This is a genomic window from Nocardia sp. IFM 10818, from assembly GCF_054655275.1.
The window spans coordinates 963,886-1,194,571 of record NZ_BAAHJH010000001.1; the positions used below are offsets into that span (position 1 = coordinate 963,886).

Annotated in this window: 138 protein-coding genes, 1 tRNA gene and 2 pseudogenes (2 of these 141 running past the window's edge); 95 read left to right on the forward strand and 46 right to left on the reverse strand. The window is 68.3% G+C overall.

The window, feature by feature from the left end; genetic code table 11:
* A protein-coding gene (locus ACYQ5L_RS04520; protein ID WP_459955716.1) for an FAD-binding oxidoreductase crosses the window boundary here: on the forward strand, nt 1-433 show its end. The gene continues 878 nt to the left of window position 1, outside the view; the window shows 433 of its 1,311 coding nt (coding positions 879-1,311); its start codon lies beyond the left edge, outside the window; it ends in the stop codon at nt 431-433.
* A 568-nt stretch (nt 434-1,001) separates the two neighbouring features.
* Here the strand turns inward: ACYQ5L_RS04520 and ACYQ5L_RS04525 are convergent.
* From ACYQ5L_RS04525 to ACYQ5L_RS04535, 3 genes are all read right to left on the reverse strand, one after another.
* Nucleotides 1,002-1,074 (reverse strand) — tRNA-Arg (locus ACYQ5L_RS04525).
* A gap of 101 nt (nt 1,075-1,175) precedes the next feature.
* Nucleotides 1,176-2,009, reverse strand: coding sequence for an SAM-dependent methyltransferase (locus tag ACYQ5L_RS04530; RefSeq protein WP_459955717.1), 834 nt, complete (start codon nt 2,007-2,009; stop codon nt 1,176-1,178).
* A 133-nt stretch (nt 2,010-2,142) separates the two neighbouring features.
* Nucleotides 2,143-3,609 (reverse strand): flavin-containing monooxygenase, encoded by a 1,467-nt coding sequence (locus ACYQ5L_RS04535; RefSeq protein WP_459955719.1) that lies wholly within the window; start codon nt 3,607-3,609, stop codon nt 2,143-2,145.
* A gap of 518 nt (nt 3,610-4,127) precedes the next feature.
* Between ACYQ5L_RS04535 and ACYQ5L_RS04540 the strand changes: the two genes are divergently transcribed.
* Entirely contained in the window at nt 4,128-5,765 is a 1,638-nt protein-coding gene (locus tag ACYQ5L_RS04540; protein WP_459955721.1) for a long-chain fatty acid--CoA ligase, read from the forward strand.
* A gap of 180 nt (nt 5,766-5,945) precedes the next feature.
* Nucleotides 5,946-7,598: an acyl-CoA synthetase gene (locus tag ACYQ5L_RS04545; protein ID WP_459955722.1), complete on the forward strand. Its 1,653-nt coding sequence runs from the start codon at nt 5,946-5,948 to the stop codon at nt 7,596-7,598.
* A 5-nt stretch (nt 7,599-7,603) separates the two neighbouring features.
* Here the strand turns inward: ACYQ5L_RS04545 and ACYQ5L_RS04550 are convergent, their stop codons facing one another.
* The 3 genes from ACYQ5L_RS04550 to ACYQ5L_RS04560 all read right to left on the reverse strand — a co-directional run bounded on the left by ACYQ5L_RS04550 (nt 7,604) and on the right by ACYQ5L_RS04560 (nt 9,655).
* On the reverse strand, nt 7,604-8,026 hold the full coding sequence (locus ACYQ5L_RS04550; protein ID WP_459955723.1) for an EF-hand domain-containing protein: 423 nt from the start codon (nt 8,024-8,026) through the stop codon (nt 7,604-7,606).
* Between the two features lie 135 nt (nt 8,027-8,161).
* A complete protein-coding gene (locus tag ACYQ5L_RS04555; protein WP_459955724.1) occupies nt 8,162-8,554 on the reverse strand; it encodes an SCO5389 family protein in 393 nt (130 codons plus the stop codon).
* A 57-nt stretch (nt 8,555-8,611) separates the two neighbouring features.
* Complete coding sequence (locus tag ACYQ5L_RS04560; protein ID WP_459955725.1) at nt 8,612-9,655, reverse strand: nitronate monooxygenase; 1,044 nt, start codon at nt 9,653-9,655, stop codon at nt 8,612-8,614.
* Nucleotides 9,656-9,948: 293 nt separating this feature from the next.
* Between ACYQ5L_RS04560 and ACYQ5L_RS04565 the strand changes: the two genes are divergently transcribed.
* The 7 genes and pseudogenes from ACYQ5L_RS04565 to ACYQ5L_RS04595 all read left to right on the forward strand — a co-directional run bounded on the left by ACYQ5L_RS04565 (nt 9,949) and on the right by ACYQ5L_RS04595 (nt 58,841).
* On the forward strand, nt 9,949-10,701 hold the full coding sequence (locus ACYQ5L_RS04565) for a M23 family metallopeptidase (RefSeq protein ID WP_459955727.1): 753 nt from the start codon (nt 9,949-9,951) through the stop codon (nt 10,699-10,701).
* A 59-nt stretch (nt 10,702-10,760) separates the two neighbouring features.
* Nucleotides 10,761-11,741: a helix-turn-helix transcriptional regulator gene (locus ACYQ5L_RS04570; protein ID WP_459955729.1), complete on the forward strand. Its 981-nt coding sequence runs from the start codon at nt 10,761-10,763 to the stop codon at nt 11,739-11,741.
* A gap of 242 nt (nt 11,742-11,983) precedes the next feature.
* Nucleotides 11,984-32,515 carry a non-ribosomal peptide synthetase gene (locus ACYQ5L_RS04575; protein WP_459955732.1) on the forward strand — a complete coding sequence of 6,844 codons (20,532 nt, stop codon included), beginning with the start codon at nt 11,984-11,986 and terminating at the stop codon, nt 32,513-32,515.
* A 258-nt stretch (nt 32,516-32,773) separates the two neighbouring features.
* Nucleotides 32,774-40,153 (forward strand): amino acid adenylation domain-containing protein, encoded by a 7,380-nt coding sequence (locus tag ACYQ5L_RS04580; RefSeq protein WP_459955734.1) that lies wholly within the window; start codon nt 32,774-32,776, stop codon nt 40,151-40,153.
* A gap of 198 nt (nt 40,154-40,351) precedes the next feature.
* A pseudogene (locus ACYQ5L_RS04585) lies at nt 40,352-57,190 on the forward strand (amino acid adenylation domain-containing protein); the annotation flags it as partial.
* A 215-nt stretch (nt 57,191-57,405) separates the two neighbouring features.
* Nucleotides 57,406-58,401, forward strand: a complete 996-nt coding sequence (locus ACYQ5L_RS04590; RefSeq protein ID WP_459963322.1) for an alpha/beta hydrolase — start codon at nt 57,406-57,408, stop codon at nt 58,399-58,401.
* A gap of 281 nt (nt 58,402-58,682) precedes the next feature.
* Complete coding sequence (locus ACYQ5L_RS04595; RefSeq protein ID WP_459955736.1) at nt 58,683-58,841, forward strand: hypothetical protein; 159 nt, start codon at nt 58,683-58,685, stop codon at nt 58,839-58,841.
* Nucleotides 58,842-58,856: 15 nt separating this feature from the next.
* Here the strand turns inward: ACYQ5L_RS04595 and ACYQ5L_RS04600 are convergent, their stop codons facing one another.
* Both ACYQ5L_RS04600 and ACYQ5L_RS04605 read right to left on the reverse strand, forming a co-directional pair.
* The gene (locus ACYQ5L_RS04600) at nt 58,857-60,452 is read right to left on the reverse strand and encodes a nucleic acid/nucleotide deaminase domain-containing protein (protein ID WP_459955738.1); all 1,596 of its coding nucleotides are present in this window, start codon (nt 60,450-60,452) and stop codon (nt 58,857-58,859) included.
* Between the two features lie 152 nt (nt 60,453-60,604).
* Nucleotides 60,605-61,846 carry a TetR/AcrR family transcriptional regulator gene (locus ACYQ5L_RS04605; protein WP_459955739.1) on the reverse strand — a complete coding sequence of 414 codons (1,242 nt, stop codon included), beginning with the start codon at nt 61,844-61,846 and terminating at the stop codon, nt 60,605-60,607.
* A 125-nt stretch (nt 61,847-61,971) separates the two neighbouring features.
* Between ACYQ5L_RS04605 and ACYQ5L_RS04610 the strand changes: the two genes are divergently transcribed.
* Nucleotides 61,972-62,766: an enoyl-CoA hydratase-related protein gene (locus ACYQ5L_RS04610; RefSeq protein ID WP_459955740.1), complete on the forward strand. Its 795-nt coding sequence runs from the start codon at nt 61,972-61,974 to the stop codon at nt 62,764-62,766.
* Between the two features lie 34 nt (nt 62,767-62,800).
* Here ACYQ5L_RS04610 and ACYQ5L_RS04615 read toward each other — a convergent pair whose 3' ends face one another.
* Nucleotides 62,801-64,015: an Nramp family divalent metal transporter gene (locus ACYQ5L_RS04615; protein ID WP_459963323.1), complete on the reverse strand. Its 1,215-nt coding sequence runs from the start codon at nt 64,013-64,015 to the stop codon at nt 62,801-62,803.
* Nucleotides 64,016-64,190: 175 nt separating this feature from the next.
* On the reverse strand, nt 64,191-65,714 hold the full coding sequence (locus ACYQ5L_RS04620; RefSeq protein WP_459955741.1) for an aldehyde dehydrogenase family protein: 1,524 nt from the start codon (nt 65,712-65,714) through the stop codon (nt 64,191-64,193).
* Nucleotides 65,715-66,020: 306 nt separating this feature from the next.
* Between ACYQ5L_RS04620 and ACYQ5L_RS04625 the strand changes: the two genes are divergently transcribed.
* The 4 genes from ACYQ5L_RS04625 (at nt 66,021) to ACYQ5L_RS04640 (ending at nt 69,881) form a co-directional block, all read left to right on the forward strand.
* Nucleotides 66,021-67,052, forward strand: coding sequence for an ATP-binding cassette domain-containing protein (locus ACYQ5L_RS04625; protein WP_459955743.1), 1,032 nt, complete (start codon nt 66,021-66,023; stop codon nt 67,050-67,052).
* Entirely contained in the window at nt 67,049-67,861 is an 813-nt protein-coding gene (locus ACYQ5L_RS04630) for an ABC transporter permease (protein WP_459955745.1), read from the forward strand. Before ACYQ5L_RS04625 ends, ACYQ5L_RS04630 begins: the two co-directional genes overlap by 4 nt.
* Nucleotides 67,858-68,715 (forward strand): ABC transporter permease, encoded by an 858-nt coding sequence (locus ACYQ5L_RS04635; protein ID WP_459955747.1) that lies wholly within the window; start codon nt 67,858-67,860, stop codon nt 68,713-68,715. Before ACYQ5L_RS04630 ends, ACYQ5L_RS04635 begins: the two co-directional genes overlap by 4 nt.
* 140 nt (nt 68,716-68,855) lie before the next feature.
* On the forward strand, nt 68,856-69,881 hold the full coding sequence (locus ACYQ5L_RS04640; protein ID WP_459955749.1) for an SDR family oxidoreductase: 1,026 nt from the start codon (nt 68,856-68,858) through the stop codon (nt 69,879-69,881).
* A gap of 3 nt (nt 69,882-69,884) precedes the next feature.
* Here ACYQ5L_RS04640 and ACYQ5L_RS04645 read toward each other — a convergent pair whose 3' ends face one another.
* Nucleotides 69,885-71,108 (reverse strand): lycopene cyclase family protein, encoded by a 1,224-nt coding sequence (locus tag ACYQ5L_RS04645; RefSeq protein WP_459955750.1) that lies wholly within the window; start codon nt 71,106-71,108, stop codon nt 69,885-69,887.
* A 119-nt stretch (nt 71,109-71,227) separates the two neighbouring features.
* Here ACYQ5L_RS04645 and ACYQ5L_RS04650 point away from each other — a divergent pair, with 119 nt between their 5' ends.
* Genes ACYQ5L_RS04650 through ACYQ5L_RS04670 form a run of 5 tightly spaced genes read left to right on the forward strand, consistent with a single transcriptional unit; the run spans nt 71,228 to nt 74,669 of the window.
* Nucleotides 71,228-71,569, forward strand: a complete 342-nt coding sequence (locus tag ACYQ5L_RS04650) for a hypothetical protein (RefSeq protein ID WP_459955752.1) — start codon at nt 71,228-71,230, stop codon at nt 71,567-71,569.
* A gap of 4 nt (nt 71,570-71,573) precedes the next feature.
* Nucleotides 71,574-71,915: a hypothetical protein gene (locus ACYQ5L_RS04655; RefSeq protein WP_459955754.1), complete on the forward strand. Its 342-nt coding sequence runs from the start codon at nt 71,574-71,576 to the stop codon at nt 71,913-71,915.
* On the forward strand, nt 71,912-73,762 hold the full coding sequence (locus ACYQ5L_RS04660; protein WP_459955756.1) for an alpha/beta hydrolase: 1,851 nt from the start codon (nt 71,912-71,914) through the stop codon (nt 73,760-73,762). The genes ACYQ5L_RS04655 and ACYQ5L_RS04660 overlap by 4 nt, the downstream gene beginning before the upstream one ends.
* Nucleotides 73,759-74,304: a hypothetical protein gene (locus tag ACYQ5L_RS04665; RefSeq protein ID WP_459955757.1), complete on the forward strand. Its 546-nt coding sequence runs from the start codon at nt 73,759-73,761 to the stop codon at nt 74,302-74,304. Before ACYQ5L_RS04660 ends, ACYQ5L_RS04665 begins: the two co-directional genes overlap by 4 nt.
* On the forward strand, nt 74,301-74,669 hold the full coding sequence (locus tag ACYQ5L_RS04670; RefSeq protein ID WP_459955759.1) for a hypothetical protein: 369 nt from the start codon (nt 74,301-74,303) through the stop codon (nt 74,667-74,669). Before ACYQ5L_RS04665 ends, ACYQ5L_RS04670 begins: the two co-directional genes overlap by 4 nt.
* Before the next feature lie 68 nt (nt 74,670-74,737).
* Here ACYQ5L_RS04670 and ACYQ5L_RS04675 read toward each other — a convergent pair whose 3' ends face one another.
* The 3 genes from ACYQ5L_RS04675 to ACYQ5L_RS04685 are packed head-to-tail and all read right to left on the reverse strand — an operon-like array spanning nt 74,738 to nt 75,774.
* Nucleotides 74,738-75,214 (reverse strand): hotdog fold domain-containing protein, encoded by a 477-nt coding sequence (locus ACYQ5L_RS04675; RefSeq protein ID WP_459955762.1) that lies wholly within the window; start codon nt 75,212-75,214, stop codon nt 74,738-74,740.
* Nucleotides 75,215-75,256: 42 nt separating this feature from the next.
* Nucleotides 75,257-75,565, reverse strand: coding sequence for a type II toxin-antitoxin system PemK/MazF family toxin (locus ACYQ5L_RS04680; protein ID WP_459955764.1), 309 nt, complete (start codon nt 75,563-75,565; stop codon nt 75,257-75,259).
* Nucleotides 75,562-75,774: a hypothetical protein gene (locus ACYQ5L_RS04685; protein WP_379192957.1), complete on the reverse strand. Its 213-nt coding sequence runs from the start codon at nt 75,772-75,774 to the stop codon at nt 75,562-75,564. The genes ACYQ5L_RS04680 and ACYQ5L_RS04685 overlap by 4 nt, the downstream gene beginning before the upstream one ends.
* Before the next feature lie 515 nt (nt 75,775-76,289).
* Here ACYQ5L_RS04685 and rpsJ point away from each other — a divergent pair.
* From rpsJ to rpsQ, 11 genes are read left to right on the forward strand one after another with little or no spacing between them, the layout of a single operon-like run.
* Entirely contained in the window at nt 76,290-76,595 is a 306-nt protein-coding gene (gene rpsJ, locus ACYQ5L_RS04690) for a 30S ribosomal protein S10 (RefSeq protein ID WP_003938093.1), read from the forward strand.
* Nucleotides 76,596-76,609: 14 nt separating this feature from the next.
* The gene (gene rplC, locus ACYQ5L_RS04695; RefSeq protein WP_459955767.1) at nt 76,610-77,275 is read left to right on the forward strand and encodes a 50S ribosomal protein L3; all 666 of its coding nucleotides are present in this window, start codon (nt 76,610-76,612) and stop codon (nt 77,273-77,275) included.
* The gene (gene rplD, locus ACYQ5L_RS04700; RefSeq protein ID WP_459955768.1) at nt 77,272-77,952 is read left to right on the forward strand and encodes a 50S ribosomal protein L4; all 681 of its coding nucleotides are present in this window, start codon (nt 77,272-77,274) and stop codon (nt 77,950-77,952) included. Before rplC ends, rplD begins: the two co-directional genes overlap by 4 nt.
* The gene (gene rplW, locus ACYQ5L_RS04705) at nt 77,949-78,254 is read left to right on the forward strand and encodes a 50S ribosomal protein L23 (RefSeq protein WP_379192959.1); all 306 of its coding nucleotides are present in this window, start codon (nt 77,949-77,951) and stop codon (nt 78,252-78,254) included. Before rplD ends, rplW begins: the two co-directional genes overlap by 4 nt.
* Nucleotides 78,255-78,287: 33 nt before the next feature.
* Nucleotides 78,288-79,118 (forward strand): 50S ribosomal protein L2, encoded by an 831-nt coding sequence (rplB, locus tag ACYQ5L_RS04710; protein WP_379192960.1) that lies wholly within the window; start codon nt 78,288-78,290, stop codon nt 79,116-79,118.
* 14 nt (nt 79,119-79,132) lie between these two features.
* On the forward strand, nt 79,133-79,414 hold the full coding sequence (rpsS, locus tag ACYQ5L_RS04715; RefSeq protein WP_019931198.1) for a 30S ribosomal protein S19: 282 nt from the start codon (nt 79,133-79,135) through the stop codon (nt 79,412-79,414).
* On the forward strand, nt 79,411-79,803 hold the full coding sequence (gene rplV, locus ACYQ5L_RS04720; RefSeq protein ID WP_379192961.1) for a 50S ribosomal protein L22: 393 nt from the start codon (nt 79,411-79,413) through the stop codon (nt 79,801-79,803). The genes rpsS and rplV overlap by 4 nt, the downstream gene beginning before the upstream one ends.
* Nucleotides 79,804-80,604 (forward strand): 30S ribosomal protein S3, encoded by an 801-nt coding sequence (gene rpsC / locus ACYQ5L_RS04725; RefSeq protein WP_459955771.1) that lies wholly within the window; start codon nt 79,804-79,806, stop codon nt 80,602-80,604.
* Between the two features lie 3 nt (nt 80,605-80,607).
* Nucleotides 80,608-81,024, forward strand: coding sequence for a 50S ribosomal protein L16 (gene rplP, locus ACYQ5L_RS04730; RefSeq protein ID WP_067543726.1), 417 nt, complete (start codon nt 80,608-80,610; stop codon nt 81,022-81,024).
* Complete coding sequence (gene rpmC / locus ACYQ5L_RS04735) at nt 81,024-81,263, forward strand: 50S ribosomal protein L29 (protein ID WP_379192963.1); 240 nt, start codon at nt 81,024-81,026, stop codon at nt 81,261-81,263. The genes rplP and rpmC overlap by 1 nt, the downstream gene beginning before the upstream one ends.
* On the forward strand, nt 81,260-81,556 hold the full coding sequence (gene rpsQ, locus ACYQ5L_RS04740) for a 30S ribosomal protein S17 (RefSeq protein WP_379192964.1): 297 nt from the start codon (nt 81,260-81,262) through the stop codon (nt 81,554-81,556). Before rpmC ends, rpsQ begins: the two co-directional genes overlap by 4 nt.
* 165 nt (nt 81,557-81,721) lie before the next feature.
* Here the strand turns inward: rpsQ and ACYQ5L_RS04745 are convergent, their stop codons facing one another.
* Nucleotides 81,722-82,147, reverse strand: coding sequence for a pyridoxamine 5'-phosphate oxidase family protein (locus ACYQ5L_RS04745; RefSeq protein ID WP_459955772.1), 426 nt, complete (start codon nt 82,145-82,147; stop codon nt 81,722-81,724).
* Nucleotides 82,148-82,165: 18 nt separating this feature from the next.
* On the reverse strand, nt 82,166-82,576 hold the full coding sequence (locus ACYQ5L_RS04750) for a DUF5997 family protein (RefSeq protein ID WP_459955774.1): 411 nt from the start codon (nt 82,574-82,576) through the stop codon (nt 82,166-82,168).
* Nucleotides 82,577-82,637: 61 nt separating this feature from the next.
* Between ACYQ5L_RS04750 and ACYQ5L_RS04755 the strand changes: the two genes are divergently transcribed.
* From ACYQ5L_RS04755 to ACYQ5L_RS04775, 5 genes are all read left to right on the forward strand, one after another.
* The gene (locus tag ACYQ5L_RS04755) at nt 82,638-83,582 is read left to right on the forward strand and encodes a LysR family transcriptional regulator (protein WP_459955775.1); all 945 of its coding nucleotides are present in this window, start codon (nt 82,638-82,640) and stop codon (nt 83,580-83,582) included.
* 235 nt (nt 83,583-83,817) lie between these two features.
* Nucleotides 83,818-84,342, forward strand: coding sequence for an EXLDI protein (locus tag ACYQ5L_RS04760; protein WP_459955777.1), 525 nt, complete (start codon nt 83,818-83,820; stop codon nt 84,340-84,342).
* A 36-nt stretch (nt 84,343-84,378) separates the two neighbouring features.
* The gene (locus ACYQ5L_RS04765) at nt 84,379-86,553 is read left to right on the forward strand and encodes an MMPL family transporter (protein ID WP_459955779.1); all 2,175 of its coding nucleotides are present in this window, start codon (nt 84,379-84,381) and stop codon (nt 86,551-86,553) included.
* Nucleotides 86,554-86,738: 185 nt separating this feature from the next.
* Entirely contained in the window at nt 86,739-87,734 is a 996-nt protein-coding gene (locus tag ACYQ5L_RS04770; RefSeq protein ID WP_459955780.1) for a sulfotransferase domain-containing protein, read from the forward strand.
* A 105-nt stretch (nt 87,735-87,839) separates the two neighbouring features.
* Nucleotides 87,840-88,250 carry a hypothetical protein gene (locus tag ACYQ5L_RS04775; RefSeq protein WP_459955781.1) on the forward strand — a complete coding sequence of 137 codons (411 nt, stop codon included), beginning with the start codon at nt 87,840-87,842 and terminating at the stop codon, nt 88,248-88,250.
* A gap of 126 nt (nt 88,251-88,376) precedes the next feature.
* Here the strand turns inward: ACYQ5L_RS04775 and ACYQ5L_RS04780 are convergent, their stop codons facing one another.
* The 3 genes from ACYQ5L_RS04780 to ACYQ5L_RS04790 form a co-directional block, all read right to left on the reverse strand.
* Nucleotides 88,377-89,120: a CPBP family intramembrane glutamic endopeptidase gene (locus ACYQ5L_RS04780; RefSeq protein WP_459963324.1), complete on the reverse strand. Its 744-nt coding sequence runs from the start codon at nt 89,118-89,120 to the stop codon at nt 88,377-88,379.
* Between the two features lie 219 nt (nt 89,121-89,339).
* Nucleotides 89,340-90,275, reverse strand: coding sequence for an RluA family pseudouridine synthase (locus ACYQ5L_RS04785; protein ID WP_459955782.1), 936 nt, complete (start codon nt 90,273-90,275; stop codon nt 89,340-89,342).
* Between the two features lie 9 nt (nt 90,276-90,284).
* Nucleotides 90,285-90,866, reverse strand: a complete 582-nt coding sequence (locus ACYQ5L_RS04790) for a CGNR zinc finger domain-containing protein (protein ID WP_459955784.1) — start codon at nt 90,864-90,866, stop codon at nt 90,285-90,287.
* Nucleotides 90,867-90,951: 85 nt separating this feature from the next.
* Between ACYQ5L_RS04790 and ACYQ5L_RS04795 the strand changes: the two genes are divergently transcribed.
* Together ACYQ5L_RS04795 and ACYQ5L_RS04800 are read left to right on the forward strand one after the other, a co-directional pair.
* Nucleotides 90,952-91,446: a carboxymuconolactone decarboxylase family protein gene (locus tag ACYQ5L_RS04795; RefSeq protein ID WP_459955786.1), complete on the forward strand. Its 495-nt coding sequence runs from the start codon at nt 90,952-90,954 to the stop codon at nt 91,444-91,446.
* Complete coding sequence (locus ACYQ5L_RS04800) at nt 91,443-91,949, forward strand: HPP family protein (RefSeq protein ID WP_459955789.1); 507 nt, start codon at nt 91,443-91,445, stop codon at nt 91,947-91,949. The genes ACYQ5L_RS04795 and ACYQ5L_RS04800 overlap by 4 nt, the downstream gene beginning before the upstream one ends.
* Here ACYQ5L_RS04800 and ACYQ5L_RS04805 read toward each other — a convergent pair.
* The gene (locus tag ACYQ5L_RS04805; RefSeq protein ID WP_459955790.1) at nt 91,921-92,370 is read right to left on the reverse strand and encodes a TIGR03667 family PPOX class F420-dependent oxidoreductase; all 450 of its coding nucleotides are present in this window, start codon (nt 92,368-92,370) and stop codon (nt 91,921-91,923) included. The genes ACYQ5L_RS04800 and ACYQ5L_RS04805 overlap by 29 nt on opposite strands.
* Nucleotides 92,371-92,420: 50 nt before the next feature.
* Nucleotides 92,421-93,335 (reverse strand): alpha/beta fold hydrolase, encoded by a 915-nt coding sequence (locus ACYQ5L_RS04810; protein WP_459955792.1) that lies wholly within the window; start codon nt 93,333-93,335, stop codon nt 92,421-92,423.
* Nucleotides 93,336-93,504: 169 nt separating this feature from the next.
* Here ACYQ5L_RS04810 and ACYQ5L_RS04815 point away from each other — a divergent pair, with 169 nt between their 5' ends.
* The 3 genes from ACYQ5L_RS04815 to ACYQ5L_RS04825 all read left to right on the forward strand — a co-directional run bounded on the left by ACYQ5L_RS04815 (nt 93,505) and on the right by ACYQ5L_RS04825 (nt 98,617).
* The gene (locus ACYQ5L_RS04815) at nt 93,505-95,415 is read left to right on the forward strand and encodes an ABC transporter ATP-binding protein (RefSeq protein WP_459955794.1); all 1,911 of its coding nucleotides are present in this window, start codon (nt 93,505-93,507) and stop codon (nt 95,413-95,415) included.
* Nucleotides 95,412-97,148 carry an ABC transporter ATP-binding protein gene (locus ACYQ5L_RS04820; protein WP_459955795.1) on the forward strand — a complete coding sequence of 579 codons (1,737 nt, stop codon included), beginning with the start codon at nt 95,412-95,414 and terminating at the stop codon, nt 97,146-97,148. The genes ACYQ5L_RS04815 and ACYQ5L_RS04820 overlap by 4 nt, the downstream gene beginning before the upstream one ends.
* A 185-nt stretch (nt 97,149-97,333) precedes the next feature.
* Nucleotides 97,334-98,617, forward strand: a complete 1,284-nt coding sequence (locus ACYQ5L_RS04825) for a SidA/IucD/PvdA family monooxygenase (protein ID WP_459955797.1) — start codon at nt 97,334-97,336, stop codon at nt 98,615-98,617.
* Nucleotides 98,618-98,731: 114 nt separating this feature from the next.
* Here ACYQ5L_RS04825 and ACYQ5L_RS04830 read toward each other — a convergent pair whose 3' ends face one another.
* Complete coding sequence (locus ACYQ5L_RS04830; protein ID WP_459955799.1) at nt 98,732-99,388, reverse strand: GNAT family N-acetyltransferase; 657 nt, start codon at nt 99,386-99,388, stop codon at nt 98,732-98,734.
* Nucleotides 99,389-99,546: 158 nt separating this feature from the next.
* Between ACYQ5L_RS04830 and ACYQ5L_RS04835 the strand changes: the two genes are divergently transcribed.
* Genes ACYQ5L_RS04835 through ACYQ5L_RS04855 form a run of 5 tightly spaced genes read left to right on the forward strand, consistent with a single transcriptional unit; the run spans nt 99,547 to nt 115,058 of the window.
* A complete protein-coding gene (locus ACYQ5L_RS04835) occupies nt 99,547-100,320 on the forward strand; it encodes a thioesterase II family protein (protein WP_459955802.1) in 774 nt (257 codons plus the stop codon).
* Entirely contained in the window at nt 100,317-101,633 is a 1,317-nt protein-coding gene (locus tag ACYQ5L_RS04840) for a beta-ketoacyl [acyl carrier protein] synthase domain-containing protein (protein ID WP_459955804.1), read from the forward strand. Before ACYQ5L_RS04835 ends, ACYQ5L_RS04840 begins: the two co-directional genes overlap by 4 nt.
* Nucleotides 101,626-105,204, forward strand: a complete 3,579-nt coding sequence (locus tag ACYQ5L_RS04845) for an acyltransferase domain-containing protein (protein ID WP_459955805.1) — start codon at nt 101,626-101,628, stop codon at nt 105,202-105,204. The genes ACYQ5L_RS04840 and ACYQ5L_RS04845 overlap by 8 nt, the downstream gene beginning before the upstream one ends.
* Nucleotides 105,205-105,222: 18 nt before the next feature.
* Entirely contained in the window at nt 105,223-110,301 is a 5,079-nt protein-coding gene (locus ACYQ5L_RS04850) for an amino acid adenylation domain-containing protein (protein ID WP_459955807.1), read from the forward strand.
* On the forward strand, nt 110,298-115,058 hold the full coding sequence (locus ACYQ5L_RS04855; RefSeq protein ID WP_459955808.1) for an amino acid adenylation domain-containing protein: 4,761 nt from the start codon (nt 110,298-110,300) through the stop codon (nt 115,056-115,058). Before ACYQ5L_RS04850 ends, ACYQ5L_RS04855 begins: the two co-directional genes overlap by 4 nt.
* An 84-nt stretch (nt 115,059-115,142) precedes the next feature.
* Here the strand turns inward: ACYQ5L_RS04855 and ACYQ5L_RS04860 are convergent, their stop codons facing one another.
* The 3 genes and pseudogenes from ACYQ5L_RS04860 to ACYQ5L_RS04870 form a co-directional block, all read right to left on the reverse strand.
* The gene (locus ACYQ5L_RS04860; RefSeq protein ID WP_459955810.1) at nt 115,143-117,269 is read right to left on the reverse strand and encodes an amylo-alpha-1,6-glucosidase; all 2,127 of its coding nucleotides are present in this window, start codon (nt 117,267-117,269) and stop codon (nt 115,143-115,145) included.
* 608 nt (nt 117,270-117,877) lie between these two features.
* Nucleotides 117,878-118,972: pseudogene (locus tag ACYQ5L_RS04865) on the reverse strand (glycosyltransferase family 4 protein); the annotation flags it as partial.
* 473 nt (nt 118,973-119,445) lie between these two features.
* Nucleotides 119,446-120,546: an AMP-binding protein gene (locus ACYQ5L_RS04870; protein WP_459955811.1), complete on the reverse strand. Its 1,101-nt coding sequence runs from the start codon at nt 120,544-120,546 to the stop codon at nt 119,446-119,448.
* A 194-nt stretch (nt 120,547-120,740) separates the two neighbouring features.
* Here ACYQ5L_RS04870 and ACYQ5L_RS04875 point away from each other — a divergent pair, with 194 nt between their 5' ends.
* The 4 genes from ACYQ5L_RS04875 to ACYQ5L_RS04890 all read left to right on the forward strand — a co-directional run bounded on the left by ACYQ5L_RS04875 (nt 120,741) and on the right by ACYQ5L_RS04890 (nt 125,475).
* The gene (locus ACYQ5L_RS04875; protein ID WP_459955812.1) at nt 120,741-121,721 is read left to right on the forward strand and encodes an ABC transporter substrate-binding protein; all 981 of its coding nucleotides are present in this window, start codon (nt 120,741-120,743) and stop codon (nt 121,719-121,721) included.
* Between the two features lie 31 nt (nt 121,722-121,752).
* Nucleotides 121,753-123,114 carry a SagB family peptide dehydrogenase gene (locus tag ACYQ5L_RS04880; protein WP_459955813.1) on the forward strand — a complete coding sequence of 454 codons (1,362 nt, stop codon included), beginning with the start codon at nt 121,753-121,755 and terminating at the stop codon, nt 123,112-123,114.
* A 56-nt stretch (nt 123,115-123,170) separates the two neighbouring features.
* Nucleotides 123,171-123,515 (forward strand): MmcQ/YjbR family DNA-binding protein, encoded by a 345-nt coding sequence (locus ACYQ5L_RS04885; RefSeq protein ID WP_459955815.1) that lies wholly within the window; start codon nt 123,171-123,173, stop codon nt 123,513-123,515.
* Between the two features lie 79 nt (nt 123,516-123,594).
* Entirely contained in the window at nt 123,595-125,475 is a 1,881-nt protein-coding gene (locus ACYQ5L_RS04890) for an ABC transporter ATP-binding protein/permease (RefSeq protein WP_459955817.1), read from the forward strand.
* 16 nt (nt 125,476-125,491) lie between these two features.
* Here the strand turns inward: ACYQ5L_RS04890 and ACYQ5L_RS04895 are convergent, their stop codons facing one another.
* Nucleotides 125,492-127,546: a M13 family metallopeptidase gene (locus tag ACYQ5L_RS04895; protein ID WP_459955819.1), complete on the reverse strand. Its 2,055-nt coding sequence runs from the start codon at nt 127,544-127,546 to the stop codon at nt 125,492-125,494.
* A 355-nt stretch (nt 127,547-127,901) separates the two neighbouring features.
* Between ACYQ5L_RS04895 and rplN the strand changes: the two genes are divergently transcribed.
* The 13 genes from rplN to map all read left to right on the forward strand — a co-directional run bounded on the left by rplN (nt 127,902) and on the right by map (nt 135,000).
* The gene (rplN, locus tag ACYQ5L_RS04900; protein ID WP_067543786.1) at nt 127,902-128,270 is read left to right on the forward strand and encodes a 50S ribosomal protein L14; all 369 of its coding nucleotides are present in this window, start codon (nt 127,902-127,904) and stop codon (nt 128,268-128,270) included.
* Nucleotides 128,271-128,272: 2 nt separating this feature from the next.
* Nucleotides 128,273-128,587, forward strand: a complete 315-nt coding sequence (gene rplX / locus ACYQ5L_RS04905) for a 50S ribosomal protein L24 (protein ID WP_040855258.1) — start codon at nt 128,273-128,275, stop codon at nt 128,585-128,587.
* Nucleotide 128,588: 1 nt separating this feature from the next.
* The gene (gene rplE, locus ACYQ5L_RS04910; RefSeq protein ID WP_459955821.1) at nt 128,589-129,155 is read left to right on the forward strand and encodes a 50S ribosomal protein L5; all 567 of its coding nucleotides are present in this window, start codon (nt 128,589-128,591) and stop codon (nt 129,153-129,155) included.
* A 4-nt stretch (nt 129,156-129,159) separates the two neighbouring features.
* Nucleotides 129,160-129,345: a type Z 30S ribosomal protein S14 gene (locus tag ACYQ5L_RS04915; protein WP_029923637.1), complete on the forward strand. Its 186-nt coding sequence runs from the start codon at nt 129,160-129,162 to the stop codon at nt 129,343-129,345.
* Between the two features lie 174 nt (nt 129,346-129,519).
* Nucleotides 129,520-129,918, forward strand: a complete 399-nt coding sequence (gene rpsH, locus ACYQ5L_RS04920; protein WP_379192995.1) for a 30S ribosomal protein S8 — start codon at nt 129,520-129,522, stop codon at nt 129,916-129,918.
* 14 nt (nt 129,919-129,932) lie between these two features.
* Nucleotides 129,933-130,472 (forward strand): 50S ribosomal protein L6, encoded by a 540-nt coding sequence (rplF, locus tag ACYQ5L_RS04925; protein WP_379192996.1) that lies wholly within the window; start codon nt 129,933-129,935, stop codon nt 130,470-130,472.
* Nucleotides 130,473-130,475: 3 nt separating this feature from the next.
* The gene (gene rplR / locus ACYQ5L_RS04930; RefSeq protein ID WP_379192997.1) at nt 130,476-130,883 is read left to right on the forward strand and encodes a 50S ribosomal protein L18; all 408 of its coding nucleotides are present in this window, start codon (nt 130,476-130,478) and stop codon (nt 130,881-130,883) included.
* 31 nt (nt 130,884-130,914) lie between these two features.
* Nucleotides 130,915-131,550, forward strand: a complete 636-nt coding sequence (gene rpsE, locus ACYQ5L_RS04935) for a 30S ribosomal protein S5 (protein WP_379192998.1) — start codon at nt 130,915-130,917, stop codon at nt 131,548-131,550.
* A gap of 1 nt (nt 131,551) precedes the next feature.
* Complete coding sequence (rpmD, locus tag ACYQ5L_RS04940) at nt 131,552-131,731, forward strand: 50S ribosomal protein L30 (protein ID WP_379192999.1); 180 nt, start codon at nt 131,552-131,554, stop codon at nt 131,729-131,731.
* A 3-nt stretch (nt 131,732-131,734) separates the two neighbouring features.
* Nucleotides 131,735-132,178 (forward strand): 50S ribosomal protein L15, encoded by a 444-nt coding sequence (gene rplO / locus ACYQ5L_RS04945; protein ID WP_379193000.1) that lies wholly within the window; start codon nt 131,735-131,737, stop codon nt 132,176-132,178.
* 156 nt (nt 132,179-132,334) lie between these two features.
* Nucleotides 132,335-133,657 (forward strand): preprotein translocase subunit SecY, encoded by a 1,323-nt coding sequence (gene secY, locus ACYQ5L_RS04950; RefSeq protein ID WP_459955825.1) that lies wholly within the window; start codon nt 132,335-132,337, stop codon nt 133,655-133,657.
* On the forward strand, nt 133,654-134,199 hold the full coding sequence (locus tag ACYQ5L_RS04955; protein ID WP_379193002.1) for an adenylate kinase: 546 nt from the start codon (nt 133,654-133,656) through the stop codon (nt 134,197-134,199). Before secY ends, ACYQ5L_RS04955 begins: the two co-directional genes overlap by 4 nt.
* The gene (gene map, locus ACYQ5L_RS04960) at nt 134,200-135,000 is read left to right on the forward strand and encodes a type I methionyl aminopeptidase (protein ID WP_459955826.1); all 801 of its coding nucleotides are present in this window, start codon (nt 134,200-134,202) and stop codon (nt 134,998-135,000) included. It begins immediately after the preceding gene.
* Nucleotides 135,001-135,085: 85 nt separating this feature from the next.
* On the opposite strand, the gene ACYQ5L_RS04965 is transcribed toward map, so the two are convergent.
* Together ACYQ5L_RS04965 and ACYQ5L_RS04970 are read right to left on the reverse strand one after the other, a co-directional pair.
* Entirely contained in the window at nt 135,086-135,376 is a 291-nt protein-coding gene (locus ACYQ5L_RS04965; RefSeq protein WP_459955827.1) for a hypothetical protein, read from the reverse strand.
* Nucleotides 135,377-135,498: 122 nt separating this feature from the next.
* Complete coding sequence (locus ACYQ5L_RS04970; protein ID WP_459955829.1) at nt 135,499-135,759, reverse strand: hypothetical protein; 261 nt, start codon at nt 135,757-135,759, stop codon at nt 135,499-135,501.
* Nucleotides 135,760-135,804: 45 nt separating this feature from the next.
* Here ACYQ5L_RS04970 and ACYQ5L_RS04975 point away from each other — a divergent pair, with 45 nt between their 5' ends.
* Nucleotides 135,805-136,539 carry a YncE family protein gene (locus tag ACYQ5L_RS04975; protein WP_459955831.1) on the forward strand — a complete coding sequence of 245 codons (735 nt, stop codon included), beginning with the start codon at nt 135,805-135,807 and terminating at the stop codon, nt 136,537-136,539.
* A gap of 167 nt (nt 136,540-136,706) precedes the next feature.
* Here the strand turns inward: ACYQ5L_RS04975 and ACYQ5L_RS04980 are convergent, their stop codons facing one another.
* Entirely contained in the window at nt 136,707-137,615 is a 909-nt protein-coding gene (locus tag ACYQ5L_RS04980; protein WP_459955833.1) for a LysR family transcriptional regulator, read from the reverse strand.
* A gap of 72 nt (nt 137,616-137,687) precedes the next feature.
* On the opposite strand from ACYQ5L_RS04980, the gene ACYQ5L_RS04985 reads away from it, so the two are divergent.
* Together ACYQ5L_RS04985 and ACYQ5L_RS04990 are read left to right on the forward strand one after the other, a co-directional pair.
* A complete protein-coding gene (locus ACYQ5L_RS04985) occupies nt 137,688-138,092 on the forward strand; it encodes a nuclear transport factor 2 family protein (RefSeq protein ID WP_459955834.1) in 405 nt (134 codons plus the stop codon).
* A 19-nt stretch (nt 138,093-138,111) separates the two neighbouring features.
* A complete protein-coding gene (locus tag ACYQ5L_RS04990; protein WP_459955836.1) occupies nt 138,112-138,327 on the forward strand; it encodes a hypothetical protein in 216 nt (71 codons plus the stop codon).
* A gap of 11 nt (nt 138,328-138,338) precedes the next feature.
* Here ACYQ5L_RS04990 and ACYQ5L_RS04995 read toward each other — a convergent pair whose 3' ends face one another.
* Nucleotides 138,339-138,938 carry an AAA family ATPase gene (locus ACYQ5L_RS04995; protein ID WP_459955838.1) on the reverse strand — a complete coding sequence of 200 codons (600 nt, stop codon included), beginning with the start codon at nt 138,936-138,938 and terminating at the stop codon, nt 138,339-138,341.
* 20 nt (nt 138,939-138,958) lie between these two features.
* Entirely contained in the window at nt 138,959-139,402 is a 444-nt protein-coding gene (gene dtd / locus ACYQ5L_RS05000; RefSeq protein WP_459955839.1) for a D-aminoacyl-tRNA deacylase, read from the reverse strand.
* A 123-nt stretch (nt 139,403-139,525) separates the two neighbouring features.
* On the opposite strand from dtd, the gene ACYQ5L_RS05005 reads away from it, so the two are divergent.
* From ACYQ5L_RS05005 to ACYQ5L_RS05070, 14 genes are all read left to right on the forward strand, one after another.
* Entirely contained in the window at nt 139,526-139,807 is a 282-nt protein-coding gene (locus ACYQ5L_RS05005; protein ID WP_459955840.1) for a PLD nuclease N-terminal domain-containing protein, read from the forward strand.
* Between the two features lie 226 nt (nt 139,808-140,033).
* Nucleotides 140,034-141,863 (forward strand): polyadenylate binding domain-containing protein, encoded by a 1,830-nt coding sequence (locus ACYQ5L_RS05010; protein ID WP_459955841.1) that lies wholly within the window; start codon nt 140,034-140,036, stop codon nt 141,861-141,863.
* Nucleotides 141,860-142,651: an ESX secretion-associated protein EspG gene (locus tag ACYQ5L_RS05015; protein ID WP_459955842.1), complete on the forward strand. Its 792-nt coding sequence runs from the start codon at nt 141,860-141,862 to the stop codon at nt 142,649-142,651. The genes ACYQ5L_RS05010 and ACYQ5L_RS05015 overlap by 4 nt, the downstream gene beginning before the upstream one ends.
* Before the next feature lie 173 nt (nt 142,652-142,824).
* The gene (locus ACYQ5L_RS05020; RefSeq protein WP_459955843.1) at nt 142,825-143,151 is read left to right on the forward strand and encodes a hypothetical protein; all 327 of its coding nucleotides are present in this window, start codon (nt 142,825-142,827) and stop codon (nt 143,149-143,151) included.
* Between the two features lie 10 nt (nt 143,152-143,161).
* Nucleotides 143,162-143,653 carry a YbaB/EbfC family nucleoid-associated protein gene (locus tag ACYQ5L_RS05025; RefSeq protein WP_459955844.1) on the forward strand — a complete coding sequence of 164 codons (492 nt, stop codon included), beginning with the start codon at nt 143,162-143,164 and terminating at the stop codon, nt 143,651-143,653.
* A 12-nt stretch (nt 143,654-143,665) separates the two neighbouring features.
* On the forward strand, nt 143,666-165,364 hold the full coding sequence (locus tag ACYQ5L_RS05030; protein WP_459955845.1) for a WXG100-like domain-containing protein: 21,699 nt from the start codon (nt 143,666-143,668) through the stop codon (nt 165,362-165,364).
* 103 nt (nt 165,365-165,467) lie between these two features.
* A complete protein-coding gene (locus tag ACYQ5L_RS05035) occupies nt 165,468-165,749 on the forward strand; it encodes a hypothetical protein (RefSeq protein ID WP_379193016.1) in 282 nt (93 codons plus the stop codon).
* A gap of 45 nt (nt 165,750-165,794) precedes the next feature.
* Entirely contained in the window at nt 165,795-166,085 is a 291-nt protein-coding gene (locus tag ACYQ5L_RS05040) for a hypothetical protein (protein ID WP_459955847.1), read from the forward strand.
* Between the two features lie 80 nt (nt 166,086-166,165).
* Nucleotides 166,166-167,554, forward strand: a complete 1,389-nt coding sequence (locus ACYQ5L_RS05045) for a hypothetical protein (RefSeq protein WP_459963325.1) — start codon at nt 166,166-166,168, stop codon at nt 167,552-167,554.
* Nucleotides 167,555-167,559: 5 nt separating this feature from the next.
* Nucleotides 167,560-168,342: an ESX secretion-associated protein EspG gene (locus ACYQ5L_RS05050; RefSeq protein ID WP_459955848.1), complete on the forward strand. Its 783-nt coding sequence runs from the start codon at nt 167,560-167,562 to the stop codon at nt 168,340-168,342.
* Between the two features lie 50 nt (nt 168,343-168,392).
* Complete coding sequence (locus tag ACYQ5L_RS05055) at nt 168,393-170,168, forward strand: hypothetical protein (protein ID WP_459955850.1); 1,776 nt, start codon at nt 168,393-168,395, stop codon at nt 170,166-170,168.
* A gap of 39 nt (nt 170,169-170,207) precedes the next feature.
* Complete coding sequence (locus ACYQ5L_RS05060) at nt 170,208-170,552, forward strand: hypothetical protein (protein WP_459955853.1); 345 nt, start codon at nt 170,208-170,210, stop codon at nt 170,550-170,552.
* Between the two features lie 118 nt (nt 170,553-170,670).
* Nucleotides 170,671-170,988, forward strand: coding sequence for a type VII secretion target (locus ACYQ5L_RS05065; protein ID WP_459955854.1), 318 nt, complete (start codon nt 170,671-170,673; stop codon nt 170,986-170,988).
* Nucleotides 170,985-172,214: a hypothetical protein gene (locus ACYQ5L_RS05070; protein ID WP_459955855.1), complete on the forward strand. Its 1,230-nt coding sequence runs from the start codon at nt 170,985-170,987 to the stop codon at nt 172,212-172,214. Before ACYQ5L_RS05065 ends, ACYQ5L_RS05070 begins: the two co-directional genes overlap by 4 nt.
* A 242-nt stretch (nt 172,215-172,456) precedes the next feature.
* Here ACYQ5L_RS05070 and ACYQ5L_RS05075 read toward each other — a convergent pair whose 3' ends face one another.
* Both ACYQ5L_RS05075 and ACYQ5L_RS05080 read right to left on the reverse strand, forming a co-directional pair.
* The gene (locus ACYQ5L_RS05075; RefSeq protein ID WP_459955857.1) at nt 172,457-172,921 is read right to left on the reverse strand and encodes a hypothetical protein; all 465 of its coding nucleotides are present in this window, start codon (nt 172,919-172,921) and stop codon (nt 172,457-172,459) included.
* Between the two features lie 13 nt (nt 172,922-172,934).
* Nucleotides 172,935-197,531: a WXG100-like domain-containing protein gene (locus ACYQ5L_RS05080; protein WP_459955858.1), complete on the reverse strand. Its 24,597-nt coding sequence runs from the start codon at nt 197,529-197,531 to the stop codon at nt 172,935-172,937.
* Nucleotides 197,532-197,863: 332 nt separating this feature from the next.
* Between ACYQ5L_RS05080 and ACYQ5L_RS05085 the strand changes: the two genes are divergently transcribed.
* Nucleotides 197,864-198,538 (forward strand): hypothetical protein, encoded by a 675-nt coding sequence (locus tag ACYQ5L_RS05085; RefSeq protein WP_459955859.1) that lies wholly within the window; start codon nt 197,864-197,866, stop codon nt 198,536-198,538.
* Between the two features lie 19 nt (nt 198,539-198,557).
* Here the strand turns inward: ACYQ5L_RS05085 and ACYQ5L_RS05090 are convergent, their stop codons facing one another.
* Together ACYQ5L_RS05090 and ACYQ5L_RS05095 are read right to left on the reverse strand one after the other, a co-directional pair.
* Complete coding sequence (locus ACYQ5L_RS05090) at nt 198,558-199,076, reverse strand: YbaB/EbfC family nucleoid-associated protein (protein WP_459955861.1); 519 nt, start codon at nt 199,074-199,076, stop codon at nt 198,558-198,560.
* Nucleotides 199,077-199,090: 14 nt separating this feature from the next.
* Nucleotides 199,091-199,384, reverse strand: a complete 294-nt coding sequence (locus tag ACYQ5L_RS05095) for a hypothetical protein (protein WP_459955862.1) — start codon at nt 199,382-199,384, stop codon at nt 199,091-199,093.
* A 275-nt stretch (nt 199,385-199,659) separates the two neighbouring features.
* Here ACYQ5L_RS05095 and ACYQ5L_RS05100 point away from each other — a divergent pair, with 275 nt between their 5' ends.
* Both ACYQ5L_RS05100 and ACYQ5L_RS05105 read left to right on the forward strand, forming a co-directional pair.
* Entirely contained in the window at nt 199,660-200,214 is a 555-nt protein-coding gene (locus tag ACYQ5L_RS05100) for a hypothetical protein (protein WP_459955863.1), read from the forward strand.
* A 107-nt stretch (nt 200,215-200,321) separates the two neighbouring features.
* Nucleotides 200,322-201,533 (forward strand): MFS transporter, encoded by a 1,212-nt coding sequence (locus ACYQ5L_RS05105; RefSeq protein WP_459955864.1) that lies wholly within the window; start codon nt 200,322-200,324, stop codon nt 201,531-201,533.
* On the opposite strand, the gene ACYQ5L_RS05110 is transcribed toward ACYQ5L_RS05105, so the two are convergent.
* Nucleotides 201,497-202,807 carry a hypothetical protein gene (locus tag ACYQ5L_RS05110; RefSeq protein WP_459955866.1) on the reverse strand — a complete coding sequence of 437 codons (1,311 nt, stop codon included), beginning with the start codon at nt 202,805-202,807 and terminating at the stop codon, nt 201,497-201,499. The genes ACYQ5L_RS05105 and ACYQ5L_RS05110 overlap by 37 nt on opposite strands.
* 157 nt (nt 202,808-202,964) lie before the next feature.
* On the opposite strand from ACYQ5L_RS05110, the gene ACYQ5L_RS05115 reads away from it, so the two are divergent.
* Complete coding sequence (locus ACYQ5L_RS05115; protein WP_459955867.1) at nt 202,965-204,344, forward strand: aminotransferase class I/II-fold pyridoxal phosphate-dependent enzyme; 1,380 nt, start codon at nt 202,965-202,967, stop codon at nt 204,342-204,344.
* Entirely contained in the window at nt 204,341-205,531 is a 1,191-nt protein-coding gene (locus tag ACYQ5L_RS05120; protein WP_459955869.1) for an MFS transporter, read from the forward strand. Before ACYQ5L_RS05115 ends, ACYQ5L_RS05120 begins: the two co-directional genes overlap by 4 nt.
* Here the strand turns inward: ACYQ5L_RS05120 and ACYQ5L_RS05125 are convergent.
* Nucleotides 205,518-206,639: a nucleoside hydrolase gene (locus ACYQ5L_RS05125; protein ID WP_459955871.1), complete on the reverse strand. Its 1,122-nt coding sequence runs from the start codon at nt 206,637-206,639 to the stop codon at nt 205,518-205,520. The two genes, ACYQ5L_RS05120 and ACYQ5L_RS05125, sit on opposite strands and share 14 nt — an antisense overlap.
* A 129-nt stretch (nt 206,640-206,768) precedes the next feature.
* Here ACYQ5L_RS05125 and ACYQ5L_RS05130 point away from each other — a divergent pair, with 129 nt between their 5' ends.
* From ACYQ5L_RS05130 to ACYQ5L_RS05140, 3 genes are all read left to right on the forward strand, one after another.
* On the forward strand, nt 206,769-207,494 hold the full coding sequence (locus tag ACYQ5L_RS05130) for a hypothetical protein (protein WP_459955873.1): 726 nt from the start codon (nt 206,769-206,771) through the stop codon (nt 207,492-207,494).
* Between the two features lie 771 nt (nt 207,495-208,265).
* Nucleotides 208,266-209,168: a helix-turn-helix domain-containing protein gene (locus ACYQ5L_RS05135; protein ID WP_459955874.1), complete on the forward strand. Its 903-nt coding sequence runs from the start codon at nt 208,266-208,268 to the stop codon at nt 209,166-209,168.
* Complete coding sequence (locus ACYQ5L_RS05140) at nt 209,165-209,350, forward strand: DUF397 domain-containing protein (protein WP_459955875.1); 186 nt, start codon at nt 209,165-209,167, stop codon at nt 209,348-209,350. The genes ACYQ5L_RS05135 and ACYQ5L_RS05140 overlap by 4 nt, the downstream gene beginning before the upstream one ends.
* A gap of 31 nt (nt 209,351-209,381) precedes the next feature.
* On the opposite strand, the gene ACYQ5L_RS05145 is transcribed toward ACYQ5L_RS05140, so the two are convergent.
* On the reverse strand, nt 209,382-209,771 hold the full coding sequence (locus ACYQ5L_RS05145; RefSeq protein WP_459955877.1) for a hypothetical protein: 390 nt from the start codon (nt 209,769-209,771) through the stop codon (nt 209,382-209,384).
* 273 nt (nt 209,772-210,044) lie between these two features.
* Here ACYQ5L_RS05145 and ACYQ5L_RS05150 point away from each other — a divergent pair, with 273 nt between their 5' ends.
* Nucleotides 210,045-211,748: a hypothetical protein gene (locus tag ACYQ5L_RS05150; protein ID WP_459955879.1), complete on the forward strand. Its 1,704-nt coding sequence runs from the start codon at nt 210,045-210,047 to the stop codon at nt 211,746-211,748.
* A gap of 32 nt (nt 211,749-211,780) precedes the next feature.
* Here ACYQ5L_RS05150 and ACYQ5L_RS05155 read toward each other — a convergent pair whose 3' ends face one another.
* From ACYQ5L_RS05155 to ACYQ5L_RS05190, 8 genes are all read right to left on the reverse strand, one after another.
* Nucleotides 211,781-212,131, reverse strand: coding sequence for a toxin-antitoxin system YwqK family antitoxin (locus tag ACYQ5L_RS05155; RefSeq protein ID WP_459955881.1), 351 nt, complete (start codon nt 212,129-212,131; stop codon nt 211,781-211,783).
* Nucleotides 212,115-212,963 (reverse strand): hypothetical protein, encoded by an 849-nt coding sequence (locus ACYQ5L_RS05160; protein ID WP_459955882.1) that lies wholly within the window; start codon nt 212,961-212,963, stop codon nt 212,115-212,117. Before ACYQ5L_RS05160 ends, ACYQ5L_RS05155 begins: the two co-directional genes overlap by 17 nt.
* Nucleotides 212,960-213,406: a TY-Chap domain-containing protein gene (locus ACYQ5L_RS05165; protein ID WP_459955884.1), complete on the reverse strand. Its 447-nt coding sequence runs from the start codon at nt 213,404-213,406 to the stop codon at nt 212,960-212,962. The genes ACYQ5L_RS05160 and ACYQ5L_RS05165 overlap by 4 nt, the downstream gene beginning before the upstream one ends.
* Nucleotides 213,403-213,894 (reverse strand): DUF6301 family protein, encoded by a 492-nt coding sequence (locus ACYQ5L_RS05170; protein ID WP_459955885.1) that lies wholly within the window; start codon nt 213,892-213,894, stop codon nt 213,403-213,405. Before ACYQ5L_RS05170 ends, ACYQ5L_RS05165 begins: the two co-directional genes overlap by 4 nt.
* A 145-nt stretch (nt 213,895-214,039) precedes the next feature.
* Nucleotides 214,040-224,212 (reverse strand): WXG100-like domain-containing protein, encoded by a 10,173-nt coding sequence (locus tag ACYQ5L_RS05175; RefSeq protein ID WP_459955886.1) that lies wholly within the window; start codon nt 224,210-224,212, stop codon nt 214,040-214,042.
* 22 nt (nt 224,213-224,234) lie between these two features.
* Complete coding sequence (locus ACYQ5L_RS05180; RefSeq protein ID WP_459955887.1) at nt 224,235-224,948, reverse strand: DUF6585 family protein; 714 nt, start codon at nt 224,946-224,948, stop codon at nt 224,235-224,237.
* Between the two features lie 84 nt (nt 224,949-225,032).
* The gene (locus ACYQ5L_RS05185; RefSeq protein ID WP_459955888.1) at nt 225,033-225,542 is read right to left on the reverse strand and encodes a YbaB/EbfC family nucleoid-associated protein; all 510 of its coding nucleotides are present in this window, start codon (nt 225,540-225,542) and stop codon (nt 225,033-225,035) included.
* Between the two features lie 13 nt (nt 225,543-225,555).
* A complete protein-coding gene (locus tag ACYQ5L_RS05190; protein ID WP_459955890.1) occupies nt 225,556-225,870 on the reverse strand; it encodes a hypothetical protein in 315 nt (104 codons plus the stop codon).
* A gap of 205 nt (nt 225,871-226,075) precedes the next feature.
* Here ACYQ5L_RS05190 and ACYQ5L_RS05195 point away from each other — a divergent pair, with 205 nt between their 5' ends.
* The 6 genes from ACYQ5L_RS05195 to ACYQ5L_RS05220 all read left to right on the forward strand — a co-directional run.
* On the forward strand, nt 226,076-227,992 hold the full coding sequence (locus ACYQ5L_RS05195) for a hypothetical protein (protein ID WP_459955892.1): 1,917 nt from the start codon (nt 226,076-226,078) through the stop codon (nt 227,990-227,992).
* A 2-nt stretch (nt 227,993-227,994) separates the two neighbouring features.
* The gene (locus ACYQ5L_RS05200; protein ID WP_459955893.1) at nt 227,995-228,762 is read left to right on the forward strand and encodes an ESX secretion-associated protein EspG; all 768 of its coding nucleotides are present in this window, start codon (nt 227,995-227,997) and stop codon (nt 228,760-228,762) included.
* 79 nt (nt 228,763-228,841) lie between these two features.
* Nucleotides 228,842-229,207 carry a hypothetical protein gene (locus ACYQ5L_RS05205; protein WP_459955894.1) on the forward strand — a complete coding sequence of 122 codons (366 nt, stop codon included), beginning with the start codon at nt 228,842-228,844 and terminating at the stop codon, nt 229,205-229,207.
* Between the two features lie 23 nt (nt 229,208-229,230).
* Nucleotides 229,231-229,518: a YbaB/EbfC family nucleoid-associated protein gene (locus ACYQ5L_RS05210; protein ID WP_379193051.1), complete on the forward strand. Its 288-nt coding sequence runs from the start codon at nt 229,231-229,233 to the stop codon at nt 229,516-229,518.
* A gap of 108 nt (nt 229,519-229,626) precedes the next feature.
* Nucleotides 229,627-229,941: a hypothetical protein gene (locus tag ACYQ5L_RS05215; RefSeq protein WP_379193052.1), complete on the forward strand. Its 315-nt coding sequence runs from the start codon at nt 229,627-229,629 to the stop codon at nt 229,939-229,941.
* Nucleotides 229,942-229,997: 56 nt separating this feature from the next.
* Nucleotides 229,998-230,686 carry the 5' portion of a hypothetical protein gene (locus ACYQ5L_RS05220; protein WP_459955895.1) on the forward strand. It continues 604 nt past the right edge of the window, so only the first 689 of its 1,293 coding nucleotides appear in the window; it begins with the start codon at nt 229,998-230,000; its stop codon lies beyond the right edge, outside the window.

A 230,686-nucleotide genomic window follows, 5' to 3' on the forward strand; every position in this document is an offset into this window, starting at 1 on the left:
GGCCGAGCCCACCGACCCCAGTCCCTCGCTCTCGCGCGGCGAACTGCTCACCGACCTCGGCGACGCGGTGGTGAAGACCCTGATCGACGCCCCCGTCGCGCCGCTGCTCAATATCCAGATCCGCGGACTCGGCGGCGCACTCGCCGAATCCCGTCCCGATGGCGGAGCCCGCGGTCCGGTCACCGAGCCGTACGCGCTCTACCTGCTCGGCCTCGGCTTGCCGCACCTGCTCGAGGACATTCGGGCCCGCTTCGGCGATCTCGTCGACGCTCTCGGAGCGCACATCACCGGCGCCAAGCCCTACACCTTCCTCGCGCCGGGCGAATCCGCTGCCGCAGCCTTCGACCAGGCCACGCTGACCCGGCTGCGAGACATCAAGCAGGCCCGTGATCCGCACAATGTCATCCGCGCCAACTTCCCGGTGCTCGGCTGACCGTGCCCGCACCGCTGACCCGGAGCGATCCGGGTCAGCTCGGGACGCCGACCGGACGCGCTGGTGCGCACCGGATTCCGGGCGGATGACCCCAGCAATGCGCGACGGTATGCGCCAAAGACATGGTGGTTGAGAAAGATGTTGAGGTGTTCTATGAGGTCCTGCTCACGAACGAAGAACGATCCTCCACTTGGATGTCATTCAGGCTCAACCGCTCAACCAACGCCGCCCTGCTCACCATCCGTCACGCCTGAAGCCGCAACCAAAAGCCGCCGCGACACGTCCGCGGAACCGCGTGGACATGAAACCAGGGGCGATTCAATTGCCGCATAGTGCGCGGTTCAAAGCGGTTACGAAGTGTGGCTGGAGGATCGACGAGCCGTGGTCGTCACGGGCTCAGCGCTTGGCTGGCCATACTTCGCTATAACCGCTCTGATCTGGGGTGCTGGCTGACAGCAACCCCCTATGGTTCGAACCTGCGACATGCGACCTGGGGTTTTGCGTTCGAGCTGATTCCCTTGCGATTCGGGGAACACGGCTGACCTGCGGAAATGAGGCTTCCAGGCTGTGCCCTCGGCAGGATTCGAACCTGCGACACCCGCTTTAGGAGAGCGGTGCTCTATCCCCTGAGCTACGAGGGCTGAATTGGTGGCGTGGAGGGCCGGCCAACCCGGACGCGGGGGAGTCTACCTGGTTGGGGGCTGGGGGACAGCATCCATTATTGGAGGGGATGGCGTGGGGGTCAGGGTTTGGTGGCGGTGGCGATGAGGTAGTCGGCCCAGGGGCCCCAGGCGGTGAGGCCGGGGCGGCTGAAGGTGGCGCGGAGGAGGGGGTTGATGCGGCGCATGTCGGGTTCGCGGAGGCGTTTGCCTAGGTAGTGGGCGAGCGGGGGGTAGACGTCTTTGCGGATGGAGTAGACGGTGATGTTGTGGAAACCTGCGGATCGCAGGAGGTTTCGGTAGCGGGGGAGGGCGCCGCGGGGGGTGATGTCGGCGGTGACGAGTGTGCCGCCGGGGGTGAGGACGCGGTGGGCTTCGGCGAAGAAGCGGCGGTAGGAGGGGAAGTGGAAGGCTGATTCGAGGGCGGTGACCTTGGTGCAGGAGGCGGCGGGGCGGGGAAGGTCGACGGCGGAGCCGTATTCGAAGTGGATGCGGTCGGACAGGCCCAGGTCGGCGGCGCGGCGGGTGGCGATCTCGATCTGCTCGCGGGCGATGTTCATGCCGATGATTTCCTTGGGGGCGAACTCGCGGGCCCAGAGGAAGTCCTGGTCGCCGTAGCCGAAGCCGACGTCGAGCTGAATGTCGCCGGGGCCCAGGCCGGCTTCGCGGGCTACCAGGCGGGCCAGGTCGCGGCTGGCCTCGTCGAGGGTGGCGGGGCGGTTGCGCCAGTAGCCGAGGTTGATGAACAGGGAGTCCTCGCCGAAGAGGTTGTGCGGGCCGACGATGTCGTAGACGCGGCCGATGCGGCGGCCGGGCGGGAGGAAGGGGACCTTCGCCCATTCGCGGCATTCGCGGGCCCAGCGGGCGGTGCGCTCGGGCAGGGTTTCGACCGGGAGACCGGCGGTGGTCAGCGTCATTGGGACCCTCCGAAATCGGATCATCCCCGGCGGCCGTCTATGTCTCAGACGATCTAGCGTCGGATTGATGCCAGTCTCAGACAGTTCGGCCGGGGAGTCAAGGGGCGATTCCGGCTCCGGCCGAATCCGGGCGCTACCGTGCGACCTGCTGCTCGTCGTAGTCCGCGGGCTTGAATGTGCTTGTCTTCCAGCGGAACAGCGCCGTCATACCGGGCCAGTTATTGGTGATCCGGCCCGAGGCGTTGCGGTACCAGCTGGAGCAGAAATTCCAGGGGGTGTCCTTCAGCCGGTGCTGCAGCCAGTCGTCCCAGGACTGCTCGACCTCGGTCTTCGCGGAGATGAACCGCCCGGGGCGCGCGCCCAGGTACTGCGCCGCCTGCCGGATGTAGCGGGCCTGCGATTCCAGCATGTAGATGATGGACCCCGCGCCCACATTGGTATTCGGGCCGTACATCATGAACAGATTCGGGAAGCCGGGCACCGACATGCCCAGATACGCCCGCGCGCCCTCGGCCGACCACTCGTCGGCGAGCTTGCGCCCGCCCTGTCCGTAGATGTTCATGGGCGCGAGGAATTCGGTGCCCTTGAACCCGGTGCCGTAGATGATCACGTCCACCGCGTGCTCGACGCCGTCGGCGGTGCGAATCCCGTTGGGCGTGACCTCGGTGATGGCATTGGTCTCGACGTGCACATTGTCCTGCGCCAGCGCCGGGAAGTACTCATTGGAGAACAGTCCGCGCTTGCAGCCCGCCGCGTAATCGGGAGTCAGCTTGGCGCGCAACTCCTCATCGGGCACCTGCGTGCGCCGATGCCGATCGGCCAGCGCGATCACCGGCACCTTGATCGGCGGAATATCGGTGAGCGCCAATGCCATCACCTCGAAATAGGTCCAGATGGCGAACCGCTCCGCCAGCCGCGTGAGCGGCACGCGCTGGAACAGCGCGTGATGCAGCGCGCTGTACTCGGTATCCCACTTCGGCAGCACCCAGGCCGCCGAGCGCTGGAACAGTGTCAGGTGCGCGACCTGCGGCTGGATCCGCGGAATGTATTGGATGGCACTGGCCCCCGTGCCGATGCAGGCCACCCGCTTACCGCTCAGATCCACCGAGTGATCCCATTCGGCCGAGTGGAACGCCGCCCCGGTGAAGCTGTCGATCCCGGGCAGATTCGGCATGGCCGGCCGCGACAGCTGCCCCACCGCCGGAATCAGGATATCGGCGATATGGGTGACCCCGTCGGTCGTGCGCACCCGCCAGACGCCGGCCCGCTCATCGAATTCCGCATCGGTGACCTCGGTGCCGAACTCGATCCGCTGCGGCAGCCCGTGCTTGTCCGCGACCGCGCGCATGTACTCGTGGATATCGCGCTGCTGCGAGAACCGCCGCGGCCAATCGGATTTCGGCTCGAACGACCACGAGTACAACGGCGAGGGCACATCGCAGGCCGCGCCCGGATAGGTGTTCTCGCGCCAGACCCCGCCCAGATCCGCGGCCTTCTCCAGGATGGTGAAGTTGGTCAGCCCGTGGCGCTGCAATTCCAGCGCCATGCCGAGTCCCGCGAACCCGGCGCCGATGATGAGAATGGACGGCTCACGTTGCATGACTAGACGGTAGAGGGCATCGGGGCTGGTCACGCAGACATCCCCGGTCAGTGAATCCGTATTTTCGGCCATCTCCGCGCACCCGCCGCCCTAGCGGACGCGATCGCCGCTCACAAGCGAGTGTCCGAGTCAGTGAGCAGTCCTGACCTGCGACAGCGCGCCCCGACTGGACAGTGTCACGTCAATGTACCTATATTCACGGAAGATCTTGCTCCAATTTACTTGTCCTGGTTGGTGATTGGCAGTCTGCTGCGCCGCAGGGGGCGTCGTCGCGTGCCGGCACGGCCCAGGACTACGGAGCCGGCTGGTCATCGTGTTGGGCGGTGGCGGGTCGGCAAGCAGGCGGCGGGACGGCGAAGGTGGGGTTCGCCGTCCCGCGGCCTTGTCTCGGAGAGAGCGCACCGGCGGGCGACGGCCATTCCTGTGACCTCAGGTCACACGGTGTCCCGGTTCGGCTATTCTCGCCGACAGTGACTCAGTTCACTCGCCAGTAGGGACATGCAAGGAGCGGTTGGGAAATGTTGAGCACCATGCAGGACGAGCAGCTCTCGCTCGCCTCACTACTGCGGTACGCGGCCACCTTCCAGGGCGACAGCACCGTATCGACCTGGACCGGGGACGGCGTCCGCACCCAGACTTTCCGCGAGCTCGGCGCCGATGCCGCCCGCCTCGCCAATGCCCTGCGTGACCTGGGCATCGGCGAAGGCGACCGGGTCGGCACCTTCATGTGGAACAACAACGAGCACATGGTCGTCTACACCGCGGTGCCCGCCATGGGCGCGGTGCTGCACGCGCTCAACATCCGCCTGTTCCCGGAGCAGCTGGTCTATGTGGCCAACCACGCCGAGGATCGGGTCGTCATCGTCGACGGCACCCTGCTGCCGCTGTTCGCCCAGTACCTGCCGAACCTGAAGACGGTCCGGCACGTCATCGTCGCCAACGGCGATGCCGCCGCGCTCACCGCGCCCGAGGGCGTGCAGGTGCACTCCTACGCCGAACTGCTTGCCGCCCAGCCCGATACCTACGATTTCCCGATCGTGGACGAGCGTTCCGCCGCCGGCATGTGCTACACCTCCGGCACCACCGGCGATCCCAAGGGCGTCGTCTACTCGCACCGCTCCAATGTGCTGCACGCCATGCAGGTCTGCCAGCCCAATGGCATGGGCTTCAATGGCGCCGACACCGTGCTGGCCATCGTCCCGCTGTTCCACGCCAATGCCTGGGGCCTGCCCTATGCCGCGCTCATGTCGGGCGCGAATCTGCTCATGCCCGACCGCTTCCTGCAGCCGCAGCCGCTGCTGGAGATGATGGCCGCGGTCAAGCCGACCTTCGCGGCCGCGGTGCCCACCATCTGGGGCGGCGTGCTGGCCGGATTGCAGGCCGCGCCGCAGGACATCTCGCATCTGCGCACCTGCGTGGTGGGCGGCGCCGCGGTGCCGCCGTCGATGATGCGCGCCTTCCAGGAGCGGCACGGCGTGCGACTGCTGCACGCCTGGGGCATGACCGAGACCTCCCCGCTGGGCTCGGTGGCGCACCCCCCGGCCGATGTCGAGGGCGAGGAGGCCTGGGCCTACCGCTACACCCAGGGCCGCTTCCCGGCGCTGGTGCAGGCGCGGCTGGTCGGCGACGACGGCTCGGTGCTGCCCAATGACGGTGAGGCCCTGGGCGAGCTGGAGGTCAAGGGTCCGTGGATCACCGGCGCGTACTACTCGCCGAGCGGCGACGCGGTGGACCCGGACAAGTTCGATGACGGCTGGCTGCGCACCGGCGATGTCGGCAAGATCAGCCCCAATGGCTATCTGACCCTGGTGGACCGCTCCAAGGACGTCATCAAGTCCGGCGGCGAATGGATCTCCTCGGTCGATCTGGAGAACGCGGTCATGGGCCATCCGGCCGTGGCCGAGGCCGCGGTCATCGGCATTCCGGACGAGAAGTGGGACGAGCGGCCGCTGGTGGCCATCGTGCTGGCCGCGGGCTCGGAGGCCAAACCCGAAGAGCTGCGCGACTTCCTGGCCGACAAGTTCGCCAAGTGGCAGCTGCCCGAGCACTGGACCTTCATCGAGGAGGTGCCCAAGACCAGCGTCGGCAAGTTCGACAAGAAGCGGCTGCGGGCCCAGTACGCCGAAGGGGCCCTGACGGTCACCACCTTGTCCTGACTGTTGGGAGTCCGCGACCAATACTGTTGAAGGTCGAGCCGGCATGCCGTTCCGCTCGCGCCTCCTCGTCCGTACCGTTAGTTTGAGGGCGGATGCCACCAAAGTGGGGATGGACGAGGAGGTCCGGGTGAAAGCGCTGCGTGCTCAGGGAGATTCGGCGTTCGAGCAGGGGGTTGGGGCATGACCATCGGTGTGCTGCGCGCGGTCGGGGCCCGGTTGTGGACCGAGGCCGAATCGGCGCGACTGGTCGTGCAATCCGGCCTGATCGGTATCGAATCGCCGGCGACCATGGTGTCGGCGGCCACCGCCATGCTGCGCTACGGCACCCTCGGGGCCTCGCTCGCCCTGTCGGCGGCCCGGCACCCGAACCGCACCGCGCTCATCGACGAACTCGGCTCGCTGACCTTCGCGGAGCTGGAGGAACGGTCCAATCGGCTGGCCAACGCCTGGCGGGCGCGCGGACTGCGCGGCGGCGAGGGCGTGGCGATTCTGGCGCGCAATCACCGGGGCCTGCTCGACGCGGTCTTCGCCGCCGCCAAGTGCGGCGCCCGGATCATCCTGCTGAACACCGATTTCGCCGGACCGCAGATCCGGGACGTGGCCACCCGCGAGGGCACCGATCTGCTCGTCTACGACGAGGAATACGCCTCGATGCTCGGCGAGGTGCGCCCGCGCCGCGGCAGCTTCCGCGCCTGGACCGATACCGAGCGCCCCGACAGCCTGGAAGCCCTGATCGCCGAGGGCGATTCGAAGGCGCCGCCCGCGCCCGGCGTCTCGCCCAAGCTGATCCTGCTGACCAGCGGCACCACCGGCACGCCCAAGGGCGCGCCCCGCCCGGAGCCGAAATCCCTTGCCCCGCTGGGCGCCCTGCTCTCGAAGGTGCCCTTCCGCGCCGGCGAGGTCACCGAATGCCCCGCGCCCATTTTCCACACCCTCGGATTCGCCTGCGCCATGCTGACTCTCGGCTTCGGCTCCACCCTGGTGATCCGCCGCCGCTTCGACCCGCAGGCCACCATCGACAGCCTCGCCGCCCATCGCGTCACCACCCTGTGGGCGGTCCCGGTCATGCTGCAGCGCATGGTGGATCTGGGCCCGCAGGCCTTCACCGCCCACGATCTGACGGCCCTGCGCATCATCTTCGTCGGCGGCTCCCAGCTGGGCGCGCAGCTGGCCAAGGAGGTCATGACCACCTTCGGCCCGGTGCTCTACAACCTGTACGGCTCCACCGAGGTCGCCTACGCCACCATCGCCACGCCCGCGGATCTGGCGCGCGAGCCCGGCTGCGTCGGCAGCCCGGTGCTCGGCACCCGCGTGGAGATCCTCGACGAGGATGGCCGCCGCGTGGAGGAGCCCGGCGTCACCGGCCGCATCTTCGTCGGCAACACCATCCAGTTCGAGGGCTACACCGGCGGCGGCCACAAGGAGCGGCTGCACGGCCTCATGTCCTCCGGCGACGTCGGCCATTTCGACGCCGAGGGCCGCCTCTACATCGACGGCCGCGACGACGACATGATCGTCTCCGGCGGCGAGAACGTCTTCCCCGCCGAGGTCGAAGAACTCCTGCACACCCACCCGTACGTCCAGGAGGCCGCGGTCCTCGGCGTCCCCGACGAAAAGTTCGGCGCCCGCCTGAAGGCCTTCGTGGTCGTCCACGAGCAGCGCACCCTGACCGAGGACGAGGTCAAGGATTTCGTGAAGTCCAACCTGGCCCGCTACAAGGTGCCGCGCGACGTGGTCTTCATCGACGAGCTGCCCCGCAACCCCACGGGCAAGGTCCTCAAACGCAAACTCCTGGCGGCCACCGGCGCCCCCGGCCACTCGGCGGACGGGTAGCCGGTCTATTCGGCGAGTTTGGCCAGCAGAGCGGTGAATTCGGCGCGGGAGAGGTGACCGTCCCCGTCGTGATCCGCGGCGGCCAGGAGGGATTCCGCGGATTCCTCGCTGAGGCCCGGGCAGGTGCGCAGCAGCGACTCCAGCTCGTCGACCTCGATCAGGTTGTTCCTATTGGCGTCGAAGGTGTCGAACGCGGCCTCGGCATCGCTGATCTCCGGATCGCGGCCCAGCCGGGCGGCGTCGAATTCCGCACGGGAGATCAGGAAGTCGCCATTGGTGTCGGCGGCCGCCACGAGACGGTGGACGTCGTCGATATCGATCTCGAGCCCCAGCGCGGTAATGCCCGCGAGGATGTCGTCGGCGGAAATGAGCCCGTCGCCGTCCTGGTCCCAGAGATCGAAGGTGTCGGCTGCCTGCTCGCTGGGCACGGATACTCCTCGGAAGCTGAATGCTGTGGTGCTGGCTGCAGGATAGTTCCCATTCGCCGCGCATGCCCGGTGCGGCTTTCGCCGCGCACAGCTCGGCGCGACCGGATTTCCGGTCGCGCCGAACGGTTTCGCGTCTCAGCAGTTGCGGAGCTCGGGGCTCTGGTTCAGCAGCTGGGCGCGGGTCGAGATGAAGGTGCTGTAGGTGTCTCCGCCGACCGCGGTGAGCGGGAAGGCGGCGACGCGGTGGCAGTTCTGGAAGGCGAGCTTCACGCCGAAGTGGCGTTCCAGGCCGCCGCGGATGGCATCGGAGGCCATGGCGCGCAGCAGCTGGCCGCGGGCGGTCTCGTCCGGCGGCGGGATGACATTGTCGGCGAATTCATCGGTGCCGGAATGCAGGTCGGCGGCCACTCGGCTGACTACCTCGTAGGCGTATGGCAGCGAGTTACGGACACATTCGACGAACTCGTCGTCGCTGACTTCACCGCGTTCAGCGCGTTCGAGCAGTGCGGTGGGTACGTCGAGTGACATATCGCTCTCCTCATGGGATGGCGGATGGTGTCAGCCGAGTCTAAACGAAAAACGTTGTCAACAACCCTGGATTCGCCGCGAAAGTGCCCGCTGTAGAGCGGTTTTCGCCTCCTCGGACAGCTTCGCGACCAGCTCGCCGGCCGGTAGCTCGGGCGCGAGCGAATGCGCCTGACCAGCCCAGAGATTCACCGCGTCGGCATTGCCCTCGGCGCGTGCGGCGGCGCGCAGCGGACCGGTGGCGTAATGGATCTCGGGATAGGCGGCTGGAGCGTTCGGGTGCTCGAGCATGAACCGGTTGCGCAGCCCGCGAGCCAGGCGGCCGGTGAAGGCGCGGGTGAGCATGGTGGGGGTGTCGAGCACCACGGCATCGCGCACCAGCGGCGCGGTGCCCGCCTCGGGGCAGCGCAGGAACGCGGTGCCCAATTGCGCCGCGGCGGCCCCCGCGGACAGCGCGGCGGCGACACCGGCGCCGGTGGCGATGCCGCCCGCCGCGACCACCGGCCGGTCGGTATCGGCAAGAAGCAATTGCAGCAGCGCCAGCAGCCCCAGCGGATCGGTCGCATCGTCCTCGGGCCGATCCGCGAAGGTGCCGCGATGCCCGCCCGCCTCCGCGCCCTGGGCAATGAGCACATCGGCCCCGGCCTCGCTCGCGTGCCGGGCCTCGGCCACCGAGGTGACCGTCACCCACACCTCCGATCCGGCCGCGTGCAGCCGCTCGATCTCGGCGGCCGACGGGCAGCCGAAGGTGCACGAGACCACCGCCACCGGTTCGGCGGTCAGCAGGTCGAGCTTGGCCGCCCAGTCGTCGGTGTCGTGGCGCGGCTCGCCGACCGGGAATTCGCGCGCCAGCGCATCCACATAAGAAGAGAACAGTTCGGGCGAAGCGGGCGCGGACGGATAGAAGAGGTTCACGCCGAACGGTGCGGAGGTCAGCGCGCGCGTGGCCTTGACGCGTTCGCCCAGCGCCGCCGCGCTGAGATATCCGGCGGCGATGAATCCCAATCCGCCCGCATCGGAGACGGCTGCCGCCAGCTCCGGGGTGGACGGCCCGCCGGCCATCGGCGCCAAAACGATCGGGGTACCCAGGTCCTCGAGAATCACACACCCAGTGTGCCTCCTCGTTACCGTTCGTGATCAAGTGTTCAGTTCTGTGACCTGCGTTTTCGCTGGTGTTACGGCTCAGAAGGTTGCGGAATGGTCACGAGCGAGTACAGTTTCCGTCACAGCGATACCGAATCGTTACGGATCCCCGAACGCTAGGACGAGCTTTGCCGCACCACAGAGAGACCGCGAACTCCGTATCAGTTATGGACTTGCTTGGTGATTCTGGTGCCGGCCGTGCTGGCTCCGCCGCTCGCCGTCGGCACCGCGCCGAACCCACCACCGCCGACCGCGTGAAGGTCGCCGCCGGAGCCGCGGTCGCCGCGGGCGCCCTCATCGGCACCGCCTCGCAGCTGGTTCCCGCGCTGGCCAATGCCGCGCCGCTGCTGCCCAATCACGAGACCAAGACGGTCGCCGACGAGGCCTCTCCGGCCGAGGCCGCGCAGCCGGCCGCCGAGCTGAAGGAGATCGCGGGCCGGGCCCCGGCTCCGGAGGCCCCCGTGGTCACCGACGCCCAGGCCGTCGCCGCCCCGGTGAGCGCGCCCTTCGGGCTGCAGAATCTCCCGCCGGAGATCGCCAATCCGCTGGCCCAGGCCGAGCAGACGCTGAAGACCCTGCAGCAGCAGATCGCTCCGGCGCCCGCCGTCCGCCCCGTGGCCGGTGTGATCAGCTCCGGCTTCGGCGCCCGTTGGGGCGCCATGCATTACGGTGTCGACTTCGCCGACCAGCTCGGCGCCCCCATCCATTCCGTCATGGGCGGAACCGTGGTGGAGGCCGGTCCGGCATCGGGCTTCGGCCTCTGGGTGCGCGTCCTGCAGGACGACGGCACCACCGCTGTCTACGGTCACGTGAACGATATGTTCGTGCAGGCCGGGCAGCGGGTCAACGCCGGCGACGTCATCGCCACTGTCGGAAATCGCGGTCAGTCCACAGGGCCTCATTTGCACTTGGAGGTATGGGATGCCGCCGGAAACAAGATGGATCCGCTGCCGTGGCTAGCCAGCAAGGGCGTAATCATGCAGCAGCAGTGGGGCCCGGACCAGTAGAGCGTTCACCCGCCCCTTCGAACGGAAGATTTCCGGACCGGCGCATGCCGGTGGGCGCGGTGACGACACTGGACGACCTATTCGACCCGGCCTCGCTGCACGGCCGCACTTACGCGATTCTCGTGCAACACCCCCGCTCGACGGCGCATGAAGTGGCCGAGCGGCTGAGCTGTCCGCCCCGCGTGGCCGAGGCGGCCCTGGAAGCGCTGTGTCATCTCGAGGCCGCCGTGCGGCTCACCGAGGCCAGCGGCATCGTGCGCTGGGACGCACACGCACCGGAAGCCTTGTCGGAGGCCGAGACCCGGCGCCGCAATCACGACATGCTGCGTATGCAGTCGGCCGCGGCCCGTCTGGGCGAGACCTTCCGCTCGGTGCGGCGCACCACCGATGCCGACGGCGCGGTGGTGGCGGTGTACGAACGCCGCCAGCTGCTGGCCGATTTCGAGGATCTGCAGCACACGGCGCACGCCTGTGTGAAAGTCGTCGAGCGGGGCCCGTTCCTGTCGGACGTGGATACCGAGGAGCGGCTCTTCGAGCTGAAATCCGCACGCATCCAAGCGGGTATCGACTACCGCACGCTCTATCAGGAGACCATCTACCAGGACGCCGAGCGCCTGCGTCATGTGCTGGCCACCAATGCCGTTGGCGCGCAAGCGCGTACGCTGCCGGATCCGCCCATGAAACTGATCGTCGCCGACGACCGGCGGGCGGTGCTGGTGCTGCACACCGACGAACGCCGCGGCGATCCCATGGGCGTGCGGGTCGGCCCGTCGCCCACCCTGGATCTGCTGATCAAGACCTTCGACGCGTTGTGGTCCATGGCCACACCGATTTCGGTGAATCCGTCGGAGGCGCTCGACGAGCGCGATCGCGCCATCCTGACGCTCATGAGCATGGGCGCCACCGATGACACCATCGCGCGCCGGCTCGGGCTGTCGCGTCGAACCGTGGTGCGGCGCACCGCGAGTCTGCTGGAACGGCTGGGCGCGAGTACGCGTTTCCAGGCCGGAGTCCAGGCGACCCGTCGCGGTTGGCTGTAGCCCAAATTCGAAACACTTCCATTTGGATGTGAGTTGCCGCACAGGGCGTCGTTTATAGCGCGCCGCTGTATGCGGTCCTGCCTGCGTATTCGCTGTGGTGCCCCAATTTTCGGGGGCAGCATGCTTCGGCGTGAGTGATTCGCTCGTGAATATCGCGGGAACAAATCAACCTACGATTCGAGATTGCTCGAGAGTGGCCCGGACATATGGGGCCTATTTGTGTTGGAGGGAATGGATCACCAGTGGATACCGGGCGTCGTTCTGCACGCGGAAATCGCCGACGCCGGAACGGCGGTCAGCTGTTCCCCCAATTGCTCACCGCGGCGGTGGATTCCGCCTCGGATCGGGCGGCGATCCGGTTCGAGGACAGGCAGCTGACCTATCACGAACTGGATGAGGCCTCCTCGCGAGTGGCGCGGGAGCTGATCGATCGCGGCGTCGGTCCCGGCGATGTGGTGGCCATCGGCCTCACCCGGTCGCTCGAGTCGGTGCTCTGCGTCTGGGCGGTGGCGAAAACCGGTGCGGCGTATGTCCCCGTCGATCCCACCTATCCGAGTGACCGCATCGGCTACCTGCTGTCGGACTCGGGCGCGGTGCTGGGCCTGACCGTCGTTCGCCATCGCGCCGCACTGGGCGAGTCCGTGCCGTGGCTGGAACTCGACGATCCGGAGCAGCGCGACCGCATCGAGGCGCGGCCCGGACATCCGGTGTCCTATGCCGATCGGATCCGCACGCTCACCGAGCAGCATCCGGCCTATGTCATCTACACCTCCGGCTCCACCGGCCGCCCCAAGGGCGTCGCGGTCACCCACGGCGGCCTGAGCGCCCTCACCGTCTTCGAGCGCGAGCATTGCGGCATCACCGCGGACTCGCGCGTATTGCATGTCTGCTCGCCGAATTTCGATGTGTCGGTGCTCGAACTGCTGCTGGCCTTCAGCGCCGGCGCGACGCTGGTGATCGCTCCGCCGACCGCGTTCGGCGGTATCGAACTGGCGGAACTGCTGCGCCGCGAACGGGTCACGCACATGCTGATCACCCCGGGCGCGCTGGAATCGGTCGATCCCGCCGGCCTGGAGGACCTGCGCACCGTCATGGTCGCCGGCGACCGCTTCGGCCCGGATCTGCTGCGCCGCTGGGCGATACCCGGCCGCTCCTTCCTCAACGGCTACGGCCCGACCGAGGCCACCATCCTGGTGACCAGCAGCGCCGCGCTGCAACCGGATCAGGACATCACCATCGGCAATGCCACCCCCGGTGTGGGCGCCTTCGTGCTCGACGGCGGATTGCGCCCGGTGCCGGACGGGGTGGTCGGCGAACTGTACGTCTCGGGCCCGGCCCTGGCCCAGGGCTACCTGGGCCGTCCCGCGCTCACCGCGGATCGGTTCGTGGCCAATCCCTTCGGTGAGCTGGCGGGCGCCCCCGGTTCGCGGCTGTACCGCACCGGCGACCTGGCGCGCCGCCGCGAGGACGGCGCCGGTCTGGAAATTCTCGGCCGCGCCGACTTCCAGGTGAAGATCCGCGGCTTCCGCATCGAACTCGGCGAGATCGACGACGCCCTCACCGCCCACCCGGATCTCGATTTCGCGGCGACCATGGGCCGCACGCTGCCCTCGGGGGCGACCGCGCTGGTGGCCTATGTGCTGCCGGCGCCGGGCCGGACCGTGGACACCGCGGAGCTGGCCGAACACGTCGGGGCCACGCTGCCCGCGCACATGGTGCCCTCGGCGATCGTGGTGCTGGATCGGATTCCCTTGACCCCGAACGGCAAACTCGATCGCTCCGCGCTGCCGGAGCCGGTCTTCGAAACCCCGGTCTCCCGGGACCCGTCCGGTCCGGTGGAGACGCGCATCGCGCAATTGTTCGCCGAGCTGCTGCGCGTGGATCGCGTCGGCGCCGACGATTCCTTCTTCGCCATCGGCGGCGACAGCATCATGTCGATGCAGCTGGTCTCCCGGGCGCGGTCGGCCGGAATCGTCTTCACGCCCCAGGATGTGTTCGAGCACCGCACCGTGGCGCGGCTGGCCAAGGTCGCCATCGTCGGTGAGACGGCCGCGGCCGCGGTGCTCGCGGAACTGCCCGGCGGCGGCGCGGGCGAGATTCCGCTGACGCCGGTGCTGGCCCGCCAGCTCGCGCACGGGCTGTCGCAGCGGTACTTCCAGAGCATGGTGCTGGCGCTGCCGGAGGGTGTGCGGCGCACCGCGCTGGAGGCGACCGTGGCCGCGGTGCTGGACCACCACGATGTGCTGCGCGCGCGGATCTCCGCGGATGCGGACGCCGCGGGCGGGTGGCGGTTCGAGGTGCCGCCGCCGGGAGCCTTCGATATCGCGGCGGCAATCGCCGAGCTGGATGTGCCCGCCGGTGTCGACGACGCCGAGCTGGCCCGAATCGGCAGTGCCGCACTGGATTCCACCGCCGCCATGCTGAATCCGGTTGCGGGGCGGATGATCGCGTTCACCTGGCTGCGGCGGCCCGATGCCGCGGACGCGCTCGTCGTGGTCGCGCATCACTATGTGATCGACGGCGTGTCGTGGCGAATCCTGATTCCGGACTTCATGACCGCCTGGGCGCAGCTGACGGCGGGGCAGCAGCCCGCCCCGGCGGCCATCGGCACCTCGTTCCGGCGCTGGGCGCACGGGCTGGCGGAGGCGGCCGGATCGGCCGAACGGCTCGGCGAACTGGAGCACTGGCGGCGCGTGCTGGCGTATCCGGATCCGCCGCTCGGCGCCCGGGCGCTGGACGCCGCGGTGGACACCCATGCGACGATGCGGCGCTTCAGTGTCGAGGTGCCGGTGCACGTCACCGAGGCACTGCTGACGGAGGTGCCCGCCCGCTATCGCGGTGGTGTGAACGACGGCCTGCTCGCCGCACTGGCGGTGGCGGCGCGCTCGTGGCGGGCGCGCCGCGGCGTGGCCGCGCCGGTCACGCGGGTGCGCCTGGAAGGGCATGGGCGCGAAGAGGATACGGTCCCCGGCGCCGATCTCACCCGGACCGTCGGCTGGTTCACCAGCGTCTATCCGGTGGCCCTGGATCTGACCGGCATCGCGGCCGACGGGACGGCGGCGTCGACCGCGGCGGCCCTGCGCGCGGTGAAGGAACAGCTGCTGGCGGTGCCCGCCAAGGGCATCGGCTTCGGCCTGCTGCGGCACCTGAATCCGGAGACCGCCGCCGAACTCGGCGGCGACCTGGGCCAGATCGGGTTCAACTACCTCGGCCGGATCACCACCGGGGGTATGCCCGAGGGCGTCGAGGCGGCCGGCTGGCTGCCGACCGACGCGCTGGGCGAGCTGTCCGCCGAACAGGATTCGGCGCTCCCGGCCGATGTGGTCATCGATATCAACGCCATCGTGACCGACACCGAGGCCGGTCCGCGCCTGGGCGCGTCGTTCCAGTACGCGGCGGAGATCCTCGACCAGGCCGCCGTGCGCGAGCTGGCGCGGGAGTGGGTGGCCGCGCTGACCGCGGTGGCCGGACACCTCGAGGATCCGGCGGCCGGCGGTCTGACTCCGTCGGATGTGCCGCTGGTCCGGGCCTCGCAGGCGGAGCTGGATGCCTGGGGAGCCGCGTATCCCGGTCTGTCCGACGTCCTTCCGCTGTCGCCGCTGCAATCGGGCCTGCTGTTCCACACGCAGCTCACCGCGGGTGCGCCGGATATCTACGTGACCCAGTTCGTGATCGAGCTGTCCGGCGTGATCGATGTGCCCAGGTTGCGCGGCGCCGCCCAGGCGGTCCTGGATCGGCACGCCAGTCTGCGCGCCGCCTTCGTCACCGCCGCCGACGGCTCGCCGGTGCAGCTCGTGGTGGACGGCGTCACGGCCCCCTGGCAGGAGGTGGACGGCGTCGCGGACGACGAGCTGCCCGCGCTGCTCGAGGCCGATCAGCTGCGCCGATTCGATCCGGCCGCCGCGCCGATGGTGCGGTTCACCCTGTACCGCACCGCATCCGGGCGCGTGTGCTTCACGCTGACCAGCCATCACATCCTCTTCGACGGCTGGTCGCTGCCGCTGCTCATGAAGGATCTGCTGCTGCTGTACGCGACGCACGGCGATGCCTCGCAGCTGCCGCGCGTGCGGCCCTACCGTGACCATCTGGCATGGCTGTCGGGCCAGGATCGGGCGGCCACCGCCACGGTGTGGCGGTCGGCGCTGTCGGGCGCCGAGCGCACCGCGCTGCTGCCCGCGCTGCCGCGCGTGCGGCGGCCGGAGATCGGATTCGGTTCCCGCGCCTTCGAATTGACCGCCGAACAGACGGGGGCGCTGGCGAAGTTCGCCGGCGAGACCGGCGTCACCGTCAATACCGTCGTGCAGGCGGCGTGGAGCCTGCTGGTCGCCGGGTTCACCGGCCGCGACGATATCGTCTTCGGCGCGGTGGTGTCCGGCCGCCCGCCGCAGCTGGACGGTGTCGAGGATATTGTCGGCCTGTTCGTGAACACCATTCCGGTGCGGGTCCGGATGGATCCGTACCGGACGGCGCGAGAACTGCTGAGCCGCTTGCAGTCCGAGCAGGCGGCGCTGCTCGAACACCACTACCTCGGCCTCGGCGACATCCAGGCCGCCGCCGGAGTGGACGAGCTGTTCGACACCTTGGTCGCCTTCGAGTCGTATCTGGTCGACACCGACGGGCTGCGGCAGGCCGGCGGGGCCATCGACGGGCTGCGAGTCGACGATGTGCGCGGCGTGACCAACACCCACTATCCGGTGTCGGTGGTGGTCGAACTCGAGGAACGGCTGCGGGTGCAGGTGATGCACCGGCTCGACGCGGTCGACCCGGAAATCGCTGTGGCGCTGGCAGATCGGCTGCAACTGCTGATCGACCGGATCATCGCTGACCCGGATCGCACGCTCGCCGCAACGCATCTGCTGGCCGAAGCGGAATACGCACGGCTCACCCAGGTGAGTGACGGCGGGCCCGCGGCGGCGCTGCTGCCGGACCTGCTGACCCGGGGCGTGCTCGCCGGACCGGAGCGGATCGCGGTGCGCGCCGGCGATCGGTCGCTCAGCTATCGCGCGCTGGACGAGGCTTCGTCGCGCCTGGCGCGGGAGCTGATCGCGCACGGTGCCGGGCCGGGTGAACTGGTCGTCGTCGGCATTCCGCGGTCGCTGGAATCGGTGGTGGCGCTGTGGGGCGTGGCCAAGACCGGCGCCGCCTACCTGCCGCTGGACCCGAGCTACCCGGCCGAGCGGATCGCTCACATTCTCTCCGATTCGGGCGCGCGACTGGGCGTGACCATCGGCGCCGAGCGAGGCGCACTGGACAATTCGATCGAATGGGTCGTCCTCGACGATACCGATCGGATGCGTCACCTGGAATCACTTCCGGCGCATCCGGTCTCGGATCAGGACCGGCTTCGCCCGCTCACCGGGCAGCATCCGGCCTACGTCATCTACACCTCCGGTTCCACCGGTCTGCCCAAGGGCGTCGCGGTGACGCACGCGGGCCTGGCCGCCATGACGGCGCTGCGCGACGAGTACGACGTGACCGCGGATTCGCGGGTGCTGCACGTCATCAAGCCGAGTTTCGACTTCTCGCTCGAGGAGTTGCTGTTCGCCTTCGCCGCCGGCGCCACGCTGGTCATCGCGCCGCCGGAGGTCTACGCCGGTCCCGAACTCGCGGATCTGCTACGCCGCGAGCGGGTTTCGCATGTGCTGATCACGCCGGGCGCGCTGTCCTCGATCGAGCCCGGCGGGTTGGCCGATCTGCGGGTGCTGGTCACCGGAGCGGACGTGCTGAGCGCGGACCTGGTCGAGCGCTGGGCGCACGGCGACCGCGCCGTGTTCAATTCGTATGGGCCGACCGAGGCGACGGTCGTGGTGACCAGCGGGCGGATGCGGCCCGCGCAGCCGGTCACTATCGGTTCTCTCATTGCCGGCGTGGACGGTTTCGTGCTGGACGCCTGGTTGCGTCCGGTGCCCGCCGGGGTGACCGGCGAGCTGTACCTGTCGGGACCGGCACTGGCACAGGGCTATCTGGGCCGGCCGGAATTGACCGCCGAGCGGTTCATCGCCAATCCGTTCGCGACCGGGGCGGAATCCTCGGGTGCGCGGTTGTATCGCACCGGTGATCTGGTGCGCCGCACCGAGACCGGGGAATTCGAATTCCTGGGCCGCACCGATTTCCAGGTGAAGATTCGCGGTTTCCGCATCGAACTGGGTGAGATCGACAATGCCCTCCGGGGTCATGCCGATGTCGGCCAGGCCGTGACGGTGGGCCGGACGCTGCCCTCCGGCGTCACCGCGCTGGTCTCGTATGTGCTGGCCGCCGCGGACCGGACCGTCGATACCGCGCAGCTGCTGGAACACGCCAAACAGGTGCTGCCGGAGCACATGGTGCCCGCGGCCGTCGTGGTGCTGGACGAACTTCCGCTGACGCCCAACGGCAAACTCGATCGCGAAGCCCTGCCCGCGCCCGAATTCCAGGCGCGGACCTACCGCGAACCGTCCACCCCGGCCGAACAGGTCGTCGCCCGGGTGCTGGCCGAGGTGCTCGGCGTCGAGCGGGTGGGCGCGGACGACGACTTCTTCTCACTCGGCGGCAATTCGCTGCTGGCCACCCGCGTCGTGGCGCGTATCAATGAGGCCACCGGCGGAAGCATCGGAGTACGGGAGCTTTTCGCGACCCCGGCCGTGGCCGAGCTGGCCGCCCGCATCGAGAACAGCTCGGGCGCGGCCCGTCCGGCCTTGGCGCCCATGCCGCGACCGGAACGCATTCCGCTCTCGCCCGCGCAGCAGCGGATGTGGGTGCTCAACCAGCTGGAACCGGAATCGCCGTACTACAACATGCCGCTGGCCATCCGGCTGACCGGCACGCTCGATGTGCCCGCCCTGCGCGCGGCCGTGGCCGACGTGCTGGAACGCCATGAGTCGCTGCGCACCCGGTATCCCGTGGACGGTCCCGGCGGACTGCCGTACCAGGAGATCCTTTCCGTCGCAGCGGCTTTCCCGGAACCGCTGCGCGTCGAGGAGGCCGCCGACCCGGCCGCCGTGCCCGCTCGCATCGCCGAGCTGGTGACGACCGGATTCGACGTGACCGCCGCGCCGCCGGTGCGCACCCTGCTGCTTACCGGTCGCGACTCCGAACATGTGTTGATCGTTGTGGCGCACCATATTTCGGCGGACGGCGTCTCCATGAGCCCGCTGGCCCGGGATCTGGTGACGGCCTATGTGGCCCGCATCGGCGGCATGGCTCCCGAGTGGGCCCCGCTGCCGGTCCAGTACGCCGACTTCGCGCTCTGGCAGCGCCAGATCACCGGCGACGACGAGGACGAGAATTCGGTCGCCGGACGGCAATTGGCGTACTGGCGGGCACAGCTGGCGGATTCGCCGGAACTGCTCGAACTGCCCGCCGACCGGCCGCGGCCGCCGCAGCCGTCCCTGCGCGGCGCCGTCACCGGCTTCGTGGTGCCCGAACAAGTACATCGCGGGCTGATCGACCTTGCCCGCGACAGCAATTCGACCCTGTTCATGGTCGTGCACGCGGCGCTGGCGGTGCTGCTGGCGCGACTGTCCGGCAGCTCGGACATCGCCGTCGGCGCTCCGATCGCGGGGCGTGGCGAGCGCGCGCTGGACGATCTGGTCGGCATGTTCGTCAATACGCTGACCCTGCGCACGCCGGTGAGCTCCGACGCCACCTTCGAGAGTCTTCTCGCGCTGGCGCGGGAAACCGACCTCGATGCCTTCGCCAATGCCGACATCCCCTTCGAACGCGTGGTGGAGGCGGTCGCCCCGGCCCGCTCCACCGCGCACAACCCGCTGTTCCAGGTGGCGCTGTCGTTCGACAACGCCGAGCAGGCCGCCTTGGAGCTGCCGGGCCTGAGCATCGCGGCGCTCGACACCGGCGCGGCGGCAGCGAAATTCGATCTGCTGGTGCTCGCCGAGCCCGGGCAGCGGGACGACGGCACGCCCGGGGATCTGGCCATCTCCTTCACCTACGCGACCGATCTGTTCGACGAGCCGACCGTGGCCGCGTTCGGCCGCCGCTTCCAGCGGATTCTCGCGGCGGTGGCCGGTGATCCGGCCGTCGTCGTCGGCGATATCGACATTCTCGATCCCGCGGAGCGGCCCGTCGCGGCACTGCCCGTGGCGCAGGCCGCGACGGCCGTGCCCGGCGGCACCCTGCCGCAGCTGCTCGAAGCGGCCGTGGAGGCGAACCCGGACGGTCTCGCCCTTGTCTTCGCCGACGGCGACCGGACCCTGGCCGAGCTCGGCTATCTCGAGCTCGACGCCCGCTCGACCCGGCTGGCTCGGCTGCTCATCGAGCGCGGTGTCGGGCCGGAAGACATTGTCGCGGTCGGCATTCCGCGATCCATCGAATCGGTGCTGGCGGTCTGGGCGGTCGCCAAGACCGGCGCGGCCTTCGTTCCGGTCGATCCGAACTACCCGCCGGAGCGCGTGGCCTATCTGGTGGCCGACTCCGGCGCGCGGCTCGGTCTGACCGTGGGCGCGGTGCACGCGGGGCTGCCGGACGGGCTGGACTGGCTCGATATCGACGATGCCGCCTTCCTGGACGCGCTCGCACAGCGGTCGGACGCACCCGTCACCGATGCCGATCGCGTGCGGCCCCTGCGCCCGGAACACCCGGCCTACGTCATCTACACCTCGGGTTCCACCGGCCGCCCCAAGGGCGTGGTGGTGGCCCAGGCCGGTGTGTTCGCCTTCAGCGCCCACCAGCGCGAGACGCTGCACGCCATCGGCGCCACCCGCACGCTGCACGTCATCTCGCCATCCTTCGACGTCTCGGTGGCCGAACTGCTGCTGACCCTCGGCAGCGCGGGCACCATGGTGGTGGCCGCGCCGGAGGTGTACGGCGGCGCGGAACTCGCCGCTCTGCTGCACCGCGAGCGAGTGACGCACATGTTCATCACACCGTCCGCGCTGGCCTCGGTGGATCCGGCCGGGCTGGACCGCTTGCGCACGGTGTGTGTGGCCGGTGAGGCCTGCCCGCCGGAGCTGGTGCGCCGCTGGGCGATTCCGGTCGCCGGTGGCCGCATGCGCCGGTTCGTCAACGGCTACGGCCCGACCGAGGCGACCATCATCGCCAATTACGGTGTGCAGGCCCCGGATCGGCCGGTGACCATCGGCCCGCCGGTGCCCGGCATGACGGAGTACGTCCTCGACGATCGACTACGGCCGGTGCCCACGGGCGTGACCGGCGAGCTGTATCTCGCCGGTATCCAGCTGGCCCGCGGATACCTGGCGCGACCGGGGCTGACGGCGGACCGGTTCGTGGCCAACCCGTTCGGACCCGCCGGAGCCCGCCTCTACCGCACCGGCGACCTGGCGCGGTGGACCGCCGCCGGCGAGGTGGAATATCTGGGCCGCAACGACTTCCAGGTCAAGGTGCGCGGTTTCCGGATCGAACTGGGTGAGATCGACGCCCTGCTCGCCGGGCACGACACCGTGGACTTCGCCGTCACTGTCGGGCACCGAATGGACAGCGGCGCAACCATTCTGGTCGCCTACGTGCACGCCGCCCCGGGCGCGACGGTCGATACCGCGGAACTCACCGCCCTGGCCGCGCGCACCCTGCCCGCGCACATGGTGCCCACTGTCATCATGGTGCTCGACACCATCCCGCTGACCCCGGTCGGCAAGCTGGATCGGCGCGCGCTCCCGGCTCCGCGGGTGCGGGCCAAGGAGTTCCGGGCCCCGGCGGGGCCGCGGGAGGAACTGGTCGCGGAGGTCTTCGCGGCGCTGCTGCACCCGGACGATCCGGAGGCCCGGGTCGGCGCGGACGACGATTTCTTCGAGCTCGGCGGCAACTCCCTGCTGGCCGCGCGGGCCATGGCCCGGATCAGCGCGGCGCTCGATACCCGGGTGCCCGCGCGAGTGCTGTTCGAGGCCTCCACCGTGGCCGGACTGGCCGCGCTGGTGGATCAGTCGGCCGGACACGGCGACCGCAAGGCGCTGGTGGCGGGTCCGCGGCCGGAATCGGTGCCGCTGTCACCCGCCCAGCAGCGCATGTGGCTGCTCAATCAGATCGACCCGGCCTCGGTCGCCTACAACATGCCGATCGCGGTGCGATTGTCGGGCGCAGTGGACGTCGACGCGCTGCGCGCCGCCATCACGGATGTGATCGCCCGCCACGAGATCCTGCGGACCGTCTACCCGCGCACCGAAACCGGTGCGGCACAGGTGATCCTGCCCATCGCGCAGGCGACACCGGAACTCGACATCCGGTCCGTCACCGCCGATGGGCTGGTGGCCGAGCTGCGGCACCTGGTGGACACCGGCTTCGATGTGACCGCCGCAGTGCCGCTGCGCATCGCACTGTTCGAAATCGACGGCGCCCCCGGCGAATTCGTGCTTGCACTGGTGATACACCACATCTCCGGCGACGGTGCGTCGTTCGCACCGCTCACCCGGGATCTGGTGACCGCCTACGCGGCGCGCACCACCGGGCAGGAACCCGCGTGGACGCCGCTGGCGGTGCAGTACGCGGACTACACCCTGTGGCAGCGTGAGCTGCTGGGCAGCGAGGACGATCCGGAATCGCTCACGGCCCGTCAGGTCGAGTACTGGCGGCAGACCCTCGCCGGCCTACCCGACCAGCTGGAACTTCCGGCGGATCGGCCGCGCCCGGCGGTGCAGTCCTACGCCGGCGGCCGGGTGGAAATCCAGATCGACGCCGAAACCCACCGTGCGCTCACCGAATTGGCGCGCACGGAAGGCGCGACGCTGTTCATGGCCGTGCACACGGCCTTCGCGGTGCTGCTGGCCCGGTTGTCCGGCACCGATGACATCGCCATCGGCACCCCGATGGCGGGCCGCGGCGAGGCCGTCCTCGACGACCTCATCGGCATGTTCGTCAACACCCTGGTGTTCCGCACCCGGGTCGACGACGGCGCGGCCTTCACCGCACTGCTGGCCCGCCAGCGCGAAGCCGACATCCAGGCCTTCGCCCACGCGGACGTGCCCTTCGAGCGCCTGGTCGAGGTGCTCAATCCGGTGCGCTCCGCCGCCCGCCACCCCCTGTTCCAGGTCGGCCTGTCGTTCCAGAACCTGGGCCGCTCGGTCCTGGAACTACCCGGCCTCACCGTCGCCGGCCTGGACATCGACACCGAGATCACCCAATTCGACCTGCACCTCATCGTCACCGACACCTACGACGCGGCAGGCGAACCCACCGGCATCGCCGGCGTGTTCACCTACGCCACCGCGCTGTTCGACCAGGCGACGGTGCAGGGCTTCGCGGATCGCTTCGTGCGCCTGCTCGAAGAGATCATCACCGCACCGCACCGCGCGGTCGGAGACCTGGAGTTCCTCGCCCCGGCCGAACGAGCGGCCCTGTCGGCGCCCAATGCGACCGAACACCCGGTGGATTCGGCGACCACCCTTGCCACCCTGCTGGACGCGGCCATGGTCACCGCGCCCGACTCGATCGCCCTGCTCGCGGATTCGCCCGACGGACGGGTCGAACTCACCTACGGCGAACTCGCCACCCGGGTGAATCGCCTGGCCCGGCACCTGATCTCACTGGGCGTAGGCCCGGAGCAGCGGGTCGCCCTGGCACTGCGGCGTTCGGTGGATCTGGTCGTCGCCATGTACGCGGTCTCGGCCGCCGGCGGCGCGTACGTGCCGGTCGACCCGGACCAGCCGGGGGAGCGGACCCGCTACCTCCTGGAGACCGCCGCACCGGTATGCGTGCTGACCACCGGCGCAGACGGTTTCGAGCTGGAATCCCTCAGCCAGGAGGCGCGCGGGAGCGAATCCCTTCGTCATCCCGGCGCGATTCTCGGCCGGGATCCACACCACGCCGGTGATGACGTCGCCGGTGTGGATTCCGGCCAACCCCATGCCGGAATGACGGATCAGGCAGCGGGCGAAGATCTGTCGGAGGCATTCCGCGAAGCTGCGCCGCACGTACCGGTGTTGCGCCTGGACGAGCTCGATCTGTCGGGGTACTCGCCCGCGCCGATTGCTGTCGCTGAACGCATCGGCCGCCTGCGGCCGTCCAATACCGCGTACGTGATCTTCACGTCCGGTTCGACCGGCCGCCCGAAGGGCGTGGCGGTGTCGCACTCGGCCATCGTGAATCAGTTGCTCTGGAAGACCGCGGAATTCGGGCTGACGGCCGAGGACGCGGTGCTGCTCAAGACGGCCGCGACCTTCGATCTCTCGGTCTGGGAGTTCTGGTCGGCGGCCGTCGCCGGGGGCCGCCTGGTGATCGCCGCGGCCGATGGGCAGCGCGATCCGGCGTACCTCAACGAGCTCATGGCCCGGGAGCGCGTCACCACGCTGCACGTGGTGCCGTCCATGCTCGACGCGCTGCTCACCGAATCCGGTGGAGCGCTCTCGGACTCGCTGCGGCGCGTGCTCGCCATCGGTGAGGCGCTGCCGCCCTCGGTGGCGCGGCGTTTCCGCGCCGCGAACAAGGGGGCCGGGCTGTTCAACCTGTACGGTCCGACCGAAACTGCCGTGTCGATCACCAGCCATGCCGTCGGCGATGCCGACGAGCTGTCGGTGTCCATCGGTGCGCCGGTGTGGAACAGCCAGGCGCATGTGCTGGACCAGCGGCTGCATCCGGTCCCGGTGGGTGTCTCCGGTGAGCTGTACCTGGCCGGTGATCAGCTGGCACGTGGCTATTTCGGGCGATCCGACCTCACCGCGGATCGTTTCGTGGCGAACCCGTTCCAGGGCAACGGATCTCGCATGTACCGCACCGGTGACCTGGTGGCGTGGAATGCCGCCGGTGAGCTGGAGTACCGGGGCCGTACCGACTTCCAGGTGAAGATCCGCGGCTTCCGCATCGAGCTGGGCGAGATCGAGGCGGCGCTGCTGGCGTTGCCGGAGGTAGCGCAGGCGGCAGTGCTGGCCAGGGCCGATCAGCGCACCGGCGACCGCCTGGTGGCGTATCTGGTGCCCCAGCGCGCAGCGGGGAGTCCCGCCCGCCATCGCGGCATGCCGTTGGCCGGGACCTCCGACGGCCTGGCGGATTCCGGCCAAGACCGCGCCGGAATGACAACGGAAACCTCCGGCCGGGCATTCAGCACGCTGGAGACGGAGACGGAAACTTCCGGCTGGGCGCCCGGCACGCTGGAGATGGAGACGGACACTTCCGGCTGGGCGCCCGGCACGCTGGAGATGGAGACGGACACTTCCGGCTGGGCGCTCGGCACGCTGGAGATGGAGACGGACACTTCCGGCTGGGCGCTCGGCACGCTGGAGATGGAGACGGACACTTCCGGCTGGGCGCTCGGCACGCCGGAGACGGAGCTCGAAGTCGCGCGGGTGAAGTCGGCATTGTCGGCGGCGCTGCCGTCGTACATGGTGCCCGCGGCGTTCGTGGTGCTCGACGAGTTGCCGTTGAACGTCAACGGCAAGCTGGATCGAAAGGCGTTGCCGGAGCCGGAGTTCGCGGCGACGGCCTTCCGCGCGCCCGCCACTCCTATCGAGCAGCTGGTGGCCGGTGTGTTCGCCGAGGTGCTGCACCTCGAGGGTGACGCGCCTATTGGTTTGGATGATGATTTCTTCGCGCGGGGCGGCAATTCGCTGCTTGCCACTCAGGTCGCGGCGCGGCTCGGCGCGGCGCTCGATACCCGGGTGCCGGTGCGCCTGCTGTTCGAGGCGGCGACGGTGGCGGCGCTGGCCGCGCGGGTGGAATTGGATGCGGGTTCCGGCGGGCGCAAGGCGCTGACGGCCGGGCCGCGGCCGGAGGAGATTCCGCTGTCGCTGGCGCAGCAGCGGATGTGGTTCCTCAACCGGTTCGACACCGAGTCGGCCGCCTACAACGTGCCCGTCGCGGTGCGGTTGTCCGGGGCGCTGGATGTGGAGGCGTTGCGGGCCGCGGTGGCGGATGTGGTCGCCAGGCACGAGATTCTGCGGACGATCTATCCGCAGACCGAGAACGGTCCGGTGCAGGTGATCCTGCCGCCCTCGCAGGCGGTGCCGGCGCTCGAGGTTCGCGCTGTCGCGGTCGACGAGATTCCGGCCGCGGTGGTGGAGGTGAACTCGACCATCTTCGACGTCACCGTCGAGGTGCCGTTGCGGGTGGCGCTGTTCGAGATCGCGGACGATGAACACGTCATCGCCATGGTCGTGCACCACATCTCGGCGGATGGCTCCTCGATGGGTCCGCTGACCCGCGATCTGATGACCGCGTATGCCGCTCGCGCCTTGGGCGTGGAACCGGCGTGGGCGCCGCTGGCGGTGCAGTACGCCGACTACGCGGTGTGGCAGCGCGAATTGCTGGGCAGCGAGGACGATTCGGAGTCGCTGGCCGCCAAGCAGGTCGGCTACTGGAAGCAAGCGCTGGCCGGGCTGCCCGACCAGCTGGACCTGCCCGCCGACCGGCCCCGCCCCGCGGTGCAGTCCTTCCGGGGCGGCCGGGTCGAGGTGAATATCGACGCCGATACGCATGGAGCGCTGCTCGAATTGGCGCGCGCCGAAGGCGCGACGCTGTTCATGGTCGTGCACACCGCGCTCGCGGTGCTGCTGGCGCGGCTGTCGGGCACCGGCGATATCGCCATCGGCACGCCGACCGCGGGCCGCGGTGAGGCGGCGCTGGACGATCTGATCGGCATGTTCGTCAACACCCTGGTGTTCCGCACCGAGGTCGATGCCGGTGCACCGTTCGCGGAACTGCTGAACCGCCAGCGGGAGACCGATATCCAGGCGTTCGCGCACGCGGACGTGCCGTTCGAGCGACTCGTCGAGGTGCTCAACCCGGTGCGCTCCACCGCGCGGCACCCGCTGTTCCAGGTGGGCCTGTCGTTCCAGAATCTGGCCCAGTCCAGCCTGGAGCTACCCGGCCTCACGGTGTCCGGCCTGGAGTTCGACACCGAACTCTCACAGTTCGACCTGCACCTGATCGTCGCCGACCGATACGGCGAAACTGGTGCGGCCGAGGGCATTACGGGCTTCCTCACCTATGCGGCCGATCTGTTCGACCGCGCGACGGTGCAGGGCTTCGCGGATCGATTCGCGCGCCTGCTCGCCGCGATCGTCGCCGCACCCCGCACTGCCGTCGGGGATCTCCCGTTCTTGGCTGCGGCCGAACAGCAGGAGTTGTTCGCGCGCAATGAGACCGAGCATCGGGTGGGCCGGGCGACGCTGAGTGCGTTGCTGGACGCTTCCGTTGCCGCCGATCCGAAGTCGGTTGCGATTGTGGCCGATCGGGTCGAGGGTGTGCCGGAGTCGCTGACCTACCGGGAGCTCGACGCCCGGGTGAACCAGCTGGCGCGTGAGCTGATCGCGCGGGGTGTCGGTGCGGAAGATCGTGTGGCGCTGGCCATCCGGCGTTCCACCGATCTTGTTGTCGCGATGTACGCGGTGGCCAAGGCGGGTGCGGCGTATGTGCCGATCGATCCGGATCAGCCTGCCGAGCGGACCGGGTACATTCTCGAGACCGCTGCTGTCGCATGTGTGCTGACCACGAGCGGTGACGGTTTCGAGGTCGAGTCCTCGGGATCGGTGCTGCGTATCGATGAGCTCGATCTATCGGGTTACTCGGATGCGCCGATCACCGCTGCAGAGCGGGTGCGGGAGTTGACCGCCGCCAACACGGCGTATGTCATCTTCACCTCCGGCTCGACCGGTCGCCCCAAGGGTGTCGCGGTGCCGCACGGCGCGGTGGTCAACCAGTTGCTGTGGAAGGTCACCGAATTCGGTCTCGACCCGGCCGATGCGGTGTTGTTGAAGACGGCTGCCACCTTCGACCTGTCGGTGTGGGAGTTCTGGTCGGCTGTCGCGTGTGGTGGTCGCTTGGTTATCGCGACGCCGGATGGGCACAAGGATCCGGCGTACCTGAACGAGTTGATCGCGCGGGAATGGGTGACCACCCTGCATGCGGTGCCGTCGATGCTGGACGCGCTGGTGACCGATGGTCTGCCGGATTCGCTGTGGCGGATCCTGGCCATTGGTGAGGCGTTGCCGGGTCCGTTGGCGCAGCGGGTGTTGCGCGAGTCCCCGCGTACGGAGTTGTTCAATCTGTACGGTCCGACCGAGGCCGCGGTCTCGATCACCAACCACCGGGTCACCGACGCGGATCAAGGATCGGTACCTATCGGTGCGCCCGTGTGGAACAGCCAGGTGTACGTCCTCGACGCCCGGCTGCGGCCGGTACCGGCGGGTGTCTCCGGTGAGCTGTACCTGGCCGGTGCGCAGTTGGCGCGTGGCTACTTCGGGCGTGCGGACCTGACCTCGGACCGGTTCGTGGCGAACCCGTTCGCTGCCAATGGTTCTCGTATGTACCGCACCGGTGACCTGGTGGCGTGGAATGCCGCCGGTGAGTTGGAGTACCGGGGTCGTACCGATTTCCAGGTGAAGATCCGCGGCTTCCGCATCGAACTGGGTGAGATCGAGACCGCGCTGCTGGCCCAGCCGGAGATCACCCAGGCCGTCGTGATCGCCAAATCGGACCGGCGTCTCGGCGACCGGCTCGTCGCCTATCTGGTGTCGGCGGACGCGAATATCGATACGGCGCAAGTGAAGTCGGCGCTGTCCGGCCTGCTGCCGTCGTACATGGTGCCGTCGGCCTTCGTAGCACTGGCGGCGCTGCCGCTCACCGTCAACGGCAAGCTGGATCGAAAGGCACTGCCGGAACCCGAATTCGAGACCACCGCCTTCCGTGCACCGGCCACTCCGATCGAGGAGATCGTGGCGGGCGTGTTCACCGATGTGCTCGGCGCCGAGCGGGTGGGCGCGGACGACGACTTCTTCGCCCTGGGCGGCAACTCCCTGCTGGCCACCCAGGTGGCGGCCCGGCTCGGTGCGGCGCTCGGCGCCCGGGTCCCGGTGCGCGCCCTGTTCGAGGCGTCCACCGTCGCCGAATTGGCCACGCATGTGGAGCGCTACCGCGAGGCGGGCGACCGCATACCGCTCATCGCGGGACAGCGACCCGAGCTGGTGCCGCTGTCCATGGCGCAGCAGCGCATGTGGTTCCTGAACCGGTTCGACAGCGCCTCGGCGGCCTACAACATCCCGGCCGCGGTCCGGCTGACCGGTGACCTCGACATCGCCGCGCTGCGGGCGGCGGTCCTGGATGTCGTGGCCCGGCACGAGGTGCTGCGCACCGTCTACCCGGATACGCCCACCGGCCCGGCGCAGCGGGTGCTGCCCGCCACCGCCGCGGCCCTGGAATTGACGCCGGAGGACGCCGACGCCGCCACCCTGCGCGAACGGATCATCGAGGTGGTCTCGCGCGGCTTCGATGTCACCACCGAGATTCCCTTGCGTGCCAACCTGTTCCGCCTCGGCGACCACGACCATGTGATCGTGCTGGTGGCGCATCACATCAGCGCCGACGGCTGGTCCATGGCGCCGCTGACCCGGGATGTGATGCTCGCCTACGCCGCCCGGCTCGCCGGTGCGGCGCCGGGCTGGGCCCCGCTGCCGGTGCAGTACGCGGACTACGCCATCTGGCAGCGTGCGGTACTGGGCTCGGAGGCCGATCCGGACAGCCTGATCTCCCGGCAGGCCGGCTACTGGCGCACCGCGCTGGCGGGGCTGCCCGATGAGCTGAGCCTGCCCGCGGATCGCCCGCGGCCGCCGGTGCAGTCCGGTTCCGGTGGGCGCGTGCACTTCTCGATCCCGCCCGAAATCCGGGCGGGGCTGCTGGAGCTGGCGCGCGGCCGCCACGCCACGCCGTTCATGGTGGTGCACGCCGCCTTCGCGGCGCTGCTGGCGCGCTTGTCGGGCACCGACGATATCGCCATCGGCACCCCGGTCGCCGGGCGCGGCGAGGCCGAGCTCGACGATCTGGTCGGCATGTTCGTCAATACCCTGGTGCTGCGGACCCGCGTGCCGGGCGGAACCAGCTTCGGCGAACTGGTCGAGGCCACCCGCGAAACCGATCTGCAGGCGTTCGCGCACGCCGATATTCCGTTCGAGCAGTTGGTCGAACTGCTGCGACCGGAACGGTCCACGGCGCGCAATCCGCTGTTCCAGGTCATGCTGTCGTTCGCGAATCTGCCCGACACCACCCTGGAGCTGCCCGGATTGCGGGTCGGCGCGGTCGATTTCGACTCCGGGACCGAACAGGTCGATCTGTCGCTGACCATTCAGGACTCCGGCGTCGCCGGCGGCGGCATGGCCGCCATGCTGTCCTACACCCGGGATCTGTTCGACGAGAGCACCGTCGAGCTGCTCGCGCAGCGGTTCGTACGCCTGCTGGCGGGCCTGATCGCCGAACCCGACCGGGCCATCGGCGATATCGCGCTGCTGTCCGACCCCGAGCACGCCGAGCTGACCGGGATCACCGGCGCCCCGACGGTCACCGCCGGACTCCTGCCCGAGCTGCTCGCCCATGGCGCGCACCGGTATCCGGATGCGGTCGCGGTCCGCGACCAAGGCGACTCGATCACCTATCGTGAGCTGGACGAGTACTCGAACCAGCTGGCGCGCTTGCTGATCGGGCGCGGTGTGGGCCCGGAGCGCTGCGTCGCCCTGGCCATGCCGCGGTCCTACGAGATGATCGCCGCCCTCTGGGCGGTGGCCAAGACCGGCGCCGCCTTCGTGCCGATCGATCCGGGCTACCCCTGGGAGCGAATGCGGCACATGCTCGTCGACTCCGGCGCCGTACTGGGTATCACCCTGTCCGAGTACAGCTCTCGGCTCCCGGGCGGAGTCGAGTGGTGGCTGGCCGATGACCCGGTCACCGAGGCGCTGTGCGAGAGGCGGTCCGCGGCGCCGGTCACCGATGCGGACCGGATCCGGCCGCTGCGGCCCGAGCACGCCGCGTACATGATCTACACCTCCGGTTCGACCGGCCTGCCCAAGGGGGTGACGGTCACCCACACCGGCCTCGGCGCCATGGTGGATGTCGCCGCCGACCGGTACCGCCTCGCCTGTGGGCACCGGATGCTGCAGGTCGGCTCGCCCAGCTTCGATCAGTCGATCGAAGAGTGGCTGGGGACCTTCCACCTGGGCGCGACCCTGGTGATCGTGCCCGCCGACATCATCGGCGGCGCCGAACTGGACGAGCTCATCCAGGCCGAGCAGGTGACGCACACCGTCATCACCCCGGCCGTCCTGGGCACCCTGGACCCGGCGCGCGCGGACCGGCTGGAAACGGTCTCGGCGGGCGGTGATGTGACGACGCCCGAACTGCTGGCGAAATGGCAGCCCGGCCGGCGCTACATCAATGGCTACGGCCCGACCGAGATGACGATCGGCGCCACTTACGCGGAATTGCGTGCGGGAGAACGCATCACCATCGGCGAACCCGTCGCCGGCATGTGGGCGGCCGTCCTCGACGCCAGGCTGCGGCCGGTGCCCGCGGGCGTGGTCGGCGAGCTGTACCTCGCCGGCCCGGCCATGGCTCGCGGATATCACCGCCGGCCGGCGCTCACCGCGGAACGGTTCGTCGCCAACCCCTTCGACGCGTCCGGGGAGCGCATGTACCGCACCGGCGACCTGGTGCGCTGGACCGATGCGAACGGCCGCCGCGAGCTGGAATACCTGGGCCGCACCGACTTCCAGGTGAAGATCCGCGGCCTGCGCATCGAACTCGGCGAGATCGACGCGGTGCTCGGGACGCATCCGGATATCGCGTACGCGCACACCCTCGGCCGGGAGAACCCGTCCGGGGCAACGGTCCTGGTGTCGTACGTGCTGCCGGAACCGGACCGGATCGTGGATTCGGCCGCGCTGCTCGCGCATGCCGCCCGCAGCCTGCCGTCCCATATGGTCCCGGCCGCGGTGGTGGTGCTCGACCGGATCCCGCTCACCCCGGTGGGCAAGCTGGACCGCAAGGCGCTGCCCGCACCGGTGTTCGCGGTCCGGGAGTTCCGCGCGCCGGGCACCCCGCGCGAGATCGCGGTCTGCGCCGCCTTCGCCGAGGTGCTCGGGGCCGAGTCGATCGGGCTGGACGACAACTTCTTCGAGCACGGCGGCACCTCGCTCAGCGCGACGCGACTCGCGGCCCTGCTGAGCGCCGCACTCGGCGAGCGCGTTCCGGTGATGCTGCTGTTCACCGCGCCCACGCCCGCGAATCTGGTCGCCGCCCTGGGCGATTCACCGGGCCTGCACGACGGCGAAGCCGCCTTCGACGTCCTGCTCCCGCTGCGCACCACCGGCACCGCGGAGCCGCTGTTCTGCATTCATCCGATCGGCGGCATCGCCTGGTCCTTCGCGGGCCTGGCCGCGCACCTGGACGCGGATCGGCCGATCTACGGTCTGCAGTCCCCGGCGCTGCGCGCGGACGGCGAGCTGCCGGACTCGATCGAGGACTGGGCGCGCCGGTATGTGAAGGAGATCCGGTCCGTGCAGCCCGCGGGCCCGTATCACCTGCTGGGCTGGTCGCTCGGCGGCGTGCTCGCCCACGCCATCGCGGTGCAGCTGCAGGACGAGGGCGCCGAGGTGGCCCTGCTGGCCATGATGGACAGCTACAACGAGAGCGGCGGCGAGTTCGCCGGTCTCGCGGACGCGCCCGCGATTCCGCTGGCGGAGGTGGCGGGCGGCCTGCTCGGCGAGCACGCGGCCGGGCTGGAGCTGGACGCGAACCTCGATGCGCGGGAGCTGGCCGGGCAATTGGCGCGGCTGCCGGAACCGTTCGCCTCGTTCGGATCCGAGCGGATCACCCGGATCCTGGACGCGGCCCTGCGCTCGGCGTCGCTGCCGAGCCGGTACGCGGCGCCCGTTTTCCGCGGTGACCTGGTGTATTTCAGTGCCGCCCAGGACGACCCGACGGGCCGGACGGGAGCGTCGACCTGGCAGAACGCAATCGAGGGACCGGTATCGGTGTATCCGGTCCAGGCCACCCACTGGCGCATGACCGGTGACCCCGCGCTGGCGCGAATTGCGGTGGTGCTGAGCGAAAGATGGGCGGGCGAGATCATGTGATGTGACGCAAATCACTTCTCTGCAACATGCCGAGGTCTTTACGCCGATACAGGGTGAGTTCGCCCAGACCGTTCGGAATGCCGGAGCATGTACACGATGCGCACAGCGCATGGACGGTCGGGTGAGCCGTGTCCGCCACGGCGCGGGCTCGATACCATCAGTGCTCGGACCCGCGTTCGGCCGAGCGAGGATGAGGGACGTCGATCGGCCGGTCACCAGCGGCGCGGACCAGCAAGACCGAGAGGTGAAGGTACATAGATGAACACTGCCCGCCGTTCCGTTCGCGGCAGCCGTCGTCGACGGTCGGGAGGCCTGCTGCTCGCGCAGCTGCTCACGGCCGCGGTCGAATCGGCGGCCGATGCGGTGGCGGTGCGGTTCAATGCCACCGGTGTGCCCGCCGACCAGCGTGAGATCACCTACCGCGACCTCGACGCGCAGTCGTCGCAGCTGGCGCGGGCGCTGATCGCCAAGGGCATCGGGCCCGGCGACATGGTCGCCATCGGCATCACCCGGTCCATCGAATCGGTGCTGGCGGTGTGGGCCGTCGCGAAGACCGGCGCGGCCTTCGTCCCCGTCGATCCGGCCTATCCGGCCGATCGCATCGAGCATCTGCTGACCGACTCCGGCGCGGTGCTGGGCCTCACCACCGGCCAGTACCGGGCGGCGCTGGGCAATGCCACCTATTGGATCGAGCTCGACGATCCCATTCAGGCCGAGCGGATCGCGACCCACCCCGCGCATCCGGTCTCCTATGCCGACCGGGTGCGGCCGCTGACCGAACAGCATCCGGCCTATGTCATCTATACCTCCGGCTCCACCGGAAAACCCAAGGGCGTGGTGGTCTCGCACACCGGCCTGGCCGGGCTGGTGGCCGCCGAGCGGGAGCACTACGACGTCACCGCGGACGCCCGCGTGCTGCACGTGTGCTCGCCGAGCTTCGACGTCTCGGTCCTGGAGCTGCTGCTCACCTTCACCGCCGGGGCGACGCTGGTGGTCGCTCCCGCGGGCGTCTTCGGCGGCGTGGAGCTGGCGGAACTGCTGGCGCGCGAAGAGGTCACCCATGTGCTGATCACGCCGGGCGCGCTGGAATCGGTGGATCCGGCCGGCCTCGACGAGCTGACCACCGTGGTCGTCGCCGGTGACAAGTTCGGACCGGAACTGGTCGCGCGCTGGGCCACCGAGGACCGCCGGTTCTTCAACGGCTACGGCCCCACCGAGGCCACGATTCTGGCCACCAGCACCGCGCCGCTGCTGCCGGGGGAGCCGGTGGTCATCGGCTCCGCCATTCCGGGCGTCGGCGCGTTCATCCTGGATTCGCGGCTGCGGCCGGTGCCCGACGGCGTGGTGGGCGAGCTGTACCTCTCGGGCCCGGCGCTGGCGCAGGGCTACAACCGGCGGCCCGGGCTCACCGCGGAACGCTTCGTGGCCAGCCCGTTCGGCGAGGCCACCGGGGTGCCGGGCGCGCGGCTCTACCGCACCGGCGACCTGGTGCGGCGCACCACCACCGCGAGCGGTGAATCGGATCCGGCCGGGGTCATCGAATACCTGGGCCGCTCCGATTTCCAGGTGAAGATCCGCGGGCTGCGCATCGAGCTCGGCGAGATCGACACCGCGCTGACCAGCTACCCGGATGTGGATTACGCCGCCACGCTGGGCAAGACGCTGCCCTCGGGCGCGACCGCGCTCGTCTCCTATGTGCTGCCGCGCCCGGGCGCCACCGTCGACACCGCGGAACTGGCCGCCTTCGTCGGGGAGTCGCTGCCCGCGTACATGGTGCCCGCGGCCATTGTGGTGCTGGACGAGATTCCGCTGACGCCGGTCGGCAAGCTCGACCGCGACGCCCTCCCGGAGCCCGAGTTCGCGGCGCGGGAATTCCGGGCGCCGTCGACCCCGGCCGAGGAAGCCATTGCCGAGGTCTTCGCGACCCTGCTGATTCCGGACAACCCGGATGCCCGGGTGGGCGCCGACGACGATTTCTTCGAACTCGGCGGCAACTCGCTGCTGGCGGCCCAGGCCGCCGCCCGCATCGGCACCGCCCTGGATGTGCGGGTGCCGGTGCACGTGCTGTTCGAGGCGTCGACGGTGTCGGCGCTGGCCGCCCAGCTCGAGGGCGAGTCGGCTGCCGCCGGGCCCGCGCTGGGCGCCATTCCGCGCCCGGAGCGGGTGCCGCTGTCGTTCGCGCAGCAGCGCATGTGGTTCCTCAACCGCTTCGATCCCGCCAGCGCCGTGGACAATATCCCGGTCGCGGTGCGGCTCAGCGGCGCCATCGATATCGAGGCGCTGCGCTCGGCCGCCGCGGATCTCGTTGCGCGGCACGAGGTCCTGCGCACCATCTACCCGGAGGTGGATGGCGAGGGCTATCAGCTGGTGCTGCCCCTCGACGATCCCCGCGCGCTGCCCGAACTCGCGGTGCTCGAGGTCCCGGCCGCCGAGGTCCCGGCGCAGGTCGCCGCGGCCGTGGGCGCCGGCTTCGATGTGACCGCCGCACCGCCGATTCGGCTGCGGCTGTTGCGCATTGCCGCCGAGGAGCATGTGCTCGTCGCGGTCATCCACCACATTGCCGGTGACGGCGTGTCCATGGGCCCGCTCACCCGCGATCTGGTGACCGCGTACGCCGAGCGCGCCCGCGGCGCCGCGCCGCAGTGGGCGCCGCTGGCCGTGCAGTACGCGGATTACGCGGTCTGGCAGCGGGAAACGCTGGGCCGCGAGGACGATCCGGAATCGCTGCTGGCCCAGCAGATCGGGTACTGGCGCGAAACCCTCGCCGATCTGCCCGATGAGCTGGTGCTGCCGTCGGATCGCCCGCGCCCGCCGATCGCCTCCTACCGGGGCGGCACCTTCGCCTTCCGCATCGACGACGAGGTGTACGCGGCCGCACGGCATTTCGCCGAGGCCCGCAATATGACGCTGTTCATGGTCGTGCACGCCACCCTCGCGGTGCTGCTCGCGCGGCTGTCCGGCACCCGCGATATCGCCATCGGCACCCCGGTCGCCGGTCGCGGCGAGGCCGAGCTCGACGATCTCATCGGCATGTTCGTCAATACCCTCGTGCTGCGCACCGATATCGATCCGGCCGCCGGCTTCGAGGATCTGCTGCGCCGGGTGCGCGAGGTGGACGTGCAGGCCTTCGGCCGCGCCGACGTGCCCTTCGAGCGCCTGGTCGAACTGCTCGATCCGGCGCGCTCGCAGGCCCGCAACCCGCTGTTCCAGGTCATGCTGGCCTTCCAGAACATGGCGCAGACCCGGCTCGAGCTGCCCGGTCTGACCGTGGCCGCCGCCGATCTGGAGATCCCGTTCGCCAAGTTCGACCTGCAGCTCACCATGCAGGAGTCGCACGACGAGCGCGGTGAGGCCACCGGTCTGGCGGCCGAATTCTCCTATGCGCTGGATCTTTTCGACGAGGCCACGGTGGCCGGATTCGCCGAGGGCTTCCAGCGGGTGCTGGCCGCGGTGACCGCGAACCCGGCCAAGCCGGTCGGCGATATCCACCTGCTGACCGCCCTCGACCGGCAGCGGGTGCTCACCGACTGGAACGCCACCCGCTTCGACGTGCAGACCGCCGTCGGACTGCCGCACGGCACCGCGCCGACGCTGGTGTCCATGTTCGAGGCGCAGGTCGCGGCCACCCCGGACGCGGTGGCGCTGGTGTTCGAGGACGAGCGCCTGACCTACCGCGAGCTGTCCGAGCGCGCCAACCGCCTGGCGCGGCGCCTCATGACGGGCGGCAACGGCCCCGGCCCGGGATCGCTTGTCGCCCTGGCCATGCGGCGCTCCACCGAGCTGGTGGTGGCCATGTACGCGGTGCTGCAGACCGGTGCGGGCTATGTGCCGCTGGATCCGGATCAGCCGTTGGAGCGCAATGGCCACATCCTCGACACCGCGCGTCCGCAGCTCATCCTGACCACCACGCGCGACGGGTTCGTCGCCGGTGAGCACGAGATCCCGCTGCTGTACGTCGACGATATCGAGGAGGCGTGCCGGACCTACAGTCCCGCGCCGATCGCGAACTTCGAACGCACACAACCATTGCGTGCGGCCGACACCGCCTACGTCATCTTCACCTCCGGCTCGACGGGCCGCCCCAAGGGCGTCGCCGTCAGTCACGCGGCCATCGTCAACCGTCTGGTCTGGATGCAGGCCGAATACCGGCTGCGCGGCGATGACGTCGTGCTGCAGAAGACGCCCTCCACCTTCGACGTGTCGGTGTGGGAGTTCTTCTGGCCCTTGCAGACCGGCGCGCGGCTCGTCGTCGCCAAGCCGGACGGGCACCGGGATCCGGTGTACCTGGCCCAGGTGATCGCCGCGGAAGCCGTCACCACCGTGCACTTCGTGCCGTCCATGCTGTCGGTCTTCGTGGCCACGCTGGGTGACGAGATCGCCGCCGGCGCAACGACATTGCGGCAGGTGTTCGCCTCGGGCGAGGCGCTGCCCGCGCCGACCGCGCACAGGCTGCGCGAACTCACCGGCGCGCGCCTGCACAACCTGTACGGCCCGACCGAGGCCGCGGTCGACGTCACCTATCACGAGGTCACCGATGCCGACACCGTCTCGGTGCCGATCGGCCGCCCCGTCTTCAATACCCGCGTCTACGTGCTGGATTCGCGGCTGCACCCGGTGGCCCCGGGTATCGCGGGCGAGCTGTACCTGGCGGGCGACCAGCTCGCCACCGGCTATGTGGCGCGCACCGACCTCACCGCGGATCGCTTCGTGGCCAGCCCCTTCGGCCACGGCGAGCGCATGTACCGCACCGGCGACCTGGTCAAGTGGACCGCCACCGGGGAGTTGGAATACCTGGGCCGCACCGACTTCCAGGTGAAGCTGCGCGGCCTGCGCATCGAACTGGGCGAGATCGAGGCCGCGCTGCTGGCGCAGCCGGGCGTCGCGCAGTCGGTGGTGCTGGTGCGCACCGACGCCCACGCCGGCGATCAGCTCGTCGGCTATGTCGCGCGCGAGCCCGGCGCCGAGGTGGACGCCGATGCGGTGAAGGCCGCGCTGGCGCGCACCCTCCCGGCGTACATGGTCCCGGCGGCGGTGGCCGTGCTGGATGCCTTCCCGCTCAATGCCTCCGGCAAGCTGGACCGCAAGGCGCTGCCCGCCCCGGTCTTCGAGGTCAAGGCGTTCCGCGCGCCCGCCACCCCGATCGAGGAGATCGTCGCGGGCGTCTTCGCCGATCTGCTCGGCCTGGACCGGGTCGGCGCGGACGACGACTTCTTCGATATCGGCGGCAACTCCCTGGTCGCCACCCGCGCCGTCTCGCGCATCAACGAGGCTCTCGACGCCACCGTCTCGGTGCGCGAGCTGTTCGAGACCGCCACGGTGTCCGCGCTGGCCGGCCGCATCGTGCCCGGCGCCGCCGGCGGCGCGCGCCCGCCGCTGGTGGCCGGACAGCGCCCCGAGCGGGTGCCGCTGTCGCTGGCGCAGCAGCGCATGTGGGTGCTCAACCAGTTCGACACGGCCTCACCGGCTTACAACATCCCCATGGTCATCCGGCTCACCGGCACGCTCGATGTGGCCGCCCTGAGCCAGGCCGCCGAGGACGTGCTGGCCCGCCACGAGGTGCTGCGCACCCGCTATCCGGAATCCGGCCCGGGCGGCGCGCCGTACCAGGAGGTGCTGTCGGTCGCCGACGCCCTGCCCAGCGGCCTGGCGGTGGAGCGCGTCGGCGATATCGGCGCCCGGGTCGCCGAACTGGTCGGCACCGGATTCGATGTGGCCGCAGCGGTTCCGGTGCGCATCGGCCTGCTCACCGGCGACGATCCGGACGACTACCTGCTCATCCTGGTGGCCCACCACATTGCCGCCGACGGCGCCTCCATGGCCCCGCTGGCCCGCGATCTGATGACCGCCTATCTGGCCCGCACCCAGGGCGAGAACCCGGGCTGGACCCCGCTCGCGGTGCAGTACGCCGACTTCGCGGTCTGGCAGCGCGCCGTCATCGGCTCTGACGAGGACGCGGATTCCGTTGCCGCGCAGCAGCTGGCGTACTGGCGCGACCAGCTGGACGGCCTGCCGGAGACCGCCCTGCTGCCGCTGGACCGGCCACGGCCCGCGGTGGCCTCCATGGCGGGCGCCATTGTCGACTTCGCCGTCGGCGCCGAGGTGCACGCCGGGCTGAATCGCATTGCGCGCGAGCACAATGCCTCGCTGTTCATGGTGGTGCACGCCGCCATCGCGGTGCTGCTGGCCCGGATGTCGGGCAGCTCCGATATCGCCATCGGCACCCCGATCGCGGGCCGCGGCGAACGCGCGCTCGACGATCTGGTCGGCATGTTCGTCAATACGCTGACGCTGCGCACCGCCGTCGACACCGCGGCCTCCTTCGACGAACTGGTCGAACGCGCCCGCGAAACCGATCTCTCGGCCTTCGCCCATGCGGACGTGCCGTTCGAGCGGGTGGCCGAGGTGGCCGCGCCCGGCCGCGGTGCGGCCAACCCGCTGCTGCAGGTCGTGCTCGCCCTGCAGAACAACGAGACCGCGGTGCTGGAACTCCCCGGCCTGACCGTGGCCGCGCTGGACGCCGAACTGGCCGCCGCCAAGTTCGATCTGCAGATCGGCGTCGATCCGCTGCGCGCCGCCGACGGTACGCCGGGCGAGCTGGTCGTGGTGTTCTCCTATGCCACCGACCTTTTCGACGAGGCGACCATGGAGGCGCTCGGCCGCCGGCTGGAGCGCATCCTCACCGCCGTGGCCGCCGACCCGCACCTCCCGGTCGGCGATATCGATATCCTCGACGCCGCCGAACGCGAACGCGCGCAGGCCGGTCCGCTGGCGGTCGCACCCGCGCCGGCCAATGCCCGCGGCACCGCGCTGCCGCAGTCGCTCTCGGCCGTGGTCGAGGACGATCCGGACGGCCCGGCACTGGCCTGGGGCGACGAGGCGCTCACCTACGGCGAACTCGATGCCCGTTCCTCGCGTCTGGCGCGGGTGCTCATCGGCCGCGGTTGCGGTCCGGGCACCGGCGTGGCGGTGCGGCTGGAGCGCGGCATCGATCTGGCCGTGGCCCTGTGGGCGGTCCTCAAGTCGGGCGCCGCGGTGGTCCCGCTGGCGTCCGTCGACCGGCTCCCGCCGAGCGGCCTGGACGTGAAGGTCGGCCTGACCGTCGGCGCGCCGGTCTCGGCGCCGGGCATCGACTGGCTCTCGCTCGACGATCCGGCCGTGGTGGCCGAGATCGCGGCGGAGTCGGCGCGTCCGGTCACCTACGCCAACCGGACCCGCGCGCTACGCGGTGAGGACACCGCCTTCGCCGCGCCGGGCGCCCGCGCCCTCAGCTACGACGGGCTGGCCGCGCTGGCCGAGCGGGTGCGCACGGAAGCGGAGCTGACCTTCGAATCGCGCACCGTGCACCTGGGCCGGGCGCACGGCCCGCTGGCCCTGGTCGAACTGGTCGCGACGGGCGCCGCCGGCGCGTCGATGATCCTGGTGGACGCCGGAATCGAGCTCACCGACGCGCTCGCCGACGAATGGGTCACCCATGTGCTGGCCGAGCACGGCCGCCTCGCGCAGGTGGACGCGACCGCGCTCGAGGACCTGCAGGCCGTGGTCGTCGCCCTGCCCGAAGTCGGCGGAGCCGACGCCGCCGCCGTGGCGGACGCGTGGACACAGGTCACGCTGGTCGCGCTGCCGAGCCTGGCCGAGTAACACGCCGCGGGGCCGCTCTCGATGGTTCTCGGGGGCGGTTCAGCGGCACGAGCATGACAGAACGGATGAGGACAGCTTCATGATTCGAGTGGTCGGGGCCCGGAACGAACTGATGCCGGTGATGTCGGCATGACCCGGACGGCTCGCGTACGTCCCACCCGGACCCGGCGTCCTCGAATTCCCACGCTGCCGCAGCTCATGGCCACCGCGGTGGAGGCCAATCCGGGCGGCACCGCCGTCGTGCTCGCCGACGCGGAGCGCACCCTCGGCACGCTCGGCTATGCCGAGCTCGACGATCGGTCCACCCGGCTGGCGCGGCTGCTCATCGACCGCGGCATCGGACCCGAGGACCTGGTCGCCGTCGGCATTCGCCGCTCGCTCGAATCGGTGGTGGCGGTGTGGGCCGTCGCCAAGGCCGGCGCCGGTTTCGTCCCGGTCGATCCGAACTATCCGCCCGATCGCGTCGAGCACATGGTCGCCGATTCCGGTGCGGTGCTGGGCCTCACGGTCGCCGATACGCGCGGCGAGCTGCCGGAGACCATCGACTGGCTGGCCATCGACACCGTCGATCTCGCCGATTACGCCAATGATCCGATCACCAATGCCGACCGGGTGCGGCCGCTGCGCGCCGAGCATCCGGCCTATGTCATCTACACCTCCGGGTCGACCGGCAAGCCCAAGGGCGTCATCGTCACCCACACCGGCCTGGCCGGATTCTGCGAGGTGCAGCGGGATTGGTACGGCGTCACCGCCGCCGACCGCACCCTGCACTTCGCCTCCCCGTCCTTCGACGCCTCGGTGCTGGAACTGCTGCTCGCCCTGGGCGGCGCGGCGACCATGGTCGTGGTCGCGCCCACCGTCTTCGGCGGCGCCGATCTGGCGGCCGTGCTGAAGCGCGAACGGGTGACCCATGCCTTCATCACCCCGGCCGCGCTGGCCTCGGTCGATCCGGCCGGGCTCGACGATTTCCGGGTCGTGGTGGTCGGCGGCGAGGCGGTGCCGCCGGATCTGGTGCAGCGCTGGGCGGCGCCGGGGCGCTCGTTCTGGAACGGCTACGGCCCGACCGAGACCACGATCATGACCAATATCGCCGAGCAGTCGGTGGATCGGCCGGTGCACATCGGTCCGGGCATTCCGACGGTCACGGCGTACGTGCTCGACGAGCGGCTGAAGAAGGCCCCGACGGGTGCGACGGGTGAGCTGTATCTGTCGAGCGCGCAGCTGGCGCGCGGCTATCACCGGCAGCCCGCGCTGACCGCCTCGCGGTTCGTGGCGAACCCGTTCGATCCCAGCGGATCCCGGCTCTACCGCACCGGCGACCTGGTGCGCTGGACCGCCGACGGCACCATCGAATACCTGGGGCGCAACGACTTCCAGGTGAAGATCCGCGGCTTCCGCATCGAGCTCGGCGAGATCGACGCCGTGCTCGCCCGGCATCCGGCGGTGGATCTGGCCGTCACCGTGGGACACGAGCTGCCCTCGGGCGGAACGGTTCTGGTGGCGTACGTGCACGCCACCGACGCCGGTGTCACCGCCGAGGAGCTGACCGCGCTGGCCGAGCGCAGCCTGCCCGCGCACATGGTCCCCACCGCGATCACGATGCTGGACCGCATCCCGCTCACGCCGGTCGGCAAGCTGGATCGGCGGGCGCTGCCGGAACCGGTGCTGCAGGCGCGGGAGTACCGCGCGCCGGAAACGCCGGTGCAGCAGGTCATCGCCGAAGTCATGACCGAGGTGCTGCGCGCCGAGCGGGTCGGCCTGGACGACGACCTGTTCGCACTGGGCGCGGACAGCATTACCGCCATTCAGATCGTCTCGCGCGCGCGGGCGCGGGGCGTGGCCTTCCGGCCCAAGGACCTGTTCGAATCGCGCACGCTGGAAGCCCTTTCCGCCATCGCCGAGACGGTGGATCCCGGTCAGCCCGAAGAACAGCTGGCCACCGGCCCGCTGGTCGAACTGAGCGACGACGAGCTGGCGCGCCTGCGCGAGAGCTACCCGAACCTGGCCGAGGTGTGGCCGCTCACGCCGCTGCAGTCCGGCATGCTCTTCCACGCGCAGCTGGCCGAATCCTCGGTCGACGCGTACATGGTGCAGTTCGCCATCGACATTCAGGGCGAGATCGAGGTCGAGCGGGTGCACGCGGCCGCGCAGGCCATGCTGGACCGGCATGTGAACCTGCGCGCGGCCTTCACCGAGGACGCGCACGGCAACCCGCTGCAGATCGTGGTCGATGCCGCCGAACTACCGTGGGACTACACCGATCTCACCGCGCACGAGCCCGCCGCGGCCCTGGCCGAGACCGAGCGGCTCATGGCGGCCGATATCGCGCGGCACTTCGATATGCGGACCGGGCCGCTGCTGCGGGTCACGCTGTTCCGGACCGCGGCCGACCGCTACCGGCTGTGCATCACCAGCCATCACATCCTCATCGACGGCTGGTCCATGCCGCTGCTCACGCAGGACATGCTGCTGCTGTACGCGGCCAATGGCGATGCCTCCCAGGTGCCGCCGGTGCGGCCGTACCGGGATTACCTGGCGTGGCTGGCCGCTCGCGATCACAGTGCGGCGCGGGCAGCCTGGCGGGAGGCGCTGGCCGGGTTCACCGAGCCGACGCCGCTGGCCGCGGTCGACCGGTCGCGGGAAATCTCCTCCGGCATCGGCGAAATCGGCTTCGATCTCAGCGCGGACGAGACCACCGCGCTCATGCGCGCCGCCGCCGACGCCGGGGTCACGCCCAATACCGTCGTGCAGGCCGCCTGGGGCCTGCTCATCGGGCGCAGCACCGATCGCGACGATGTGGTCTTCGGCGCCACCGTGTCCGGGCGCCCGCCGCAGCTGGCCGGTATCGAGACCATGGTCGGCCTGTTCCTCAATGCCATTCCGGTGCGGGTGCGGCTGTCGGCCACCGACACGCTCACCGATGTGCTGCGCGGACTCCAGCGCGAACAGGCGGCGCTGCTCGACCATCACCACGTCGGACTGGGCGAGATCCAGGAGATCGCCGGAGTCGACGGGCTTTTCGACTCCATCGTGGTGTTCTCCTCCTACCCGGTCGACGGGGAATCCCTGGACGCGGCGGCCGAGCCGATCGACGAGGCCGGCATTCTCGGCGCCACCGCGGTCAACGGCACCCACTACCCGCTGACCGTCATGGTGCAGCCGGTGGGCGAGCAGCTGCGGTTCAACCTCAAGTACCTGCGCGACCTGTTCGACGAGGAGTCGGCCCGGGCCATCGCGCAACGGCTTTCGGCGCTGGTGGGCCGATTCGTCGCCGATCCGCGCGCGCGGGTCGCCGAGGTGGACGCCCTGCTCGACGGTGAGCGCGCCGCGCTGGCGGCGGTCAATGCCACCGATGTGCCGGAGCTGCTGGACGATTCGACCCTGCTGTCGTTGTTCGACGCGCAGGTGGCGCGCACGCCCGACGCCCCCGCCATCCTGTTCGGCGACGCCACGCTGACATATCGCGAACTCGATGAGCGCTCCCGCCGCCTGGCACAGGAACTGGCGCTGCGCGGCGTCGGACCCGAGACCCGGGTGGCGGTGGCCATGCGGCGCAGCATCGAACTGGTCGTGGCCATCTACGCCGTGCTGCGCGCCGGCGGCGCCTACGTGCCGGTCGATCCCGATCATCCGGCCGACCGCAACGAGTACGTGCTGGCCGGATCGGCCCCCATCTGCGTGCTGACCCGCACCGAGGACGGCTTCGAAACCGATTCGGGCGTACCGCTGTTCCTGATCGACGCGCTCGCCGGTGCGCCGGCGTTCGTCGAGATCGCCCCGGCCGCCGTGCATCCGGACAACACCGCCTACGTCATCTACACCTCCGGCTCCACCGGCCGTCCCAAGGGCGTGGTCATCACCCACCGGCAGATGGCCAACCAGTTCCGCTGGGCGCAGCGGGCCTATCCGCACACGACCGGCGATGTGGTGCTGCACAAGACGCCCATCACCTTCGACGTATCCACGTGGGAGTTGTTCTGGCCGTTGCACACCGGCGCCGCGGTGGTCATCGCGGAACCGGACGGGCATCGCGATCCCGCCTACATCGCACGGGTGATCGACGAATACTCGGTCACCGCACTGCATTTCGTGCCGTCCATGCTGGAGGCCTTCCTGGACGGCCCGGCCGGCGGGCATCCCTCCCTGCGCTGGGTGTTCGCCGCCGGCGAGGCGCTCTCGGCGGAGACCGCCGCCAAGTTCGGTGCGGCCCTGCCGGATACGGCCCTGGTCAACTGGTACGGCCCGGCCGAGGCGACGGTGGTGACGGCCCATCCGGCCGAGCACACCGCCGGTGTCGCGGTGCCGATCGGCAATCCGGTCGCCAATACCCGGGTGCTGGTGCTGGACCGGCAGCTGCGGCCGGTGCCCTTCGGCGCGGCCGGTGAGCTGTACGTCGCCGGCGTGCAGCTGGCGCGCGGATACTTCGGCGCCCCCGGCCTGACCGCCGAGCGGTTCGTGGCCCATGACGGCGGTGCGCGGCTGTACCGCACCGGTGACGTGGTGCGCTGGATCCCGGATCCGTCCGGAACCGGGCATGCGCTGGAATACCTGGGCCGCAGCGACTTCCAGGTGAAGCTGCGCGGCCAGCGCATCGAGCTCGGCGAGATCGAGACGGTGCTGCTCGGCCACGGCGCGGTGCATCGCGCCGCGGTCTCGCTGGTGAAGGGCGCAACGGGCGACCGCCTGGTGGCCTACGTCGTCCTCGACGGCGAGGCCACCGACGCCGAACTGCTGGCGCACGTGCGCGAGACGCTGCCGTCCTACATGGTGCCCTCGGCGGTGGTGCGGCTGGAGGCCATGCCGCTCAATGCCTCCGGCAAGCTGGACCGCAAGGCGCTGCCGGTGCCGGAGTTCCAGGCGCGCGCCTACCGGGAGCCCGCGACCGAGGCCGAGCGCACCGTGGCCGAGGTGTTCGCGGCCGTGCTGGGCGCCGAACGCGTCGGCGCGGACGACGACTTCTTCGAACTGGGCGGCAACTCGCTCAATGCCACCCAGGTGGTGGCCCGCCTGGGCGCCGCGCTCGGCGCGCGCGTGCCGGTGCGGGCCGTCTTCGAGGCGCCCACCGTCGCCGAGCTCGCCGCCGCCCTCGGCGCCCATACCGAGGCGCAGGCGCTGCCGCTGCGGCCCATGGACCGGCCGGAGCTGATCCCGCTGTCCTACGCCCAGCAGCGCATGTGGTTCCTCAACCGCTTCGAACCCGAATCGGCCACCTACAACCTGCCCATCGCGCTGCGCATCACCGGCGCGCTCGATGTGCACGCGCTGCGGTCGGCCGTGCGGGATCTGGTGGAGCGGCACGAGGTGCTGCGCACCGTCTACCCGGAGCACGAGGGCGTGGGCCACCAGGTGGTGCTGGCCCCCAGCGACCCCGACGCGCTGCCGGTGCTGCCGCTGCGCGATGTCGCCGAGGACGAGATCCCGGCCGCCGTGGCCGAGGTCGCCTTCGCGCCCTTCGATGTGACCGCCACGCCGCCGCTGCGGCTGCGCCTGCTGCGCCTGTCCGCCGCGGACCACGTGCTCATCTGCGTGGTCCACCACATTGCCGGTGACGGTTTCTCCGGCGGCCCGCTGACCCGCGATTTGATGACCGCCTACCTCAGCCGCATTCAGGGCGTGCCGCCGCAGTGGTCGCCGCTCGCGGTGCAGTACGCCGACTTCGCGCTGTGGCAGCGTGAGAACCTGGGTGCGGAAAGCGATTCCACGTCGCTGCTGGCCCGCCAGCTCGACTACTGGCGCGAGACCCTGGCCGGACTGCCGGATCTGCTGGAGCTGCCGACCGACCGGCCCCGGCCCGCCGTGGCCTCCGGCCGCGGCGCGACCGTCTCCTTCGATATCGACCCGCATGTGCACGGCGCCCTGGTCCGGGTTGCGCAGCAGCACAATTCGACGCTGTTCATGGTGGTGCACGCGGCCTTCGCCGCCCTGCTGGCCCGGACGTCGGGCAGCGGCGATATCGCCATCGGCGCGCCCATCGCGGGCCGCGGCGAGGCGGCGCTGGACGATCTCATCGGCATGTTCGTCAACACCCTGGTGCTGCGCGCCGAAGTCGATCCGGCCACCCGGTTCTCGGACCTGCTCGCCACCGTCCGCGGCACCGATCTGGCGGCCTTCGAGCACGCCGACGCGCCGTTCGAACGCATTGTGGAACTGCTGGATCCGGCCCGCTCGCAGGCCCGGCACCCGCTGTTCCAGGTGGCGCTGACCCTGCAGAACATGGCGGCCACCAATCTGGAACTGCCGGGCGTCTCGGTCTCCGACGTGCGGTTCGACGTGCCGGTCGCCAAGTTCGACCTGGACCTCACGCTCATCGAGCACACCACCGCCGACGGTGTGCCGCAGGGCATTTCGGCCGGTTTCACCTACGCCACCGACCTGTTCGACGCCGACACCGTGCACGCCTTCGCACAGCGCCTGGTGCGCCTGCTGGTGGCCGTGGCCGCCAATCCGGACCGGGTCATCGGCGATATCGACCTGCTCGCCGTGGACGAGATCTGGCAGCTGCGCCAGGAGTGGAACGCCACCGCCGTCGAACTCGGCAATGCCACCCTGGTGGAGCTGTTCGGCCTGCAGGCCATGCGCACGCCCGAGGCCACGGCGCTGGTGTACACCGGCCCGGGGGAGCGGCGCGGGGAGCTGACCTACGGTGACTTCGCCGAGCGCGTGCACCGGCTGGCGCGGCATCTGATCGCACAGGGCGTCGGCCCGGAATCACTGGTGGCCCTGGGCATCCGGCGCTCGGTGGATCTTGTCGTGGCCATGTACGCGGTGCTGGAGGCCGGTGGCGCGTACGTGCCGCTGGATCTGGATCAGCCCGCGGAGCGGCTCGACTACGTACTCGAGGTGGCGCGGCCCGCCGTCGTGATCACCAATGGGCGGGACTGGTACGAGAGCGAGTACCCGACCGTCAATCTGGACGTGCTGGACCTGACCCGGTACCTCGGACTTCCGGTCACCGACGCCGAACGCCGTGCGCCGCTGCGGCCGTCGAACACCGCGTATGTCATCTTCACCTCCGGCTCGACCGGCCGCCCGAAGGGCGTGGCGGTGCCGCACTCGGCCGTGGTGAACCAGATCCGCTGGATCACCTCCGAATACGGCGTCGACGCCGACGATGTGGTGTTGTTCAAGACGCCGCAGACCTTCGACGTGTCGGTGTGGGAGTTGTTCGGCCCGTTGGCGACCGGTGGCCGCATGGTCGTGGCCACGCCGGATGGTCATCGTGATCCGCAGTATCTGGCGGAGGTGATCGCCGCCGAGCGGGTCACCATGACCTCGTTCGTGCCGTCCATGCTGACCGTGTTCGCGGGCAGCATGCGGCCGGAGGCGCTGGCCTCGCTGCGCGCACTGCTGGTCGCGGGTGAGGCGTTCACCGCCGATGCGGTCCAGGCCTTCCGGCGCATCAGCGCCGCCGAACTGCACAACCTGTACGGCCCCACCGAATTCACCGTGCACGCCACCGCCGCACCCGTCGCCGACGAGGTGCAGGGCGCGGTGCCGATCGGTTTCCCGGTGTGGAATTCCCAGGCCTACGTGCTGGATTCGCGGCTGCACCCGGTTCCTGCCGGGGTCCCGGGTGAGCTGTACCTGGCGGGCGAGCAGCTCGCGCGCGGCTACGTGGGGCGCGCGGACCTGACCGCGGACCGCTTCGTGGCCAACCCGTTCGACATCGGCGCGCGCATGTACCGCACCGGTGACCTGGTGCGGCGGGCCGCCGACGGTTCGATCGTGTACCTGGGCCGCACCGACTTCCAGGTGAAGCTGCGTGGTCTGCGCATCGAGCTCGGTGAGATCGAATCCGCGCTCACCGCGCACGATTCCGTCGCCCAGGCCGTGGTCGTCATGCGCTCCGACGCGAACAGCGGTGACCGGCTGATCGCCTATGTGGTGCCGTCCGGGACCACCGTGGCGGTCGATGCGCTGCGGGCGCACCTGTCGGCGCAGTTGCCGTCCTACATGGTCCCGGCCGCCCTCGTCGCCCTCGACGCCATGCCGCTCAATGCCAACGGCAAACTCGATCGAAAGGCGCTGCCGGAACCGGAATTCGAGGCCCGCGCCTTCCGCGCCCCGGCCACCCCGGCGGAGGAGACGGTCGCGGCCGTCTTCGCCGAGGTGCTCGGCCTCGATCGGCCCATCGGCGCCGACGACGACTTCTTCGAACTCGGCGGCAACTCCCTGGTCGGCATTCGCGTGGTCGCCCGCCTGGGCGCGGCCCTGGACCTGCGGGTCCCGGTGCGCGTGCTGTTCGAGGCGCCCACCGTGGCCGCCCTGGCCGAACTGCTGGCCTCGCAGACGGGCGCGCGCCGTCCCGCACTGACGGCGGGGCCGCGGCCCGAGCGCATTCCGCTGTCGCTGGCCCAGCAGCGCATGTGGTTCCTCAACCGCTTCGACACCACCTCGACGGCCTATCACCTGCCGATCGCGCTGCGGCTCAGCGGCGCGCTGGATGTGGCCGCGCTGCGGCAGGCCGTGGCCGACATCATGGCCCGGCACGAGGTGCTGCGCACCGTGTACCCGGAGGCCGACGGCATCGCCCACCAGGTGGTGCTGCCCGCCGAGCAGGCCGTCGTCGAACTCGCCCCGGAGGCCGTGGAACTCGCGGCGCTGCCGGAGCGCATCGGCGCGCTGCTCGCCGAGGGCTTCGACGTGACCGGCGAGATCCCCTTGCGGGTCAAGCTCTTCCAGCTCGACGCCGAGGGCGCCGAGCACGTGATCGTGCTGGTCGCCCATCACATCGCCGCCGACGGCTGGTCCATGGGCCCGCTGGCGCGGGACCTCATGACCGCCTACATCTCCCGGTCGGCCGGCTCCGAACCGCACTGGCGGCCGCTGCCGGTGCAGTACGCCGATTACGCGCTGTGGCAGCGCGAAGTGCTGGGCTCCGAAGAGGATTCGGAGAGCCTGGTCGCCGCGCAGGCCGACTACTGGCGCACCCAGCTCGCCGACCTGCCGGACGAGCTGAACCTGCCCGCCGATCGGCCGCGCCCGCCGGTGCAGTCCTTCCGCGGCGGCGCGGTGACCTTCCCGATCTCCGCCGAGGTGCACGAGGGCCTGCGGCGGATCGCGCGCGAACAGAACGCCACGGTGTTCATGGTCGTGCACAGCGCCCTCGCGGTGCTGCTGGCCCGGCTGTCGGGCACCGCCGACATCGCCATCGGCACGCCCATCGCGGGCCGCGGCGAGGCCGAACTCGACGACCTGATCGGCATGTTCGTCAACACCCTCGTGCTGCGCACGCGGGTGGACGGCGCCGAACCGTTCACCGAGCTGCTGGCGCGCGCCAAGGACACCGATCTGCAGGCGTTCGCGCACGCCGACATTCCGTTCGAGCGTCTCGTCGAGGTGCTCAACCCGGAGCGGTCCACCGCGCGCAATCCGCTGTTCCAGGTGGCGCTGTCGTTCCAGAACCTGCCCGAGAGCGATTTCGAGCTGCCCGGACTGCGCATCAGCGCGCTCGAATCCGGTATCGAGACTTCGCAATTCGATCTCATGCTGACCATGCGGGATGCCGGCGACAATGGCATGGCCGCCATCGTCACCTATGCGCGGGACCTCTTCGACGAGGCCACCGTCGAGGTGTTCGCGCAGCGCTTCGTCCGGCTGCTCGAGCAGATCATCGCGCGCCCGCAGCTGCCGGTCGGCGATCTCGAACTCCTCGACGCCGAGGAGACCGCCGATCTGACGACACGCACGGGCGCACCCGCGATTCCGGCGTCCACGCTGCCCGAGCTGATGGCCCGGGCCGTGGCGGCCAACCCGCGCGGCGCGGCGGTGTCCTTCGGCGGCCGCGCCTTCAGCTACGCCGATCTGGACGCGGCCTCCTCGAAGCTGGCGCGCATGCTCATCGCGCGCGGCGCCGGACCGGAAACGCTGGTGGCCGTGGCCATTTCACGGTCCATCGGCTCCGTGCTGGCCATCTGGGCGGTGGCCAAGGCCGGTGCGGCCTTCGTGCCGATCGATCCGGAATACCCGGCCGACCGCATTGCCCACATGATCCGCGATTCCGGTGCCACCCTCGGTGTCACCATCTCGGCCAAGGCGGTGCACCTGCCGGGGCTGGCGGGTCTGTCCGGCTGGATCTGCCTGGACGATCCGAAGGTCTCGGCCGAGGTCGAAGCGCAGTCGCCCGCACCGATTTCCGATGCCGACCGGTGGGGCGGCGTGCGACCGGAGCACATCGCGTACGTCATCTACACCTCCGGATCCACCGGCGTGCCCAAGGGCGTCGTGGTCACCCACGCGGGCCTGGCCAACTTCAGCGCCGAGCAGGTCGAGCGGTACGGGCTCGATTCCGATTCGCGGGCACTGCATTTCGCTTCGCCCTCGTTCGACGCCTCGGTGCTGGAATACCTGCTGGCCCTCGGTGCGTCCGGCACCCTCGTGGTGGTCCCGCCCGGGGTGTACGGCGGTGCGGAACTGTCCGAGCTGATCCAGCGCGAGGGGGCCACCCACGCGTTCATCACCCCGGCGGTGCTGACCTACCTCGATCCGGCCGGACTGGATTCGCTGCGGGTGCTGTCCGCCGGCGGCGAGGCGTACTCGCCGGATGTGGTGGCCAAGTGGGCGATTCCCTTGGCGGACGGCACGGTTCGCGCCTTCCACAATGGTTACGGCCCGACCGAGACCACCATTATGACCAATATCAGCGATCCGCTGGTCGAGGGCGATCCGCTCACCATCGGCGGGCCGATTCGCGGCATGCAATCGCTGGTGCTCGACAGCCGGCTGCGGCCGGTGCCCGTCGGCGTCGCGGGTGAGCTGTACCTGGCGGGCGTGCAACTGGCGCGCGGGTATCACGCGCGGCCGGGGCTCACCGCCGACCGGTTCGTCGCCAACCCGTTCACGCCGGGCCAGCGCATGTACCGCACCGGTGACGTGGTCCGCTGGACCGCCACCGGCGAGGTGGAATACGTGGGCCGCAACGACTTCCAGGTGAAGGTGCGCGGCTTCCGCATCGAACTGGGCGAGATCGACGCCGCGCTCGCCTCGCACGAGACCGTCGATTTCGCTGTCACCGTGGGCCACAAGACCGACGCCGGGACCACCATCCTGGCCTCGTACGTGCTGCCCGAGCCGGGCCGGACCATCGATATCGCGGCCCTCACCGCGCATATCGCGGGCCGCCTGCCGGAATACATGGTGCCCACCGCCATTACGGTCCTGGACAAGCTGCCGCTCACCCCGGTCGGCAAGGTGGACCGGCGGGCGCTGCCCGAACCCGTGCTGACCGTGCGCGAATTCCGCGCCCCGGAAGGCGAACTGGAGATCGCCGTCGCCCGGGTCTTCGCCGAGGTGCTCGGCCTGGACCGGATCGGCGCGGACGACGACTTCTTCGCCCTCGGCGGCAATTCGCTGCTGGCCACCCAGGTGGTGGCGCGCCTCGGCGCGGCGCTGAATACCCGGGTCGCCGTGCGGGCGCTGTTCGAGGCGTCCACCGTGGCCGCCCTGGCCGCACTGCTCGACGAGCAGGGCGGCGCCGGCGTCCGCACCGCGCTCACCCCGCAGGAGCGGCCGGAATCCATTCCGCTCTCGCTCGCCCAGCAGCGCATGTGGTTCCTCAACCAGTTCGACACCGCCTCACCGGCCTACAATGTGCCGGTCGCGGTGCGGCTCACCGGCGAACTGGATGTGGCTGCGCTGCAGCGGGCCGTCGCCGATGTGATCGAACGGCACGAGACGCTGCGCACCGTCTACCCGGAGCGCGACGACGTTCCGGCGCAGGTGATCCTGCCCGCCGCCGACGCCGTCCCGGATCTCACGCCGATCGTGGTCGACGCCGCCTCGGTGCGGGATCGGGTGATCGAGGTGGTGGCAGCCGGATTCGATGTCACGCGCGAACTTCCGTTCCGCGCCAGGCTGTTCCGCGTGGAAGCGGAGCAGCCCGAGCATGTGCTGGTCTTCACCGCCCATCACATCACCGCCGACGGCTGGTCCATGGCGCCGCTGACCCGCGATGTGGTCATCGCGTACGCGGCGCGTGCCAATGGGTCCGCCCCCGGCTGGCAGCCGCTGCCGGTGCAGTACGCGGACTACGCCCTCTGGCAGCGCGAAGTGCTCGGCTCCGAACAGGATCCGGACAGCCTGGTGTCCACGCAGGCCCGGTACTGGCGCGCTCAGCTCGCCGAGCTGCCGGACGAGCTGAACCTGCCCGCGGACCGCCCGCGCCCGGCGGTGCAGTCCTTCCGCGGCGGCGCGGTGACATTCCCGATCTCGGCCGAGGTGCAGGAGCACCTGCAGCGCCTTGCCCGCGAGAGCAACGCGACCATGTTCATGGTCCTGCACTCCGCGCTGGCCGTGCTGCTGGCGCGCCTGTCCGGCACCGCGGACATCGCCATCGGCGCGCCCGTCGCGGGCCGCGGCGAGGCCGAACTCGACGATCTGATCGGCATGTTCGTCAACACCCTGGCGCTGCGCACCCAGGTCGACGGCTCCGAGTCGTTCACCGAGCTGCTCGCCCGGGTCAAGGACACCAACCTGCAGGCGTTCGCGCACGCCGACATCCCGTTCGAGCGACTGGTCGAACTGCTCAACCCGGAGCGCTCCACCGCCCGCCATCCGCTGTTCCAGGTGGCGCTGTCGTTCCAGAACCTCCCGGAGAGCTCCTTCGAGCTGCCCGGATTGCGGGTCTCCGCGGTCGATTTCGACGTCGAGATCGAGAAGTTCGACCTGCAGCTGACCGTGCAGGAATCGGCCGCGACCGGGATGTTCGCCATCCTCACCTACTCGCGGGACCTGTTCGACCAGCCGACGGTGGAGGGCTACGCGCAGCGGTTCACCCGCCTGCTCGAGCAGATCATCGCGGCGCCGCACGCGCCCGTGGGCGATCTCGAGATCCTGGCCGCCGACGAACGCGACTACCTGCTGGACCGCACGGGCGGACCCGAGGTGCCCCCGGCCACCCTGCCGGAACTGCTCGGCGCGGCGGCCACGGCCAACCCGGACGGCGACGCCGTCACCTACGCCGGGCGCACCCTCACCTACCGCCAGCTCGACGAGCTGTCCTCGCGCCTGGCGCGCGAGCTCATCGCGCACGGCGCCGGACCGGATGTGCGGGTGGCCATGGCCATTCCGCGCTCCATCGAATCCGTGCTGGGCATGTGGGCGGTCACCAAGACCGGCGCCGGACTGGTCCCGGTCGACCCGAACTACCCGGCCGACCGCATCACGCACATGGTGTCCGACTCCGGCGTGGCCTTCGGCATCACGCTCACCGAGCACCTGGACGCGCTGCCCGCGCTGTCCGGGCAATGGCTGGCGCTGGACGATCCGGAATTCGCGGCCGCGGTCGACAACCGTTCGCCCGCCATCATTTCCAATATCGACCGGCTCGGGCGGCTGCGCCCGGGCAATATCGCCTACATCACCTACACCTCCGGCTCCACCGGCGTGCCCAAGGGCGTCGTGGTCACCCATGCCGGCCTGGCCAACTACAGCCGGGCCCAGCTCGACCGCTACCAGCTCGACTCGTCCTCGCGCACACTGCATTTCGCCTCGCCCAGCTTCGACGGCGCGATGATGGAGCTGCTGCTCGCGGCCGGTCCCGCCGCGACCATGGTGATCGTGCGCCCCGGCATCTACGGCGGCGAGGAACTGGCCGAGGTCATTCGCTCCGAGCGCGTGACCCACGCCTTCATCACCACCGCGGCCGTCGCCACCATGGACCCGAGCGGCCTGGACAGCCTGAAGGTGCTCGCCGCCGGCGGCGAGGCCATGCCGGTCGATATGGTCGCCAAGTGGACGGTGCCGTTCGCCGACGGCAGCGTGCGCGCCTTCCACAATGTGTACGGCCCGACCGAGACCACCATCGTCACCAATATGAGCCACCCGCTCTCGGCGGGCGATCCGCTGGTGATCGGCGGAACCATCAGGGGCGTACGGGGACTCGTCCTGGACAACCGGTTGCGGCCGGTGCCGGAAGGGGTTGCGGGCGAGCTGTACCTGGCCGGCATCCAGCTGGCCCGCGGTTACCACGCGCGGCCGGGGCTCACCTCCGAGCGCTTCGTCGCCAACCCCTACGAGCCGGGCGCGCGCATGTACCGCACCGGTGACGTGGTGCGCTGGCGGCGCGACGCCGAAGGCAACTCGGCCGTGGAATACGTGGGCCGCAACGACTTCCAGGTGAAGATCCGCGGCTTCCGCATCGAACTCGGCGAGGTCGACGCCGCGCTGGTGGCGCACGAGAGCGTCGACTTCGCGCTCACCGTCGGGCACAAGACCGACGCCGGATCCACCATCCTGGCGTCATACGTGCTGCCCGTGGCGGGCCGCACCGTCGAGGTGGCCGAACTGCTCGAGTACCTGTCGGCGCGCCTGCCCGAATACATGGTGCCGACGGCCATCACGGTCCTGGACAAGCTGCCGCTCAACCCGGTCGGCAAGATCGACCGCAAGGCGCTGCCGGAACCCGTACTGCGGCAACGCGAATACCGCGGCCCGAGCACCCCGCTCGAGGAGAGCGTGGTCGCCGCCATCGCCGAGGTGCTCGGGGTGGAACGCGTCGGCGTCGACGACGACTTCTTCGAACTCGGCGGCACCTCGCTGCTGGCCACCAAGGTGGTCAGCAAGCTGCGCGCCCTCACCGGCGCGGAGGTCATGGTCTCCTGGTTCTTCACCGGGCCGACCGCCGCCGGGCTGGCCGCGCAGATCACGGCCGCCCTCGACAGCGAGGTCGACTACGACGCGGGCACCGCCGCCGCCCTCGCGGTGGTGCTGCCCATCCGGGCGCACGGCACCCGCCCGCCGCTGTTCTGCCCGCCGCCCATGTCCGGCATGGCGTGGATGTACGCCGGTTTGGCGCGCGTGCTGCCCGAGGACCAGCCGATCATCGGCCTGCAGTCGCCCGCGTTCACCGAGGACGACTACGCGCCCACCTCGCTCACCGAGATCGCGCGCCGGTACATCACCGAGATGAAGGCCATTCAGCCGGAAGGCCCGTACCGGTTGGCGGGCTTCTCGCTGGGCGGCACTCTCGCCCACGCCATCGCCACCGAGCTCCAGGCCGAGGGGGACCGGGTCGATGTGCTGGCCATTCTCGACACCTTCCCGGAGATGGAGTTCGCCAAGTTCCGCGATTCCATCGTCGACGAGTTCGCGCAGCTGGGCATTGGCGCGGAGGCCTTCCCGGAGGAGGGCGACCTGCTCGATATCAGCGAGGACGCGCTGCGCGCCATGCACGCGGCCCTGCCGAGCGAGCTCGGCGTGCTGACCCTGGACCGGGTCCGGCGCATCTACCAGGGCGCGGTCCGCACCGTCATGCTGCGCGCCGAGCACCGCGCGGGCGTCTACGACGGCGATCTCGAGCTGTTCTATGCCGAGGAACCCACCCCCGGCTACGACCAGCGCTCGCCCGAGGAATGGCGCGGCCACGTCACCGGCGCGATCACCGTGCACCGCATGCCCTTCCGGCATCAGCTCATGATCACCGCCGAGGCCTACGCCCTGAGCGGGCCGAAGCTGGCCGAGATCCTCGAGCGCGCCGACCGGCCGCGCCAGACCGCCACGGTCCGGGTGCGGCGGGCCGAGCTGTTCGCGCCCGAGGCGGAGGAAATCACGGCTGACGACGCCGTGGCCGACGACACCGCCGACTGGGCCACCACCGCCGTGCTGCCGGTGGTGAACTTCGACGATCCGGCCCCGGAGGTGAAGCTCCGGACCAAGGATCCCGAACCCGCACCCGTCGCACTGCCGCCGGTCATGGGTCCGAGACTGACCGCGGTCGGCGATGTCTCGCCGCTGCCCGCCGGCGCGGTCGGCCTGCTGGAGATCGAACCGTCCGGGCTGTGGGTGCGCGCCATCACCCTCGATATCGCCGCCGATATCTCCGGCACCCGGGTGCGCCGCTCGGTGGCCTCCCTGCTGGACCGCCATCCGGCCCTGTGGGCACGGCTGCGGCGCACCAATGACAGTGTGGTGCTGGACATTCCGAACCAGCCCGCGCACGGCGCGGCCGCGGTGTGGCAGCTGGATCCGTCGGTCGAGGCGGTGGGCGATCCCATCGAGGCCGTGATCGCGGCGGCCGCGGCGGAACTGGATCCGGAGAAGGGCTACCACGTCCGCTTCGTACTGCTGGAGAACGTGCCGGCCGATCCGAAGCGCGATCCGGAGGATCAGCCCGCGGCCCTGCTGGTCGTGGTCGCCAACGGCCTGGTGGTGGACGACGCCTCGTGGCGCACCATTATCGAGGACCTCACCGCGTCCTGGTCCGGCGGACACGCCACCCCGCCCAGCGCCGACGCCCACCCGGTCGGCATTGCCCGCGGCCTCGCCGTGCGCGCCGCCGATACCGGCACCGTCGACGAATTGGGCTGGTGGCGAATGGAACTGGCCGGCGCCGAACCGGGCCTCGCGCCCGAGGACGTGCCCGGCAGCGGTCCCGACGCGCTCGGCCGCGGCCGGGTGTCGGTCTCCATCACCGGCGAGGGCGCGGCCGCCGTGGACGCGGTGGCCCGCCGCTACAACGCCACCATCGACGAGGTGCTGCTGTCCGCGCTCGCCGTCGCCCTGCTCGACGAGGGCGGCGCGGGCGCGCGGCAGACCACCGGTTCGGTGGTGCGCCTGATCGCCGACGGCCGCCTGGCCGGTGATCCCGCCGGGCAGCGCACGGTCGGCGCGTTCAGCACCAGCTACCCGTTCGCGCTGCGCCTCGACGGGGTCGATTTCGCGGAGGTCCGCCAGGGCGGTCCGGCCGCCGGTTCGGTGCTGCGGCAGATCCGCGACCGGTGCCGGGCGGTGCCGTCCCAGGGTGTCGGCTTCGGGTTGCTCCAGTACCTGAACCCGGCCACCGCCGCCGAGATGGCCGGGCTTCCGGTCGGCCGCATCGGGTTCCGGTACCGCGATCTGCGACCCGCCCGGGTGTATCCGGAACCGGTGGCCGACGATCTCTACCTGGACCTGACCGTGGACACCAGCCAGGACGGCCTGATCGCCCGCTTCGACTTCGCGGGCGCGGTGCTGGAACTGGAACAGGTGAAGCGGCTGGTCGAGGGCTGGGTGCAGGCGCTGGGCGGACTCGCCGAACACGGCCGTGCGACCAATCCGTAATATTGTCCGCTGTCGCGGTGCTGTGATAGGCCGTATGGTCTGACGGGGGATGGAGGCGCCCGGGAAACCGGGCGCCGTGGGCGATCGACCGATACACGAACCGAAGTGAAGGTGTGAAATTGATTCGTCGATATGGTCGGGACGGGGTTGTGAGTCGCCGGTTCGGTGCACGGGCCGCCGCCTTCATCGCCGCCACGGCGGTCCTCGGGGGTCTGGTGTCCGGTGTCGGCGCGACCACGGCGTCCGCGTCCGACCCGATCATCGACAATAAGAAACTCCTGGCCGATCCCGTCGCGCCCGACGGCTCCAAGATCACCAAGGCGGAGATGAAGGACGACCGGAACATCCGGTTGTACGTCTACTCCGCGGCCATGGACGCCACCTACCCCATCGATGTGCAGCGCCCCGCCGACGCCTCCGTGCCGCGCCCGGTGCTGTACCTGCTCAATGGCGCCGGCGGCGGCCAGGACGCCGCGTCCTGGGTGAAGAAGACCAATATCGTCGGCGGCTTCCTCGGCGACAAGAACGTGAACGTGGTCCAGCCCATCGGCGGCAAGTGGAGCTACTACACCGACTGGCAGCAGGACGATCCCGAACTCGGCCGCAACAAGTGGACGACCTTCTTCACCGAAGAGCTCCCCCCGCTGATCGACGCCGCCCTCGGCACCAACGGCGTCAACGCCATCGCCGGCATCTCCACCTCCGGCACCACCGTCCTCCAGCTTCCCGAGGTCAAGCCCGGCCTGTTCAAGGCCGCCGCCGCCTACTCCGGCTGCGCCCAGTTCGCCGATCCGGTCGGCCGCGAATTCATGCGCCTCACCGTGGAAACCTGGGGCGGCGGCAAACTCGAGAACATGTACGGCCCCGAGGATTCCCCCGCCTGGACCGAGAACGACCCGGTGGTCAACGCCGAGAAACTCCGCGGCACCGAGCTCTACATCTCCACCGGCTCCGGCCTCCCCGGCCAATACGACGTCCTCAACGGCGAACACGCCCTCCCCGGCGCCTACGGCCTGGCCAACCAGCTCATCATCGGCGGCGTGATCGAGGCGGGCACCCAATACTGCACCGCCAACCTGAAAACCAAACTCGACTCCCTCGGCATCCCCGCCACCTACAACTTCCGCCCCACCGGCACCCACTCCTGGGGCTACTGGAACGACGAGTTCCTCAACTCCTGGCCGGTCCTGGCCCGCGGCCTGGGCATCTGAACCCCGGCCGCACCGACATGACGACCGCCCCGGCTGAACACCGGGGCGGTCGCCGTTTGTCCGGAGGTGATCGATCTGGTCAGTTGGCGGCAACCCGGAAATCTGTGCATCGAACCCCGTGTTCTTTGGTAGACAGCGCGATTCACTCGCGCCATGAACCGGGGGCGGAACAGACTCAGGACCGATACACAACAGAAGGACACTGCCGCAGTACTCCCTGTGCCTCAGCGGGTTCCATGCGATGCTGGTCATGTAGGAGGTCCGGCTCAGAAAGGATTCGCATGGCCGACAACAATCCGAATTCCTCCCAGGACGGCGACTATCTTGTCGGGGTGGGCATAGCGGACGTCACGGGGCCGGCCTCCGAAGGCTCTTCCACGGAAGTCGCCGCTGCCGAACCCGAAGGTGTGCAGTCCAGCCAGGAGCAGCCCGAGAGCTAGTGCCTGGCTGAGGGGCTACTTCGTTGTGCCGCCGGCTTGTTCGATGAGCAGTTTCAGGACGTCGCCGGCGGCGAGGGCGGTTTGGTTGTCGTCGGACCAGGGGATCGAATAGGTGACCGGCACAGTTGATCCCAGTTGTTGTTCGAGCATAGGGCCGCACGTGATGCACGGTTGGCGCTCGCTGTAGAACTCGGTGATCTGCTCGGGGGTGAAGCCTCGCTCGATGAGCTGCTTGGCGATGTCCTGTTCGGCGTAGTTGCCAGGGCCGGTGCTCATGCCGATGACCAGTGGGCCGGTCTTGGGGTCGTTCCAATTCGGCACGCGTGCGACGGCGACGTTCTTGCCGTTGTCCGCGCCCGCGGCGTTGCGGGCCCGAAGGGCCGCGCGGCTCAGTTCGTCGCTGTTGTACGGAACTTGCTTGTACGGCGGCAGGTTGCGAACCGCGTTCTGCTGGTTGCGGATTCCGCCGACGGCCTTGTCGATTTCGGCTTGGGCGGTGGCCAGGGCCTGGACTTGGACGCTGGCGTTGTAGGGGATGCTGTAGGTGATCGTCACGTCCCGGCCCTGGGCTTGGGCCTGGGCGTTGGCTTCGGCCTGTTTGCGGGCCTTGATACCGGCCACGATGGGCGCGACGCTGGTATCGACGCAGCTGAGCACTCCGCTGCCATTGATCGGAATGGTCTGGGCGGCACTGCAACCCGCGGCGGGCTGGCCGTCGACCGTGACCGTGGCCTGCATGGTGGCGGCGACGCTGCCCGTCACGGTGGCGCCATTGGTGGCGGTGGCCGAGCTGGTGACGTTCACCGTGACCGTGCACGCGGTGTCGGAGCAGTCGATATTGCCGGAGCGGTCGAAGTTGAATTCGACGCCGACATTGACGGCATTGTGCAGCGATTGGGTGGCGGCGACGAGATCGTCGTAGGCGCGGTCGCGGTCGGTGGGGGAGAGCAGCCCGAAGACGATGGCGCCGGAATCCGGTATCTGCGCGCCGATTTCGCTGTCGCCGGTCCAGGTGCCGGACTCGGGGGTCGGATCCAGTCGCAGGACGCGATAGGGGGCCTTCTCCGTCACGGCCAGCACACCCGCCGGGGTCTCCACTTGGAGGGCGTCCTCATCGCCGATGCGCACGCGCGTGTTCGGGTCGCCGTCTCGCGGGAAGTCGACGGTCTGCCGCAGGGCCGCCATGAGGGCGGCAGCCAGATCGTGGGGCTTCAGGTTTCCGGCCGGCACGGCGGCGGCCAGGTCCGGGTTTCCGGTGACCCAGCGTCCGGCCACCGATGCGGCGTCCATTCCCGCGGGCAGATTCGACAACAGCAGGTTCTGCGGCGGTTTGACGTAGGTCTTGTCGCCGAGCGTCAGCACCTCGGTCTGCTGCCCGGCCTCGGTGATCTTCCCGAGCGTCTCGCCGCCCGAGGTGGCGCGGATATCCCAATTACCGCCGGCGGCATCGGTTCCGGTGTATCGCACCACCGATTGGGTCATGAGATCGAGCACGGCGGAGTAGAACGGCGCCTTGTTCTGCGCGGCGACCGGGTGACCGGGCACGGTCGAACAACCCGCCGCGACAAGCACTCCCGTGAGCAGCGCACCGAGCGCGGCGGTTCTGCTCACCCGTGATCCACAGAGACGCGAACGCATGAACCATCCCCCTTGTGACCCTGTTGCTTACACCCCATGCGGGACGGTTGCCGAATCTATCGGATCCCGTGGCGATATGCCGTGTGTGCGGTGATGTCTCCCCGGTCACACCGGATGCACCGGAGCTATTCGGGTTGGGACGCTTCGGGATCGGCGCCCAGCAGCACCGCGTGCATGAGCGCCGCCACGCGGGCCATGCTCTGCGGCCGCATATCGAAGCGAATACGCCGCCCCACATCGATGACCTGGCCGATGGCGGCGTGCACCCGGAACCGGGCCTCCACCTGATCGCCCTCGAGCAGGTTGGCCCACTCCAGCACGTTCTGCCGCTGAATCGAGCGCAGCCGATGCTGTTCGGAGGCGGGCAGATTGGAGAACTCGGCGAAGTACACCGGCAGGATCTCCGGCATGGCGAAGGTCATGCGCGCGAACCGATCGGCAATGCGCACCGCGGCATCCGGGCGGCTGGTGGCCTCCGACAGCGCCTCGGCATTGGCGATGGCCACCCGCTCCCCGGTGCGGTGGAAGGCGGCCGCGAGCAGATCGGACTTGCTGCTGAAGTACCGGTACACGCTGGAGGCATTGATACCGGCCGCCGCGCCGATCTCCTCGATGCTGGCCTCGTGATAGCCCTGCCGCCCGAAAATGCGAATGGCCTCGGTGAGCAGCTGTTCCCGCTTGGAGATGACCGGCAGCCCGCGCACGATCCCGTCACCGGTGACCGGCGGCGCGGCCGGCGGCAGATCGGCGCGCAGGATATCCCAGCAGATGTCATTGAGCAGGCTCACCAATCGCGCATTGGACAGCGCCGTGCGATGGCCGGTAATGCTGCCCACCGCGCTGAGCACGGCCGCGGCCCGCAGCTTCACATCCTCGGCCGGGGCGTCGGGATACAGCGCGGCGACCGCGGTCTCGAAGGTCTCGTGCAGATCCATGTAGATGACGCGAATCCGCGCGCGATCCTCCGGCTCGAGATACCGTCGCTCCCACCGATACAGTCCGCCCTCGCGGCGGCGCTCGATGGTGTGCTCGGCAATGCCGCGAATCAGCGCGGTGAGTCGCGGTTCCGGTTCCAGCTTCGGATCGTCGGCGGCCTTGGCGGCGTCGAGCAACTGCTGGGCGCCCATCTCGGCGGCCGCGACGAGCAAGGCGTACTTATTGGTGAAGTGCCGGTAGAGCGCGGGCCCGGAAATGCCGACCTCGGCGGCGATCTCGTCCACGCCCACGGGGTGATAGCCCCGCTCAGCGAAGGCACGAGCGGCGACGCCCACGATCTGCGCCTTGCGATTCTTGGGCCGCCGCCGCGGTCCGGACTCGCCGTCGGATCGCACGGAAGCGAGTCCTGCCTCGCTGCGATCGGCGACCATGCACTTTCTCCTTCTCAAACGGCACCGGCTGTTGACAGTACCGGACGAGTGATCCTAAGTTAACCACAATTCGCACAGCTGAACACATCGCGCGGCTAATTCACGGCACGCGGGTAGGAGCAGTCATGACTGATACGGCTACGACCCCGGGCTTCACCGCGGTGCTGGACGGGCGGGTGCTGCGCATCACCCTCACCAATCCGAAGCGCAAGAACGCCATCAGCTACGACACGATGCTGGGCCTCGGTGACACGGTGCGGGCGGCCGCGGACAACCCGGCCGTCCGGGTGATCGTCGTGACCGGTGCGGGCAGCGACTTCTGCACCGGCGCGGACCTGTCGGCGCAGGCGGACTACGACGCCCGTGGCATAACCAACGCCATGATCATCGCTGCCGCCAATGCCATGACCAGGTCCATCGTGGAATCGCCGCTCCCGGTCATCGCCCGCATGAAGGGCGCGACCGCCGGGGTCGGCGTGGCCGTCGCCCTGGCCGCGGACCTCACCTACGCGGCCGAGGACTCCTACCTGCTGCTGGCCTTCATCAATATCGGGCTCATGCCCGACGGCGGCGCCGCCGCCATGGTCGCCGCGGCGGCCGGGCGCCCGCTGGCCGCCGAAATGGCGCTGCTCGGCGAGCGGCTGCCGGTCACCGAGGCCAAGAAGTACGGCCTCATCACCGGCGTCTACTCCGACGCGGACCTCGATGCCAAGGTCGAGGCCGTCGCGGACAAACTCGCCCACGGCCCGCGCCGCGCCCTCGAACTCACCAAGCGGGCCCTCAATCGCGCGACGCTGCCCACGCTCGAGGCCGCCCTCGCCGAGGAGAAGACCGGCCAGGTCGAACTGCTGGACTCCGCCGACTTCGCCGAGGGCGTGGCCGCCATGCTGGGCAAGCGCAAGGCGGTCTTCGCCGAGTAACGATCCGGCCGCCCCCCACCCGGCCGGACCGCCCTCAGCTGCCGGTGACGGTCAGATAGATCAGGGCGATATTGAGCGCGGTGATGATGGCCGCGACCAGCCACGCCAGCGCCGTGGTGACGCGATGGTTGACGTCCGCGCCCATGAGCGCGCGATCGCTGGTGAACCGCACCAGCGGGATGAGCGCGAACGGAATGCCGAACGACAGCACCACCTGCGAAATGATCAGCGCCCGCGTCGGATCGACGCCGAGCGCCAGAATGGCGAGTGCGGGAATCAGCGTGACCAGCCGCCGCAGCAGCAGCGGGATGCGGCGGCGCAGCAGCCCCTGCATGATCATCGCTCCGGCGTAGGCGCCCACCGAGGTCGACGCCAGGCCCGAGGCCAGCAGGCCGATCGCGAGCAGCAGTCCGGCGGCCGGGCCGAGCGTGTCGCGCACCGCGGCATGGGCGGATTCGATGGAATCCACATCCTCGCGACCGCGCAGGGTGCTCGCCGCCATGAGCAGCATGGCCAGATTGACGGTGCCCGCGAGCAGCATGGCCAGGCCGACATCGATGCGGGTGATCCGCAGCAGGCGAGCGCGAATCGGCCCCGCCTCCGGATTGCCGTGCCGGTCGCGCGCCAGCCCGGAGTGCAGATACACCGCGTGCGGCATGACGGTCGCGCCGATCATGGCGGCGGCCAGCAGCACGCTCTCGGTGCCTTCGAACCGCGGCACCAGCCCGCCGATGGTCCCCGACGCCGACGGTGGTGAGATCACCACGGAGGCAAGGAATCCAATGGCGATAATGGCCAGCATCCCGGTGATCAACCGCTCGAACGGCTGCTGCCCGCGCCGATTCTGCACCGCCAGCAGACCCAGCGACACCACGCCGGTGACAACGCCGCCCACCACCAAGGGCAGCCCGAACAGCAGCTGCAACGCGATCGCCCCGCCGACGACTTCCGCGAGATCCGTTGCCATGGCCACGGTCTCGGCTTGGCCCCAATAGGCCAGCCGCACCGGCCGGCTCGCCTTGTCCCGCACCGCCTCCGGCAAGGACATCCCGGTCACCAGCCCGAGCTTGGCCGACAGGAACTGCACCAGCCCCGCCATCACATTGGCCATGACGATGACCCACACCAGCAGGTACCCGAACTGCGCCCCCGCGCTGATATTGGACGCCACATTGCCCGGGTCCACGTACGCGATCGCGGCCACGAAGGCGGGTCCCAGCAAGACCATGGCCGATCTGGCGCGCCGCATCGTGCTTCGTCGTAGGGCCAGATCGGTGCTCACACCAGGAGTTTAAGGGTAACCGAACTTTTTGTTGCGACCACCCCCATAAATCCGACCGCAAGCCCGTAATCGCACGCCGACGCGGGCGTCGCCTATAGGGGCGCCGAAGAAAGCGGGTCACCCTGTGGCGCCCGCCCGCATCTCACACGCGATGCCGGAAGCGGAACAGGGCCCGCGCCATGCGCAGCCGGCGCGGCTGGTGCTCGAAGGTCCCCAGCCCGGCCGGATCCCGGCGCTTCTCGGTAATGGTCTGAGCGCGGGCGAATTCACGCAGCGTGGCGGCGTCGCGGATGCGGCCCGGGCCGTTCACGCCGTAGACCGGCGTGCTGTTGACCGTCACCAGATCGGTGCGCAGCCGCACCGCGAACTCCGGCACGCTGCGCACGTCGCGGGTGAATACCGCCACCGGGAACGGTCTTTCGCGGGCATTGACCCGTTCGACGGCCTCGTCCATGGAGGCCACGCGGTTCACCACCAGGACCGGGCCGACGGCGTCGCCGGTGAGGGCGAGGCTGACCTCCGGGACCTCGGTGAGCACGATGGGCTCGATATAGGGCTCGCGCAGCGATTCGAGGCTGCCCACCACCGCGCGGCCGCCGCGGGTGATGGCATCGCGGACCTGGCGGCGCACGGTGTCGATATGGGATTCGATGACCATGGGCCCGTAGGAGGCCCGGCGGTCCGCGCCGGGACGCAGGCGGCGGGCCTGATCGGCGACCATCTCCAGGAACGGCTCGTAGACGGATTCGGCCACGTAGACGCATCGGACACCGGCCGGATGCTGGCCGGAGTTGGCCATGGCGCCGTACACCGCGGCCGCGGCGGCGGTGTCGAGGCGGGCGTCGACCTGCACGACCATGGATCCGCGGCCGCTCTCCTCGACCGTCAGGGGAGTGGCCGATTGCGCGCACAGCGCCCGCACCTCGCGCGCGCCCGCGGCCGAGCCGGTATAGGTGATCTTGTCCAGCCGGGCCCGGCAGAGCGCGGCGGCGGTGCCGCTGTCACCGGTGATCACTTGGAGCACAGGCTGATTCGGGGCGAGCCGGGTCCAGGTGTCGGCGAGCCAGGCGCCGACGCCGGGGGTGAGCTCACTGGGTTTGAAGACCACCGCATTGCCCGCGCCCATGGCCGCGGCAATCGAATTCATCGGGGTGAGAACCGGATTGTGCCAGGGCCCGAGCACGCCCACCACGCCCAGCGGCAGATGGCCGACGGTGCCGGGCCGGTCCCGGCGCAGCCGGGCGGCGGCCCGGGCGGACCGGCCCAGGGTCCGCTCGGCATGGCGCGCAACCCAATCCAGATGTTCGACCGCGAGCGTCACCTCGATGGCGGCGTCCATGCGCGGCTTGCCGGTCTCGCTGCTGACCAGCTCCACGAGATCGCGGGTGCCGCGCGCGATGGTGCGCTTCCAATCCAGCAGCCAGCGCTTGCGGCCGGCGAATCCGATTGCCGCCCACCACTGTTCGGCGGTGCGGGCGGAGCGGACGGCGCGGGTCAGCTCACCCGCGCCCATCATGGCGAAATCGCCGACGACCTCCCCGGTGCGCGGATCGAAGGAGGTCAGCACCTTGGCCCGGCCGGCGGTGGTGCGTCCTGCGGTGCGCCCGGTGGGTCCTGTTCGCGGCCCGGCAGGCTCTGGTGCTCGCGACTGCGCGGACTCGGCCATGGTTACCCTCTCGTGGCCATGTGAATGTCTCCCCGTCAGGCCAGACTATGGTTCGGGGCGCAGATGCGACAAGGCAGCGAAATTCCTGCATACCAGCCGGTCTGTGCCGCGAACAGCAGCTATGCGGAGACCCATTGGTTTGTGACCAAGGACACGTTTCGCCGAGTGCCGCTTCTGATCAGAAACGGCCCCGAACCAGTTGCGCCGGTAACATCGGCCGCGGTGGAGCGGATCATCCCCGAAGGGATGTGGGGACCTGCCGAACGGGGTGACTCGATCGCCCGCCCAGCCGATAGTGGAGAGTTGATGCCCAGCTTGGACAAACCGGATTCGCAACCAGCCGACGCACAGCACGCGGGGAGCGAACCGGCGGTATATGTCGAAGACGTTCGCAAGTCCTTCGGCGATGTGCACGCGCTGCAGGGCATCAGCTTCACCGCCGATCGCGGACGCGTGCTCGGCATCCTCGGCCCCAATGGCGCGGGCAAGACCACCACGGTCAAGATCCTGTCGACCCTGCTGCGGCCGGACTCCGGCATCGCGCGGATCGCCGGGCACGATGTGCGCAAGGATCCCGCCGCGGTCCGGCGCTCCATCATGATGACCGGACAGTACGCGGCGCTCGACGAAAACCTTTCCGGGCGCGAGAACCTCGAACTGTTCGGGCGGCTCATGGGCCTCGGCCGCAAGGACGCGCGGCAGCGGGCCGACACCCTGCTCGAGGAATTCGATCTCACCAGCGCCGGGCGGCGGGCGGTGCGGCACTACTCCGGCGGTATGCGCCGCCGCGTCGACATCGCGTGCGGGCTGGTGGTCCGGCCCGAGGTCGTCTTCCTCGACGAACCCACCACCGGTCTGGATCCGCGCAGCCGCCAGGGCGTGTGGGATCTGGTGACCGCGCTCAAGAACCAGGGCATCACCGTCCTGCTGACCACGCAGTACCTCGAAGAGGCCGACGTGCTCAGCGACAACATCATCGTCATCGACAAGGGCACCGTCATCGCCGAGGGCACCGCGGACGCCCTCAAGGAGAAGACCGGCGGCAGCTACTGCGAGATCGTGCCGCTGGACCCGTCGCACCTGAGCAAGGTCGCCGACGCGCTGGGCGATCTGGTGCCGGCCGCGGTGCGGGCGGAAATCGCTGGGAACGACCGGCTTTCGATTCCGGCGCCGGAGGGCGCGGCCACGCTGTCCGAGGCGCTGCGGCGGCTCGACGCCGCGGGCATCCAGCTCGCCGACATCGGGCTGCGGCGGCCCTCGCTCGACGATGTGTTCCTCTCGCTCACCGGGCATTCGGGGCACTCCGAGCAGTCCGAGAACTCCGGGGACACCGCATGAGCGCGCCCGCCGTCGAGGCGCGCCGGGATCTGTTCGCGGATGTCGGGCACGCCAAACCCTCCAGCTTCGCGCAGTGGCGGGCGCTGACCGGGCGCATCGTCTGGGTCATGGCCACCAAGGGCGAGCTCATCGTCGCGGTCATCACGCCGCTGGTGTTCACCCTCGGGTTCTACCTGCCGCTCAAATACGTCATGCAGTTCCGCGGTATCGACTACGCGCAGTTCGTCATGCCGATCATCGTGCTGCAGACCATGTCGTTCACCATGATGTCGAATGCGCAGCTGGCGGCGTTCGAGGCCATGACCGGACTGAACACGCGCATGCAGACCATGCCCATCGGGAAGCTGGTGCCGCTGCTGTCGCGGGTGTCGGCCGGGCTGGTGCGGTCGGTGGTCTCGCTCATCGCGGCCATCGGCTGGGGGCACATGATCGGCTTCCGGTTCGACGCCGGATGGGGGCAGGCCGTGCTGTTCTGCGGTTTCTCCCTCGCCGTCGGCACCGTGCTGGCGCTGGGCGCGGACGCGCTCGGGTCGCTGACCAAGAGCCCGGAATCGCTGAGTCAGGCATTGACGCTGCCGACCTTGATCTTCGGCATGCTGTCCTGCGGGTTCGTGCCGGAATCCGGCTTCCCCGCGTGGATTCGGCCGTTCGTGCGTAATCAGCCGATTTCGCAATTCTCCTTCGCGCTGCGCGATATGGCCGCGGGCGGAGTCACCTGGGAGGTGTTCTGGGTGCCCTTGGTGTGGTTGGTCGGGCTCGCGGTCGTTTTCGCGCCGCTGGCGGTCTGGGCGGGTGTGAGGCGATCATGAGTGCTGTCATCGAAACGTCCGCCCGGGATTCGTGGGCGGGGCATCAGCCGCTGCCGCAGGTGAAACCGCGGTCGGAGAAGACGCTGTCGATCTGGGTGGAGCAGAGCCTCATCCAGTGCAAGCGACTGCTGATCGGGTGGGCGCGCGATCCCGCGACCACCATTCAGACGCTGATCTACCCGGCGGCCACGCTGCTCATGTTCCGTGTGGTGCTGGGTGATTCGATCACCGCGGCCACCGGGATGCCCAGCATCTACGGCACCACGCCGATGGTCATACTGGTGGCGGCCATGTCCGGGTCGGTGGTGAGCGCGCTGGGATTCAAGGCCGAGAAGGCGACCGGTCTGCTCGGCAGGTTCTGGACCATGCCCGTGCACCGCGCGGCCGGACTGACCGGGCGGCTGCTGGCCGAGGCGGTCCGCGTGCTGGTCACCTCGCTGTTCGTGCTGGCCGTCGGGGTCTGCCTGGGCTTCAAGTTCTGGTACGGGCCCGTCGCTTCCATTGCCATGCTCGGGATTCCGATCCTGTTCGGCATCGGGTTCGCGGTCATGGTGACGGCGCTGGCCACGTTCTCCGAGGGCGTGATGCTGGTGAGCATCGTCGGCATCATCAATACGCTGCTGATGTTCTTCAACTCCGGATTCGTGCCGGTGTTCGCGTACCCGGTGTGGTTGCAGGCGACGGTGGAGAACCAGCCCATGAGCACGGCCATCGATGCCATGCGCGGGCTGGCCTATGACGGGCCGATCGCGACGCCGCTGATCAAGACGGTGGCGTGGACCATCGGCATGATCGTGGTCTTCGCGTACCCGGCGATTCGCGGATACCGCAAGGCGGCCGAAACCGGCGCCTGAGCGGCACTACCTGCCAACCGATTCCAGCCGTCCGCTCCCCGGCCGATCCCGGCGATCCGCACGTCGGTGCGGATCGCCGGGTATGACCGTTCCGACCGGTCTTGACCGGAGTGTGCCTTGCGTCACGATAGGGTAAGGGAATGGCTTACCTGGTTACCGGGGCGACTGGGTTTATTGGTCGGTTTCTTGTCCCCGAACTTCTGAAACGCGACGGCGATATCCATGTCCTGGTCCGGCCGGGGGAGGATTCGGTGCTGCGCTTCAACCGCTGCATGCGGATGTGGGACGCGCCCGGGCGGGTGCGGCCCGTCCGCGGCGATCTCAGCGCACCCGGGCTCGGCATCGACCCGGCCTGGATCGATGCGAATCGCGGGTCGATAGACCACATCATTCATCTGGCGGCGGGCTATGACTCGGTGCCGCCCGGCGGCGGCACCCGGCGGGTCACCGAACTGGCCGCCGCATTGGAAGCGGGCCAACTGCACCATGTTTCAACCGTGCAGGTCGCGGGCGACTTCGAGGGCGCGTTCACCGAGAACATGTTCGATGTCGGCCAGCTGCTGCCCACCTCCTACCAGCGCGCCATGCTGAAGGCCGAACAGGTGGTGCGGGAATCCGGAGTGCCGTGGCGGATCTACCGTCCGTCGATCGTCATCGGCCACTCCCGCACCGGGGAAATCGATCGCATCGACGGGCCGTACTACTTCTTCCGCCTGCTGCGCATGGCCGCCCAGCTGCCGCGCATCCTGCCCGTCGTGGCTCCGAAGCTGGGCGAAACCAATATCGTCCCCGTCGATTTCGTGGCGCGGGCGCTCGATCACATCGCCCACCAGCACGACGCCGACCACACCACCTACCACCTGGTCGACCCGCGCCGCCAGACCGTCGCCGAGGTCTTCAACCTCTTCGCCGACGAGGCCGGTGCGCCGCATCTGGTCGAGGTCATGCCCAAGCAGACCCTCGACATGACCCTGCGCGTGCCCGGTATGGGCTGGGCGCTGCGTCAGGTGGGCCTGCCCATGGACGTCATCGAGCACAGCGAGTTCTCCTGCCGCTTCGACTCCCGCCACACCGGCGCCGCCCTGGCGGGCAGCGATATCAAGGTGCCGCCGCTGGCCGGCTACGCGCCCATCATCTGGAAGTACTGGATCGAGAACTGGGTCTGACGGTCAAGAGGTGGGGGAGTCCTCGTGATCGGGAACCTCCCACCGGCTGCCCGGCTCCGGCCGCCCGAAATCCCAGTCCACCCAGCGATTCCGGTTGGTCCACCCGACCAGGTCGTACCGCCAGCGGAACGGCCAGGTCGTCGCCACCGTCATGAACAGCGCCGATCCCAGCGCCGTGTAATCGTCGTGCGCCGACAGCAGCGCCCGCTGCTGCCGCGGCGGGCGCGTGAAGAACGCGTCGAACATGGCGATCGACTGATCGGTCGTGAGCCGCCCCAGCCCGTACACGCCGCGCATCCGCATCCAGTACACCAGCCGGGCCTGCCAGGGCCACATGGCCTCGATCGGATCCGTGCCCCGCTGCAATGCGCCGAGCGCGGTATCGACCAGTGAAAGCGAGTCCGCCACACAGTATCCGGTGATCGGATGCATCATCCCGCCCCGCGAGCCGAACGGAATCACCTGCCCGAGTCCGGCTTTCGGCGGCCGATCGTCGAGCGGATAGTGCGCCGCCTCGGTCGGCTCATCGCCTTTCAGTCGAATCCCGTGCGCCGCAAGCCGATTCAAGGTGCGCCTGCGTAGCTCGTGCTGCGGCATCCCACCCCGCAGTCCCAGGCTGGTCTCCTCGAAAATCACGGTTCCATCGCCCAGCGGCACCGCGTACAGGAACGACGGCGGCTCATCCGGCCCCGCCCCGTTCTCCGCCCGCCAATCCAGCATGAGCCCCTCACCCGGCGTCACCATGGGCGCGGCAATATCCTCATCCACGAAGATCCCGTGCGCACTGGCACTGCGGCGCTTCCCCGGCGACCCCTGCCCGCGGGTATCGAACACCGCCCCCGCCCGCACCTCGGTCCCGTCGGCCAACTCCACCCGATGCGCCTCGACGGTCCGCGCCCGCCCCGCGATCACCGTGGCATCATCCAATGGCAACGCATCCCGCAGCCCCTGCTTGGACAGCACGCAATACGGCCGCGGAATCCGATGCTCCGACTTGGTCCACACCGCCGGCCGCTCGATCCGGCTGGCAATCGCACTCTGCGGCAACCACTCCGGCAGCTCATCCACCCAGCACGAATAGGTCGGCCCCCACAACCGCTCCGGCCGCGGATCCACCGCCACCACCGTCAACCCCGCCCGCATCGCCCGATGCGCCAGCGCCCGCCCGGTGGGGCCGAGCCCCACCACGCACACGTCGGCCTCGCTGCCAACCTCCCGGCCACTCATGCCTCGCATTCAACCGTCCCTATTGGCTCCCCGCCAGCCCCCACCCCGTCTCACCAGCCCCGATTCATGCGGCCCTGCTATCGTGCAAACTTCGAGCTACTACCCGATCCGGGGGTCCGATGAGGAACGACAGCGATCCACTGGAACACCGCTCCGCCCAACTCACCGAAGCGCTGACCACGGCCCGCTCCCGCGCCCGCTCCCGCAGCGGACTGCTGTGGGTGGACGCCTGTGCCGACGGCGACCTGACCATCCATGTCGACAACCACGCGCTGTCCCTCGGCGGCGACGAACTCAGCCGCCAGCTCACCGCTCTCGCAGCCCAGGCCCTCGCCGCCGCCCGAGACCGGGCCCGCACCGCCCTGGCCGAATTCCGCGCCGACCCCCATATCGCCGAGGCCGTCCGGCAGACCCGCGACGCCATGAACCGCCCCCTGCCCCAGCGCCTACCCGGCCGGTGATCCCATGAGCAGCCGACTAGCCGACTCCCTGAGCATCGACCAGGCCGACGCCCTCTCCCTGGCCACCACCGCCCGCACCCACGGCAAAGACCTCGCGACCGCCACCCCCGGCGGCCACCCCATCGGCCACGCCGCCCCCGCCGTCGCATCCGGCTTCACCGGCTTCCGACTCGGCAGCGTCTGCGCCTCCCGCTCCCGCGACACCGCCGACGCCTTCGGGGCCGTGGGCCGAGCGCTCGAGAAAATCGGCAACAACACGGTGCTCTGCGTCGACGCCTTCCACCACACCGACCACGCCGTGCGGCTGAACATCCTGTCGGCCACCACCCACCTCCCGGTGCCATGACCGCCGCCCCCGCCACCAAATCCCAGGCCTACGCCATCACCCCCGAGTCCCTCGCCCCCCAAGCAGCCGAGTGGACCACCCTCCGCGACACCCTCCAACTCGCCCTCGACCAATCCACCCGCGACTACGAAGCCTCCACCGCCTACTGGATAGGCGCAGCCGGCGACCGCGCCCGCACCGCCACCACCGAAACCGTCACCACCGCCCGCAAAGCAGTGGACGCCCTGACCGCCGCCGCCACCGCCGCCACCACCGGCCAATCCACAATCACCACCGCCAAACAGGTGACAACCGCCGCCATCGACCTAACCGAACAACAAAAATTCAAAGTCGCCGAAGACGGCACCGTAACCGCCCCCGACGCCCGCCTCTCCCTCCCCGCCGATGCCACCGCCGACGACATCACCAAAGCCCAAGCCGCCCTCGACTACCGAGCCAAACACTTCTACGAACCCCCCATCAAGGCAGCCCTAGCCGGCTTGGGCCAGATCATCGAAGACACCGCCACCGCCATCGACACCGCCTTCCAATCCATCGGCGACGTCAAAACCCTCCCGGCCGATCTCCCCGTGAAACTCGGCGAACGCAGCCGCCAAGTCCAGGACATCATCGACGGCAAAGCACAGCTCCCCGCCGATCCGAAGGAGTTCCACGACTACTGGTCAACCCTCTCCGACGAGGACAAGAACGCCCTCTGGCTCCACGACCAATACCTCGGCAACCGAGACGGCATGCCCGCCGTAGACCGCGACCACTACAACCGCCTGAAGCTCGACGACGAACTGACGCAAGCAGCCGCCGCCACCGGCACGGTTGCGCAGATTCGGTCAGAGCATCCGGAGTGGACGAAGTATCTGGGTACGAGCAAGGAAGCCGACTCCTGGCTGGCGACCAGACCGGGCTTCGGCGAGTGGAAAGCACGCCTGGATGCCGCGGAGTCTCGCGTCGGTACGCAGGCGGATCTGAACAAGATCAAGGAAGTAATCAGCGACCCGAAACATCCCGGGCGACTGCTGTTGCACTTGGACAGTGTGACGGGGGAGCGGGTGCACACGGTGATCGCGGATGGCAACCCCGACAACGCGAGTCATGTCACGACATACGTCCCCGGCACGGGATCCGAGCCGTCGAAGATGGGGGCGGATATGGGGCGCTTGGACGCCATGAGCCGCCAAGCGCGGTGGGCCGGTGCGGAGAATCCGGTATCGATTGCGTGGTTCGGCTATGACGCGCCGCAGTCCGTCGCGTACGACGCGACACAGCGGGATTTCGCCGACGCCGCGGCTCCCGCTTTGGACAGGTTTCAGGAAGGACTGCGGATCACGCACGAGGGAGTACCTTCTCGGAATACGGTTCTCGGCCATAGCTACGGGACCACCGTCGTCGGCGATGCAGCCTCGCACGGGAGAACACTGAATGCGGATGCGGTCGTGCTGGTCGCCAGTCCCGGAACCACCGTCGATCACGCCGTGGATCTCAGTTTGACCGGTGTTCCGGATGGTCAGGAGTATCAGCACGTATTTGCGACGAAGGCGGAGAACGACCCGGTCCCGTTGTATCCGCATATCGCCGGACTGGGCTACTCCGACGACTACGGTCCCGATCCGACCAAGGCGGAATTCGGGGCTCAGGTCTTCACATCCGATCCGGGAACCGCCAGTCCTGTACTGCCGGTGGCCGAGTCGATCGTCTCGCAGGTGATACCGCTGCCCGCCAGATTGCTGATCCCCGACGCGACCCCCTACAGCTTCGACGCCCATAGCGAGTACTGGGAGACGGACTCCAGATCGCTGAAGAACATGGGTTACATCATCACTGGAACTCTGACAGAGGTGGAGTACGAATGATCGGTGCGCGATTGGCTGTCCTCGGCGCTGTCGTATTGATCGCGGCGGGGTGCACCTCGAACAAAGGAGCCAAGGTGGACGAATCGTTGACCGGCCGCCAGGCGCAGCAGCGGATCTACGAGCTCATGACCGAAACCCTGCGAGCGCTTCCACCCGGCGCTGTGTTGTCCAAAACGCCGGACAGCCCGCTACTGGGCAAGGACACCAACCTGTACCCGATCGCGGTGCCCTGCTGGAGCGGAAACACGCAGTCGGAAGGCCCGCATTATCTGAGCATCGGCTACTGGATCACCGGTCTCCCGCAGGACGCCACGGGCGAATACTTCAACAAGATCTCGAAGATCTGGCAGGACCGAGGCTGGCAGGAAACGGACTCGAGCCGCCTGGTGTTCGTCACGAAAACCGAAGACGGCTACGGCCTCCACCTTCAGAACGCCGACAAAGGCGACGGATCCCTGAGCCTCACCGGAACCTCGCCGTGCATCTCTGATTCGGCGCTGGAACCCCTCGACCCGGACCCAACCGAGATCAAGGCACTGTGAGCAACTGGTCGGACTGGGATTCGCTTCCCCCGGTGTCGAACTCCAATTTTGTTGCGCGGGAATCGAAGCGGGACTGGTGGGTGCCCGCCGCAGTCTCAACGGCGTTGATGGTGGTGGTCTTCCTCGCGGCCTTCGTGATGTGGGTGTGGCTCTCCGCCGCGGTGGATATGTGCCCAGGCGACGGGCCGTGTCCGAAGTCAGCGGCGAGTGTCGACACCGGGGGCGATCTGCTGTTCGCGGCCCTGCTTGTGACGGTCCTTCAGTGGACCGTGGCCTACGTCTCGCCGCGGTGGCTCCGAATAATTCTGGCGCTGGCACCGATTGGGCTGGGGGTCGTCGCGCTTGTGGTCCTGCTGACTGCGTAGGCCCTCGCATAGTTTGGGCGGTGGCGAGTCTGCCGAGGACGCGGCAGACCTGCCTCTTCGTTCGGCCGCTACTTCGGCGTCACCCAGGTGGTGATGTCGGCGTGGACTACTTCCAGGCCGGACTTGTCGTAGATGGAGACGGGGACGATCAGGTCCTGGCCTTCGGTGATCTTGTCGAAGTCGGGGACCTCGGGGAGCTTTGCCACTGCGCGGAGGCCGGAGTTGGCTTTGGCCAGGTACTGGACGTTCATGGCTTTGGGGATCCAGCGATGGGTTTGGGGGACGGTGGCCTCCGAGAGCATGCCCATGGCTACTTCGGCGAGGTTGCAGGCGGCGATGGCGTGGAAGGTGCTGAGGTGGTTGTGGATGCCGAACCACTTGGGGGCGGTTACTTCGCACAGGCCGGGTTCGAGGCGGACGACGGTGGGGAGGACGGTGCCGAAGTAGGGCACGCGGGCCACCATGCCCAGGGAGAAAAGGGTGTGGCCGAGGCGGTTGTCGGGGAGCTTCTTCCAGCCGCGGTAGGTGGCGGTCTCGTTCGTCATGATGCCGATCTTACTCGGAAGTAAGTTCGGCACCAGGCGTGACTACGGGAGGCTCAACAGTCGGCGTAGTGCTCGATCGATGCTGTCCATGGTGTTCGCGTCCGCGGTAAACAGCAGCTCTCGCAGGTTTTCCGGGTTGATGCGGGAGATGTTCAGGCATTTGGCATAGAGGCCGTTTCCGACGGCGACGCTTAGTGAAAGGGCGACGTTCTCGCTGATCGGCATTACGTCGGTCACGTCGATGCAGACGCACGCGCCCTCGGCGTTGACGGGATCCGCGCTGACGATGAGAACGTTTCGGATGCGTCCGAGTGCCTGGTGCGCGCGCACCTCGCCGCGAGAATGGCTCAAGATCGGAATTCCTCCATCTCTGCGTCGCGGTCCTCATGGGAAATGAACGCGGCAGGTGCTTTGCGTTCGGCGGCCAGTTCCATACGGACGGCGGCGCGGAGCAGGGCCTCTTCGCACACCTTCGCCACCCACGCGGAAACGTTGCCGTTCGCCTCTGCCTTGATCGCTTCGGTTAGGTCGTCGGGCAGTCGAACCGTCATCTTTGCCATACTTCGGAGCCTACTCGCGGTCCGACACGTAGTCCGAGTGATTGATGGGGACTCACCGGCGTGACGCGCCCGGGCGGGTCACTCGGTCGCACCCGATGTGAGCAGGGCCATTGGGGGATCGGGTGGGGGAGGGGGCGATTTGAACTCGGGTTGCGCCTCGAGGCATACTATTCGGGTTGCCCGCACCAGGTTGCGTCGTTTCCGTTGGAAACGTGCAGGTCGCGGGTGAGTATGACCCAATTTTGCACCCCGCTGATTGCGGCGTGGGTGCGTCCGGGACAATGTTCCGAGGCCATAGAGGATTCGCTCCGGGGCCGAGGAATGAGCGGCGAGGCGACACGCCCGACCGCGTGGACCGGATGAACCATGACAGATGAACAGCGGCGATGGATCGGGCCCAAGGGCCGGTCGTGTGGTGGCTGATGCGTCTTCGTGTGTTCGGGCTGTGCAAATGAGGGTGTCTTGGAAGCGAGAGCTTCTGGGGCACAACGCAAGCGGAGAAAAGGACACTCAGCGTGGCGGGACAGAAGATCCGCATCAGGCTCAAGGCCTACGACCATGAGGCGATCGACGCGTCTGCGCGCAAGATCGTCGAGACGGTGACCCGCACCGGCGCACGTGTCGTCGGTCCGGTGCCGTTGCCGACCGAAAAGAACGTGTACTGCGTCATCCGTTCGCCGCACAAGTACAAGGACTCGCGCGAACACTTCGAGATGCGTACGCACAAGCGGCTGATCGACATCCTCGACCCGACGCCGAAGACGGTCGACGCGCTCATGCGCATCGACCTGCCGGCCAGCGTCGACGTCAACATTCAGTGACGGGGACTTCGAATATGACTGACAACAAGACTCGTCCGGCCGCGGGCATCCTGGGCACCAAGCTCGGCATGACCCAGGTCTTCGACGAAAAGAACCGCGTCGTTCCGGTGACCGTCGTCAAGGCCGGCCCGAACGTCGTTACGCAGATCCGCACCGTTGAGCGCGACGGCTACTCCGCCGTCCAGGTCGCCTTCGGCGCCATCGACCCGCGCAAGGTGAACAAGCCGGTCTCCGGCCAGTTCGCCAAGGCCGGCGTCACCCCGCGTCGCCACATCGCGGAGCTCCGCGTCGCCGACGCCTCGGCCTTCGAGGTCGGCCAGGAGATCAACGCGGATGTCTTCGAAGAGGGCACCTACGTCGACGTCACCGGCACCTCCAAGGGCAAGGGCTTCGCGGGCACCATGAAGCGCCACGGCTTCCGTGGCCAGGGCGCCTCGCACGGTGCGCAGGCCGTGCACCGTCGTCCGGGTTCCATCGGCGGTTGCTCCACCCCGGGTCGCGTGTTCAAGGGCATGCGCATGTCGGGCCGTATGGGCAACGACCGCGTCACCACGCAGAACCTCTCGGTCCACAAGGTGGACGCCGAGAACGGCCTGCTGCTGATCAAGGGCGCGATCCCGGGTCGCACCGGCGGCATCGTGATCGTCAAGAGTGCAGTGAAGGGTGGTGCCCGGGCGTGAGCGCTGTGAGCACTGAGAAGAAGACCAACCTGACGCTTCCGGTGAAGGCTGCCGGCGGCAAGACCGAAGGCACCGTCGAGCTCCCCGCGGAGATCTTCGACGTGACCGCCAACATCGCGCTGATGCACCAGGTCGTCGTGGCCCAGCAGGCCGCGGCTCGCCAGGGCACGCACGCCACCAAGACCCGGGGCATGGTCTCCGGCGGTGGCAAGAAGCCGTACCGCCAGAAGGGCACCGGTCGCGCCCGCCAGGGTTCGACCCGTGCGCCGCAGTTCGCCGGCGGTGGCACCGTGCACGGCCCGCAGCCGCGCGACTACACCCAGCGCCTGCCCAAGAAGATGAAGGTCGCCGCCCTGCGTGGCGCCCTGTCGGACCGGGCCCGCAACGAGCGCATCCACGTCATCACGGAACTGGTGTCGGGTCAGACCCCGTCCACCAAGACCGCCAAGTCCTTCCTCGCCGAGCTGTCGGAGCGGAAGAACATCCTGGTCGTGGTCGGCCGTGAAGATGTGACCGCGTGGAAGAGCGTGGCGAACCTGCAGGGCGTGCACCCGATCGCCCCCGACCAGCTGAACACCTACGACGTCCTGAAGTCGGACGAGATCGTGTTCTCGGTCGAGGCGCTCAACGCCTTCGTGCACGGCCCCGCCGAAGCTGCACAGGAGGAGAGCAAGTGACCACCATCGCCGACCCCCGCGACATCCTGCTCGCGCCGGTGATCTCCGAGAAGTCCTACGGACTGATCGAAGAAGGCACCTACACCTTCATCGTGCACCCGGACTCGAACAAGACGCAGATCAAGATCGCCGTCGAGAAGGTTTTCGGCGTCAAGGTGACCAGCGTCAATACCGCCAACCGTCAGGGCAAGCGCAAGCGGACCCGCTTCGGTTACGGCCAGCGCAAGAGCACCAAGCGCGCGCTCGTGACCATCTCGGCCGACAGCAAGCCCATCGAGATCTTCGGAGGCCCGGTCGCGTAAGCGGCGGGGACTTCAGAAAGTAGAGAAGAACTCATGGCAATCCGTAAGTACAAGCCGACGACCCCGGGTCGCCGCGGTGCTTCGGTCTCGGACTTCGCCGAGATCACCCGCTCGACCCCCGAGAAGTCGCTGCTGCGTCCGCTCACCAAGACCGGTGGCCGTAACGCTCAGGGCCGCATCACCACTCGTCACAAGGGTGGCGGCCACAAGCGTGCCTACCGTCTGATCGACTTCCGTCGACTGGACAAGGACGGCATCCCGGCCAAGGTCGCGCACATCGAGTACGACCCCAACCGGACCGCGAACATCGCCCTGCTGCACTACGCGGACGGCGAGAAGCGCTACATCATCGCGCCCAAGGGCATCGCCCAGGGCACGAAGATCGAGTCCGGCCCGGCCGCCGACATCAAGCCCGGCAACAACCTGCCGCTGCGCTCGATCCCGACCGGTACCACCATTCACGCGGTGGAGCTGCGTCCGGGTGGCGGCGCCAAGATGGCCCGTGCCGCCGGCATGAGCATCCAGCTGCTGGGTAAGGAAGGCGCCTACGCCGTCCTGCGTATGCCCTCCGGCGAGATCCGCCGCGTCGATGTGCGCTGCCGCGCCACCATCGGCGAGGTCGGCAATGCCGAGCAGTCGAACATCAACTGGGGCAAGGCCGGCCGTATGCGCTGGAAGGGCGTCCGCCCGACCGTGCGTGGTGTGGTCATGAACCCGGTCGACCACCCGCATGGTGGTGGTGAGGGCAAGACCTCCGGTGGTCGCCACCCGGTCTCGCCGTGGGGCCAGCCGGAAGGCCGGACCCGCAAGCCCAACCGTCCGAGCGACAAGCTCATCGTCCGCCGCCGCGGCAAGAAGCGTTAAGGAGGAGGTTAGACATGCCACGTAGCCTGAAGAAGGGCCCGTTCGTCGACGAACACCTCCTCAAGAAGGTGGACGTTCAGAACGAGAAGGGCACGAAGCAGGTCATCAAGACCTGGTCGCGTCGTTCCACCATCATCCCGGACTTCATCGGCCACACGTTCTCGGTCCACGACGGCCGCAAGCACGTGCCGGTGTTCGTCTCCGAGAACATGGTTGGACACAAGCTGGGTGAGTTCGCTCCCACCCGCACGTTCAAGAGCCACGTCAAGGAAGATCGGAAGAGCAAGCGGCGATGACTGACATTCAGAATCCGACCGCGCGCGCGACCGCCAAGCACGTTCGCGTGACGCCGATGAAGGCTCGTCGCGTTGTGGACATGGTTCGCGGCAAGCGGGTCGAGGACGCGCTGAACATCCTGCGGTTCGCCCCGCAGGCCGCCAGCGAGCCGGTGGCCAAGGTCGTCGCTTCGGCCGCGGCCAACGCCGAGAACAACCTGGGCCTGAACCCGGCCACGCTGGTCATCTCGACCGCGTTCGTCGACGAGGGCGCGACCATGAAGCGTTTCCAGCCGCGTGCCCAGGGCCGCGCGTTCCGGATCCGCAAGCGCACCAGCCACATCACCATCGAGGTCGAGAGCGTGCCCACTGCCGGTGCCACTCGTAACCGGAAGGGAGGGGCAAAGTAAATGGGACAGAAGATCAATCCCCATGGCTTCCGCCTCGGCATCACCACCGACTGGAAGTCGCGTTGGTACGCGGACAAGCAGTACGCGGACTACGTGAAGGAAGACGTCGCCATCCGCAAGCTCCTCGCCAATGGCATGGAGCGGGCCGGCATCTCGAAGGTCGAGATCGAGCGCACCCGTGACCGCGTGCGTGTGGACATCCACACCGCGCGTCCGGGCATCGTGATCGGCCGTCGCGGCGCCGAGGCCGACCGCATTCGCGCCGAGCTGGAGAAGCTCACCAAGAAGCAGGTTCAGCTGAACATCCTCGAGGTCAAGAACCCCGAGTCGGATGCGCAGCTGGTTGCCCAGGGTGTGGCCGAGCAGCTGTCGAACCGTGTGGCGTTCCGTCGCGCGATGCGCAAGGCCATTCAGTCGGCCATGCGTTCGCCGAACGTCAAGGGCATCCGTGTGCAGTGCTCCGGCCGTCTCGGCGGCGCGGAAATGTCGCGCTCGGAGTTCTACCGCGAGGGTCGCGTGCCGCTGCACACGCTGCGCGCCGACATCGACTACGGCCTGTACGAGGCGAAGACCACCTTCGGCCGCATCGGCGTGAAGGTCTGGATCTACAAGGGCGACATCGTCGGCGGCAAGCGTGAGGTCACCGCGACCGCCGCTCCGTCCGGTGAGCGCCGTGAGCGTCGTGAGCGCCCGAGCCGTCCGCGTCGCAGCGGCGCCCAGGGCACCACGGCGACCAGCACTGAGGCCGGCCGCGCCGCCACCGCTGTGGCGGAGGCTCCGGCAGAGAATCAGGAGGGCTGACCAATGCTGATGCCCCGCAAGGTCAAGCACCGCAAGCAGCATCACCCGGGTCGCTCCGGCATGGCCAAGGGCGGCACCGCGGTTGCGTTCGGCGAGTACGGCATCCAGGCTCTGGAGCCGGCTTACGTGACCAACCGTCAGATCGAGTCGGCGCGTATCGCGATGACCCGCCACATCAAGCGTGGCGGCAAGGTCTGGATCAACATCTACCCGGACCGCCCGCTCACCAAGAAGCCGGCCGAAACCCGAATGGGTTCCGGTAAGGGTTCGCCCGAGTGGTGGGTCGCGAACGTGAAGCCCGGCCGGGTCATGTTCGAGCTTTCTTACCCGAACGAGGAGACCGCTCGTGAGGCCCTGCGCCGCGCGATGCACAAGCTCCCGATGAAGTGCCGGATCGTGACGCGAGAGGAGCAGTTCTGATGGCTACCGGAACTCCGGCTGCAGAGCTGCGCGAGCTTTCTGAGGAAGAGCTCGTCGCCAAGCTGCGCGAATCCAAGGAAGAGCTGTTCAACCTGCGCTTCCAGATGGCGACCGGTCAGTTGCAGAACAACCGTCGCCTGCGTGTGGTCCGCCACGAGATCGCGCGCATCTACACGGTCATGCGGGAGCGCGAGCTCGGCCTGGCCACCGGTCCTGAAGGCAAGGGAGACGCCGCATGAGCGACGTAAAGGGCCCGGCCAAGACGCCGGCCAAGCAGGAGGAACGCGGCTCGCGCAAGGTGCGCATCGGCTACGTCGTCTCCGACAAGATGAACAAGACCATCGTGGTCGAGCTGGAAGATCGCGTGAAGCACCGCCTTTACGGCAAGATCATCCGCACCACCTCGAAGGTCAAGGCCCACGACGAGAACGAGATCGCCAATGTCGGCGACCGCGTGCAGCTGATGGAGACCCGTCCGCTGTCCGCCACCAAGCGGTGGCGTCTGGTCGAGGTCCTGGAGCGGGCCAAGTAAGTCCCTCCACGACTCTCCAGTCGTAAACGCAAGGCCCGCTTCCCATTCGGGAAGCGGGCCTTGTCGTGTTTGTGGGGTGGGTGGGCGAGCCCCTTCGGGAAGTGGGCCCTGCTGCTCACGGGAATGGGCCGCTACTCCCGGTTCGGGTAGCGGCAGCAGCACGGCTCAACTGATGCTGCCGAGGTCGGCGGAGAGCCAGTGTTCGGGGCGCATGTAGACGGCCGCCATCTCGCCGTAGGACTCGGCTTCCTTCATGTAGACCTCTACCGCCGGGGGAGGCAGGTAGCGGGCGGCCATGGCCCGGTGCATCTCGTCGGTGGCTTCGGTGATGCGGGTGATGGGGCCTTCCGCCGTGACATAGCGGACGGTGGGTTCGAGGACCTGCGCCATCATGCTGAAGCGGCCGGCGGCCTTCAGACAGCGCATCTTCTTCGATTCCGGGCCGGTGACGATCCAGAGCTCGCCGCCGGGGGTGTAGTCGTACCAGATGGGGACGTTCAGGGGTGCGCGGTCCGGGCCGTCGTTGACGGCCAGGGCGCCGATGAGGGGTCGGGCGAGGAATTCCTGTCGTTCTTGCAACGTCAGTGCCATGACCCCACGGTACTGACGTCAGTAGTTCTTTCGGGGCCGGTTGGTGGCGGCGCGGCGCTCGGCTTCCTTGGTCTTGACGCGCTCGGCCTCCTTGCGCACCTCGACCAGGTTCTCGCGCTCCTTGATCAGCCACTCCGGCGGATCGGCCAGGTAGGCGTCGATCTGCTCGGCGGTGAGGGCGTCGGGAATGCCGTTGCGGGACAGGGCGGAATTGGTGACGCCCAGCTTGTGGGCGGTGACGTCGCGGGGGAAGGGGCCGGTGCGGCGCAGGTCCTGCAACCACTGCGGGGGATTGGTGCGGAGCTCTTCCAGTTGCGCGCGGGTCACCGGTGAGCTGCGGAAGTCCTCCGGGGTTGCCGGGAGGTAGATGCCTAGCTTGCTGGCCGCGGTCAGCGGCTTCATGGTCTGGTGGTTCTTGTCCGGGCTCACCGGGTAAGGGTATCGGGCGTGGTGGGAGGCGCCGCGCAGGCGGTGCAATAACCTGGATGGAATGAGCCGGTTGGAGTCGATCGAGGTTACCCGTCTGCGCTGGTTTGTGGCGGTTGCGGAGGAATTGCACTTCGCGCGGGCCGCACGCGGGCTGGGGATTTCGCGGCAGCGGCTGAGCCGGACGGTCATCGAGTTGGAGGAAGAGCTCGGCGCCAAGCTGTTCGTGCCGGGGGCCGGCCCGACCCAGCTCACCGAGGACGGGCAGCAGGTCCTGGACGAGGCGCGGGCGATCATCGCCGATGCTCCGGCGGCTCCGGTCGAGGAGGCGGAGGGACAGCAGCGGTTGCGGGTCGGCTTCGTGCCCGGCGTGACCGTCACCAAATGGGAGCGGATCTGGGGCGACCGATTCCCGGACATCCCTTTGGAATTGATCCCGGTGCCGATGAAGGAGCAGGAACCGGCGCTGCGGGAGAGCCGCGTCGATATGTGCTTCGTGCGGCTGCCCATCGACCGCGAGGGCATGAGCGCCATCCCGCTGTATCGGGAGACGCCGGTGGTCGTAGTGCCGAAGGATCATCCGATCTCGCTGTTCGACCAGGTGAGCACGGCCGATCTCGCCGATGAGCGAATGCAGGACGCCGCCGATCTGGACGAGGCGGCGATGACCATGGAGCTGGTGGCCGCGGTCAGCGGCGCGGCGGTGGTGCCGCATTCCATTGCGCGGCTGCATCATCGCAAGGATCTGGTCTACCGGACCATGACCGACGTCCCGGAGACGGAGATTGCCCTGGCCTGGCCGGCCGCGCACACCACGGACCTGGTCGAGGAGTTCGTGGGCGTGGTGCGCGGCCGCTCCGAACGCAGCACGCGCACGCCGGTGACGCGGGCCGCGGACAAGTCCGAGCGTCCCAAGCAGCAGGCGCGCAAACAGCAGCCCGCCAAGAAGCCTGCCGGCGCGAAGAAGCAGCCGGCTCGCAAGCAGCCGGGCAAGCGCCGGGGACGCTGAGGGAGGCGTCGAAGCGGCGCTGACCTCCCGATATCCGATTCAGGGAAGGTTCGGGGTCTGCTCGGGGTTGCGCTATACGTATACGTCTACTTATAGTGTTGAGCGTGGGCGGCGCTAGGCAGCCGCCCGAGCCCTGAAAATCGCAGAAACATTGCGGCACAGAGGAATTGAGCCCATGTCGCCGTGTAGTAAACCCATGCCCATATGCGCATTCACTGATGGATCGGAGCACCCCATGGCCCTCGACATGCACAAGCCCGCCGACGACGACCCGCAGAACGTCGCACCGGACATCCAGCCCGCCGGCGATATGCACGCGATCGAATTGCGCGTCGGCCCGGGCGGCCGCCGCAGCCAGCGCTTCACCGGTCGCCTGCTGGCGGAGGCGCAGCAGGTCACCAAGGGCGGGACCGAGATCGTCCAGGTCTTCCTCAGTCGCAAGGGCAAGTACGTGGTGCACCGCCAGTACATCGACTGGAACGACTTCACCCAGCACGCCAAGAAGACCTACCAGGAGAAGAAGGAAGACCTCCTCGCCGCGCGCGGCAACTCCGGCCGGTCCGAACTCGCCATGTTCGGCGACTGGATCAAGGACATGCGCAACTGGCGTCGGTTCGTCGGCCTCGAGGACGGCTACGGCGACTTCACCCTCGAGGTCGTCGACTCCCTGCCCGAGGTGCGCGGCCTGGTCCCCGCCAAGGCGTACCGGATCGTGGCGGACGTGGTGCAGAACCCGTCCGCGCAAGACCTCGACATCTGATTCACGCGGCCGAAACCCTGAAAGGACTTCCCCCGCATGTTCTCCGGACTGGGGCGCTTCGTCGTCAAACACCCGTGGCTGGTGATCGGCGCCTGGCTGATCGCCATTGCCGCGGTGGTGGCCACCGCGCCGAAACTCACCGCCACCACCGAACAATCCGACTTCCTGCCCTCGCACTACGAATCCATCCAGGCAATGGAGTTGCAGGAGAAGGCTTTTCCCAATAGCGCCCCGCCGGCCGCGCTCATCGTCTTCGCCCGCGAGGACGGAACGCCGCTGACCGAACAGGACTCGGCCACGGTGGCGAGCGTCGCGGGCAAGCTCGGCGAGCTGAATGTCCCTGATGTCACCGGGATTCAGGTGACGCCCCCGTCGGAGAACCGTGCCGTGCAGATCATCGCGGTGGGCATGACCAAGGTGACCGCACCCGATGACACCCGCCAGCAGGATGCCGTCAAGGATCTCCGCGAGGACTTGAAGACGCAGGTGGGGGGCACCGAGCTGAAAGCCGGTATCACCGGTCAGGCGGCGCAGACCCTGGACCAGGTGGAATCGAGTGAGAAGGCGCTCGCCATCGTCGGCATCGCCACCATTCTGCTCATTCTGGTGCTGCTGCTCATCATCTTCCGCAGCCCGGTGATCGCGCTGCTGCCGATCTTCGTCATCTTCGCCATCTCCATGCCCACCAATGGCCTCATCGCCTGGGCCGCAGAGGCTTTCGACCTGAAGATCGACAGCTCCACGCAGGCGCTGCTGCTGGTCGTCATGTTCGGCGTCGGCACCGACTACATCCTGTTCCTCATGTTCCGTTTCCGCGAGCGCCTGCGCGCCGGTGACGATTCGAAGACCGCCATGGCCAGCGCCGTGGCCCGTGTCGGCGAGGCCATCACCTCGGCCGCGGCCGCGGTCATCATCGCCTTCGGTGCGTTGGTGCTGTCCACGCTGGGCCTGTTCCGGGCCATGGGCCCGTCGCTGGCCATTGCGGTGGCGGTCTGCCTGCTGGCCGGTCTGACCCTGGTGCCGGCGATCGTCTCGCTCATGGGCACCAAGGTGTTCTGGCCGTCCAAGGCCTGGCAGCAGGAGCCCAAGGGTGCGCGTTTCGCGGCCATCGGCCGGGGGATGGGCAAGCGGCCGGGCGTCTTCGCGGTGGCCTCCGGCGGTGTGCTGGTGGCGCTGGGCGTGTTCGCCTTCGGGTTCCACCCGACCTTCGACATGACCTCGGGTTCGACCTCCGACACCACCGAATCCACGGTCTACAGCAAGGAATTGCTGAAGGGCCTGCCCGCGGGCACCACCCAGCCGTCGCAGGTCTACCTGCACTCGGAAACCGGTCAGCCGCTGCAGGAAGCGGCGCTGACGGATTACGGTGTGGCGCTGGCCCGGGTGCAGGGCGTCGGCCAGGTGTCGCAGCCGCTGCTGTCGGAGGACAAGCTGACGGCCGAGTTCCAGGTGACGCTGAACTCCGCTCCGGAATCGGATGCCGCGCTGGATACCGTCCGCGGTCCGCTGCGCGATGCCGCGCACGGTTCGGTCCCGCCCGGCACCACCGCCGAAGTCGGCGGTATGACCTCGGTATTCGTCGACTTCCAGCACGCCATGAACCGGGACTACAAGGTGGTCTTCCCGGTGGCGGCGCTGCTGATCATGCTGGTGCTCGCGCTGCTGCTGCGCAGCTTCGTGGCCCCGTGGTACCTGATGCTCTCGGTGTTCCTCGGCTTCGCGGCGACGCTCGGCGCGGCGGTGCTGGTCTTCCAGAACCTGCAGGGTGATTCGGGCCTGATCTTCACGCTGCCGATCATCATGTACCTGTTCGTGGTCGCGCTCGGCACCGACTACAACATCCTCATGGTGGCCCGGCTGCGGGAAGAGGCCAAGGAGGGCAATGATCCGCACACCTCGGCATCGCTGGCCGTGCGGCACACCGGTCCGACGATCGCCGCGGCCGGTCTCATCCTGGCGGGCACCTTCGCCTCGATGATGTTGTCGGGCAACAGCGTAATGTCGCAGATGGGCTTCGCCATCTCGGTCGGCATCGCCATCGCGGCCTTCGTCATGGCGCTGTTCTTCACTCCGGCGGTGACGGCGCTGATCGGCAAGAAGGCCTGGTGGCCCGGGCACGGCGGCGACGCCGACCCGCGGCACCAGGAATGGAACGACCACTCGTGGACGCAGTCCCACTACGACGTGGAGCGTGATTCCGCACGCTGGTAGGCATGCGGCTCGTCCTCCACGTGTATCGGTCGCGGACTCTTGACTGTGGATACGGGACCGGCCGACACTCCCGAAATGCCTGGCCCGCTTTCCGTTTCGGAAAGCGGGCCAGGCTGCGTTTTATGGTGTACCGTACTTCGATCAATCCAGGGGCAGGGGATTGTATTGAAAGGCAGGGGAATCGAATGGGCCAGCAAACCGGCGAAGCGTGCTGTATCGGCGACGACCGATACACCGAGGGCGTCCGCCTTTTCGAGCAATGGCAATCACAGCGCTATCACGGCGAAGGATATCTGCGACATCCCGTGCGCAGTCTCGGCCTGGGCTGGCGATACCTGACACTGGATCACTATTTCGGCGCGGTCCCGCCGATCCGGCTCTGGCTGCGCTCCCGTTCCGGCGGGCAGCGCACCCTACCGGACTTCACCTGCGTCGGCGCGCTGAAGAGCGGAACCACCGACCTGGCCGCGTATCTCATGCGGCACCCGAGCATCCTCGCTCCGCTCACGAAGGAGATCGGCCACGGTTTCCCGGCGCTGTGGGGCCCGTATTTCCCGACCGAGCGGGAGAAGGCGGCGGTGGCGGCGCGGACCGGGCACGCCCTGGTGGGCCATTTCGATCCGCTACTGCACGATATTCCGCTCATCGATAATTTCCATTCGGTAAGGCCGGAAGCGAAAGTCGTTCTCATGCTGCGCGATCCGGTGGAACGCGCGTATTCGCACTACAAATGGGATCTATTCCTGAGTGGCCGAAACGGTTTGCGCACCCTGCCCTACGGCCGGACCTTCGCCGAGTACGTCTCGCTGGCCCTCGGGTCCTTTCCGGCCCCGCCGCCGCCGACCACGCTGCCGTCCATGCCGATGCTGGGGACCGGCGTCTACCTGCCGTCGGTGCGCCGCTGGCTGGACACCTACGGCCGCGAGCGGGTGTTCCTCGTGACGGCGGAGGAGTTCTTCGCCGATATTCCGAAGACGGTGTGCCGCATTCACGAGTTCCTCGGGCTGCCGCAGGTCGTGCCGCAGATCCGCACCGTGCTCAATCGGAATCCGCTCGACTTCCCGCCGCTGGATGCCGAGACCGCGGCGCGACTACGCGAGTTCTACCGGCCGTGGAACGAGCGGCTGTTCGACCTGCTCGAGCGCGATCTGGGCTGGAACGACCCCCCGGAGCTGATCTGACCGAAACATGTTTCAGTTTTTTCGCGAAACTCCCGCGCGCCGATCGCGCCGCTGGATACAGTTCGCCGACCGCACGTGATGCGGCCGGTACCAAGGAGTTTCGACATGACCATGCCCATGAACAAGCGCATCGCCAAACGGGTCGGCCTCACCGCCACTGCCGTGGCCGCGATGGCCTGTTCGGCGGCGCTCACCGCGCCCTACGCCTCGGCGGTGCCCACCGGACTGGAGGTGAATGCCCGCAATATCTACGCGGCCTGCACCTACGAGATCACCGCCACCTTCGACCACTGGTTCGAGGCCTGGTTCTACGACAACGGTTTGGTCATCTCCGGCAGCCCGATCAAGCCGACCAATGGCAAGGCCACCATCCAGTGGACGCCCAAGAAGGCGGGCACCCACACCCTCGCGGTATTGCAGGGCTCCGCCTGGGAATTGAAGGTGAACGTCCTGCAACCCACGCTCACCGGCAGCGCCACCTGCGGCGCGGGCCCACTGGGCTTCCTCGGTTCGTGAGAGCGACCGAGATCGGGCTCGTGAGCGAGCGCTAGAGACCCGGTTCGGCGGGACCTGTCCCGTCCGAACCGATCCGGGCCGGCTGGCCGACCATCCTCTGTTCCGTGGTCAGCCGGCCCACCCCACTCAATTCATGGTGACGTGCCAGACCAGCGCGGCGGCCAGGGCGCCCGCGCCATTGACCGCCCAGTGCAGGGCGATGGGCGCGAGCAGACTGCCGCTGCGGCGGCGCAGCCAGGTGAACACGGCGCCCGCCGCCGCGGTCGCCGCCACCGCGAGCGCGATGCCGATGACCTGCCCGGCGAGGCCGCCGCCCAGGAATCCGGTCAATCCCTTGTTACCGCTGGTGAGACCCAGCGACGAGGCGATGTGCCAGAGGCCGAAGAGCATTGATCCGGCCGCGAATACGCCGCGCGCCCCGACCACGCGATCGAGCGTCCCGTGCAGCACGCCCCGGAAGGCGAGCTCCTCGGGAATGGCGGTCTGCAGCGGGATGACGATCATGGACGCGATGAGCGCACCGGAGATGGTGGCATAGCGATCGGCCAGGAAGAACGGGCGGGTGATCGGCAGCGCCGCGCCGATGGCCACCGCGGCCAGCACCACGCCGACGGCCGCGAGCGCCCACAGCGATCCGCGCCGCCAATGCCGCGGGGACAGTCCGAGTTCCGCCCAGCCGAGCCCGCGCCGGCGCACCATGGCGACCAGCACCACGGCCGCGATGGGCACCGTGACGATGTTCGCCCACGCGGTGGTGAAGTGCGCGATGAGATTGGTGCACGTCAGCACGATGACGACAACGGCCACATCGATATACGCGTGCACGCGGTGCCGAGTGGGCGCGGATGCTGCGGGAAGGGCGGATTCCATCGGGACCGCCGGGGCTTCGTCGACCGGGACCGCCGGGGCGTCGCCGAGTGCTACGACCGCGCCGTTATCGTTTCGAGACATCGCGGCCAGTGTACGTTCACTTCCTGAGAACGATCTGCGGTTGCGGTAACCCAACTCCCGGGACTCTCAGGGGCTCCGCCCCCGAACCCCCCGAGACCACAAGCTCTCGGGACCTTCAGGGTTCCGCTCCCGGGCCGGCTAAAAGGCTGCCGCCCAGCCCTCCGGATCATCCCAAGCCTGCAGGCTGCGGGTGGTTTCGAAGCGGCGTGGCTCACGTGAGACCGGATCCGTGAATTCCAGCGCCGAGGCCAGCAATTGCAGCGGGCGGGTGAAGTCGTCGACCGGTTTGTCGGTGAGCTCCGGATAGAAGTCGTCGCCGAGGATCGGGATGCCGAGGCCGTTCATGTGCAGCCGCAGCTGATGGGTGCGGCCGGTCCTGGGCCGCAGCCGGTAGCGGCCCAGGCCGTCGCGATGTTCCAGCAGGTCGATGCGGGTCTCGGCATTGGGTTCGCCGGGCGTCTCGTAGGCGCGCAGCACCTGCCGTTCCTTGATGATGCGGCTGATCACCGTGCGCGGCAGCTCCAGCTCGGGATCGAAGCGTGCGATCGCCTCGTACTCCTTGTGCACCACTCGCTTGTGGAACATGGTCTGGTACGCCCCGCGCCGGGCCGGGTTGACGACGAACAGCACGAGCCCGGCGGTGACCCGGTCCAGCCGGTGCGCGGGAATCAGATCCGGGAGCTCGAGCTCGCGGCGCAGCCGCACCAGCGCGGTCTGCAGAATGTGCTGCCCGCGCGGGATGGTGGACAGGAAGTGCGGTTTGTCGATGACGAGAATGTCGTCATCGCGGTGCACGATGCCGATCTCGAACGGCACCTCGGTCTCCTCGGGCAGATCGCGGTGGAACCACACCGCCCCGCCCGGCACATACGCGGCATCCGGGGCGATGGGCCCGTCGAGGTCGACGATCCCGCCCTCGCGCAGCAGTTCGTCGATGCGCGCCGGATCCACCCGCGGCAGCCGCTCGACCAGGTGATCGCGAATGGTCTCCCATTCGCCGTCCTCGGGTAGCCGCAAGCGCGCCGGGTCCAACCCGTGCCGCTTGGCCAGCGGCGGCTGCTGCCTGCGTCTCACGGGACGACCCTACTCGGCGCGATGCTGGTGGTAGTGCCGGGCGGCGCGGGCCCGATTGCCGCAGGCCACCGAACACCACTCCTGGCGGGGATGACCCTTGAGGAAATACAGCACGCACCGGGGGGCCGGGCACACCCGGACCTGGGGGAGCGTCGGCCCGGTGCAGAACTCGATGGCGGCATCGGCCAGGACGGCCTTGACCGTGTGCAGCTCGTCCGTGGTCAGCAGGCGGGTGCGCAGGCTCGGCCCGGCGGAGTCCCAGCGCAATTCGCGCACCAGGGGCGCGGCGGCGGCATTGAGGGCGTCGAGGGCCTCGGTGAACGGCGGCAGCGCACTCGCGTCGGCCCCGCTGGGCGGTTCCGGCGCAACGGCTTTCGCGAAGAGCGCGCGCACGTGCTGGCGCAGCTCGACCAGGGCGACCCGGTCCTGCTCGGTGGGGACGAAGGTCGCGGGATCCAGGAATTCGCCGAGCTCGGGAGCATTGGCGGTCAGCCAGTCGCGGACCGATTCGGTGGTGGCGAAGGCGTCGGTCAGCCCGCTGCCGGTGGCGCGGATGGTGTTGGCCAGGCGGAGGGCGGTCGGGTCGGCCATGCCCTCACTATAACGGGTATTGCGCCGAAATTCCGTGATGTTCTAACGTGAATGAGCCTGATGTTCCGTTAGAAAGTTGAGAGAGATGATCACTCCGGTCGAGAACGCTCCGCTGCTGGACGAGGTGCGCAAGCGTTTGGGGCGAGTGCCGAACATGCCCAAGGTGATGGCGAACGCGCCCGCGGTGCTGGAGGGCTATCTCGCGCTGTCGGGTGCGCTGAAGCAGGGCACGCTGCCCGGCCCGACCTCCGAGCGCATTGCCCTGGCCGTCGGCGCCGCCAATGAGTGCGGGTACTGCGTCCAGGCGCACACCTATCTCGGCAAGCGGATGGCCGGGCTCGAGGACGCCGAGGTGGACGCGGCGAAGCGCGGCACCTCCGCGGATCCGAAACAGGCGGCCGCGGTCGCCTTCGCCCGGGAGTTGACCGAGAGCCGCGGCAAGGCGGATCCGGCCGCGGCGCTGGCGGCCGGCTGGACCGAGGAGCAGATTCTGGAGATCATCGCGCTGGTCGCGCTGCAGACCTTGACGAACTACGTCAACAAGGTCGCCGAAACCGAAAACGATTGGCCCGCCGCGTGATAGCGGCCGCGCCGGATCGCCGTACCGCGGTCCGGCGCAGCCTGGAACCGGCGCTGACCGCCGTCGTCCTGCTCGCGCCGCTGGCGCTCGCACAGGGCATCGCCGGCGATCCGTACTTCGCGCCGCCCTTGGCCGCCTCGGCGGCGGTGCTCGCCGCGACGCCGGGTCCGCCCGCCGCCAAACCAGTGACAGTGCTTGCGGGGCATGCGGTTTCGGTGACCGCGGGGCTGGTCGCCGCGCTGCTCACCGGGCCCGGGGCGCTCGCGGCGCTGCTCGGGGTGGGTGTGGCCACCGCGGCCATGGCGGGCCTGGGCCGCCTGCACGCCCCGGCCGTGGCCTCGGCCGGTCTGGTCGGCGCGGCCGGTTCTCCGGTGGGCGCGGCCGCGCTGCTCGCGGGCGCGATCGCACTGGTCGTACTCGATCTCGCCCGCACGGGAATTCGTTCCCGCGTCACCGCACGCGGGGAAGCGGAGATCAGAAGCCGCGCAGGCGATCGGGTGTGATGCGGACCGGGACCGAGTAGGTGGCGTAGAACTTCTCCGGCGTCATGTTCAGCGCCGCCAGCCCGGGCGTGTACTTCTCGGTGTAGGCGGCGATTTCGTCCGCGCTGGGCGGCTGGTCGTCGATGCGGGCGGTGCCGGTGAGGATGACGACGTCATTGCCGCCCGCGGTATTGAGGTTCAGCGAGACGCGCGGATTGCGCGCGATATTCCGGAGTTTGGCCTGATTGGGAATGCTGAAGAGCAGGAATTCACCGTCCTCCCAGAGGAACCAGACCGGATTCGGCTGCGGTGTCCCAGTGGAACCGGTGGTGGTGAGCCAGATGATGCCGTCGGTCCGCAGGCGGTCGGCGGCCTTGGCTCCGAGTTCGGTGGTGGGATCGACTACGGGCGCATCGGAAGGGCGAGCGTCGGTGGATGTCATGCATCCGGTCAACGCTCGCCCCGGGTGAGGGATTCCGTATGAGTCGTGGACTATTGCTTGACTTCCTTGTCCAGGAAGGCCGGGACCATATCGCCGAGCAGCTCCGGGCGGTGCATGACCGAGACGTGCGAGGCGCCGGGGATGATGGCCAGCTGCGAGTTCGGCAGCCCGGCCGGGGTGTCGCCCATGATGCCGCCGCCCAGCAGCCGGAAGATGGCCACCGCGTGCTCGGGGGTCACGATGTCGGAGTCGCCGATAATGTTCAGCACCGGGGACTTCATGGCGCGCACCGACTCCTCGGGGAAGGTCGGGACGTTGGCGTCCATATCCTTGATCTTGGCGACCAGCGTCGGGAAGTCCTGCGGCCGCGGCGCATTGGCGAGGTAGTCGGTGTGGAACGGGCTGCCGTGCAGCATGTCCGGCTGCAAGGTCTGGATGCCCTCCAGGGTGCCCGGGTGCAGGCCCGCGGCGGACAGGCCCACCGACAGCAGCACCAGCTTGTTCACCAGATCCGGGTAGCGTACGCCCATGTCGAGGGCGACGCCCGCGCCCATGCTGTAGCCGAAGATATCGGCCTTCTCGACGCCGATCTGCCGCAACAGCGCCGCGGTGTCGTCGGCCATGGTGCCGGTGCGCAGCGGGCGGTCGATATCGGCGGTGTGGCCGTGCGCCTGCTGTTCGACGGCGATGACCTGACGGGTCTGCGACAGGGTGGGGATGAGTTCGCCGAAATCGGTCCCGATGCCCGACAGCGCGCCGTGCAGCAGCACCACCGGGGGCTTGCCGTTCCGCTCGCCGTGCACCTCGTAGTACATCTCCAGGCCATTGACGTTGGCGCGCTGACCGGTCTGGACGGTGGTCACGGCCGGCTGGGTGGTCTCGCTGGATTCGGTGCCGCAGGCGGTGAGCAGTGCGGTGGCGGAGATGGTGAGGGCGGCGACTACGGCCAAGGACTTCTTGATCATGATGAGGCTCGTTTCGGCTGATGAATTGCGGTGCGAGGCCGCGGTCCTCGCTGGTTCACCGATGCAGACGAGCCGTGATCGCGGAATTCATCGGTGCCCGGAATCCCACAATCAAGCAAGTTAGCCTAACCTATCTTCTGATCGATTCCCGTATCGAGAGGCAGAAGAGATGACGGTGGAGGTCGCGCCGCCCACAGAGGCGCAGCCCGAGGTGGGGGACACCGCACCAGCGGACGCCGAGTCCGGCAAGGCGGCGGCGAAGGCCCGCAAACAGCGGGAGGCGCGGGCGCGCAAGGAGATCCTGGCCCCGGTGGCCGGGACCCTGTCGCTGGCGAGCTTGATCGTGGCCGTGGCCTCGGTCTGCGCGGTGGTGCCCTTCCTGCTGATCGTCTCGGCCTGCCGGGAACTGCTCGACGAGCAGGCCGACACCGATCGGGTATGGCGGCTGCTGCTCATCGCGGTGCTCGTGCTGGTCGCGCGGGCCCTGCTGCAAGCGGTCGCGCTGACCTGGTCGCACGCCGTGGACGGCGGCTATCAGCTGACCCTGCGGCGGCTGCTGGCCGACAAGCTGACCCGGGTTCCGCTCGGCTGGTTCGGGGAGCGCACCTCCTCCGAGGTCAAGAAGTATCTCCAGGACGATGTGGAGGCGCTGCACTATCTGGTCGCACACGCGCGGCTGGACTTCGTCGGCTCGGTGACGGTGCCGCTGGTGACGCTGATCTATCTGGCGACCGTGGACTGGCGGCTCACCCTCGTGCTGCTGGTGCCGCTGTTCGTGTACGCGCTGTGCATGAAGAAGATGCTCGATGAGCCGGGGCGGGAACGGATCGTGGCCTACAACGCGGCCGAGCTGCGCACCCGGGAGGCGACGGTGGAATTCGTCGAGGGCATCCAGGTGGTGCGCGCCTTCGGCCGGGCCGGCAAGGCGCACAGCGTGTTCCAGGACGCGGTGGAGCATCAGACCGAGAGCGTGCGCCGGTTGAAGATGCCGGTCATGACCGTGCAGTCGATCTCCGAGACGGTGGTCGCGCCGGTCTTCGTCATGCTGCTGGTGGTCGCGGCCGGACTGGCCGGGGTGGGGGCGGACCGGCTCGAGCCGCTCGATGTGCTGCCGTTCCTGCTGGTCGGCCTGGGTCTGGGCAGCTCGCTGCTGGGGCTGGGCTACGGCGCGCAGGCGCTGCGCACCGCCGGTGATGCCGCGCTGCGGCTGCACGAGCTCCTGCAGACGCCGGAATTGGCCTCCGGTACAGCCGATTCGGCGAAGACCGAGGCCGATGTTCCGGCCGGGCGGGTGCGTTTCGAGGACGTGAGCTTCGGCTACCGCGCGGACCATCAGGTGCTGCGCGGCGTCGATCTGGAGCTGGCGCCCGGCACCATTACCGCGCTGGTCGGCCCGAGCGGTTCGGGCAAGTCCACCCTCGCCAAGCTGCTGCCCCGCTTCTACGATGTCGGATCCGGCCGGATCACCATCGGCGGCCGCGATGTGCGCGACTTCGCCACCGAGGAGCTGTATCGCACAGTCGGATTCGTCTTTCAGGACGTGCGGCTGATTCGCGGCACCATTCGCGACAATCTGCGGCTGGCCAGTGCCGAGGCCGATGACGCGGCCCTGGAGCGGGCCGCCCGCGCCGCCCGCATTCACGAGCGCATTCTGGCGCTGCCGCGCGGCTACGACTCCGAGATCGGGGTCGACGCCGTGCTGTCCGGCGGTGAGGCGCAGCGGCTTTCGATCGCCCGCGCCCTGCTCGCCGACACCCCGGTGCTGGTGCTCGACGAGGCCACCGCCTTCGCCGATCCGGAATCCGAGGCGGCGGTGCAGGACGCGCTCGCGGTGCTGGTCGCGGGCCGCACCGTGCTGGTGATCGCGCACCGGCTGCACACCATCACCGGTGTGGATCGAATCCTGGTGCTGGAGAACGGAACTCTGGTCGAACAGGGCGATCATGCGAGCCTGTGCACGGCGGGCGGCGTCTACCAGCGACTCTGGGAGATCAACGAAGCGGCGCTCGAGGTCGTCGCGGCGCTCGACGGCGAAGAATTCGGCGCCGCAGGCGACAAGGCCGGGGAGGGAACCCGATGATCCGCAAGGTGCTCGCGCTGGTGCCGGGCGAATACGCCCATCTCACACCGCGATTGTTCATGGCCATTATCGCGCAGACGCTGTGCCAGGCCGCGGCCTACGTGCTGCTGGTGCCGGTGCTCGAGGCGCTCTTCGACGACGATCTCGGCCGGGCCTGGGGCTGGACGCTGTGGCTGGGCCTGGCCGTCGCCGGCGTGGTGGTGCTCAGTTATGTGCAGTCGGTGCTCGGCCTGCGCGTGGGCGTGGGCATGCAGCACGGTTTGCAGACCCGGCTCGGCGATCACCTGAACGCCTTGCCGCTGGGCTGGTTCGATGCTCAGAACGCGGGCGCGCTCTCGCGCATCGTGGTCGAGAACGTGCGCGAGGTCCAGGGCCTGATCGCGTATCTGATCGCGAAAATCCTGACCGGCGTGCTGGTTCCGCTCGGCGTCGCCGCGGGCATGCTGCTGGTGGACTGGCGCATCTCGCTCGCCATGCTGGTGGCCGCGCCGCTGCTGTTCGCGGTCAACCTGTGGGCCAACCGCTCCTACACCGCCTCCGACGAGCGCATGCACGAGGCCGCCTCCGAGGCCAATGCGCGGGTGCTGGAATTCGCTCAGGCGCAACCGGTTCTGCGCTCCTTCGGCGCGGTCGGCAAGGGCAACAAGGCTCTCGACGCGGCCCTCGCCCGCCAGCGCAAGGCCGCCTCCGGAATGCTGGTCGCCAGCGTCCCCGGTCTGATCGTGTTCTCCCTGGTCGTGCAGGCCGTCTTCCTCGTCCTGGTCTATCTGGTGGTCGGCCGCGTCACCGGCGGCGCCCTCTCCGCCGGCGCGGCCATCGCCCTGATCGCGGTCAGCGCCCGCTTCATCGAACCGCTCAACCAGGCCGCGCAATTGGGCACCGCCCTGCGCTCGGCCGCCGCCGCGGCCGACCGGGTCGCCACGCTGCTCGCCGAACCCGCGCTGCCGCAATCGGATACGCCGGTCACCCCGGGCGCTCCCGAGATCGTGTTCGACCAGGTGAGTTTCGGTTATCGCGACGGCGATCAGGTTCTCTCCGACGTCACCTTCACCGTCCCGGCGGGCACCACCACCGCCATCGTCGGCCCCAGCGGCGCGGGCAAATCCACGGTCCTGCGCCTGGCCGCCCGCTTCCACGACACCGATTCCGGCCGCGTCACCGTCTCCGGTCACGACGTGCGCGACCAGCCCACCGAAACCCTGCTGGGCCAGGTCTCCCTGGTCTTCCAGAACGTCTACCTGTTCAATCGCTCCGTCCTGGAGAACATTCGGGCCGGACGACCGGATGCGACGGACGAACAGGTACGCCGCGCGGCGGCGGTGGCGCGCGTGGACGAGATCGCCGCCCGCCTGCCCGACGGCTGGGACACCACGGTCGGCGAGGGTGGCACCGCGCTGTCCGGCGGTGAGCGCCAGCGCGTTTCGATCGCCCGTGCGCTGCTCAAGGACGCCCCCGTGGTCCTCCTGGACGAGGCTACCAGCGCCCTCGACCCCCAGAACGAGGCGGTCGTCGTCCGCGGCATCCACGAACTCACCCGCGACAAAACAGTCATCGTGGTAGCGCATCGCCTGGCCACCATCGCCCACGCCGACCAGATCCTCTTCATGGAGTCGGGCCGCATCGTCGAACGCGGCACCCATGCAGAGCTTCTCGCTCTCGAGGGCCGCTACGCCGACTTCTGGAAGGAACGCACCCGCGCCTCCGGCTGGCGTCTCGAGGCCGCTCCGGCCTGACTTCGGGCCAACCCCTTCCGCCCTTCGCGATCGGCTCCGAGCTCGTCAGAGCTCGGGGCCGAGATCACTCCCTCATTGCGGAGCAAGGCCTGGCGCGACCCGCGCATCGCAATGCAAGATAAGGTAAGCCTATGCAAACCCGGAGGGGCGGGTGTTTGCTCGACGAAGATGAGGCAGGAGAACCGGTGGACACACTTCTCGTGGTCGGCGCGGGGCCGAAAGCCCTGGCGGTAGCGGCCAAATCGCATGTGCTGCGCAAGCTCGGCCTGCCCGCGCCCCGGGTGATCGTGGTCGAAGCGCATGCGGTGGGCGGCAACTGGCTGCCCAGCGGCGGGTGGACCGACGGGCAGCACCGGCTCGGCACCAGCCCGGAGAAGGATGTCGGGTTCCCGTATCACTCCACGTGGGCGCGCGGGCACAATCGCGAGATCGACGAGGCCATGCGGGCGTTCAGCTGGTCGGCGTTCCTGGTGGAGCACGGCACCTATGCCGAGTGGATCGACCGGGGGCGGCCGAGCCCGCAGCATCATGTGTGGGCCAAGTACCTGCAGTGGGTGGGGCGCTCGATCGATCTGGAACTCGTGCTGGGCAGCGTGCGGGGCATTTCCGCCGCGGCCGACGGCTGGCTGGTGCAGGTGGCCGACGCCGACGGCGGGCTGAGCGAAATCGATTGCGACGCCGTCATGATCACCGGTCCGGGGCGCAGCGATCGTGCGCTCACCGCACATCCCAAGGTGCTGAGTATCGCCGAATTCTGGGATCTGGCCGGGCGGCGCGCGCTGCCGCCGTCCTCACGGGCCGCGGTGGTCGGCGGCGGCGAGACCGCCGGTTCGGCGCTGGACGAGCTGATCCGCCACGAAATGCTCACCATCTCGGTGATCTCGCCGAAGGCCACGCTGTACACCCGCGGCGAAAGCTATTTCGAGAACTCGCTCTACAGCGATCCCACCAAGTGGAGCGCCCTCGGCATGGAGGAGCGCCGCGATGTCATCCGCCGCACCGATCGCGGTGTGTTCTCGGTGCGCGTGCAGGAGAGCCTGCTGGGCGACAACCGGGTGCACCACCTGCAGGGTCGGGTGGTGAACATCGCCGATCAGGATGATCGGGTCGCCCTCACGCTGCGCAATGACATGCGCGCGGACCAGGTGCACTCCTTCGACCTGGTGGTGGACGCCACCGGCGGGCAGCCGCTGTGGTTCCTGGACCTGTTCGACTCGGGCGCAACCGATCTGCTGGAACTGGCCGTCGGCGGACCGCTGACCCAGGATCGCATCGAGAACGCCATCGGCTACGACCTGGCGCTGTCGGGTCTGAACGCCAAGCTCTACCTGCCGAATATGGCCGCCCTGGCGCAGGGCCCCGGCTTCCCGAATCTCAGCTGCCTGGGCGAGCTTTCGGACCGGGTGCTGCGCTCGGACCTGGCGCAGCGCCGAGGCGGTGCGCGCGAGCGGGTTGCCGCGGCGCGCTAGCAGATACGGCGGCGCACCGCTGAAACGGCAGGCGGACAGCCGAAACGGCAGGCGGACAGCCGAAACGGCAACGGCCGCGAGGAAATCCTCGCGGCCGTGCGGGTTCGGTGATCGCTATCGCAGCACCGGCAGATCCGCCGGATCGCGGAGCAGCGTGTAGAGCGAGATCCGCCGGTCCGGGCGAATGTCGAAGTCGCCCAGGTGCTGCCAGCCGTTCTTCTCGAGGGCCTTGCGCATGGGCGTGTTGCGGTAGTCGGGCTCGCACATGACGCGCCGGCATTCGGGCTCGGTCTCGAAGAGGCGCTCCACCAGCTGCCGCATCCACGCCGACATCACGCCGCGGCCCAGCAGCCTGGTGTCGGCGGTGGCGATGTGGAAGCCCATATCGCGCGGATCGGCCCGGTACAGCGTCGCGATCTCGTCCTTGGCCGGGCGGTACAACTCCACATAGGCGACATCCCGGCGGCCCGTCTCCGGGTCGCCGAGTGCGGCGAAGTCGTAGCCGAGCAGGCAAGGGCGGGAGAAGGTTCCGGCCAGCTGCGCGGCGCAGTCGGCGTGACGGCGCTCGACCGGCCAGTCCTGCTCCCAGGTCTCCAGCAGGTGCGGCCGGCGCATCCACTCGGTGATCGTGCGAGGATCCTCGGAATCGACGTCCACCAGGCGTAACGAGAACGGCTCGGGGAAAACGGGAACCACCGGTGCGGGCGCTGTGCGGACCTCGTCGGGGACGTCTGTCAGTTCACGCGCGAGGACGTAGGGCGTCCGGTTCATCGATGGTGACTCCGTTCGGGTCGTTAGCTTGATCACCCAGGTTTGTAAGGCTAGCCTATACTAAATCGGTGGTGCTACGGTTGGCCGAAACATCCGAGGGGGGACCAAGGTGAAACCGATGCCGCGCGCTGTAGGCGGTGTGTAGGAGAGATCAGGAAATGGCAAGGGAACTCGGTTGGATCAGGCAGTTTCAGGCCCCGCGTTCCGCAAACCAGCCACCGCTGCTGATTTTCCCGCACGCGGGCGCCGGCGCCTCCGCCTACCGGGTTTTCGCCAAGACCCTCGGTGAACATTTCGACGCCGTGGTGTTCCAGTACCCGGGCCGTCAGGATCGCGCGCGCGAGGCCGCCGCGGAAACGCTGCCGGAGATCGCTGCGGGCGCTTTCGCCGCATTCCTGGAATCGCCGCACCACACCGGCGCTCCCGTCACGATTTTCGGGCACAGCATGGGCGCGGTCATCGCCTTCGAATTCGCCCGGCTGGCCGAGGCCGCCGGTGTGCCGGTGCGGCTGCTGGCCGCCTCCGCGGCCGCCGCGCCCGCCCTCATCGCCGATCTGCCGCCCCATCCGCAGGAGGACGAGGCGCTGCTCGATCACATGAGCGCCCTCAATGGCACCGGCGCGGACGTGCTGGCCAGCCGTGATGTGCTGCGCATGGCGCTGCCGGTCATGAAGGCCGACTACCGCGCCTTCGACGCCTACGCCTGCGCCGCCGATATCGCCGTGGCCGCACCGATTCTGGTGCTCGGCGGCCAGGACGACGAATTCGTCGCGCCGCGTGCGCTGTACGCGTGGGAAGCGCACACCCGCGCCGGCATTCAGGTGACGCTGTTCGACGGCGGGCATTTCTACCTCAATGAGCACGTGGCCGGAATTGCCGAACTCCTGGTTTCCGCCGTGCCCGATGCACGAGAAGCGAGCACCTTCGCATGACAGCGTTTTCCGCCGATGATCCGATCGTGATCGTCGGAATGGGCGTCGAGGCGCCCGGTGGTATCGAATCCCTGCCCGAATTCTGGGCGGCGCTGGCCGAATCCCGGGAATTGATCGGACCATTCCCGCGCGACCGGGAATGGCCGCTCGCGGAAATCTTCGCACTCGACCGCCGGGAAGGCTGGAGCCCGGTGCGCGACGCCGGTGGATTCCTCGCCGGCGCAACTGAATTCGATCCCTTGTTCTTCGGCATCACCCCGCGCGAGGCGGTGGCCATGGACCCGCAGCAGCGGGTCGCCCTGCGGGTGGCCTGGCGGGCGCTCGAGCATGCGGGCATCAATCCCGGCGCCGTGGACGGGGCGTCCGCCGGCTGCTGGATGGGCGTCTCGCTCATGGAGTACGGGCCCGCGGCCGCCTCGATCAACGAGTACAACGGGTATCGCGCCACCGGGTCCGCGCTGGGCGCGGTGGCCGGGCGGATCTCGCACGGGCTCGGGCTCATCGGGCCCTCGGTCAGCGTCGACACCGCGTGCGCGTCCTCGCTGACCGCCGTGCACCAGGCGGCCTCGGCCCTGCGCGCCGGGGAGTGCGACTGGGCGATCGCCGGCGGCGTCTGCGTCATGGGCTCACCCGGGGCGTTCTACGAGTTCTCCAAGAACAATGCGCTGGCCGCCGACGGGCACTGCCGCGCCTACGCCGCCGACGCCACCGGAACGCTGTGGGGCGAGGGCGCGGGTGTTGTTGTGCTGGAACGGGAATCGCGGGCGCGGGAGCTGGGTCACCGGGTGTACGGGCGGCTGCTCGGCTCGCGGGTCAATCACAATGGCAAGGGCGCGCCCATCGCGGTGCCCAGCGCCGCGGCGCAGGAACGGCTCATCCGCGACACCCTCGCGGCGGCCGGAATCGCGCCCGAGCTGGTGAGCTTGATCGAGGGGCACGGCACCGGCACGCCGGTGGGTGATCCGCTCGAGCTGACCGCGCTGGCGAAAACCTATGGAGGCGAACGGGAATCCGGTCCGCTGCTGGGTTCGGTGAAATCCAATGTGGGCCATGCCCAGGCGGCCTCGGGCCTGCTGGGCCTGATCAAGGTGCTGCTGTGCGGTGTGCACGGGCAGATCGCGCCGAGCCTGTACGCCGACCGGCCGACGAGCGAAATCGATTGGGACGCCACCAGTCTGCGCCTGGCCGCGAAGCTCGAACCGTGGGCGGCCGTGGACGGGATGCGCTACGCCGCCGTCTCCTCCTTCGGCGTCGCGGGCACCAATGCGCACGCCGTGCTCGGCCTGCCGGTTCTGGAGGAAAGCGATGTGTAGCCACCGCCTGCCCGACGGCAGCATTCCCGTTCTGCTGTCCTCCGATACCGCCGCCGGTCTGCGCGGCGAGGCCGTCGCCATCCTGACCTACCTCGAGAGCCATCCCGGGGTGAGGCCGGATCGCGTGTCGGACATGCTCTTCCGCACCCGGATCGCACGCCGTTACCGGGCGCTGGCCATGGTCGGCGCGGGTGACGAGCCGGCCGCCGCGCGCGCGGAACTGCTGGCGGCATTGCGCGCCATCGCCTCCGATGAGCCGCACCCGGCCGTGGTCGCCGGTGACGGGCCCGCCACCGCCCGCAAGATCGGGTTCGTCTTCCCGGGCCAGGGCAGTCAGCGCCCCGGTATGGGCAAGCTCTACTACGAGCTGTCCCCGGCCTACCGCGCCCGCGTCGACGAGTGCTCCGCCATTCACGCGGAACGGTTCGGTCACGATCAGCCGCTGCACTATCTGCTCGGCAATGCGGGCGAGTTCCAGGACGAGGTGTGGGAAGTCCAGCCCGCCTTGATGTTCCACATGTCCGGCCTGGCCGCCATGTGGCAGGCCGCCGGCGTGCGGCCCGCCGCCACCATCGGCCACAGCCAGGGCGAACTCGCCGCCTGCGCCACCTCCGAGGTCATGTCGCTGCGCGATTCGGTGCTGGTGGTCACCCACCGCGCCCGCCTGGTGGAGCGGCTGTCCCCGCTCGGCTACTCCATGGCCGTGCTCGCCATGAACCGCGAGGACTGCGAGAGCCTGCTGGCCCGCCATTCCGGCTGGGCCGAGCTGTCGGTGGTGAACTCCCCGAGCATCATGGCCATCTCCGGTGACCGCCAGACCATCAAGGACATGGTCGCCACCGCCACCGAGCGCGGCCAATTCGCGCGCGAGATCGGCGTCGCCTATCCGGCGCACACCTCCATCGTGGCCGAGGTCCGCGCCGACTTCGAAGGCTTCCTCGGCGACGAGATGAGCAGCCCCACCTTCCATCCCACCGAGATCCCGTGCTACGGAGCGACTCTCGGCGAGGCGATCACCCCCGGCCTGGCACAGGAACAGTACTGGTACTGGAACCTGCGCAACCGGGTCCGCTTCGACCGCGCCGTGGTCGCGGCCGCCGTCGACGGCGTCGACACCCTCATCGAGGTCGTCGAACACCCGGTCCTGCAACTGGCCCTCCAGGAGAACCTGCACCTGGTCCCGCGCGACCCGGCCCGCGGCGCCCGCGACTTCCGCGTCCTCGGCACCTCCGTCCGCACCGCCGACAGCCTGCGCGAATTCACCCGCAACCTGGCCACCGTCGCGGTCGCCGACCTCGGCTACGACTGGAACGCCCTGCGCACCGCATCGCCGGTCTCCCTCCCGCTGCGCGACTTCCCGCACACCGTCATGAACCCCAGAAAGCTCTGGGCCGCAGCCGGATACGACGAGGACAAGATCCGCCCCGCCGCCCCGCCGGTTCCCGTCCCGCAGCGCCTGGTGGAGAGCTGGGTCCAGTGGGACCGCCGCTCCCTGACGGCCCTGCGCACCCTCGCCATCGTCGACCCGACCGGCAAGTGCGCCGCTCTGGCCGCCGCGCTGGTCAAAGCCGCCGACCGCTACGGCGCCACCGCCGTAACTCTCGACACCGCGGCTACGGTGACCGGCCTCGCCACACATGTCGCCGCCGACACGGCAGCAGCTCTCGCAGTCGATGGTTCACCCCGTCACGCCGACGCCGGCCCCGGCCACAAGCCTGCCGGGATGACCATCGGCGCCGCCGACCACACGCTCAACTCATCCGGAGCTGTCCCCGATCCAGCTGGCGCTGCGGTGAATCCTCCCACTGTGGCGAGTTCGTCCGTGGCCGCCACAAGCTCGGGTTCGGCTGTTCCCGCTGGTTCGAGCGCCACCGCGGTTGACGCTTCCGTTGCGGGTGCGGCAGCCGGTTACGGGGCCGCCGTGGCGGATGCCGGTGCCGCGCGGTCGTCGGCCGCCGCCGCGAATACGGCTGCCGCCGGGGCTGTCCCGGCTGGGGACCGGTCGGCAGTGACCGCTGATCCGAGCGCCGCTGCGGGCAATGGCGGCACGGTGCGCGATTCGGCTGCGGCGGCCTTCGATACCGTCGTGGTGCTGTGGCCCGCGTTGGCGGAGACCGATGGCGCGGGCGCGGTGGGAGAACTGATCGAGTTCTTCGCCGAGCACACGTGGCTGTCGGCCGCGCAGGGGCTGCGGCCCGGCGGGGAGTGCTGGCTGGTGACCGTGGGCGGGGAGTCGGTGCTGGAGTCCGATCCGGTGCCGCAGTTGTTCCATGGGGCGGTGAGCTCCGGATTCCGTTGTGTGGGTGTGGAGCACCCGGGTGTGCTGTTCCGGCACCTGGATCTGGCCGCCGACGCCGGGACCGAGCAGGCCAGCCGGATCGTGGGGGCGCTGCACACCGCGGGGGAGCCGGAGCTGGCGCTGCGCGGTGGGAAGGTGTTCGTCAAGCGGCTCGTCGCGGACGAGTCCGAGGCCGGGGCGGCCGCGAACCTCGACCATGTGGCGATCGTGGGCGGCACCGGGCAGCTCGGGTTGATCTTCGCCGAGCATTACGCGCGCACCGGCGCGGGACGGGTGACGCTGCTCAGCCGATCGGGTGAATCCGGCGCTCCCGCTGGGGAACTGGCTCGGTTGCGGGCGATCGGCGGGACCGAGATCGTCGCGGTCGCCTGCGACGTGAACGATTCGGAGGCGGTGCGGCGGTTCGCGGCGGCGCAGTCGGATCGGCCGGTGAGCGTGTTGATTCATGCGGCGGTCAACTATGTGGATGCCGAGATCGCCGATATCACCGCGGAGATGGTCGCCACGGCGGCCGCGTCCAAGGTGATCGGGCTGGAGGCCGTGCTGACGGCGGTGCCGCGCACCCCGGATTGCCGAATCCTGTTGTGCTCGTCGATGGCCGCGACCCTCGGCGGCAAGGGGCAGATCCTCTACGCGGTCACCAACCGCATGCTGGACATCGTTTCCCGGCGGCTGCGGGCGCAGGGTGTCGAGTGCAGCTCGATCGAGTGGGCATTGTGGAGCGTGGCGGGTCCGCTGGATGCGGCCGGGTTCGCCCGGGTCTCGGGAACCGGTATGTACCCGATGAATCCGGCCGATGCCATTGCCGCCGGGCTCACCGGGCAGCCCACCGACGCGGTGATCATCTCCGCCGACTGGCCGCTGCTGCGCGCCAACGCCGAGATCTTCGGGCAGGCGGCGGTGCTGGCGGAGGTGCCGGAGCCGGAACCGGTCGCGGTGCCCGCGCGGGTGGAAACTCCGGCTGTGGCAGTCGAATCCGAGATCGCACCGGCGCCGGTCGCCGTGACCGCACCTGTCGTGGACGCACCCGCCGATGATCGCTCGCTCGCCGATCAGGTGCTGGCCGAACTCGAGCGGGTCATGGGCGTCGGCGCCGGCGAGACCATCGACCGATCCGTGCCGCTGGTGGCGCTGGGCCTGGATTCCCTGCAGGCCCTGGACTTCCGCAAGCGGGTCCGGTCCGCGCTGGACCGGGATCTGCCGGTCGCCGCGATTCTGGGCGGTGCGTCCCTCGATGACGTCGTGCTGCTCATGGCTGAGAACACCAACTAGGCAAAGGGGCCAGATTCCATGTCAGACACCGATGCCGCCGTGCTGAACAACGCATCCGCGCTCGACCGCCGCCGCGAACTGCTGCGCCGCCGCCTGGCGGAGAGCGGGCTCGCCAAGGAAGCCGCCGCCGCACCCGTGCGCCGCACCGCCGCGGGCGAGCGCCGCCCGCTGTCGGCCGGACAGCGCCGCATGTGGTTCCTGCAGACCCGCGACCCGCAGGACACGACGCTGAATATCTGTGTCGCCTACCGGCTCACGGGCGCGCTGGACGAGGAGCGGCTGCGCGGCGCGGTCGGCGCGGTGTTCGCGCGCCACGACATCCTGCGCACCACCTACGGGGTGGACGAGCAGGGTGAACCCTTCCAGGTGTTCGCCGACGACGTCACCGTGCCCTGGCAGTCACACGATCTGACCGAACTGCCCGAGCAGAGCCGCGGCATCCGGGTGGAGGTGCTGGCGCGCCGGGAATTCGGGCGGGCCTTCGACCTGGCCGCCGACCTGCCGCTGCGGATCACCCTGGTGCGCACCGGCGCCGAGGAATTCGTGCTGCTGCTGGCCGCGCACCACATCTGCTGGGACGACGACGCCTGGGGCGTGTTCTTCGCCGATCTGAACGCCGCCTACAACGGCAACGGCGAAATCCCCGCCGCGCCCGCGCAATTCGCAGACCTCGAGGTCCTCGACGCCGCCGCGGACGACCCGGCCGATATCGAGTTCTGGCGCACCGCGCTGCGCCCGCTGCCCGAACCGCTGGAGCTACCGGGCGCGGCCGCCGCCGCGCCGTCCAAGTCCGCGGCCCGCCGCACCCTGACCCTGCCGCAGGATCTGCTGGACCGGGTGGACGCCTTCGCCCGCGAGCACGCCGCGACCCCGTTCATGGTGCTGCTGGCCGGCTATGCCGCCCTCGTCGAGCGCTACACCGCCGCAGGCGATTTCCTCATCTCCATCCCGGTCACCAACCGCCGCTCGGCCGCCGCCGAACAGCTCATCGGCTACTTCGGCAACACCCTGCTGCTGCGCAACACCCTGCGCGCCGGGGAAACCTTCAGCGGCCTGGTCGAATCCACCAAACAGACCTGCCTGAACGCCTTCGCGCATCAGGCCGTCGGCATCGATCGCGTGGTGCGCGAGGTGAATCCGGAGCGCGTCGCCGGCCGCGACGGCATGGATCAGCTGGTGCGCCTGGGCTTCAGCGTGCGCAAGAGCGCCGACGGGTTCGCGCTGCGCGATGTCGCCTCCGCCCAGCTCGACGAGCTGGGCGCGCCGACCGCACAGGTGCCGCTGGCCCTGGCCGTGGTCACCGAGAGCGCGCACGGCGCGGTGCTCGAGGCCGAATACCAGGTCGACGTGCTCGGCGAGGCGCTGGTGCAGCGCATGCTCGAGCACTACGCGCAGCTGCTCGACAGCGCGCTCACCACGCCGGACAAGCGCATCGGCGATCTCGACATGCTGGGCGCGCAGGACCGCGCCGCCATTCTCGAACTGTCGCGTGGCGCGGAGGCGCCCGCCGACCCGACCACCATGGTCGCGCTGTTCGAGGCGAGCGTGGCCGCCGCGCCCGAGGCCATCGCCCTGGTCTCCGATACCGCCCGACTGACCTACGGTGAACTGAACCAGCGCGCGAACCGCCTGGCGCACTGGCTGATTCGCGAAGGCATCGGCGCCGAGGACATTGTCGGCCTGCGCATGAGCAACTCCGTCGAGTTCGTCGTCGCGGTATTCGGCGTGCTCAAGGCCGGTGCGGCCTATCTGCCGATCGATCCGGCCTACCCGGACGACCGCATCGACTACCTGGTGGCCGACGCCCGCCCCGCGCTGGTCATGGGCCGCGTGGAGCTGGATGCCGCCGAATCCGCCGCCGCCGGACTGCCGCAGGCGAATCCGGCCGATGCCGACCGCGTGCGCCCGCTGCGCCCGGACAACCTGGCCTACGTCATCTACACCTCCGGCTCCACCGGCAAGCCCAAGGGCGTCCCGGTCGCGCACGCCGCCATTGCCGACCATGTCGTGAGCTTCACCGCGGAATGGGGCATGACCGCCGAGGACCGGCTGCTGCAATCGTCGTCGGTGAGCTTCGACGCCTCGCTGCTGGACATCTTCGTCACCCTCGCCCTGGGCGCGCGGCTGATCGTGCCGAAGCCGGACGCGTTCCGCGACATTCGCTATGTCGCGGATCTGATCACCCGCCAGGGCGTCACCGTGCTGCACATGGTGCCGTCCATGCTGAGCACCTTCCTGCTGCTGCCCGAGGTCAGCGAGTGGCGGGCGCTGCGCCACGTCCCGGTCGGCGGCGAGGCGCTGCCCGGTGAGGTGGCCGACAAGTTCGCGGGCGTGTTCGACGCGGAGCTGCGCAATCACTACGGGCCCACCGAGGCGGTCGTGTGCGCGACCCACATGCCGGTGGAGGGACCGCAGGGCACCGGCATCGTGCCGATCGGCGTGCCCAATCAGAACGTGCACGCCTATGTGCTCGACGAGGCGCTGCAACTGGTGCCCGCGGGCGTGGTGGGCGAGCTCTACCTGGGCGGCGATCAGCTGGCCCGCGGCTATCTGGGCCGGGCCGAGCTGACCGCGCAGCGGTTCGTCGCGGACCCGTTCACTCCCGGGCAGCGGCTGTACCGCTCCGGAGATCTGGTGCGCCGCAACGAGTTCGGCGAACTGGACTTCGTGGGCCGCGCCGACGAGCAGGTCAAGGTGCGCGGCTTCCGCATCGAGCTCGGCGAGGTCGAGTCCGCGCTGGGCGGGCATCCGTCGGTCGGGCACTGCGTGGTGATCGTCGCCGAGGATCCGGCGGTCGGGCCCATGCTCGCCGCCTATCTGGTTCCGGCCGCCGGAGAGTCGGTGGATGTGGAGCAGGTGCGCGCGCATGCCGCCGCCCGGCTGCCGGAGTACATGGTGCCCAGCGCCTTCGCCGTCATCGACGAGATTCCGCTGACCGTGAACGGCAAGCTGGACAAGCGCGCGCTGCCCGCGCCGCAGTCCGCGGTCGAGCGCACCCATCGCGCCCCCGCGACCGCCACCGAACGGCGCCTGTGCGGGATCTACGGGCAGTTGTTCGGCCTGGAAACCGTTGGGGCGGACGACTCCTTCTTCGAACTGGGCGGGCATTCGCTGCTGGCGGCCCGCCTGGTCGCACAGATCCGCGCCGAATTCGGTGTGGAGCTGGATGTCCGGATCATCTTCGACACCCCGACCGCCGCCGGGCTGGCGGCGGTGCTGGTCGAGCAGTTCCGCAACGAGTTCGGCATCGACCTGGATTCCATGGACGATGCCGGCGACTTCACCGAATCCGAAACCGTTGCGGTGCAGCCGGACACCGCGTCCGCGCGCCCGGCGCTCGGGAATCGGGAACGGCCGGAACAGCTTCCGCTGTCGTACTCGCAGCTGGCCATGTGGTTCCAGTACAAGATGGAGGGCCCCAGCGCCGTCGGCAACCTGCCGTTCGCGGTGCGTCTGGACGGTGCGCTCGACATTGCGGCGCTGCACGCGGCTCTCGGTGATGTCGTCGCCCGGCACGAGTCGCTGCGCACCGGTTTCGCCGAGCGCGACGGTGTTCCGTACCAGATCGTGCACCCGGCGCTCGAGGTGCCGCTGACCGTCACCGAGATCGCGGCCGATCGTCTGGACGCCGAACTCGCCGAGATCGCCGGCTACCGGTTCACCGTCGAATCCGAACCGCTGCTGCGCCCGACGCTGCTGGTGCTCGGCCCGCGGACCCATGTGCTGTCGCTGCTGGTGCATCACATCGTCGCCGACCACGCCTCGCTGGGCATTCTGCTCGGCGATCTGGTGACCGCCTACCGGGCGCGCGTGGAAACCGGGCAGGCCCCGCGGTGGACGCCGCTGGACATCCAGTTCCCCGATTACGCGCTGTGGCAGCGCGCGGCCTTCGAACCCGGCGCCGAGGGTGCGCCCGGCCCCTACGGCCGGGCGCAGCTCGAGTACTGGCGCACCGCGCTGGCCGGCCTGCCGGACCAGATCGACGTGGCGCCGGACCGCCCGCGCCCGCCGGTGCTCGGCAAACGCGGTGAGGTGGCGACCTTCGCGGTGCCGGCCGCGCATCGCCTCGGCATTACCGCGCTCGCGGAGCAATGCGGCGCAACGGAATTCATGGTCTACGAGGCCGCGGTCGCCACCCTGCTGCACAAACTGGGCGGCGGCGCGGACATCGCGCTCGGCACCCCGGTCGCCTGCCGCGTGGACGCGGCCACCACGCCGCTGATCGGCCTGTTCGCCAATATGGCGGTGCTGCGCAACGACCTGTCGGGGACGCCGACCCTGCGCGACACCGTGCTGCGCGCCCGCGAGAGCGTGCTGGACGCCCATGCGCACCAGGAACTTCCGATCGAACGCCTGGTGGAGGCGCTGAACCCGCCGCGGTCGCGCTCGCGCAATCCGCTGTTCCAGTCCATGCTGCACTTCCGCGGCGCGGACTGGGCGCCGGCCGCGCTCACCATGACCGGCGACACCACCGCGACCGTGCTGCCGGTGGATTTCGACGTCTCCTTCCTCGATCTGAACCTGAGCATCAACGTCAATACCGATGGCGGACTGGATGTCCGGGTGGTCGCCAATGCCGATCTGTACGACGCGGTGACCGTCCGCAATATCGCCGATGCGCTCGCGGCCACCCTCTACGGCTACGCCACCACGCCCGAGCGGTCGGTCGCGGAGCTGGAGGTGCTGCCGGAATCGGTGCTCGAGCGCCTGCTGGCCGTTCCGGTCGCGGCCGTGGCCGCCGCCCGTCCGGCGGCCGCGGCCGGTGACACCGGGACCGTGCGCACGCTCATCGAGATCCTCGAGGAGCTGCTGGAGATCACCGACGTGGAAGCCGACGACAACTTCTTCGCCCTCGGCGGCGACAGCGTCATCTCCATCCAGTGGTCGGCTCGCGCCAATGCCCTCGGCCTGCCGCTCACTCCGCAGATGGTCTTCGAGACCATGACCATCACCGAACTGGCCGCCGCGGTAGACGCGGCCGAACCGAGTGCGCCGCAGCAGGATTCGGCGCCGCAGGAGGAATCCGCCCCCATGAGCGCCTCCGGCCTCGACGCCGACGCCCTGGCCGCCCTCACCGCCTCGTGGGGACAGTCGTGACCGCCGCGACGCCGCCGCAGATCGAGGACGTCCTCGCGCTGAGTCCGCTGCAGGAGGGACTGTTCTCGCTGTCGCGGCTCACCGGCGACGGCATCGACCTGTACACCATGCAGTTCGTCGTGGATATCGACGGACCCCTGGACGCCGACCTGCTGCGCCGCAGCGGACAGGCCATGCTGCACCGGCATCCGAATCTCAAGGCCGCCTTCTGGGACCGCGATGTGCCGCGGCCCGTGCAGATCGTGCCGGTGTCGGCCGAGCTGCCCTGGACCGAACGCGCCGCCGCCCCGGCGGAATTCGACGCCATCGCCGAATCCGAGCGCCGCATTCCCTTCGAGCTGAGCCGCGGCCCGGCGCTGCGCATCCTGCTGCTGTCGGTCCCCGGCTCGGAGACCCGCCGCCTGATTCTCACCGCCCACCACATCCTCATGGACGGCTGGGCGGTCGCGGTGTTCTTCACCGAACTGCTCGCCGTCTATCGCGCGGGCGGCGCCACCGACGGGCTGCCCAAGCCGCGCCCGTACCGCGATTACATCGCCTGGCTGTCCGGCCAGGACCGGGCCGCCGCGCTGGCGCGGTGGGTGGAATACCTCGGCGCGCTGAGCGGTCCGCTCATGATCGCCGACGGCGCCCCCGCCGCGCGCGGCAGCGCCGTCCCAGAGAAGACGAAACTGCTGCTCCCCGCCGCTGAGACCACGCAGCTGCAACAGTGGGCGCGCAGCAACGGCTTCACCCTGAACACTGCCGTCCAGTTCGCCTGGACCGTACTCCTGGGCCGCCTCACCGACCGCCGCGATGTCGTCTACGGCACCACGGTTTCCGGCCGCCCCGAACACCTCCCGGGCGTTGAGCAGATGGTCGGCCTGTTCATCAACACGATCCCGGTCGCCCACCACATCGACCGCGACAGCAGCGTCGTCCAGCAATGCGCCCGCCTGCAACGCGACTGCGCCACCATGCGCGAAGCCGGCTACCTCAGCCTGTCCGAGGTGCAGCGCGCCGCCGCCCGCGGCACCCTCTTCGACACCCTCTTCGTCTTCGAGAACGCTCCCATCGACGACGCCATCCAGCAGGTCACCACCCCCGACGGCGCGACCTTCCGCCCCTTCGAGATGGAGAGCCTGGCCCACTACCCCCTCACCGTCGTCTCCCACCTCAGCGGCAACGACCTGATCGTCCTGATCGAAGCGATTCCCGAGGCCCTACCACACTTTTCCTCCGCTGACCTCGGCGAACGCCTCCTCTCGATCCTGCGACAGCTCCCCGCCATTGGAGCGGCGGTCCCCGACGCACTGGATGTGCTGACTCCGGAAGAGCGCGCGGAACTCGCAACAATCGCCACTTCGAACGACGGCGCCGCTGATCCGAACGACTTCTCATCCGCTCCGAATGGCGTTGCCACCGGCCTGAACGGCACTGCGCCCGGCATGGCAAGCAGTGTGCCTGGTGAGGCGGGTGAGGCGGACACGGCGCCGCGTCCGAATGGTGTCGCTGGCGGCCTGAACGGTGCTGTTGGCGGTCCGAGCGGTGCTGTTGGCGGTCTTGGCGGCATTGCTGTGTCGAACTCGGTCGATGGCCTGGATTCGGTGTGGGCGGCGTTCGAGCGGCAGGTCGAGTGGACGCCGGATGCGGTGGCGCTGCAAACCGGGGCCGGTGCGCGCTATACCTACCGCGAGCTGCGCGATGCGGCCGCGCGGCTGGCCACCGAGCTGGCCGCGCACGGTGTCGGGCCGGAAACCGTTGTCGCACTGGTGCTGCCGCGCTCCACCGATTCGATCATCGGGCTGCTCGCGGCGTTCGCGGCCGGCGGCGCTTACGTGCCCGTGGACATCGCACTGCCCGCAGCGCGCATCGAATCGATTCTGCGACAGGCGAACCCGGCGCTCGTGCTGACCATCGAGGGCTGCCGTGAGCTGGTTCCGGCCGGAGCTCCCACCCTTGTGATCGACGATCCCGCCGTCGTGGAACGCATTGCGCGGCACACTTCCGTTCTGCCCGAGGTGCTGCGCGACCCCGCGCAGTGCGCGTATCTGATCTTCACCTCGGGTTCGACCGGTGAACCCAAGGGCGTCGCGGGAACCAATGCCGCCCTGCTCGCCTATTTCGCCGATCACCGCGACCGCGTGTACCGCCCCGCGATGGAACGCCTGGGCCGTCCGCTGCGCATTGCGCACGCCTGGTCGCTGAGCTTCGACGCCTCCTGGCAGCCGATGGTCGGTTTCCTTGCCGGACAGACGATTCACCTGTTCGACGCCGAGGAGATGCGCGACGCGCACCGGCTCGTCGAGGGCATGATCGCGCACGAGATCGACATGATCGATACGACGCCGTCGATGTTCGCCCAGCTCAATGCGGCCGGACTGGTCGACCGCGAGCTGCCGGTGCTGGCCCTGGGCGGCGAGGCCATCGACGCCGCGCTCTGGGCTCGGCTGCGTGCCCTGGCTCCGCAGGGCGGTAGGTCCGGTACCGCCGTCTACAACTGCTACGGGCCGACCGAGACCACCGTCGAAGCCGTGGTCGCTCCGGTCGCCGCCTACGACACCCCCACCATCGGCACCCCGAACGCCGGAATGTCGGGCTACGTGCTGGATTCCATGCTCCGCCCGGTCCCGCGCGGCGTCATCGGCGAGCTGTACCTGTCCGGCCCGCAGCTGGCCCGCGGCTATATCGGCCGTCCCGCAACGACTTCCGACCGTTTCGTGGCCGATCCGTTCGTGCCCGGGCGGCGCATGTACCGCACCGGCGATCTGGTGCGCCGGCTTCCGCACGGCGGCTTCGGCTATCTGGGCCGGGCCGACGATCAGGTGAAGGTGCGCGGCTACCGCATCGAGATCGGCGAGATCGAGACGGCGCTGCGGCGACTGCCCGGCGTGGACACCGCCGCCGTGACCGTGGTGCGCCGCGCGGGCGGCGCGAGCCTGGTCGGCTTCGTGGTGGGCGAGGACGGGCGCGCCGTCGATCCGCACCGGCTGCGCATCGCGCTGTCGGAACGCCTGCCCGCGTACATGATTCCCGCGCGCGTCATCGTGCTCCCGCGGCTGCCCGTGAACGCCAATGGCAAGCTCGACGGGCACGAACTCGCCCGCCGCGCCGAAGCGGCGCTCGCCGACACCGGCACGGACACGGCGCCGCGCACCCCGACCGAGAAGAACCTGGGCGAGGTGCTGGCCGAACTCTTCGACGGCCGCACCCCGGGACTCGACGACGACTTCTTCGCCCTGGGCGTGGACAGCATCGTCGCCATCTCCCTGGTCAACAAGGCCCGCCGCCGCGGACTGTCGCTGACCCCGCGCATGGTCCTGGCCACCCCCACGATTCGCGAGCTGGCCGCGGCCCTCGACAGCGCCGACCCGGTCGCCACCACGGCCGAGGCCGCCGACTACGGCGACATCCTGCCGCTGCCGGTCGTGTCCTGGATGTACGAGTACGGCGGCTACCGCCGCTTCACTCAGACCGCACTGCTGAACCTGCCCGGCGGCATCCGGCGCGACGGCCTGGAAGCCTCGCTGCAAGCCCTGCTCGACGGCTACGACACCCTGCGCTCGCGGCTGACCGACACCCCCGACGGTCCGCGATTGGTCACCCGCGCGCCGGGTGTGGTTCAGGCGGCCGAAATCCTCACGCAGGTAACCGAACCGGCGGATCTCAGCGCGGCGGTACACAGTGCCGCCCGCACCGCCATGGACGACATCGACCCGCGCACCGGCGATATGGTGCGCGCCGTCTGGTTCACCGGAGGCGGTCACGATGATGTGCTGCTCCTGACCATCCACCACTTGGCCGTGGACGTGGTCTCCTGGCATCTCCTGCTGGCAGCCCTGACCGACGCCTGGACCCAGCTCGAATCCGGCCGGCAGCCGGTGGCGCTCCCGGAATCCACGTCATACCGCGAGTTCTCGCGCCTGATGTGGCAGCGCGCCGCCGCCCCGGAGGTGCTCGCCCAGCGCGACTACTGGTCCGCCCAGCTCGCCGCCGCCGATCCCGCCGTCGGACACCGGATTCCGGACCCACGCACCGACACCTGGTCCTCCCTGCGCGTCGCCACCGCGGTCACCCCCGTGGACATCACCGAACGCATCCTGGCCACACTGACCCGCGAGGAGGGCGTCCGCGAATTCCTCCTCACGGCGCTCACCATGACCGTGGCGAGCTGGCGCCGCGAACGCGATCAGGATCCGTCCACCGGCGCCCTCATCGCCCTGGAGGGCCACGGCCGCGCCGACGACCTGCTGCACACCGACACCTCGAACACCCTCGGCTGGTTCACGAGCGTGTTTCCCGTCCGCCTCGGCGCCGGCGACGCCGTCGACATCGACCGCGCCGAAGCCGACCCGAACACCGCACGCGCACTACTGAATTCGGTCACCGCCCAGCTGTCGGCCATCCCGAACCAGGGCCTGGACTACGGCCTGCTCCGCTATGTGAACCACACCCCGGAACTGGTCGCCGCCCCGCACCCCCAGATCGAATTCAACTACCTGGGCCGCGTGGACCTCAGCGGCCAACAGCCGGATTCCTGGTCCCTGCGCACCGGCCCCCTCAACGACGCCCTACCCCTGGACCCGGAACCCGACCTGCCCCTGCGCTACGCCCTCGACGTCATCTCCGGTATCGGCACCACCCCCGAAGGCCCCCAGCTGACCACGAACTGGCGCTGGAGCAACGCCCTGTTCACGCCCGCCGAGGCCACCCGCCTCACCACGCTCTGGACCCGCAGCCTCACCGCGCTGGCCGCGGCGCTCCAGCCCCCGGCCTGATCCTGGACAGACGATCACCGGGAACTGGTGGCGGCATTCGCCGAGTAGGCTCCGCCACCAGTTCCCGGTCGGCGTCGTTTCGGGTCAGTGGGTGACGAGTTCCCAGCCGTCGGGGAGGTTGGAGGCGGTGACGCGGTCGCCTTCCGCGGCCAGGTCGAGGACGGCCCCGCCGAGACGGAGGTCGGTGAGTTCGACGCGGCCCCATCGGGCGGGGAGGTGGGGGAGGACCGTGAGCCTGCGGTGCGGGACATCCGGGTCGAGGCCGAGGAAGGAACGGACCAGCAGCAGCGGTGCGGCGCTGGCCCACGCCTGCGGGGAGCACGACGTCGGATAGGGGACCGGAGCGGAGAACTTGGAACGGGGGAAGCCGCAGAACAATTCGGGCAGTCGGCCGCCGAAGGCGCCGGCCGCGTCGAGCAGGCCGTCGGACAGGCGGGTGGCCAGTTCGACGGCGCCCGGGATGTGGCGGTAGCGGAGCAGGCCCGCCACCGCGATGGCGGTGTCGTGCGGCCAGACCGAGCCATTGTGGTAGCTCATGGGGTTGTAGGCGCCCATGCGGGAGGACAGGGTGCGCAGGCCGAAACCGGTGTCCATATCCGTCGTGGACAGGTGGGTGATGACTTCGGCGGCGTGCTCGTCGGTAATGATGCCGGACCACAGGCAGTGCCCGATATTGCTGGTCAGGGCATCGAGGCGGCGCTTGTTCGCATCGAGGGCGACGGCGAACCAACCCCTTTCGGGCAGCCAGAAGGCTTCGGCGAATTTGGTGCGGAGTTCGGCCGCGCGATCACGCAGATGGCCCGCGGTGGTGGGGTCGCCGAATTCCTCGGCGAGATCGGCGCGCGATTGCAGCGCGGCGTAGACATAGCCCTGCACCTCGCACAGCGCGATGGGCGGTTCGGGCAGATGACCGGCGGCGTCGTTGATGCCGTCGAAGCTGTCCTTCCAGCCCTGGTTGATGAGACCCCGGTCGGTGGCGCGGCGATATTCGACGAAGCCGTCGCCGTCGCGGTCGCCGTAATCGGCGATCCAGTTCAGCGCGGCGTCGGCGGCGGGCAGCAGCGCCCGGACCGCCTCCTTGTCCGCGCCCCAGCGGCGCGCCTGCGCCAGCAGCATGACGAAAAGCGGTGTGGCGTCGATGGTTCCGTAATAGGTTTCGCCGCCGAGCACCGCGCCGCTGGCGGGGCCGCGGCGCATTTCGTGCATGATGCGGCCGGGCTCCTCCTCGGTCATCGGATCGACCCGCGTCCCCTGCATTTCCGCGAGCTGCTGCAGCGTGCCCACGGCCAGATTCACATCCAGCGGCAGCGCCATCCAGGCGGTGAGCAGGCTGTCGCGGCCGAAGAGCGTCATGAACCAGGGCGCGCCGGCCGCCACGAACGGTCTGCCGCCGCGCGCGTCGTCGTGAATCTGCAAGGCGCCCAGATCACTTTCGGTGCGCTGCAGCACCGCGGCCAGTTTCGGATCGGTGGCGGTGATATTGGTGGCGGTATCGCGCCAGGCCGCGATCTTGCGGCTCGGTGCGCTCGAGTCGATGTGCTCACCGGGCCGCAGCTGGGAGTGGATGGGCTGATTGCCCATTGTCGGATGCGCCACGATCTCGGTGTGCCAGCTGCCCCCGGCGGGGACCACGGCCCGCCAGGACAGCGAACCCGGCAGCACCACCGGCATTTCCGAGGATGACACCGCCAGCCCGCGCGCCCGATCGGACCGGTCGTTGAGCAGCAGTTCCACATCCGCGACCAGCATTTCGGCGCGGGCATTGCCGCTGCGGCCCTCCTTGACCGCGAACAGGTCCACGAAATCGGCGTCCACATGCAATTGCAGGTCCACGGCCGTGGTTTCGCGACCGAGGTTCTCGACCGTGATGGTCTCCCGCAGCCCGTCGGCGACCAGGCGCTCCCGGACGATCAATACCGAACTGTCAGCTGCGCCGGCCCGTGGTGGCCGGCGCAATATGAACCGGGCGTGGAAAGCCTCCGGGTTCAATACCGACAGCGGCTCCGGCCGCTGCCCGTCCAGGCGCAGTTCCCAGCGGGACAGCACGCGCGCGTCCCGGTAGAACAACCCGTACGGAGTTCCCGGCTCGACATCGCCGAGCCGGTCGGACAGGCAGAATGTGCTGCCCTCCACCAGGGTGACCGCGCCACCGACCCCACCGAGGGTCGACGGTTCACCACTGTTGAGAGCGGCCGGAGCCTCACCGTTCATGCAGTGCCTTCCTCCCTCACGCCCGTCTCTGGATCGCATTCACCGGCGGACGCGAAACCTGTTGCGTTACTGACAGTTCCGGCGCAACCGGGCAAATGTGCCTCGACCGCGCTGCCCGACAGCGGAACCTCCCCGGGGAGGGGTGCGGCCGCACTGTCGGGAACAGTTGTACGGCCCAGTGTGAGGCCTTCTCCGGTCAAGACCGGTGGATCGGCGATGTGTCCGGTTACCGCCTCCAGGGTGAGGTCCGATACCGACTCCGCAATATCGGCGACCACGTCGGCGACCGGACTCAGCGGCGGTCCGGCGGGGGCGGGCACACGGTTGGGAACAGGCCCCGTCGCACGTGTCGGGGTTGTTCCGGTTGCCCGGATCGCACCGGGGCCCGAGCCACGCTTACGACCCTTTCCGCCGCGCGCCGCCGTCCCTGGTGTCCGGCCCGCGGCTTTTCCCCGGGTCGCCGGGACGCCCGGCGTGCGCCCGACTCCCCGGGTGGCGCCGGTGGTCGCGGTGGCCCGCCCGGGCCCGGTCCCCGCGGCCCGCGTGGGCTGCGCGGCGGCTTGATGCGCGGGCGCGCCCGGCCAGCCGTGGACGGTGATGCGACCGCCCCGTCGCGGCCGGCGGGTGCGCAGGACGGTGCGATAGATCTCCTCGTACCCGCGGCCGAGGGTGTCCGCGCCGAAGTGCGCGATCACGTGCTCGCGCATCACCTGTGGGTCGTATTCCTGGACTTCCTTGATGGCCGCGGGCAACTCGTCCGGATCGTCACAGATGCGCCCGGTGACGCCGTCGAGGATGACCTCGGACACGGCTCCGCCGCGCAGGGCCACCACCGGCGTCCCGCACACCATCGCCTCGATCATCACCATGCCGAAGGGCTCTTCCCAGCACACCGGGAACAGCAGGCACTTGGCTCCCGACAGCAGTTCCCGTTTGGCCACGGCATCGGCCATGCCGAACATCCGGTCGTGCTCGGTGAGCAAGGGCGCGACCGCGCTCTCGAAGTACCGCTTCTCCGGAGGCTCGGCGCATTTCCCGGCCAGGATCAGTGGCATGCCGACGGCGTGCGCGGCCTGCAGCGCCAGATGCGGCGCCTTGTCGGCGGTGAACCGTCCCAGGAACAGCGCGTAGTCCTGCTTCACCGGCTGGAACGGCCAGTCCTCCACGCGCAGCGCATTGTGCACCCGGCCCGCCCAATTCAGGTCGGGCGCCAGCGCGCGCTGCCGGTCGGAGATGGCCACCAGGTGCGCGTCCTCGCCGAGTTCGCGGTAGTAGACGTACGGGTCCCCGTCCACGGGTCCGTGTACGGTCACCACGGTCGGCAGACCGAGTTCGCGATAGACGGGCGTATTGAGCACCCCGGCGAAGGTGTGGTCGTGCACCAGATCCAGTCCTTCGCTGGCGGCCAGTCTCTCCAGTGCGCGCCGAACCTTCAAGGCATGCACCACCTCTGGGAACGGATCGCCGAGCCGGTCGGCCTGGATGTCGTCCCACAGTGATACGAAATCGGCCTTGGTGCCGTTCACGCCCGCGCCGAGCAGCGTGACCTTGTGCCCGCGGGCCACCAGGGCGTCCACCAGATCGGCGACGACAGCCTCGACGCCGCCGTAGGCCTTGGGCGGGATGTCGAAGTACGGGGGCACCACCATGGCGATGCGAAGCTGCTCAGATACCAGGCCGGGCGACGGGAATTCCGCGCTCATAGCCACTCCTTCCGGAACACAACCGTCGGCGTCCGGATGCGACGCCGATCCTCGTGGCCGGGACCGGCGGAAGATCGAAAGCGGTTGTGCCGCACTGGACCGCCCGGCTTGCCCGTCCGGAAAGAAATGGAGCGGGCAGCCGGGCAGGAAAGGTCCGACAGCACGCTCGCGGGTATGAACGCCTGGTTGATCGTCGCGCCGGCTAGTGCACTCGTCCTGGTGGCACCGCGGGAGGCGAGGGGTACGACGTCAGCAACGGTGGTGAGGCCGTCACCGTCGTACTCGTTCGGTGAGACCGGATGCGAAAGCACCCCGAGGCGCGTCGTCGCGCTCGGCGGCCATTCGGTGATTCCAGGTTATCTCCGGAATCGTGCCGCCAGGGCGGTTCGAAATGTTTCGGAGTTTTATCCGCACAAAGTTCGCTCGCAGCCACCCTGTGATTCGCTGCGGGTACGACTTTTCGTTATCGCAGCTCAGGCGGCCGCATAATCGACGTCATCGTCGCCGGCGAGCAGTTCGGCCAGTTCAAGGGTTTCGGTCACTGCCGAAGTTGTTGCAACGAGCAGGGGTTCGGCCACATCGAAAACAAGCCAGCCATCGGCGGTCCAGTGCCCGCGCGCGCCGGTTCGGGCCAACTGGCCGGTTTCATATGGGTCCGTGACGAATTCGCGCGCCGAACCCGCCGTCGCGACCGTCAGCGCCGCGCCGCCGAGGTAGACCTCGCCGGTGACGCCGGGCGCGACCACCCGCAGCTGCTCGTCCAGCACCAGCACGCGCGCACCCGGAATGGGCCGCACCCGGCCGGTGCCGTCCAGGGGCCCGCGGGCGGCGACGCCCGCGTATTCGGTGGCGGTATAGGCGAATCCGGCCACCGAACCCGGCGCGATACTGCGCAGCAGGCCGGAAAGGATTGCCGGGCAATCGGTTCCGATCACATCCCAGCGGCGCACGCTCGGCAGCGTCGGCGCGGGCAGATCGGCGATGGCGGCGAGGGTGTGCGCCTCGGCCACCACATGCGTGGCGGCGCTGCTCGCGATGAGTTCGGTAAGCGCGGCCGGATCGGTGCGCTCGGCCTCGGTGGCCAGTACCAGGGTGGCGCCGTCGGCGAGGGCGGCCAGCAGTTCGACGGCGGCGTCGGCGCAGTCCCAGCGGGAGGCGAACAGCCGCACCTCGGCGGATCCGAAGGCGCGATCGGTGGAACAGGGGCGGTGGTCGGCGACCACGGCGCGGCGATCATCGGCCGCGGCGGCCAGGGCGGCGGGGGTCAGCCCGATGCCGCAGCCGTCGAGCGGCAGCACCGAGCCGGTGCGCGCGGATTCGGCGATAGTGCGCAGCAGCTGCGCCAGGCCGTCCAGGGAGGGCCCGGTGGCGCCGATGGCGCCACCATCGAGATGCCCGTAGAGCTCGGCATAGGTGCGGATATGGTCGCCGCAGCGGACGGCCGTGCGCAGGGACGGCACGCGGCGACCGCGTTCGATCAGACCGGAGACCGCCGGAACGTCGTACAGTTCGACGCCATTGGCCCATTCGTCCACGAGTCGATGCCGCTCGACGCCGGACAGAGGTTCCCGCACCACGCTCTCCATCGCTCTCACCCCCGTACAACAACTTATGCAACCCTAACCTAACAGGGCGAGATCACGATAGCCCGCCCCGTCCGGAATCGAACGCGCCACACCGTTCCGCCAGGTCGGCGCATATTAGGCTAGGCTCACCTCCCGCTCGTGCCGTATCGGCACGGGCATCCCTGAGAAGGAGAGGGTCAACGATGAAGTCGGTCCGCAACGCACGCGGCTGGACCCGGGCGGCCGTGGCCGTCCTCGCGGGTGTGCTCGCCCTCGGAATCGCGGCCTGCGGGTCCGCCGCCGACGAGCCCTCCGGCGGCGGCGAACCCGTCACCATCGCGCACGCCCTGGGCGAGACCACCATTACCGGCGTGCCCGAACGCATTGTGGCGCTGGGCAATCAGTGGCTCGACACGGTGCAGGCGCTGGGCGTCACGCCGGTGGGCTACATCGACAACATCTCCGTGCTCAGCAAGCGCGCCGCACCGTGGGAGCCCGAATCCCTGCAGTCGGCCAAGGCCCTCGACACCACCGGCAGCCTGCCCGAGCAGATCGCGGCGCTGAATCCGGATCTCATCCTGGCCGACGCCTTCATCGCCGACGCCAAGACCTACGCCGACCTGTCCCAGGTCGCGCCCACGATTCCGGGCCTGACCAAGGAAGCCGTCACGCCGTGGGCCGACCAGGTCGCGGCCATGGGCAAGGTGCTGCACAAGACCGCCGAGGCCGACAAGCTGGTCGCCGACCTGAACACCCGCATCGACGGCATCGCGCGGAAGTACCCGGGCATCAAGGACAAGACCTTCATCAGCAGCTGGCTGGCCGGTCCCACCCAGCTCATGGTTCTCACCGATCCGAATGACGGCTCCAGCCGCCTGTTCACCCAGCTGGGCATGACCATTCCGCAGTCGCTGGTCGCCCAGGGCGGCACCGGCGGCCGCCTGGCGCTCTCGCCCGAGCGCCTCGACGAGCTGAATTCCGATCTGCTGCTCGCCGGCTACTCGCCCGGCCAGGACGAAAAGTACCGCCAGCTCCCGGGCTACAACGACCTGCCCGCGGTGCGGAAGAACGCCGTGGTCTTCCTGACCGTCCAGGAGATCAGCGCCGTCAACCAGCCGACCCCGCTGGCCCTGCCCTACATTCTGGACAAGCTGGAACCGGCAATCGCCAACGCGGCCAAGTAATTCCGACCCTCTCAGATTCGAAGGACCGCAGTTGTCGTCCCACGCCCAGACCCGCTACGCCCTGCGTCCCGGCGTCACCTGCCTGACCGTCCCCGGCGGAGCGGTGCTGCTGAACCCGCCGCACAACGAGAAGCTGACGGGCTTGGCGCCCGACCAGATCCAGGCGCTCAAGACCCTCAACCGCGGCCCTTCGACTCTTTCGGAAATGACCGGCGGCGCCGAATCCGTGGAAGTCGCAACCCTTCTCGACCGGCTCGCCGCCGGCGGCTGGCTGACCCGCACCATCCGCGATGGTGATCGCGACCTCTACACGGTGCGTCCCTTCGCGACCCCGCCCGCCGTCACGGTGGGTGCAGCGTCGACCGCTGTCCTCTCGAAATTCACGGTGATCCACCGGGATTCGGAGGGCCTGGTACTGGAGCACCCCACCTCCTGGTGCGACCTCCGCATCCACGATCCCCGCCTGCTCGCCCTGGCCGCCGGTTCCGCGCCCGCGGAACTGGGCCTGTCCGAAGAGATCTCGGCCCAGCTGGCCGCCGACCTGCACCGCGGCGGCTTCACCGCCGACCCCGCCACCGAGGACGCCGCCTTCACCACCCGCAGCTGGACCCCTTCGGATCTGTGGTTCCACCGCCGCAGCACCCTGGGGCCGCGCGTCCTCACCTGGGACCACTTCGGGCCCACCAAATGGGCGAAGGACACCTTCCCGCCGCCGCCCGCGCACAAGCCGCCCTACCCGAGCGAGCCCATCGCCCTACCGGTCCCGGACCTGGACGCGCTGCGCATCTCCGACCCCAGCCTGACCGCCGCCCTCGAGGATCGCCGCTCCCACCGGGCCTTCGATGAAGCCAACCCCATCACCCTGGCCCAGCTCGCCGAACTCCTCTACCGCACCGCCCGCACCCGCTCGGTCGACACCACCCCCGACGGCGACGAATTGCCCTCCCGCCCCTACCCCTCCGGCGGCAGCGTCCACGAACTGGAGCTCTATCCCGTGGTCCGCCACGTCGCGGGCCTCGCCCCCGGCATGTACCACTACGACTCCTTCGACCACGCCCTGCGCCCGGTCGCCCCCGCCGATTCCCCCGCCGTCCAGCGCCTCCTGAAAACCACCTCCGCCACCCTCGCCGGAGCCGCCGAACCCCAACTGGTGCTACTGATCGGCGCCCGCGCCGGCCGAGTCATGTGGTCCTACGAAGGCGTCCCCTACGCCAATATCCTCAAACACGTCGGCGTCCTCATGCAGACCCTCTACCTGGCCGCCACCGCCATGAACCTGGGCGCGGTGGCCCAGGGCTTCAGCGACACCGCCGCCTTCACCGCCGCCACCGGCGTCGACGAACTGGAGGAGTGCAACGTGGGCAGCATCATCATCGGCACCCCCGCCCGCTGACCCGTGCCCGGCGCCGAACTGGCCGCATGTCGGTCCTTCCTGGAAACATCACCACCATGACGGCGAATGGGGATGATGTTCGCGCGGTTGCGCTCTCACTACCGGAAACCCGGGAACTGATGGAGTGGAACATGCCGACCTTCCGGGTAAAGGGCAAACTCTTCCTGACCCTCCCCGAGGGCGAAACCTCCATGGCGGTCCGCTGCCCCATCGCCGACCGCGATGAACTGGTCCAATCCGAACCCCACAAGTTCTGGATCGCCTCCCACGAGGCCTACAACGCCTGGGTCCGAGTCCGGCTGGCGGAGTTGGACGATCGCGACGAGCTGGAGGCCATCATCGTGGACTCCTGGCAGCTGGCCGCGCCCGCGCAACTGGTGGAGAAACATCGAGGTCTTTGAGCTGCCGGGCGGCGAAAATTCGGCAAACGGGTTAAGCTCCGCCGACCGATCGATGCGCCGAGAATGATGGGGCAGCTGCATGACTACGTCGAGGGACTGGGGCAATGAGCTCTTCGAGACCCTGAAATGGCTCGCCATTGCCTTCACGATCACCATGGTCGCTTTTGTGGTGATATCGGCTCTGTTGCTGCGGTACACCAAGTGGGGCAAGCAGTTCTGGGCGATCACCGGTGAGTACTTCCGGGGGCCGCAGGCGCCGCGAGTGTGGACATTCGTCGCGGTGCTGGTCTTCCTGACGGTGTTCGGCGTGCGGCTGAACGTGTTGTTCTCCTACTGGAGCGCCGATCTCTACGATTCGTTCCAGACCGGCGCGGCGGCGCTGGGCTCGGGGGACGCGGAAACGCTCGCCACGGCGCGCGACGCGTTCTGGAGCGCGATGGTGCTGTTCGCCGTGCTGGCCACGATTCACGTGGCACGCGCGATGGTGTCGATCTACCTGTCCCAGGTTTTCGATATCCAATGGCGAGAATGGCTGACCAATAACGTCACTCAGGACTGGCTGGGGGAGCGCGCCTTTTATCGGGGCCGGTTCATCGACAACACCATCGACAACCCGGACCAGCGAATCGAATCCGATATCACGAAGTTCGCGACCTACGCGCGGACCCTGACCCTGGGCGGTGGTACGGCGAACGGCGCGGTCGGCGCGGTGGTGACCGTGGTCTCGTTCACCAAGGTGCTGTGGGACCTGTCCGGCCCGATCTCCCTGCTCGGCATGGAGATTCCCCGGGCCATGTCGTTCCTGGTGATCATGTACGTGCTGATCACCTCGGTGGTCGCGTTCTGGATCGGCCGCCCGCTGATCCGGCTGAACTTCCTCTACGAACGAGTCACCGCCAACTTCCGTTACGCCCTGGTGCGGTTGCGCGACAGCGCCGAGAGCGTCGCCTTCTATCGTGGCGAGGGCGTCGAGCAGCGCAGCCTGATGGGGCGTTTCGCAGCGGTTGTCGTCGTGTACTGGCAGAAGCTGTACCGGTACCTGAAATTCACCGGCTGGAACTTCGCGGTCAACCAGACCTCGGTGGTGTTCCCCTACCTCATTCAAGCGCCCCGGTTCTTCGACGGGCAGATCAGCCTCGGTGGCATGCAGCAGACCGGGCGCGCTTTCGGCGAAATCCACGACGCCTTGTCGTTCTTCCGCGAGGCGTACGACACCTTCGCCGAATTCCGCGCCTCCCTCATGCGTCTCGATGGTCTGGTGATCGCCAGCCGGGAATCCCGCGACCTGCCCAAGCTCGCCAGCGCCGAGCTGGCCGATGCGCTGGAAATCGACGATGTCACCGTGCGCCGCCCGGACGGTCACGTCCTCATCGCCGATCTCGACCTGAGCCTCGCGCCGGGCGAGGCGCTCGTGGTGAAGGGTGTCTCGGGCAGCGGCAAGACCACGCTGCTGCGCACGCTGGCCGAAATGTGGCCCTACGGTTCGGGCACCATTCGCCGCCCGGGTGGCGACGACACGCTGTTCCTGTCGCAGGTGCCGTATCTCCCGCTCGGCGATCTGCGCACCGTCGTGAGCTATCCCGCGGAACCGGGCACCATCGACGACGACGCCCTGCGTGCCGCGCTCACCAAGGTGCACCTGGGCCAACTCGTCGACCGCCTCGACGAGGAAGCGGACTGGGCGAAGATCCTGTCCCCGGGTGAGCAGCAGCGGCTCGCGTTCGCGCGGGTGCTGCTGACCCAGCCGGCCGTGGTGTTCGTGGACGAGGCCACCTCGGCGGTCGACGAGGGACTCGAGCATTCGCTCTACACCCTGGTCCGGACCGAGGTGCCCAACCTCATCCTGGTCAGCGTCGCGCACCGCAGCACCGTGGATCAGTTCCACACCAAGCGTTTGGAACTCGACGGGAACGGGCCGTGGCGGCTGGAGCCGTTGCAGCCGGTCCCGGCGAAGGCGTGACCGGCTGCGGGGCTCGTCAGAGGCTGACGCGTTGGTCGGGCGGCAAGTACTCCTTGTCGCCCGCCTGCACCCCGAAGGTCGTGTAGAACTGCTCGATATTGCGGACGACCTGGTTGCAGCGGAATTCGCCGGGGGAGTGAGGATCGCTCTGCAGGCGTTGTTCGAGGGATTCCGGGGTCTGCTGGATGCGCCAGATGCGGCCCCAGGATTCGAACATGGGGCGCAGGTCGGGATTGTCCGTGCCGCTGCGCTTTTCGGAGATGGCGTAGGCGGACAGGGCGATGCCGAGGCCGCGCAGGTCGGCCAGGTTCTCGCCGACCGTGAGGGCGCCGTTGACGTGGTCGTTCGACGGCAGGCCGGTGGGCACCAGCGCGTCGTATTGGGCAATGAGCTGTTTGGTCTTGGCGTCGAAGGCGGCGCGGTCTTCGGGCGTCCACCAGTCCTTCAGGTTGCCGTCGCCGTCGTACATCGAGCCCTGATCGTCGAAGCCGTGGCCGATCTCGTGGCCGATGACGGCGCCGATGCCGCCGTAGTTCACCGCCGGTTCGGCATCGGCCGAGAAGAAGGGGGCCTGCAGAATTCCGGCGGGGAAGACGATTTCATTGCGGGTCGGGTCGTAATAGGCGTTGACGGTCTGCGGCGGCATGCTCCATTCGGTCTTGTCGACCGGCCGGCCGAGTTTGCCGAACATGCGCTGATCATTGAAGGATGCGACGGCGAACAGGGATTCGAGCAGTTTGCCGCGGGTGATGGACAGGCCGGAGTAGTCCTCCCACTTGTCCGGATAGCCGATCTTGGTGTCGATCTTGCCGAGCTTCGCGACGGCCGCGTCCCGGGTGGCGGGCGACATCCAGCCGGAATTGGTGAAATCCGCGCGGTAGGCCGCCATGAGATCGGCGACCAGCTGCTGCACGGCCTGCTTCGAATCCGCCGGGAAGTATTGCGCCACATACTCTTTCCCGAGCATCTGGCCGATGTTCCCATTGACCGTGTCGATGGCGGTCTTCCACCGCTCCGGGCGCTGCTCGAGCCCATTGAGCGTCTTCTCGTAGAAGTCGAACTGCGCGTCGGCGATGGCGGCGGGCAGGTATTCGGCCCAGCTGCGCACCAGCGTCAGCCGCAGGTAATCGCGCCAGGTGTCGAGGTCCACCTCGCCCCACAGCGCGGCCGCCGAGGTCACATACGAGGGTTGGCGCACCAGCACGGAATCGAACAGTTCCCGCGGCCGGTCGGTATGCCCGGCCAGCCACCGATCCCATTCGAATTGCGGTCCCAGCGCGGTCAATTCGCTCCAGGTCAGCTTGTTGTACCCGGCCTGCGGATCGCGTAGTCGCACGTTGTCCCAGAACCCGGCGGCAATCCGCTTCTCCAGCTCGACGACCCGCTGCGCCATCCCGGCCGGATCGCCGAATCCGGCTCCGGTGGCGATGCGCTCGAGAAATGTCCTGTACCCGTCGAGCAGCTCGGCGAACTGCGGATCCCGGTAATACTGCTCGTCCAGCCCCAGCCCGGACTGATTGATCTGCGCGATGTTCCGGCTCGCGTCCCGGTCGTCCACGCCGACGAACAGCCCGAAGACCCCGTCCACCGGCAGCGCGCCCATGGCGTTCGCGAGTTCCGGCTTATCGGCGGCGGCATCGATCCGCGCGAGCCGGTCCCGCAGCGGCGTCATCCCCAGCGCGTCGATCGCGGCCGTATCCATGACCCCGTCGTAGAGATCGCGGATCCGCTGCGCGTCGGTCCCGTCCTTCGGATCGTGAATCCCCTCCACGATCCCGTGCAGCTGCTGCTGCGTCCGCTCCTCGACCTCGGCGAAGGTCCCGTAGGAGGTCTTGTCCGGCGGCAGCTTGTAGTTGTCCAGCCACTTCCCATTGACATAGCGGTACAGATCGTCCTGCGGGCGCACCCCAGGATCCGAGCCGGACATATCGGGGCCACTGAGCTGCCTGGGCTTGTCCGGCGAGCAGGCCGGCGCCAGGGCGACGAGTGGAACCAGGCCCAGGGCCTTCAGTAGAGTGCGGCGGTCGGTGACGATTCGACGGACAGCAGGAGCGTGCGAACGCTCGGTCAACGCGGATCTCCTCTGACGGATATCGGATGTTGCTCTGACGTAGCTCTGATGTTCGACTGGCTCGGGCCGACGCTAATGGACCCGGCTGAGGAATCCCTGAAACCGCCGCGGTGTGCCCCGCGGATCCGCCCGCGGGTGACTCTGCCCACCCTGATTTGGGCGCCACCTGCGGTTTCGCTACACTAGACCGGTTGCCTGCGGGAGCTGTACCCGCGATCCGGCCGCGAACCCACAGTGGTTGATCATCTCTGATGCTCCGAAAACCGCTGGCAGGCGCGCGTTTGGGTGGCAACTGACCATGCCCGTCGGGTCGGCAATCCGGCGTGCATTACGTCCAGGTCTAGGAGGAGCTGAAGTGATTCAGCAGGAGTCGCGACTGCGCGTCGCCGACAACACGGGTGCGAAGGAAATCCTCTGCATCCGCGTGCTCGGTGGTTCGGCGCGTCGCTATGCCGGTATCGGCGATGTCATCGTCGCCACCGTGAAGGACGCCATCCCCGGCGGCAACGTCAAGAAGGGCGATGTCGTCAAGGCTGTCGTCGTGCGCACCACCAAGGAGCGCCGCCGTCCGGATGGTTCCTACATCCGTTTCGACGAGAACGCCGCGGTGCTGATCAAGGCGGACAACGATCCGCGCGGCACCCGCATCTTCGGCCCCGTCGGCCGTGAACTGCGCGACAAGCGCTTCATGAAGATCGTTTCGCTGGCTCCGGAGGTGCTCTGACCATGAAGGTGCACAAGGGCGACACGGTCATCGTCATCTCGGGCAAGGACAAGGGCGCGAAGGGCAAGGTCATTCAGGCCTTCCCCGCGACCGGCAAGGTCCTGGTCGAGGGCGTGAACCGCATCAAGAAGCACGTCGCGAACTCCGCGAACCAGCGTGGCGCCAGCTCCGGCGGCATCGTCACCCAGGAAGCGCCGATCCAGGCCTCCAACGTGATGGTCGTCGATTCGGACGGCAAGCCGACCCGCGTGGGCTACCGCACCGACGAGAACGGCAAGCGGGTCCGCATCTCCCGTCGCAACGGGAAGGACATCTGAGATGACTTCGACTGAGAACAAGGTGCAGCCGCGCCTGAAGGCGCGCTACCGCGCCGAGATCAAGGACGCGCTGCAGAGCGAGTTCAACTACGACAACGTGATGCAGATCCCGAGTGTCGTGAAGGTCGTCGTGAACATGGGTGTCGGCGACGCCGCCCGTGACGCGAAGCTGATCAACGGCGCGGTCGCCGACCTGACCCTGATCACCGGCCAGAAGCCCGAGATCCGCAAGGCCACCAAGTCCATCGCGCAGTTCAAGCTGCGTGAGGGCATGCCGATCGGCGCCAAGGTCACCCTGCGCGGCGATCGCATGTGGGAGTTCCTGGATCGCCTGATCTCCATCGCGCTGCCCCGTATCCGCGACTTCCGCGGCCTGTCGCCGAAGCAGTTCGACGGCAACGGCAACTACACCTTCGGTCTCTCGGAGCAGTCGATGTTCCACGAGATCGACGTGGACAAGATCGACCGTCCGCGGGGTATGGACATCACCGTGGTGACCACCGCGACCAACAACGAAGAAGGCCGCGCGCTGCTGAAGCACCTCGGCTTCCCGTTCAAGGAGAACTGAGCAGATGGCTAAGAAGGCTCTGATCAACAAGGCCAACGCCAAGCCGAAGTTCGCGGTGCGGGCCTACACCCGTTGCCAGCGCTGCGGCCGGCCGCACGCGGTCTACCGCAAGTTCGGCCTGTGCCGCGTGTGCCTGCGCGAGATGGCTCACCGCGGTGAGCTGCCGGGCGTGCACAAGTCCTCCTGGTAAGTCCCCCAAGGCTTTTCGATGTCCCGGCCGCCCGTTACGCGGCCGGGCCATTGGAGAAGAAACGGTTCTCCGGGTAACCGGGGAGCACAAACCCCACTTCGTTGTAGGCCCACGACCGCTCCTGAGAACGGTGCTGAATGGGAACCGCGGCGAGAAAGGTAAACGGTCAAAAACATGACCATGACTGATCCCATCGCAGACTTCTTGACCCGTCTGCGCAACGCCAACTCGGCGTACCACGATCAGGTGAAGGCTCCGCACTCGAAGCTCAAGGCGAACATCGCCGAGATCCTCAAGCGCGAGGGCTACATCGCCGACTACCGCACCGAAGACGCGGCCGTCGGCAAGACCCTGATCGTCGACCTGAAGTACGGCCCCAGCCGCGAGCGCTCCCTGCAGGGCGTGCGTCGCGTCTCGAAGCCGGGTCTGCGTGTGTACGCGAAGTCCACCAACCTTCCCAAGGTGCTGGGTGGCCTCGGCGTGGCGATCATCTCCACGTCCAAGGGCCTGCTCACGGACCGTCAGGCCAAGCAGCAGAGTGTGGGCGGGGAAGTCCTCGCCTACGTCTGGTAAGGGAGGTAGGAACAATGTCGCGTATCGGTAAGAAGCCGATTCCGGTTCCCGCCGGCGTCGAGGTGACCATCGACGGCCAGAACGTCGCGGTCAAGGGTCCCAAGGGCACCCTGTCGCACGTGGTCGCCGAGCCGATCACCATCAACAAGGCCGAGAACGGTGAGCTCGAGGTCGTTCGCCCGAACGACGAGCGTGGCAACCGCTCGCTGCACGGCCTGACCCGCACCCTGATCAACAACATGATCATCGGTGTCACGCAGGGCTACGAGAAGAAGATGGAAATCTTCGGCGTCGGTTACCGCGTGCAGCAGAAGGGCTCGGACCTCGAGTTCGCGCTCGGCTACAGCCACCCGGTTCCGGTCGTTGCCCCGGAGGGCATCACCTTCAAGGTCGAGGCTCCCACCAAGTTCTCGGTGTCGGGTATCGACAAGCAGGCTGTCGGCCAGATCGCCGCGGTGATTCACGGCCTGCGCAAGCCCGACCCGTACAAGGGCAAGGGCATCCGCTACGCCGGTGAGGTCGTTCGCCGCAAGGTCGGAAAGACGGGTAAGTAAGCCATGGCACAGACTGAGAACCAGAAGGCCAAGCGCAAGCCGCTCGGCAAGGATGTTTCGACCGCGCGTCGTCTGTCGAAGACGCGTCGTCACTTCCGTCTGCGCAAGAAGATCGTCGGAACCCCGGAGCGTCCGCGCCTGGTGGTCAACCGCTCCTCGCGCCACCTGCACGCCCAGCTGATCGACGATTCCGCCGGCAAGACCATTGCCGCCGCGTCGTCCATCGAGGCCGATGTGCGTGCGCTCGAGGGTGACAAGTCCGCCAAGGGCGCCAAGGTCGGCGAGCTCATCGCCGCCCGCGCCAAGGCTGCCGGCATCGAGGCGGTCGTGTTCGACCGTGGTGGTCACGACTACCACGGCCGCATCGCGGCGCTCGCCGATGCCGCTCGCGAAGGCGGGCTGAAGTTCTGATGATCAACACTGCGAATGGAAGGAACGTCTGATGCCGGGACGTCAGCGGCGTGACGGCGGAAACGGTCCCGCCGGACAGAATGGCAGCAATGATCGTGACGGAGGCCGCGGCGGACGCCGCGGCGATCGTCGCGACCAGCAGCAGGCCGAGAAGACCAATCAGCTCGAGCGCGTCGTCGCCATCAACCGCGTCTCCAAGGTCGTGAAGGGTGGTCGTCGCTTCAGCTTCACCGCCCTCGTGATCGTCGGTGACGGCAACGGTCTGGTCGGCGTCGGCTACGGCAAGGCCAAGGAAGTTCCCGCGGCCATCCAGAAGGGCGTCGAAGAGGCTCGCAAGAACTTCTTCCGCGTCCCGATGATCGGCTCCACCGTCACCCACCCGGTTCAGGGTGAGGCGGCGGCCGGTGTGGTCATGCTGCGTCCGGCCTCGCCGGGTACCGGTGTGATCGCCGGCGGCGCGTGCCGTGCAGTGCTGGAATGCGCCGGCATCCATGATGTTCTGGCCAAGTCGCTCGGTAGCGACAACGCCATCAACGTTGTGCACGCCACCGTTGCCGCTCTCAAGATGCTCCAGCGTCCCGAAGAGGTCGCCGCTCGCCGCGGTCTGCCCATCGAGGACGTGGCTCCTGCGGGCATGCTGCGCGCGCGTGCGGGACAGGGAGTCTGATATGGCACAGCTCAAGGTGACCCAGATCAAGTCCACGATCGGCGCCAAGGCGAATCAGCGGGAGTCGATGCGTACCCTCGGGCTGCGCGGTATCCGCCAGACCGTGGTTCGCGAGGACACCCCGCAGAACCGTGGCCTGATCAACGTCGTGCGCCACCTCGTTCAGGTTGAGGAGGTTTAAGGCATGACCATCAAGTTGCACCACCTGCGTCCTGCCCCCGGTGCCAAGACCGAGAAGACCCGTGTGGGTCGCGGTGAAGGCTCCAAGGGCAAGACCGCGGGCCGCGGTACCAAGGGTACGAAGGCTCGCAAGAATGTTCCGGTCCGCTTCGAGGGCGGTCAGATGCCGATTCACATGCGTCTGCCCAAGCTCAAGGGCTTCACCAACCCGTTCCGCACCGAGTACCAGGTCGTGAACGTGTCGGATATCGCCCGCGTGTTCCCCGAGGGCGGCACCGTCGGCAAGGCCGAGCTGGTCGCCAAGGGCCTCGTTCGCAAGAACGAGCTCGTGAAGGTGCTCGGCGAGGGCGAAATCGGTGTGGCCGTTCAGGTCTCCGCCGACAAGTTCTCCGGCTCCGCCAAGGAGAAGATCACCGCGGCCGGTGGCACTGCCACCGAACTGGCCTGACGGTAGGCTGAATAGCAGACGGCACCGGACGAGTGAAGAGCTCGTCCGGTGCCACTGTTAGAGTTCAAGTGTTGTCTGCCAACACCGTCATGGGGATCGGCGCTCTCTTATCGCTGAAGCCATGGCCCTGACCCATGTCGTTAGCCAGGAGGATGTGTGCTTTCCGCCTTCGTGTCGGCTTTCCGGACCCCGGACTTACGGCGGAAGATTCTCTTCACGCTGGGCCTGATCGCGCTCTACCGCGTAGGTGCCGCACTGCCCTCCCCGGGCGTCGACTACAAAGCAATTCAAGAATGTGTTGATCTGGTGAACGGCGGCGATTCCGCCGGCATCTACCAGCTCATCAATCTTTTCTCCGGCGGCGCGCTGCTGCAGCTTTCGGTGTTCGCGATCGGCATCATGCCCTACATCACGGCGAGCATCATTATCCAGCTGCTGACCGTCGTCATTCCGCGGTTCGAGGAACTGCGAAAAGAAGGCCAGGCGGGTCAGACCAAGATGACCCAGTACACCCGCTACCTCTCGATCGCCCTGGCGGTCCTGCAGGCGACGGGTCTGGTGGCACTCGCCGCGCGCGGTCAGCTGCTGCGCGGGTGCCCGCAGGACATCCTGGCCGACACCTCCATCTTCGGCATGATCATCATCGTGCTGGTCATGACCGCGGGCGCGGCCCTGGTCATGTGGTTCGGCGAGCAGATCACCGAGCGCGGCATCGGCAACGGCATGTCGCTGCTGATCTTCGCCGGTATCGCGGCGCGCATTCCGGCCGAGGGCAAGCTGATCTGGGACAGCGACGAGTCGCGCATCAAGTTCGTGCTGGTCCTGGTGGCCGCGCTGGCCGTCATCGTCGGCGTCATCTTCGTCGAGCAGGGTCAGCGCCGGATTCCGGTGCAGTACGCCAAGCGCGTGGTGGGCCGCAAGATGTACGGCGGCTCCTCGACCTATCTGCCGTTGAAGGTGAACCAGGCCGGCGTCATCCCGGTCATCTTCGCCTCCTCGCTGCTGTACCTGCCGAACCTGCTGGCACAGCTGACGCAGAGCACCTCCGGCGATCCGGCCAAGTGGCAGGAGCTGATCCAGAAGTATCTGGTCAACCCCAGCAACCCGGTCTACGTGACGGTCTACTTCGCCCTGATCGTGTTCTTCACCTACTTCTACGTCGCGATCACCTTCAATCCCGAAGAGCGCGCGGATGAGATGAAGAAGTTCGGCGGCTTCATTCCGGGCTACCGCCCCGGCAAGCCCACCGCCGATTACCTGAACTATGTGCTCAGCCGGATCACGCTGCCCGGCTCGATCTACCTCGGCGCGGTGGCCGTGCTCCCGAACGTGTTCCTCAACCTGGGCAACAACACCGGTGTGCAGAACCTGCCGTTCGGCGGCACCGCGGTGTTGATCATTGTGAGCGTCGGCCTCGATACCGTGAAACAGATCGAGAGCCAGTTGATGAACCGAAACTACGAAGGGTTCCTGAAGTGAGACTCGTACTGCTCGGACCGCCCGGCGCCGGTAAAGGCACCCAGGCCGAACTGTTGTCGGAAAAGCTCGGTGTTCCGCACATCTCCACCGGGAACCTCTTCCGCACCAACATTGCCGAGAAGACCGCGCTCGGGCTCGAGGCGCAGCAGTACCTGGATGCCGGCAACCTGGTGCCCTCCGAGGTCACCAACCGCATGGTCGAGGCCCGCATCGCCGAGCCGGACGCCACCAACGGCTTCATTCTCGACGGCTACCCGCGCACGGTCGATCAGGCCGAGGCGCTGGAGAAGATGCTCAAGGATCAGGGCCGTGCGCTCGATGCCGCGCTCTGCTTCGTGGTGCCCGAGGACGTGCTGGTGGAGCGCATGCTCTCGCGCGGCCGCGGCGACGACACCGAAGAGGTCATCCGCAACCGCATGCGCGTCTACCGCGAGGAGACCGAACCGCTGCTCGATCACTACGACGGTCTCGTGGTGACGGTCGACGGCGTCGCCGAGGTGGACGAGGTCAACGCGCGGGCGCTGAAAGCCCTGGGTCGCTGAATGGTCTTCGGCCGCAAGAGCAAGAAGGTGGTGCCCTTCCGCACCGCCGGTGAACTGGACGCCATGGCGGCGGCCGGCGCTGTCGTCGGCCGCGCCCTGGTGGCGGTGCGCGCCGCCGCCAAGCCGGGCGTCTCCACCCTGGAACTCGACGAGGTCGCCGAGCAGGTGATCCGCGAGGCCGGTGCGGTCCCGTCGTTCAAGGGCTACCACGGCTTCCCGGGGTCGATCTGCTCCTCGGTCAACGACCGCGTGGTCCACGGCATCCCGTCCAAGGACGACGTCCTCGCCGAGGGTGATCTGGTCTCCATCGACTGCGGCGCCATTCTCGAAGGCTGGCACGGTGATTCGGCTTGGACCTTCGGCGTCGGGACGATCATCGAGGCGGACCGGCTGCTGAGCGAGGCCACCAAGCTGTCCATGGAGGCCGGTATCGCCGCCATGCTGCCCGGCAACCGGCTGACCGATGTCTCGCACGCCATCGAACTGGGCACCCGGGCCGCCGAGGCCGAGCACGGCCGCTCCTACGGCATTGTCGACGGCTACGGCGGGCACGCCATCGGCCGCGAGATGCACATGGATCCATTCCTGCCGAACGAGGGCAAGCCGGGCAAGGGCCCGGAGCTGCGCATCGGCTCGGTACTGGCCATCGAGCCCATGCTCACCCTCGGCACCACGGAAACCAAGGTCCTGGAAGACGATTGGACCGTGGTGACCATCGACGGCTCGCGCGCCGCGCACTGGGAGCACACGGTCGCCGTCACCGAGGACGGCCCGCGCATCCTCACGCTGCGCCCGGAGTAAGCCGTCCGATACTGCGAAAACGCCCGCTCAGTCCTCCTGACGCGGGCGTTTTCGTTGGCAAATAGCCGCGCTGACCGGCTCCCTCCTAGTCGTCGGTGAATTCGACGATACTTATCGGAAATGGCAGCAGCCTTTCGGCCTCTTCCCACCGCTTGCGATTGGTGGTGATGATCTCCCAGTCCAGATACCGGGCGACCGACACGATGTGTGCGGCGGGCAGATCGATGGGTTCGCTGGCGGAGGCCTGGACGTCGGCGATTTCATTGGCGTGATCGGTTGTGGCCAGCGCTGCGATCTGAATGGACTCGAGATTGTCGACCACGCCATTTACTTGGGCACGCTGGTCGTCGGACAACCCGACAAGACTCGTGGACAACGCCAAGAACGGTACTGCGATACGGATGTCGCGTCCGTCGAGTACCGCAATCAAGTTGGATACGTTCGGATCGCCGTGGGCATACGCGTGCAGGACAGTGTCATCGAGAACGTAGCCAGCGCTCAACCCTGGGCCGCCTTCCGTTGTTCGAGCCGGTCGACGAGGATATCGGCTTGGCGTTCGGCCCAGGCGACCGCGCGTGAGTCCTTGCGGTCCTGTGCAATCCGGCTCTCCCATGCCAGCCGATTACGGGCCTGGGTCGAGCGATAGTGGGTGATCAAGCGGTTGATCACCGTGTCTAGAGACTCGTTGGGCTTGGCCAGCGTGTGCAGTTGGTCACGGGTTGCTCGTTCGGTCGTGATCGTGGTCTTGTCCTGAGCCATGCATGGAGCATATATGCAATGCTCTGAGCATTGCAGGCATTGTAAGTGATGATCATCGACACCACGAAGAACGCTGTGCTCTCGACGCTGACCACCGGGAAGAATTCCTGGGATGTCGCCGTCGATCCACGGACACCCACCGTCTACGTCGTGAGCAGCACCAGTCTGCAGGCGAGCGAGAAGCCGAAGAAGTATCAAGACCCGAACCCTGTGATCACGAACGATACGAGCACCTTGTCGGTGATCGATCCGGTCGCCGCCACGGTCGCGGCGACCATTCCGGTGGGCGACAATGCCATGGCGGTGGCGATCGATCCGGACCGTCAGGCGGCCTATATCGGGGGCCATTACGACCAAGGGTCGCAACAGCGGTCGAACCAGGGCCTGGTGATCGTCGATCTCGCCGCGCAGCGGGTGACCGGATACGTCGATGTGGGCGGCGATAGCAGCGGGGTTCTCGACGTCGCGTTCGACCCGGCCGCCGGTACCGCTTACCTGACCTCTCGGGATCAGATTGCGGTCGTCGACGTGGTGGCGCGCAGGCCGAATGAGAAGATCACGAACGGGGGCAACGGTTTTCTCGCCCTCGATCCCGGCAGGAATGTCCTGTACGCCACCGATGACGACGCCAACGATATCCGGGTGATCGACACCAAGACGCGAAAGACCACCGGAACGCTCGGTGGGGGCAAGACCTATCTGATCGGCGTCGCGGTCGATCCCGGTTCCCACACGGTCTACGGCCTGAGCTTCAACACCGTGACGGTCATCCCGCGCTGAGGGGGAAGTTGGACGCGACATGGAGGCGGCGGAGTCTCGCCTCCATGTCCCGTGATCCGTAACTTGCCATCAAAGCCGCACGACCACAATGGATCTCGGCGGGATTGGCTCAGATGGTCATAACTCCGCCCGTGGCGTCATGATCATCGGTTGATCATCGCCGGTGGTCAGGCTCGCAGGCGATGGCGGATCTCGGCGGTGAGGTCGGCGGCGGTGTCGTGCAGGCTGTCGATGAAGGGGTGGCGGGCGGCGTCCGCGCCGCGGCGGTAGGCGAGCACGGTCGGGCGGACGGCGGCCGGATCGTCGATACGGGCAATGAAAATCGTTGCGGGGAGCGCGGGTACAGCCAGGCCGGGGACGACCGTGATGCCGAGGCCCGCGGCGACCAGGCCCAGTTTGGCGATCCAGTCGCGGGCGATATGGGCGATGTGCGGACGCCAGGCGGGGTCGGTCCACGCGCCGAGCAGTGTGGAGCGGGGTTCGTCGCTGCCGACTATCCATTTCTCGTCGCGCAGGGCGGCCGCGGCGACCGTGGTGTGATCGGCCAGCCGGTGGGTGGCGGGCATGGCGACGTACAGCGAATCATCGAGTAGCGCAGCGACTTCCACCTGTTCAGGGATTTCGATGACGCCGGAGAGGACCGCCATGTCGATACGGCCGCGCGCGAGCGCGGTGAGCAGGGTGGGGCTGGTGCCCTCCCGGAGGCGGATCTCGGCGGCGGGGTAGCGCCCGGCCAGTTGCGCGATCGAGCGGGGCACCAGTGCGGCGTGCGCGGTGGCGAAGGCGCCGACGCGCAGCCGGGCGGGCGGGAGCGGATCGCGGAGTTCGTCGCGGGCGGTATCGAGGGCGTCCAGTACGGAATCGGCGTGGCGCAATACGATGCGGCCCGCCGCCGTGGGTCGGACGCCACGGGCGAGGCGTTCGAACAGGGGATGCCCGGCGGCTTGTTCCATGAGGGTGATCTGACGCGAGATCGCGGACTGGGTGTAGCCGAGGCGTTCGGCCGCCCGGGTGAAGGAGCCGGTGCGGGCTGCCTCGCGCACCACGCGGAGGCCGGAGACGGTGAACTCACCCATGCGAGAACGTGATACCACATATGCGTGACTTTCGCTGGTCGCATGGGTATGACGGGTCGTAGGTTCGCTGATGTGAACACCTTGGCGAACAAGAAGATCATCCGAACCGTTTTCGAGCGCCTCGCCGCCGGAGACGGCCGCGCGCTCACCGACGCACTGGCCGAGGACTGCCGGTGGACCTTTCCCGGGCAATGGTCGTGGGCGGGGACCTGGGAGCCGAAAACCGCTGTGCTGCACGGGCTGCTCCGGCCGCTCATGGCGCAGTTCGCCGGTGCCTATCGGATCGAGGCGGAGTGGGTGCTGGCCGATGCGGACCGGGTGGTGGTGCAGGCCCGCGGACATGGGGTGACCACCGCCGATGCGGTGTACGAGCAGACCTACTGCTTCATTTTCACCATGGCCGATGGGCGGATCTCGGAGGTCGTCGAGCACTGTGACACGGCCCTGGTGGAGCGGGTGCTGGTACGGCCGGAGTAAGGCGGTAGGGGAGGAACCGATGAATCGCGATTTCGAGAGCCTGCTGCTGAGCCTCTTCTCGCTGGGCCTGGGCGCGTTGGGCATGGTCCTGACCACCAGCTGGGTGTGGCCGGGAATCGCCTTGGTTCTGGGCGGAATCGGCCTGGTAATGGCCTTGGCGACCCCGGCCCGCGAGAAACCCGCCGCGGGCCCGGCAGAACCGGACCGGCTCTATTTCCAGGGCCCCGCCACCTGATCGGGACCGCCTCAGATGAGGCGCATATGCCGGACCCCCACCGCGGCCCGCCGCAGCCGCTTCCGCAGCGGCCCATCGGTATTCGGCGTCAGCGTCAGCCCGGCCGAGGCGGCGACGCGATCGGCGACATCGGTGATATCGATGGTGTCGGTATGAATGTGCTCGGCGAATTCGGGTCGCCGCAGCGCGGTCAGGCAGCGGTCCACATGACCGACCGCGAAGCTCTCGTGCCGCAGTCCCCACAATCCCCGCTCCCGCAGCCGCCGCAACACGATCTCGGGCTCGGCGAGCAGCGCGAAATGCCGGACGTCATGCCCCCGCTCCCGAAGCCGCCCAACGGTTTCGGCGAAGTACGCGGGCTCCACGACCGTCATCGGCGCGATAACGGGCCCGTCATGCTCGCTCAGCACCAGATCCAGCGCCTCGTACACGCCCTGCCGCCATGCGGGCAGATCCTGAAAATCCCCGCGCAGCTCCCGCGGAATGGTGCGATGCAACCCGAATCCGACCTCCTCCGGATCACAGACCACACTGCCCGGCAACCGCCGGTGCAATTCGAACGCGGTCTGCGTCTTGCCGCCCCCGAACGGCCCATTGATCCACAACAGCACGATCGCCAGGCTAGCCGAGTTCAGGACTCCAGCAGGATCGTCACCGGTCCGTCATTGACCAGTTCGACATGCATGTGCGCCCCGAAGCGCCCCGTGGCAACCGTCGCCCCGAGTTCCCGCAGCGTCGCGGCGAACGCCTCGACCAGCGGTTCCGCCACCGCTCCCGGCGCGGCAGCGGACCAGGACGGCCGCCGCCCCTTCGCGGTATCGGCGTAGAGGGTGAACTGACTGACGACCAGAATCGGCGCACCCAAATCCGCCGCCGACCGCTCGCCGTCGAGGATGCGCAGCCGGAACATCTTGTCCGCCATAGCCTTCGCCGTCGCGTCGGTATCACTATGGGTGACCCCGACCAGCGCGACCAGCCCCTGCGGCGCACCGTGCGCCGCCGGATCGATCCGTCCGACCACCTCGCCGTCCACCGTCACCCGAGCCGAACTCACCCGCTGCACCAGTACTCGCACGGTCCCGATCATCGCAGATCGCACATTCGACAAAAGATGTACATCCGCGGGACTACCACCTCGAGCGAACTCTGAGCTAATTACTGATGTGCCGAGGTACGCCGCATTTCTAGGCTCGAGACCATGACGACAACAATCCTGGCCTCCGCGGCCACGCTGGCCGCCGGAACGGCCGAAACCGCAGGCTCCATAGCTCTCGCCGTCGGGCTGATCGCCGTCGCGATCGCCGGTGTCGTACTGTTCATCGCCGCCGTGGTGAGCGTCCTCCGCTCCCGCAACTACCAGGCCGGCGGCAAGGCCATGTGGATCCTGCTGATCCTGGTCTTCCCCGTCCTCGCCCCGATCGTCTGGTTCATCTGGGGCCGCAACTCCACCATCATGAGCCCGCCGCCGTCGGCCGTCTGAGCAACGAACGGGCAAGGCTCAGCTCACCCCGCGACCGAGGTCGAATCGAATTTCCTTGCACGCCATAGTCGGTTCACGTTAGTAGTCTGTGCTGGCAGGGAGAAGCGAACAGGTGGAGCGACAGTAACCGATGGCACCTACAGATCAACCAAAATGGGGCAGCGACCTGAAGACTCAGATCGCTGGGCAGCAACTACAGTTCGAGCCCAGGGACGCGGCAACGGGCATGCACGCCGCGGCGGATCTGGTGCGCGCGATGCGCGGTTTCAAGGACGCGGTGACCAACGCGAACCTCAACAACCTCCCGGCGCTGGGCAATCTGCCGTCCGGCACGGCACTGCAGCAGGCATTGAGCCGCCGCGGGACCGAATTGCTGACCGCTTTCGACGGCCACATCGAGATCCTTACGGCCATGGTCGACACCTTTCGTGCTGCCGGCGAGGCCTACAAGATTGCGGATGGCGCCTCGAAAGAGCAGTTCGTGCGAACCAAGAACGCGATCGGCGCGCTGGGCGATATCAAGATTCAGCCCGGTTCCGCCGATGTCGGGTTCAAGCCGCCGAACCGGGTTCCCGGCGTCGGCCTGCCCGGACCCTATGAGGACGATCTCTCGGGGAACCTGAAGAAGTTCCGCGACAACAAGGAAAAGGCCAAGGACAGCATCTACATCCGGTGGGAGAACAAGGATGAGATGGACTGGGACGAGCTCATCAGCCTCGGGAAGTCCATCAACGCCTCGCCCTACCTGTGGGCGGGCGAGGACTGGAAGACGCTGGCCGACAAGGTGAACACGCGGGTCGGCGACTACGTCACCAAGATCGAAGGGCTCAGCAACAGCTGGATCGGGGCCGGTTCGGAAGGCGCCCGGGCGGCCGTCCGCAAGTACGGCAACGATCTGACGCCGCTGATCGACACCATGAAGTACACGGGCGAGGTCCTCGATTTCGTCGCGCACTGGATGGTTTCCACCAAGAATTCCATGCCGGAGAAGAAAGAGGACAAACTCTGCACCGACGACCTGGGCAACTACCGCCGGTACTTCGAGCGCGACTACGTCACCAACGGTAAGGACACCCAGGGAATCCTGCCGATCATCGCACAGCCGCCCTTCGACAAGCCGAAGCCTGTCGATCCGCCGAAGGAGCCGGAGAAGAAGCCGGATCCGGAGAAGAAGCCGGAAGATCCCGGCAACAAGAATCCGGGCGGTAATCAGAACCCAGGCGGCAACCAGAACCCCGGTGGGCAGAATCCCGGCGGTCAGAATCCGGGTGGGCAGAATCCCGGTGGCCAGAATCCGGGTGGGCAGAATCCGGGTGGTCAGAAACCGAATGTGCCTGATCCGAACAAGCCGAACGTGCCTGATCCGAACAAGCCGAACGTTCCCGACCCGAACAAGCCGAATGTTCCCGATCCGAACAAGCCCGGCGGCCAAACCCCCGGCGGCAATACCCCGGGCGGTCAGAACCAGAACGGCCAGAACAACAACAGCCAGAATGCGTCGCAAATCGTCAGTGCTCTGGCCAGCCTGATCCAGGCCGCCACCACCGGAATCTCGACCATCGCTCAATCACTGCCCGGCATCATGCAGCAGCTCGATGCCATGCTGGCGGACGGGAAGACGGAGGAGATCGCCAAGCTGCTCGGGGTGCCCGAGGACAAGGTGACCACGGCGCTCGCGGAGCTCGAGAAATCGCCGGACAAGCTGTCTCAGCTGGGTGAACTGCTCGGTGTGACGACGCCGACGGAGGCGGCCGTGCCCGCCGCCGGACTGCCGGCGGAGGAGACCCAGGGCGGCCCGGCCGGTGTCACCGTGCCGAGTCCCGCCGCGGGGCAGGTCACCTCCCAGCCGTCCATGCTGACCAACCTGTTCGCACGCGCCGGCCTGGACGAGACCGTCACCAATCCGATGGTGGGTGTGACGGCCGGTGTCAGCGAGGGTGTTGTCACCGGCGAGGGCGCCGCCGGCGCCGATCGTCCCTTCGGTGCGGCCGAATTCGTCGAGACGATCGCCCGCGCCGCCGCTCCCGTCGAATCGGAGCCGGTGACCGAGGCATGAAATGGGAGCTCACCGATATCGAGTTCAAGGCGCTGTGCAATCGCTACCTGGACGAGGTGATGCCCGCGCCGCTCACCTATACCAGTCGCACCCGCTATCTCGACGATTACGAGCGTGAGCTCGCCGAAGCCATGGCCGGACTCCGGGAACGCCTGGATTCCGGCCTCGGCGCGGTATTCGAGACGCTCGCCTATCCGGAGGTGGCCGTCTTCTCGGCCGCCTGGTGTGACAGCGATACCGAGAATCCGGAGAAGCGCATCCGGGTGCACGGTGTGCGCCGTGGCTGGAGCGCCGTCATGATCACCCAGAAGCCGGGTGAAACCATCTATCACAGTGGCGGATACACGCTCACCGAGTGCAAGCCCGAAGCGCTGCCGGCGCAGGTCGTCGAGCAGTTGCCCGATACCTCGGCGGGCAGCGGCGCCCCGGTGCCCATCGTGTTCGAGCCGCCGGAGCGTGATCCCTACGAGGTCCGGCAGATGATGGCCTTCGACTCCTTCGACGACACGGCCGAAATGCAGGGCCAGGCGTTCTGGGCCAAACCCGCCGACTGGACCGGTTTCATTCGTGTGCGGCAGTACCGTTCGATCTACGGCCCGCGTGGCGTCATGGAGGGGAGCATGATGTGGCGCGATCTGGCGGGCGACGGCCGCTACCTCATCGATCTGGATGAGCCCGAGATCCGGGCCATCGGTGCGAGCCCGGATCGACTCGCGAAACGCCTGGGGCAGAGCGTGGATCGTGTGCTTCGGCATATGGAGGAGCGCGGCGAAGAACTGGTGATGTGAACGGTTTCGGGCGGATCGGTTCATCGACCCGCCCGAATCGCCACTCTCCGTTAATGTTCCGTCAACGAAGTGGTCGACCAAACCTGACAGTGTCACTATGCGATCGGTTCGATCTTGTCGAAACGGTTTGCTGGATAGGTGTATCCGCATGTGGTGCTGGAGGTGATGACCAGGTGGGCGGCAGTCGACTGGAGTCCTATAAGGATTTGCTGCGGACCGCGAAGTCGAAGACGACCAAGGTGCAGGACGGTATCGATACCGTAGTGAACACCCTGGTCTCCTCCATCGAGTCGCGTGGTGAACCGTGGGGCAACGACACCTTGGGGAAGAACTTCTCCGAGGGGGAGAACGGGTACATCGCCAGCAAGGGCAATATCGTGCAGGGCGCGCGGAACATGTCGGGCACCTTCGGGAACTTCGCCAAGGGGCAGCAGGAAGCGCTGGACTACCTGTCGAGCATGGATTCCGGCAATGCCGGGGCCTATCAGACCAAGAAGTGAGCCCGGCGCGATGACGAACGAACGTGCCAAGGCCGATCTGAACGACATTCTCGATGGTTTCGCGCAGCAGATGCGCACCATCACCAAGCTGCAGCAGGACCGCGCCGCGCTCACCGCGACCGCGACCGTGCGCAAGCGGGTGACCGTGACGGTGAACGCCGAGGGCACCGTGATCGAAACCAAATTCTCCTCGGACATCGAGGATCTCGACTACGAGGAGATCGCGAAGGCGATCACCGAGGCCGCGCAGCAGGCCGCCGCGGAAGTGGCGCGGCGCGCCCAGGAGATCATGGCCCCGGTCTCGCAGGGCGTCCGTCGCCTGCCCAAGCTGGCCGATCTGATCCCCGGCATGCCGGACCTGAGCAAGGAACTGACCGTCCCGGCCCCGCCGGTCGTCTCCACCGCACCCCCGAATTCGCCGGAACGCCGTGCGGCGCAGCCGGCTTCGGAACCCGATGGCACGGTCATCCGGCGCGGCGGAGCCACCGACTCCGGGTGGTAGGTGTAGCCCGCGTTGGGGGATATCGAGTTTCCTGAATCGCTCGAATGGGTGGGCTGGCTGGTCGGCATGGAATGGCCGGACGGCAGCGAAACCCAGATGTGGGCGCTGGCCGAGGATTGGCGCACAGGCGCCAATGGGCTGCGAAATCTGCTGTCCGCCATCGACGATGCCAGATATGCGACCATCGCCGCTTATCCCGAGGGCGAGGGTATGGAGGCCATGGTCAAGGCCTACGACGTCTTGCAGGGCAAGACCAGCGGCAAAGACGACACCTCCATTCAGGATCTCGCGAAATATTTCGACGATCTCGGTGAATCCGCCTTCTCGACCGGCACCGAGATCGAATACACCAAGCTGATGTTCTGGTCGTCGCTGGCCTTGGCCGCGGCGGAAATCCTGGCGGCGTGGATCTGGCCGCCGACCGCGCCCGCGGTGGAGGCGGTCGTGGTCGCCATGACGCGTGTCGCGGTGCGGATGATCGGCGCCCGCGCGGCCCGGGCCATCGCGACCTACGCGGCGCGGATGGCCGGTGCGGCCGCGGTGAAGTTCATCCTGCGGCACGTCGCCATCGATCTCACCCTGGGCACGGTCCAGGAGCTCGCGATTCAGCAGTACCAGGTGAACAACGGTAAGCGGAAGGACATCAACTGGACCCAGGTCGGTATCACCGCCATCAGCTCCGCCGCGGGCGGCGCGGCGGCCGGCCCGTTCGGCGGCTGGCTGGGCAACAAGCTCGGGCGGGCCGGGGTCAACAACTTCGTCAATGCCGGAATCACAAGCGTCGCATCGGGATTGGTCGGCGCGACCGCGGGTTTCGCCGCGGGCACCGGCGCGCAGTTCGGCGTCGACGTGTACAAGGATGGCTGGGACAAGGCCGTCGAGAACCTGAAGAACACCCAGTTCGATCCGCGCATGCTCACCTCGGGCGCCTTCCAGGGCGGGCTGTCGGGCCTCAGTCATGCGGGCGCGAACCGGGTTTACGGCGGGCCGGGGGGCGTGCCTCCGATGCCGACCGGCGGCACCAATCCGTACAACGGTCCGCAGGGTACCAATCCGTACAACAGCCCGGGAGGTGCCGATCCGAACGGCGGTGACAACGGGAATCGACCGCGCGCCGACAATGGGGTGCAGGGGAATCAGCCGACCGGCGGCGACAACCGGGCGGGCGCGAACGATTCCGCGTCCAACCAGAACGGTCGCGGCGCCAATCCGGACGGCACGGCTGCCCGGCCGGGTGACGACACCTCTCGCGCGCCCGGGAACAACACCGCGCCGACCACCGGCGGGCAGCAGCCGGGCGGGTTGCAGACGAACCCCCAGGGTGCGAGCACCGGCACGCCCGATACCTCCTCACCGCATGACACCGGCCGCGACACCGGGCGTACCGATACCTCCGAGCGCCCTGCCGCGAACAACAACGAGGGCAGCGGAGCGGCCGGGCGCAATGACCGCCCGGAGGCGGCTCCGGAAGCCACGGGCGGCGAATCGAGTACGACAGCACCGCAGCACTCCGGCGATGGCTCGCTGAGCAGCCCGGCCCGAGATGTCGGCGCACCCACGGCCGCCGATACGACCGGCAGGTCCATCGATTCCCCCACCGGCACAGGGGATTCGAGTCCCGAGTCCCGCGTGAACGCGCGCAGTGACGGGGGCCCCGCCGGAAACGCCAGCGCACTGAACACCTCGGACACGACGGCGGGCACGCAACCGGGCACGGTCGCCCCCGTCATGGGCGCGCCCGCCACCGGAGGACCGTCGATGACCACAGCGGGCACGCCCGCGACAGCCACCGGGCCGACCAGCACGACGCCTACCGGCAGCACTACCTCCAGCCCCGCGGCCTCCAGTCCGGCCACCTCCAGTCCGGCCACGTCGAACGCCACGACACCGAACAACCCGGCGAACCCCGCGACCGACAACCGCGCGGCCGGGCCCGCCGATTCGGGCCGCGCCGACGCTGCCCGGACCGTTCCCGGCTCCCGGCCCGGAATCGACGGCCGCACACCGGGAATCGTCTCCGCCGATGCGAATCCCGGTCTGCAAGCCGGTTCCAGCGGCGTCGAACCCACCGCCTCGACCAGCGATGTCGCCGATCGCGCCGACGCGCCGGTTGCGCAGACCGCCGAACCGCTCGCAAATCCGGCCACCGGTGACCAGGCCGGAACACCGCCACGTGATCGGGACGGAACCCCCGCGCGGGACGACGATGCCACCGCACCGCAGGATGCGGCGACGCCGCCCGCCGCGGATCGAGCGGGCCTGCCGCAGGACCCTTCCGTAACGACGCCATCCGATCCGGCCGATCAGGCTTTGCTTGTAGCGCCGATTCCATTGGCAGAGGGTGCATCTCAGCCCACACAGCGCGACTACGAGCGGGCCGCGCGGCGCAGCGGCATCGATCGGGGCGACGGCGCCACCGAGCATCCCGCGCGCGCGGGCGATGGGTCCCGGTCCGGCGGCGGGCGCGATGGCGGCGATGATCCGGCGGTGCTGCACGGTGGCGACGAGCCGCCGCGCGATCACTGGTCCGAGCTGAGCCCGGAGGAGGTCGCCGCCGACCTGGAGCGGCGCTTCGCGGACCGGGAACCGGAGGGCTTCACGGTCGAGGGCTTCGACCGGGCCGGGGTCGATCCGGAGGTGGCGCGGGAGTTCGCGCGCGCAGTCGATTCCATGATGCGGAACTACCCGGAAGCGGATCTGCGGGGGATCGCGATCGAGCCGATCGCCGATCCCGACAAGTACGCCGAGACCGATCCCGGAACCAGCGCGGATCCGCGCAATCGGATCATCCTCAGCGAGGGCTACGCCACCGATCCGCGCCGCTTCGCCGACAATATCGCCGAGGACGAGGCCGCGGGCGATCTGGTGCCGGGATCGGCGCAGCGGCCGGTGCATTCGACGATCGTGCACGAGTTCGCGCACGTCCTGGACTTCACCTCGGATACGGTGTCCCGGGACGCGGCTTGGGATGCGCTGCTCGACCACTACGAGGACGCCTACCGCGTCACCGAGTGGACCGACGCCGAATACGCGCGCTTCGACGAATGGGTGCGCCAACTCAGCGATTACAGCTTCTTCGACGACGGCGGCTTCGATCCGGTCGAGGCGCTGGCCGAGGCCTTCACCGATGTCGAACTCAACCGCGAGTTCGCCAGCGAGCCCGCCCACGTCCTCTACGAACTGCTTCTCGGAAGCCTCGAAAACTCCTCCAGCACAACGCAAGACGGCACGACCCGCACCGATTCCGGCGAGAGCCGCGAACCCGCCGAGCGCCGCCGCCAGCGCCGGCCCGAACCCGAACGCCGCCCCACGCCCCAACCGGAGCCGGAATCCGAGCCCGCCACCGAAACCCGCCCGGACAACCCGGTCCAGCAGCCCGCGTCGGAAACACGCCCGGACAACCCCATTCAGCAGCCCGCGTCCGAGACCCGTCCCGACAACCCCGTGCAGCCTCCGTCCGAGACTCGTCCGGACAACCCAGTGCAGCGGCCTGTGTCCGAGACTCGTCCGGACAACCCCGTGCAGCGGCCCGCGTCCGAGACCCGTTCCGACAATCCTGTGCAACAGCCCGAACCGGTTCAGCAACGCGAGCAGGTGCGCCCCGAAGCGGAGCAGGAATCGGAGAGCGCCCCCGAACTGCAACCGGCCGAGGGTGGCGGCGGCGAGCCGCCCAAGCCGCCGGACACCGCACCCGCTCCCGACCCAGATGGTCCGGACAGGCGGCCGGATCCTTCCGACGGCCCGGACGAGTGGTTCGATCGCATGCGTGCCGAGCAGGCCGACTGGGAAGCGCGTATGGATGCCGAACGCGCGCAATGGCTTCGCGAGCTTGCCGACCAGGACACCTCCGATAGCCCCGATGCCCGCTACGCCCGCTTCCAGGCCGATAACGCCGAATGGGTCGCCAAGATCGCTCAAGACCGGGCCGACTGGCTCTGGGATGGCATCGGCGGCAGACCCGAAAGCGGCGAATCCGGTCGCCCGAAGCCGGCGGACCCGTCAGACCCGGATGCCGGAACCCCCGAAGCCGCCCGGCCCCAGTCCGAAGCCGCTCCCGCCGCAGGCTCGCAGCCGAAGCCGCAGGCCGACCCGTCGGAGGGCGTTCAGCCGACGCCGGAAGCCGATCCGTCGGAGGGTGCGCGGCCCGAGCCGGAGACCGAGCCTTCGGACGAGGCGCAGCCCAAGCCGGAAGGCGATCCGTCCGAGGGTTCCCAGCCCAAGCCGGAAGGCGAACCGGCCGAGGGCCCGCAGCCCAAGCCTGCCGCCGATCCCGCGGGCGATCCCACGCCCGAGGGCGGGAATCAGTCCGAGCCCACGCCGGATCCGGATGCTGCGCGGGATCGCTATGACGAATTGCTGCAGCAGCGTAAGGAATTGGCGCGGGAGCTGGAGTTCTGGCGGGCCAAGCGGGACGCGCGCATTGGGCGGCTGCTCGACGGTGTTGATCCGGATGAGGCGCTCGGTACGCGAGAGGCGCTGGCGCAGACCGAACTTCGGCTGCTCGATGAGCTCGGCATCCAGACGGTGGATATTCCGGGCGTGGGCGAGGACGGCCCGAGTCAGGCGCGGGAGAACCTCAGCGCAGACGAGATCAACCGGCGCCGTGAGGCTTTGCGCAAGCTGGTCGAGGCCGCCGAGCGGGTGCATCAGCTGCAGGACGAGCTCGGCGCGGTCGACCGCGAGATGCGCGCCCTGGAGCAGACCGGCGATATCCGCGCCCGCCCGCTGCCGGACGAGGTGCAGGCCGAGCACGATCGCCTGGCCCGGGAACGCGCCGAGGAACTGCAGCAGATCAAGCCGACTCGTCGCGAGCGCGACGAGCTGGCCGAACGCTTCGGCCTGGTGGATGCGGACGGCCGGGTCGACGAGTCGGCACTGAGCCCGGAGAACCTGCGTGCCACTCTCGACGAGCTGCGCGCCGCGAACCCGGACGATCCGGATGTGGCCCGGCTCGCCCGCGCCGCCGACGAAGTCAATCTGGCGCACAACAGGATCGGCCGCATCCAGGACGAGATGGAGCGCGTCACCGCCGCCTACCGCCAGCTGGCCGAGGCCGAGGGCGCGCGCATGGTCACCGATCGGGTGGCCATCGTGGACGGCGATCCGCGCCGCATCATCGTCTTCGGCCCGCGCGACGAACTCGTGGCCGGTCCGGACGGCGAGGTCCGCCCGCGCCCCAATGCGGACCTGGACCGCGCCCTGTCGCAGGCCCTGGATTACAGCGCCGCGGTGGCGCAGGCCATGGTCGACCCGAGCACCCGCATCGAGTACCGCCAGGTTCTGGGCGACCGCGAAGGCAATCGCACCGTGGTGGACGCCCCGCCGCCGCGGGTGAACCGCCTCATCTCCGATCCGCGCAATGGCGTTCGCCTCAACAGCACCAGATGGCGTGACGGCGAAGGCAATTGGCATCACGTCGATCCCACCAAACCGGATCTGGAGTTCAACCGCGACGCCGGCAACCTCCCCAAGAAGTTCGAGGCTCGGGATCTGCCCGAAGGCGTCAGCGGCTGGGCCGTGGACCGCATCCAGGCGTCGGTGGCCGATGTCTTCGTCGATCCGGCTCCGGGCGAACCGAATACCGGCGTCAACAAGGATCTGCTGCCGCACATCCCGGGCGGCAAGGACCCCTCGGGCGTGCCGCAGGGGATGGACACCTACGCGCTGCCGTACGCGGACGCGGCGGGCCACATCATGCGCGTCGTGCTGGAAGTGGCGAAGCTGAGCGGCTTCACCTGGTTCGCCGATCCGGACAACCCCGGCCGAATCCGCCCCGGCTTCAAGGGCCACCCGTGGTTCCGCTCCAGGCCGGGCGAAGTGCAGCCGATGGTGCGCGAGTACACCCCGGCCGAGCACGCCGACGATGCCGGCGAGGTGTCCGACGAGTTCAAACAGCGGCAGCGGCAGGCCGCCGAGCGCTGGGCGCAAGTGCAGCGCTGGGCCGACGAGCAGTACGCGCGCTTCCGCGCCGACGACAGCGATATCGACACCATTGTCGGCAATCTCGCCACCCACCGCGCCGAACAGGACGCCGGGCTGTCCGACTTCATCCGCCAGGTGGAGGGGGAACTCGCCGCCCGCCCCGACGACAACCCGGCCGACATCCTGCTCGACCTGGTCTTCGACGGACCCGAGCTCTCCGACGACGCCCGCGACCGGATCGCCGATCTGCGACAGGCCCTCGACGACCTGGACGTCACCGATCGGGATGCGCTGGCCCGGGCCGTCGTCGACGGCCTCCAGGCCGCCGCGGCCCAGCAGATCCCGCCGGTCTTCACCCCCGAGCAGATCCAGCAGATCAAGAACCACCTGATGCGCGACCCGCACCTGGTGACCGATCCCGAAACCGGCGAGCTGGTCCGCCGCCCGCTCGACGCCGTCGCCGATGTGGCCGAGGCCTGGAACCGCCTCATCGCCGGCGAACCGCTGCCCTCGGACATCCTCCTGCTCCGCGACGCCCTGGCCGAATCGGATTACCTGCGCGCCAACCCGGATGCCACCTGGCGCGAGGCGAACGCCCACGCGGCAGCCCTGGACGGCTTCCACTGGGACGCCGAACGCCCGCCCCTGACCGGCGACCGCGCCGGCATACCCTACGCCCCCGCACCGCCGAACCGCGACCAACTGCTGCCGCCCCGCCCGGACGCCGACGACGATCCCGACGACGGCGCGGCGGGCACACCGGCCCTCGACCCGCCCCCGCAGCCGCCGAACCAGCCACCCGCAGCCGCCGATCCGGCCGTGCGTCCCGAAACGCCGCTCGCGGAAAAGCCTGCGGCACAGCCGGATCAATCGCGCCGTCCGGATGGATCATGGCGGCAGGACGATCCGGGAACCGAGGGTCCCGATCGCCGTCAGGCGCGCGAAGCGGACCCGGGCGACCGAAGCGTCCCGCCGCGGCCCGACGATTCCGACGGCCCGGAGTACTTCGACGGCGACGACTGGGCGCAGGATTTTGCGGCGCCCGAACCGGATTGGTCACCGCGCCCCGATGACGACTGGTCCCGGCTCGACCGCCAGGGAATCATCGACCGGCTGCAGACGCTGCTGCGCGACAACCTGGAGCAGCGCTCGCCGGACGGTCTGCCCGAGGACCTGGAACCGGAGTTGGTGCACAACTTCGACCGCACCGATGTGGATCCGGAAGTGTTGCGCGAGTTCGCCCGTGGGATCGAGGACATGCTGCGGATGTTCCCGGGCGCTCCGCTGCGCGCGGTGGACATCGGACCCATGGAGGACCCGGATACCTTCGCCGAAACCTGGGCCTTCTTCCGGGACGGCGATGCCGAGCGCATGGTGCTGAACGCGGCCTGGGCGACCGATCCGGAGGCATTCCGCCGCGCGGTCGCCGAATCGGTGGCCGACGGATTCCTGGTACCGGGCTCGGCGGACCGGCCGATCTATTCGACCGTCGTGCACGAATTCGGCCATGTCATGGACATTCGCGGGCAGCGCGAGGCTCGCGACACCGTATTCGACGCTCTCGCCGACTATTTCGAGACCACGCGCGGGGAGATGGACGAGGCCGCGTTCCTGGACTGGCTCGGCCGGTTGAGCGGCTACAGCTTCAAGGAGGACGGCGATATCTGGCCCGGCGAGGCCCTCGCCGAAGCCTTCGCCGACGTGATTCTGAACGGCGAGAACGCCACCGAGCCGGCCCGCGTCCTGTTCTGGCATCTGGTGGATGCCGCCATGCTCGCGGACCCGACCATGTTCGACGGCGACCCGGATCTGCCCCTGGGTGATCCGACCCCGCCCGCGGACGGCCCGGCCCGGCAGCCCGACGCCGCATCCGACCGGCGCCGCGGCTTCCCGCCCGTGCCGCCGGATCCGGGTCCGCGCGACCCGGCGGGCGCACCGGAACCGGAGCCATCCGGTGCCGACGCGAACCAGGCGGTGGGCCCGCGGGATTCGAGTCAGAGCTGGTCGCCGCCCGCCGACGATGTCTGGGCGCCGCTGGACCGGACGGGCGTCGCCGAGGAGTTGGGTCGCCGCTGGAATCTGCGGATGGCGGAGCGGATCGAGAAGCTGCTGCAGAACGGCAAGGCACAGCTGGGGCCGGACGAGTCCGGGGGCGGCCGCCGGATCATCGGCCGGATGGAAGGGGCCGACCCGGTGCCGGGCGCGGACGATCCGCACGACGGGCTGCCGGATCACGATGCGAACGAGGAGGATTCGGCCTACGACTGGTCGCCGCGGCCGGACGACGCCTGGTCCGGACTGGACCGCACCGAGATCGCCGACGAGCTGCGCCGCCGCTGGGATCTGGAGGTGGCGGGTTTCGACAACCCCGACGTCGATCCCGAGGTGATGCGCGAATTCGCGCGCGCCATCGACGATATGCTGACCCGCTTCCCGGGCATCGATCTGGACGGCATCGAGATCGGGATGGGTTCGATGTTCCTGCCGATGGCCGTGGCCACCTCGGACATGGAGGGCGGCCACCCCGTCCGCAACCGGATCGTGCTCAATGGCTTCTTCGCCGAGCACATCGGCGCGCTGGTCGGAAACGTGCTCGCGCGGGAGGAATCCGGCGAATTCGTGTGGGGCCACGGTGATCGGCCCGTGTATTCGACGATCGTGCACGAATTCGGCCATGTGCTCGACGCCAATGGCCGGCTCGCGGCCAATGACGCCGCCCTGATGGCCCTGGCCCGCCACTTTGTCGCCGAGACCGGCACGCGGGACACCGACGCCTTCTTCAACTGGCTGCACGATGAGCTGCCGGGCTACGCCTTCGACGAACACGGCGCACTGAATACGCGTGAGGCGCTGGCCGAGGCGTTCACCGATGTCATCCTGCACGGGCCCGAGGCGAGTGAACCCGCGCAGGTGCTCTACCGGCTGCTGAAAGACTCTCTGGCCCAGTCCAATTCGGAGACCGGGGACGATTCCGCGCAGCGGCGGTCCGGCGCCGACAACTCGACCCCGATGCCGGATCCCGATGACGCGGAGACGAATTGGTCGCCGCGTCCGGACGACGAGTGGTCGGATCTGGATCGCGACGGCATCATCGACCGGATCGAGAACGAGCTCGGGGTGCAGACCGTCGGATTCGACAACGGCGATATCGACGTCGAGGTGCTGCGCGAATACGCGCGGGCATTGGACGATCTGCTGTCCGAGCACCGCGGCGTCACCCTCCGCCAGGTCGAGATCGGTCCCATTCCACAGGATCCCGACGCCATCGCGGCCACCTGGCCCGGACGTGACGAGACCGGACGTCTCATCTCCGATCGGATGGTCTTCAACGATGCGTGGGCTCGCGACCCCGCGGCCTTCGCCGAGCACATCAGGAACAAGGAGGCCGAGGGCCGCCACGCGCCGGGATCGGGCGTGCGCCCGGTGTATTCGGCGATCGTGCACGAGTTCGGCCACGTCATGGATCACGCCGGGCAGCGGGAGGCCCGCAGTTCGGCGCTCGACGTGCTGATCGATCACTTTGTGGCCGTCCATGATTCGTCCGATGTGAATGCGCTGATCCGCTGGCTGGATCAGCTGCCGGGCTACGCGTTCGACGGCAACGGCATGCTCCATCCCGGTGAGGCGGTGGCCGAGGCCTTCCGTGATGTCCAGCTGAACGGCCGCGACGCCAGCGAGCCCGCCCAGGTGCTGTACCGATTGCTGCAGACCACGCTGGCGGATGCCGGACTGCCGGGCCCCGCTACGGCCGAGCGTTCGAAACCGGATGCGACGCAGCCGGAGTCGATGGACGGGCTCTCGGATACGCCGCCGTCCGATCCGGGCCCCGAGGCGAATCCTCCGGATTCGGATTGGTCGCCGCGCCCGGACGACGAGTGGTCGGACCTGGATCACCAGGGCATCATCGATCGGCTCGACAACGAATGGGATCTGGAGGTCGTCGGATTCGACAACCCCGACATCGATGTCGAGGTGCTGCGTGAATTCGCCCGCGCCATCGACGACATGATGCGCCAGTACCCGGATACCGACCTGCTGTCGGTGCGCATCGCGCCGCTCGACGACGACGGCGTGTTCGCCGAGGCGGACCCGGGCGACGACGGCGGCCTGACCTACTGCGATTCGCTGACGCTGAACGAGCGCTGGGCTCTCGATCCGGCTGGATTCGCCGAGCGGGTCCAAGGGGCCGAGGACGATGGGCATCTGGTGCCGGGATCCGGTGCGCGCCCGATCTATTCGACGATGGTGCACGAGTTCGCGCACGCCATCGACTTCACCAGTCAGCTGGAGGCGCACTACCTGCTCTTCGATGCGCTCCAGCAGTACTACCGGCGGACTCGCGGCAATCTCGACTTCCTCGATTTCGTCGAGTGGTACCAGGAGCTCAGCGGCTACAGCTTCGACGACAACGGCATGCTGAATCGCAGCGAGGCGCTGGCGGAGGCCTTCACCGACGTCAAGCTCAATGGCGACGACGCCAGCGAACCCGCACAGGTGCTCTACGAGCTGCTCACCCAGGCCTACGCCGAGCATGTGGCGAACAACCCTGCCTTCGAGGACGATCCGAACACCGCCGGCGACGACACCCCCGGCAAGATCAGGCAGGGCTTCAACGCCGACGGCACCCTCCAGCCGCCGACCCGCAGCGTTCCCGGCGACGATACCCCCGGCCCGGAGGCGCGCCGCGACGACGGTGATCCGGATCGGCCGCCGTTCGACCCGGACTCCTGGTTCGACCGCATGCAGGCCGAACAGGCGGACTGGACTGCCCGCATGGATGCCGAGCGCGCGAGCTGGCTGCACGAGATGGCCGACCGCGAGGTGCCCGGCAGCCAGGAGGAGCGCTGGGCGCGGCTGGAAGCGGAAACGGCGGACCACCTGGCCCGCATCTCCGCCGACCGCGCGAATTGGTTCTGGGAACAGGCCGGCGGCCGCCCCGACCCAGCCCCCGCCGACGGCGACGGCCGGCAGCCGCCCGGCCGCACCCCCGGCGCTCCACCCGCCTCCGATCCGGACGGCCCCGACGGCCGGGCCGAATCCCGCGACCGGGACTCCGACCCGAACGTCGACCCGTCCGCCACGACACAACCGCTGCCGCCCCCGAACCCGTCGGAGGCGACCACTCAGCCCCTGCCGCCCCCGGATTCGTCGGAGGCGACGACCCAGCCTGTGCCGCAGCTGGATTTGTCGGAGGCGACGGCGCAGCCATTGCGGCCGCAGGGTCCATCTCAGGCGACTACACCGCCGTTGCCGAGTCCGTCCGAGGCGGTGACCCAGCCGTGGCCGGGTCCGGGTGAAGTGGAGGCGACGCCGCAGGCCGGGTTGGTGGAGCCGGTGGGGGAGAGCCCGATACTCGAGCTCGATGTCGATGCGGTGCCCGAGGCGCTGCGTCCGGTGCGCGACTTCCTGATGGAATTGCCGCCGGAGCAGGGGGTTTCGCGTTCACCGGAGGAGTTGGAGTACGCGCGGCGGCTGGCCGAGGCGCTCGGGTTGGGCCCGGCGCTGGCGCGGCATCCCGATCCGCTGTCGGTATTGCGCGATATCGCCGACATGGCCAGAGCTCGTGGTTATTTCGGCGATGCGAGCCGGGGTGAGCCGCCCGCGCGGATGCGGCATCCAGAGGACTTCGAGCCGCTCAGCGCCACTGCGCGGTACGGCGACGAGGAGTACTGGCGGACCGAGGTCGATCCGGAGCAGTTGCGCACCATCGACGCGGAACTGGACCGCCTGGGACTGGCCGATCGGCTGGCCGGCGCCGCCGACGGTGCGGGAACGCCCGCGCTTCAGGCGGGCCCCGAGCTGCCCGCGGGTTCGGAGAGCCCGACCGCGCCGCTGCACCCGCAGGCGCAGCAAGCACCGGCGAACCCGCCCGAGTCCGGGGCGCCCTCCCGCCAGGAGGGGCTCGCTCAGCGTGATCAGCGTGCGCTGCCGTTGGATCGGCTACAGCAAGAGCTCGCCGACCGCCTCGGCATTCCGGAGTCGGACCGCACTCCGCAGCGCCTCGCCGATGCCGCCGGTGAACTCCAGTACCGGAATCTGTTGCGCGCCGGCGGACTCGAGGCGCTCGCCGATGCCACGGCGCGCCGCGATGCCGCCACCGATCCGGAGCAGCGCGCGCGGCACGCCGCGGACGCCGAGGACTGGGCGCGCCGGCTCGGCATCGATCCCGAGCGGATCGATCCCGAGCGGCTCACCCCGGACAACCGGGATGCCGCCTTCGCGGACCTGCGCGCCGAAATCCACGGTGACGCACTGGATGCCGCCGATCTGACCGCCGCCGACCGGCACGATCCGGCCGAGCGCCGCGCGGTGCTCGAGGTCGACGGTGAGCGGGTGCACGTGCGCCTCACCGAGGGGCCGAACCGCACCTGGCGCGCCGAACAGGCCACTCGCCCGGCAACACCGGAGACACCGCCCGCGCGTCCGGCGGAATCCACGCCGGAGAAGCGGTCCCTGGTGCGGCGGCTCTGGGATCGGCTCATCGGCAGGGATCGCGCGATCGAGCCGAAGTATCCGTCGGGCTCCGGCCAGGATGGCGACTACCAATCGCAGGTCGCCTCCGAATTGGCGCATCTCGCCGGCAGCGATGTCGTCCTCGACGGCTTCAACCCGATCCGCATCGCGAAAGAAGTCGCCACGCTGTGGAAGGCGCGCGAGCGCCTGCCGCTGCTGCGCCTGTTCACCAGCCGGGTGGCCGCGGAAACCGGTGACGGCCAGGCCATGCGCAACCGCGACGGCGCGGAATTCGAACCGTGGCTGACCGAGGTCGATCCGGCGCAGCTGCGCGAGATGTCCGACGATCTGCGCCGCGCCGGAATGCACTCCGCCGCCGACGAGATCGACGACTACCTGAAGCGCGGTGCGCAACCGGATTCCTCCGCCCCGGCGCTGGAATCGCCCGACTCGCATCGGGATCTGCCGCAGGATGTGCGGGATGCGCTGGCCGAGCTGGGAATCCAGCTCACCGACACCGGCCCGGAAGCGCTGCGCCGCGCCCTCGACGAGGCCGTCGCGCTGCAGATGCGCCGGGCGGGCGCGGTGGAGGCGCTCGCCGTGGCGGCGGCCCGCTACAACGACGAGGACGCGCGCATCGCGTTCAGCCGTGACGTCAACTTCTTCGACAATGACCCGATGGGCCGCTTCCTGCGTGAGCTGGCCGCCGCCAACGGCCGATCGGTGCCCATGCTGGAATCGCAGGGCGTCAACAATGGCGCGGAGGCGCCGTACGCCTTCGGCGATCTCAGCCCGGACGAGGTCCGCTACGACACCGGCCTGAAGTCGATCTTCGAACATGCGTTGCGCCGCGACGAGATTCGCGACGAGCGCTCGAACTGGTCGCAGCTGCTCGCCACGGCCCTGGACGATCTGACCCCGGAGCGCCTGGCGCGTTTTCTCAGCGATCAGCGAATGAGCGTGCGCGACAACGCCGATGCGCTCGCTCGGCTGGAAGACGCCCTGCACAACCACTTCCCGGACGAGACGCCGGGCACGGCAGCCGATCTCGCCCAGCGCCTGGCCGACGACGCCGCCCGCGCCTGGGTGGACGGGCGCGGCGGCGTATTGCTCGACCACAATCTCGGCCTCGTGCCCGGCGACACCCCGGACGCACCGCCGCGATTGGTGGTTCTCAGCGGCGAGGCGAACCACGGCCGGATTCTCGCCGATGCGCTGATCACCGATCCCCGCCTGCGTGATCTGGTCAACGACGCTGCGGTGCAACCGGACTACCGCCTGCTCGGCATCGACGAGCAGGGCCGTCTGCACGTGGTGCCCGGTGACGCCCCGCAGGTCCGGCACATCGACGAAGTGGTGGACGGCCGCCGCCTGTCGGCGACCCTGATGCGTTCCGAGGACGACGGCGCCTGGAACCTGGTCCCCGGCCGGAACGATCTCGCGGAGTTCGCGGACTCGAACCACCCGGACGAGGTGCTGGCCGCCCGCGACGAGCTCGCCGACCGGATGTCGGTGTACAACGTGGATCTCGCGCCCGGCCGGCTCGAGGACGCCATTGCCGCACTGCGGCACGACAATGCGGTGCGCGCCGCCCAGATCGAGGGCATGGCGGACTTCATTCGCAGCAGTGACGCCATCGACAACTTCCACCGGCTGGCGGCGGCGCGGGATCGGATGTCGCTGCGCCTGGGCATCGATCCCGCCGATCTGACCCCGGAGCTGCTGGCCGCCCACCTGACCGATCCGGATACGCCGCGCCCGCGCAGGCTCCAGCAGATCAAGGATCTGCTCGACTACGCGAAACTCATCCGCGGCGTGGACGCCGATGCGGTGACCGCTGTGCGCGAGCGGCTCGACGCCACGCTCGGGAACGAGCTCGCGGCCAATCGGGCGTCGGCCAACCTGCTGGCCGGGCCGTCACCCGAGATCGTCGCGGCGCTCACCGAATTCGCCCGCACCCTGGGCGATCTCGACCCGTACACCAACCAGCTCCGGTTCGACCCGGCCACCGATCCGCGCGCGGTCGACGGCGAGGTGGCGATTCACGATCCCGCCGCACCGCAACTGCTGCGCGACGCGTGGAACCGCGACAGCATGATCGGCGAACCGCGCTCGGACGATCCCTCGGACGCGCCGACGGTGTGGGCGCGTCTGCTCGGCATCGACCTGACCCCGCCCAATGCCGCCGACATCGCCGCCGCCGGAGGCGACTACGCCGCCGCCGAGCAGGCCTACTGGGCCCGCGTCGCCGAGGTGTACGAGCTGTACCGCGACGGCCGCCTCGACCAGCACGAGCGCCTCACCCCCGAGCAGCTGGCTGCCGAACTCGCCGAACTGCGTGCCGAGGTGCGCGCCCGCGACGCCGAGATCGACGCCCTGGAAGCCTTGTCCGCGCGCTACAACGAGCTGACCGCGCCCGCGCCGATGAACCCGGGCCAGGCGGCCGCCGATCTCGCCGCCGCCGAGCTCGAACGCGACAATGCCCTCGCCGCGAGGGATGCCGCCCTGCGCGCCATGGGCGCCGACACCGATGCGGACCGCCCGATCCGCCCCTCGGATCTGACCCCCCAGCGCCTGCCCGGCACCCTCGACTACCTGTCCCACCGCACCGACGCCGACCAGCCCCGCTACACCGAGGCCCAGCGCGACCAGTTGCGCGAGGCCGCCGAACGCCACCACCGCGCCGAAGCCGCCGTCCGCGACGCCCACTCGGCCCTGGATGCTGCAACCCGGCCCGACAACGCCCCCGCCCCGCAGCAGCCCACCCAATCGCCCGAACAGCTCCGCCAGGCCGCCGATCAAGCCCGCGACGCGGCCCGCGACGCCCTGCGCCAGAACATCTCCGACTTCTTCCGCGCCACCGGCCTCCCCGTCAACGAGGCCGACCTCCTCGCGCACCCCGGCGACACCATCGACGCCCTGGCACAACAAACCATCCGTGGCATCGGCCCCGCCGTCCACGACGCCTTCGACAACCTCCGCGCCGCCGCCGAAACCGCCCACCGCGCCGCCGCTTTCGCCGACTGGATCGCCCGCAACTTCCCCGACGGCGGCACCGACCCCGGCACCCCACCCGCCCCCGGCGCCCCCGTCGGCCCCGGCGGCCCGAACACCCCGACCTCCGGCCCCACCCGCGCACCCGAGCCGGACCCGGGAATCCCGGACCCCCGCGTGGAGTGGATGCAGCCCGCCCAGGAGCCGACGCAGCCCGCCGACCCGCGGGTCGATTGGATGCAGCCGGGTCAGGAGTCCCCGCGGCCGGTGGATCCGCGGGTTGGCTGGACGCAGCCCAGCGAAGGAACGGCGCAGCCGGAACAGGGCTCGGTGCTGCCGGAACAGGGCTCGGCGCCGCAGCAATCTGCCGAACCGCCGGCGGTGCAGCAGGTTTCGTCGGGATCGGGGGACTGGCCGCGAACCGGTCTGCCGCAGGTCCACACTCCGACCACGCCGCGGGCGCGCGCCGAGTTGCAACAGCTCATCGATCGCGCCCAGCAGGCAGAGGAAGGGCTGCGGGACGCGAACGCCGCGGCCGAGACCACGCTGCACGAGATCGCCGGCCGCCTCGGGATCGATCCTGGTGACACGAACGTCGTTCGGCTCACCAGATTGATCGACGAGGCATTGCGCGCCGAGATCGCCCGCCTCGAGCAGGTGGCCGACCCGGATTTCCGTCCCGAACGCACCCACGCGGAGTACTTCGACCAGCGTGATGCCGCCTATCAGCGCATCGCCGAACTGGATGTCGTGCGGCGCGAGGCCTTCCAGGCGCAGGCGGACGTCATGGCGGCGCGGGATGCGGTGGCTGCCGCCCGGCACGGCGCCAATCTGGGCGCCGCCCGGGACATCATGACAGCTGCGGGCGCCGATATCCGCGCCGATTTCGTGGGAATCCTCCCAGGGGACCCCCGCCGGATTCTCGTTGTCTCCCCACTCGCCGACCCCTCGCCCATAGTCGGCGACGAGCTCCCCAGATCGATGGCAGCCCAAGGGATTCCCATCGACTACCGCCACGTCGAGATCCATGACGACGGCGTGATCACGCACGCCCCAATCACCCCGCCCCCGCCCGCCTCCGCCCCGCCGGCCCAGCCTCCGAGCACTCCACCGCAGTCGCCGCAGCCGCCACACCCCGGCACCGGCTCACAACTCCCGCCCGCCAACGCGGAAGTGCCTTCGAAGCCGAAGGATCTGTCGGCGAACGAGGGCGTGGCAACACCCTCGCGGCCGGTCGATCCGCGCATCGAGTGGTCGCAGCCGCAGGCCGAATCCGCGCAGCGACCGCCGGAGCCGCCTTCATCGAACGACGACGGTGACGAGCCGCCGCAGGCCGGTGGTCCGGTCACACCCGGTGGTCCCGGCCGGCCCGATTCCGGTCCGGCCCCGGCGAGCCGGCCAGAGCCCGTGCCGGACAGCTCAGACGAAACGACCTCCGGGGTTCACGGCCCGGTGCAGCAGCCGGGCGCGGGCCGGCCGACCGTGGACGCCGGTGGCGGGTCGCAGCAACCGCTGTCGGATCCGCCGGCGCGCAACGCGGACGACGCCGGTGATCCCTCGGAACCGGGCGGGCAGCAGCCGGATCACGGTGGCCCGCAGCCGGAGTCGCCGCGCGCCGAATACGAGCGGCTGCTCCAGGAACGCCGGGAGCTGGCGCGCGAACTGGAATTCCAGCGCGCCAAGCGCGACGCCCGGGTCGGGCGGCTGCTGGACGTCGGCGATCCCGAGGCCGCCCTCGGCACCCGGGATCGCCTGCAGCAGACCGCACTTCGACTGTTCAACGAGGCCGGTACCCGGGTCGTGGGCATCGAGGGCGTCGGCGACGAGGGTCGGCACAATGAGCGCCTGCCCAATAGTCCCGCCGAGCAGGAGCGTCGCCTGGCCGCCCTGCGCAAGCTCGTCGCCGCGGCCGAGGACGTCATCCGGCTGCGCGAGCAGATCCGGGAGATCGACCAGCGGATTCACGAACTGGAACGGGCCGGCGCCGCCGCGGGCCTGCCGCGGACCGCGGAGGTCATGGCCGAGATGGATCGGCTGGCCGCCGAACGCGGCGATGAGCTGCAACGCGTCAAGCCCCGGCGGATCGCCCGGGACGAACTGGCGCTGGCCCTGGGTCCGCTGGACGCGGAACTGGCGCGGCAGGCCGCGGAACAGCGCCCGGCGCACGAACCGGACACCGTGCCGCGCCTGTTGAACTCCGATGGGACGGTCAACGAGACCGCACTGAGCCATGACCACCTGACCGATGCGCTGTGGCGGTTGAGCGACGCCTTCCCCGACCGCGCAGGCGATCTCGACAGACTGCGGGCCGCCGCGGACGATGTGAACCGGGCGCACAACAGGATCGGCCGCATCCAGGACGAGATGGCCCGTATCGCCGGCGAGTGGCGGCGCATTGCCGCGGCCGAGGGCGCGCGCCTGGTGACGCCCCGGGTGGCGATGGTGGACGGACAGCCGCGGCGGATCCTCGTCTTCGGCCCGCGCGATGAACTCGGCCGCCCGTTCGGCGACCACGATCGGGCCCTCGCGGAGGCCCTGCTGTTCATTCCCGAAGTGGCGCAGGCCATTGCCGATCCGAGCACCGTCGTCGAACGCCTGCGGGTCACCGCGGGCCGCGATGACGGGGTGACGCTGACCCGGTCGGAGCTGGCCGTGAATCGTCTCAGCGCCGGCGGGAACTGGAGCGACCGCGTCCTCAGCACGCGCTGGCGCGACGGTGCGGGCAACTGGCACGAGGTGAATCAGACCCGGCCGCACTGGACTCAGAATCGCGGGTCGAACGCCTGGCCGGACGAGTTCAAGCTGGAGATGGCGCAGGGCCTCAGCGGCTGGGCCGCCGACCAGGTGCAGGCCGCGGTCGTCGGCGCCGTCATCGACCAGGTGAGCGGACTGCCCGCGGGCGCTCAGAACCAGGATCTGCTGCCGCACATCCCCGGCGGCAAGAAGCCCATCGCCGACCCGGACGATCCGACCTTCGCGCTGCCGTTCGCGGATGCGGCCTCCAATGTGATGCGAGTGATCCTGGAGGTCGCGAAGCTGGGCGGGTTCACCTGGTTCGGCGATTCGGCCCAGCCTGCCCGCATCAGCCCCGCGTTCAAGCCAAAGGTCAAGGGATCGATCCTGTTCGGGATGCGCCCGGGCGACATCCAGCCGATGATCCGCCAATGGGATCGCGGTGAGCGCGCCGCCGATATCGAGCCGTCCCGGCCCTGGAGCGAGGCGCAGCAGGCCGCCGCCGAGCGGTGGGCCAAGGTGCAGCGCTGGGCCAATGAGCAGTACGCGCGATTCGACCGTGATGATGTCGCCGACGGCCCCGACAACGATGTCGCGGCGATAGCCCGCAATGTCGTCGACTACCAGAATTCTCGCCGCGAGGCCCTGGAAGGTTTCGTCGACGCGGCGCTCGCAGTCTTCGCGAACCCCGCCGGCGCCGACCTGAACAAGCTGATCGCCAAGGTCACCCGCCTCCTCGGCTCCGAAAACGCCGATTACGCAAGGCAACTCGCCACCGATCTGCGCGAGAACCTGCGCAACGCCCCCGACCGCGACGACCTCGCCCGCGCCCTCGACGAACAGCTGCGCGCCGCGGTGCGGAAAATGCTCCCGCCGGTCTTCACCCCCGAACAGATCCAGCAGATCAAGAACCACCTGATGCGGGACCGGCACTGGTACCTCGACCCGGTCGACAACCAATGGCGAATGGGACGCCTGGACGTCGTCGCCGATGTCGCCGAAGCCTGGAACCGCCTCATCGACGGCAACCCCCTCCCCGCCGACATCCTGCTCCTGCAAGACGCCCTCGCCGAATCGAACTTCCTGCGCGAGAACGAGAACGCAACCTGGAGCGACGCCAACGCCGCGGTAGCCGCCATCCAGGGCTACCACTGGGACGCCCACCGCCCACCCCTCACCGGCGACCGCGCCGGCATCCCCTACGTCCCCGGCCCACCCCAATCCCGTCCCTACCCCCCACGCAACCTCCCGCCGATGCCGCCCCACCCCCCGGCTCCGGCGAATCCCCCCGCGCCCCCGGCGATTCCACCCATGCCGGACCATCCCTCCGCCGCCCCGACCCCGGACAGCGACCTCGAGCAGCCGAACCACCAAACCCCACAACAGAATCCGCCCGCCACGCCCACCGACGAGAACGCCACCGTCCAACCCGAGGCCACCTCTCCCGAAACCGACGAGCGCCCCGCGCCTTCCCCGGTGGACCCACGCGGGGACTGGGCACAGCCCCACCCCGAGCTCCGACCGGCCCCGTCCGCCGAGCTGGATCAGCCAGCCGAGTCCCCGCTGGAGCCGCAGCGGCGACCCGATACCGAGCACACGCCCGAGACCGAGGGCACGCCTGACGCCGACCTGTCCCCGGATCGTTCGGATCAGCCAGCGGTACAAACGGATTCGGAGGCTGGTCAACTTGGCGCTTCTGCCGAACCTCGTCAGGTTCCGCCCACCGAGCCGGACCGAAATGCCGGTCCGCGACGCAATGCACCCGCGGCCGGCCAGCCGATCCCCGGACCATTCCCCGGCTCGGAGCCCACACCCGAGCCTGGCGGCCCCGGCCGTCAGGAGCCCCCTGCCGAGCCGGATCTGCCGGTTGGTTCGCCGCAGGAGCAGGACCGAGCGGCCGGAACGCGCCGCGAGCCGCCTCATTCCGACAGCTCGGACGAGGACACCGGCGCCGGCGATTTGATCGGCGACGGCGACGCGTCCCCCGGCGACTCGGATGGTTCGGATCGTGGTGTCGGCGGTGACCGGATGCCCGGTGAAGGGGAGTCGAGGCCGGAAAGCGGAGATTCGGCAACCGGTGACGGCCAGTCGGCCTCCGGTGATGGTGGTCCTGCCGCTCGCGGGGCTGATTCGACGCCGGGTGACGGTGGTGATTCGACTCCTGGTGACCCGAGCCCTGATGGTCCGGAGTTCCGGTACAACCCGAACTGGCGCTCGCACATGCCGCGAGTTCCGCGCGACTTCGATGTCGAGTTCCCGGATTACACCCCGGACCCGCCGCAGCAGCCGCACCCGTGGACACCGCCGCCGGGCCTGCAGGATCCCTCGGACGAGCCCGACGACGACTGCGATCCGCCGCCGAACCCGCCTGTATCGCCGCAGCCTCCGGTGCAGCCGACGCCGCCGCAGATCCCGGTGCCCCCGCAGATCCCGGTGCCCCCGGAGATTCCGGTGCCGCCGCAGCCTCCGGTGCCACCGAATCCGCCTGTGCCGCCGCAACTTCCGAAGCCCCCGGAAATGTCTTGGCCCCCGGGGCTTCCGCAGCCGCCGGAGATGCCCTGGCCGCCTGGGTTGCCCAAGCCGCCGGAGATGCCGCAGCCGCCGGACGGCAATTGGCCGCCGGGCGTACCCACGCCTCCGGATTTCTCTTGGCCGCCGAGGGTTCCGATGCCGCCGGATGGCGGTTGGCCGCTGGGCCAGCCCGTGCCGCCGGGAGATGGTGGGACGCCGGGTATTTCGGTGCCGCCCGAGTGGCCGTCACCTGGAGAGCCGTCGTACCCCGGGGCGCCGGGCGTGCCCGACCCGTCGTATTCGGGCGACCCGGGTAGGCCTGGCGCTCCGGGTAGTCCGACCGACCCGGGTATGCCCGGTGCTCCGAGTGCACCGAATGGCACGAACCTGCCCGGTGGTCCGGGGGCACCGAGTGGCCCGGGTGTGCCCGGTGGCTCGGATGCGCCGGGTGCTCCGGGCATGCCGCACGACCCTGGCGCACCGGGTATGCCCGGCGGGCATGGCGCTCCGGGTGGGCCGGGGGCGACCGAGCCGGGTGGGCCTTCGGCTCCGGGCGCGGCGGGAGCGAATGGGCAGACCGGTCATGGTGTTCCGCCGTCGCAGGGTGGGGCGCCGATGATGGGGTCGCCGATGGCTCCGGCGCCGGCCGCGGGCGGGAACGGGCGTGGTGGGTCGCGTGGCGGGCAGCGGTTCCCGCGCGCGTCCGCGCCGGTGCGCGGTGGGGCGATCTATCTGCGGGCGCATGCGGGGTACGGCGAGTTCGCCATGCTGGATCCGGATACCGGGACGTTGAGTGCGGCGCCGTCGGCGGGGGCGGTGTCGGGCGTGTACGGGGATGTGGACGGGACGCCGGTCTCGTTCTATCGCGATCAGGCCGGGTTGGTGCTGCGGGTCGGTCAGCAGGTGATCGAGCTGGATCGGATGGGGGCGGCGGCCGCCTGGGAGCCGGGCGCGCAGTTCCATTGGTTCGCGGTGTATGCCGGCGGGAATTGCCTGTGTGAGCTGCGGTATCGCCCGGTCGCGGGTGATGCGGACCTGGGTCTGCTGATTCGGGACGTCTTGGCGGATCCATCGCGCAGGGCCGGAATTTTCGGATGATGCGACGGTGTGAGTTCTCCGATTTTTACGGTTTCGGCAACCGCGCGGTCAGCCGGGATATGTGATGCTGACAGATGGTTCGACACGAACGAGGAGGATGGACGTGCGCGCAGACCGCCCGAGCGAGGAGCAGTTGCGGCGGAACTTCGAAGCCGTGCTGGCGGATGTGCTGGCGGGCCGCGGTGTGCGCACCGAAACCGGCTTGGACTCGCCGACCGAGGACGCCCTGTGGGCCATCGCCCGCGCCCATCCGAACGCCTCCGAGGAGCTCGTCGCGGCCGCCCGGAAATCACTCGCCGGTCAACTGGACGGCAGCAATGCCGCCCGCTGGCGCGCCGACCTGGAACGCATGTTCAACGAGGGTCGTCCGGCGTCGGACGGCTAGCCGGGTTCGGTGCCGCCGGTAATTCGCTAGATCAGGAGGAACGAAGTGCGCAGAGGCCGCCCCAGCGAGGAGCAGTTGCGCCGCAATTTCGACAGCGCGCTGGATCAGGCAGTGCAGGGGAGCGGCGTGCGCACCGAGTCCGGCCTCGACGAGCAGACCGAGAAGGCGTTGTGGGCGATCGCCCGCGCGCGCGGCGCCGCCACCGATGAGATGGTCGAGGCCGCGCGCCTGGCCTTCGCGGGTCAACTGGACGGCTCCAATGCCGCGGCCCGCAAGACCGCCATGGCCCGTAATCTCGCCGAGCGCGCCGCCCGCAAGCGCCGCCCGGAAAACTAGCGTGGCAGCCGGATATCGCATACGGTTCGGGGCTCACACTGTCTCGAAGTGACCGCCCAGGAGACGATTACCCCGTGACAATGTCCTCAGAGCCCATCGAAACCCCGAACGAGGCACCGGAATCCGCCACTCTCGGTGCATCGACGCTGGTGACCGGAGCGGTAGGCGCGTCCGCCAATGGCGAAGTGGTCGGCGCTGCCGGCGGGGAAGTCATCGGAACCGCCGGAGCGGAGGGCGAATCCGCCCCGGACGTCGGCTTCCGGCTCGACGGGCTTCCGGATGTCGGCTTCTCCCTCGAGCCGCCGCCCGAACCCGATGTCGCGGAAAAGGCCCGCCGCATAGCGCATCGCATCGCCCAGGGTCTGCTGGAGCTGGGCCCGCAGGGCTGGGCGCGGGTGCGGGCGTCGTTCTCCGCCACGGTGAACGGCCAGCTCGCCCGCGTGGTGTTCGCCGATCCGGAGCAACGCCAGGCGCAGGTGCACCCGACCCCGGAAATCCACGCCCTGGCGGCCGAACATCGCGCGCTCTCCGCCGAACTCGGCGACGGCCCGTGGTGGCGTCTCGAACTCGATCTCTCATCCGACGGCGAGCTCGAGGTCGACCACGACTACGGCGATGAGCCATTTCCCGACGACCAGTTGTTCGCTCCCGAGGACTATCTCGCCGACCTGGAAGCGTATCCCCGTGCGGCACTGCCGGTTTGGCTCGCCGCATACGTCCGCCACGGCAACCGTCAGATTCGCACCCCGCAGCAGGCCGCCGCGCAGGCCCGCGCCGATCGCGAATCCGGCATCACCCCGGTGATTTCCGAAGACGACTTCCCGGACTTCCCCCTGCTGTGGGCACGTTGGTCCGCCATCGCCGCCGCTTTCGTCGCCATCGGCTCGCAGTGGGGTCCGCGCGTCCTGCCCTCCTTCGGCTGGTTCGAGGGCTCCCGCCGTTCCGGCTCCACCCTGTACTCGCTACCCGGCGGCCGCGCCGTGCTCTCCGGCGGCGTCTGGAACGCCCCCGAACTCGCCGCCGCCTACAACACCGAGGCCCCCCTGCCCCGCTTGTATGCCGGCGCCCCGGAATGGGTTGCCACACCTGTTCTCAACACCCGCGCGGCAGGCGGTCTGCTCACCTTCTGCTACTGGTGGGAGGACGGTCGCTGGCATCGCGGCGAATCCCCCGCCTCGACCGAACTGGCCTCGGCCGTCCCGGGCATGTGGACCGCCGAAACCGTGGCGGACGTGATCAGCGGGCTGGTGGCGGAGAAAGCTGATCGCGCCTTGCGTACCGCCGTAGAGAATTTCGTCGCCGCCGCGGAACAAAACCGGGTCGACTATCCGTTGCTGGTTGAAGTATTCGGCAACACAGCGGATTTGGACGGTGCCGCCTACCAGCTGACCTTGGCGGGCACCCTGCACGCCGGCCGGCATCGCGCGGGCGATGCGCCGAGACCGGCGGAAGCGGGGGTGGAAGGTTGATCCAGGTGTATCAAAGCTGGTCTCTGACGGATCTCGAATTGCAGGCGCTCTGGGAGGATTTGGGCGAGCAGCAGCTTCCCGCCCCGCTGCGGTTCGGTGGTCACGCAGAATGGTGGGATGAGCATCTGGCGCAGCTGCGGCGCGCCCGCGAAGGTCTGCGCGACCGGGAGCCGGCCGTCGACGAGGCGATCGCCGCGGTGTATTGGGCGGATGTGCGGGTGGAACTGCGCGGATGGGACGGCCGGGACTGGCAGAATCCCAAGGGGACCATCCGGGTGCTCGGCGCGAGGCGCGGTGGACTCGGCTACCTACTGGTCCAGCAGCCCGGTGAAATACATTCGCACGGGCGGGAATTCACTATGACCGAGTTCGACGCCGACGCACTTCCCGGTGAACTGATGGCGATGCTGCCGGACCTCGGTCCGGGCCGCAACCGTGATGTCGTGCTGGCCGAACGCGAGGATGTCGAAGAAACCGAGTACGCCTACGAGCTGTCTCCGGCGCACCAGTCCGTCGAGGGCACGGTCACCGATCTCGCCACGGAGTTCCTCGCCAAGCCGGTGACGACTGCCGGAACCATCGACGTCGTTCAGGGTCATTCCGTATACGGCCCGCGCGGAATCGTCCGTTATCAACTGGGCTACCGCGATATCGAGGACGATGGACGCTATCTGATCACCAATGATCTTCCGCCCGTGGCGTCGTCGGCCGACCGCCGCAGGATGATCACGGCCGTCGAGACGCTCATCTCCGAGGTTCTCATTGCCATTGACGATGAGAGAGCGTGAAAGTATGAGGGCTGCAATGGAAGTCGTGCGAGCAACGACAGGAGCGAGACGTGGGTAGCGAAAACCCTTGGAAGGGACTGTCGCGGCAGGCGCATTCCGGCGGCCTCAAGTTCGAGCCCGGCGCCGCGGACGAATGCGCGACCATGGCCGCGGACGCCTCGTACGTTCTGGGTGTGCTGAAGAAGAACATCTCGAAGTTCCAGGAGCACAAAGTCTTCGGCGGCACCCATCCCAGCCGGTCGGCGACCACCCTGCAATCCGCTCAGGATTTGATGGCCCGGTTCAATGAGCAGGGCCGGCGCTTCGGAGACGTTGTCAACGGCTTCACCGAACTCATCGACGCCATGGCCGACACCCTCATCTGGGCGGGCAAGAAGTACAAGTCGGTCGACGAGGATTCCGGGAAGGCGTTCGGCCGCTACAAGGAAGGGTCGGAGGCGCGGCTCAAAGGCAGCCTGCCCGCGGTGATGACCGTCCCGACGGGTGCGCCAGGAAATGTCGCGAACTTCAAGAAGGAGCTGGAGGGCCTGCTCGGCGCGAAGCTGGACAATGGGCTTCCCAAGATCAGCGGCGACAAGTACGGCTCGGCGATCGGCGCGGAGAGCCCCTACGGACGAGGGGTCGAGTGGTTCCGCGGTATTCGCAATACGCTCTCGCCGGAGCTCCTCGACGTCGAAAGTCACCTCTGGGAATGGGCCGCGGTCAATATCGCGGGGGTCTTCAATCCGCTGTACAACCGGCTGGAGCGAATGGCTCTCGATGGTGAGTGGCAAGCCAAGGGCCAGGTGGGCGCCATCGCGGCCGTGAACAGTTTCAAGTCCCAGGCGCAGGACGTCGCCCTGGACCTGGCCGCGCTGTCCGCCACTGTGCTGCACACCCGCGAGTGGATGGTCACCTTCCGGGGCAATCTGGCCGAGCTGCAAGGCCCGTACGCCAGCGATCAGGCGCGCAACGACGCTCTCGAAGCCACCTGGGAGACCGCCTTCATCACCAGCTACACGCCGTATCTCGGCGCGACCAGCACCGCCATTCCGAAGCTCACCGATCCCACCGCGAAGCAGCCGACGCCGGGCGGCAATCAGAACAACAACAACACTGGCGGGGGGAATACCAATCCCAACGGTGGCGGCGGCTCGACCAATCAGCCGAAGGGCGCCATCGACCCCAGGAAGATCCCGTTGCCCGATACCAAGGATCCGAATGGCAAGGATCCGAACGGCAAGGACCCGAACGGCAAGGACCCGAACGGCAAGGACCCGAACGGCAAGGACCCGAACGGGAACGGCAACGGGAATGGCAACGGCAACGGGAATGGCAACGGGAACAACAACAACAACAGCAACAGCAACGGCCAGGGCATGTCGCAGCTGACCAGCGCCCTGCAACAGGGCCTGCAGTCCGCACAGCAACTGGCGCAGCAGAACACCAAGAAGAACGAATTGCAGGACCAGCTCAAGGACCTGGGCCTGAGCGGCCTGCCGAGCACGCTGAAGGACCTCGCCAAGGGCGGTGGCGGTCCCGGTGGTGGCTCGCCCGGCGGCGGCGCGCCGAACCCGCTGACCAATCCCGCGAACTCGAAGCTGTTCCCGCGCGCCGCGACCGTGGAAACTACGGCGACGGCAGGGGTGACGGCCCGCGCGGGCCTGGCGACCGGCGGCGGTATGCCCATGGGCGGCGGTATGCCCATGGGCGGTATGGGTGGTGCGCACGGCGCCGGCCAGAACGGCAAGGAGCACAAGCGCGCCGAATTCCTGGACTCCACCGAACATCTGGAAGAGGCCATGGGCGCACCGCCGATCGTGGCGAAGCCGGTGGTCGAGGGTTGATCCGGATAGTCGAGGACGAGTGAGAAGGCAGGTACGGCAATGACAATCGATGATGTTCCGTTCCCGACCCAGTTCACCGTCGCGTCGCGGACCGGCGCCGTGGTGGTGACCACCACGGAGGTCGGCCTGCCGATCGCCCTCGAAGTGGAGCGCGATCAGCTGCGCGGGGATACCGCGCCGCTGGCCGCGGAGATTCTGCGGCTGTGCAAGCAGGCGGCCAACCGGGCGGGGTTGGAGCGGCGGGCGCAGTTGCAGGCGGCCGGGCTGGCGCCGGAGATGCTGGCGCTCACCGGGCTTCCGACCGTGGAGGAGGTGACGCGGCAGGAGTATGTGGAGGAGCAGGATTACGAGACCGAACCGGACAGCTGGCTGCGTCCTATCTGATCCGGGCGTCCACCCTGTGTTCACCGGCCCAACGGCGAGTTGGTGAAGTTTTTCCTATACGAGGCGAATCTTCGCTCTGTATAGTTCATTTCGAATTGATCTTCCTGATGGGGGAATCATGAGCCACGTCCTTGCAACACCCGACGCGATCCGTCAGTACGGCGCGGCGAACGCCGCGATCGCCTCCACGGTGGCCACCGCCGCCTCGGTCGACACCGTGGCCACCGTCGCCGCGGTCGTCCCGGTCTTCGGCCTGATCGGCCAGGACTTCCTGCTGAGTTTCGCTGCCGCCCAGGGCAACCACTACGCCTCGACCGCGGAGCTGGCGGCCGTGCACGCGGGCACCGCGCTCACCGCGTACGAGGCCGCCGCCACCTACGAGGGCGTCGACGGCCACTCCGGCGCCAACTTCGTCGCGCACGCGAAGGAGCTATGACGACGCCGTCCGGGCAGGGGCCGCTCGACATAGCTGTTTCCGAGGTGCTGCGCGGGACGGCACTGGGTCCGGCGCTGGACCGCCCGATCAATGACATCCTGCGCGAGATGGGGCTGCCCGCACTGCCTCAGCTCCCGTCCGTGCCGCCGCTGCCGGAGCTGCCCCCGCTCCCGGTGATCGACCTGAGCGCGCTGACGCGCCCGCTCACCGATATCGCGGCCTCGTTCGGCACCGGCCAGCTCGGTCAGATCGGCCAGGGCATCGATCCGTCGAAGGCCCTGGAGGGCGTCTCGACCGCGCTGACCACGATCATGTCCATTGCGCAGTCGGTCATGTCGCTGGCCTCCCAGCAGTGGTCGGGCCAGGGCGCGACCGGGGCGGCCGAGAAGAGCGCCGCGGCGGCGACGAACGCCGCACAGCTGCAAGCCCAGAACGTGCAGGAGAAAACGGTTCTCGCGGGCGCCGCGGGCACGGTGGCCACCGGCGCGGCGCAGATGACGGCCATCATCACCAAGTTCGTCACGGCCCTCACCATCTCGGCCCCGTTCCTGGCGACCCCGCCCGGTCAGGTCTTCCTGCTGTCCATGGCGAGCGAAACCGCCGCAGAGGCAATGGCCGTCGTCGGCGTGACGCGCGCGGACCTGACCGTGAAAAGCGCCGAAATGACCAAGGCGGGCGAGAAGGTGGACGTCACCAACGCCCCCGACGGCGTCGACTCCCTCTCCCAGGTCACCCAGATCCTGGGCATGCTCTCGCCGCTCATGAGCGCCGCCACCACCGGCGCCCAGACCGTCCAGCAGACACTGGAATCCATTGCGGCCGAGCAGACCGTCGACACCCCGGTCGAAGACGTCTCCGTCGACCAGCCCTTCGACGGCGGCCTCGGCGCCGGCGGCGCGGGCGTCCCCCTCGGCGCGATCGCGGGCGCCGCACCCCTGAGCCAGTGGTCCGGCGCGCGCACCGTCCCGGCCGGCACGTCGACTCCGGCCCCCGTGGCCGAGCCGGTGTCCGCGCCCCGCAATGCCACCGCCATGGGCCCCGGCGGCATGATTCCGCCCATGGGCGCGGGCATGCACCACCGCGGCGGCATCGACGAGTCCGATCAGGAAGTACGCACGGAACTGGTCACCGCCGAACACGGCGACGAGGTCGTCGGCGAACTCGGCAATACCGGTGTGCCGGTGGTCGGCGCGGTCGGCGCGGCCACGCCGAAGACCGCCACCTAGCGGCCGGATTCTCGCTCCGCGGCGCCGCACTTGTCACGCACGTGCGGCGCTGCGCCGTGTGCGGGTGTCACACGGCGGGGCCGGGCGGTGTCTTCATGTGGACCCGGGCGGCGAATTCGACTCCACCATCAGCCCGGTGATCGAATCCGGCCGGATCACCCACCTCTACTCGGTCCGCAACCCGCACAAACTCGCCCACCTGAGCGTCCCCACCCCCTCACCCGAACCTGAAGGGTCCAAGGCTATCGGGCGGGGTGGTCGATCTGGCGGGGCATGGGGGCGCCTTCGTCGGAGTCGGGCTCGAAGGCGGGGGTGGAGCCGGCCATGCTGAGGTAGCCGTTGATGCTCTGGGTGATGGTGAGGCCGTAGCCGTCGGGGGTGCGGGTGTAGCCGGTGCGCGGGCGGGCGGCGCCGCGGGTTTCGGTGGGCCAGCCCCGGGCGGTCCAGATCTGCATGATCAGGTCGAAGTAGTGGTCGGAGGTGTCGGGGGTGGTGCCGAGCACCCAGTAGCGGATGTCGAAGAACTCCAGGAGGTTGTCCGGATCGGCGGCGTCCCAGGGGAGGTTGACGCCTTCGTGCAGGCCCGCTTTGGGGAGTTCGGGGTGATACAGGACCAGGGACAGTCCGGCGGGCAGGGCGCGCAGGGTCTCGGTGAAGTGCCCGAGCAGTCCTGCACGGACGGCGGCCTGAGTGGATGCCGGGGGCATGCGGTTCCTCATTTCATCGAGTTCTGCGGATCAGGTGGCCGCGGCCGGTGATGATCAGACCCAGGCTCTCATACGACCGGTTGCCGGAGTCGAAGTAGTTGGTGGCGAGGTGGTCGTCCGGGTTCCAGCCCCGGCGGGTGTCGCTGGGCCGGGAGTCGGAGTCGAAGACCGTCGCGCCGAAGCCCGGATCGGTCGGGGCGGGCCCCTGGGTGGGCGGCATGAGCAGGGCCGAGTCCCACTCGGCCATGGTGGCGAAGACGTGGTCGGCGATATCGGCCGGGTCGATCCCGGTCAGCCGGAGATCGGCCACGGTGGGCACGCCCGCACCGAGAGCGCCGATGAATACCAGCGCATCGGTATCGAGTTCGTGCCCGTGCCCGGCGGAATGCCCGCCGGTCACGCCGCCATAGGAGTGCGCGATGGTGGTGATCTGCACTCGCTCACCCAGATTGGTGACCCGCAGGCCGTCGTGGAATTCCCGGACCTTCGCCGCGCCTTCTTCCGCGCCGCGCGAGGAGATGGCTTTGACCAGGGAGTCCGGGTTGTTGTAAGCGCCGAACAGCAGCGTCGACGTCTCCGCGTCCGGGTCGATGGCCAGCGCGGCCTGCCGGAACTGCTGCAGCGTCTGGAGGGCGTAGCCGACACCGCTGCGGCGCCGGAACGCACCGGCCAGCGCGATGGCCACATTGTCGGCCCTATCCGGGTCACCGAGTGCGTAGACGTATTGCAGCTTGTCGTCGAGATACGACAGCAGGATCGGCGGCTGCCCCTGCTGCGGCGGCGTATCCAGGAACTTCAGCATGTCGACGATCTGCTCGAACCGTGCCTTGGCGAGGTCGAGCCGGTCCTTGGCCGCTTTCAGCTCGTCCTCGGGCAGGGACGGATCCGCCTCGTGCTCCCGCGCGACCCGTTCGTATTCCGCTTGCGCCCGCGCATACGCCTGCTCGGCCGGTGGTCGCAGCGTGGCCAGGGTCCGCCGGTTGTATCTGTCGCGCTCGGCCTGCGGTATGCCGTCCCGGCTGCCCAGATACGGATCCCGTTGGTACAGCGCGTCTTTCTCCGCGTCGGACAGCCGTGACCAGTCCTCGTGCAACTGTCGCGGATCGGTGGGCAGCCCGATGTCCGGCACGGGCGCGCTCGCGGTGTTCACCTCCATGCCCGGCGGCCAGCTGTACCACCGCGCACCCGAATCCGGATCCTCGACAAGGTTGTCGGGTTCGGCGCGCCCGTCGTTCTGGCGCCGGAACTCCTGATGCGCCTTGTGCGTGCCGATGTGGAAGGTGTGCAGCGGGGACAGGAAGTCGAGCGCGTCGGCCGCCCTGGCCTCGAGTCGGACCTGTTCGGCGAACTCGCGATCCGGATCGGCCAGATCGGTGTCGCGGCGGCCCACATCGGACAGCAGCTCGCCGATCTGCCGGCGGGCCTGGTCGGTCAACCGGTCGTCGATGATCCGGCGCCGGGTGTCCGCGCCCGGCGTTCCTTCGCGCAATCCGAGCCGCTCCACCAGCGCCAGCGCTTCCTGGCGCAGGGCGTCGGACTCGGCCCGCGCGTGCGGCGAGACCTGCGCCAGCTGATCGGCCAGGTGGTGCAGCTGCTTGATCCTGCCCAGATCATGCGGGGTCGGCACGGCGTCGGGGGCGGTCCGCCCCGGCCGCAGTACGCTCTCGACCGGCTGCCGCTCCTGGTCCATGCGCCGGGCGAGATCCGAATTGTATTGGCTCAGTAGCCGTTCCGCCGTGGGCGCATAGTCGGGATCGCGCAGCCCGATGTGGTCCATCAGGTCGCGCAGGTCCTGGCGGAGGTTCGGAAGCTGCCGCAGCAGCACCTTGTCCCGGCTCTTGATGATCTCGTCGATCTGCGCGTTCAGCACCCGCATCTCCGCATAGCGGCCGCCCAGGTGACTGGTCAGCTGGGACGGCCGGTCATCGGTCGGATCGGTCCGCACATTCGGATCCAGCGACAGCGTGATCTCGGCCAGTTCGTGGGCGAGCGCACGGACGATGTCCTGATCGCGAGCGCGCGGTGAGACATTGATGTCGTAACCGGTGAGGTTGCCGGAATCGTCTGTGCGCGCGGTGAAGTCGGCGACCGCATTGTCGGTGGTCGGCCCGACGCTCACGGTGACGGGGAGGACGCGCCCGTCGTCGAGCCGCACCTCGAACCGGTTCGCGGCGTCGTTCCAGCCGACATTGTCGGGCCGGAGGAGATCGAGGTTGTCCGAGATCCGGCCGAGCACCTCGTCGCGCGTCACGTCGGGTAGCTCCGCGGGCCGGGCGTCGCCGCGGAATTCGCCGATGGGACTGGCGGTTCCGTGCTCGGGCGCATCCGGTCCGGGTGTGTCCGGGCCGGCGAGTTCGTGCCCCAGCCCGTTGAGAATCTTGCCCAGGGTGGCGTGCGAGGAGTGGAACGACGCGAAGTTGTTCCCGCCGAAGTAGTTCGGGGCCAGATGATCGTTGGGGTTCCAGCCCAGCCGGGTCGGGCTCGGCGCCGAGTCCGAGCGGTACACCGTCGCGCCGAATGCCGGATCGGTGGGCGCGGGGCCCTGGGTGGGCGGCATGAGCACGACGGAGTCGAACTCGGCCATGGTGGCGAAGACATGCTTGCCGATATCGGCCGGATCGACGCCGGTGAGCCGCAGGTCCGCCACACTGGGCACGCCCGCGCCGAGCGCGCCGACGAAAACCAGTGCGTCGGTGTTGAGTTCGTGCCCGTGGCCCGCCGCGTGCCCGCCGGTCACACCGCCGTAGGAGTGCGCGATGGTGGTGGTATGGGCCGGTGGACCCTGATGGGTGACCCGCAGCCCGTCGTGGAATTCCCGGACCTTGCGCGCGCCCTCCTCCGCGCCCTGCGAGGAGATGCCTTCGACCAGTGAGGCGGGATTGTTGTAGGCGCCGAACAGCAGCACCGAGGTCTCCGCCTCCGGGTTGACCGCCTTGGCGGCCGCGCGCACCTGCTGCAGGATCTGCTTGGCATAGCCGACGCCGCTGCGCCGCCGTAGCGCACCGGCCAGCGCGACGGCCACATTGTCGGCGGTATCCGGATTGCCGAGCGCGTAGACGTATTGCAGCTTGGCGTCGAGGTACGACAGCAGCAGCGGCTGACCGTCGAGCGACCGGTCGAGGAAGTCCAGCATGTCCTCGATCTGGGCCAGCCGCGCGGCATCCTGCGCCAGTTCGGCCTGATCACGCAGCATATTGAGGGTCTGCCGGTTGAACTGGTCGCGTTCGGCCTGCGGTATGCCGTCGCGGCTGCCGAGGAACGGGTCCGCACGATAGAGTGCGGCCTTCTCCGCATCGGAGAGCTGGGACCACTGTTCGTGCAGCTGCGCCGGATCCGTGGCCAGCCCGATGTCGGGTACGGGCGCGCTCGCGGTATTCGGGTCCATATCCGGCGGCCAGCTGTGCCAGCGCGCACCGGAATCCGGGTCCTCGACGATATTGCCGGGCTCGGAAACGGTCTCGGGAGAGGCATTCTCGCCGAGCTGGGTTCGGAAGACCTGGTGGGCCTTCAGCACGCCGATATGGAAGGTGTGCACCGGCGACAGGAAATCGAGCGCGTCCGCGGCCCGGATCTCCAGCCGGACCTGATCGACGAACCGCTGATCGGCATCCGGGAGATCGGCATCGCGGCGGCCGACATCGGAGAGCATCTCGTCGACTCGCGCACCCGCCTGCCGGGTCAGCCAATCGCTGACGATCCGGCGGCGGGCGGCCGCGCCCGGCGTGCCCTCGCGCAGTCCGAGCCGCTCGACCAGCGCCAGCGCCTCGCGCCGGGCGGCATCGAAGTCCGCCTGCGCCGTCGGATCGGCCTGCCGTGCCTCCGGCGAGATCTGCCCCAGTTGCTCTGCGAGGGCGCGCAATTGCCGGATCCGGCCGAGATCGTGCGGCGTCGGTTCGGCGTCCAGGTCCACCTGGCCGGGCCGCAGGATGCCCTCGACCGGCATGCGTTCCTGATCCGCGCGCAGGGCGAGATCCGAATCGAACTGGGCCAGTAGCCGTTCCGCGGTGGGCGCGTACGCGGGATCGCGCAGCCCGATGTGATCCATCAGCTCGGTGAGATCCCGGCGCAGCCGCGGCAGGTCGACGGCGAGCCGCTGCTTGTCCCGGCTCTCGATGACCTCGTCGATCTGTGCGTTGAGCACCCGCAGTTCGGCATAGCGGCCACCGAGATGGCTGGTGAGCCGCGCCGGGCGATCCTCGGTCCGGTCGGTGTGGACCGCCGGATCGTTCTCGAGGCTGATCTCGGCCAGCTCATGGGCCAGCGCGCGGACGACATCCACATCGCGGGCGCGCGGCGAGACATTGATGTCGTAGCCGGCGACATTGCCGGAATCGTCTGTGCGCACGGCGAAGTCGGCGACGGCATTGCCGGTCGTCGGCGCGACGTTCACGGTGACCGGGATGACGCGGCCGTCCTCGAGCCGCAGCTGGAATCGACCGGTGTCAGCGTCCCAGCCGACGTTCTCGGGCTGGATGAGGCCGAGATTGCCGTCGATCCGGCCCACCACGTCGGCGAGGGTGAGATCCGAGGCGTACATGGGCCGCGCGTCACCGCGGAATTCGCCCACGGGACTTGCCGTCCCGCGCTCCGGGTCGTTGCCGTCCGGATTCGAAGTGTTGCCGTCCGGGCTCGGGTTGCTGCGGTTCGGACTCGGAGTGTTGCCGTCCGGGTTCGAAGCGCCGGCGTCCGCATTCGGAGTTCCGTTGCCCGGACCGGTGTCCGGGTTGGCCGCTCCGCTGCCGGGCGTGCTGCTGGCCGGGGTCCCCGAATCGAGGCCGAGGCCGAGGCTGAAGGGGATGTCCGGTGCCGTCTCCTCGGCCGGTGCGGTCTCCGCAGCCGGTGCCGTCTTCTCATTCGATGTCGTGGACGCATCCGGCGTCGTGGACGCATCCGCTGCGGTAATCGCCTCCGGCTCGGTGGTGTCGGCGGAATTCGGTTGCGCGCCAATCGGACCCGGCTCGTATGCAATTCCGGCGCGGTCGCCGGTGAGCGGCGGGCGGGCGGCATCCCAGTGGAAGCCGTCCAGTGCGGCCACATGCGCGTTCGCTTGCCGCCAGGTGGCGGTCGGGTTGGCGCGCAGGAAGTTCGACTCGGCGAGGGCGTCCTGCAGCAGCAGGATGTCCGCGCGCTGCGGGCTGCCGACGAGCAGGCGGTTCCAGGCCTCGGCGACATCGGCGACCGCATCGAACGGCCGGTGCACCCACTGCCCGTCGACCGGATCGCGGGACCAGTGCGACTCCCGCATGAGGTAGTCCTTGACCTGCTGGATCTGCTCGGCGGTGAACACGGGCGGGAGCATGGAGTCCGTCACGGCGCGCAGCCGTTCGTCGAGCACGCGACCGAGCTCATTACGGTCGGTGGGCGGCACCTTCCTGAGGTTCTCGCGCAGATCGGAGGCGAGCTGCTTGGCGTAGTCGGCGTTGTCCTCACCCAGCAGGCGCGTGATCCGCCGGACCAGTTTGTCGGAGTTGACGGTCGCGGGCCCGGCGGCGACATCCAGGGCCGCGTCGACGAAGGCCGCGAGGTCCCGGCGCCGGGTCTCGCGGTACTCGCCCAGAGTGCGGGCTATGGCTTCGACGTCATTGTCGGGCCCGTCCGCATTCTGATCGGCGGTGAACCGCGCGTACTGCCGGTCGGCCCAGCTCTGGACCTTCGCCCACTTCTCGGCAGCCACCCGCCGGCGCTCGTGCCAGCTCTCGTCGATCTCGCCGTTGTCGGGAACGTGCTCGGCGTTCTCCCATTCGCGGACCATCGGCTGTACCTCGGCGGATCCGACGGGGGTCCACTTCGGTCGCTTGAAACCCGGGCGAATCCGGCTCGGCTGCAACGGGTCCGCGAACCAGGTGAACCCGGACAGCCGTGCGGACTGCACGATGAACACCATGAGCTTGGACGCCGCGTCCGCGAACGGCAGTTCGTAGGTCGGGATATCCGGATCGACCATGGGTTTGCTGCCGCCCACCATATGCGGCAGCAGATCCTGGTTGAAGCCCGTCGGCCGCTGCCCGGTGGCCGGATCGACGGCCGGATCGACGAAGACGTCCACGACCGCCGCCTGCAGCGGGTCGGCGCCCCAGCCGAAGACGCCCGGAATCAGAATCGGGTCCTCGTGGGCCTTGGGCAGGGTCCCCGGATCCCGGTTGCCGACCCAATCCGGCCGGGTCGGGTCCACGGTGTGCCAGCGCCCCTCGGCATCGCGCCAGCGGGTGCTGTTGAACCCGTTCCGCCCGGTGAGCCGGCTGATCCGGGGGCCACGGTGATTCGTCACCGACACCTGGTCGGCACGGCCGACGGTGACCCGCCGGCGTTCCACGACCGTCGCCGGATCCACCATGGCCTGCGCCACGGTCGCGTTGTGCCGCAAGGCATCCGCCAATGCCGAATCGTGATCGGCGAACGGCCGCCCGCCCACCGCGTCACGCGGGCCGAACACGATGATCCGCCGCGGCTGCCCGTCCATGATCGCCACGTGATCGGTGACCATGCGCGCGCCCTCGGTCGCGGCGATCCGCCGCCATTCGCCCGCGATGCGCGCCATCTCGTCCTGTATCCGGCCAGCTTTGTTGTGCGACAGGTTCACATCGCGGGCGGCCGCTTCGAGAGCGTTGATATCGGCCGCGCGATCCGGGAAGGCGTCGCGCAACCGCTGCACCGTCGTGTCGAGATTGTCGTGGCTCAGCGCATCCTGGTTGACCGAACCGTCGGCGTTCAGCAGTCGTGGGCGCTCGTGCGGCCGTGGCTGGCCGGTATCCCCGTCCGGCCGCTTCGGGTCTGCCGGAGGCGGACTCGTTTCCGCCTCTTGCGGTGCGAGATCCGCCTCCAGCGCGCCCAATTCCGCCGCGAGGTCGTCACGGGCGGCACGGCGCGGCTTGATGCGCAGCAGTTCGTCGGCGCGCTCGGCGGCCAGCCGATCCATCTCGGCCGTGACCTCCGCGGTGCGCGGCAGTCCGGCATTGGCGCCGGTCCGCTCCAGCTCGTGAATCCGCTGATCCAGTTCGTGGATCTGTTCGCGCAGTCCGATGACGTCCTCGGCGGCCGCGGTGAGTTTGCGCAGCGCGTCCCGGCGATGCGCCACCTCCTCCGGGCTGTTGGCCTGGCGCTCCCGATGCGGGGCTTCGTCGCCATTGCCGTCGATGTTCACCGTCCGGGTGGCGGATTCGTCGAACAGCCGAAGGACGGTCTCCTGCAACCGTTCCCGGGTGCCCAGGGCGGCCTCCGGATCGCCGATATCGAGCAGCCGGTCGACCCGGTCGTCGCGCTGTGCCCGCTGGAATTCCAGCTCCCGGACCAGCTCCTTGCGCTGCTGCAACAGCCGTTCGTACTCCGAACGCGGTGTTTCCGCCTGCTGCCCGGTCTGCTCCGGTCGCACACCGGCCTCGGGTTCGTTCGAAGCCTGCTCCGGTTGTGGCGCCCGCTCCGACTGTGGGGCCTGCTCCGGTTGCGCGGGACCTTGCTGCGGTTGGGCGGGCAGCTGCGCCCCGTTGGGCGGCGGCGTATTCGGGTTCGGTCCACCCGAATCCGGTCCATCCGTATCCGGTCCGCCAGAATCCGGCCCATCCGGATCCGGTCCACCAGAATCCGGTCCGTCCGGATCCGCTCCGGCACTCGTGCCCGAATCGGGCTGCGGCCCGGGCCGGCCCGGTGCGTACGGGATCCCGGCGCGGTCACCGGTGAGCGGCGGACGATGGTCGCTCCAGTGCGGGCCGTCGGTGGCGGTGACGTTGTTGCTGGCATCGCGCCACGACGCGGTGGGGTTGTCGCGCAGGAAGTTCGATTCGGCGAGCGCGTCTTTCAGCAGCAGGATGTCGGCGGGCTTCGGGCTGCCCTCGAGGAGGCGGTTCCAGGCCTCGGCGACATCGGCGACCGCGTCGAACGGGCGCTGGACCCAGCGCCCGGTTTCCGGATCGCTCCCCCAGTGCGGGTCCCGCATCAGGTGGTCTTTGATCTGCTGGATCTGCTCGGCGGTAAAGGCCGGGGGGAGCATCTCGCCGACGACGGCGCGCAGCCGCTCGTCGAGGACGCGGGCCAGCTCGGCGCGGTCGCCCGCGGCCACCCGGTTCAGGTTCTCGCGCAGGTCTGCGGCGAGTTGCCGTGCGTGGAGGGCGTTTTCGTCACCGAGTAGACGGGTGATCCTCGTGATCAGCTTGTTCGGCTTCTTGCCGGCGCGGCCGGTGGCGAGTTCGTTCGCGGCATTGATGAACTCGTCCAGTTCGCGGCGGCGGACCTCGCGGTACTCGTCGAGCATCCGGGTGATGGCGGCGACATCGTTGTCGGGGCCGTTCGCGTTCTGGTCGGCGATGAACCGGGCGTACTGCCGGTCTGCCCAGGCCTGCACCCGCGCCCAGTCCGCAGCGGCTTCCCGCTGTCGCTGTTGCCAGCTCTCGTGGATCTCGCCGGTGTCGGCGGCGGCGTGATCGGCTGGGTCGAATTCGCGCATCAGCGGCTGAACTTCGGACGCTCCGACATTGAACCACTTGGGTCGCACGAAGCCGGGGCGGATCCGATCCGGCTGGTCGGCATCGGCGAACAAGGTGAATCCCGACAGTTTGGCGGCGTTCACGAACAGCACCATGAGCTTGGATCCCGCATCGGCGAACGGCAGTTCGTAGAGGGATCCGTTCGCGCCCATGGGGTCGGGGCCACCGGGTATGTGCGGAAGCATGTCCTGGTTGAGGCCCCCCGGCCGCTGTCCGGTGACCGGATCCGGCGCCGGGTCGACGAAGACGTCCACGATCGATGCCTGCAGCGGGTCCGCGCCCCAGCCGATGACGCCCTGCGGCAATACCGGCGGCACCGGCAACTTCATCTTCGCGACCTGGTCGGCCAGCGCGGGATCATGCGCGGCCAGCAGCTTGCGGACCGTCTCGGCGTGCGCGGGATCGCCGTACCCGAGCTCGCGGAGCAGATCGATCAAGTCCTGCCGGAGCTGCGGCGCGTCGTGCGCCCGCGCGGGATCCTTGGCCGCCTCGATTTCCGCGACCAGTACCCGTATCTCGGCGAAGCGGCCGCCGAGATGACTGGTCATCCGGGACGGGCGATCGTCGGTGGTGTCGGTCTGCACGTCCGGGTCGAGCGACAGCGAGATCTCGGCGAGCTCATGGGCGAGCGCGCGGGTGATGTCCTGGTCGCGGGCTCCCGGTGAGACATTGATGTCGTAGCCGAGGAGATTGCCGTCCGCGTCGGTGCGCGCGGTGAAGTCGGCGACGGCGTTGCCGGTGGTCGGCCCGACGTTCACGGTGATGTCGTAGGTGCGCCCGTCGCGGTGTAGCTGGAACCGGCTGTCGTCCTGGTTCCAGGTGATGTCCGCGGGCCGGATGAGGTCGAGATTGTCCTGGATCCGGTCGTTGACGGCGTCGAGGGTGAGTTCGCCCTGGCTGGGCGGGCGCGCGTCGCCGCGGAATTGGCCGACCGGGCCGGCGGTTCCGTGTTCGGGTGGGTTCGTCGGGTTCTGGTCGTCGTCGGCTGGCTGGTTGAGCTGGTGTCCTTCGCCGTTGAGGATCAGGCCCAGGCTGCGATACGACGGGTGCTGGGAGTTGAAGTAGTTGGGGGCCAGATGGGTATCCGGGTTCCAGCCCAGCCGGGTCGGACTGGGGGCCGAATCGGAGTCGAAAACCGTTGCGCCGAAAGCCGGATCGGTCGGCGCGGGGCCTTGTGTCGGCGGCATGAGCAGGACCGAGTCGTGCTCGGCCATGGTCGCGAACACATGGTCGGCATTGTTCTCCGGATCGACTCCGGTGAGCCGCAGATCCGCCACGCTGGGCACGCCCGCGCCCAGCGCGCCGATGAACACCAGGGCATCGGTATTCAGCGAATGCCCGTGCCCGGCCGAATGTCCGCCGGTCACACCGCCGTAGGAGTGCGCGATGGTGGTGACATTGGCGGGCGTCGGTCCCTGATGGGTAATGCGCAGGCCGTCATGGAATTCACGGACCTTGGTCGCGCCTTCCTCCGCGCCGCGCGAGGAAATGCCTTCGACCAGCGCGGCCGGGTTGTTGTACGCGCCGAACAGCATGACCGAGGTTTCGGCCTCCGGATTGACGGCCAGGGCGGCGTCGCGCAGTTGTTCGAGGATCTGCACGGCGTAGCCGACGCCGCTGCGGCGGCGGAACGCACCGGCCAGCGCGATGGCCTGGTTGTCGGCGGTGTCCGGATTGCCGAGCGCGTAGACATAGCGCAGCTCGGCGTCCAGATACGACAGGAGGATCGGCGGCACACCGGGTTTGGGCGGCGCGTCGAGCAGGCTCAGCATGTCGTCGATCTGAGCCAGACGCTCCTTGGTCTGCTTGACCCGCGCCTCGGCCTCCTTCATCCGATCCGCGGTCTGATTCTGGTCGGCCCGAGCCTGTTCCTGTTGCCGGACGGCCTGCTCGTGCGCCTGAACGGCGTCCGCGCGCAGGCCGGCGAGGGTCTGCCGGTTGAACCGGTCGCGATCGACCTGTGGAATGCCGTCGCGGGCGCCGAGGAACGGATCCTGTTGGAAGAGCGCGTCTTTCTGCGCATCGGACAGGTCCGACCACTGATCGTGCAACTGCTGCGGATCGGTGGGAATCCCGATATCCGGCAGCGGCGCACTCGCCGTATTGAGTTCCATGCCCGGCGGCCAGCTGTACCAGCGCGCCCCGGTTTCGGGGTCGGTGACGATATTGACGGCCGCGCCGCTGTCCGGGATCTGGGCTCGGTAGGCCTGATGCGCCTTCAGCACCCCGATATGGAAGGTGTGCAGCGGGGACAGGAAATCCAGTGCGGCCCCGGCCCGCAGCTCGGTGCGGACATCCTCGGCGAACCGCCGATCCGCCTCGGGGAGATCGGCGTCGCGGCGGCCGACATCGCTGAGCATGCGGTCGACCCGGGTGCGGGTCTGTTCGTTCAGCCGATCGGACACGATCTCCCGGCGCGCGGCCGCGCCCGGCGTGCCCTCACGCAGCCCGAGCCGCTCGACCAGAGCCAGCGCTTCGCGCCGGGCGGCATCGTATTCGGCGCGCGCGGCCGGATCGCCTTGGCGCGCTTCGGGAGTGATTCGGTGCAGCTGCTCGGCCAGCTCGCGCAGCTGCCTGATCCGGCCGAGATCATGCGGCGTCGGCCGGGCGTCGGGATCGACCTCGCCGGGCTTCAGGATGGTCTCGTCCGGAATCCGCGCCTGGTCGATCTGCCGGGCGAGATCCGAATCGTAGTGGGCCAGTAGTCGTTCCGCCGTCGGCGCGTAATTCGGGTCATTGAGCCCGATCTGCCGGATGAGATCGGCCAGATCCTGGCGCAGCCCCGGCAGCTGCTTGAGCAGCTGCTTGTCCCGGCTGGCCGAGATCTCGTCGATCTGCGCGGTCAGCACCTGCAATTCGGCGTAGCGGCCGCCGAGGTGGCTGGTGAACTGCGACGGCCGGTCATTGGTCGTGTCGGTGACGACATCCGGATTCAGCGAGAGGCTGATCTCGGCGAGCTCGTGCGCGAGGGCGCGCACGATGTCCTGATCGCGGGCTCCCGGTGAGACATTGATGTCGTAACCGAGGAGGTTGCCGTCCGCGTCCGTGCGCGCGGTGAAGTCGGCGACCGCGTTACCGGTGGTCGGGCCGACGCTGACGGTGATGGGCAGAGTCGTGCCGTCGGGTCGTCGCAGCTCGAACTGCTCGGTGTCGTCGTTCCAGGTGACGTCCGAGGGCTGGATGAGGCCGAGGTTGTTCTCGAGCCGTTCGCGTACGGCGTCGAGGGTGAGTTCGCCCTGGCTGTCCGGGCGCGCGTCGCCGCGGAAGTCGCCGACCGGGCTGGCGGTTCCGTGTTCGGGCGGGTCCGTCGGGTTCTGCTCGCTGCTCGGCTGATTGAGCTGGTGTCCTTCACCATTGAGGATCAGGCCCAGGCTGCGATACGACGGATGCCCGGAGTTGAAGTAGTTCGGCGCCTGGTGGGTGTCGGGGTTCCAGCCCAGCCGGGTCGGGCTGGGTGCGGAATCGGAGTCGAAAACCGTTGCGCCGAAATCGGGATCGGTCGGTGCCGGGCCCTGGGTGGGTGGCATCAACATCACGGAGTCGTGCTCGGCCAGGGTGGCGAAGACGTGATCGCGGATATCGGCCGGGTCGACGCCGGTGAGACGCAGTTCGCTGACGTGGGGGACACCGGCGCCCAGCGCGCCGATGAAAACCAGTGCGTCGGTGTTGAGTTCGTGTCCGTGCCCGGCCGAATGCCCGCCGGTCACACCGCCGTAGGAGTGCGCGATGGTGGTGACATTGGCGGGCGGTCCCTGATGGGTGACTCGCAGGCCGTCGTGGAAGTCACGAACTGTTTGCGCGCCCTCTTCCGCGCCACGCGAGGAAATGCCTTCGACCAGCCTGGCGGGATTGTTGTAGGCGCCGAACAGCATGACCGAGGTTTCGGCGTTCGGATTGATGGCCAGCGCGGCGTCGCGCAGTTGTTCGAGGATCTGTACTGCGTAGCCGACACCGCTGCGGCGGCGGAAGGCCCCTGCGAGTGCGATGGCCTGGTTGTCGGCGGTATCCGGATTACCGAGCGCGTAGATGTAGTGCAGGTCCGCATCCAGGAACGACAGCAGAATCGGCGGCACACCGGGTTTGGGTGGTGCGTCGAGCAGGCTGAGCATGTCGTCGATCTGGGCCAGGCGCTCCTTGGTCTGCTCGACTCGCTGCTCGGCTGCAGCGAGGAGATCGGCGTCCGGATTCGAATCGGCCTCGATCTGCTGCTTGGCCTGCTCCGCTTGCTGGTGGGCCCGAGCGGCTTCCGCGTGCAGCACGGCGAGGGTCTGCCGGTTGAACCGGTCGCGATCGACCTGCGGAATGCCGTCGCGGGCGCCGAGGAACGGATCCTGTTGGTAGAGCGCGTCTTTCTCCGCATCGGAGAGGTCCGACCACTGATCGTGCAACTGCTGCGGATCGGTGGGCAGTCCGATATCCGCGACGGGCGCGCCGTCGGTGTTCAGGTCCATGCCGGGCGGCCAGCTGTACCAGCGTGCGCCGGTATCCGGGTCCTCGACGATATTGACGGCCGCGCCGCTGGCCGGAATCTGGCTCTGGTATTCCTGATACGCCATCAGCGTGCCGAAGTGGAAGGAATGCTCCGGGATCAGGAAGTCGAGCGCGGCGGCCGCCCGGAGCTCGGTCCGGACCCGGTCGGCCAGCTGCTGATCGGCCTCGGGGAGATCGATGTCTCGGCGGCCGATATCGCTGAGCATGCGATCGACTTGCTGCCGCGCGTGCTCGGTCAGTCGGTCACCGACGATCTGGCGCCGGGCGGCCGCGCCCGGGGTGCCCTCCCGTAGTCCGAGTCGTTCGACGAGGGCGAGCCCTTCGCGGCGCAGCGCATCGTGTTCCGGCGATTCCGGTGCGACCTGCTCCATCTGGTCGGCGAGTTCGCGTAGCTGCCTGATCCGGCCGAGATCGTGCGGGGTCGGTGTGGCATCGGGGTCGGCCGCGCCGGGCCGCAGGATGCCCGCATCCGGAATCCGCACCTGGTCCACATAGCGCGCGAGATCCGAATCGTGCTGGGCCAGTAGTCGTTCCGCGGTGGGCGCATAGTCGGGATCATGCAGCCCGATGTGCCTGATCAGGTCGGTCAGGTCCCGGCGCAGGCTCGGCAGTTGCTTGAGCCCCGCCTTGTCTCTGGTTCTGGTGATCTCGCCGATCTGTTCGGTGAGCACATGGAGTTCGGCGTAGCGGCCGCCCAGGTGGCTGGTGAATTGCGACGGCTGATCATTGGTGGTGTCGGTCAGGACATCCGGGTTCAGCGACAGCGAGATTTCGGCCAGTTCGTGGGCGAGGGCGCGGAGGATGTCCTGATCACGTGCTCCGGGGGAGACGTTGATGTCATAGCCGGTGAGATTGCCGTTGTCGTCGGTGCGTGCCGTGAAATCGGCGACGGCGTTGTCGGTGGTGGGTCCGACATTGACGGTGATGGGCAGAGTGGTGCCGTCGGGCCGTCGCAGTTCGAACTGGTTGGTGTCGTCGTTCCAGGTGACGTCCGAGGGCTGGATGAGGCCGAGGTTGTTCTCGAGCCGTTCGCGCACCGCGTCGAGGGTGAGTTCGCCCTGGCTGTCCGGGCGCGCATCACCGCGGAAGTCGCCGACCGGGCTCGCCGTTCCGTGTTCGGGCGCCTCCGGATTCGATGTGTTCCGGGCGGGCGCACCGTCTGCGTCCGGGGCGTAGGCGATGATCATCCGATGCTCGGGCATCGGCGGGTTGAACTTCGCCATGCGCGCGGTATTGAGCTTGTTACTCGCTCCGGCGTCGATGGTGTAGTCGTAGTTGGTGTTGCCGGGATACGGGAACTCGACATTCTCCCGGACCTCGAACGGATTCGGCACGCGCTGTTCGGCGTAGTGGGCCTCGATGGCCTTCCACAGCTTGGTGCCGAGAATGTGCTTGCGGTCGCCGGGTGTGCCGCCTTCCTCCTCCGGCTTCATATCCCACTGGATCTCGATCTGCCCGCCGGGCGCCAGGGTGGCGGCCAGGTTGGCGGCGATGGCGCGGTAGGCGGCATCGGGCAGGTCGGCGCTGACATTGTTGATGTAGATGCGCGCGGCCCCGCCCTCCGGGCCGGCGGTGAGCAGATGACCGCTGCTCAGCAGGTCGCCGAAGACCATGACGGTGCCGGGTTCGGTGAGCGGTCCGGGGTCCAGGATGCCGAGGTCGCGGCGGCGCTGCCCGGCGACGGGGAAGTCGTAGGCCAGTTCGGTTTTGATCACCAGGCCGTCGCCGGACCGGTCCGCGACCGGGGTCATCTCGACGCCGAAGGCACTGCGGCCCACGCCGACATCGATGGTGTGGCCCCCGTCCACCGCGGCCGGCACCGACGGGCGCGGGTCGTGCGGTATGCGGGTGTTGTTCTCCCCGAAGACATTCTGGTCCAGCGGTAGCCGGTGCTGGGGCCGCGGCCGGGACATGACGTCGATGGTGGCCCTGCCGTCGGCCGGATCGTGCACGACCACCGTGTATTCCACGTTCAGGCCCAGCGCGGTCGCCGCCCGGTTGGCGCTGTCGACGCTGCGCAGGAAATCGCCGAGGGTGGTCTGCTCGCCGTTGATCGTCAGCTGCCCGGTGTGCTGGTCGATGACGCCGCTGATCCGGTTCGGAGCTGCCGCGAAAGCGTCTGCGGCGGCGTACATCCGGGGAATGACGTCCGGGCCGAGGGCATCGTGGAACTTCTCCGGCATATCGTCGCGGAACCGCGCGATGGCATGGCGCAGCGCCTGGGCCTGCTCGGGTCCGCGCAGATTCGGATCATTGATCACCGCATTGACCGGATCCAGCGCGCCCAGCAGATACTTCACCTTCACCAGCCCGCGCGCGGGCTTGGTGCTCTGCTCGAACAGCGGGTCGAAGATGCGGCGCGCCAGCTCCTCGCGCATACGGGCGTCGAGCGACATCCGCTCGGCCTGGAGCAGGTCCTCGACCCGATCGCCCGGAATGTCGATGTCGTCGCCGGTTAGCAAGTCCCGCAACTGGTTCAGATGATCGGCACTGGCCTGATCGAACTGCGAGTTCGTCAGGCCGGGATCGAATGCGGGCCGATGCGCGTGCAGCCCTTGCTGTTCCAGGTCCAGCCGCTGGACCAGTCCCGGATTCTGGTCGGTGATCAGCTGTCGAAGCGTGTCCGCATGCGCCGGATCGTTCCAGCCGAGGTGGTCCAGCAAGTCGCTCAGATCCTGGCGCAGGCTCGGAAGTTCGTGCGCCCGAGCCGGATCAGTGGCCGACCGGTCGATCTGCGCGGTGAGCACGTCGATCTCGGCGATGCGGCCGCCGAGGTGCGGAGTGAGCTGCGACGGTCGATCATCGCTCGGATCCACGAGGAGCTCCGGATCCTGCAGCAAGCGGATCTCGGCGAGCTCGTGCGCCAGCGCCCGGGTGACGTCCTCGTCGCGGGCGCGCGGGGAGACATTGATGTCGTAGCCGGTGACCTTGCCGTTCTCGTCCGTGCGCGCGGTGAAGTCGGCGACGGCGTTATCGGTGGTCGACCCGACGTCGACGGTGACGGTGAGGGTACGTCCGTCCGATTCCAGCACGAATTGGTTGGTGTCGCGGTTCCAGGCGACATTCTCGGGCGTGATGAGCCCGAGGTTGTTGCGGACCTGGTCGAGCACGAAGTCCCGGGACAGATTCGGGGTGCCCTCCGGCCGGGCAGTGCCGTGGAAGTCGGCGACGGGACTCGCCGTGCCGTGCTCGCGATCGTCTGTGCGCGACTCGGTGTCCGGATTTCGCTGCGGCGTGCTCACCCCGTCCGGGTCGAAGACGATGACCATCCGCTGCTCCGGCAGCGGCGGCACGATCTCGGCCATGCGCGCGGCATTGAGGTTGTTGCTCGCACCGGCGTCGATGGTGTAGTCGTAGTCGCGGTTGCCCGGTCCGTCGAACACGGTGTGCTCGGCAATGTGGAACGGGTTGGGCGCGTTGAGATTCCGGTAGTGCTCCTGGATCGCGTCCCACAGCTTGGACCCGGTGATGTGCCCGCGGTCGCCGGGGGTGCCGCCCTCCTCCTCGGGCTTCGTATCCCACTGGAGTTCGATGCGGCCGCCCGGCAGCATGGTGTTCGCCAGTTCCGCGGCAATGTCGGCATAGGCGGTGTCGGGCAGATGGGCGCTGACATTGTTGATGTAGATCCGGGCGACGTCACCGGCTCCGGAATCGCCGAGGATATGGCCGTTGAACAGCAGGTCGCCGAAGACCATGACGGTGCCGGGCTCGGTGAGCGGACCGGGATCGAGGATGCCCAGATCGCGGCGGCGCTGCCCGGCCACGGGGAAGTCGTAGGCCAGCTCGGTCTTGATCACCAGGCCGTCGCCGGAACGATCGGCGACCGGAGTCATTTCGACGCCGTAGGCGCTGCGGCCGGTGCCGACGTCGATGGTGTGCCCGCCGGCGACCGCCGCCGGAACGGAGGGGCGCGGCTCGTGCGGTATGCGGGTGTTGTTCTCCCCGAACACATTCTGATCGATCGGCAGCCGGTGCTGTGGCCGCGGCCGGGACATGACGTCCACGGTGGCCTTGCCGTCGGCCGGATCGTGCACCACGACCGTGTATTCCACGTTCAGGCCCAGCGTGGTCGCCGCCCGGTTGGCATTGTCGACGCTGCGCAGGAAATCGCCGAGGGTGGTCTGCTCGCCGTTGATCGTCAGCTGCCCGGTGTGCTGGTCGATGACACCGGTGATCCTGTTCGGCGCGGCGGCGAACGCGTCTGCGGCGGAATACATCTGGTCGAACCGGTCCGGACCGAACGCCTCGCGGAACGCGTCGGGCATCGAGGCCCGGAACCGGTCGAGGGCGCGATGCAGCGCCTCCGCGCGATCGGGACCGTTCAGGTTCGGATCATTGATGGCCGCATTGACCGGATCCAGCGCGCTCAGCAGGCTCTGGACATTCACCGTCCGCCGCGCGGGTTTGGCGTCCGCATCGAAGAGCGGGTCGAAAATGCGGCGCGCCAGCTCTTCCCGCATGCGGGCATTGAGCGACATCTGTTCCGCGCGCACCAGCGCATCGACATTGCCGCCGTCGACGTTCTGATCGGTGAGCAGCTGCCGCAGCTGATCCAGATGATCGGCACTGGCCTGATCGAACTGCGGGTTCGTCAGGTTCGGATCGAAGATCGGCCGATTGCTGTGCAGCCCTTGTTGTTCCAGATCGAGTCGCCGGACCAGCGCCGGATCGTGATCGGTGAGCAGTTGCCGCAGCGTGTCGGCTTGTACCGGATCGTTGCGGCCGAGGTGGTCCAGCAGGTCGTTCAGATCCTGGCGCAGGCCCGGCAGTTCGTGTGCCCGCGCGGGATCGGTGGCCGCGCGGTCGATCTGCGCGGTGAGCACCCCGAGCTCGGCGAAGCGGCCACCCAGGTGGGTGGTGAGCCGATCGGGCCGGTCGTCGGTCGGATCGACGAGCACGTCCGGATCCTGTGACAGCCGGATCTCGGCGAGCTCGTGCGCCAGCGCCCGGGTGACGTCCTCGTCGCGGGCGCGCGGGGACACATTGACGTCGTAGCCGGTGATATTGCCGGAATCATCGGTGCGGGCCGTGAAGTCGGCAACGGCATTGCCGGTGGTCGGACCCACGTCGATGGTGACGGTGAGCCCGCGGCCATCCGGCTCCAGCACGAACTGGTTCGTATCGCGATTCCAGGTGACGTCCCCGGGGGTGATCAGTCCGAGGTTGTTCCGCAGCTGGTTGATCACGAAGTCACGGGACAGGTCCGGGGCGCCGTCGGGCCGGGCATCGCCGCGGAACTCCCCGACCGGGGCGGCCGTACCGTGCTCGTTCTGCGCCGTGCGGGCATCGGTTCCGGCCTCCGCCGGAGTGACGGCGTCCGGTTGCTGCGGGGTGTGCACGCCGGCCGGGTCGTACACGATGATCATTCGCTGCTCGGGCACCGGCCGCTTGATCTCGTCCATGCGATCGAGCGGGAGATTCTTGCTCGCGCCCGCGTCGATGGAATACAGGTAGTCGGCGTTGCCCGGGTCGGCGAACACGGTGTGCTCGGCGATGTGGAACGGATTGGGCAGGCCGAGATTCTGGTAGTGCCGCTGCAGCGCCTGCCAGAGATCGGGTCCGGTGATATGGCCGCGGTCGCCGGGCGTGCCGCCTTCTTCCTCCGGCTTCGTATCCCACTGGATCTCGATCTGGCCGCCCGGCGTGAGCGTCCTCGCGAGTTCCGCCGCGATGGTGTCGTAATCGGCGCTGTCCGGATGCGCGCTCACATTGTTGACGTAGATGCGGGCCGCGTCGCCGACGGCGCCGTCGCCGAGGACGTGGCCGTTGAAGAGCAGATCGCCGAACACCATGACGGTGCCGGGTTCGGTCAGCGGTCCCGGATCGTCGATGCCGAGGTCGTAGCGGCGCTGCGCCTTGATGGGGAATTCGGCGGCGAGTTCGGTCTTGACGATCAGTCCGCCGCCGGAACGATCGGCGATCGGGGTCATTTCGACGCCGAAGGCGCTGCGGCCGACGCCGACGTCGATGGTGAAGCCGCCGTCCACCGCCGCCTGCACGGACGGGCGCGGCTGGAATGGTATGGGCGTGTTCCCGGATCCGGACACGTACTGGTCGATGGTCAGTCGATGAACCGGGCGCGGCCGCGCCAGCACCTCGACAGCCTGCCTGCCGTCGACCGGATCATGCAGTACGACAACGTATTCCAGGTTCAGGCCGTGCGCGGTGGCGGCGCGGTTGGCCCGATCCACATCGCGGAGGAAGTCGCTCAGCGCCAGCGGTTCGCCGTTCACGGTGAGACCGGTCGCCGGATCGATCATCGCCGTGATGCGATCCGGACCGTGCGCGAAGGCATCGGCGGCATTGTGCATGCGCGCGAGAGCATCCGGTGGGAAGGCGTCCCGGAAGGCCTGCGGCATGGTGTTGTTCACGAAATCGTCGACGGCGCTGCGAATGGCCGCGGCCTTGTCCGGTCCGCTGGTGGCCGGGTCGTTGATGGCCGCGTTGATCGGGTCCAGGCTGCTCAGCAGGGTGTCGAGATCGAGCGCGCGACGGGCGGACTTGGCTTCCGGGGCGAAGACCGGCTGGAAAACCCGGCGGGCGAGTTCCTCGCGCAGACCCGAGTCCATCGCCATCCGCTCGGCCCGCAGCAGGGCGTCGGCATTGTCGCCGGTCACCAGTTGCCGGAGCTGGTCGAGATGGTCGGCGCTGGTCCGATCGAAGCTGTTCGGATCGGCGTCCAGGGTGGCATTGAACGTGGGGCGCGACCCGTTCAAGCCCTGCTGTTCGAGCTCGAGGCGCCGTGCCAGCTGCGGATCGTGCTCGGCGAGCAGGCGCTGCACCGTGTCGGCGTGCGCCGGATCGCGATAGCCGAGGTGATCCAGCAGATCGGCGAGGTCCTTGCGCAGACCCGGAAGCTCCGCCGCGCGAGCCTGGTCGAAGGTGGCGCGGTCGATCTGCGCGGTGAGCACGTCGAGTTCGGCGATGCGGCCGCCGAGATGGCTGGTGAGCTCGGAGGGCCGATCGTCGTTCGGATCGACGCGGACTTCCGGATCCTGCGACAGGCGGATCTCGGCGAGTTCGTGCGCCAGCGCGCGCAACACGTCCTGATCGCGGGCGCGGGGAGAGACATTGATGTCGTAACCGGTGACATTGCCGGATTCGTCTGTGCGCGCGGTGAAGTCGGCGACGGCATTGTCGGTGGTCGGTCCGACGGCGATGTCGATCGGAATCGTCTGGCCGTCCAGCCGCAGCACCAATTGCTTGGTGTCGATATTCCAGGAGACATCCGCGGGTGCGACGAGGGCCAGGTTGAGCTCGAGCTGTTTGCGGACGAAGCCGAGGTCGAGATCGTGCTCGCCGGTGCGGGCATCGCCGCGGAAATCGCCGACGGGACTGGCGGTTCCGTGCGCGGGATCCCCGGCCCGCGAATCGGTTTCCGCGTCCGGCCGGGCTGGCGCTCCGGGCTGGCGCGCGCCGTCCGCCCCGGCCGGGTCATAGGCGATGACCATGCGATGCTCGGGCTGGGGCGCGCTGAAGCTGCTCATGAGCGCGTGGTTGAGGTTGTTGCTCGCGCCCGCGTCGATGGTGTAGTCGTAGTCGGTATTGCCCGGCGGCGGGAATGCGGTGAACACCTCCATCCGGAAGGGGTTGGGGACGCCCTCGTTCCGGTAGTGGTTCTCCAGCGCCGCCCACAGCTTGGTGCCGTCGATATGCCCGCGGTTGCCCAGTGGCTCGCCGTCCTTGTCCGGCTTCATATCCCACTGGATCTCCACGCGCGCGCCCGGGGCGAGGGAGGCGGCCAGGTTCGCGGCCATGGGGCCGTAGGCGGAATCGGGCAGATGGGCGCTGACATTGTTGATGTAGACGCGCGCCGTATCCCCGCCGAGCAGATGGCCGTTGGACAACAGGTCGCCGAAGACCATGACGGTGCCGGGCTCGGTCAGCGGTCCCGGATCCATGATGCCGAGGTCGCGGCGGCGCTGTCCCTTGACGGGGAACTCGGAGGCGAGCTCGGTCTTGATGACCAGGCCGTCGCCGGAACGGTCTGCGGCCGGGGTCATTTCGACGCCGAAGGCGCTGCGGCCGACGCCCACGTCGATGGTGTGCCCGCCGTTCACCGCCGCCGGCACGGAATCGCGCGGCTGATGCTGAATCGGGGTGTTGTCCGGTCCGAAGAGGTTCTGGTCGATGGGCAGCCGATGCTGCGGCCGCGGGCGGGACAGGATTTCGACGCTGGAGTTTCCGTCCACCGCATCGTGGATCACCACGGTGTATTCGAGATTCAGCCCGTTCTGCGTCGCGCCCCGGTTGGCGCTGTCGACGGAACGGAGGAAATCGCCGAGCGTGGTGGTCCGGCCGTTCACGGTCAGCGCGCCGGTCGCGGTATCGATGGAGCCGGTGATGCGGTTCGGCGCGTCGGCGAAAGCGTCTGCGGCGGAATGCATCCGAGCGAGGCGATCCGGACCGAAGGCGTCCCGGAACTGTTGCGGCATGGCGTCGTGGAAGCCGTCGATGGCGCGATGCAGCGCGTCCGCCCGATCCCGTCCCTGCGTCGCCGGATCGTTCATGGCCGCGTTCACGGGATCCAGGGCTTTCAGCAGGGTGTCGAGGTCGACGGTGCGCCGTGCGCCCTTGGCGTCCGGGGCGAACAGCGGATCGAAGACCCGCCGCGCGAGCTCCTCGCGCATGCGGCCGTCCAATGCCATCTGTTCGGCGCGCACGACGTCATCGACGAAATCGCCGCTCAACTGCTGCTGCAACTGGGCGAGGTGATCGGCCGCGGCCCGGTCGAAATCGGCGTCGGTCAGGTTGGTGTCGAAGGTGGGCCGATGCTGGAGCAGCCCCTGCTGCTCCAGCTCGATCCGGTGCGCCAGCAATGCGTCATGATCGGCGAGGATCGCGCGGACGGTATCGCCGTGCGCGGGATCGTTGAAGCCGAGCCGATCGAGCAGATCGTTCAGATCCTTGCGCAGCCGCGGTAGGTCGTGCGCCCGCGCGGGATCGTGCACCGCGGCGTCGATATCCGCTGTGAGAACCCGGATTTCGGCGAAACGCCCACCGAGGTGAGTGGTCAGCCGGCCAGGGCGGTCGGCGGTCGTGTCGATCTCGACATCGATCTCGGGATCGGTGGACAACCTGATCTCGGCCAGTTCGTGCGCCACCGCCCGCACGACATCCACATCGCGGGCCCGCGGCGACACATTGATGCCGAAGGACCCGTCGTCCCGCTGGAAGAACTCGGCGACCGCATTGTTGCTCGTCCACTCGACGACGACGGTCACCCGCTGCCCGTCCGGCAGCACGAAATGGCCCATATCGCCGTTCCAGGCGACGCCTTCGGGCGTGATGAGCGCGACATTGTCGCCGATGCGGGCGCGGACGCGGGTCTGGCTGAGGTCCGGCTGGTTGTCGGGGCGTGCGGCGCCGTGGAAATCGCTGACCGGTCCGGCCGCAGCGAGGGCGTATCTGTCTCTCGGGGAACGGTTTCCGGTATCCGAATCCCGATTCGGGGTCGAGATGTCCACGGGGAGCACCGGTATCACCTGGACGTCGTCCTGGTTCGGCTCGCTCTGCCGCTGGTCGGCATCGGCGATCGGCGCGGTGGTGGGGTCGACGCCGGTGCTGGCGGCCTGGACCGGTCCGGAATCGCCGGGCAGGGAACCGATATCGCTGACCGAGGCGCGGGCGGTGGGCGCCGAGACGGTGGTGGGCTTGGGTACCGCTCCATCGGCAGGGCTGACGGGGCGGGCGTCGCGCACGGCCGAGGTCTTGGGATCGGCGGGCCCGGCCGCGCGGTCGGTCGTGGGGTTCGACGGGTTGCCCGGCGTGCTGTTCGAGGTGGCCGGGCTGGACGTGGCGGGGCTGGACGTCGTGCTGCCGGTCGTCGGGTTGGTCGTCGTCGTGCCGGTGGTACCGGTCGGCCCGGTCGATGCCGCGGGCGTGCCCGCCGTGGTCGCGGCCATGGACGGCCCACCGGAGGTGGCGGGCGCGCCCATGGCGGGAGCGATCGGTCCGGGTTGTGCGCCCGCCGTGGTGTTCGCGGTGTTCGCCGCATCGGCACTGGCGGCGGGACCGGTATCGCTGCGTGCGTTCACCCGGGACTCGGGATTCGAATCCCCGGTGGTTGCGGGGGAGTCGATGGGCTTGCCGGTCGTATCGGCGGCGGAGGGAGCATTGACGTCCCGGGCCGGGCTGCTCAGCGAGCCGTCGCCCGAGTGCTGCGTCGCGGGCGAGCTCGTTTCGCCGCCCTTGGCTTCCGGCGCCGCCTCCGGGCGGTCATTGCGCCCGGCCGCGCCGCCGCCCTCGTTGTTGTTCGCGTTCGGGCGATCGGAAGTATCGGCACGACCCGCGTCGCGGCCGGTGTCGTGCGGTGAGGAGGTATCCGGCGTACCGGTGCTCGCGCCCTGGGGATTCGTCTGCAGGCCACCCGGTTGCTGTCCGTTGGCGGCCGGGGCGTTGGTGTTGGCGTCTTGCCCGTTGACGCCGGTCTGCCCGTTGTTGTTCTGGCCATTGGCGGCCGGATCGCCGGCATTCTGGCCGGGTGCGTTCGAGCCCGGAGCGTTGGTGTCGGAGCCGACGTTGGTATTCGAGCCGGGCGCGTTGGTGTCGGAGCCGACGTTGGTATTCGAGCCGGGCGCGTTGGTGTCGGAGCCGACGTTGGTATTCGAGCCGGGCGCGTTGGTGTCGGAGCCGACGTTGGTATTCGAGCCCGGTACGTTCGCGCCCTGGCTGCCGTCGTTGCCGAACCGACCGCTGTGTTCGTTGTTGCCGAAGAAGCCGTGGACCGCGCTCGGCCCGGCGCCCGAGGCGACGCCACCGGTCAGCGAGCGCGGATCGAAGTCCCAGTTGTTGTAGATCAATCCGGTCGCGAGCCATGCGGCGCCCGCACCGCCCGCGCCCGCGGTCGCGCCGGTCAACAGGCCATTGATGGCGCCCCCGCGCCCGCCCATCCCGGTGTTGAACACCTTCCCCGCACCGAAGCCGAAAGCACCACCGGCACCACCGGCGATGGCCGAGATGACGGCATTCTGCTTGAGCGCGTTCATGTCATAGGAGTCGATGCGACCCTTCTGCTTCTGGTAGGTCTGGACCGCTAATTCCTGCGAGAGGCCCTGGCCGAGTTCCTGGGCTCCCTCTTTGGCGATCGCGAACGCCAGCTTGGGGGCGATCTCCTTCAGCAGCTCCTTGGTGATGCGCTGGCCGATGATGCTGCGGATCCGGGCGAGCAGCTGCTGGGTCAGCAGCCGGAAAGTGACGCGCCCGCGGGCGACCGCGAGGGCCCACCGTCCCGGCGCGAACATCGGGGGGATAAGGGCCGCGAGGAGCTCGGCGACCAGCCAGCCGCCTGCGATGTAGAAGTTGAGCTTGGCCGCTTCCAGTTGGTCGCCCATGGTGTCGGCGGCCGAACTCAGCGTGCGGTAGTGGTCGGCGAGTTCCTTCAGTGAGCCGTGGCCTTTGCCGTCACCGTCCCGAAGCGGGGTGACCCACTTCAGGATCGCCTCACCGCCCTGGCCCTCCGGGTACGCCTTCTCGACCGCCTTGATCAGCGCGTTGAGTTCCGGCATCAGCTCGTCGACCTGCTTGGCGGCGCCCTCGAACTCGCGGGCCATCTCCCACATGAGGTCTTCGTTGCCGTGCGGCCAGTCGGATCCGACGATCCATTCCACCCACTCCAGCCAGGACGGAAACTCCAGAGCCACAGCGCACCTCAGCTCTCGGATAGGCGGATAGCGTTGCGGTGCACCATCAGTGCGCTGTCCGAGGTGCAGGCGCCATCCGAGTACCGCCTACCACGAGCCCCCTTTGATCCAGGTTCCGCATGAACGCCTGCCGGTGTAAGTGCTGATCTTGACGAGTCCGACTGTGCCACAACGACGCATGTGAACTCAACACGAACGGGAAGTGGGGCAGCGGGTTTCGAGTAGTGGAACATTCGAGACCTCCGCCGCGGCCTCGACGGGCGTCCACGGCCGGGCCCGCGCCGCTGATGGGGGCCGTGCCCGAGCCCCCGGCGGTGGTAGGGTCCGGCCGTATGAGCGACATCTCGCAGGCGCGTGCCGAGCTGGACCGGCTGGGCGAATCCCTGCGCGCGCAGCTCGTCGAGCTCATTACCGAACTCACGCCGGGCGCCGACCTCGACCTGCTGTTTCTCGATGAACCGGGCATTGTCGACTGGCATGAGCCGTTGAAGTACCGGTACTCCGCCGACTCCTTCCGCGGTGAGCGCGCGGACGTGCCGGCCTCGGAGATCGTGCGCCGGGCCGTCGCGCTGCTCACGGCCGGCGGCTGGCAGGCGGCCGAGACGCGGGAGCCCGGCGCGACCGAGCGCACCGTCGTCACCGGCACCCGTGACGGCAACACGATCGAGATCCAGGTCGGCGAGCACACGCCCACCGTGTATTACAGCGGCCACACCCCGGCCATGGCTTTGCAGGCCGCGTCGACGTTCGAATGGCCGGACCCGGTCAAGACGGCCGAGACCGTCACGCCCGGATATGTGCTCTGCTACGAGTGCGACGGCCTGGGCTGGTGCCCGGAGTGCGGCGGGCGCGGCTGGCTGCCCGATGCGGCCAAAGGGCGCGTGAAATGCCCCGAGTGCCATCAGGAGCGGGTGTGCCCGATCTGCCGCGGCGCCGGTCAGCTCGCCATCTCGCAGCTGTCGCCGTACCAGCGTGGGTACTACCCGCAGTTGCGCGAAGACGAATGACGCGGCAGCGCGGCCGGATTCACCAGCCCCGGTCGGTGGCATCGGCGGCCCCGGTGTCGGACCGCCAGTCGTCGAAATCGACGGCGTTCGTGAATTCCGGCGCCGGTTCGGCCTTTTCGCTGAGACGCTCGCGAGAGTTGGGGGCCGCGAGCGAAGCCGGAATATCGAGCGGCGCCTCGGGCTCCAGATCGGGAAAGCCCTCGAACAGCTCCGACAGCTTGGGCGCCTTCATGCGGTCCTCGGTGAGGGGCCGCATCAACTCCTCCACCTTGCGCGCCACCTCCGCGGACGCGCTCTGCGCGGCCGTGGTGACGGCCCGCGCGATCTCGTCATAGCTCAACTCGTCGATGCTCGCGGAGAACTTCGTCGCGATCACGATGCCGTCGGCATTGACGGTGACGGTGACCCGCCCGCTCGAGGCGGTGGCGCTCGCCGTCAACCGGGCCCGCTTCTGGGATGCCTCGGCGATGGCCCGCATCTGCTGGGTGAATCCTTCGAGGATGGACGCCGTCGCGGGATTCCCGAATTCCATGGACATTCGAAATCTCCGAACTACTTCGTCTGACGCTTGAACCCGGTTTCGTTGGTTTTCTCGTCGTTCTTCAACCGTCCTCCGCCGTCGGTCAAGTTGGTCGCCAGCGTGTCGAACGACGTCGCGATATTGTCCGACCCGGTCGCGATGTTCGTGCTCCCGGTCTTGAACCCCTTCTCACCCTCGGCGAACTTGGCTCCGAAATCATCGTCCCCCCACGCCGCCTCGCCCGGCGATACCGCCCGCCGCGCGGTCACCGCGACATCGGACAATCCATCCCGAATCGTCCTCGCGAGCTTCGAAATCTCGCTCACCGCATGCGCGTCCGCATGCACCCTTCTTCCGGACATTGCGGTCCCCTTCCGGGTCGAAAGCCACCTGCGCCCAGCGCATTGCGACCGATGCCGTACACAACGAGACCGACTTTGCCACAGCCCCACAGTGCATACAACGTGAACAGCGATTAACGGCTGGTCCCCGCCAGCACTGGAAAGATACCCGTCCCACACCTACCGTTAAGATCACCAACGCCACGGGACCCCGCGCGGCATGATGGCAGCGCACCGCCATCACGAGGAAAGGATTCGGCGTGCCAGACGTTCTGCCCCTAGCCCGGACCAACGCGGAAGCCCGCCTCTACATCAGCCTGCAACCCTGCCCCACCTGCGGCGAACCCAAATGCGCCTTCCGCAGCTCGGTGGTGAATATCGAAGGCGTCCTGGCCAGTCGCTACACCGGCCAGTGCCCCCGCTGCGGCAGCGAGCGCGAATACCGGTTCCGCATCCCCGACGAGGTGCTCCCCCCGCCGGCCGGCTCCGTCCGCTACGGCGAGGACAACCCCTCCGAACTCCTCGACCCCGGCCTGTGGCTCTGGTACTCCGACGCGGTGGCCCGCGCCATCCCCGCCGATCCGACCGGCCTGGACGACGCGGCTGTGCGCACCAACCGTCATGCCCTGGCCACGGCCGTCGCCGCCGTCGAGGAAGTCCTGAAGTTCCTCCCGCCCGCCACGGAGCGAATCCCCCTTTCCGCCTTCACCTCCGCGGATGGCCTGGCCATGTACGAACGCGAGCCCGGCCGCTTCACCCGCACCCGCCTCACCACCCTGCGCGACCATTACGCCGCCCAACTCGCGCGCTGGTAACTCGGTCACCGGCTGATCGCGTGTGTCGAAACCCTTGCGGGGCTTTGAATCTCGTGCTTGCCTTGGGTTTCCCGAGAGGCTGAGCCGCACCGAGAGGACTTGCCGCCGTGTCGATTCGCCGCGCCGACCCGCTGGGTTCCGACTACCGTCCGGCGCTGCTGTCGGTGCGGCTGGTGTTCCTGCTCAGCGGCTCGATATTCGCCACTTGGGCCGCGCGGATACCGACGGTGAAGGACGCCTTCGGCCTCGATGAGGCCGGGCTGGCGATCGTCTTCGCCGGGCTGAACACGGGTGCGATCGCCGGCCTGCAACTGGGCAAGTTCGTCACGCTGCGCTTCGGAAGCAGGGCGACACTGAGATTCGCGGCGCCGGTTTTCGCGCTGTGCCTGCCCGGGCTGCTGGTAGTGCCCAATCTGATCGGATTGACCATCGCGGCAGTGGTTTTCGCGCTGTTGAACAGCGTCGTCGATGTGGCGATGAATGCCCACGGCGTCGCGGTCGAGAAGGTGAGCGGCCGCGCCCTGCTGTCGGGAATCCACGCCTACTTCAGCCTCGGCTTGATCGTGGGTTCGCTGCTCGGCGCCGCGGCCGAGCGGGCCGATATCGCCCTGGTCCCGCACTTCTCGGCCATGGCACTGCTCGCGATCGCGGTAGCGGTGTGGTGCACGAGCCGATTGCTGCCCTCGACGGCCGATCGCCTCGACAGCGCGGATGCCATCGAGGGCGACGGCGGCCGGCGCTGGCCGAAACAATTGATCGTGCTCGGCCTGCTGGCCTTCTGCGTGGCGCTCGCCGAAGGCGCGGCCAATGACTGGGCGGCGGTCTACCTGCGCGACGAAACCCATGCCAGCAGCACCCTGGCCGCCGTCGGCTTCGCGATCTTCGCCGGAGCCATGACCATCGGCAGACTGGCCGGCGATCGACTCGTCGCCCGCTTCGGCCCGGTCCGCCCCTTCCTCGCGGGCACCCTCACCGCCGGACTGGGACTGGGCGCGGCCCTCCTGTTCGGCAGCACCATCCCCGCCCTGATCGGCCTGGCCCTCCTCGGCTTCGGCATCTCCTACACCCTGCCCCTGACCTTCGCCGCCAGCGGCCGCGTACCCGCCATCGCCCCCGCCCGCGCCATCGCCAACGTCTCCATCCTCGGCTACCTGGGCTTCTTCACCGGCCCCGTCCTGATCGGCTTCGTGGCCCACCGCCTGGGATTGGCGATCGGCCTAGCGGTCCCCGTCGCGGTCCTACTCCTCGCAGCTCTGGGCTCCCGCGCCCTCCGCGCCCAGCCTCAGGTCCCGGTGATCACCCGCACCGCTAGCTGCTGAGTAGCCTCATCCACCTCACCAACCCGGAACCCGCGACCCACAATGTGCCGCACCAATTCCGGCTCCGGCGCCAACCCATGCTTGAGCAGATAGTGCGGTACGGCTCCGGCCCACACCCACACCCCGTCGGTGCGGAAGTTCAACGGCACGTCCCGATCGGCGGGCGCGAACTCATCGATGTCCGTGCTGCGCGCCGCCAAGACCACCGGCGCGGATTCCAAGTACGCCAATAGCGCGTCCCGCATCTGCGGATTCACCGGCGGACGTTCGACAATCGGCTTCCCCTCCGCATCCTTCCCGTCATAGACCTTCGCCATGCGCGGCGGCTCAACGGTTTTGGCCAGGGGCGCCGGTGCGGTCAGAGGTGTCGCGTTGTGCCCGAACGGTGTCGGCATCGGGGCCGGGATGTAACCCGGCATCTGCGGAGGTAGGTGGCTGCCTTGCATGGGAGGTGTCACCGGCCCGGCGGGAACCGGCTTCGACACCGCGCCCGCAATAATCGCGCCGATCGGCAGCAGGGCGGCCAACAACAGGATGTACCAGGAGAAGTGCATTTCCCGCTCGGAGCCCCCGCCGTCCCCGAGCGGGGGAACCAGATTCAGCGCACGAACCAGCGCCGTACCGAAGATCAATCCAACGATCACCGACGCGGCGAGCCGAATCCCCCGACCGCGCGGCTCCCTCCCGGCGAACAAGATGACCGCCATGACGAAAGCCGCCGGGACAGTGAGCAACAGCGGCAGCCCCGTGCTCTTCAGAAAACCACCGAAGAGCCCCGAGCCATACCCAAAGTATTGGTACAGAACGATACCGACCACTGACAGCAGCGCCGTACCGATGAGAAACGCACCCACCCCCGTAAAGGTTTCGCTCCCGCGCCCCGCCGGATAGGGCGGACGCGGTTGCCCGTCGGCACTGACGGCTCCGCCCGCAATCGCCGCGATCGACAGCAGCACGGTCACAACGAGCATCCAGAATCCACCCCCCGGCCGTATCCCTTCATTCCCCCATTCGATGAATGTCCAAATCAGTTGGTAAACATGCGAAAATCCCAGCCCCAACGCCATTCCCGCCCCGACCCCGGCGAGCCACCGCGCCACCCGATTTCCCCGCCCGGCCACCAACAGCACCCCGGCCACTCCCGCGAGTCCCGCACAGACCACAAACGCCACACCAGCGACAGTGAAGCTGGTGCTCTCGCGGGACCCCCAAGCCGACCACCCGTCGCCGTCGAAGTCGGTCAGCGTCACAAATGAGGCAGCGAGAACCAGCACCGCGATCCCGAGTAGCAGCCCACCCCAGGCCCGCTCCGCGGAACCCCTCCGCCCGGCACCCCCACCCCGCGGTGGCGCCATGCCAGGCATCGGCGCGAATGGATTGGGTAACGAGTCAGGCCCCTGAAAACTGCTCACCCTCAGGGACCTTATGCGATTGGAGGTCGATGCCGCATTTCACCGAGGCCGCCTCCATTGGTTCCATCTGGAATATCTTCTGCTACAGTCGATCCGGCTGCGAACGCCGCGAGTAGGGGCGCGGATGTCACAGGGGCGCAGTGTATTTCAGCATGTCGTGGATCGACGAGGGGGTTCTTTCGTGAAGGGCAATTGGCAGTCCAGCAAGATTCAGGCCGCACGTTCGCACCAGGATTTGGTGTGGTCGAGCTCGGTGAACAACCTCAACGTTGTTGCGCGCGACGGCAAGGAGATCGTCCTGGACGACGGCCGCCGCATGACCGAGTTCGTGAGCTGTTCCTATCTGGGTCTCGAAACGCACGAAGATCTCCGGCGTGCGGCGGTGAATGCGATAGCGCAGTTCGGTGTTCAGCTATCCGTGGCGCGAACGCGCATCAAAGTGGACCTCTTCGACCAGCTCGAAGAGCAGCTGAGTGCGATCTGTGCCGGTGCGCACGTCGTCGTCTTCAACTCGGTGACGGCCGCGCATCTGGCGGTGTTTCCGCTCCTCGGTTCGGGTGAGCTGCCCGGGTTCTCGCTGCACCGGAACGGGCCCGTGTTCGTCATGGACCGAACGGCGCATGCCACGATTCAGATCAATCGCGGACTGCTCGGGCAATTCGGTGAGGTACTCCGGTGCGATTTCAATGACAAGCAGGCACTTTCCGAGCTCATCCGGAAGTGCTCGGGTGACAACAGGACCGTCATCACCATCTCCGACAGCGTGGGCTCCATGGGCGGCGTTGTCGACATCGCGTGGTTGCTGGCCGAACTGGAGAAGGTCGACGGATACGCGTACGTCGATGACGCACACGGCACCTCCGTTTTCGGGCGCTTGGGATCCGGGTACGCCCTCCGCTCACTGGACCACATCTTTCCGGATCGCCTGATCCTGGCGGGCTCCACCTCGAAGGCCTTCGGCGCGACCGGAGGATTCGCCGCCCTCCCGAAGCGGGGTACGGCGGATTTCATCAAACGCCATTCCGTCTCCTACGCATTCGGCGGCCCGCCCAGCCTGCCCGGCATCGCGGCCGCCGTCGCCTCGGCAGCCCTGCACCTCGACGGAGAAGTCGAGCGCCGCCAGCGCATCCTCCAGGACCGCATACGCCTGTTCGACGAAACCGCCTCCGGCGAGATCATCAACCGAGGCACCGAGATGCCGATCAGGGGCATTCTGATCGGCGACGAATCCTCGGCGGTCGAAAGAGCGCGTGCCCTGCATTCCCGTGGCTTCGCGACAACGACGGCGATGTTCCCCACCGTGCCCCTCGGCGAGGCAATGCTGCGAGTCGCACTCTCCTCCGAGCATTCCCCCGAGCAACTGCGTGCGTTCACCGCGGCTCTTGCGCAGGTTCGGTGACCACGGAGCGCGTGAGCCATCGCGCGGCCAACTTCATTGTGGTGACGACGATTGCCGTCGTCACCACTCTGTCCCTGGACATGATCGTCCCCTCCCTCACGGTCATCAGCCGCGACCTGGCGACGAGCTATCCGAATGCCCAGCTCACGATAGGCGTCTTCCTTTTCGCCTATGCCTTCTCCCAACTCACCGTCAATAGCGTGACCGCGGTACTAGGCGAAAAGAAGGCCCTCGTCTGCGCGCTGCTGCTGTACACCGTCGGGAGCGTCGTCTGCTACCTCGCCCCGGGCATCGTCGTCCTGTTGATCGGCCGAGTCCTGCAGGCCCTCGGCTCTGCTTATGGTCCGGTACTCGCCCGGGCGATCGTCCGCACACAGTTCGAGGGCAGCGAGCTCAAATCCAAACTCGCCGACCTCGCCACGGTGGCGGCAATCGTGCCGATCATCGCCCCCATCCTCGGCGGCTACCTGACCGCGGTCTCGGGCTGGCGATCCAATTTCATCGTTCTCATCGTCTTCGGAATCGCCGCCCTGCTCACCGTGCAATTGCTGTTCAGATTCCAGAACGGCCAAACGGTGAGCCGTTCCCGCGGCTCCCTCGACACCCTCACAAAGCTGTTCTCGGACAAGGGCTTCCGCTCCGGACTAATAATCCTCAGCGCCACCTATTCGATGATCTTCGTCTACGTCTCGCTGGCGCCCCGCATCTGCGTCGAGGACTACCACCTGGAGCCCCACTACTTCTCATACCTCTTCGGCCTGTCGATAGTCCTGTACCTCCTGGGCACCCGCCTCGCGACAATCCGCTTCCTCGAAGCAAAATCACGCTGGTTCTCGCTGCTGACGCTGGTCGCGAGCACCCTCGCCCTAACAGCCGCCCTGAGCCCGAAATACCTGGTCATCCCCTTCGAAGTCTTCGTCCTCTCGGCCTGCCTGTTCAACCTCTCCGCCGGCTACTTCTTCCCCCTAGGCCAAAGCCTCCTCCTATCCGGCCAAAAGAACATCTCCGCCGCCGCCTCCTCCTACGGCAGCTTCGTCCAAACCGTCTCAGCAGCCCTGATCAGCCTGCTGGCGACCTACCTGAGCAACAGAACCGGCGCGTACATCGCGGTCTTCGCGTTCGCCATGCTCACCGTGGGCATCCTTCAGCATGCCGTCGCGAGCAGAAGGCAGGCTACGACCACCTGACATCGGCGACCTGATCCAGCCGCTTGCACAGCCAATTTCTGAACAGGGAGTAGTCGGCGCTGCGGGTGAGGAAGACCAGGTTGTCACCGGCAGTCATGCGGCCGATCTCGTCGAGGCCGACCCCCTTTCGGCTGAACCGCAGGAACGCCATGCCCATCGCCAAGGCGAGTGCGAGGGCGTCATGCTGCATCGTGCTCGGATGGAAGTCGGCGAACCACTGATCCAGATGCGCGCGAATCAGCTCCCAGGCCGCCCCGTCGGCCCGGGCGATAATCTCGTATTCGATTGAGCCAATCGTGATTTCGTTCTCGGGATGGAAGGTTATGTCCGCCGGCATGAGCCAGATCCGCAGCCCCGCTCCCAATACGGTGCGGGCAGCGGGGATGTCGAGCCGGATATTGTGCTCGGCGCGGTCGGTGTGACGGTAGTTCAGCCCGCCGCCCATCTGTGTGACGATCAGGCGCGCCGTGGCATCCGGAATCTCGGTGATCACGTTGGCGAGGTTGGACATTGGGCCGATACCCAGCCATCGCACCAGGCCTCCGGCCTGCTCCAGCACATCTCGAACAGCGGCAACGACATCGCTGTCCTGGGCCGGAACGTTTTCCGGTATGAGCCCGTCCGCTGCCCAGTACTTGTCGTTCCCGAGGTCTATGCCCGCGACGACGGCAACGTCCTCGCGGCCGAGTTGATCCAGTAGATGCCGTGTCAGCCGGGCTCGCCGGCCGTCATGCTCGTCACTGGTGATGACCAGCGCCAGTTCGGGCAGCCCGGCTGCGACGGCGATCGCGATCGCATCATCCGGATCACCGCCGAGATCGGTATCAATGATCAAGGGCATCGACGAGGGCGGCGGCAGCAGATCCGGTATAGACGCCAATCTCGCGGCGGTCCCGGTCAGCCCGATACTGCGTGCCCGTTCGACCATCGCATCGCGCAGCTCGTTCGTCGACAGCTCCGGTGGATTCTCGCCACTGGTCATATCAGGCATCCTCCAGCCGCTGCACTTCTCAGAGTGATCGTCGTCGATGTCTGCATCGCCGGTCTGACGGCCGCCACCGCACTCGCCGAGACAGGAAAAACCGTACTGGTCCAGGGGCTTGCGCACCCACGCAGGATCTTCATGGATTCGTTGAGAAAGTCTGAAATGTGATGGTCGCCACTGCATTTGACCAGGTCAGCGGCTGTGTCGTTGAATTCCTGCGGTTCATGAATCACAAGGGACAAGGGGGTTTTCATGGCGATCAGCCGAAACACCGGACATGCACGTCGAATCGCCGCACTGGGTGCACTGCCGATCGCGTTGGCGGTGATGTGCGCGGGTCAGGCATCCGCTACGCCGGTTCCGTCCAGCGCGCCGGTCAGTCAGAGCGCGGTCGTCGCCGGTCACGCCGTGACGGTCCTGGACGCGAACACCATGACCATTGACGGACATGTCGTCACGGTGAACGGCGCCGACGTCCGGGTCGACGGTCAGCCCGTCACATTCCGCACCGCGGCCGCGCCGGGCCCGGACATCACCACCATCGCCGCGCCCGCCGACTTCGACCCGAACAAGGTCGGTACCGGCGCGCTGATCGGCGCGGCGGGCGGCGCGGCGCTCGCCGGCATTCCGGCGGCCGTCGTCGGCGCGGTGCCCGGCGTTGCCATCGGCGCCGTCGCGGGCGGCGTGGCCGGCTTCCTGATCGGTATCGGCACGGTCGCAGCGGGCACATTGATCGCCGCAATGGTCGGCTGCGCCACCACGGGCTGCATCATCGACGTGCCCGTCTTCATCGCCGGCCTCGCCGCCGAAGCCGCCACCGCGGTTCCTGCCATCGCGCTCGGCGCGGTGCTCGGCGGTGTCGCGGGTGGCGCTATCGGCGCCGCCGTGTTCGGCCTCCCGGCCGCCGCGGTCGGCGGGCTGGTCGGCGCCGGTGTCGGCGCAGGCGTGGGTGCCGCTGCCCCGCAGGCGATCCCGTAGTCACCACCGACGCTGACCGCACATCCGGTGGCGGCGAACCCGGCGTTGTTCCGTCGGATTCGCCGCCACTGGTGTGAGTTAGGTCCTCTCACCGTGCTCCCGCTGATCCGCTGGATCTCCGAGTCGCCCCTCGCCTCACCGCGGCGGGAAATCGGGAGCCGGAATCGGCCAAGTCCAACCGTTCCGCTCACGGATCTCCAGGAGTTGCGCCCGCCTGCTGCACGAATGCTGCGTAATGCTGGTGCCTTCCACGCAGTTGCGATGACACCACAACAGGGATTGCACATGCTCGGGGAACCGCATCGCCGGATGCTCCGGCGCCCGATTGTGGTTCAGCATCGAGGCATTCACAGCACAGTCACCTTCCATGCCGGGGGCGGTGCCGGTGGCCGGGGGCTCCGCTCGGGTCTGGGATGTCGAGAAACCCGCCGGTTAAGAGTGGGAGCCGCAGGGAGCGACGGCTTTCGGGGTGGCTGTCGCGGTAGAACCCCCAGCAGCTCCAGGCGATCACGGCTGTGCACAATGCGAGCAAGAACAGGAATACCCAAGCGTCCCAAGGCATGACGAATCCCCTCGATCGAATGCTCGTCGCGGATATAGGAATGAGTGCATGCCGATGGCGGATGTCATTGTCGTTACCGGCAGCTGATTCTTAGTAAACACCCGATTTGCGCCTGGTGATACGCCTACAGTGGACTGTCTACGAATCAGATGGAAGTCCAGTTCGGACGTGTTCACCGTAAGCAACCCCCAGATAGCGAGGCTAACGAAATGGCCGGTTCGACGGTATCTCGCAGGGCCTTCGGGAAGTTCCTCCGCGCACTTCGCGAGCAGGCACATAAGAGCACTCTCGCGGCAGGGCTGCGGATAGAAATCTCGCGGCAAACAATTATGCGGCTGGAAGACGGTCTTCCGACCAAGGTGACGACTCCGCAACTCGAATCGCTACTCGACTTCTACGGCGTGCACCCTGCGGATCGCGACAAGGCTTTGGAGCTGTGGCGGGAGGTGAGGCAGCAAGACAAGATCGCGAAAGTCCAAGGTACAGCAAAAGGTTGGTGGCATGGGTTCAGTGGCCAGTACCTCACTCATTTTGCGCACTACCTGCGGCTCGAGGCTGATACCAATCGCATGACCACACATCAGCTGGTGCTCGTGCCCGGTCTGCTCCAAGCTCCTGAATACCGTCGGAGTCTCCTCCAAGCCGACGAACCCAACGCCTCTGCCGAGGAAGTGGAACGCGGGCTTGAACTCCTGGCGATCCGCAGGCGAGAACGGCTGGACAGCAAGGATTTCCATGTACTGGCGTTGCTTTCGGAGGCGGTATTGCGGCATCAGCCCGGAAACTCCTCGGTCATGGCTGGTCAACTGCGCCAACTGATCGAAGATAGTGAGCGACCGAACGTCTCGGTTCGGGTGCTGCCGTTCGAAGTCGGCATGCACGCCGGGCTCACGGTTCTCTCGTTCACCCTGCTCCAGTTTCCGCGATTGCCGAACAAGCTGGTCGAGCCCTCAGTCGTGTACACGGAGGGTTCAGAGGGAGCGCTCTACCTCGAACGTGGCGATGTGATCGATCGCTTTTCAGAAGCGATCACGAGCATGCAGCGGGTAGCGTTGTCCGAAAGCGCCACCAGAGATCTGGTTCTGAAGATCGCGAAGGAGTACCCGGCGTGACCCCCATCCCGCCCACCCATACCTGGTTCAAATCCACCCGCTCCGCCAAGCAAAACGAATGCGTCGAGGTCTACTTCGGCGAACAGGTCGGAGTCCGCGATTCCAAGAACAGCGGTCCCGAACTGTGGTTCACCGGTGACCAGTGGGACCGCTTCCTCGTCAGCGAGATCTGGCAGGGCTGAGGGACTTCCGACTACTTCTCGCTGATTGGCGTCAGAAGTAGGTTTTGATGGCGGTGTCGAACTTCTCGTCGGCGACGTCGACGTTTCCGGCAGGTTGGTAGTTTCGGGCGTGCACGTGGGTTAGGAACTCGTCCGGGATGGTCAACGGGTAGTGGGATAGGTAGTGGATGGAGTCGACCCGCCAGATCCATTCTCCGTCGGACATCAGTGATGGTCCGCTGCCGATGCGTTTCGCCGAATCGAGGAGATCGGGGGAATCGCCCATGACGTCGAAGACCGGTGTGGCGGCCTTCATGTACTCGACCACGCGGTCTCGGTTGTCGGCCAGTAGCTCGGTGCGTGACTCGTGTAGGGACGGAAGGTCGTGGCGCGCGGCGCGAAACATCTCGCGGTAGATGCCGACCGGCTTCAGTTCGGACATGGTCAGGTCTCCTTCCGGGGTCACCACGCGGGATGAGGAGGCGTGCTCTCGCTCATAGCTGGCGTTCTTCCCCCTGCAACCGGCGTGAACGATCTTAATCAGTACTTTTTCACGTAGCTTGTCCGATTGCACAGCAGGAGGTCGCCGCTTCACGGGCGTCTGCCACAATGACGAACTTGTCACTGTGTGGCATCGTCGACTTCGCGCCCGGGAGGAACCAGGGGGTGCCGGAGTAACGATGTGCCGTTCTGAGCTTGGGGAAGTGGTGTCGAAGTGAGTCTGCCGTCGCTGCGGGTGGTGCGAGCGCGCTGGTTGGCGCTGGTGGCGGTGTGCAAGGCCGTGGACCGGGCCGCTTCGGCCGGCGCCGTCAAGGACGGGTATTGGTACGCGTCACCCGGCCGGACATCATCGGCCCTGTTTCCGCTGCCCAACGGCCGGGGGGTGTGGCTGGCCGAATTCGGCCTGGCCCCATCGGCGCCTCCCGAGTGGGTCGGCCAGGCAATGGCCGAGCGGCAGATCGGCTTGGACGGCAAGCCGCTGCTGTGGTGGGACGGCCAGCAGTGGGGCGGCACTCGCGCCGCGCTGGAAAGCGAGTGGATCGCGATGTTCCCGGGCTTCGAGTCCACCGGGGCCGTGGCCGAAGAGCTGTTGTCATTCCATGTTCCGCCTACCTGGGGCGTCGGCGAGGACGACGACTGGGACGCGGACTTGGAAGATGACGAGGAGGAAGAGGACAGCGAAGACGGCCCCGCCCAGTGGGCGCGTGATGCCGCATTCCGGCTGGTGCGCGCATGCGAAACCCAGACCGTGGATCGCGCGACCCTCCGCGGATTCGTCCTGTCCTGCAATGCCGGCGAAGCGGACGTGGACCGCGGCTACGACGTCTTGGTCCGGGCCGGATTGACCAGTGAAACCAACCCCGCTCCGGTAGTAGACGGAGTGGACGGCCTGACCGAGCAGCAAGCCCTGGACGCCGTCGCCCGGCACTTGGTCGACACCGGAATCGATCTGGCGGTCTACGCCCCCAATGGTCTTGCCGCTCAACGTCTCGAACTGGGTTGGTGGGTGTACGCGCCGACGGAGGAAACCCGAATCGGGGCAGCGTGGTTCTACGTCGGCGATGACGGCGTGGTGGAGCAGTCCTCGTCCTCACTGGGGCCGGACCTCGCCGCGGAACACTTCGCCATGAGCTACCGAAGCCGCCATCCAGTCGCACCGACCGTGCCCTCCGGGATTCCTCAGGGCCTGACGTGGGCGACCATGCCGCCGACCAGACTCGCGGTCCCGCCCGGTTTCGACCGCCTGCACGTCTTCAATTTCCTGGCCCGCGCCCCTCTCCCTGAGCCGGACGCCGGCGACATCGAGTGGTCACGCCACAATGCCGGCGAATGGCGGTACTTCGCAGACCCGCATGTGGACCGGACCCAGTTGCAGCGCCACAACATCCAGGGCGGCATAAAGGCCGACGGTCGAGGCGGATTCTCCGAGCGGTGGGTCAACCCGAACTTCACTCCGACACGGGAGTACATCGGCGGCCTGGAATTGACCACCGATATCGACCTGGCGCTGTATCGGCTGCTGATGGGCTACTGCGACATCGGCGACTTCGTGAAGATCCTCACTGATTGCACGCTGCACATCGTGCTGTCCCCTTCAGACGCTGAAGGCAAACAGTGGCCGACCTATCCCATGGATGGCTACGACCACGTGCTGGACGTCTACACCTCTCCTGCATTCCTGCCGCCCGATGCGAATCCTTGGCTGCGCAAGCAGATCGATGGTGGGCAGGTGGCACTGAACCTCAGCAGCCGCGAGGGCACCCTGATCCGTTTCAATCCGGGCACCCGCTTGTCCGGCAGCCTGCCTGGCAACGATCTGCTGTTCTGGACGTGCGAACTCGCCCAGGCGGAGGCGATAGCGCAAGGCGTCGACCCGGCGGCCTTGTTCGGCCCGCCCTTGACCACTACGCGTAGCTGATTCCGAACCCGGCTGCCGTTCGGGCCGGGTCACTACTTCTCGATGGGATTGCCTTCTTCGTCCCAGGCGCGGGACGACACCATCCGTCCCCGCTCATTGAATTCCTGCTCCAATGCCTGAACTCCATTGTCATGCCATTCCCGAAACGTCCCGAACACGCGTCCCCGCCGGAACTCCCCCTCGGATTTGAGTGGGCCGCCTGCCCACCACTCCCGAGTAGGGCCGTTCTTGATGCCGTTCACATAGAACTCTTGTGAGAGAAGTTCGTCCCCGATCGCCTCGACCACTTCGCCCGTGAACGGTTCGCCCTGGTACTCGAGGCGCAGATCGTCTCCGACGGAGATCTGATCGCCGTCGAGGTTGCGGTCAATCCTCTGCATCATGGCCCTTCGGTGTGAGGAACATCCGGATATCCGTGGGCATCTGTACCAGGTTGAGCCGGTAGATGTCATTGCCCCAGGTGACTTCATCGGTACGAGTGGACGGCGGTAGCGCGGACTCGCCCAGTGCCATGTGAAGAGTGGGGGACAGCAGTGTGAAGACATATCCGAGCCGTAGCTCGTCGTCGTCCGGCACCGGCATGCTGATCGGGACTTCCAACCCTTGGGTTTTGGTCTCTGCCCAGAGGTAGCCCTTGGCGGAGTGCGGGCCGGTATCGAGTTGAAAGTAGTTGGGGGCGATCTTTCGGATCGGCCACCCGAATGCTCTCGCAACCAGGTCCGGATCGAATCGCCATGCCGGGTCCAGCGATACCAACTTGGCCGCCAGCGCCATGATTTCATCGGGTTCGAGTACCGCCCAGTCGGGCTTCCGCACACCCTCTGGTACCGGTCGGGGGGCAGGCGGTGGTGCAGGTCGCGCAGTGGTGGGAGCGGTCTTGGTGAGGGCGGGCGCGTGAGTTTGCCCAGGGAATTCCTGTGCTTCCCGGATGGTGAGCCCAGCGGCTCTTACACCGAGTTTGATCAGCCCTTGCCATCGGGTGATGGGGAGGGAGGGAATGGCCTCCAGCACCAATGACCATTCATCGTCACCGCTGCGCCACAGTTTGAGGCCGTACTCCGGCAGGGCCGAGGTCCCTTGTCCGCGTGTGCCCAATTCGGTGCCGACGGGATCGGTTGCGGCGCCGGTGGCGGAGAGTAGCAGGGCTTGCCGCAGCACATCGAGATGAGTTTGGTCGAGAGGCCCGGTGAGGGTGAGCCGAAGCCGGCATTTCATGACAGCTCCCGGTAGGGCAAGCCCAGATCCAGCTCAATGGGCCGATTCCTCTCAAGGCTGTTCCACGCGTGATAGCTCAGCGCTGACAGGTCAGGAAACCGGTGGTAATCGCGGAATCCCGTGACGACCATGGTCGCGAGCTGGCGGTAGATCGCCGAGGGGATCGGCCACGGCAACTCGATCCACCAGTTCTTGCCATGATCGGCGTTGCCCGGTGGTTCCCAGCCGACGTTGGTCATTACCTCGGGAGCAGCATCGATGGTGGCGTGACCGAGAATCGCATCTCCGAGAAACTCACCCCAGATACTGTCTTCCAGTTGCACGACCTGCGACTGGACATACGGTCCCGATGGCTTGGTTCCACCGATGGTAACGATCGCGCCGTCGGGGAGTCCGGCGAGCTGATCGGCCAGACGTTCGGCGAGCTGGTCCCACTCGGTCAAAGCTGTCCCTGTTTCTGAAGTCTGACGATCTCGTCGTGCCGAGCCAGCCCCTCGTTGGTCATGAGATGGAGACTCACGCTGAGTGATAGAGCCTTGAGCAGGAGTGTGGTCTGCGCGCCGGCCCAGCGAATTTCAGGGAGCTCTCCCGGTGTCCGGGCGGTCGGTTCACCGAATGCGCCGGTCAGCGCGGCGGTGTAGCCGGCGAAGGCATCGAGGACTCGCGCCCTACCGACAGCGTCCTTTTCCGCATAGGAAGTGACTTGCACCTTGATGTCCGCAGCGCGCCCGCCCAGGCTGGATACGCCACCGGTCGATCGCCCGAATCCGGTATCGAATTTCACCAACTCCGACAGCGTGTTGTTGAGTGTCCAGCCGAAATCCGCCACCAGTTGCGGTGCATCGTCCAGATTCCACGACCACTCGAGTGATCGCAGGCGGGTGGCCAGTGCGACGATCTCGGTGTCGGTCAGCGCTCGCCATTCTCTCATGCAGTGCTCCCTGTCTGCCCTGGGTAGTTGGGTGTGATGGCCTCATCACTCATCTGCTCGGCGGGAGTGCACCCACTGACATCGCAGGATCGACTGTGCCACAGCTTCGAAGGTGCGACCAAGGTGGGCGCGGGTATCACCTCGCTCATAGCTCCCTGACGGGGGCTTCCCGCTCACGAGCTCGAGCGCGGGCCTCACGCTCACGAGTTCGGGTCCGACTGTGCTCCTCCTCCGCGGCTCGTGCACGCATGGCTTCGGCGACGGATTGAGCCTGGCCCAGTTCCATCACCAGACGCACCGCGATCAACTCGGGGGAGACTCCTTGTCTAGCGAGGTGAGCGGCGATTTCCCGTTGGCGTTCGAAGGCGGACCTCTGCTGCGTCTGCGGCTGTGTCTGTGGCTCGGAGGACCGATGGTCGAGGCCGCGGCCTTCGTGACCTCGAGCATCGAGCCCCCGGGTCTCGACGGCGCGTGCGGCTATCTCGCGTGGGTCGAGTGCGCGGTTGGGCTGCTGCCGATCGAGCTCCCTGGCATACGGTTCCAATGCTTTGCCGAGCGTCTCCGCACGCTCGGCATTGAGCATCGCCATAACCCTCTGCTCATGCTCGCGCGCCAAGCCGAGTTGTTCCAAGGCTCGGGCGTCTCGCTCCCGTTCGCGCTCTATTTGCTTCGCGATTTCGTCGTAGGCGGACCGCACGGTTTCCGGGTCGGGAGTCTGCCCCCGGTCGATGTTTCCTTCCATTACCCGGGCCTGTTCGAGGGCCCGCTGTATGAGCTGCTCGCGTTCCCTGGCGTCCTGCGCCCGCGCCTCCGTGACCCTTGCGGCGGCCTGGCGCGAGATTTCCGTGCCGAGGGCGTCCCGGGCCTTGGTCAGCGGCTCCGCGTGCGTGGTGTCCAGCGACCGGGTGACAGCCTCCGCGTGCTCGCGCGCCAGGCTCAGTGATTCGAGGACTCGGGCATCCCGTTCACGGTCTTTCTCGAGCTGTTTGGTGACTTCCGCGTACTCGGACTGCAGCCGAGCCAGATCGAGTTCCTTACCCTGATCGCGGGCCAGCTCGATTTCCTGGACTCGCTCCTGGGCCTTCTCGATGACCTTTTCGCGTTCCTTCGCGATCGGCTCGCGGGCCTCGAGCACCCTGGCCTCGGCTTGCCGCACGATTTCCCGGCCGAAGATTTCGCCGGCCCGAGTGAACGTGCGACCACGTTCTGCCTCCAGCAGGTCTCTGGCCAGTTGGGCGTGTTCAGGACTCAGGCCCAACGCCGCGAGCGCACGCGCCTCCTCGGCCCGTTCGAACGCGACCGCGCCTTGTACGCGCTCATAGTCGTGCTGCAGCTGGGCCAGATCCACGTCCTTACCCTTGGCGAGGGCGGCCTCCAGCTCGTTCACCCGGCCCAGGGTGTAGCCGATGAATAGTTCCCGCCCGGACCGATTCTGAGCACGATACTCACGTGCGATATCGGCGGCCTCGCGAACCAGATTTCGAGTTGCCGCATCGAGGAGGGCCGTCGCGGCACGATAGCTGTCGAGAACTTCCGGACCCAGTATCTCTCTGGCCAGCGACGGGTTGATTTCAGGTTGCGCGGCACGCAGGAGTTCCACGCCGCGCTCTAGCTCGAGGCTCTCGAGCTTCGCGAGATTTTCGGCCGCGGTGGAGAGTTCACGACTTTGTTGTTCGAGAGTGAGCCCATGTTCACTCGGGCTCCTGAGTAGCTCCAGCGTCGCGTCGACCTTCGCCTGCAATTCTGTCAATTCAGCGGTAGGCATCTGACCTTCGCGATATAGCTCCAGTGCTCGGTCGAGGAGCTCGCGGCCGCGTTCGTCCAATCCTTCGCGCACTCTTTCACGAGTCTCGTCGATCTCGCGAACTAGTTTTTGCTCCAGCTCGAGGGCAATTTCCTGCATCGTGGCGGGTGCCCGCACGAGACCGGCGAGATCGAGAATCGGCACCCTCAGCCCATCACGTTCCTGGCTGTAGTGGCTGATAGTGATCTCGCCCTTGATCGACGCGTGGGCCAGGACGTATACATCTTGTAGCCTGCCTTCGAGATGGGCTTGAATCAGCTCATCTCTCACCTTGATCAGTTGTTGCCCTTCAGGACTTGCCGGATCTATGCCACGCGCGAGCATATTCTCGGGAAGTTCACGAAGGATTCGATGAAGGTTCTCATCCATCGCCGCCGTGCGCACCTTGTACTCCGGCGTCATCTGTTCCACACGACCGTGTTCGTCGGTTTTGGCGGAGCCCTTCTCGGAACCGACGCCCTTGCACTCTATGAGCAGTATGAGTGTTCGGCCGTCGGTCGTTCTCGACGCGGGCACGGCAACGATGACGTCGAAGGTCCTGGAACCATCGAAAGTGGGTTTTCCGTCGATCTCTCCCACGTAGGGAGACAGCACCACCGCACCCGGCCACTTGGTCGGATCCGTGCCCCAGTCCAGCCCGCCGAGTTCGGCCATTTCCTTGGAAAGGGTGACCAGCTCGATCCCGAGCTCGTTGTATTTGGTCATCCTCTGTTCCAAGAGGTCGACTTTATTGTGTAGCTTTTCGGCCGTATCTGGATCGATGGTCTTGGCTTCGAGATCCGCGTCAATCTTGCTGTGGAGGTTTTCGATCGCGTCCTCCAGCAAGTCTGCCTTGAGATCATGGATCGAATCGATCTGAAATTTCTCCATGAGCTCTTTGGCTTCCTTGCCGATCTCGTTGTTTCGTTCCTCTCCCTTCTCGATCCGTTTCTCCGATTTGGCGTCGATATTGTCCTTGGTTTCCTTGTTCCATACAGTATGGCGTTCGGAACTCTCGTGCTGGGCTTTTACATCGATGTGATCGTTGGTCTTGGGATCTGCCGCCAAACCCCCATCGCTGCGGAGCTGATAATGATCATCACCCTTCCCCATCCATTGCTGCCACGTGCCGACCGTATCGCCATCTTTGTGTAAATGGTGCCTATTCTTGTGGCCTATTTCCTTGCGCTCGTCGGCTTCGTACTCGCGCCAGCTGTTGGGCGGATCCCCTTCCATGTGGAGACGCCCGTCGTCACCCCTGTACAAGGAATCGTTCGGCGGTTCGCGGTTGTCGACTTCGGGAACCAAGGGCTCCAGCGGATTCCGATAGGCTTCCTGCGCTGTCTCGGGCACCGGCGGTGGGGTACTGGACGGAGGCTGGGTCGTATTGGCCGACGGCGGAGCGCTTTCCGCCCGTCCGCCCCGGTTGTCCGACCCATCGATATGCCCTCGATCCGGTCGATAATCCGGGGTGGGGTTGGCCTGCCGCTGCATCTCGTTGAATTTCCTGGCGGCATCAGGATCGCTCGACTTCGGGATCTCGGTGCGGGCGGGTGGTGTGTACGGCGTGCTGTCGGGCGGACTGACATGGCGTCGGTTGACGAGTTCGGCATCGCGCTGCGCCGCGTTCACGTCCCCATAGCGGCTGGGTCCGCGCGAGGGATCCGGGGTCCAGTCGGGGCGATAGGGCAGTCCGTCCGGTCCTCGCCTGCCGAGCGTGTCCCAGTCGTCGTCGGTCTCGGCGTCGGCTGGTAGCGGACCGTCGGGTTGGGCGGCGGGCATCCAATCGACGGGCTGCGCTGTGGTGCCATCCTGCTGGGTGGGTTGGAAGGTGCGCCAGGGCGTGTCGTTCTGGACGGTCGCGGGGGAGTCGGGTGCGTTGCGGACGCCGACGATGTCTGTGGGTGCGAGGACCGTGGTGTTGAATTCGTTGGCGATCTGCTGTGCCCAGCCGATATCACTGCCGGAATAGCAGGAGACGAGGCGGATGGGAGTGCCGGGCGTGTAGTTGGGGTTGTTGCGGATGGCGTCGATGACTTGTTCGACGGTGAGCGGGTTGCCGTCGGCATCGATGGGGTTGCCGTCGGCGTCGGTGTGGACGACGACGTCGTGGGCGCCCTCGTTGCGGAGATTCTGGAATACGCGGTCGATATCGGGTCCGCTGCCGATGGCGGTGCGGTCGGGGCCGTGCTGGACCGGGGGTGGGGGTGTGGCGTCTTGCTCCTGAGTGTCGTTGTCCTGCTCAGGATTCGACGTTTCCGACTCGCTGTTCCGCTCGACCGGGGTGGTGTACTGGTCGGCAAGATTGCTGCTGTCCGGTGGGAAACCGGTGTATCTGCCACTGTGATTGGGCGCATCGCCCATGGTGTGATTGCAGTTCGCGCAATACGGGGTCGCGACCGGACCGTTCTTGACGAACGGCTTGTAAGTCTGGGAGTACAGCTCCGCGAGCGCCTCCGGCCCGGTGGGCAGCAGGTCTGTGCGCCCCTCGGCTTGTCGGCGCTCGTTCTCTCGTTCTCTGGCCCACAACGCTTCATTGGCGGCCTTGACCTCTGCGTGCCCGTAGGGATCGTCGAAGTGCGGATGCGGCCGCGTGGCATTGGGATTGTCCGGATCCTCCGGATCGCCGAATCGGTTCAGGTCCGGGTATCCGCCGGCCCTCTCCATGGCCTCGATATTTGCTTGCAGCGTTGGGTGTATGGAGTCTTCGTCGAGGGCGTTCCTGCCGTCGCCGTTGGTGCCTTCATAGGCAATCCCGGTACGCCGATCGAGCACAACCGCTGACACTTCACCGTGCCACCGCGGGCCGACGTACGAGCCGTCCAGCTGGGCTTTCTTCACGCGTTTTTGCGTTTTGCGCGGATCCTCGCCGGGCTGTTGCGAAAACTCTTTGTTCGCGGCGCGGAGCTGGTTTGCGCGGTCCAACGCCATTGCGTCGACGTGCTCTTCGACTGGGCGACCACCGATCTCGGTGATCAGCTCGTTCTCGACCTTGACCTCACCCGGATGTTCGTTCAGATCCGCGATCGGTTTGGCGTCGTTGGTCAGCGGCGCTGCGGTGTGGTCGTGGGACAGCTGTTTTGCCGATTGTCCGGTGGTGTCGACGGGACCGTCTTCCGTTGTCCCGTCTCGATCGCCGGTGTCGCTGTCCGGAGGGCTTAGTCGGTCGGGGGTTCCTTCCCGGCCGCCTTGTACGCCGCGATCTCCGCCGGGAACGGTGCCAGCTTCCGGCCGAGCACCTTCTCCGTCTCGTGGCGTTGCCGAGTCATTCGCTCGGGCGAGACTTTGATCCGGCGCATCTGTAGCGGATCGTCGCTCAGCGAGCTCATCTACTGCTCCTTCGTCGATGGCGGGGGCCGCGACGACGGCCAGCTCGGCGAACTCCGCGGGCGTCAGCGGTGTCAGGTCTTGCCGGACGGTCGACGGGTGCGGGAAGTTCAGGTCATCGAGAGGATTCGCGGGTGCGCGGTCGATAGTCGAGTCGGTCTCGCTTCCGATGACCTCGTCGACACTGTCGTTGGTGGTGCCCACCTGGTCGGTCGACGGCTGTTCGGCGGTGTTCTGACCCGATGGCGGAGATCCAGGAGTTTCGCGGCTCGCGGGTGTGGGGTCGCCCTCCGGAGTGTTGGCATCGGGTGTGTTGGCGTCGGGTTCGGGGCTGCCGAATGCGGTGGGGTCTTGGTTGGTGTTGGTGTTGGCAAGGAGGTCGTGCTGGTATTTCGCAAGGTACTCGGCGAGGGCCGGGTCGTGTTGGGCGAGCAGCTGCCAGGGGGTTTGGTTTGCGGGGTTCGACAGGCCGAGGCTGTGGAGGTGGGCGCCGAGTTGCGTTTGCAGATAGGGAATTTCGTGTGCGCCCGTGGGGGAGTGGAAAGCCTTTGCGAGCTCGGTAACAGCGGTTCGCATATGTTCGAACCGGCTGCGCAGACTCGGTGTCAGCGTGGGGGGCTGAGCCGGGATCTGCGGCTGAGGCTGTTGCGGTGCGGGTGTATTCGGCTTTGCCGCGAGCGGACGCAAGGGCTGGCCGTCGGGGGTGAGGAATACGGCTTGGGTGGCGCCGACTCCGTCCGGGCGGAATCGCGGGGGCCAGCCGTGGACCTCGCCGGTTTGCGGATCGACGAACAGCACCTTGCCGTTGTGGTTCACGGCCACGTAGGCGTGCCCGCCGACGCGCTTGCCCTTGGCGTCGACCCAATCGGTGAGGACCATGGCGGCGGAGCCGGGGCCCAGGTGTAGCAGCTGATCCTTGATTCTCTGGAAAGTGGTGGGTTCCCGGGTGCCTCCGGTGAGGTTGTCGACGGCTTGCGGGCCAAGGCCCTGTGGCTTCGACGGATCGTTCAGCGCCGGGGCCTCGGTGGGTCGGCCGAACCAGGTGCGCAGGAAGGAGTCCGAGCACAGGACGCAGTTGATATTGCGGCCCGCGAACATGACACCCGGGCCATTGATGAGGCGAACCCACTTCTTGAGGTTCTTCCGGGCGGTGTCGACATTGTGAATGTTCTTGCCTGGCCAGCCATTCGGCTTGGGTGGCTTGCCGGGCGCCTGCTGTGGTGGATGATGGGTCGTCTGTTGGTTGACCGGCGGTTGATGCGCTGGGGCCGGCTGATTCGTCTGCGGATTGACCGGGAATTGGTGCGCCGGGGTCGGCTGATACGGATGGGGGGTGGCTTGTGCGGGTGCCGCCGGGTTGGCCGATGCTGTGCTGACCGGCGTCGTGTTGTCCGGATGCGACGGTGTGTGCGTGGTCGGCTGCTGCTGAGCGGGGAGCGGCTGGCCTTGCTGAGGCGGGGCGGTCTGGGTGGGTGCGGTATCCGGTGTGGCCCAGGGCGACTCGAAGAGCTTTTGTGGTGCAGTCGGATCCGTTGGCAGGGACGGATTGACGGGATTCTGCTCGGTCGTCGGTTGCTGTGCCTGCTGGTTCTGTGGCAGGTGGCCGGTCGTCGGGGAGGGGCCGGAGGGATTCCCCGGCGTGGCAGGATCCACCGGAATCTGTTGTGCCGGATCGATTCCGGTGGGCGGGCGCGAAACGGATTCATCCGTATTCGGCAGCACATCGCTCTCGGGATGTGTTGTGGGGCCCGTGTTCTCGGGCGTGTGCGTCGACTGTTCGGGATTGTGGGTGTAGTGGAAGGTCGGATTGTCGGCGTAGGCGAACCGCGGGTTGACGATTGGATCGCCGATGCGGGTGTCCAGGATTTCGCCGCTGGGGGAGACGATCACCTCCCGAGGCCAGATCCGGTAGATCTGGTCGCTGCGGACGCCGCCGGGAAGGAGCACTTCGGCCTCGGTGTGGCCGTGCGCCCACATCATGGGGTTGTGGGCGCGAGCATCGTTGATCGTGGCGTCTACGTCGATGCCGTGCGGGGTATAGAGCTCGTGCACATAGCGGGTCTGTACGAAGTTGCCGTCCGGCAATCTGCGCAAGCTGTTCGTCTGCATCTCGGTGCGCAGATGACCGAGTTCGCGAACGGTCGCGTGCTCGGGGCTCTTCGAGGTCGAGACGAATCCGGAGTCGGTGGTCTGCCCGGTGTGCGCCGCGATATTGAAATGCTTCGGGTTTCGAGGCTGGAAACCGGTTTCGAAGATTTCCGGACCGCGAGAATCCAAGCGGAACAACGCATTGTCCGGTCGCAGGAACGCGCTGGCCTCCGAGCGATCGCGCCACACGACGTCGTACTCGTCATCCGGATAGCTGAGGTCGATCTGCTTCGGATCCACCGGCACCGTGGCGCGGTCGAGCGCGCCACCGGGCATCTCACGGGTGAGATGCCCGGGCAAGTCCTCGTCGGGACAACCGGGCTCGAACTGGTCCGGATTGAGGCTGTCGAAGCGCTGACCGTGCGCACCGATCTTCTGCCGAAGCAAGGTATCGAGATACGACCGGTCGACACGGGTGGCCGGACCGACGTGATCGGGAGTGACGACGTGCACCCCGGTGTCGTCGACGGTCAGACGGGCTGCCTTGATGTCGGCCATGACATCGGCGACCGACCGATTGTTCGTGTGGGCATACTCGTCCACCAGATTCTGCTGGTGTGGCGTGAGCTGCGGTGATCGCGGCTCGTGCGGCAGCGACTGCTGTTCCGCCGGTGTCCGCGCGGGCGGCGCGTCGTTGTCGGGCGATGCGGTTCGGGGATCCGCGTTGTGGGTATCCGCGGTGCGGGCATCCGAATCCGTGCTGGACCGGCCGAGCAACGCGTCGATGATGCGGCGCGCGAAGCTCCGCCGCGGGGTGGGCTCCGACGGTCCATTGTCGAGCCACGGCGGTACCAGCGGGTCCTGCGACCCATACGTCGGGTCGGCCGGCACCAGGTCGAGCTCGGATTGATCGATCCTGGTCGGCGTTTGGGGATCATCGACGTGCGGGGCAGGGCTCGCATTCGACGGAATTCCGGCGGCATTCACGTCGGATGTCGTTGCGCTGCTTTGTGTTGGCGCCGTGGGATTCCCGACGTTCGTCGGGTCCTGTTCCGTTCCCGTGCGAGAGCCCGGCGGCGCCGATGGATCCGTTGGTGGTCTGGTCCGATTCGAGGTTTGGGTTCGCGAGTCCGGTGACGAGTTGGTGCCGACTGGCATGACCGGCACCACGGCCGCCACCGGATCCGTTGCCGAGTTCGACTTGCTCTCCTGCTGTTTGGCGTCGGGCACCTCGACACCGGTGCGCGTCGCCTGCATCGGGGCGGTCGTGTTTCCCGGATCCACGCCGGATTCGCCGACAGCAGCGCGCGCCGGGGAGATCTGCGGCCCTGGCGAGGACGGGAGTCCGGCGGCAGGGCGCGGTGCGGTGCCGTCGAGCTGTGTCGTTCGGGCAGGACCGACTTTGGGGTCGCTCGGAGTGCCGGCTCGGGTCTCACCCGTGGTCGATGAGTTGGCAGCCGTCGATGAGTTGGTGGCCGTCGACGTATTGGCGACGTTGGTTGTAGAACTGCTCGTCGGCGACGTGGTGGAAGTGTTCGGTGCCGACGTGGCAGTGGTCGTGTTCGCGGATGGTGAGCCGGCGCCGGATGCATTGGGCGCGGACTGCGCCACTCCACCGGATTGAGTTCCGCCAGTGGTCGCCGTATTGCTCTGCGCCGTTTGTGAGGTGTTGGTCGACTCCGTGGGATTCGTATTCGTCTCGGAGTTCGCAAACTTCGGCTGATCGGTGGCGTCCTTGCCGTTGGGCGCGGATTCATCTGTCGTCGAGGGTGATTCGCCGGCTCTTTGCTCCGAATCGGTGGGCTTGTCCGACGGGGAGTTCGGATCCCCCGCGCGCGGCTCCGACGACTGTTCACCGTTCGGCGAGCCGATGTCGGAGTCGTTCGGCGCCGTGGATTCATTGCCGTTGGTTGGTGCGGTCGTATCGGTATCGCCACCGGTGGTATCGGTCGCGGTGTTCGTATCGCCGCCGGTTCCGGTATCGCCGTCGGTCGTTCCCGCGGGGCTCGGCTGAGCGCCGTTGGTCTGCTGGTTGCCTGCGGGATCGGTGCCCGAGTTCGGATTGTCAGTGGATCCGTCCGGCGAAGCATTTCCCGGTGCGCCGGAATCACCGTCACCGGGTGTGCCCGTATCGGTGCCGGTGGGATCGGGTGTACCACCGGGGTTTCCATTCAGATCCGACATGCCCTTGGCGCCGTAGATGGCGCTGGGCCCGGCGCCGGACAGTGCGCCGCCGGTCAGCGATCGCGGATCGAACTCCCAGTTGCCGGTGAGGACGCCACTTCCCAGCCAGGCCGCCCCGGCGCCCGCCGCACCCGCCGTAGCACCTGTGATAGCACCATTGGTGATGCCCTTCAAACGGCCCGCAGTGGTCGGGAGCAGATTGCCCATACCGAATCCGGTACCACCGCCTACGCCGCCGGCGAAGGCGGAAATAGCGGCATTGGTCCCGACGGCCTTCCAGTCGTAGGAGTCGATATGCCCCTGCGACTTCTGGATGGTCTGGACGAGCAGTTCCTGCGAGGTGCCCTGAAAAGTCTCGACGACCGCTTCCTGAGCGATCTCGTAGACGAGCTTGGTGACGATCTTCTTCAAGACAGGGTCGGTGATGAACTTGCCGACAACGCCGCCGATCCGGAGGGCCAGCTTCTCGCCGAGCTTTTTGAACAGGATGCGACCGGCGGCGAGAACGCCCGCCTCCGCCGCCGGTGCGGCCGGGCCGGACGCTGCGGCCCACGCCATCTCCATGACCAGCCAGGCGCCCGCGATATAGAAGTTGAGCTTGGCGGCCTGGAGCTGGTCGCCCATTCCGTCGGCGGCTTTGGCCAGCGAACGGTAGTTGTCGGCGAAATCGGCCAGCGATCCGTTCTTCCCGTCGCCGTTGCCATCTCGCAGCGGAACCAGCCAGGACAGAATCCCCTCGCCGCCGTCGCCTGCGGGCAGCGCGTCGGTGACGCCATTGATCAGCGTGCCCAGATCGTCGATCAGGTTGTCGACTCGTTTGGCAACGGTTTCGAGGTCGCGGCCCATCTGCCACATCAGATCCTCGTTGCCGTGCGGCCAATCGGATCCCACGACCCATTCCAGCCACTCCAGCCAGGACGGAAACTCAAGCGCCACAACAGACCTCAGCCGTCAGATCTCAGCTGCCGTTGGCTTGGGCGTACACGTTGCGGATGTTCCCGATGAGAGTCATCAACATCGTCAGATTGGGGATCTCTCGCGTGAAGATCATGGGGATGAAGTCCCGGCCGGCAGAAATGTTGAGTGCGCCGTCGTAGATTCTGACATCCGTGACGTCCGCCCAGCGGATCGACTTGTTGTGGGCCTGAACGGATTCCATGCTGATGGTGAGCTTGTGGAAGTCGAGCGTCTCGCCGCGGCGGAGCCGTACCCATGCCCCTTGGCCCTGAGTGCGGGTGATTCCCGCCTCGATCTCGGGCCCCCAGACACCCTCGAACAGAAAGTGCGCACCCCGGTGCGCCTCGGTGACCTTCGCGCCATCGACATAGGGCCGGACCACCCCTGGTGTTCCGCGACCGATGGTGACGGCGTGGCGTTCAGGACCGACAAGGGTGTAGTAGGCGTCGGTGAGCGCGCCGTTCATGGTCCGCTGATAAGACCACGCGGTCGTGAAATCCCAGACGAACGCCATCGGGGGATGGTCCGCATCGGTGACGATGAGGCCGTGCTCGTACAAGTAGAGCCGAGAGTCGTTGGAACGCACCGCGATCATCCAGCGCTGTTTCGGCCGGAACGCCTCGCGCAGCTTGCCGAGTCCATGTTTGGTCGCCATCTGCGCGATCGCGTCCGGCACTGCTTCATGGACCTGTAGCATCCGGTCGGATTCAGGCAACGGATTCTCCCCTCGACGCGCAGCTTGCGCGCCGCTCTCATTCCTTGACGAATTATCGTGCGGTGGTGTCGATCCCGGCGGAAATCACCAATCCTTGGCCCTGATACCCGACCCTTGATCGGACTGCCAGTCGTCGTGGTCCACCGCGTCTGTGAATTCCGGACCCGGTTCGGCTTCCTGCTCGAGCCGTTCCCGCGAGTTCGGCGGGGCAAGTGAGGGCTTCGGCAGTGGCACCTGCTCCAGATCGGGCATGTCCTCGAAAAGCTCCGACAGCTTCGGCATCTTGGCGCGCTTCTCGTTCAGCGGCCGGAAGAACTCCTCGGTCTTTCGCGCCACGTCGGCGGCAGCATGCTGGGCCGCCGCCGTCACCGCAGCGGCGATCTCGTCCAGGGTGAGGTCCTCGGCATCGGCGGAGACCTTCGTTGCGATCACGACATTGTCGGCGTTCACCGTCACGGTGATCAGCCCGTTTGCCGCGCTACCGCTTCCGGTTAGCTGAGCTCGCTTTCGGGTCGTCTCCGCCAGCGCGCGAATCTGTTCGGTAAAACCTTCGACATACGAGTCGGCTTCACCTCTGCTGCGTTCCCATGCCATTCGGGGCTTCCGATCACTTGAACTTTTCGGTGTTGCCCTGCTCCATGGCTTCGAGACGCTCCGCGCTCGTGGTCAGTCCGTCGACGAGGTTGCCGAACGACCCGGCCATCTTGCCGGTGCCGTCGGTCATATTGCTGCTACCGGTCTTGAACCCGTTGCCGCCGTCGGCGAACTTGCTGCCGAAACCGTCATCTCCCCACGCGGAAGCGCCTGCGGAAACCGCGGCCCGGGCGGCATCGGCGATGGCCAGCAACTCATCTCGAATGGCATCCGCGACGTTCGCGGTCGCTCTCACCTGCGCCGCTTCGCCCTGCAGTTTCCCGGCCATGACAGTCCCCTCCCGAGTTGACATGTCGATTACTGCGCCCCGCGCACAGTTGAGATCGACTCTGCCACAGGCCCGCAGCCGGCACAAACGGAAGGCTTGCGATCAGCAACTTTCCAGCATCAGGAGTCGCCGGCTCGGCCACGGCTGGAACATCCACTGCGTCAACGGTTAGGCTGCGGTCACATCCACGAGGGAGGGGAGCCCGATGGCCGACGGAGACAATGCCTTCACCAGTCTCAAGACCGACGCCCGCAACGGTGGGTTCAATGATTCCTCGAAGGGCGTGAACTTCGACCCCGCAGTGGCGCGAACGATGGCCGAACAATGCGCGAAGCTGCTGAGTCTCGTGAACGACGCTCTCCAAGTGGTGTCGCCGACGACGAATCTGAAGCCCCTCAATCAAAGAACTTCGGGCCAGGAATTGGCCGACAAACTCAACGCGGCCGCAAAGAAACTGGCCGAGACGGTACTGAAGAACCATCAGACCATCCTCACCGACATGGGAGAGACCTTCGTCGCGGCGGGAAAGCTGTACATCGGCGTGGATCAGGCGGCGGCCGCTGCGTTCGAAAGTGGGAACTACTCCGATCAGCAACTCTCTGGTGCATTCCAGGATTTTCGCAGCGGCTACGGGCAGCCCGGATTGGCCGCGTCGACGGTACGTGTCGAATCGATGAAAATGCCAGGGTGGGGTCAGTCGGATTATGGCTTTTGGGACAACGGGGCCGACAAGTATGGCTGGTCCGGGACTATGAAGAGGGATTACGGTAACAAGCTAAGCGATACGGACCAGGCCACCGCGATTACAAGCACCCTCCTCAGTGAGGCTCAGGCAGCGGGAGTCGCCCTCGACAAGGTAAGCATCGAACCCGATCGTGCTGCACAATACGAGTGGGATGATTTCCACAATCACTGGGTTTATGTGAAGGATTCGGGAGTTCTCGGCCAGCTCGAGAACTTCGCGCAGGAATGGCACAAGGCCCAGGAGTACATCAAGGCTGGGGGCAGCAGCCTTGAAGCCGCTACCAAGAAGTACCTCCAGGCATACCAAGGCGACACCTCTGGGATTGATCAGATCTGGGCCTCGCCGGCGGCGCAGAAGGCCAAGACCGGGATCACGAACTACCTTACCGAGGTCAAGAAATTGACCGCTGCGCTCAACCTTGTGAGCAACAACTATGCCTTCGCTCAAGGCTGGCTCAAGAAGCTGCAGAACTTCTTGCCATACCAGAGTGTTCACAAGGAGTATGGCGAAACAATCGACAAATATGAGCAGCGGGATGTCGATGAAGCCATGAGGGTCATGCGGGAGGCATGGGCGAACTGGTACGAGGTGGGTGTCACGGACTCCAGCAATGCCATCCCCATCATGCCCGACCCGAACGCCACCCTGAAGGTTCAAGCGCCGGTACCCGACGTCCCGAAGGTCGAGAACCCAGGCACCAACAACCCGGGAACCAATAGCCCGGGCACCCAGGCGCCCAACCTGACCACCGATCCGACCACGCCGAATCCGGTGACAACAAACCCGGTGACGAACAACCCCACGAACACCGAAGACAAGACGCAGGAAACGCTCCAGACTCTGATCACACAGGGCAGCACGGTTCTGCAAAAAGGCATCGAGGCCGCGCAATCGGCTGTGGAGACGATTACTTCGGCGGTTCAGCAGGGCTTGACGAGCACAACGAAGACCACTGAGGAAACGCAGGAAGAACTGCAGAATCAGCTGGACCAGCAGCTGGAGAATCTGGGCCTGGTCACGAACACCGGAAGTCCGACCGGACTGACTACGGGTGGCGGCAGCCCGACAGGTCTCGGCACGGGTAGCCCGACGACAACCACCAACCCGCAGAAGACGCAACTGTTTCCCCGTGCCGCCGTTCCGGTGTCGTCGGCGTCCGGAGAAACGACAACCACGACGACCTCCCGTGCCGGACTGGCCACTACGTCCGGAACCACCGGTGCATCCAGCCCGATGATGGGCTCGCCCATGTCCGGCGCTTCGCAGGGGCAGCAGGGCAAGGAGCACAAGCGCGCCCAGTACCTGAATGCGGCTGAGCATCTGGACGAAGCACTCGGTGAGGTACCGATCGCAGTCACCCCGGTGGCCGAGAAGTGACCATGCAATGGAAGTTCACAGAGGCCGAGTTCTACGTGTTGTGGATGGATCAGGCGGGTGAGGAGCCGCCGCAGCCGTTCATGTTCACCTCGGCGACCAGGACTCCCGCGGACTTCCATACGGAATTGCGGGAGGCGCGAGAAAGTCTGAGCCACAAACTGGGCGGCGATTTCGCCATGGTCTTCGACGCCATGGCGAACCCGGACCTGTTCCTGACCGCGTACGGGTGGAGTGAACAGGATGAATGGGATACGGACTCGATGGTTCGAGTGCGAGCGACCAGGAAGGGGCCGAAAGGCTATCTGATAACCCAGTTGCCTGGTGCAACGTACTGGCGCCGCGGTGGTTACACCGTGGTCGAGTGTGATCCGATCGCGCTGGCCGATGCCGTTGTCGATGCGATGCCGACCGCCGAACGCGGCAGTCGCGGGGATATCGGACTGGCGTCGCCCGAGCAGGACTTGGACCACGACTACGGCCGTTCGGTTATCGCCGCCGCACCCGACACCACAGTGGCGAAATCGAAGGAATTCCTGAAGGCCCCGGCGACCACCGCCGGTGAGGTTCACATCGTCCAGGGCAGATCGGTATTCGGGCCCCGCGGCATCACTCGGCATCTGGTCCGGTTCCGGGACCTCGAGGACGATGGCCGCTACGCGATTACCGAAGACCCGGCCCAGGCTCTAGCGGTCGACAGGGCAAGGTTCGTCTCGGTGCTCAATGGCTGCATCGCCGCGGTCGTTCGCGCGATCAAGGACGAGCGAGGGTGACGAACGTCCGTTGTGAGTCGATGGCGCTTGGCGCTTCCGTGTGGTAGTTCTACACCAGCAAATTGGGAGGGAGTTGTTCATGACCGAGGCGGGGGCGGTGAGTTCTGACGCCACTGAGGCGCAATGGCCTTCGACAACTGCGGCGAATACCGGTGGCTCGATTCGGATTCGGGTTACCGAGCAGGGGATTCCGCTTGCGGTGAAGGTGGACCCGGCGGAGTTGCGCAGGGATCCGGCGCAGTTGGCGGGGGAATTGCTGCGGTTGTGTCAGCGGGCCGCCAATCGAGCTGGGCTGGCGCGGCGGAAACAGCTGGAAGCTGCGGGGATGAGTGCTGATGCGCTTGCCCGCACCGGTCTCCCCACCGAGGCGGAAGTCGCTCGGCAGGAGATTGTCGAGGAGCAGGACTACGATACTGAGCCGCAGAGCTGGCTTCGGACTGTGTGAGAGGGGTCGCCGTGGTTTCGTCGATGGATGAGCTCGAGGAGCGGGTTCGGCGGCAGATGTATCGGTTTCAGGATTTGGCCGAGCAGATGGCGGCCGTTCGGGGGAGGGAGACCTCTGAGGACGGGGCTGTCATGGCGGAGGTCGATGGGAACGGGGCGCTGAAGGATTTGCAGTTCAGCCATGCTGTTTCGCGGATGACGCCGGCGGAGTTCGAGCGGGTTGTGGTGGATACCGCGGCGGCTGCGGCGCGGCGGGCGTTCGAGCGGCGGGCCGAAGTTGTGAACCAGTTCAATCAGGAGATGGCTGAGTAGGTTGCAAAGTTCACTCAACTTTGACGTGACGTTTGCGCCTTGCCGTCTGGCACAAAGAAATTCACACTTGTAGTGTTCTACAAGATCGTAGGTTAGGGAGGGACACTGATGGCCGATCATGTGGCGGCGGAGTTTGCGCCGATTCTCACGTATGGCAGCGAGAAGGCGGCGCAGGCCGCGCAGGTGGCGGGGGCTGCGGCCGGGGACGTGGGCGCTTCGCTCGCGGCGGCGGTGCCGATGTTCGGGCTGATCGGGCAGGATTTCCTGGCGGCCTTCGCGATTGCGCAGGGGAACTACCTGCTGTCGTCGGCGGAGATCGCGGCCGTGCATGCGAGCACCGCGACGGCCGCCTACGCCGCGGTGGGGACCTACGGCGCCAATGAAGTGACCTCGGCGGCGAGTTTCCTCGCGAACACACTGTGACGGATCCTTCGAACCCCACTGTTGTCGAGGCCCTGCGGACAACTGCCGTAGGGCCGATGCTCGATGTGCCGGTCGGCGATGTGCTGAACAATCTGGGATTGCCGCAGCTGCCGCAGCTTTCGGATATCGGGTTGCCGGACCTGTCCGGGCTGCAGATGCCGACCTTGCCGACGATCGATCCGACGGTGCTGATTCAGCCGGTCGTGGATCTGCTCAACTCGATCGGCACCGGCATCTCGGAGAGCGGGTTCGATCCCACCTCGATTCTGTCAGGGGTGGCCGATGTGCTGACTTCGGTCATATCGCAGAGTGAGTCGTCGATCAACAAGGTCACCAATACCTGGATCGGCGACGCCGCGACGGCTGCCCGCGCACAAAGCGAGCAGGTCGTGGGCGAGAGTGCCCAGGTCGCCGCGCAGGGGCAGCAGCAGAAGCTGATCATGCTGGACGCCTCGCGCATCGTCGCCCAGGGCTATGCCGAAGTCAGTGGCGTCATCGCGCGATTCATCGCGAATCTGACGGCGGGCATCGCCATGCTGCCGACTCCCGCGGGCATCCCGTGGCTGATCGGCATCGCCACCGACGCCATTGCCGAAGCGGGGATCATCGCGGCCAAGACCCGTGTCGAACTGAGCGGGAAGACCGTGGAGATGGTCTCCGCCGGCACCAAGATCATGATCGCTGGCGCCCCGATCGCATCCAATGTGAACCAGCTGGTGAACATGGTCAACGCCGCGGTTCAGCC

Coding starts and splice junctions, on each gene's coding strand:
- ACYQ5L_RS05075 (WP_459955857.1), bottom strand. CDS start 172,921: ATGCCCCCGGCATCCACTCAGGCCGCCGTCCGTGCAGGACTGCTCGGG.
- rpmC (WP_379192963.1), top strand. CDS start 81,024: ATGGCTACCGGAACTCCGGCTGCAGAGCTGCGCGAGCTTTCTGAGGAA.
- ACYQ5L_RS04885 (WP_459955815.1), top strand. CDS start 123,171: ATGACGGCGAATGGGGATGATGTTCGCGCGGTTGCGCTCTCACTACCG.
- ACYQ5L_RS04640 (WP_459955749.1), top strand. CDS start 68,856: ATGGCTTACCTGGTTACCGGGGCGACTGGGTTTATTGGTCGGTTTCTT.
- ACYQ5L_RS04780 (WP_459963324.1), bottom strand. CDS start 89,120: ATGGAATCCGCCCTTCCCGCAGCATCCGCGCCCACTCGGCACCGCGTG.
- rplC (WP_459955767.1), top strand. CDS start 76,610: ATGACTGACAACAAGACTCGTCCGGCCGCGGGCATCCTGGGCACCAAG.
- ACYQ5L_RS04760 (WP_459955777.1), top strand. CDS start 83,818: ATGGCCCTCGACATGCACAAGCCCGCCGACGACGACCCGCAGAACGTC.
- ACYQ5L_RS04555 (WP_459955724.1), bottom strand. CDS start 8,554: ATGTCACTCGACGTACCCACCGCACTGCTCGAACGCGCTGAACGCGGT.
- ACYQ5L_RS05155 (WP_459955881.1), bottom strand. CDS start 212,131: ATGATGCAGAGGATTGACCGCAACCTCGACGGCGATCAGATCTCCGTC.
- ACYQ5L_RS04545 (WP_459955722.1), top strand. CDS start 5,946: ATGACCATCGGTGTGCTGCGCGCGGTCGGGGCCCGGTTGTGGACCGAG.
- ACYQ5L_RS05215 (WP_379193052.1), top strand. CDS start 229,627: ATGGCCGATCATGTGGCGGCGGAGTTTGCGCCGATTCTCACGTATGGC.
- map (WP_459955826.1), top strand. CDS start 134,200: ATGGTCTTCGGCCGCAAGAGCAAGAAGGTGGTGCCCTTCCGCACCGCC.
- ACYQ5L_RS05190 (WP_459955890.1), bottom strand. CDS start 225,870: ATGGCCGGGAAACTGCAGGGCGAAGCGGCGCAGGTGAGAGCGACCGCG.
- rpsQ (WP_379192964.1), top strand. CDS start 81,260: ATGAGCGACGTAAAGGGCCCGGCCAAGACGCCGGCCAAGCAGGAGGAA.
- ACYQ5L_RS04765 (WP_459955779.1), top strand. CDS start 84,379: ATGTTCTCCGGACTGGGGCGCTTCGTCGTCAAACACCCGTGGCTGGTG.
- ACYQ5L_RS04770 (WP_459955780.1), top strand. CDS start 86,739: ATGGGCCAGCAAACCGGCGAAGCGTGCTGTATCGGCGACGACCGATAC.
- ACYQ5L_RS05205 (WP_459955894.1), top strand. CDS start 228,842: ATGACCGAGGCGGGGGCGGTGAGTTCTGACGCCACTGAGGCGCAATGG.
- ACYQ5L_RS04980 (WP_459955833.1), bottom strand. CDS start 137,615: ATGGGTGAGTTCACCGTCTCCGGCCTCCGCGTGGTGCGCGAGGCAGCC.
- ACYQ5L_RS05145 (WP_459955877.1), bottom strand. CDS start 209,771: ATGTCCGAACTGAAGCCGGTCGGCATCTACCGCGAGATGTTTCGCGCC.
- ACYQ5L_RS04655 (WP_459955754.1), top strand. CDS start 71,574: ATGAGCAGCCGACTAGCCGACTCCCTGAGCATCGACCAGGCCGACGCC.
- ACYQ5L_RS04835 (WP_459955802.1), top strand. CDS start 99,547: ATGGCAAGGGAACTCGGTTGGATCAGGCAGTTTCAGGCCCCGCGTTCC.
- ACYQ5L_RS05060 (WP_459955853.1), top strand. CDS start 170,208: ATGACAATCGATGATGTTCCGTTCCCGACCCAGTTCACCGTCGCGTCG.
- ACYQ5L_RS04990 (WP_459955836.1), top strand. CDS start 138,112: ATGAATCGCGATTTCGAGAGCCTGCTGCTGAGCCTCTTCTCGCTGGGC.
- rplV (WP_379192961.1), top strand. CDS start 79,411: ATGACTGACATTCAGAATCCGACCGCGCGCGCGACCGCCAAGCACGTT.
- ACYQ5L_RS04620 (WP_459955741.1), bottom strand. CDS start 65,714: ATGGCCGAGTCCGCGCAGTCGCGAGCACCAGAGCCTGCCGGGCCGCGA.
- ACYQ5L_RS05210 (WP_379193051.1), top strand. CDS start 229,231: ATGGATGAGCTCGAGGAGCGGGTTCGGCGGCAGATGTATCGGTTTCAG.
- ACYQ5L_RS04540 (WP_459955721.1), top strand. CDS start 4,128: ATGTTGAGCACCATGCAGGACGAGCAGCTCTCGCTCGCCTCACTACTG.
- ACYQ5L_RS04595 (WP_459955736.1), top strand. CDS start 58,683: ATGGCCGACAACAATCCGAATTCCTCCCAGGACGGCGACTATCTTGTC.
- ACYQ5L_RS04830 (WP_459955799.1), bottom strand. CDS start 99,388: ATGAACCGGACGCCCTACGTCCTCGCGCGTGAACTGACAGACGTCCCC.
- rplB (WP_379192960.1), top strand. CDS start 78,288: ATGGCAATCCGTAAGTACAAGCCGACGACCCCGGGTCGCCGCGGTGCT.
- ACYQ5L_RS04535 (WP_459955719.1), bottom strand. CDS start 3,609: ATGCAACGTGAGCCGTCCATTCTCATCATCGGCGCCGGGTTCGCGGGA.
- ACYQ5L_RS04815 (WP_459955794.1), top strand. CDS start 93,505: ATGACGGTGGAGGTCGCGCCGCCCACAGAGGCGCAGCCCGAGGTGGGG.
- ACYQ5L_RS04820 (WP_459955795.1), top strand. CDS start 95,412: ATGATCCGCAAGGTGCTCGCGCTGGTGCCGGGCGAATACGCCCATCTC.
- ACYQ5L_RS04860 (WP_459955810.1), bottom strand. CDS start 117,269: ATGAACGGTGAGGCTCCGGCCGCTCTCAACAGTGGTGAACCGTCGACC.
- ACYQ5L_RS04805 (WP_459955790.1), bottom strand. CDS start 92,370: ATGACATCCACCGACGCTCGCCCTTCCGATGCGCCCGTAGTCGATCCC.
- rplP (WP_067543726.1), top strand. CDS start 80,608: ATGCTGATGCCCCGCAAGGTCAAGCACCGCAAGCAGCATCACCCGGGT.
- ACYQ5L_RS04610 (WP_459955740.1), top strand. CDS start 61,972: ATGACTGATACGGCTACGACCCCGGGCTTCACCGCGGTGCTGGACGGG.
- rpsH (WP_379192995.1), top strand. CDS start 129,520: ATGACCATGACTGATCCCATCGCAGACTTCTTGACCCGTCTGCGCAAC.
- ACYQ5L_RS04650 (WP_459955752.1), top strand. CDS start 71,228: ATGAGGAACGACAGCGATCCACTGGAACACCGCTCCGCCCAACTCACC.
- rplR (WP_379192997.1), top strand. CDS start 130,476: ATGGCACAGACTGAGAACCAGAAGGCCAAGCGCAAGCCGCTCGGCAAG.
- ACYQ5L_RS04795 (WP_459955786.1), top strand. CDS start 90,952: ATGATCACTCCGGTCGAGAACGCTCCGCTGCTGGACGAGGTGCGCAAG.
- ACYQ5L_RS04645 (WP_459955750.1), bottom strand. CDS start 71,108: ATGAGTGGCCGGGAGGTTGGCAGCGAGGCCGACGTGTGCGTGGTGGGG.
- ACYQ5L_RS04790 (WP_459955784.1), bottom strand. CDS start 90,866: ATGGCCGACCCGACCGCCCTCCGCCTGGCCAACACCATCCGCGCCACC.
- ACYQ5L_RS04580 (WP_459955734.1), top strand. CDS start 32,774: ATGAACACTGCCCGCCGTTCCGTTCGCGGCAGCCGTCGTCGACGGTCG.
- ACYQ5L_RS04915 (WP_029923637.1), top strand. CDS start 129,160: ATGGCTAAGAAGGCTCTGATCAACAAGGCCAACGCCAAGCCGAAGTTC.
- ACYQ5L_RS04615 (WP_459963323.1), bottom strand. CDS start 64,015: ATGCGGCGCGCCAGATCGGCCATGGTCTTGCTGGGACCCGCCTTCGTG.
- ACYQ5L_RS05025 (WP_459955844.1), top strand. CDS start 143,162: ATGACGAACGAACGTGCCAAGGCCGATCTGAACGACATTCTCGATGGT.
- ACYQ5L_RS04660 (WP_459955756.1), top strand. CDS start 71,912: ATGACCGCCGCCCCCGCCACCAAATCCCAGGCCTACGCCATCACCCCC.
- rpmD (WP_379192999.1), top strand. CDS start 131,552: ATGGCACAGCTCAAGGTGACCCAGATCAAGTCCACGATCGGCGCCAAG.
- ACYQ5L_RS05170 (WP_459955885.1), bottom strand. CDS start 213,894: ATGAGAGAATGGCGAGCGCTGACCGACACCGAGATCGTCGCACTGGCC.
- ACYQ5L_RS04840 (WP_459955804.1), top strand. CDS start 100,317: ATGACAGCGTTTTCCGCCGATGATCCGATCGTGATCGTCGGAATGGGC.
- ACYQ5L_RS05090 (WP_459955861.1), bottom strand. CDS start 199,076: ATGTCCATGGAATTCGGGAATCCCGCGACGGCGTCCATCCTCGAAGGA.
- ACYQ5L_RS05070 (WP_459955855.1), top strand. CDS start 170,985: ATGACGACGCCGTCCGGGCAGGGGCCGCTCGACATAGCTGTTTCCGAG.
- ACYQ5L_RS05200 (WP_459955893.1), top strand. CDS start 227,995: ATGCAATGGAAGTTCACAGAGGCCGAGTTCTACGTGTTGTGGATGGAT.
- ACYQ5L_RS05005 (WP_459955840.1), top strand. CDS start 139,526: ATGACGACAACAATCCTGGCCTCCGCGGCCACGCTGGCCGCCGGAACG.
- rplE (WP_459955821.1), top strand. CDS start 128,589: ATGACTTCGACTGAGAACAAGGTGCAGCCGCGCCTGAAGGCGCGCTAC.
- ACYQ5L_RS05010 (WP_459955841.1), top strand. CDS start 140,034: ATGCACGCCGCGGCGGATCTGGTGCGCGCGATGCGCGGTTTCAAGGAC.
- ACYQ5L_RS04745 (WP_459955772.1), bottom strand. CDS start 82,147: ATGGCACTGACGTTGCAAGAACGACAGGAATTCCTCGCCCGACCCCTC.
- ACYQ5L_RS05045 (WP_459963325.1), top strand. CDS start 166,166: ATGTCCTCAGAGCCCATCGAAACCCCGAACGAGGCACCGGAATCCGCC.
- ACYQ5L_RS05065 (WP_459955854.1), top strand. CDS start 170,671: ATGAGCCACGTCCTTGCAACACCCGACGCGATCCGTCAGTACGGCGCG.
- ACYQ5L_RS04530 (WP_459955717.1), bottom strand. CDS start 2,009: ATGACGCTGACCACCGCCGGTCTCCCGGTCGAAACCCTGCCCGAGCGC.
- ACYQ5L_RS05135 (WP_459955874.1), top strand. CDS start 208,266: ATGGCCGGTTCGACGGTATCTCGCAGGGCCTTCGGGAAGTTCCTCCGC.
- ACYQ5L_RS04970 (WP_459955829.1), bottom strand. CDS start 135,759: ATGGCTCAGGACAAGACCACGATCACGACCGAACGAGCAACCCGTGAC.
- ACYQ5L_RS04875 (WP_459955812.1), top strand. CDS start 120,741: ATGAAGTCGGTCCGCAACGCACGCGGCTGGACCCGGGCGGCCGTGGCC.
- rplO (WP_379193000.1), top strand. CDS start 131,735: ATGACCATCAAGTTGCACCACCTGCGTCCTGCCCCCGGTGCCAAGACC.
- ACYQ5L_RS04625 (WP_459955743.1), top strand. CDS start 66,021: ATGCCCAGCTTGGACAAACCGGATTCGCAACCAGCCGACGCACAGCAC.
- ACYQ5L_RS04755 (WP_459955775.1), top strand. CDS start 82,638: ATGAGCCGGTTGGAGTCGATCGAGGTTACCCGTCTGCGCTGGTTTGTG.
- ACYQ5L_RS05195 (WP_459955892.1), top strand. CDS start 226,076: ATGGCCGACGGAGACAATGCCTTCACCAGTCTCAAGACCGACGCCCGC.
- ACYQ5L_RS04845 (WP_459955805.1), top strand. CDS start 101,626: ATGTGTAGCCACCGCCTGCCCGACGGCAGCATTCCCGTTCTGCTGTCC.
- rpsC (WP_459955771.1), top strand. CDS start 79,804: ATGGGACAGAAGATCAATCCCCATGGCTTCCGCCTCGGCATCACCACC.
- rplF (WP_379192996.1), top strand. CDS start 129,933: ATGTCGCGTATCGGTAAGAAGCCGATTCCGGTTCCCGCCGGCGTCGAG.
- ACYQ5L_RS04630 (WP_459955745.1), top strand. CDS start 67,049: ATGAGCGCGCCCGCCGTCGAGGCGCGCCGGGATCTGTTCGCGGATGTC.
- ACYQ5L_RS04675 (WP_459955762.1), bottom strand. CDS start 75,214: ATGACGAACGAGACCGCCACCTACCGCGGCTGGAAGAAGCTCCCCGAC.
- ACYQ5L_RS04635 (WP_459955747.1), top strand. CDS start 67,858: ATGAGTGCTGTCATCGAAACGTCCGCCCGGGATTCGTGGGCGGGGCAT.
- ACYQ5L_RS04605 (WP_459955739.1), bottom strand. CDS start 61,846: ATGGTCGCCGATCGCAGCGAGGCAGGACTCGCTTCCGTGCGATCCGAC.
- ACYQ5L_RS05085 (WP_459955859.1), top strand. CDS start 197,864: ATGAGCGACATCTCGCAGGCGCGTGCCGAGCTGGACCGGCTGGGCGAA.
- ACYQ5L_RS05015 (WP_459955842.1), top strand. CDS start 141,860: ATGAAATGGGAGCTCACCGATATCGAGTTCAAGGCGCTGTGCAATCGC.
- ACYQ5L_RS04810 (WP_459955792.1), bottom strand. CDS start 93,335: ATGATCAAGAAGTCCTTGGCCGTAGTCGCCGCCCTCACCATCTCCGCC.
- ACYQ5L_RS04850 (WP_459955807.1), top strand. CDS start 105,223: ATGTCAGACACCGATGCCGCCGTGCTGAACAACGCATCCGCGCTCGAC.
- ACYQ5L_RS05130 (WP_459955873.1), top strand. CDS start 206,769: ATGGCGATCAGCCGAAACACCGGACATGCACGTCGAATCGCCGCACTG.
- ACYQ5L_RS05185 (WP_459955888.1), bottom strand. CDS start 225,542: ATGGCATGGGAACGCAGCAGAGGTGAAGCCGACTCGTATGTCGAAGGT.
- ACYQ5L_RS04890 (WP_459955817.1), top strand. CDS start 123,595: ATGACTACGTCGAGGGACTGGGGCAATGAGCTCTTCGAGACCCTGAAA.
- ACYQ5L_RS04665 (WP_459955757.1), top strand. CDS start 73,759: ATGATCGGTGCGCGATTGGCTGTCCTCGGCGCTGTCGTATTGATCGCG.
- rpsE (WP_379192998.1), top strand. CDS start 130,915: ATGCCGGGACGTCAGCGGCGTGACGGCGGAAACGGTCCCGCCGGACAG.
- ACYQ5L_RS05160 (WP_459955882.1), bottom strand. CDS start 212,963: ATGAAATGCCGGCTTCGGCTCACCCTCACCGGGCCTCTCGACCAAACT.
- ACYQ5L_RS04775 (WP_459955781.1), top strand. CDS start 87,840: ATGACCATGCCCATGAACAAGCGCATCGCCAAACGGGTCGGCCTCACC.
- ACYQ5L_RS04685 (WP_379192957.1), bottom strand. CDS start 75,774: ATGGCAAAGATGACGGTTCGACTGCCCGACGACCTAACCGAAGCGATC.
- rpsS (WP_019931198.1), top strand. CDS start 79,133: ATGCCACGTAGCCTGAAGAAGGGCCCGTTCGTCGACGAACACCTCCTC.
- rplX (WP_040855258.1), top strand. CDS start 128,273: ATGAAGGTGCACAAGGGCGACACGGTCATCGTCATCTCGGGCAAGGAC.